Annotated in this window: 183 protein-coding genes, 2 tRNA genes and 9 pseudogenes (1 of these 194 cut by a window edge); 80 read left to right on the top strand and 114 right to left on the bottom strand. The window is 63.2% G+C overall.

What is annotated here, in order from left to right; translation table 11 throughout:
* A protein-coding gene (locus QNA11_RS01485; RefSeq protein ID WP_283481677.1) for a sensor domain-containing protein crosses the window boundary here: on the top strand, window positions 1–1059 show its final stretch. Its footprint begins 1650 nt before the window's first position; the window shows 1059 of its 2709 coding nt (coding positions 1651–2709); its start codon lies off the left edge, out of view; its stop codon occupies window positions 1057–1059.
* Between the two features lie 256 nt (window positions 1060–1315).
* On the opposite strand, the gene QNA11_RS01480 is transcribed toward QNA11_RS01485, so the two are convergent.
* Window positions 1316–2611: an adenylosuccinate synthase gene (locus QNA11_RS01480; protein WP_283481676.1), complete on the bottom strand. Its 1296-nt coding sequence runs from the start codon at window positions 2609–2611 to the stop codon at window positions 1316–1318.
* A gap of 187 nt (window positions 2612–2798) precedes the next feature.
* Between QNA11_RS01480 and QNA11_RS01475 the strand changes: the two genes are divergently transcribed.
* On the top strand, window positions 2799–3248 hold the full coding sequence (locus QNA11_RS01475) for a hypothetical protein (protein WP_283481675.1): 450 nt from the start codon (window positions 2799–2801) through the stop codon (window positions 3246–3248).
* Between the two features lie 101 nt (window positions 3249–3349).
* Here the strand turns inward: QNA11_RS01475 and rlmH are convergent, their stop codons facing one another.
* The 3 genes from rlmH to QNA11_RS01460 all read right to left on the bottom strand — a co-directional run bounded on the left by rlmH (window position 3350) and on the right by QNA11_RS01460 (window position 5826).
* Window positions 3350–3829, bottom strand: coding sequence for a 23S rRNA (pseudouridine(1915)-N(3))-methyltransferase RlmH (rlmH, locus tag QNA11_RS01470; RefSeq protein WP_283481674.1), 480 nt, complete (start codon window positions 3827–3829; stop codon window positions 3350–3352).
* A gap of 116 nt (window positions 3830–3945) precedes the next feature.
* The gene (rsfS, locus tag QNA11_RS01465) at window positions 3946–4371 is read right to left on the bottom strand and encodes a ribosome silencing factor (RefSeq protein ID WP_202072579.1); all 426 of its coding nucleotides are present in this window, start codon (window positions 4369–4371) and stop codon (window positions 3946–3948) included.
* Window positions 4372–4854: 483 nt separating this feature from the next.
* Window positions 4855–5826, bottom strand: a complete 972-nt coding sequence (locus QNA11_RS01460) for a quinone oxidoreductase family protein (protein ID WP_281931441.1) — start codon at window positions 5824–5826, stop codon at window positions 4855–4857.
* 181 nt (window positions 5827–6007) lie between these two features.
* Here QNA11_RS01460 and QNA11_RS01455 point away from each other — a divergent pair, with 181 nt between their 5' ends.
* Window positions 6008–7261, top strand: a complete 1254-nt coding sequence (locus QNA11_RS01455; RefSeq protein ID WP_283481673.1) for an FAD-dependent monooxygenase — start codon at window positions 6008–6010, stop codon at window positions 7259–7261.
* 326 nt (window positions 7262–7587) lie between these two features.
* Here QNA11_RS01455 and QNA11_RS01450 read toward each other — a convergent pair whose 3' ends face one another.
* Window positions 7588–8004, bottom strand: a complete 417-nt coding sequence (locus tag QNA11_RS01450; protein WP_283481672.1) for a secondary thiamine-phosphate synthase enzyme YjbQ — start codon at window positions 8002–8004, stop codon at window positions 7588–7590.
* Window positions 8005–8092: 88 nt separating this feature from the next.
* Here QNA11_RS01450 and QNA11_RS01445 point away from each other — a divergent pair, with 88 nt between their 5' ends.
* Both QNA11_RS01445 and QNA11_RS01440 read left to right on the top strand, forming a co-directional pair.
* Window positions 8093–11224: a class I SAM-dependent DNA methyltransferase gene (locus QNA11_RS01445; RefSeq protein WP_283481671.1), complete on the top strand. Its 3132-nt coding sequence runs from the start codon at window positions 8093–8095 to the stop codon at window positions 11222–11224.
* Window positions 11225–11525: 301 nt separating this feature from the next.
* Window positions 11526–12230 (top strand): Crp/Fnr family transcriptional regulator, encoded by a 705-nt coding sequence (locus QNA11_RS01440; RefSeq protein WP_283481670.1) that lies wholly within the window; start codon window positions 11526–11528, stop codon window positions 12228–12230.
* Window positions 12231–12248: 18 nt separating this feature from the next.
* On the opposite strand, the gene ppdK is transcribed toward QNA11_RS01440, so the two are convergent.
* The gene (ppdK, locus tag QNA11_RS01435; protein ID WP_283481669.1) at window positions 12249–14927 is read right to left on the bottom strand and encodes a pyruvate, phosphate dikinase; all 2679 of its coding nucleotides are present in this window, start codon (window positions 14925–14927) and stop codon (window positions 12249–12251) included.
* 381 nt (window positions 14928–15308) lie between these two features.
* On the opposite strand from ppdK, the gene QNA11_RS01430 reads away from it, so the two are divergent.
* Window positions 15309–15494 (top strand): DUF1192 domain-containing protein, encoded by a 186-nt coding sequence (locus QNA11_RS01430; RefSeq protein ID WP_281931434.1) that lies wholly within the window; start codon window positions 15309–15311, stop codon window positions 15492–15494.
* Window positions 15495–15563: 69 nt separating this feature from the next.
* Here QNA11_RS01430 and nusB read toward each other — a convergent pair whose 3' ends face one another.
* Together nusB and ribH are read right to left on the bottom strand one after the other, a co-directional pair.
* Window positions 15564–16016, bottom strand: a complete 453-nt coding sequence (gene nusB / locus QNA11_RS01425) for a transcription antitermination factor NusB (RefSeq protein WP_202072568.1) — start codon at window positions 16014–16016, stop codon at window positions 15564–15566.
* Window positions 16013–16495 (bottom strand): 6,7-dimethyl-8-ribityllumazine synthase, encoded by a 483-nt coding sequence (gene ribH / locus QNA11_RS01420; RefSeq protein ID WP_283481668.1) that lies wholly within the window; start codon window positions 16493–16495, stop codon window positions 16013–16015. The genes nusB and ribH overlap by 4 nt, the downstream gene beginning before the upstream one ends.
* Before the next feature lie 254 nt (window positions 16496–16749).
* Between ribH and rpmG the strand changes: the two genes are divergently transcribed.
* The 5 genes from rpmG (at window position 16750) to QNA11_RS01395 (ending at window position 19954) form a co-directional block, all read left to right on the top strand.
* Window positions 16750–16917 (top strand): 50S ribosomal protein L33, encoded by a 168-nt coding sequence (gene rpmG, locus QNA11_RS01415; RefSeq protein WP_016918986.1) that lies wholly within the window; start codon window positions 16750–16752, stop codon window positions 16915–16917.
* A gap of 552 nt (window positions 16918–17469) precedes the next feature.
* A complete protein-coding gene (locus QNA11_RS01410) occupies window positions 17470–17874 on the top strand; it encodes a hypothetical protein (RefSeq protein WP_202072566.1) in 405 nt (134 codons plus the stop codon).
* 5 nt (window positions 17875–17879) lie between these two features.
* Window positions 17880–18629, top strand: coding sequence for a 3-deoxy-manno-octulosonate cytidylyltransferase (locus tag QNA11_RS01405; RefSeq protein ID WP_502867504.1), 750 nt, complete (start codon window positions 17880–17882; stop codon window positions 18627–18629).
* 11 nt (window positions 18630–18640) lie between these two features.
* Entirely contained in the window at window positions 18641–19504 is an 864-nt protein-coding gene (locus QNA11_RS01400; protein WP_202072840.1) for a prephenate dehydratase, read from the top strand.
* 15 nt (window positions 19505–19519) lie between these two features.
* Window positions 19520–19954, top strand: coding sequence for an HIT family protein (locus tag QNA11_RS01395; RefSeq protein ID WP_202072565.1), 435 nt, complete (start codon window positions 19520–19522; stop codon window positions 19952–19954).
* A 154-nt stretch (window positions 19955–20108) separates the two neighbouring features.
* Here QNA11_RS01395 and QNA11_RS01390 read toward each other — a convergent pair whose 3' ends face one another.
* The gene (locus QNA11_RS01390) at window positions 20109–21629 is read right to left on the bottom strand and encodes a DEAD/DEAH box helicase (protein ID WP_283481667.1); all 1521 of its coding nucleotides are present in this window, start codon (window positions 21627–21629) and stop codon (window positions 20109–20111) included.
* A 272-nt stretch (window positions 21630–21901) separates the two neighbouring features.
* Complete coding sequence (locus tag QNA11_RS01385; protein WP_283481666.1) at window positions 21902–22111, bottom strand: hypothetical protein; 210 nt, start codon at window positions 22109–22111, stop codon at window positions 21902–21904.
* A gap of 337 nt (window positions 22112–22448) precedes the next feature.
* On the opposite strand from QNA11_RS01385, the gene clpS reads away from it, so the two are divergent.
* From clpS to QNA11_RS01365, 4 genes are all read left to right on the top strand, one after another.
* A complete protein-coding gene (gene clpS, locus QNA11_RS01380; RefSeq protein WP_370568522.1) occupies window positions 22449–22904 on the top strand; it encodes an ATP-dependent Clp protease adapter ClpS in 456 nt (151 codons plus the stop codon).
* Between the two features lie 15 nt (window positions 22905–22919).
* A complete protein-coding gene (gene clpA / locus QNA11_RS01375; RefSeq protein ID WP_283481665.1) occupies window positions 22920–25352 on the top strand; it encodes an ATP-dependent Clp protease ATP-binding subunit ClpA in 2433 nt (810 codons plus the stop codon).
* Window positions 25353–25608: 256 nt separating this feature from the next.
* On the top strand, window positions 25609–26775 hold the full coding sequence (locus QNA11_RS01370) for a glycosyltransferase family 4 protein (protein ID WP_283481664.1): 1167 nt from the start codon (window positions 25609–25611) through the stop codon (window positions 26773–26775).
* A 12-nt stretch (window positions 26776–26787) separates the two neighbouring features.
* Window positions 26788–28059, top strand: coding sequence for an O-antigen ligase family protein (locus QNA11_RS01365; protein ID WP_283481663.1), 1272 nt, complete (start codon window positions 26788–26790; stop codon window positions 28057–28059).
* Here QNA11_RS01365 and uvrA read toward each other — a convergent pair.
* The 3 genes and pseudogenes from uvrA to QNA11_RS01350 form a co-directional block, all read right to left on the bottom strand.
* Complete coding sequence (gene uvrA, locus QNA11_RS01360) at window positions 28016–31018, bottom strand: excinuclease ABC subunit UvrA (protein ID WP_283481662.1); 3003 nt, start codon at window positions 31016–31018, stop codon at window positions 28016–28018. The two genes, QNA11_RS01365 and uvrA, sit on opposite strands and share 44 nt — an antisense overlap.
* Before the next feature lie 105 nt (window positions 31019–31123).
* Entirely contained in the window at window positions 31124–31504 is a 381-nt protein-coding gene (locus tag QNA11_RS01355) for a hypothetical protein (RefSeq protein ID WP_283481661.1), read from the bottom strand.
* A 150-nt stretch (window positions 31505–31654) separates the two neighbouring features.
* Window positions 31655–31996: pseudogene (locus QNA11_RS01350) on the bottom strand (IS481 family transposase); the annotation flags it as partial.
* A gap of 360 nt (window positions 31997–32356) precedes the next feature.
* Here QNA11_RS01350 and QNA11_RS01345 point away from each other — a divergent pair.
* Complete coding sequence (locus QNA11_RS01345; protein ID WP_283481660.1) at window positions 32357–32572, top strand: hypothetical protein; 216 nt, start codon at window positions 32357–32359, stop codon at window positions 32570–32572.
* Window positions 32562–34630: pseudogene (locus QNA11_RS01340) on the top strand (recombinase family protein). The gene QNA11_RS01345 and the pseudogene QNA11_RS01340 overlap by 11 nt, the downstream one beginning before the upstream one ends.
* On the opposite strand, the pseudogene QNA11_RS01330 reads toward QNA11_RS01340, so the two are convergent.
* Together QNA11_RS01330 and QNA11_RS01325 are read right to left on the bottom strand one after the other, a co-directional pair.
* A pseudogene (locus tag QNA11_RS01330) lies at window positions 34630–35490 on the bottom strand (IS481 family transposase); the annotation flags it as partial. The pseudogenes QNA11_RS01340 and QNA11_RS01330 overlap by 1 nt on opposite strands.
* Before the next feature lie 263 nt (window positions 35491–35753).
* Window positions 35754–36707, bottom strand: a complete 954-nt coding sequence (locus tag QNA11_RS01325) for an AIM24 family protein (RefSeq protein ID WP_283481657.1) — start codon at window positions 36705–36707, stop codon at window positions 35754–35756.
* 127 nt (window positions 36708–36834) lie between these two features.
* Between QNA11_RS01325 and dctA the strand changes: the two genes are divergently transcribed.
* From dctA to QNA11_RS01300, 5 genes are all read left to right on the top strand, one after another.
* The gene (dctA, locus tag QNA11_RS01320; RefSeq protein WP_283481656.1) at window positions 36835–38097 is read left to right on the top strand and encodes a C4-dicarboxylate transporter DctA; all 1263 of its coding nucleotides are present in this window, start codon (window positions 36835–36837) and stop codon (window positions 38095–38097) included.
* Window positions 38098–38390: 293 nt separating this feature from the next.
* Window positions 38391–38909 (top strand): single-stranded DNA-binding protein, encoded by a 519-nt coding sequence (gene ssb / locus QNA11_RS01315; protein ID WP_283481655.1) that lies wholly within the window; start codon window positions 38391–38393, stop codon window positions 38907–38909.
* Window positions 38910–39009: 100 nt separating this feature from the next.
* Complete coding sequence (locus tag QNA11_RS01310) at window positions 39010–39243, top strand: hypothetical protein (protein ID WP_202072554.1); 234 nt, start codon at window positions 39010–39012, stop codon at window positions 39241–39243.
* A gap of 99 nt (window positions 39244–39342) precedes the next feature.
* Complete coding sequence (locus tag QNA11_RS01305; RefSeq protein WP_283481654.1) at window positions 39343–40929, top strand: OpgD/OpgG family glucan biosynthesis protein; 1587 nt, start codon at window positions 39343–39345, stop codon at window positions 40927–40929.
* Window positions 40930–40946: 17 nt separating this feature from the next.
* A complete protein-coding gene (locus QNA11_RS01300) occupies window positions 40947–41846 on the top strand; it encodes an FkbM family methyltransferase (RefSeq protein WP_283481653.1) in 900 nt (299 codons plus the stop codon).
* A gap of 189 nt (window positions 41847–42035) precedes the next feature.
* On the opposite strand, the gene QNA11_RS01295 is transcribed toward QNA11_RS01300, so the two are convergent.
* Complete coding sequence (locus QNA11_RS01295) at window positions 42036–43355, bottom strand: glycosyltransferase family 4 protein (RefSeq protein WP_283481652.1); 1320 nt, start codon at window positions 43353–43355, stop codon at window positions 42036–42038.
* 302 nt (window positions 43356–43657) lie between these two features.
* Between QNA11_RS01295 and QNA11_RS01290 the strand changes: the two genes are divergently transcribed.
* Window positions 43658–46042, top strand: a complete 2385-nt coding sequence (locus QNA11_RS01290) for a bifunctional diguanylate cyclase/phosphodiesterase (RefSeq protein WP_283481651.1) — start codon at window positions 43658–43660, stop codon at window positions 46040–46042.
* A gap of 378 nt (window positions 46043–46420) precedes the next feature.
* Here QNA11_RS01290 and QNA11_RS01285 read toward each other — a convergent pair whose 3' ends face one another.
* The 4 genes from QNA11_RS01285 to QNA11_RS01270 all read right to left on the bottom strand — a co-directional run bounded on the left by QNA11_RS01285 (window position 46421) and on the right by QNA11_RS01270 (window position 53777).
* Complete coding sequence (locus tag QNA11_RS01285) at window positions 46421–47632, bottom strand: ATP-grasp domain-containing protein (protein WP_283481650.1); 1212 nt, start codon at window positions 47630–47632, stop codon at window positions 46421–46423.
* Between the two features lie 94 nt (window positions 47633–47726).
* Window positions 47727–50804 carry an efflux RND transporter permease subunit gene (locus QNA11_RS01280; RefSeq protein ID WP_283481649.1) on the bottom strand — a complete coding sequence of 1026 codons (3078 nt, stop codon included), beginning with the start codon at window positions 50802–50804 and terminating at the stop codon, window positions 47727–47729.
* 128 nt (window positions 50805–50932) lie between these two features.
* Window positions 50933–52120 (bottom strand): efflux RND transporter periplasmic adaptor subunit, encoded by a 1188-nt coding sequence (locus tag QNA11_RS01275; RefSeq protein ID WP_283481648.1) that lies wholly within the window; start codon window positions 52118–52120, stop codon window positions 50933–50935.
* On the bottom strand, window positions 52110–53777 hold the full coding sequence (locus QNA11_RS01270) for an efflux transporter outer membrane subunit (RefSeq protein ID WP_283481647.1): 1668 nt from the start codon (window positions 53775–53777) through the stop codon (window positions 52110–52112). The genes QNA11_RS01275 and QNA11_RS01270 overlap by 11 nt, the downstream gene beginning before the upstream one ends.
* A 265-nt stretch (window positions 53778–54042) precedes the next feature.
* Between QNA11_RS01270 and QNA11_RS01265 the strand changes: the two genes are divergently transcribed.
* Window positions 54043–54684, top strand: a complete 642-nt coding sequence (locus QNA11_RS01265; protein ID WP_202072545.1) for a TetR/AcrR family transcriptional regulator — start codon at window positions 54043–54045, stop codon at window positions 54682–54684.
* Between the two features lie 160 nt (window positions 54685–54844).
* Here the strand turns inward: QNA11_RS01265 and QNA11_RS01260 are convergent, their stop codons facing one another.
* A complete protein-coding gene (locus tag QNA11_RS01260; protein ID WP_283481646.1) occupies window positions 54845–55177 on the bottom strand; it encodes a hypothetical protein in 333 nt (110 codons plus the stop codon).
* A 2-nt stretch (window positions 55178–55179) separates the two neighbouring features.
* Here QNA11_RS01260 and QNA11_RS01255 point away from each other — a divergent pair, with 2 nt between their 5' ends.
* Together QNA11_RS01255 and QNA11_RS01250 are read left to right on the top strand one after the other, a co-directional pair.
* Window positions 55180–55362, top strand: coding sequence for a DUF2933 domain-containing protein (locus tag QNA11_RS01255; protein ID WP_202072543.1), 183 nt, complete (start codon window positions 55180–55182; stop codon window positions 55360–55362).
* A gap of 36 nt (window positions 55363–55398) precedes the next feature.
* Window positions 55399–57684, top strand: coding sequence for a copper-transporting P-type ATPase (locus tag QNA11_RS01250; RefSeq protein WP_283481645.1), 2286 nt, complete (start codon window positions 55399–55401; stop codon window positions 57682–57684).
* A 32-nt stretch (window positions 57685–57716) separates the two neighbouring features.
* Here the strand turns inward: QNA11_RS01250 and QNA11_RS01245 are convergent, their stop codons facing one another.
* Both QNA11_RS01245 and QNA11_RS01240 read right to left on the bottom strand, forming a co-directional pair.
* Window positions 57717–58166, bottom strand: coding sequence for a DUF6691 family protein (locus tag QNA11_RS01245; RefSeq protein WP_349362176.1), 450 nt, complete (start codon window positions 58164–58166; stop codon window positions 57717–57719).
* A gap of 10 nt (window positions 58167–58176) precedes the next feature.
* Window positions 58177–58608: a YeeE/YedE family protein gene (locus tag QNA11_RS01240; RefSeq protein WP_283481643.1), complete on the bottom strand. Its 432-nt coding sequence runs from the start codon at window positions 58606–58608 to the stop codon at window positions 58177–58179.
* Between the two features lie 174 nt (window positions 58609–58782).
* Between QNA11_RS01240 and QNA11_RS01235 the strand changes: the two genes are divergently transcribed.
* Window positions 58783–60045 carry an OmpP1/FadL family transporter gene (locus QNA11_RS01235; RefSeq protein WP_283481642.1) on the top strand — a complete coding sequence of 421 codons (1263 nt, stop codon included), beginning with the start codon at window positions 58783–58785 and terminating at the stop codon, window positions 60043–60045.
* Window positions 60046–60130: 85 nt separating this feature from the next.
* On the opposite strand, the gene QNA11_RS01230 is transcribed toward QNA11_RS01235, so the two are convergent.
* Complete coding sequence (locus QNA11_RS01230; protein WP_283481641.1) at window positions 60131–60349, bottom strand: hypothetical protein; 219 nt, start codon at window positions 60347–60349, stop codon at window positions 60131–60133.
* 109 nt (window positions 60350–60458) lie between these two features.
* Entirely contained in the window at window positions 60459–60803 is a 345-nt protein-coding gene (locus QNA11_RS01225; protein ID WP_283481640.1) for a copper-binding protein, read from the bottom strand.
* Between the two features lie 406 nt (window positions 60804–61209).
* Between QNA11_RS01225 and QNA11_RS01220 the strand changes: the two genes are divergently transcribed.
* The 6 genes from QNA11_RS01220 to QNA11_RS01195 all read left to right on the top strand — a co-directional run bounded on the left by QNA11_RS01220 (window position 61210) and on the right by QNA11_RS01195 (window position 70861).
* Window positions 61210–61635 (top strand): hypothetical protein, encoded by a 426-nt coding sequence (locus QNA11_RS01220; protein WP_283481639.1) that lies wholly within the window; start codon window positions 61210–61212, stop codon window positions 61633–61635.
* Window positions 61636–62140: 505 nt separating this feature from the next.
* Complete coding sequence (locus QNA11_RS01215; RefSeq protein ID WP_283481638.1) at window positions 62141–62524, top strand: hypothetical protein; 384 nt, start codon at window positions 62141–62143, stop codon at window positions 62522–62524.
* Between the two features lie 1096 nt (window positions 62525–63620).
* Window positions 63621–65939, top strand: coding sequence for a DUF1549 and DUF1553 domain-containing protein (locus tag QNA11_RS01210; protein ID WP_283481637.1), 2319 nt, complete (start codon window positions 63621–63623; stop codon window positions 65937–65939).
* A 33-nt stretch (window positions 65940–65972) separates the two neighbouring features.
* On the top strand, window positions 65973–67424 hold the full coding sequence (locus QNA11_RS01205) for a DUF1501 domain-containing protein (RefSeq protein ID WP_283481636.1): 1452 nt from the start codon (window positions 65973–65975) through the stop codon (window positions 67422–67424).
* A gap of 625 nt (window positions 67425–68049) precedes the next feature.
* On the top strand, window positions 68050–70566 hold the full coding sequence (locus QNA11_RS01200) for a TonB-dependent receptor (protein ID WP_283481635.1): 2517 nt from the start codon (window positions 68050–68052) through the stop codon (window positions 70564–70566).
* 67 nt (window positions 70567–70633) lie between these two features.
* A complete protein-coding gene (locus QNA11_RS01195) occupies window positions 70634–70861 on the top strand; it encodes a hypothetical protein (RefSeq protein WP_283481634.1) in 228 nt (75 codons plus the stop codon).
* Window positions 70862–71137: 276 nt separating this feature from the next.
* Here QNA11_RS01195 and QNA11_RS01190 read toward each other — a convergent pair whose 3' ends face one another.
* Window positions 71138–71284, bottom strand: a complete 147-nt coding sequence (locus tag QNA11_RS01190; protein ID WP_283481633.1) for a hypothetical protein — start codon at window positions 71282–71284, stop codon at window positions 71138–71140.
* A 179-nt stretch (window positions 71285–71463) separates the two neighbouring features.
* On the opposite strand from QNA11_RS01190, the gene QNA11_RS01185 reads away from it, so the two are divergent.
* The gene (locus QNA11_RS01185) at window positions 71464–72096 is read left to right on the top strand and encodes a transglycosylase domain-containing protein (RefSeq protein WP_283481632.1); all 633 of its coding nucleotides are present in this window, start codon (window positions 71464–71466) and stop codon (window positions 72094–72096) included.
* A gap of 383 nt (window positions 72097–72479) precedes the next feature.
* On the opposite strand, the gene QNA11_RS01180 is transcribed toward QNA11_RS01185, so the two are convergent.
* From QNA11_RS01180 to ribA, 5 genes are all read right to left on the bottom strand, one after another.
* The gene (locus QNA11_RS01180) at window positions 72480–73955 is read right to left on the bottom strand and encodes an MBL fold metallo-hydrolase (RefSeq protein ID WP_283481631.1); all 1476 of its coding nucleotides are present in this window, start codon (window positions 73953–73955) and stop codon (window positions 72480–72482) included.
* 114 nt (window positions 73956–74069) lie between these two features.
* Complete coding sequence (locus tag QNA11_RS01175) at window positions 74070–77252, bottom strand: efflux RND transporter permease subunit (RefSeq protein WP_283481630.1); 3183 nt, start codon at window positions 77250–77252, stop codon at window positions 74070–74072.
* Window positions 77243–80362: a multidrug efflux RND transporter permease subunit gene (locus QNA11_RS01170; protein ID WP_283484140.1), complete on the bottom strand. Its 3120-nt coding sequence runs from the start codon at window positions 80360–80362 to the stop codon at window positions 77243–77245. Before QNA11_RS01170 ends, QNA11_RS01175 begins: the two co-directional genes overlap by 10 nt.
* 5 nt (window positions 80363–80367) lie before the next feature.
* Complete coding sequence (locus QNA11_RS01165; protein ID WP_283481629.1) at window positions 80368–81618, bottom strand: MdtA/MuxA family multidrug efflux RND transporter periplasmic adaptor subunit; 1251 nt, start codon at window positions 81616–81618, stop codon at window positions 80368–80370.
* Window positions 81619–81739: 121 nt separating this feature from the next.
* A complete protein-coding gene (gene ribA, locus QNA11_RS01160; protein WP_283481628.1) occupies window positions 81740–82810 on the bottom strand; it encodes a GTP cyclohydrolase II RibA in 1071 nt (356 codons plus the stop codon).
* A 202-nt stretch (window positions 82811–83012) separates the two neighbouring features.
* Between ribA and QNA11_RS01155 the strand changes: the two genes are divergently transcribed.
* Window positions 83013–83645 (top strand): RibD family protein, encoded by a 633-nt coding sequence (locus QNA11_RS01155; protein ID WP_283481627.1) that lies wholly within the window; start codon window positions 83013–83015, stop codon window positions 83643–83645.
* On the opposite strand, the gene QNA11_RS01150 is transcribed toward QNA11_RS01155, so the two are convergent.
* The 4 genes from QNA11_RS01150 to QNA11_RS01135 are packed head-to-tail and all read right to left on the bottom strand — an operon-like array spanning window position 83642 to window position 86936.
* On the bottom strand, window positions 83642–84445 hold the full coding sequence (locus QNA11_RS01150; protein WP_283481626.1) for a class I SAM-dependent methyltransferase: 804 nt from the start codon (window positions 84443–84445) through the stop codon (window positions 83642–83644). The two genes, QNA11_RS01155 and QNA11_RS01150, sit on opposite strands and share 4 nt — an antisense overlap.
* Entirely contained in the window at window positions 84442–85500 is a 1059-nt protein-coding gene (locus QNA11_RS01145) for a glycosyltransferase family 4 protein (RefSeq protein ID WP_283481625.1), read from the bottom strand. The genes QNA11_RS01150 and QNA11_RS01145 overlap by 4 nt, the downstream gene beginning before the upstream one ends.
* Window positions 85497–85901, bottom strand: coding sequence for a 6-pyruvoyl trahydropterin synthase family protein (locus tag QNA11_RS01140; RefSeq protein ID WP_202072522.1), 405 nt, complete (start codon window positions 85899–85901; stop codon window positions 85497–85499). The genes QNA11_RS01145 and QNA11_RS01140 overlap by 4 nt, the downstream gene beginning before the upstream one ends.
* A gap of 27 nt (window positions 85902–85928) precedes the next feature.
* On the bottom strand, window positions 85929–86936 hold the full coding sequence (locus QNA11_RS01135) for a zinc-dependent alcohol dehydrogenase (RefSeq protein WP_502867503.1): 1008 nt from the start codon (window positions 86934–86936) through the stop codon (window positions 85929–85931).
* An 89-nt stretch (window positions 86937–87025) separates the two neighbouring features.
* Here QNA11_RS01135 and mdoH point away from each other — a divergent pair, with 89 nt between their 5' ends.
* Complete coding sequence (gene mdoH, locus QNA11_RS01130) at window positions 87026–88804, top strand: glucans biosynthesis glucosyltransferase MdoH (protein ID WP_283481623.1); 1779 nt, start codon at window positions 87026–87028, stop codon at window positions 88802–88804.
* Window positions 88805–89432: 628 nt separating this feature from the next.
* Here the strand turns inward: mdoH and fae are convergent.
* On the bottom strand, window positions 89433–89942 hold the full coding sequence (gene fae / locus QNA11_RS01125; RefSeq protein ID WP_283481622.1) for a formaldehyde-activating enzyme: 510 nt from the start codon (window positions 89940–89942) through the stop codon (window positions 89433–89435).
* 839 nt (window positions 89943–90781) lie between these two features.
* Here fae and QNA11_RS01120 point away from each other — a divergent pair.
* The 3 genes from QNA11_RS01120 to dusA all read left to right on the top strand — a co-directional run bounded on the left by QNA11_RS01120 (window position 90782) and on the right by dusA (window position 94798).
* Window positions 90782–93109 (top strand): TonB-dependent receptor, encoded by a 2328-nt coding sequence (locus tag QNA11_RS01120; protein ID WP_283481621.1) that lies wholly within the window; start codon window positions 90782–90784, stop codon window positions 93107–93109.
* A gap of 49 nt (window positions 93110–93158) precedes the next feature.
* A complete protein-coding gene (locus tag QNA11_RS01115; RefSeq protein ID WP_283481620.1) occupies window positions 93159–93404 on the top strand; it encodes a hypothetical protein in 246 nt (81 codons plus the stop codon).
* A gap of 368 nt (window positions 93405–93772) precedes the next feature.
* Window positions 93773–94798, top strand: a complete 1026-nt coding sequence (gene dusA / locus QNA11_RS01110; RefSeq protein WP_283481619.1) for a tRNA dihydrouridine(20/20a) synthase DusA — start codon at window positions 93773–93775, stop codon at window positions 94796–94798.
* A 3-nt stretch (window positions 94799–94801) separates the two neighbouring features.
* Here dusA and cobS read toward each other — a convergent pair whose 3' ends face one another.
* The 10 genes from cobS to QNA11_RS01060 all read right to left on the bottom strand — a co-directional run bounded on the left by cobS (window position 94802) and on the right by QNA11_RS01060 (window position 104554).
* On the bottom strand, window positions 94802–95575 hold the full coding sequence (gene cobS / locus QNA11_RS01105) for an adenosylcobinamide-GDP ribazoletransferase (RefSeq protein WP_283481618.1): 774 nt from the start codon (window positions 95573–95575) through the stop codon (window positions 94802–94804).
* A gap of 55 nt (window positions 95576–95630) precedes the next feature.
* Window positions 95631–96608, bottom strand: a complete 978-nt coding sequence (locus QNA11_RS01100) for a type II secretion system F family protein (protein WP_202072516.1) — start codon at window positions 96606–96608, stop codon at window positions 95631–95633.
* A 41-nt stretch (window positions 96609–96649) separates the two neighbouring features.
* Entirely contained in the window at window positions 96650–97624 is a 975-nt protein-coding gene (locus QNA11_RS01095) for a type II secretion system F family protein (protein WP_283481617.1), read from the bottom strand.
* Between the two features lie 18 nt (window positions 97625–97642).
* Complete coding sequence (locus QNA11_RS01090; RefSeq protein ID WP_202072514.1) at window positions 97643–99085, bottom strand: TadA family conjugal transfer-associated ATPase; 1443 nt, start codon at window positions 99083–99085, stop codon at window positions 97643–97645.
* Between the two features lie 43 nt (window positions 99086–99128).
* Window positions 99129–100379, bottom strand: coding sequence for a CpaE/TadZ family protein (locus QNA11_RS01085; protein ID WP_202072513.1), 1251 nt, complete (start codon window positions 100377–100379; stop codon window positions 99129–99131).
* A 2-nt stretch (window positions 100380–100381) separates the two neighbouring features.
* Complete coding sequence (locus QNA11_RS01080; protein ID WP_283481616.1) at window positions 100382–101149, bottom strand: CpaD family pilus assembly protein; 768 nt, start codon at window positions 101147–101149, stop codon at window positions 100382–100384.
* Window positions 101150–101179: 30 nt separating this feature from the next.
* Window positions 101180–102661 carry a type II and III secretion system protein family protein gene (locus QNA11_RS01075; RefSeq protein WP_283481615.1) on the bottom strand — a complete coding sequence of 494 codons (1482 nt, stop codon included), beginning with the start codon at window positions 102659–102661 and terminating at the stop codon, window positions 101180–101182.
* A 53-nt stretch (window positions 102662–102714) separates the two neighbouring features.
* A complete protein-coding gene (gene cpaB / locus QNA11_RS01070; RefSeq protein WP_202072510.1) occupies window positions 102715–103521 on the bottom strand; it encodes a Flp pilus assembly protein CpaB in 807 nt (268 codons plus the stop codon).
* 194 nt (window positions 103522–103715) lie between these two features.
* A complete protein-coding gene (locus QNA11_RS01065) occupies window positions 103716–104222 on the bottom strand; it encodes an A24 family peptidase (RefSeq protein WP_283481614.1) in 507 nt (168 codons plus the stop codon).
* A gap of 167 nt (window positions 104223–104389) precedes the next feature.
* Entirely contained in the window at window positions 104390–104554 is a 165-nt protein-coding gene (locus QNA11_RS01060) for a Flp family type IVb pilin (RefSeq protein ID WP_281931341.1), read from the bottom strand.
* Window positions 104555–104953: 399 nt separating this feature from the next.
* Here QNA11_RS01060 and QNA11_RS01055 point away from each other — a divergent pair, with 399 nt between their 5' ends.
* From QNA11_RS01055 to QNA11_RS01040, 4 genes are all read left to right on the top strand, one after another.
* The gene (locus QNA11_RS01055; protein ID WP_283481613.1) at window positions 104954–105433 is read left to right on the top strand and encodes a pilus assembly protein N-terminal domain-containing protein; all 480 of its coding nucleotides are present in this window, start codon (window positions 104954–104956) and stop codon (window positions 105431–105433) included.
* Between the two features lie 71 nt (window positions 105434–105504).
* On the top strand, window positions 105505–106107 hold the full coding sequence (locus QNA11_RS01050) for a TadE/TadG family type IV pilus assembly protein (RefSeq protein WP_283481612.1): 603 nt from the start codon (window positions 105505–105507) through the stop codon (window positions 106105–106107).
* A complete protein-coding gene (locus tag QNA11_RS01045; RefSeq protein ID WP_283481611.1) occupies window positions 106104–106838 on the top strand; it encodes a TadE/TadG family type IV pilus assembly protein in 735 nt (244 codons plus the stop codon). The genes QNA11_RS01050 and QNA11_RS01045 overlap by 4 nt, the downstream gene beginning before the upstream one ends.
* A gap of 492 nt (window positions 106839–107330) precedes the next feature.
* Window positions 107331–109583, top strand: coding sequence for a TonB-dependent receptor (locus QNA11_RS01040; protein ID WP_283484139.1), 2253 nt, complete (start codon window positions 107331–107333; stop codon window positions 109581–109583).
* Between the two features lie 211 nt (window positions 109584–109794).
* On the opposite strand, the gene QNA11_RS01035 is transcribed toward QNA11_RS01040, so the two are convergent.
* The 4 genes from QNA11_RS01035 to QNA11_RS01020 all read right to left on the bottom strand — a co-directional run bounded on the left by QNA11_RS01035 (window position 109795) and on the right by QNA11_RS01020 (window position 115864).
* Window positions 109795–111294 (bottom strand): phosphomannomutase/phosphoglucomutase, encoded by a 1500-nt coding sequence (locus QNA11_RS01035; protein ID WP_283481610.1) that lies wholly within the window; start codon window positions 111292–111294, stop codon window positions 109795–109797.
* 93 nt (window positions 111295–111387) lie between these two features.
* Window positions 111388–111930, bottom strand: a complete 543-nt coding sequence (locus QNA11_RS01030; protein WP_283481609.1) for a retropepsin-like aspartic protease family protein — start codon at window positions 111928–111930, stop codon at window positions 111388–111390.
* Between the two features lie 85 nt (window positions 111931–112015).
* Complete coding sequence (gene hrpB / locus QNA11_RS01025; protein ID WP_283481608.1) at window positions 112016–114580, bottom strand: ATP-dependent helicase HrpB; 2565 nt, start codon at window positions 114578–114580, stop codon at window positions 112016–112018.
* Window positions 114581–114862: 282 nt separating this feature from the next.
* Window positions 114863–115864 (bottom strand): Tim44 domain-containing protein, encoded by a 1002-nt coding sequence (locus tag QNA11_RS01020; RefSeq protein ID WP_283481607.1) that lies wholly within the window; start codon window positions 115862–115864, stop codon window positions 114863–114865.
* 281 nt (window positions 115865–116145) lie between these two features.
* Between QNA11_RS01020 and QNA11_RS01015 the strand changes: the two genes are divergently transcribed.
* From QNA11_RS01015 to QNA11_RS00990, 6 genes are all read left to right on the top strand, one after another.
* Window positions 116146–116952 carry a thymidylate synthase gene (locus QNA11_RS01015; protein ID WP_283481606.1) on the top strand — a complete coding sequence of 269 codons (807 nt, stop codon included), beginning with the start codon at window positions 116146–116148 and terminating at the stop codon, window positions 116950–116952.
* 25 nt (window positions 116953–116977) lie between these two features.
* Window positions 116978–117397, top strand: coding sequence for a HEPN domain-containing protein (locus tag QNA11_RS01010; protein ID WP_349362175.1), 420 nt, complete (start codon window positions 116978–116980; stop codon window positions 117395–117397).
* Window positions 117376–117774: a hypothetical protein gene (locus QNA11_RS01005; RefSeq protein ID WP_283481605.1), complete on the top strand. Its 399-nt coding sequence runs from the start codon at window positions 117376–117378 to the stop codon at window positions 117772–117774. The genes QNA11_RS01010 and QNA11_RS01005 overlap by 22 nt, the downstream gene beginning before the upstream one ends.
* A complete protein-coding gene (locus tag QNA11_RS01000) occupies window positions 117771–118289 on the top strand; it encodes a dihydrofolate reductase (protein ID WP_283481604.1) in 519 nt (172 codons plus the stop codon). The genes QNA11_RS01005 and QNA11_RS01000 overlap by 4 nt, the downstream gene beginning before the upstream one ends.
* 87 nt (window positions 118290–118376) lie before the next feature.
* Window positions 118377–118453 (top strand) — tRNA-Pro (locus tag QNA11_RS00995).
* 419 nt (window positions 118454–118872) lie between these two features.
* A complete protein-coding gene (locus QNA11_RS00990; protein ID WP_281931327.1) occupies window positions 118873–119055 on the top strand; it encodes a hypothetical protein in 183 nt (60 codons plus the stop codon).
* A 43-nt stretch (window positions 119056–119098) separates the two neighbouring features.
* Here QNA11_RS00990 and QNA11_RS00985 read toward each other — a convergent pair whose 3' ends face one another.
* Window positions 119099–119287, bottom strand: coding sequence for a hypothetical protein (locus QNA11_RS00985; protein WP_283481603.1), 189 nt, complete (start codon window positions 119285–119287; stop codon window positions 119099–119101).
* A 129-nt stretch (window positions 119288–119416) separates the two neighbouring features.
* Here QNA11_RS00985 and QNA11_RS00980 point away from each other — a divergent pair, with 129 nt between their 5' ends.
* Window positions 119417–119830, top strand: a complete 414-nt coding sequence (locus QNA11_RS00980) for a DUF4326 domain-containing protein (RefSeq protein WP_283481602.1) — start codon at window positions 119417–119419, stop codon at window positions 119828–119830.
* A 312-nt stretch (window positions 119831–120142) separates the two neighbouring features.
* On the opposite strand, the gene QNA11_RS00975 is transcribed toward QNA11_RS00980, so the two are convergent.
* From QNA11_RS00975 to QNA11_RS00965, 3 genes are read right to left on the bottom strand one after another with little or no spacing between them, the layout of a single operon-like run.
* On the bottom strand, window positions 120143–120871 hold the full coding sequence (locus QNA11_RS00975) for an SDR family NAD(P)-dependent oxidoreductase (protein ID WP_283481601.1): 729 nt from the start codon (window positions 120869–120871) through the stop codon (window positions 120143–120145).
* The gene (locus QNA11_RS00970; protein ID WP_283481600.1) at window positions 120868–122247 is read right to left on the bottom strand and encodes a class I adenylate-forming enzyme family protein; all 1380 of its coding nucleotides are present in this window, start codon (window positions 122245–122247) and stop codon (window positions 120868–120870) included. The genes QNA11_RS00975 and QNA11_RS00970 overlap by 4 nt, the downstream gene beginning before the upstream one ends.
* A complete protein-coding gene (locus QNA11_RS00965; RefSeq protein WP_283481599.1) occupies window positions 122231–122479 on the bottom strand; it encodes a phosphopantetheine-binding protein in 249 nt (82 codons plus the stop codon). The genes QNA11_RS00970 and QNA11_RS00965 overlap by 17 nt, the downstream gene beginning before the upstream one ends.
* A gap of 141 nt (window positions 122480–122620) precedes the next feature.
* On the opposite strand from QNA11_RS00965, the gene QNA11_RS00960 reads away from it, so the two are divergent.
* Together QNA11_RS00960 and QNA11_RS00955 are read left to right on the top strand one after the other, a co-directional pair.
* On the top strand, window positions 122621–123454 hold the full coding sequence (locus QNA11_RS00960; RefSeq protein WP_283481598.1) for a GNAT family N-acetyltransferase: 834 nt from the start codon (window positions 122621–122623) through the stop codon (window positions 123452–123454).
* Window positions 123455–123461: 7 nt separating this feature from the next.
* Window positions 123462–125135: a thiamine pyrophosphate-binding protein gene (locus QNA11_RS00955; RefSeq protein WP_283481597.1), complete on the top strand. Its 1674-nt coding sequence runs from the start codon at window positions 123462–123464 to the stop codon at window positions 125133–125135.
* A gap of 367 nt (window positions 125136–125502) precedes the next feature.
* Here QNA11_RS00955 and QNA11_RS00950 read toward each other — a convergent pair whose 3' ends face one another.
* The 4 genes from QNA11_RS00950 to QNA11_RS00935 are packed head-to-tail and all read right to left on the bottom strand — an operon-like array spanning window position 125503 to window position 129047.
* The gene (locus tag QNA11_RS00950) at window positions 125503–126399 is read right to left on the bottom strand and encodes a branched-chain amino acid aminotransferase (protein WP_283481596.1); all 897 of its coding nucleotides are present in this window, start codon (window positions 126397–126399) and stop codon (window positions 125503–125505) included.
* A gap of 16 nt (window positions 126400–126415) precedes the next feature.
* On the bottom strand, window positions 126416–126874 hold the full coding sequence (locus QNA11_RS00945; RefSeq protein WP_283481595.1) for a cupin domain-containing protein: 459 nt from the start codon (window positions 126872–126874) through the stop codon (window positions 126416–126418).
* A 20-nt stretch (window positions 126875–126894) separates the two neighbouring features.
* Window positions 126895–127818 carry an amino acid--[acyl-carrier-protein] ligase gene (locus QNA11_RS00940; RefSeq protein ID WP_283481594.1) on the bottom strand — a complete coding sequence of 308 codons (924 nt, stop codon included), beginning with the start codon at window positions 127816–127818 and terminating at the stop codon, window positions 126895–126897.
* 26 nt (window positions 127819–127844) lie between these two features.
* Entirely contained in the window at window positions 127845–129047 is a 1203-nt protein-coding gene (locus QNA11_RS00935; RefSeq protein ID WP_283481593.1) for an acyl-CoA dehydrogenase family protein, read from the bottom strand.
* A gap of 179 nt (window positions 129048–129226) precedes the next feature.
* Between QNA11_RS00935 and QNA11_RS00930 the strand changes: the two genes are divergently transcribed.
* On the top strand, window positions 129227–129493 hold the full coding sequence (locus tag QNA11_RS00930; protein ID WP_283481592.1) for a phosphopantetheine-binding protein: 267 nt from the start codon (window positions 129227–129229) through the stop codon (window positions 129491–129493).
* Window positions 129494–129531: 38 nt separating this feature from the next.
* Here QNA11_RS00930 and QNA11_RS00925 read toward each other — a convergent pair whose 3' ends face one another.
* Both QNA11_RS00925 and QNA11_RS00920 read right to left on the bottom strand, forming a co-directional pair.
* Window positions 129532–130479 carry a homoserine O-acetyltransferase/O-succinyltransferase family protein gene (locus QNA11_RS00925; protein ID WP_283481591.1) on the bottom strand — a complete coding sequence of 316 codons (948 nt, stop codon included), beginning with the start codon at window positions 130477–130479 and terminating at the stop codon, window positions 129532–129534.
* Window positions 130476–131774, bottom strand: coding sequence for an O-acetylhomoserine aminocarboxypropyltransferase/cysteine synthase family protein (locus QNA11_RS00920; RefSeq protein ID WP_283481590.1), 1299 nt, complete (start codon window positions 131772–131774; stop codon window positions 130476–130478). The genes QNA11_RS00925 and QNA11_RS00920 overlap by 4 nt, the downstream gene beginning before the upstream one ends.
* 238 nt (window positions 131775–132012) lie before the next feature.
* Between QNA11_RS00920 and QNA11_RS00915 the strand changes: the two genes are divergently transcribed.
* Window positions 132013–133794, top strand: coding sequence for a long-chain-acyl-CoA synthetase (locus QNA11_RS00915; RefSeq protein WP_283481589.1), 1782 nt, complete (start codon window positions 132013–132015; stop codon window positions 133792–133794).
* 70 nt (window positions 133795–133864) lie between these two features.
* The gene (locus tag QNA11_RS00910) at window positions 133865–135031 is read left to right on the top strand and encodes an amidase (RefSeq protein ID WP_283481588.1); all 1167 of its coding nucleotides are present in this window, start codon (window positions 133865–133867) and stop codon (window positions 135029–135031) included.
* A gap of 230 nt (window positions 135032–135261) precedes the next feature.
* Here the strand turns inward: QNA11_RS00910 and QNA11_RS00905 are convergent, their stop codons facing one another.
* On the bottom strand, window positions 135262–135606 hold the full coding sequence (locus QNA11_RS00905; protein ID WP_283481587.1) for a winged helix-turn-helix transcriptional regulator: 345 nt from the start codon (window positions 135604–135606) through the stop codon (window positions 135262–135264).
* 119 nt (window positions 135607–135725) lie between these two features.
* Here QNA11_RS00905 and QNA11_RS00900 point away from each other — a divergent pair, with 119 nt between their 5' ends.
* On the top strand, window positions 135726–136139 hold the full coding sequence (locus QNA11_RS00900) for an MAPEG family protein (RefSeq protein ID WP_283481586.1): 414 nt from the start codon (window positions 135726–135728) through the stop codon (window positions 136137–136139).
* A gap of 196 nt (window positions 136140–136335) precedes the next feature.
* On the opposite strand, the gene QNA11_RS00895 is transcribed toward QNA11_RS00900, so the two are convergent.
* The 4 genes from QNA11_RS00895 to QNA11_RS00880 form a co-directional block, all read right to left on the bottom strand.
* Entirely contained in the window at window positions 136336–136773 is a 438-nt protein-coding gene (locus tag QNA11_RS00895) for an arsenate-mycothiol transferase ArsC (protein ID WP_281931299.1), read from the bottom strand.
* 63 nt (window positions 136774–136836) lie between these two features.
* Window positions 136837–137316: a UPF0262 family protein gene (locus QNA11_RS00890; RefSeq protein WP_202073762.1), complete on the bottom strand. Its 480-nt coding sequence runs from the start codon at window positions 137314–137316 to the stop codon at window positions 136837–136839.
* A gap of 4 nt (window positions 137317–137320) precedes the next feature.
* The gene (gene hisD, locus QNA11_RS00885) at window positions 137321–138622 is read right to left on the bottom strand and encodes a histidinol dehydrogenase (protein WP_283481585.1); all 1302 of its coding nucleotides are present in this window, start codon (window positions 138620–138622) and stop codon (window positions 137321–137323) included.
* Window positions 138623–139141: 519 nt separating this feature from the next.
* On the bottom strand, window positions 139142–139615 hold the full coding sequence (locus QNA11_RS00880) for a DUF2948 family protein (protein WP_202073764.1): 474 nt from the start codon (window positions 139613–139615) through the stop codon (window positions 139142–139144).
* A 195-nt stretch (window positions 139616–139810) separates the two neighbouring features.
* Between QNA11_RS00880 and QNA11_RS00875 the strand changes: the two genes are divergently transcribed.
* The gene (locus QNA11_RS00875; RefSeq protein WP_283481584.1) at window positions 139811–141307 is read left to right on the top strand and encodes an undecaprenyl-phosphate glucose phosphotransferase; all 1497 of its coding nucleotides are present in this window, start codon (window positions 139811–139813) and stop codon (window positions 141305–141307) included.
* A 98-nt stretch (window positions 141308–141405) separates the two neighbouring features.
* Window positions 141406–141660, top strand: coding sequence for a hypothetical protein (locus QNA11_RS00870; protein ID WP_165047983.1), 255 nt, complete (start codon window positions 141406–141408; stop codon window positions 141658–141660).
* Between the two features lie 143 nt (window positions 141661–141803).
* Here QNA11_RS00870 and QNA11_RS00865 read toward each other — a convergent pair whose 3' ends face one another.
* Window positions 141804–144809 carry a hybrid sensor histidine kinase/response regulator gene (locus QNA11_RS00865; protein ID WP_283481583.1) on the bottom strand — a complete coding sequence of 1002 codons (3006 nt, stop codon included), beginning with the start codon at window positions 144807–144809 and terminating at the stop codon, window positions 141804–141806.
* 398 nt (window positions 144810–145207) lie between these two features.
* Window positions 145208–145594 carry a hypothetical protein gene (locus QNA11_RS00860; RefSeq protein WP_283481582.1) on the bottom strand — a complete coding sequence of 129 codons (387 nt, stop codon included), beginning with the start codon at window positions 145592–145594 and terminating at the stop codon, window positions 145208–145210.
* 319 nt (window positions 145595–145913) lie between these two features.
* Here QNA11_RS00860 and QNA11_RS00855 point away from each other — a divergent pair, with 319 nt between their 5' ends.
* Window positions 145914–146945: a calcium:cation antiporter family protein gene (locus QNA11_RS00855; protein ID WP_283481581.1), complete on the top strand. Its 1032-nt coding sequence runs from the start codon at window positions 145914–145916 to the stop codon at window positions 146943–146945.
* Window positions 146946–147066: 121 nt separating this feature from the next.
* Here QNA11_RS00855 and QNA11_RS00850 read toward each other — a convergent pair whose 3' ends face one another.
* On the bottom strand, window positions 147067–148050 hold the full coding sequence (locus QNA11_RS00850) for a YihY/virulence factor BrkB family protein (RefSeq protein ID WP_283481580.1): 984 nt from the start codon (window positions 148048–148050) through the stop codon (window positions 147067–147069).
* A 78-nt stretch (window positions 148051–148128) separates the two neighbouring features.
* Window positions 148129–148785, bottom strand: a complete 657-nt coding sequence (locus QNA11_RS00845) for a glutathione S-transferase family protein (protein ID WP_283481579.1) — start codon at window positions 148783–148785, stop codon at window positions 148129–148131.
* 114 nt (window positions 148786–148899) lie between these two features.
* On the opposite strand from QNA11_RS00845, the gene QNA11_RS00840 reads away from it, so the two are divergent.
* On the top strand, window positions 148900–150114 hold the full coding sequence (locus QNA11_RS00840) for a polyhydroxyalkanoate depolymerase (protein WP_283481578.1): 1215 nt from the start codon (window positions 148900–148902) through the stop codon (window positions 150112–150114).
* 144 nt (window positions 150115–150258) lie between these two features.
* Here QNA11_RS00840 and QNA11_RS00835 read toward each other — a convergent pair whose 3' ends face one another.
* The gene (locus tag QNA11_RS00835) at window positions 150259–150522 is read right to left on the bottom strand and encodes a hypothetical protein (RefSeq protein WP_283481577.1); all 264 of its coding nucleotides are present in this window, start codon (window positions 150520–150522) and stop codon (window positions 150259–150261) included.
* Window positions 150523–150600: 78 nt separating this feature from the next.
* Entirely contained in the window at window positions 150601–150933 is a 333-nt protein-coding gene (locus tag QNA11_RS00830; RefSeq protein WP_283481576.1) for a hypothetical protein, read from the bottom strand.
* Window positions 150934–151040: 107 nt separating this feature from the next.
* Between QNA11_RS00830 and QNA11_RS00825 the strand changes: the two genes are divergently transcribed.
* From QNA11_RS00825 to QNA11_RS00815, 3 genes are all read left to right on the top strand, one after another.
* Window positions 151041–151742 carry an MOSC domain-containing protein gene (locus QNA11_RS00825; protein WP_283481575.1) on the top strand — a complete coding sequence of 234 codons (702 nt, stop codon included), beginning with the start codon at window positions 151041–151043 and terminating at the stop codon, window positions 151740–151742.
* A 53-nt stretch (window positions 151743–151795) separates the two neighbouring features.
* Window positions 151796–152530, top strand: coding sequence for a class I SAM-dependent methyltransferase (locus tag QNA11_RS00820; RefSeq protein WP_283481574.1), 735 nt, complete (start codon window positions 151796–151798; stop codon window positions 152528–152530).
* A gap of 126 nt (window positions 152531–152656) precedes the next feature.
* Complete coding sequence (locus tag QNA11_RS00815; protein ID WP_283481573.1) at window positions 152657–153559, top strand: DMT family transporter; 903 nt, start codon at window positions 152657–152659, stop codon at window positions 153557–153559.
* Here the strand turns inward: QNA11_RS00815 and QNA11_RS00810 are convergent.
* The 5 genes from QNA11_RS00810 to QNA11_RS00790 form a co-directional block, all read right to left on the bottom strand.
* Complete coding sequence (locus QNA11_RS00810; RefSeq protein ID WP_283481572.1) at window positions 153450–153971, bottom strand: endonuclease domain-containing protein; 522 nt, start codon at window positions 153969–153971, stop codon at window positions 153450–153452. The two genes, QNA11_RS00815 and QNA11_RS00810, sit on opposite strands and share 110 nt — an antisense overlap.
* A gap of 207 nt (window positions 153972–154178) precedes the next feature.
* Entirely contained in the window at window positions 154179–155987 is a 1809-nt protein-coding gene (lepA, locus tag QNA11_RS00805) for a translation elongation factor 4 (RefSeq protein ID WP_283481571.1), read from the bottom strand.
* A 141-nt stretch (window positions 155988–156128) separates the two neighbouring features.
* Window positions 156129–156413 (bottom strand): hypothetical protein, encoded by a 285-nt coding sequence (locus QNA11_RS00800; protein WP_283481570.1) that lies wholly within the window; start codon window positions 156411–156413, stop codon window positions 156129–156131.
* Between the two features lie 444 nt (window positions 156414–156857).
* Window positions 156858–157505 carry a hypothetical protein gene (locus QNA11_RS00795; RefSeq protein ID WP_283481569.1) on the bottom strand — a complete coding sequence of 216 codons (648 nt, stop codon included), beginning with the start codon at window positions 157503–157505 and terminating at the stop codon, window positions 156858–156860.
* A 180-nt stretch (window positions 157506–157685) separates the two neighbouring features.
* Window positions 157686–157958: a hypothetical protein gene (locus QNA11_RS00790; RefSeq protein WP_283481568.1), complete on the bottom strand. Its 273-nt coding sequence runs from the start codon at window positions 157956–157958 to the stop codon at window positions 157686–157688.
* A gap of 252 nt (window positions 157959–158210) precedes the next feature.
* Between QNA11_RS00790 and QNA11_RS00785 the strand changes: the two genes are divergently transcribed.
* From QNA11_RS00785 to QNA11_RS00775, 3 genes are read left to right on the top strand one after another with little or no spacing between them, the layout of a single operon-like run.
* The gene (locus QNA11_RS00785) at window positions 158211–160049 is read left to right on the top strand and encodes a PAS domain-containing sensor histidine kinase (RefSeq protein ID WP_283481567.1); all 1839 of its coding nucleotides are present in this window, start codon (window positions 158211–158213) and stop codon (window positions 160047–160049) included.
* A complete protein-coding gene (locus tag QNA11_RS00780; protein WP_283481566.1) occupies window positions 160042–160893 on the top strand; it encodes a peptidoglycan-binding domain-containing protein in 852 nt (283 codons plus the stop codon). Before QNA11_RS00785 ends, QNA11_RS00780 begins: the two co-directional genes overlap by 8 nt.
* Before the next feature lie 47 nt (window positions 160894–160940).
* Window positions 160941–161282 carry a DUF1491 family protein gene (locus QNA11_RS00775; RefSeq protein WP_202073782.1) on the top strand — a complete coding sequence of 114 codons (342 nt, stop codon included), beginning with the start codon at window positions 160941–160943 and terminating at the stop codon, window positions 161280–161282.
* A gap of 16 nt (window positions 161283–161298) precedes the next feature.
* Here QNA11_RS00775 and QNA11_RS00770 read toward each other — a convergent pair whose 3' ends face one another.
* The gene (locus QNA11_RS00770; RefSeq protein ID WP_283481565.1) at window positions 161299–162579 is read right to left on the bottom strand and encodes a dicarboxylate/amino acid:cation symporter; all 1281 of its coding nucleotides are present in this window, start codon (window positions 162577–162579) and stop codon (window positions 161299–161301) included.
* A gap of 142 nt (window positions 162580–162721) precedes the next feature.
* On the opposite strand from QNA11_RS00770, the pseudogene QNA11_RS00765 reads away from it, so the two are divergent.
* Window positions 162722–163014: pseudogene (locus QNA11_RS00765) on the top strand (IS1595 family transposase); the annotation flags it as partial.
* A gap of 8 nt (window positions 163015–163022) precedes the next feature.
* Here QNA11_RS00765 and QNA11_RS00760 read toward each other — a convergent pair.
* From QNA11_RS00760 to QNA11_RS00755, 3 genes and pseudogenes are all read right to left on the bottom strand, one after another.
* A complete protein-coding gene (locus tag QNA11_RS00760; RefSeq protein ID WP_283481564.1) occupies window positions 163023–163520 on the bottom strand; it encodes a hypothetical protein in 498 nt (165 codons plus the stop codon).
* Window positions 163521–163550: 30 nt separating this feature from the next.
* Window positions 163551–163712 (bottom strand): annotated as a pseudogene (locus QNA11_RS20700) (hypothetical protein); the annotation flags it as partial.
* A 620-nt stretch (window positions 163713–164332) separates the two neighbouring features.
* Window positions 164333–165403: a DUF2336 domain-containing protein gene (locus QNA11_RS00755; protein ID WP_283481563.1), complete on the bottom strand. Its 1071-nt coding sequence runs from the start codon at window positions 165401–165403 to the stop codon at window positions 164333–164335.
* 203 nt (window positions 165404–165606) lie between these two features.
* On the opposite strand from QNA11_RS00755, the gene QNA11_RS00750 reads away from it, so the two are divergent.
* Both QNA11_RS00750 and QNA11_RS00745 read left to right on the top strand, forming a co-directional pair.
* On the top strand, window positions 165607–165750 hold the full coding sequence (locus QNA11_RS00750) for a hypothetical protein (RefSeq protein ID WP_283481562.1): 144 nt from the start codon (window positions 165607–165609) through the stop codon (window positions 165748–165750).
* A 270-nt stretch (window positions 165751–166020) separates the two neighbouring features.
* Complete coding sequence (locus QNA11_RS00745) at window positions 166021–168276, top strand: ComEC/Rec2 family competence protein (protein WP_283481561.1); 2256 nt, start codon at window positions 166021–166023, stop codon at window positions 168274–168276.
* 144 nt (window positions 168277–168420) lie between these two features.
* On the opposite strand, the gene lexA is transcribed toward QNA11_RS00745, so the two are convergent.
* The 3 genes from lexA to QNA11_RS00730 form a co-directional block, all read right to left on the bottom strand.
* Complete coding sequence (gene lexA, locus QNA11_RS00740; protein WP_202073787.1) at window positions 168421–169134, bottom strand: transcriptional repressor LexA; 714 nt, start codon at window positions 169132–169134, stop codon at window positions 168421–168423.
* A gap of 373 nt (window positions 169135–169507) precedes the next feature.
* Window positions 169508–170677 (bottom strand): L,D-transpeptidase family protein, encoded by a 1170-nt coding sequence (locus tag QNA11_RS00735; RefSeq protein ID WP_283481560.1) that lies wholly within the window; start codon window positions 170675–170677, stop codon window positions 169508–169510.
* Window positions 170678–170938: 261 nt separating this feature from the next.
* Window positions 170939–171904 carry an acetyl-CoA carboxylase carboxyltransferase subunit alpha gene (locus QNA11_RS00730; RefSeq protein WP_283481559.1) on the bottom strand — a complete coding sequence of 322 codons (966 nt, stop codon included), beginning with the start codon at window positions 171902–171904 and terminating at the stop codon, window positions 170939–170941.
* 181 nt (window positions 171905–172085) lie between these two features.
* Between QNA11_RS00730 and QNA11_RS00725 the strand changes: the two genes are divergently transcribed.
* Both QNA11_RS00725 and QNA11_RS00720 read left to right on the top strand, forming a co-directional pair.
* Window positions 172086–172958, top strand: a complete 873-nt coding sequence (locus tag QNA11_RS00725; protein WP_283481558.1) for an alpha/beta fold hydrolase — start codon at window positions 172086–172088, stop codon at window positions 172956–172958.
* 175 nt (window positions 172959–173133) lie between these two features.
* Window positions 173134–174546 carry a hypothetical protein gene (locus QNA11_RS00720; RefSeq protein WP_283481557.1) on the top strand — a complete coding sequence of 471 codons (1413 nt, stop codon included), beginning with the start codon at window positions 173134–173136 and terminating at the stop codon, window positions 174544–174546.
* A gap of 90 nt (window positions 174547–174636) precedes the next feature.
* Here QNA11_RS00720 and QNA11_RS00715 read toward each other — a convergent pair whose 3' ends face one another.
* From QNA11_RS00715 to QNA11_RS00705, 3 genes are read right to left on the bottom strand one after another with little or no spacing between them, the layout of a single operon-like run.
* Window positions 174637–175938, bottom strand: a complete 1302-nt coding sequence (locus QNA11_RS00715) for a TolC family protein (RefSeq protein WP_283481556.1) — start codon at window positions 175936–175938, stop codon at window positions 174637–174639.
* Window positions 175935–179051: an efflux RND transporter permease subunit gene (locus tag QNA11_RS00710; protein ID WP_283481555.1), complete on the bottom strand. Its 3117-nt coding sequence runs from the start codon at window positions 179049–179051 to the stop codon at window positions 175935–175937. The genes QNA11_RS00715 and QNA11_RS00710 overlap by 4 nt, the downstream gene beginning before the upstream one ends.
* Window positions 179052–179055: 4 nt before the next feature.
* Window positions 179056–180177 carry an efflux RND transporter periplasmic adaptor subunit gene (locus QNA11_RS00705; protein ID WP_281931252.1) on the bottom strand — a complete coding sequence of 374 codons (1122 nt, stop codon included), beginning with the start codon at window positions 180175–180177 and terminating at the stop codon, window positions 179056–179058.
* A gap of 249 nt (window positions 180178–180426) precedes the next feature.
* Between QNA11_RS00705 and pepN the strand changes: the two genes are divergently transcribed.
* Together pepN and QNA11_RS00695 are read left to right on the top strand one after the other, a co-directional pair.
* On the top strand, window positions 180427–183075 hold the full coding sequence (gene pepN, locus QNA11_RS00700; protein WP_283481554.1) for an aminopeptidase N: 2649 nt from the start codon (window positions 180427–180429) through the stop codon (window positions 183073–183075).
* A gap of 123 nt (window positions 183076–183198) precedes the next feature.
* On the top strand, window positions 183199–185628 hold the full coding sequence (locus QNA11_RS00695; protein ID WP_283481553.1) for a PAS domain-containing sensor histidine kinase: 2430 nt from the start codon (window positions 183199–183201) through the stop codon (window positions 185626–185628).
* On the opposite strand, the gene QNA11_RS00690 is transcribed toward QNA11_RS00695, so the two are convergent.
* Window positions 185532–186938 carry a sensor histidine kinase gene (locus tag QNA11_RS00690; RefSeq protein ID WP_281931247.1) on the bottom strand — a complete coding sequence of 469 codons (1407 nt, stop codon included), beginning with the start codon at window positions 186936–186938 and terminating at the stop codon, window positions 185532–185534. The genes QNA11_RS00695 and QNA11_RS00690 overlap by 97 nt on opposite strands.
* Before the next feature lie 158 nt (window positions 186939–187096).
* On the opposite strand from QNA11_RS00690, the gene QNA11_RS00685 reads away from it, so the two are divergent.
* Entirely contained in the window at window positions 187097–187555 is a 459-nt protein-coding gene (locus QNA11_RS00685; RefSeq protein ID WP_281931246.1) for a hypothetical protein, read from the top strand.
* A 141-nt stretch (window positions 187556–187696) separates the two neighbouring features.
* Here QNA11_RS00685 and QNA11_RS00680 read toward each other — a convergent pair whose 3' ends face one another.
* The 6 genes from QNA11_RS00680 to gshB all read right to left on the bottom strand — a co-directional run bounded on the left by QNA11_RS00680 (window position 187697) and on the right by gshB (window position 195987).
* Window positions 187697–188380 (bottom strand): response regulator transcription factor, encoded by a 684-nt coding sequence (locus tag QNA11_RS00680; protein ID WP_202073798.1) that lies wholly within the window; start codon window positions 188378–188380, stop codon window positions 187697–187699.
* A gap of 213 nt (window positions 188381–188593) precedes the next feature.
* Complete coding sequence (locus tag QNA11_RS00675) at window positions 188594–190102, bottom strand: Do family serine endopeptidase (RefSeq protein WP_283481552.1); 1509 nt, start codon at window positions 190100–190102, stop codon at window positions 188594–188596.
* Window positions 190103–190368: 266 nt separating this feature from the next.
* Window positions 190369–191382 (bottom strand): magnesium/cobalt transporter CorA, encoded by a 1014-nt coding sequence (gene corA, locus QNA11_RS00670; protein ID WP_283481551.1) that lies wholly within the window; start codon window positions 191380–191382, stop codon window positions 190369–190371.
* Window positions 191383–191390: 8 nt separating this feature from the next.
* Window positions 191391–191999 carry a nucleotide exchange factor GrpE gene (gene grpE / locus QNA11_RS00665; RefSeq protein WP_202073801.1) on the bottom strand — a complete coding sequence of 203 codons (609 nt, stop codon included), beginning with the start codon at window positions 191997–191999 and terminating at the stop codon, window positions 191391–191393.
* Window positions 192000–192217: 218 nt separating this feature from the next.
* Window positions 192218–195025: a [protein-PII] uridylyltransferase gene (locus QNA11_RS00660; RefSeq protein WP_283484137.1), complete on the bottom strand. Its 2808-nt coding sequence runs from the start codon at window positions 195023–195025 to the stop codon at window positions 192218–192220.
* 5 nt (window positions 195026–195030) lie between these two features.
* On the bottom strand, window positions 195031–195987 hold the full coding sequence (gene gshB, locus QNA11_RS00655) for a glutathione synthase (RefSeq protein ID WP_283481550.1): 957 nt from the start codon (window positions 195985–195987) through the stop codon (window positions 195031–195033).
* A gap of 130 nt (window positions 195988–196117) precedes the next feature.
* On the opposite strand from gshB, the gene QNA11_RS00650 reads away from it, so the two are divergent.
* Window positions 196118–197440, top strand: coding sequence for a methyl-accepting chemotaxis protein (locus QNA11_RS00650; RefSeq protein WP_283481549.1), 1323 nt, complete (start codon window positions 196118–196120; stop codon window positions 197438–197440).
* Between the two features lie 1050 nt (window positions 197441–198490).
* Here QNA11_RS00650 and QNA11_RS00645 read toward each other — a convergent pair.
* The 3 genes from QNA11_RS00645 to QNA11_RS00635 form a co-directional block, all read right to left on the bottom strand.
* Window positions 198491–198564: transfer RNA gene (locus QNA11_RS00645), tRNA-Cys, on the bottom strand.
* Between the two features lie 88 nt (window positions 198565–198652).
* A complete protein-coding gene (locus tag QNA11_RS00640) occupies window positions 198653–199366 on the bottom strand; it encodes an MgtC/SapB family protein (RefSeq protein WP_283481548.1) in 714 nt (237 codons plus the stop codon).
* A gap of 18 nt (window positions 199367–199384) precedes the next feature.
* Entirely contained in the window at window positions 199385–199870 is a 486-nt protein-coding gene (locus QNA11_RS00635) for a cupin domain-containing protein (RefSeq protein ID WP_283481547.1), read from the bottom strand.
* Between the two features lie 364 nt (window positions 199871–200234).
* Between QNA11_RS00635 and topA the strand changes: the two genes are divergently transcribed.
* Window positions 200235–203108 carry a type I DNA topoisomerase gene (gene topA, locus QNA11_RS00630; protein WP_283481546.1) on the top strand — a complete coding sequence of 958 codons (2874 nt, stop codon included), beginning with the start codon at window positions 200235–200237 and terminating at the stop codon, window positions 203106–203108.
* A 136-nt stretch (window positions 203109–203244) separates the two neighbouring features.
* Here topA and QNA11_RS00625 read toward each other — a convergent pair whose 3' ends face one another.
* Both QNA11_RS00625 and QNA11_RS00620 read right to left on the bottom strand, forming a co-directional pair.
* Window positions 203245–203451: a hypothetical protein gene (locus tag QNA11_RS00625; protein WP_283481545.1), complete on the bottom strand. Its 207-nt coding sequence runs from the start codon at window positions 203449–203451 to the stop codon at window positions 203245–203247.
* A gap of 66 nt (window positions 203452–203517) precedes the next feature.
* Window positions 203518–204780 (bottom strand): sensor histidine kinase, encoded by a 1263-nt coding sequence (locus tag QNA11_RS00620; protein WP_283481544.1) that lies wholly within the window; start codon window positions 204778–204780, stop codon window positions 203518–203520.
* 338 nt (window positions 204781–205118) lie between these two features.
* On the opposite strand from QNA11_RS00620, the gene rnr reads away from it, so the two are divergent.
* Window positions 205119–207401, top strand: coding sequence for a ribonuclease R (gene rnr, locus QNA11_RS00615; protein ID WP_283481543.1), 2283 nt, complete (start codon window positions 205119–205121; stop codon window positions 207399–207401).
* A gap of 215 nt (window positions 207402–207616) precedes the next feature.
* On the opposite strand, the gene QNA11_RS00610 is transcribed toward rnr, so the two are convergent.
* The 6 genes from QNA11_RS00610 to QNA11_RS00585 form a co-directional block, all read right to left on the bottom strand.
* Complete coding sequence (locus QNA11_RS00610) at window positions 207617–208222, bottom strand: riboflavin synthase (RefSeq protein ID WP_283481542.1); 606 nt, start codon at window positions 208220–208222, stop codon at window positions 207617–207619.
* Window positions 208222–209346 carry a bifunctional diaminohydroxyphosphoribosylaminopyrimidine deaminase/5-amino-6-(5-phosphoribosylamino)uracil reductase RibD gene (gene ribD / locus QNA11_RS00605; protein ID WP_283481541.1) on the bottom strand — a complete coding sequence of 375 codons (1125 nt, stop codon included), beginning with the start codon at window positions 209344–209346 and terminating at the stop codon, window positions 208222–208224. Before ribD ends, QNA11_RS00610 begins: the two co-directional genes overlap by 1 nt.
* On the bottom strand, window positions 209343–209825 hold the full coding sequence (nrdR, locus tag QNA11_RS00600; protein ID WP_202073813.1) for a transcriptional regulator NrdR: 483 nt from the start codon (window positions 209823–209825) through the stop codon (window positions 209343–209345). The genes ribD and nrdR overlap by 4 nt, the downstream gene beginning before the upstream one ends.
* Window positions 209826–209992: 167 nt before the next feature.
* Window positions 209993–210415, bottom strand: coding sequence for a hypothetical protein (locus QNA11_RS00595; protein WP_283481540.1), 423 nt, complete (start codon window positions 210413–210415; stop codon window positions 209993–209995).
* A gap of 165 nt (window positions 210416–210580) precedes the next feature.
* Complete coding sequence (gene glyA / locus QNA11_RS00590; protein WP_283481539.1) at window positions 210581–211858, bottom strand: serine hydroxymethyltransferase; 1278 nt, start codon at window positions 211856–211858, stop codon at window positions 210581–210583.
* 379 nt (window positions 211859–212237) lie between these two features.
* Window positions 212238–217847 carry a DUF3320 domain-containing protein gene (locus tag QNA11_RS00585; protein ID WP_283481538.1) on the bottom strand — a complete coding sequence of 1870 codons (5610 nt, stop codon included), beginning with the start codon at window positions 217845–217847 and terminating at the stop codon, window positions 212238–212240.
* 279 nt (window positions 217848–218126) lie between these two features.
* Between QNA11_RS00585 and QNA11_RS00580 the strand changes: the two genes are divergently transcribed.
* Window positions 218127–220802, top strand: a complete 2676-nt coding sequence (locus QNA11_RS00580; protein WP_283481537.1) for a DEAD/DEAH box helicase — start codon at window positions 218127–218129, stop codon at window positions 220800–220802.
* Between the two features lie 4 nt (window positions 220803–220806).
* Complete coding sequence (locus QNA11_RS00575; RefSeq protein ID WP_283481536.1) at window positions 220807–222051, top strand: SWIM zinc finger family protein; 1245 nt, start codon at window positions 220807–220809, stop codon at window positions 222049–222051.
* A 161-nt stretch (window positions 222052–222212) separates the two neighbouring features.
* Here the strand turns inward: QNA11_RS00575 and QNA11_RS00570 are convergent, their stop codons facing one another.
* From QNA11_RS00570 to QNA11_RS00545, 5 genes and pseudogenes are all read right to left on the bottom strand, one after another.
* Window positions 222213–222494 (bottom strand): helix-turn-helix domain-containing protein, encoded by a 282-nt coding sequence (locus QNA11_RS00570; protein WP_283481535.1) that lies wholly within the window; start codon window positions 222492–222494, stop codon window positions 222213–222215.
* The gene (locus QNA11_RS20590) at window positions 222491–223309 is read right to left on the bottom strand and encodes a type II toxin-antitoxin system RelE/ParE family toxin (protein WP_349362217.1); all 819 of its coding nucleotides are present in this window, start codon (window positions 223307–223309) and stop codon (window positions 222491–222493) included. Before QNA11_RS20590 ends, QNA11_RS00570 begins: the two co-directional genes overlap by 4 nt.
* 142 nt (window positions 223310–223451) lie before the next feature.
* Window positions 223452–223691: pseudogene (locus QNA11_RS20695) on the bottom strand (Tn3 family transposase); the annotation flags it as partial.
* A gap of 542 nt (window positions 223692–224233) precedes the next feature.
* The gene (locus QNA11_RS00550) at window positions 224234–224713 is read right to left on the bottom strand and encodes a hypothetical protein (protein ID WP_283481533.1); all 480 of its coding nucleotides are present in this window, start codon (window positions 224711–224713) and stop codon (window positions 224234–224236) included.
* A 144-nt stretch (window positions 224714–224857) separates the two neighbouring features.
* Window positions 224858–225133, bottom strand: a complete 276-nt coding sequence (locus QNA11_RS00545) for a DUF4158 domain-containing protein (RefSeq protein ID WP_502867549.1) — start codon at window positions 225131–225133, stop codon at window positions 224858–224860.
* 15 nt (window positions 225134–225148) lie between these two features.
* Between QNA11_RS00545 and QNA11_RS00540 the strand changes: the two are divergent.
* Window positions 225149–225400: pseudogene (locus QNA11_RS00540) on the top strand (transposase family protein); the annotation flags it as partial.
* Window positions 225401–226370: 970 nt separating this feature from the next.
* Here the strand turns inward: QNA11_RS00540 and QNA11_RS00535 are convergent.
* The 5 genes and pseudogenes from QNA11_RS00535 to QNA11_RS20680 all read right to left on the bottom strand — a co-directional run.
* Entirely contained in the window at window positions 226371–226871 is a 501-nt protein-coding gene (locus QNA11_RS00535) for a hypothetical protein (RefSeq protein WP_283481532.1), read from the bottom strand.
* 126 nt (window positions 226872–226997) lie between these two features.
* Window positions 226998–227300 (bottom strand): hypothetical protein, encoded by a 303-nt coding sequence (locus QNA11_RS00530; RefSeq protein ID WP_283481531.1) that lies wholly within the window; start codon window positions 227298–227300, stop codon window positions 226998–227000.
* Between the two features lie 317 nt (window positions 227301–227617).
* The gene (tnpB, locus tag QNA11_RS20690) at window positions 227618–228001 is read right to left on the bottom strand and encodes an IS66 family insertion sequence element accessory protein TnpB (RefSeq protein WP_502867548.1); all 384 of its coding nucleotides are present in this window, start codon (window positions 227999–228001) and stop codon (window positions 227618–227620) included.
* Between the two features lie 104 nt (window positions 228002–228105).
* Window positions 228106–228390, bottom strand: a pseudogene (locus QNA11_RS20685) (transposase); the annotation flags it as partial.
* A 292-nt stretch (window positions 228391–228682) separates the two neighbouring features.
* Window positions 228683–229765 (bottom strand): annotated as a pseudogene (locus QNA11_RS20680) (glycosyltransferase family 2 protein); the annotation flags it as partial.
* Window positions 229766–230686 lie beyond the last annotated feature (921 nt).

Raw genomic sequence — 230686 nt, 5'->3', positions numbered from 1 at the left:
AAGATCATCGCGGTTTTATCCAGCCCCTTCATCGTGCAAGGCCATCGGCTGGAGGTCGGCGCGTCGATCGGCCTGAGCTGCTATCCTGGCGACGGCGAAGACTCGGCGACGCTGATCAAGAACGCCGATCTCGCGATGTATCAAGCCAAGGAGGAAGGGCGCGGCAAATATCTGTTCTACAGATCGCATCTGACCGATCAGGCGCAGGAGCGGCAATTCCTGGAAGGCGAGCTGCGCAAGGCGCTGGAACAGGGCGAGCTGTACCTGAACTATCAGCCGCAAGTCGATCTCGCCGACGGAAGGCTCGTCGGCTCCGAGGCGCTCTTGCGCTGGCGCCACCCCGAGCGCGGGATCATTCCGCCCGATAAATTCATTCCCATCGCCGAAGAGACGAGCCTGATAACGCAGCTCGGCGAATGGGCGCTGCGCGCCGCCTGCCGCCAGGCGATGGAATGGATGCGCAAGGGATTGGGGCTGCATCGCATCGCCGTGAATATTTCCGGCGTGCAGATCGAGCGCTCGGATCTCGTCGGCCTCGTGGCGGATGTCCTGGCCGAGACGGGATTGCCGTCCAAATTTCTCGAGCTAGAGATCACCGAGACCTATGTCATGCGGCAAGCCCAGAAGAACGTGAAAGTTCTCGACGGGCTTCGCTCTTGCGGCGTATCGCTGGCGATCGACGATTTCGGAACGGGGCAATCCTCCCTGGCCTATCTGAAACGCCTGCCCGTCAATAAGCTGAAGATCGACCGCTCCTTCGTCTCCGATCTTCCCAGCGGCGAGAATGAAGCGGCGATCACCCGCGCGATCGTCGCGCTGGGCCACAGCCTGCATCTGAAAGTCCTGGCGGAGGGAATCGAAACTGCGGCTCAAGCCGAGTTTTTGAAGGGTTTAGGCTGCGAGGAAGCGCAGGGCTTTCTATTCAGCCGCCCGCTCGACGCCGCGGGCATGGAAGCGCTCCTCACGCAACATGGCGCGCCTGCCCCGCTGACCCAGCTCCTGCCGCGCACCGGCCCGGCCGATGAAAAGCCCGGCGGGCGCCACCGGCGCCGGGCCTAACGCGCCTCCCGCTCGCGCACGTCATGCCCGATCGCTCGCGAAGCGAGCGATCGGGAATCCAGGGCGCAAGAGCGCGGTTTTGCCCAGAGCCCGTCATTGCGAGCGAAGCGAAGCAATCCAGGGCGGCGATGCGGCTCTGGATTGCTTCGTCGCTGCGCTCCTCGCAAATGACGGCGGTGATTTCTTGCCTGTCCAAACGGCGCGAGCGTCGGCCAGAAATGACACTCCCCAATGCGAGCCGCTCAAGCCGAAGCCGTCAATCCTGGAAAGGATTATGCACCAGAATTGTGTCGTCGCGCTCGGGGCTCGTCGAGAGCAGCGCCACGGGCGCGCCGATCAGCTCCTCGATGCGGCGGACATATTTGATCGCCTGCGCCGGAAGCTCCGCCCAGCTACGCGCGCCGCTCGTCGTCTCCTTCCAGCCGGGGAAGCTTTCATAGACGGGCGTCACCCGCGCCTGCGCCGACTGCGAGGCCGGCAGGCGGTCGATGCGCTTGCCGTCGAGCATGTAATGCGTGCAGATCTTGATCTCGTCGAAGCCGTCCAGAATGTCGAGCTTTGTGAGCGCAATGCCGTTGATGCCGGAGGTCTTCACCGCCTGGCGCGTCAGCACCGCGTCAAACCAGCCGCAGCGCCGCCGCCGGCCCGTATTGGTGCCGAATTCATGGCCGCGGTCGCCAATCAGCTCGCCAATGCTGTCGGTCAGCTCGGTCGGGAACGGCCCGCCGCCGACACGCGTCGTATAGGCCTTGGCGATGCCGAGCACATAGCCGATCGCCCCCGGCCCCAGACCCGAGCCGCTCGCCGCCGAAGCCGCGACGGTGTTGGACGAGGTGACATAGGGATAAGTGCCGTGGTCGACGTCGAGCAGCACGCCCTGCGCGCCCTCGAACAGGATGCGCTTGCCGGCGCGGCGCTGATCGTCGAGCAAATCCCACACTGCGTCCATGAAGGGCAGGATTTTCGGCGCGACCGAGAGCAGCTCCTCGCGCAGCGTCTGCGGCGCGACTTCCGGTAGGCCGAGGCCCCGGCGCAGCGGATTGTGATGGGCGAGAACGCGCTCGATCTTGTCGTCGAGCGTATCCGGCTCGGCGAGGTCCATCAGGCGGATGGCGCGGCGGCCGACCTTGTCCTCATAGGCGGGGCCGATGCCGCGCTTGGTCGTGCCGATCTTGGCGCCGCCGCCCGAAGCCTCCTCGCGGTGAGCGTCGAGCTCGCGATGCAGCGACAGGATGAGCGGCGCGTTCTCGGCGACCTTGAAATTCTCCGGCGCGATCTCGACGCCCTGCGCCCGCAGCCGCTCGATCTCGCCCACGAGGAAATGCGGATCGACCACGACTCCATTGCCGATGACCGAGAGCTTGCCCGGCCGGACGATGCCGGAGGGCAGCAGCGCGAGCTTATAGGTCGTGCTGTCGATGACGAGCGTATGGCCGGCGTTGTGGCCGCCCTGGAAGCGCACGACGACATCCGCCTCCAGCGACAGCCAGTCGACGATCTTGCCCTTGCCCTCGTCGCCCCATTGGGCGCCGACCACCGCCACATTCGCCATGATCTTGTCTTCACGCTTCTTAAAACGGCAAAAGCCCCACGCGGTAACGCGAAGGGCTCGTTACGGGTGAGGTTTAGCGCAGGACGGCGGGGCGGTAAAGACCGTAATCCCCGCGCCGCCGACGGTCCGCCCGAGGGAACTTCGCGGCGGCTCGCCGGTTGGCGCTTGGTCAGGAGAGGTCCCCGCCATGGCCACAGCCGCAGCCGTCGATCGCGTCCAGAACCACACGAGCGATGCCGTCAACCGCATGATCCACGAGGCGATGACGGAGCGGCTCGTCTATTTCGCGCTGCATCCCGGCAAGATCGACGAGCGCATCGACGAGCTCGATCGCGAATGGGACGTCGAGCGCGCGCTCGAAGCCAACGCCTCGACGCTGGCCCTCGCGGGTCTCGCGGCGGGGATCGTCGCCGATCGCCGCTGGCTCGCCGTGCCGGTCTTCGTCGCCGGGTTCTTGTTCCAGCACGCCGTCCAGGGCTGGTGCCCGCCGCTGCCGCTGCTGCGCCGGCTGGGCTTCCGCACCCAGCATGAGATCGACCAGGAACGCTATGCGCTGAAAGCCTTGCGCGGCGATTTCCAGAAAGTAGAGCAGGCCATGGGCCGGCTGCAGAAGACGATGCATGAGCAGCGGGTGTAGGGGGCTAGATCCGTCATTGCGAGCGAAGCGAAGCAATCCAGGGCAGCAATGTGGCTCTGGATTGCTTCGTCGCTTGGCTCCTCGCAATGACGGCGAGAGGCTCACGCCCGATGGTACGGATGGCCCGATAAAATCGTCATCGCCCGGTAAATCTGCTCAGCCGCCAGTATGCGAACAATCTGATGCGGCAGCGTCATCGCGCCAAAGGAAAACACCGCCGTCGCCCGCGCCCGCACGCGGGCATCGAGCCCCTCCGAGCCGCCGATCGCAAACCACATGGCCTTGCGCCCCGCATCGCGCTCGCGGCCGATGAAGGCGGCGAAAGCCGCGCTATCCGCCGCCTTGCCGCGCTCGTCGAAGACGACGAGCGCCGATTCCTCCGGTAGCAGCGCGAGCATCTCCTCGCCCTCGCGCGCCATGCGCTCGGCCGGGCTCTTGGCTTTGCTTTCGTCGATTTCCTTGAGATCGAGGCCGTCAAGCCCGATGCGCCGCAGCGCGGCGATGCGCTCGGCGTAGCGCGCGTAGATCTCGCGCTCGGGGCCGGCCTTCAACCGGCCCACGCATATGATGCCCAATCGCACGCGGCTATCTTTCTCGCATCATCTTTGCCCCAAAACCGCTGCGCACTTTTGGGGATGATGCGCTCTTTCGCATCATCTTTCCCCCAAAACCGCTGCGCACTTTTGGGGATGATGCGTCAGACCAGCCGCATCTCCACCGGGCGATCGCCGCCCCACATTTTCTCGAGGTTGTAGAACTGGCGCACCTCGGGACGGAAAATGTGGACGATGATGTCGCCGGCGTCGATCAGCACCCAGTCGCACTGGGGCAGGCCCTCGACGCGCGCCGAAACGCCCGCCGCCTTGAAGGCCTTGATCGCCTTGTCGGCAATGGCGCCGACATGCACGGTCGAGCGGCCCGTCGCGATGATCATTTCATCGGCGAGCGCCGTCTTTCCGCGCAGATCGATGGAGATGATGTCCTCGGCCTTTGTCTCGTCCAGGGCGTTGAGGACATTTTGCACGATCGAGCCGCCAAGCGGCGCTCGCGCGCCGATCTTCGGCTGGGAGACGGTGACGCCCGCTCCCGGATGAACACTTGTCGACAGCGTTGCAACCCTCATGCTTCACGGCCAATTTCCGGCCGCGCCTAGAGGATGGGACTCTTTGTCCCGTATTGCAACATGAAACTGGCCCGGCTGCCGGGCGGGAGCCGAAAAAAACCCGGCGTCGACGGCCGGGTCTTTGAGGCGGTTCGGGCTAATCGAGAGGTGGGAGGAACCTCAAAGCCGGAACATATTCAAGATAGCCCATTTTGGGAAAAATGCTCGCGGCTTTTTCGTCGCAGGCTCGAGCTGGAGCGCCAAAAACCCCGGTTTTCCACTGGATTTTTCAACGCCCAACGACCCGATGCCCACTAGAAATGAGCATGATTTCAAAATGTTGCGAGCAATTTACAACCGACTCCGTTTCGCGCGTGGCCAATCGGCAACACAAGCATGAATTGTAATTCGGAAGTCATCCAATCGAGCTAGGACCCCCCGAATCACTCGATTGGACCGGCAGCTCCGGATTTCCCAACGCGCGCCATTCAGGCAGGAACGGCGTCAGGGAATCAGCACCATCGATCCCGCCGTCTGGCGCGATTCGAGCGCCGCATGGACCTGCGCCGCCTCCGCCAGCGGAAAGCTTTGCGGCGGCTCGATCGTCAGATGGCCCCTCTTGATGGCGTGGAACATGTCCTCGGCCATATCCTCATAGTCGCGGCGCTTGGCGATATGGTCGAACAGCGAGGGCCGGGTCGCAAAGAGCGAGCCTTTCTGCGTCAACAGCCCGATGTCGAAGCTCTCGATCGGCCCGGAAGCCGAGCCGAAGCTCACGAACAAGCCGAAGGGCGCGAGACAGTCGAGCGAAGCCGGGAAGGTCGCGCGTCCGACGCCGTCATAGACGACGTCGCATAATTTGCCCTTGGTGATCTCCTTCACGCGCTCCTCGAATTTCTCGGTGCGGTAAAGAATCGCGTCCCGCGCGCCGGCTTTGAGAGCGATCTCCGCCTTATCGGGCGAGCCCACGGTGGCGATGACCTTGGCCCCGAGCGCATCCGCCCATTGGCACAGAAGCTGGCCGACGCCGCCCGCCCCGGCATGCACCAGCACGCGATGGCCCTTCTTCACCCGGAAGGTGCGGCGCAGGAGATATTGCGCGGTGAGGCCCTTGAGCATCACCACGGCGCCCTGCTCATAGCTCACCGATTTGGGCAGATGGATCACCGAATCGGCGGCGATGTTGCGCGCCTCGCTGTAGCCGCCGAGCGCGCCCACATAAGCGACGCGGTCGCCTTCCTCGAAGTCGGTCACGCCCTCGCCGACCGCGACAATCTGCCCCGCCCCCTCATGGCCGGGAATGAAAGGATATTGAGCCGGATACGCTCCCGTCCGGCGATAGATGTCGATAAAGTTCACGCCGATGGCGCGATGGCGAATCTGCACCTCGCCCGGCCCCGGGGCCGGCAGGTCCACCTCTTCGAGCTGCAGCGCCTCGGGGCCGCCCGGGTGGTGCACGCGAATCGCCTTGACCATCGAAACCTCCACTCGCCAATGCAAACGGCGGGAAAAACCGGGGAGACCGTCCCGCCTGTCGCCCCATTTACCGCCCAAACTCGCAAAGCTCAAAGCCGCAACCTTAGGCGCGCGCAACCGCCCTCGCCCTTGCGCGCCTCCCCCTATATAGAGAGCGCGAAGATCAAGGAGATCATGAGCGATGACCCAGCCTTCCGCGCCGACCGGCGAGACGACGAAGACCGATATTCTCGTGGCCGGCGCCGGCTCGACCGGGCTCGCGGCGGCGCTGGCCTTTGCGCGCTCGGGGCTCAAGACGGCGCTGGTCGGCCGCATTCCGCCGCCCCTGCCCGGCCGCACCATCGCGCTCTTCGAGGCCTCCGTCCGCTTCCTCGACGCGCTTGGCGCGCTGGAGCAGGTGAAGGCGCTCGCCTGCCCGATCGAGGGCATCCGCATGATCGACGACACGGATCAGCTCTTTCCCGTGCCGGAGCTGACGCTGCGCGCCAGCGAGATCGACCTGCCGGCGCTGGGCGTCAATATCTCCAACGACGAACTCGTCGGCGTGCTGCTCGACCTCGTGCGCGCGCATCCGGAGATCCAGTTCATCGACGCCGACATCGCCGATTATGAGGTCAATGGCGCTTGCGCCGCCGCTTTGCTCGCCGACGGACGGCGGCTGGAGGCGGATTTCATCGTCGCCGCCGACGGCCGCAACAGCCGCGCGCGCGCCGTCGCCGGCATCGACGTGAAAGAGTGGACCTACCCTCAGGTCGCGCTCACCATGATGCTGCGGCACGAGTTCCCGCACGACAATATTTCGACCGAGTGGCATACGCGCTCCGGCCCCTTCACGCTGGTGCCGCTGCCCCCGCGCGAGGACGCGCCGCATCGTTCGAGCCTCGTCTGGCTGATGAGCGTCGACGATGCGCGCCGCCGCCTCGCCAAGCCGCGCGAGGAGCTGGAATATGAGATCGAGGACTACGCCAAGTCCGAGTTCGGCGCGATGAAGATCGAAAGCGACATCGGCCAGTTCCGCATGGGCGGGATGCAGGTGTCGCAGCACGCCAAAGGCCGCCTGGCGCTCGTCGGCGAGACCTGCCACATCTTCCCGCCGATCGGCGCGCAAGGGTTGAACCTCAGCCTGCGCGACGTCGCCGATCTCGAAGACTGCCTTGCGAGCGTCGATCTGCGCAACGAGCGCGAGCTCTCGCGCGCGCTTATCCGCTACGATCGCCACCGCCGCGCCGACATCGGCTTCCGCACCAATGGCGTCGACGTGCTCAACCGCTCGCTCATCATCCCCTATCTGCCGGTCGATCTCTTCCGCGGCGCAAGCTTCATCGCCGTGGCGGCGCTCGGACCGTTGCGCCGGGCGGTGATCCGCGAGGGCGTGCTGCCGCATCTTGTGCTGCCCCGAATGATGCGCCACCCCGTGCGCGCTCACGCCGGTTAGCCGCCGACTTGGAGCCGTGTCATTCCCGACGGGCCAAAGGCCCGATCGGGAATCCAGAGCCAGAGCGCTGATTTTGCCCAGAGCCCGTCATTGCGAGCGCAGCGAAGCAATCCAGGGCGGCGATGCGGCTCTGGTTTGCTTCGTCGGCTCCGCCTCCTCGCAATGACAGCGGTGTGTCCCTGTGTGTCCGAACGGCGCGAGCGTCGGGGATGGCGCCGAACCAATCGAGCGGAGACTTGTCATTCCCGGCGGGAATCCAGGGCCAAAATAACGTCGTTTCTATTCTGGAGCCCTATCGCGCGAAGCGCCGGGACTGACAGCCGTCCTTATTCCCCGATCACATGCAAGGCGATCTCGCGCCGATGCGGCCGCCGCCGGTGCTCGAAGAGGAAGGCGCCCTGCCACGCGCCAAGGGCCAGCGCGCCGCCGATAATCGGGATCGACAACTGCGTCTGCGTCAGCGCCGCGCGAATATGCGCCGGCATGTCGTCAGGCCCTTCCGTGTCGTGCGCATAATCCGCGCCCTCGGGCGCGAGCCGCGCGAAGACATTCTCCAGATCGCGCAAAACGCTCGGATCGGCGTTCTCCTGAATGAGAAGCGACGCCGAGGTGTGCCGGCAGAAGACCGTCAGCAGCCCCTCGCCCATGCGCGCGCTGCGCACAAAATCCGTGAGCCCCGACGTGAACTCGTAAAAGCCGCGCCCGCCTGTCTCGATTTTGAGGAGTCTCGTCATTTGTCGCATGACGAGAGATGTGCGTAAGCGCGCGGGAAAGTCCAGCGGGCCTGGCCGGGGAGCGGTGCCTGCGCCGGAATTGTGCTAGTCACCGGCCATGACGCCGCATGAATTCATTCGCAAATGGAAGAACCACGCGCTGACCGAGCGCGCGGCCGCACAGGAGCATTTCATCGACCTGTGTCATCTTTTCGGCCATCCCACGCCAGCCGAGGTCGATCCGACCGGCAAGGAATTCACCTTTGAAAAGGGCGCGGCCATCGTCGGCGGCGGCGACGGCTGGGCGGATGTCTGGAAGAAGGGCTATTTCGCCTGGGAATATAAGAAGCGCAAACGCAATCTCGACGACGCCATGGCGCAGCTCACGCGCTACGCCGCCTCGCTCGAAAGCCCGCCGCTGCTCGTCGCCTGCGACACCATCCGCTTCCAGATCAAGACGACCTGGACCAATCTCGAAACCAAAAAATACGAGTTCGAGCTCGAAGAACTCGCTGATCCGGAAAAATTCAAGCTGCTGCGCGCGGTCTTTCACGAGCCGGAGGCGCTGAAGCCTGTCCGCACGCGCGCCAAGCTCACGAGCGACGCCGCCGATAAGTTCCAGGCCGTCTCCGACGCGCTGCAGAGCCGCCACCCGGATCGAGAGGCGGTTGCGCATTTCGTCAACCAGCTCGTCTTCTGCTTCTTCGCCGACAGCGTGAAGCTTCTCCCCGAGGGCCTGCTGAAAAAGCTGCTGCTCACGTGCGAGCGGCGACCGGCGAAATCGAAGGATTACTTCGACAAGCTCTTCGAGCAGATGGAGAAGGGCGGCGAGCTGGACCTGACCGAGATCGCCTGGTTCAACGGCGGGCTCTTCGACGGCAGCCGCGCCTTGCCGCTGGCGCATGTCGACATCCAAAACCTCATCGACGCCACGAGCCTCGATTGGAGCCTCATCGACCCGACCATTTTCGGCACGCTGTTCGAGCGCTTTCTCGATCCTGACAAGCGCGCGCAGATCGGCGCCCATTACACCGATCCCGAAAAGATCATGCTCATCGTCGAGCCGGTCGTGCTGCGGCCCTTGCGTCGCGAATGGGCCGATGTGCGGGGCGAGATCGAGAGGGCGATGGCTCCCGCGCGCGAGGCGGGTCTCGCGGGCCGCGAGGGCGCGCGCAATCAGGGAAAGAAGATCGCCGCCGCGCGCGCGAAAGCCGAGAAGCTTCGCGACGATTTCATCGAGCGGCTGACGAAGCTGCGCATACTCGACCCCGCCTGCGGCTCGGGCAACTTTCTCTATCTCGCGCTGCAGGGCGTGAAGGACCTCGAATATGCGGCGATCAACGATTGCGAGACGCTGGGCCTCGACCGCCCCACGACGCGCGTGGGGCCGGAAATTCTGCACGGGATCGAAATCAACCCTTTTGCGGCCGAGCTGGCGCGCACGACCATCTGGATCGGCGACATTCAGTGGGCGATCAAGAACGCCATCTTCACCCGCCCGCAGCCGTTTCTCAAAAAGCTCGATTCCATCGAGCAACGAGACGCGGTGCTGACGGCGGACGGGAAAGAGGCGGCGTGGCCGGAGGCGGATTTTATCGTTGGGAACCCGCCGTTTTTGGGCGGGAAGCTGCTGCGCAGGGGGTTGGGCGACGGCTACGTCGATCGGCTTTTCGCCGCCTATGACGGCCGTATGCCCGCCGAGGCCGATCTTGTCTGTTACTGGTTCGCCAAGGCGTGGGCCATGGTGTGTTCTGGCCGCGCGAAAAGCGCCGGCCTCGTTGCGACGAATTCCATTCGCGGCGGCGCCAATCGCCGCGTGCTGGAGCCGATCGCCGAGGCGGGCGCGATCTTCGAGGCGTGGAGCGACGAGCCGTGGACGGTCGAGGGCGCGGCGGTGCGGGTGAGCATCGTGTGTTTTGCGCACCCTCATACGGAGGAGAACGCGCAGCGCCCATCTCGAAGCACGAGGGCGGGTGGCGCAGCCTCGCAACCAAGCCCTCATGCTGAGGAGCGCCTGAAGGGCGCGTCTCGAAGCACGAGGGCGGATCACGCAACCTCGTCCTTCGAGACGCCTGCTTCGCAGGCTCCTCAGGATGAGGTTGCTCGCCGGCTCGATGGCGCGGTCGTGGGAACGATCAACGCCGATCTTACTGCGCGGGGCGCCGATCTTACGCGTGCGAAGCGGCTGAAAGAGAATGAGGGCGTCGCCTTCATGGGCGACACCAAGGGCGGCGCTTTCGATGTGCCGGGCGAGCTTGCGCGTTCGTGGCTGAAGGCGCCGCTAAATCCCAATGGCGGGCCCAATAGCGACGTGCTGCGCCCTTGGGCCAACGGCATCGACGTCACGCGCCGCCCGCGCGACATGTGGATCGTCGATTTCGGCTGGACGATGAGCGAGGAAGAGGCGGCGCTCTACGAGGAGCCCTTTCAGTATATATGCGAGCACGCACGACCGGCGCGCGAAGCCATCCAATCACGCGGGTACGCGAAAAGCTGGTGGCGGCATGAGCGCCCTCGCCCAGAAATGTGGGATGCGATCAACGCGCTCTCGGCGCGTCATGGCCGGGCTCGTCCCGGCCATCCACGCCAGGCCGCCGCGCACGACGGCGTGGATGCCCGGCACAAGGCCGGGCATGACGGCGGGGAGGCGCGTTACATTGTGACGCCAACCGTTGCGAAACACCGATTGTTCGGCTGGGAGCTCGCTAGCGTCTGCGCCGATCATCAACTCATCGCCATCGCTCGCGACGACGACACGACCTTCGGCATCCTCCATTCGCGCTTCCACGAGGCGTGGTCGCTGCGGCTCGGCACGTCGCTCGAAGACCGCCCCCGCTACACGCCCACCACCACCTTCGAAACCTTCCCCTTCCCCGAAGGCCTTACGCCCAACATCCCCGCCGCCGATTACGCCGACGATCCCCGCGCCCAGCGCATCGCCGAGGCCGCGCGGGCGCTGGACGAGGCGCGGCGCAACTGGCTCAATCCGCCGGACCTCGTCGAGATCGTTCCCGAGGTCGTTCCGGGCTATCCCGACCGCATCCTGCCGAAAGACGCGCAAGCCGCCGTGAAGCTCAAAGAGCGCACGCTGACCAATCTCTACAACCAGCGCCCGCAATGGCTCGTCAACGCGCATGACAAGCTCGACCGCGCCGTGACCGCCGCCTATGGCTGGCCCGAGGATATTTCAACTGAAGACGCGCTGGCCAAGCTGCTGGAGCTGAATTTGAAGAGAGCGGCGGAGGGCTGATCGGGTCTTGCCGCCTGCCGCACGATACTGTTTCCGCTTGAACAGCTCGGAATGGGGAGTGTCATTCCCGGCGGGCTGAAAGCCCGACCGGGAATCCAGAGCCACAAATACGCTGATTCGGCTCTGGATTCCCGATCGCTCGCTTTGCGAGCGTCGGGAATGGCACGGCGCCGATCAAGCGGATCTCACAAGACGGGAAATGTGCGTCAGCGCGCAGGAAAGTCCGCAGCCGACGGCGTTATGGGCGCTTGTCTGCGGCCCGCGCAACGGCTAAGCGCGGACGCAACCGCAAGGAGCGAGAATGTCCGACCTCATCGACGCCGTCACGACCTGGGCGACCTCCGACGCCGGCAAGGCCGCCGGAGGCGTCGCCTTAGCCGCCCTGGCCTGGGCGGAAGCCGCGACCGTCGTCGGCAGCGCCTATATGAAGCGCATGATTCCGTTGCGGATCACCGCCATGGTCTGCAATTGCCTCGGCCTGACTTACGGGCTGCTGACCGGAACCTTCCCGACCATCGCCAAGCACGCGATCAATCTGCCGCTCAACTTCTCGCGCCTGCGGGAGATGCGCCGCCTGATCGACAGCGTGCGCGAAGCCAACGCCAACGATCTCAACATCGAATGGCTGAAGCCCTTCATGCACCCGGAGAGCCTGCCGGCGACGGACTTCATCTTCAAGAAGGGCGACGTGGGCGGAGAGGCCTATGTCGTGGTCGAAGGCCAGGTCGAGATCATCGAGCGCGGCGTGACGATCGGACCCGGCGCGCTTTTCGGCGAGATGGCGCTTTTCACAAAGACTGGCAAGCGCACGGCGAGCGCGAGATGCGTCACGGACGTCCGCCTGCTGGCGATCACCTATGAGCAGTTCGAGCAGCTCTATTTCCAGAACCCGGAATTCGGGCTTTACCTCGTGCGATTGATCGTGCGCCGGTTTGAGGAAAACCACGTCGAAGACGATATGGCGGGCGCCCCTCTCCAACCCGCCGCCGCCCCCGAGCAGGCCTGACGAACGGCCGGGCCGGCGCTACGCCGTTCCTTCCGCCGTCTTGCCCAAAGCCGCTTGCGCCGCGGCCAGCCGCGCGATCGGCACGCGGAAGGGCGAGCAGGAGACATAGTCGATGCCGATCTTCTCGAAGAAGGCGACCGACGCCGGATCGCCGCCATGCTCGCCGCAGACGCCGAGCGCAATGTCGGGGCGCGCGGCGCGCGCCCGCTGGCAGCCGAGCGCGACAAGCTCGCCGACGCCTTCCTGGTCGATCGACACGAAGGGGTCATGCGGCAGCACGCCCTTCTCGATATAGGCGCCGAGGAACGAGCCTGAGTCGTCGCGCGAAATGCCGAGCGTCGTCTGTGTGAGGTCGTTGGTGCCGAAGGAGAAGAAATCGGCCGAGGGCGCGATCTCGCCCGCCCGCAGCGCGGCGCGCGGCAGCTCGATCATTGTGCCGATGTGGTAGCGCGGGCGAAGGCCCGTCTCGTCCTCGACGAGCTTCGCCATGGCGTCGACGCGGGCGTTGACGAGATCGAGCTCGGCCCGCGAAAACACGAGCGGCGCCATGATCTCGATCTGCGCGGGCGCGCCGGTCGAGAGGCTCGCCTCGATCGCCGCCTCGAAAATCGCGCGCGCCTGCATGTCGACGATCTCGGGGAAAACCACCGCGAGACGCACGCCGCGGAAACCCAGCATCGGGTTGAATTCGGAAAGCTGCAGCGCGCGACGACGCAGCTTCACGGGATCTGCGCCCATGGCGCGCGCCACCTGCGCAAGCTCGCTGTCGGTATGCGGCAAAAACTCGTGCAAGGGCGGATCGAGCAGACGGATCGTCACCGGCAGCCCCGCCATGATCTCGAAGAGATGCTTGAAATCCTCACGCTGGATCGGCAGCAGCTTGGCGAGCGCCGCGCGCCGCCCCTCCGCGTCGTCGGCCAATATCATCTCGCGCACGGCGACGATACGTTCACCCTCGAAGAACATATGCTCGGTGCGCGCGAGACCGATGCCCTCGGCGCCGAAGCGGCGCGCCGCGCGCGCGTCCGACGGCGTCTCGGCGTTGGCGCGCACCTTGAGGCGGCGCACCTGATCGGCCCAGCCCATCAGCACGGCGAATTCGCCGGTAAGCTCGGGCCGCTGCATCTTCACCTCGCCGGCGATGACATGGCCGGCGGAGCCGTCGATCGTCAGCTTGTCACCCTTCACGAAACGCTTGCCGGCGATCGTGAAGCATTGCTCCTCATAGTCGATGCGCAAGGCGCCGACGCCTGTGACGCAGGGCTTGCCCATGCCGCGCGCCACGACCGCCGCATGTGAGGTCATGCCGCCGCGCGCCGTCAGAATGCCCTCGGCGGCGTGCATGCCATGAATGTCCTCCGGGCTCGTCTCGGTGCGCACCAGAATGACCTTGCGCCCCGAGGCCGCGAAGGCCGCCGCTTCTTCCGGGTTGAAGACGATCTCGCCGAAGGCCGCGCCGGGCGAGGCCGGCAGGCCGGTCGCCAGAATGTCGCGCCGGGCGGCGGGGTCGATCGTCGGGTGCAGCAATTGATCGAGCGAGGTCGGCTCGACGCGCAGCAGCGCTTCTTCCCGCGTGATGAGGCCTTCTTTCGCCATATCGACCGCGAGCTTCAAGGCGGCGCGCGCCGTGCGCTTGCCCGAACGCGTCTGCAGCATCCATAATTTGCCGCGCTCGATGGTGAACTCCATGTCCTGCATATCGCGATAATGGCGTTCGAGACGGTCGGCGACCTGCACGAATTCCGCGAAGACTTTCGGCATGGTCGCTTCGAGCGAAATCTTCTCGCCCGGCGAGGCGCGGCTGGCGACTTCGGTCAGCGGCTGCGGCGTGCGCAGGCCGGCGACGACGTCCTCGCCTTGAGCGTTCAGCAGATATTCGCCGTAAAGCTCCTTCACGCCGGTCGAGGGATTGCGCGTGAAGGCGACGCCGGTCGCTGAATTGGCGTCGAGATTGCCGAACACCATGGCCTGCACATTGACGGCCGTGCCCCAGTTCTCGGGGATATTGTGCAGATGGCGATAGACGATGGCGCGGTGGTTCATCCAGGAGGAGAAGACCGCCTTGATCGCGCCCCAGAGCTGCGCGCGCGGGTCCTGCGGGAAGGCGACGCCGGCATTGGCTTCGATGATGGCCTTGAACTGCTTCACCGCCGCGCGCCAATCATCGGCCGTCAACTGCGTATCGAGCGTCAGCCCCTTCGATTCTTTCAGCTCCTCCAGCGCATCCTCGAAAATATGATGCTCGACGCCGAGCACGACCGAGGAATACATCTCGACGAAGCGCCGGTAGCAGTCCCAGGCGAAGCGCGCGTCGCCCGAGTAATTGGCGAGCGCCTCGACGGTCTCGTCGTTGAGGCCGAGATTGAGCACCGTATCCATCATGCCGGGCATGGAGGCGCGCGCGCCGGAGCGCACGGAGACGAGCAGCGGCCAATTGGGGTCGTCGAAAGCGTGGCCGGCGACGCGCCCGATCTCCGCCAGCGCGGCCTCGACCTGCGCCTCGAGATCGGCCGGGAAGCTGCGGCCTTTGGCGTAAAAATGGGCGCAGACCTCAGTGGTGATGGTGAAGCCCGGCGGAACAGGCAGCCCAAGGGCCGCCATTTCAGCGAGATTGGCGCCCTTGCCGCCCAGAAGGTCTCGCATGGCCGCCGAACCCTCGGACGCGCCGCCGCCGAAACTGTAAACCCACTTCGTCATCGCTCTCGTCTTTCCGCCAATGACGGTCGAATGCCGGTCTTTGCCGCGGCCGGACGAACCCCGTTCGGCTTCGCGGGCGCACAATAGCAGATAGGCCTAAACAATTGTCGCGACGAGGGCTGATTTTTCGGCCCGAGCCCCAACCAGCCCCGCTGGGGCGCCCCTCCTGGATTTTTATTTATCGCGATTGCTTATCGCGCGCATGACCCCCGCGAACGGAAAGCGCGCGAGCGCGGGGGAATGAGCCGACGGAACGCGGCGCATGCGCATTACTCCAGGAAATACATCCGCTTGGGCTATAATAGGCGCCCCGGCGCGCGTCACATTTCCATGCGCGCGCATCAGAGCTATTTTGTCGATTGACCCTCAAGAGGAAAGCTCATGACGGAAGACGACGCGCCCCGCCCCCGCCCCGCCTATGACGTCGGCCAGCCCCTCGAACTTTTGTCGATTGCGGAAATCGAGTCGCGAATTCTGATGCTGCAAGAAGAGATCGCCCGCCTCGAGGCGGCTGCGCAGGCCAAACGCGCGGCGACGTCCGCGGCCGAGGCGTTTTTCCGAAAATGACCGCCGGCGCGCCCTCTCCTTCGTGGGGAGATGGCCCGCGCCTAGCGGCCTTAGACGGCAGAAGGGGGGCTACCCCATCTCCCCAGCCCGCTCTTCCCGCGCGACCTTGTCGAGCACGGCGTTGACCATGCCCGATTCCGTCGGCCCGAAAAAGGCGCCGGCGACGTCGACATATTCCTTGATCACGGCGCGGGCCGGCACATCCTTCCGGGACCGCAGCTCATAGGCGCCGGCGCGCAAGGCGGCGCGCATCACGGCCTCGATGCGCGCCAGCGGCCAGCCGCCGGAAAGCACGCGGTCGATCTGCCGGTCGATCGCCACCTGATCGGTCAGCACGCCCTGCAGCACGTCGCGGAAGAACGTCAGCTCGGCAGGCTTATATTGCACGCCCTCGATCTCGCGGCCGATCCAATGAGCCTCGAATTCCGCGTAAATCTCGTTGAGGCCCTTGCCCGCGACCTCCATCTGATAAAGCGCCTGCACGATGGCGAGACGCGCGGCGGAGCGTTGGTCGAGGCTCATGCGAGGCTCCGCTTCAGGCGGATGAGGGACAGCGCCGCCAGCGCCGCATCGGCGCCCTTGTCGCCCTGTTTCGGATCGGCGCGCACTATCGCCTGTTCGTCATTTTCCACGGTGAGAATTCCATTCCCGAAGGGGAGCCGCCGCGCGACCGAAAGGTCGGTCAAGGCGCGCGAGCTTTCATTCGCCACGATCTCGAAGTGATAGGTCTCGCCGCGAATGACACAGCCGAGCGCGACAAGACCGTCATAGGGCGCGCCGGCCCGCTCGGCCGCATCGAGCGCGATCGCGGCCGCCGTTGCAATCTCCAACGCGCCGGGCACGTCGATAACCGTGGCGTGGGCGCCGAGCCGCTCGATCGCCGCCAATGCGCCCTCGCGCAGCAAGCCGACGATGTCGGCGTTGAACCTCGCCGCGACGACGAGAATCCGCGCGCCCGGGACGGGCGCCGCGGCGATGTCGCCGGGTGCAAAACCTGCCATTGCCTGTAACTCCTTGGGCGGCGATGGATACACTTTTCGATCACGCTCCACCATAGGGGCGTGTTGTAGCAGGAGAGATTTTGGCGGTGGCGGCGGCGACGGAAGAAGCCCGTCTGTCACGCGATCGCCTTTCGACCACCGCCTATATAGCTTGACATCCCACGCGCCGCACGTATGTTGCGCGCCAATTCGTCGCCCGCCGCTCGCTGCGGCGGGGACGATTTTCTATTCTCACTCGAATCGGAACGAGCGCTATGGCCAAGTCCGCCATGATCAAGATCAAGCTCCTGTCCACGGCGGATACGGGCTATTTCTACGTCACCAAGAAGAACGCGCGCACCAAGACCGAGAAGCTCGCCTTCAAGAAATACGACCCCGTCGTGCGCAAGCACGTCGAGTTCAAGGAAACCAAGATCAAGTAAAGCGTCGGCGGGCACGCCGCCGCTCTTTATCGTCGCGAAATGGCCTCGCCGACAGCGGGGCCAATTTTTTTGGCCATAGGCACGAATCGACAACGCCCAACGATCGCCTTCGCGATGCGAAGAGGCGAATCGGCTGAGACGAGTTGTCGAAAGAAGAAGCGCCTGATGCGACCGCCTTCACCCAACAGGATGAAGGCGGCCGACTGACAATGGCTTCAAGGAGGCCACTCCAACCATCGTCAGCCGGCCAACCCCACGGACCCAGGAGATGCGGCGGACCTGAGCACTCCGCAGGGTATTCGAGTTCTGCCGTTACGCATCGAACGCTTAACTTACGGCGTGGGCTTTATTGCTAGCCCTTGCGCCGCCGCCCGGCCACGTAATCCAGTTGGCGGGCATCAAGTTACCCCGGCTGCACAAAATTGCAACCGCCTGATATGGTTTTTCACAATGGGGCAATTTGAAAAATGAAAGACCGCGACGAACCGGCGCTTTTCCGCTAAAGAGACCAAAAAACGCGCGCCCCAGACGCGCCCGCTTCGGAGGAAATAGATGACTGCTCATGGTTTGCGCCTGTCCATCGGGCTCGTGGCCGCTTTGGCGCTCGCTGGCTGCGGCGATCACCAGCCCGGCGACGCCACCGGCGCGAAAGTGTTGCGCAACATTCTCGAGAAGAACGGCGTCGGCGCCAAGATCGTCTCCTTCAAGAAGGTCAACGCGCGTGAGGTCAATCACGACAAGGTCGACGCCTTCGAGCTGATGTACGAGGCGGAAATCCAGTTCCCCGAAGGCTTCGAGGCCAAGTGCCGCGAGGAGCACGAGCGCGGAAAATGCGCCTTCCTCGGCCTCGATGAGGATCGCACCTTTGCAAAAGCCGAAGTGCATACGAGTGAAGGCACGCTGCATTTCGTGAAAACCGACAAAGGCTGGATGGCCGAAGACAACAACGTCTACTGAGTCTCTTGGAACCGCGTGCGCTTGTCGTGATCCCCGCGCGGCTGGGCTCGACCCGGCTGCCGGGAAAGGCGCTCGCCGACATCGGCGGGCGGCCGATGGTGGTTCACGTCTTGTCGCGCGCCATCGAAGCGGCGCTGGGCCCCGTCGTCGTTGCAACGGATTCGCAGGAAATCGCGACAGTCGTTCGGGCCGCCGGCGGCGAGAGTCTGCTTACGACGGGCGCGCATCTGTGCGGCAGCGACCGCGCCGCCGAGGCGCTGCGCGCGATCGACCCGGAGGGTCGATACGACGCTGTCGTCAACCTCCAGGGCGACAACCCCTTCCTTCCGGAGGACGCGCTTGCGGGGGCTTTGGCCCTGCTCGATGACCCGGTGGTCGACATCGGAACGGTCGCCGCGCCCGCCGCGCCGCAAGAGGCCGACGATCCGAATGCGGTCAAGCTTGTTGGAACGCATGTCACGCCGCGCCGCCTGCGCGCGCTCTATTTCACCCGCGCCCGCGCGCCCTGGGGCGAAGGGCCGCATTACAAGCATATTGGCGTCTACGCTTTCCGCCGCGCCGCGCTGGAGCGCTTCGCGTCGCTTGCGCCGTCTCCGCTCGAGCTGAGCGAACGCCTCGAACAATTGCGGGCGCTCGAGGCGGGAATGCGGATCGACGCGACTGTGCTGGACAAAACGAGCCCATCGGTAGATACCGGGCGCGACCTCGAAGCCGTGCGCCGAGTTTCCTCGTCCCGAGGGATGAGCGAATCGTGAAAGTTCCGCAAGTGAACCAGTTCATCGCTTATCAGGGAGAGCCCGGCGCGAACTCCGACATCGTCTGCCGCGAAGCCTATCCCGACCTCACCCCCCTCCCCTGCGCGAGCTTCGAAGACGCCTTCGCGGCCGTGACCGAAGGCCGCGCCGCGCTCGGGATGATCCCGATCGAAAATTCGATCGCCGGCCGCGTCGCGGACATTCATCATTTCCTGCCGCATTCGGGCCTGCATATCGTCGGCGAGCATTTTCTGCCGATCCATTTTCATCTGATGGCGCCCAAAGGCGCGACGCGCGAGGGATTGCGCGCCGTCTACAGCCATGTCCATGCGCTCGGCCAATGCCGCCGCGTGATTCGCGATCTCGGGCTCGTCGCCCATACGGCGGGCGACACCGCCGGCGCCGCGCGCGAGGTGGCGGAATGGAACGATCCCACGAAAGCGGCGCTGGCGCCGCGGCTTGCGGCCGACATCTACGGTCTCGACGTGCTCGGCGAGAATGTCGAGGACGAAGCGCATAACACGACGCGCTTCGTCGTGCTGTCGAAGACGAGCCAATGGGCGCCCGTCAATGGCGGCGCGACGATGACGACTTTCATCTTCCGCGTGCGCAACGTGCCCGCCGCCCTCTACAAGGCGCTCGGCGGCTTCGCGACGAATGGCGTCAATATGACCAAGCTGGAGAGCTATATGGTCGGCGGCGAATTCGCGGCGACGCAATTTCTCGCCGATGTCGACGGCCATCCCGAGCAGCCGGCCCTCGCCCGCGCGCTGGAGGAGCTGCGCTTCTTCTCGAAGGAAGTGGAGATACTCGGCGTTTATCCGGCGGCGGCGTTCCGCGTCACCAATATCCGCGCCTTCGAATATGGGGACTGACCAGGGGGAAGAGACATGGCCGCCGCATATGATCCGAACAATATCTTCGGCAAAATTCTGCGCGGCGAGATCCCCGCGCACAAGATCTATGAAGACGACGTCGCTCTTGCCTTCATGGACATCATGCCGCGCACCGAGGGCCATACGCTGGTGATCCCCAAAGAGGGCGCGCGCACGCTCGTCGACGTGTCGCCGGCGACGCTCGCGGAACTGATCAAGCGCGTGCAACATGTCGCCAAGGGGCTGCAGGCCGCCTTCCAATGCGACGGCCTGACCCTGCATCAATTCAACGAGAGCGCTGGCGGACAGGTGATCTACCACCTGCACTTCCATCTGCTGCCGCGCTGGGATGGCGTCTCCCTTCGCCCGCCGGGAACGATGGGGGATAACGACAAGCTTGCGGAGCAGGCTGAGAAGATCAAAGCGGCGCTGACGCCATTTGTGGGATGAAGGGGCTGCCCTCGCCCTCATCCGGCCCTCGCTGACGCGAGGGCCACCTTCTCCCGTAAAACGGGAGAAGGAAAAGCCCCGAGATTTTGGATCACCCCTTCTCCCGCTAGCGGGAGAAGGTGGCCCCTGCGTCAGCAGGGGTCGGATGAGGGCCTTACTCCTCCACCACCTTCGCCGGCCGCAGCGTCACTGGCCGCAGCAGGAACGACGGCACATGGTCGCCCAGGCCAATGACGGGCGGGCCGTCGTCCTCATGATGGCGGCGCGGGCGCCGGTCGCGGCGATCGTCCATTTGCGGACGCGGCCGCGTCGGTTCGGCGTCCGGACGCCGGGGCGCATGCGCCGGTCGGCCCATGGCCACGGGACCTTCGGCTTCGACCCTTTCGACCCGTTCAACGCGCGCCGGACGCTCGGTCCGCTCCGCACGCTCGCCGCGCTCAGCCCTGCTGCGGCCACGCTCCGCCCCACGCTCGCGGCGCCCGCCGCGTTCGCTTCTGCCGCCGCGGCGATGCTCATGCCCGTGCGACGTCTCCATGGGCGGCGGCAGCTCGTTGAAGCCCGGCCCTTCCCAGTCGATCGCCTTGCCGATCAGGCTCTGAATCTGGTCGACATATTTGGCGTCGTCCTCGGTGGCGATGGTGATCGCAACGCCCGAGCGACCGGCGCGGCCCGTGCGGCCGATTCGATGCACATAGTCTTCGCTGTGCGTCGGCACGTCGAAATTGAAGACATGGCTGACGTCCGGAATATCGAGTCCGCGGGCCGCGACATCCGAGCAGACGAGCAGCGACACGTCGCCGGTCTTGAAGGCGTCGAGCGAGGCCATGCGGGCGAGCTGGTCCATGTCGCCATGCAGCGCGCCGACCGAGAAACCGTGCTTCGCAAGCGAGCGATGCAGGATCGCCACGTCGCGCTTGCGGTTGCAGAAGATGATCGCGTTCTTGAGGTTTTCGGCGCCGCGAATGAGATTGCGCAGCGTCTCGCGCTTGTCGGCGTGGCCATGCGAGGCGACGAGCGCCTGGCGGATGGTCGAGGCCGTGGTGGAGGCGCGGGCGACCTCGATCCTGACCGGATTATGCAGAAAGGCCTCGGTGAGGCGGGTGATCTCCGGCGGCATGGTCGCCGAGAAGAAGAGCGTCTGGCGGGTAAAGGGAACGAGCTTGCAGACGCGCTCGATGTCGGGGATGAAGCCCATGTCGAGCATGCGGTCGGCTTCGTCGATGACGAGAATCTCGATGCCTGTCAGCAGCAGCTTGCCGCGGTCGAAGAAGTCGAGAAGGCGGCCCGGCGTCGCGATCAGCACGTCTGCGCCGCGCATGATCTTGGCTTCCTGGTCGCCGAAGGCGACGCCGCCAATGAGCAACGCGACGTTGAGCTTATGTTGGGAGCCGTATTTATTGAAGCTTTCCTCGACCTGCGCCGCGAGTTCGCGCGTGGGTTCGAGAATCAGCGTCCGGGGCATTCGGGCCCGGGCGCGGCCCTGCTCGAGGCGGCTGAGCATCGGCAGGGTGAAGGCGGCAGTTTTGCCGGTGCCGGTCTGGGCGATGCCGAGGATGTCACGGCCTTGAAGCGCCGGCGGTATGGCCTGCGCCTGGATGGGCGTCGGATGGGCGTAGCCTGCCGCTTGCACGGCCGCGAGAACCTTTTCCGAAAGGCCCAATTCGTTGAATGTCATCAATTATCCTGGTTACGGCTTACGAGAGCGGGAGGCCGCTGCGCGCCAGCCGATCGAAAAGCGCGCAAGATGTCCTGAGAGAGGGCGCCGTCATCGCCGCGAGGACGGAAGAGCTCGCTTACCATCGCCGCAAAGGAGCGGGGGCGAGAGCCTCAGCCGCATGCTTGGAGAACAAATGGGCAGATGTCAATGAATTTGCGAGCCCTCGAACGAATTTTCTCGGCCATGGCCACGACAATCCGTGCAATTTCGTGAAAAACTGCCCAAGAAAATTATCTTTTTGGCTGTTCGGCGCCGCCGCAAGGCGAGACCGGCGCCGGCCCGAGCAAGGGAATCGTCGCCGTGGTCACGCCATCGACGCCCACGCTCCGCACGATCGAATAGGCCTGCGCCGGCGGCGGCTCGAGATTGCGCGCCACATTGCGCATGGATCGCTCATAGGCAAGCCTTGAAAACTCGTCGCTATCGACGAGTTTCGACATGAGCTTGGCTCCCACGACGCTGCAAAAAAAGGCAACGGCGGCGACAGCGGCGAAGTTCCGGAAAGATCCGCTCCAGGAGAATGACCGGGCGGTATCGTTTTTGTCGAATCTGGACATGGAAGCGCCTGTTTAGGATCGCGCCCTTCTTTGCCGCGATATGGTAAATATCCCGTTCACGACTGCCTTTGGCCAGCCGGGCGGCTCCTTGCCTCTTGCCAAGGCCGTCACGAAGCAGAATGCTGTGAGGGATCGCGCCCCCGCCTTCGATTTTTGTTCGAGCGGCCGCGGCAAAGAAATTGCTCCATGCGCCCCTGAAAGACCATTTCATGGGACCTACATGGAAAGGACCGGGGACGAGACGGACGTGGCGGCGTTGACATCTATCCAAACCCAACAGGCGACTTCCCGGCCGGGCCAAGCCCCTTTTCGGGGCGGCAAGCCGCTGGGCTTGCCTCTGAGGGCCGGCAAAGAGCCAAAGAAATCAGGCGACGGCGGTTCCGCTGGCACGGCGCTGATCACGCGCACCCGCCAGCAGACGCGCCGTCCGAATATGTACCGGGTATTGTTGCTCAATGACGATTATACGACACAAGAGTTCGTTGTGATCGTTCTGCGTAAATACTTCAACAAATCCGTCGAGGAAGCTACGCGCATCATGCTGCACGTCCACAACCATGGCGTCGGCGAATGCGGTGTCTACACCTATGAAGTCGCCGAAACGAAGGTCACCCAAGTGATGGATTTCGCAAGGAAGCATCAGCATCCTTTGCAGTGCATCATGGAGAAAAAATAGAGAGGCTCGCAGCATATGCCGACGTTCTCGCGCAATCTGAAACAGACCCTGGACCGCGCCCTCGCCTCCGCGCGCGAGCGTCATCACGAATACGCCACCCTCGAACATCTGTTGCTTAGCCTGATAGAAGACGCCGACGCCTCGGCCGTGCTGCGGGCCTGCTCCGTCGATCTCGAGCTGCTGGCCAAAAATCTGCGCGACTACATCGACCGGGAACTCGACAATCTGGTCAATGAAGACGCCGATGAGTGCAAGCCGACCGCCGGCTTTCAGCGGGTTGTCCAGCGCGCCATCATCAGCGTGCAATCCTCCGGGCGCGAGGATGTGAGCGGGGCAAATGTGCTCGTGGCGCTCTTCGCCGAGCGCGAGAGCCATGCCGTCTACTTCCTGCAGGAGCAGGATATGACGCGCTACGACGCCGTGAACTACATCAGCCACGGCATCGCCAAGCGCCCCGGCCTTTCGGACCAGACCCGCGCCCCGCGCGGCGTCGAGGAGGATGGCGAACGCTCGGAAGGGCGCGAGAGCCGCGACGGCGAGAGCCGTAAGAAAGAGGGCGCGCTCGAAGCCTATTGCGTCAATCTGAACAAGAAAGCGCGCGACGGCCGCATCGACCCGCTGATCGGCCGCGAGGCCGAGGTTCTGCGCACGATTCAGGTCCTCTGCCGCCGCCACAAGAACAATCCGCTCCTCGTCGGCGACCCCGGCGTCGGCAAGACGGCGATCGCCGAAGGCCTAGCGCGCAAGATCATCCAGGGCGAGGTTCCGGATGTGCTGGGCAACGCCACGGTCTTCGCGCTGGATATGGGCGCCCTGCTCGCCGGCACGCGCTACCGCGGCGATTTCGAGGAGCGCTTGAAGCAGGTCGTCAAAGAGATCGAGAACCACAAGGACGCGATCCTCTTCATCGACGAGATTCACACCGTCATCGGCGCCGGCGCCACCTCGGGCGGCGCCATGGACGCCTCCAATCTGTTGAAGCCCGCGCTCGCCCAGGGCGTGCTGCGCTGCATCGGATCGACGACCTATAAGGAATACCGCCAGTATTTCGAAAAGGACCGCGCGCTCGTGCGGCGTTTCCAGAAGATCGACGTCAATGAGCCGTCGATCCCGGACGCCATCGAAATCATCAAGGGTCTGAAGCCCTATTTCGAAGAGTTCCACAAGATCCGCTACACCAATGACGCTTTGAAGGCGGCGGTGGAGCTTTCGGCGCGTTACATTCACGATCGTAAGCTTCCCGACAAAGCCATCGACGTGATCGACGAGACCGGCGCGGCGCAGATGCTGCTCGCCGAGAACAAACGCAAGAAGACGATCGGCCTCAAAGAGATCGAGGCGACAATCGCCACCATGGCGCGCATCCCGCCCAAGACCGTCTCCAAGGACGACGCCGAAGTGCTCGCCCATCTCGACGAGACGCTACGGCGCGTAGTCTACGGTCAGGAGAAGGCGATCGGCGCCCTCACCTCGGCGATCAAGCTCGCCCGCGCCGGCTTGCGCGACCAAGAGAAGCCGATCGGCTGCTATCTCTTCTCCGGCCCCACGGGCGTCGGCAAGACAGAGGCCGCGCGCCAGCTCGCCACTTCGCTCGGCATCGAGCTCGTGCGCTTCGACATGTCGGAATATATGGAGCGCCACACGGTGAGCCGGCTTATCGGCGCGCCTCCCGGCTATGTCGGCTTCGACCAGGGCGGCCTGCTGACCGACGCGATCGACCAGCATCCGCATTGCGTCCTGCTGCTCGACGAGATCGAGAAGGCGCATCCCGATCTTTACAATATCCTCCTGCAGGTGATGGACCACGGGAAGCTCACCGACCACAACGGCAAGACGATCGACTTCCGCAACGTCATTCTCATCATGACGACCAATGCGGGCGCCGCCGATCTCGCCCGCACGCCGATCGGCTTCACCCGCACCCGCGCCCATCTCGACGACAGCGAGGCGATCAACCGGCTGTTCGCGCCGGAATTCCGCAACCGTCTCGACGCGATCGTGCCCTTCGGCCATCTGCCGGTGGATGTCATCAAGCGCGTCGTCGACAAATTCATCATGCAGCTCGAGGCGCAGCTCGCCGACCGCAATGTCACCATCGAGCTCACCGACGAAGCGCGCGGCTGGCTCGTCGAGCACGGCTATGACGAGGCGATGGGCGCGCGGCCGATGTCCCGCGTCATCCATCAGTCGATCAAGACGCCGCTGGCCGACGAGGTGCTGTTCGGCCGCCTCAAGAATGGCGGCGCCGTGCGCGTGGTGGTCGTCGGCGACGACAAGGGCGAGAAGAAGCTCGGCTTCGTCTTCCCGGAAGGCCCGGTGCTGCCGCGTCCCGAGCGCGACATCATCGAAGCCGGCAAGAAGCGCGCGAGCGCCGACGAGCCGGAAGCGACGGCCGGTGGCCCCGAGTCGTCGGAACCCGATCAGAAGCCGGCTTCGGTGCGCAACTGAGGCTAGCTTGAGCGTTATTCCCGACGCTTCGCGTAAGCGAAGCGATCGGGGATCCAGAGCAGCGCCCGTGGTTTTGCTCTGGATCCCCAGCCCGTCGGGAATGCAGGCTGCTTAAATGGCAAAAATTCCTGCAGCGGCGCCCGATCCTCGGGCGCCGCTAACTTATTCTTAAGCAAGAAGCAAAATAGTCGCTTGGGGCGAAAATGGGCGACTCTGCTGAGCGGCGCGATAAAGCAGAGGGAAAAGGACATCCCTGGTGCAGCAGTCCGCGGAACATTCGGCAGCGCCGCTACGCATTGTGCATGTGTTTCGCGCCCCCGTGGGCGGCCTGTTTCGCCATGTGCTCGATCTGACGCGAGCGCAAATCGCGCGCGGCCATGCGGTCGGCCTGATCGCGGACTCCACCACCGGCGGTGAAGCGGCGGAGAAGCAATTCGCCGAACTGCTCCCCAAGCTTTCTCTCGGCGTCATGCGCCTGCCGATCCACCGTTTGCCGCATCCCTCCGACCTTGTGGCCGCCATCGCGATCAACAAGCGCATCGCGGCGTTGAAACCCGATGTCGTCCATGGCCATGGCTCGAAGGGCGGCGTTTATGCGCGCGCGAACGGCCTGTTCTCCGGGGATAACAGCCCCGTCCGCATCTACACGCCGCATGGCGGAAGCCTCAATTACGAGCCCGGCTCTCTCAGCCATCGCATCTTCATGGCGATGGAAGCCTTGCTCGCCACGCGCACCGACGCACTGCTGTTCGAGAGCGCCTTTATCGCCTCCCGCTTCGAGGCGTTCGTCGGCAAGCCGAAGGGCCTCGCGCGCATCATTCCCAATGGCGTTTCCGAGGACGAATTCGCGCCCGTGCAACCGCGGGCGGACGCCGTGGATCTGCTTTATGTCGGCGAGCTGCGCGACGCCAAAGGCATCGACACGCTGATCGACGCCATGGTGTTGCTCGGTCGACGCGGCCTGACGCCGCGCCTTCTGCTGATCGGCGGCGGGCCAAATAGAGCTGCGCTCGAACGCCAGGCGCAAGAGGCCGGTCTGGCGGACAGAATCGTCTTCGGGAGCCCACGGCCGGCGCGCGAGGCTTTCGCTTTGGGGCGCGCGATGGTCGTGCCGAGCCGCTTCGAATCCCTACCCTATATCGTGCTGGAAGCAGCGGCGGCGGGCGTTCCGCTCATTGCCACCAATGTAGGCGGCGTGCCGGAAATCTTCGGCCCCTATGCGGATCGCCTCATTCAACCCGACAACCCGGAAATCCTGGCGGACGCTCTCGCGCGGCTGCTCTCGCAACCGGCGGAGACGCTCCGAGAGGAAGCGCGGGCGCTCTCGGCCTATGTGGCCTCACGGTTTTCGGTCTCGCGCATGGTCGACGATGTTTTGCAAGGCTATCGCGACGCCATTGCGGCGCGGGCCGCAGGCCGCTGAGAGCCGCAACGGATGATAGACGCCGCCGCGCAAAAGACTGGCTTGGTCATCAACTACCAACGCCTCGTCGACGTCGCGGTCTTTATATTCGTGGCTTGCGGCGCGATCGCGATCATCGAACCCTCGCCCTATGACTTCGCCTCGCTCGTCGCCATGCCGCTCTGGTTTCTCGGCGGCTTTTCGATCAACCGCAGCTTCCTCGTCTTCGCCTTTCTGATCATCGCCTATACGATGATGGGCTTTCTGGCGCTCATTCCCTATTGGGACAGCGCCGACTCATCACTCTACCAGTATCAGTCGGCCTATCTCGTTCTCACCGGCCTATTTTATGCGCTCTTCATGGGCAATGAAACGAACCGCCGCGTGAATTTATGCCTCAACGCCTATATCGCCGGCGCGTTGATCGCATCGATCGCCGGCATTCTCGGCTATTCCGGCATCCCCGGGTTTGGCGAAGGCGTCTTCCTGCATGCGGGCCGCGCCTCCGGCACGTTCAAAGACCCCAATGTTCTCGGCTCCTTTCTCGTGCTGCCGATCGTCACTCTGGCGCATCGGCTGATTGTCGGACCAACGCGCAGCGTCATTCTCACAGGCGCGATGCTGCTCGTCGTTTTCCTCGGCATGTTTCTGTCTTTCTCGCGCGGCTCCTATGGCGCGACAGTCGTCGCTTTCGTTCTGATGCTCGCCTCCGTCTTCGTCGCCTCGACGGATCGGAAGATGAAACGCCGGATCGCGATGGCTGCGCTTGGCGCCGTGGCGATGATCGGCGTCGTGATCGCCGTGGTTCTCTCAGTCCCCGAGACCCGGGAATTCTTCTCCCAGCGCACAGCAGCCACACAGGACTATGACGAAGGCTCCACTGGTCGTTTCGGCAATCAGCTCCGCTCGATCCCGATGCTGCTCGATCGATTCATGGGCTTCGGGCCGTTGCGTTTCCGCCTTATTTTCGATCTCGAGCCGCATAATTCCTATGTTGGCGCCTTCGCCAACAATGGCTGGATCGGCGGCTTACTCTTCTTTCTACTCATCGGCGTGACGGCCTTCATCGGCTTGCGGCTGATGTTCACGCTCTCGCCCGCGCAGCGTCAGGCGCAAGCCGTCGTGCCTGCGGCCATCGGCCTGTTCCTGCAAGGCTTCCAAATCGATGTCGACCACTGGCGCTTCGTCTTCTTCATGCTCGGCGCCGTTTGGGGCCTCGAAGCGCAGCGGCAGAGATGGATCTACCGAGGCCGGGAGCCCCTCACCCCACCTTCGCGCCCCGCCGCGCCGGCTTCTTCTCGCTGACGAGCGGCCGCCGCGCCATCACTTCCGCCAGATAACGGCCGGTGTGGCTGCGCTTTTCCTTGATGATGTCGGCGGGCGGGCCCGCCGCGACGATCTCGCCGCCGCCGTCGCCGCCCTCCGGCCCCATGTCGATGATCCAATCGGCGGTCTTGATCACTTCGAGATTGTGCTCGATCACGACGACCGTATTGCCCTGTTCCACAAGCTCGTGCAGCACTTCGAGCAGTTTCGCCACATCGTGGAAATGCAGGCCCGTCGTCGGCTCGTCGAGAATATAGAGCGTGCGGCCCGTTGAGCGGCGCGACAGCTCCTTCGACAGCTTGACGCGCTGCGCCTCGCCGCCCGAGAGAGTCGTCGCCTGCTGCCCGACATGGACATAGTCGAGGCCGACGCGCTTCAAGGTCTCCATCTTGTCGCGGATCGACGGCACGGCCTTGAACAGCGTCGCCGCTTCCTCGACCGTCATATCGAGCACATCGGCGATCGATTTTTCGCGGTATTTCACTTCCAGCGTTTCGCGGTCGTAGCGCTTGCCCTTACAGACGTCGCAGGTGACGTAGACGTCCGGCAGGAAGTGCATCTCGATCTTGATGACGCCGTCGCCCTGGCACGCCTCGCAGCGCCCTCCCTTCACATTGAAGGAGAAACGTCCCGGCGCATAGCCGCGCGCCTTCGCCTCCGGCAGGCCGGCAAACCATTCGCGGATCGGCGTGAAGGCGCCCGTATAGGTCGCGGGATTGGAGCGCGGCGTGCGGCCGATCGGCGACTGGTCGATGTCGATGATCTTGTCGATATGCTCCAGCCCTTCGAGCTGATCGAAAGGCGCGGCAACCTCATGGGCGTTGTTGAGACGCCGCGCGATCGCCTTGTAGAGCGTCTCGATCACGAGCGTCGACTTGCCGCCGCCGGAGACGCCCGTCACCGCCGTGAAAAGCCCCAGCGGAATTTGGGCGTCGACATCCTTGAGATTGTTGCCGCGCGCGCCGGAGAGCTTGAGCCAACGCCCCGGCGTCGGCTTTCTCAGCTTGTGGACGAGCCGCACCTGCTTCTCGCCGGTGAGATATTGGCCGGTCAGCGAGACAGGATTGTCCATGATCTCCTGCGGCGTTCCCTGCGCCACGATCCGCCCGCCATGAATGCCGGCGCCGGGGCCGACGTCCACCACATAATCAGCGGCAAGTATCGCGTCCTCGTCATGCTCCACGACGATGACGCTGTTGCCGAGATTGCGCAGCCGGCGCAGCGTATCGAGCAGACGGTCGTTATCGCGCTGATGCAGGCCGATCGACGGCTCGTCGAGAACGTAAAGCACGCCTGTCAGCCCCGATCCGATCTGCGACGCGAGACGAATGCGCTGGCTCTCTCCGCCGGACAGCGTGCCGGAGTTGCGCGAGAGCGTCAGATAATCGAGACCCACATCGACGAGGAAGGTCAGCCGCTCGCGAATTTCCTTCAGGATGCGGAAGGCGATCTCGTTCTTCTTTTTGTCGAGCTGGCCCGGGAGCTTGGTGAACCACTCCAGCGCCATGCGCACCGAGAGTTCGGACACCTCGCCGATATGCTTGCCGGCGATCTTCACCGCGAGCGCTTCCGGCTTCAGGCGGAAGCCTTCGCAGGCAAGACACGGCGTCGCCGACATGAAGCGCCCGATCTCCTCCCGCGCCCATTCGCTATCGGTTTCGAGAAACCGCCGCTCCAGATTGATGACGACGCCCTCGAAGGGCTTCTTCACGTCATAGGCGCGGAAGCCGTCCTCATACGAAAACTTGATCTCCTCCTTGCCGGAGCCGAAGAGAATGACGTTCCGCGCTTTCTCGGGCAGGTCCTCCCAAGCGCTGTCGAGCCGAAACTTGTAGTGCTTTCCCAGCGCTTCGAGCGTCTGCATGTAATAGGGCGAGGATGACTTCGCCCAGGGCGCGACGGCCCCTTTGCGCAGGGTCAGCTTGGGATTGGGCACGACGAGATCGGCGTCGACCTTCTGCTCGCAGCCGATGCCGCCGCAGGTCGGACAGGCGCCGAAAGGATTGTTGAAGGAGAAAAGCCGCGGCTCGATCTCAGGGATGGTGAAACCCGATACCGGACAGGCGAATTTCGACGAGAAGACGATGTGTCCCGGCGCATAATGCGTCGAGACATTGGCCGCCGCCTGCGCGAGCTCCGCGCCCGCTTTGCTGTCGGCGAATTCGATCACCGCCAGCCCGCCGGCGAGATCCAGCGCCGTTTCGAAACTATCGGCGAGGCGCGACGACATATCCTTGCGGACCACGATGCGGTCCACGACCACGTCGATATCGTGCTTGAGCTTCTTGTCGAGCGGCGGCGCGTCGGCGATGTCGTAATAGGCGCCGTCGATCTTCAAACGCTGAAAGCCGCGCCGCGTAAACTCCGCGATCTCTTTCTTATATTCGCCCTTGCGGCCGCGCACGACGGGCGCGAGCAGATAGAGCCGCGAGCTTTCCGGCAAAGCGAGCACGCGGTCGACCATCTGCGAGACCGTCTGGCTCTCGATCGGAAGGCCGGTCGCCGGCGAATAAGGCACGCCCACGCGCGCCCAGAGCAGGCGCATATAGTCGTGGATTTCCGTCACCGTGCCCACGGTCGAGCGCGGATTTTTGGAGGTCGTCTTCTGCTCGATGGAAATGGCCGGCGAGAGCCCGTCGATCTGGTCGACGTCGGGCTTCTGCATCATCTCCAGAAACTGGCGGGCGTAGGCCGAGAGCGACTCGACGTAGCGCCGCTGGCCCTCGGCGTAGATGGTGTCGAAGGCGAGCGACGACTTGCCGGAGCCCGACAGCCCCGTGAACACGACGAATTTATCGCGCGGTATCGTCAAGTCGACGTTTTTGAGATTGTGCTCGCGGGCGCCTCGGATGGAGATGGTCTTTTCGTCGGCCGCACGTCTGGCGGCGTCGAAGGTCTTCTCTAGGGTCTGCGCGGATTTCTTGCTGGTGCTCGCCATTTGCCGAAGGCTGGTAGAAACGCGGGAAACGTCAATCTAAGCGCTGCCGGGGACAAACGCCACTTGTTGCGTTGCGAAAATCGCGGGCGACGCGAGCCCAAGGGGTCAATGAATGCGCAGCGTCCAGTTGTATTTCGCCGGGCGGTCGTTTGCGTCGCGGGACATCATGGAAGCGCCATAAGATAATTTGAGCGTGTACGTCCCTGTTTCCGGCAGGGTGTAGGGGCCGAGCTCGAGCTCGTCCGCGCCGTCCCCGCTGGGAAAGACCAGATTCTCATGCGCGATCGGATCGCCGCGCAGGGTTGCAACCTGACCGGCGCGGGCTTCGAACCTCGCCGCGCAGCCCGGCTTGGCGGACGACAATACGCATGAGAACGAGATCGTATCCGAACCCCGATTCATTTTCAAAATAAGCGGGCATTTTTCATTGCCGGGCTGGCAGCCGGCACCATGAGCCACGCCGGAGAAGAAAACGCCGGCGCCCAACGCAAATATCAGCTCGATAGGTTTCATTTGGGCCTCAAACGGGTGAGTAAAAAATGCCGTTCATAATTTGCTTCGTCGATCAGGCTCGCCCAGCCAAACTTCCCCTAGAGGGCCACCAAATGCACACCACGTCATGGCCGGGCTTGTTGTTCAGTCCGGGGACATAGCCGACATATGTTCGGAGACATGACCGACGCCTTCGGGTTCGGTCAAGTCGATGGTTGCGATCAAGTGCGAGGCGAAGCAGACGGCGAACCGACCGTCCTTGTCGCGGGGGCGGATGGCCAGGCGTTCTCCCCGAAAGGCTTGAGGCACTTTCCACAGACGGCCCTTGAAGCTGATGTAGTCTTTGGAGCGCGGCACGATGCGCAAGATCTCGCCTTCGTCGTATTCGGGCGCGGGCAGGCGCTTTGGCATCGGCCGCGGGCTTGGGCGATAGCGGCTGGCGGGAGGCTTCTGGCCCAAGGCTTCATGCGGGCGTTCGAAATTATAGAAGAAGGTTTGAGAACACCCACAAGACCGCTTGCAGGGAGGTTTTATATCGACTCCATCCGTGGTTCGGGCGTGAGGTCTTCATCCACGCGTCGATTGATAAGACGGATGGCAGCGTATTCCGGTGTTCAGTCGACGGCTCGGACGTCAAGCGGTGGCTCGAGATCCCCGCATGGATGTTTGATCGCGCTGCATGCGGGTCCGACGTACGCTTTTCCTCCGTTCCCGTCGTTAGTCTGCAAGCGCTCAGCGCGTTATCCGCGCTGCTCGATCAGGTGTTGAAGAACACGGCGCCATCATCGAATGCCCGGGTTCCCAGCGCATCCGGAGTCTCTCACGACCCGAATCAGGGAGAGACCCATGGTGCGGAAGACGACGGCGGCAGTGACCGGCAAACGGCTCAAGCGGCGCCTCCCGCCGCAGCAGATGGATTTATTCTCACAGGGGGTAGCGGCCGGCGCACCCAATTGGCTCGACCTGCCAAAGGATGCGCGAGAAGCGCTGATCGGTCTGATGACGCGGCTGATCCTGGCGCATGCGCGGACAACGACGAGGGGAGCCGGCCATGAGCAATGACAAGATCGGCCCTCACCATCTGGAGCGCAAGGCGATCCTCTATGTGCGCCAATCCTCGGCCCACCAAGTGCTGCACAACCGCGAGAGTGGCGCCTTACAATACGCCATGCGAGATCGGCTGACGGCGCTGGGCTTCACAGAGATCGAAGTGATCGATGAGGACCTTGGCCGCTCGGCGGCCGGCAGCGTGCAGCGCGCCGGCTTCGAGCGAATGGTCGCCGAGGTCTGCCTCGGCAAGGTCGGCGCCGTCTGCGCCCGCGAAGTCTCGCGCTTCGCCCGTAATAGCCGGGATTGGCAACAACTGATCGAGATGTGCCGCGTCGTCGATACCGTGCTCGTCGATCAGGAGACCATCTACGCGCCTCGGCACGGCAATGATCGTCTGCTGCTTGGGCTCAAAGGAAGCCTTAACGAATACGAGCTCGATCTTCTACGCCAGCGCTCGCTTTCCGCCCGTTACGCTAAGGCCCGGCGCGGCGAACTCGTCGTTGCGGCTCCGGTGGGCTTCGTGAAGGCCGGCGACCGATACGAGAAGGATCCGGATCGGCGCGTGCAAGCGGCAATCGCGCTGGTCTTCGACAAAATCGAGGAGCTCGGCAGCGCGCGACAGGCGTTGCTTTGGTTCCATGAGCAGGACCTTGAGCTTCCCGTGAAGCAGAGGGATGGCGAGACAACCTGGCGACGGCCCAATTACGCCACCCTCCACAGGATGGTCGAGAACCCGGCCTACGGAGGCGCCTATGCTTATGGTAGAACGGCCGCAACGATGGGATACGGCGCCAAGGGCGCCGGTGCGCAAATCCGCCGCAAAGCACGCGCCGACTGGCTTGCGCTGAAGCCCGGCGCCCACGACGGCTATGTGAGCTGGGAGAGGTTCGAAGCGATCCGCACCATGGTTTCCAGCAACATTCCAACGAGCCGGCATCACGGCGCGCCCAAACATGGCGACGCCTTGCTCGCCGGCCTGATCCGTTGTCGCCGCTGTGGGCGCAAACTGACGCTACGCTATAGCGGCATGCGGCATCATATCCCGCGTTACAGTTGCTCGCGCGGCTGGATGGATAATGGCGAGCCGCGCTGCATCGCGTTCGGGGCTTGCGCGTCGACGATGCAATCGAGGACGCGCTTCTTGGCGTTGTTGGTCCCGGCGCCATTGCCGCATCGGTCGCTGCGGCCGAGGAGGCTGCCGAGCGTCGGGATCAGGTGCGCGACGCTCTTGGCCGCGATCTCGAGGCGGCGCGCTATGCCGCCGACCGCGCTTTCCGGCAGTATGACGCCGCCGACCCTGCCAACCGGCTGGTCGCCAGCGAACTCGAGGCGCGCTGGAATCAGGCCCTTGTCCGCATCGCCGACGTCGAAAGCAAGATCGTTGCGCATGAGGCGGCTTCTCCGACGCCGACGATCGACCCGCCCGCGCTTGCCCTGCTGGGAGCGAACCTCAAAACAGTCTGGTCAGCCCCGACGACGGACGCGCGGTTGAAGAAGCGCATCGTGCGCACGCTGATCCACGAGGTCGTGGCGGATATCGACGACGATGCTTCCGAGATCGTTATCGCCGTCCACTGGACAGGTGGCGTTCACAGCGAACTTCGCTTGCCGAAGCGCCGACGCGGACAGCGCAACAGCACACCCGCTGACATCATCGCCGCCGTACGCGAGCTGGTGCTGATCGCCAGCGACGATCTGATAGCCGGCCTTCTCAACCGCAATGGCCTCAAGACCGGCCACGGCAACCGTTGGACCCGCGAGCGCGTCACCTCGCTACGCTCGCACCATCGCATCCCGGTGTTCAAAGCCGCTGAGGATGGCATCGAGCCCTGGCTTAACCTCTCCGATGCCGCACGCCTATTGAAGGTCACGCCCAAGACCCTCCGACTGGCGGTGGAAGTCGGCGAGATCGAAGCCCGACGGCCTTTGCCAGATGGACCCTGGATATTCGCGCGCGCCGCGCTTGCGACCGACGCGGCCAGATCGATCGTCGAAAGAGCGCGTCGCAACGCGAGATACCCCGCGGGACCAGGCCGCGGCCAGCAAAGCCTATTCCCTTCAATAACATAGAGAGATGGGTGTTGTGATGCGCGGTTGTAGACCTCGCGCCAAGCATCGAAGGCGCGCTGGACCTGGGCTTGGTCGGCGAAGCGCTTCATGGCGAAGACTTCGGCCTTGAGGGTGCGATGGAAGCGCTCGTTCTTGCCGCGGCCTTGCGGGTGATAGGGCCGGGAATAGATGACTTTAACGCCCAGCTTCAAAAGCCAGAGCCGCAAGGCCGTCCAATGGCCCGAGGCGTCCCCCCACGGCGCGCCGTTATCGACGAACAGGGCGTCAGGCAAACCATAGCGTTCGAAGGTCGTCGTCAGATGGCCTTGAACTGTCGAACCTTGTTGATTCCCGCAGGCTTTGAGGCAAGGCGCAAAGCGAGAGTGATCGTCCACGATGGTCAAAGGGTGGCAGCGGCGGCCGTCGGCGAGCTTGACCCAACCTTTGAAGTCCATCTGCCAGAGCTGATTGGGGGCGTCCTTCTCGAAGCGCTGATAGGGCCCGCCCGGCGCGCCTGCGGGCAAGACAATGCGGCCGCGCCGGCTCAATATGGCGTGGATGGTCGAAGAGGCGGGAACGGCGTGGCCGCGCTCTTCCAGAACGCGCCGGATTTTGCGCGCGCCCCAGGCTGGATGGTCGTCCCGCACCGACAGCACCAGCGCTTCGGTCTCGGCCGCGCTCCGCGAGGGGCTGTTGCGCGGCCGGCGGGAGCGATCGGCCAGCCCCGCCTCGCCTTCGGCCCAGCGGGCCAACCATTTGTAACCCGTATCCGGGTGTATGCCGAACCCGCGGCATAGTTCCCGCCGGTTCGCCCCCTCCTGGCTCGCAAGCCGCACAAACTCCCGACGCTGTTCCACGATCGACACCTCCAGCCACGGCATGGACGGCCCTCCAAATTGCCAATCCAAGCCATTGTGAACGTGTCGGCTATGTCCCCGAACACCCGTCGGTCATCTATCCGGACTGAACACTTGTCCCGGCCACCCACGCCGCGCAAACCACGGCGACCGCTGGGCGTACATCGACGCCCTGCCTAAACTTATCATTCACGACCACGCGTCCAGTTTGGACTGTGCCCCTCGGCGTGGGTGGCCGGGACAAGCCCGGCCATGACGTGGGTAGCGACCATGTGCCTGGAGCATCGTCAGGCGTCGTCGCCGCCGGAACCCGACGAGTCGCCCCAGGAGCCGAAAGACGACGAGTCTCCCGACGATCCGCCGGAGCCCCCGCCCCAGCTATGGCCAACGCCCACCTCGGCATGCGCCGGCGCGCGGGAGAGTATTTGCCCGGCAAGCCGCGAAACCGGCATGGATTGCAGCCAGACATGGCCCGGCCCGATCAACCGCGCGAAAAAGAAGCCCTCGCCGCCGAAGATCATGGATTTGATCCCTCCCACGGGCACGACGTCGAAACTGACCGTCGCCGTCTGCGCGACGAGGCAACCGGCGTCGACGTGAATCTCCTCCCCCGGCGCAAGTTCGCGCTCGACCACCATGCCGCCGGCATGGACGAAGACCCAGTCCTGCCCGGCGAGGCGTTGCATGATGAAGCCCTCGCCGCCAAAAAGCCCGGTCATGATCTTCTTTTGAAAGGCCACGTCGATCTTCACGCCCTGCGCGGCGGCAAGGAAGGTCTCGCGCTGGCAGAACAATTCGCCGCCATAGCGGTCGAGACGCAGCGCCAGGATCTTGCCCGGATAGGGCGCGGAAAAGGCGACGCGCGCCGGGTCGCCGCTCGCATTGGCGAAGCGCGTCATGAACAAAGTCGCGCCCGAAAGCACCCGCTTGGCGCCGCCAAGGAGCTTGCCGAAAAAGCCGGTATTCTGCGGCTCGCTCCCATCGCCGAAGATGGTCTCCATGGAGACCGCCGCATCCTTGAACATCATCTGGCCGGCCTCGGCGATCATGGCTTCGCCGGGACGCAGCTCGGCTTCGAGGAACTGCAGCTCATGGCCCTTGATCTCGAAGGCGAGGCCCTCGCCGGCCTGCGGCGCCGGCGGGGCGGCGCTCCACTGCGTCAGACCGCCGCCCCCGAGAAAGGAGCCGCCGCCCTGGATGCCCTGCCCGAGAAATGAGGTCTCATTATCGCCCGCGCTCATGCGCTCCTCCCCTTGGAATCTGGCTGAATCTTAGCGACGCTCCCGCCCGCGAACAATCTTCCGACGTGGACGCAAACGGATTTTGCCGCCATAAGCGCGGCCAATAGAGGCTTCGCCAGAGACCGGCATGAAAAAACCCCTTCACCACCTGCTCTATGTCCAGGTCCTCGCGGCGATCGCGCTCGGGGCGCTGTTCGGCTGGCTCGCGCCGGAAATCGCCGCCGCCGACTGGGTGAAGGCGCTCGGCGACGGTTTCGTGAAGCTCATCAAAATGGCGATCGCGCCGATCATCTTCTGCACTGTGGTGTCCGGCGTCTCGCACATCGAAGACGCCAAGAAAGTCGGCCGCGTCGGCGTCAAGGCGCTGCTCTATTTCGAGATCGTCTCGACTTTCGCGCTGGCGATCGGGCTTCTGGTCGGCAATCTGCTGCAGCCCGGCGCGGGTTTCGCCGGCAAGCCCGACGCGGCGGCGGTCGCGAAATATACCGAAGCCGCCGCCAGGCACAGCGGCGTCGATTTCCTTCTCGACATCATCCCGGAGAGCGCCATCGGCGCCTTCGCCAAGGGCGACATTCTGCAGGTGCTGCTTTTCTCCCTGCTCTTCGGCTTTGCATTGCTGTCGCTCGGCGAGAAGGGGCGGCCGATGCGCCATTGGGTCGACGACGCCGGCCACGCCATGTTCGCGCTCATCGGCATCGTGATGAAAGCCGCGCCCATCGGCGCCTTCGGCGCCATGGCCTATACGGTCGGAAAATACGGCTCGGCGGCGCTTCTGTCGCTCGGCGGCCTGATCGGCGCTTTTTACCTGACGTCGGCGCTTTTTGTCGCCATCGTGCTCGGCGTCATCGCGGCGGCGGTGGGCTTCAACATCTTCCGTTTTCTGGCCTATCTGAAGAACGAGCTGTTGATCGTGCTCGGCACGTCTTCCTCGGAAAGCGCCCTGCCCGCCCTGATGGAGAAGCTCCAGCGCCTCGGCTGCTCCCAATCGGTCGTCGGCCTCGTCGTGCCGATGGGCTACAGCTTCAATCTCGACGGCACCAATATCTATATGACGCTGACGAGCCTGTTCATTGCGCGGGCCATGGGCGTCGAGCTGGATTTCGCCCATCAGGCGACGATCCTTGTCGTCGCCATGCTGACCTCCAAGGGCGCGAGCGGGGTCTCGGGCGCAGGCTTCGTGACGCTGGCCGCGACGCTCACCGCCGTCGATCCGTCGCTGGCGCCGGGCATGTCCTTCGTGCTGGGGATCGACAAATTCATGAGCGAATGCCGCGCGCTGACCAATTTCATCGGCAATGGCGTGGCGACGATCGTGGTTTCGGCCTGGGAGGGCGAACTCGATCGGGAGAAGCTGGCGGTGGAGCTGGCGCCCTCATCCGACCCCTGCTGACGCAGGGGCCACCTTCTCCCGTAAACGGGAGAAGGGAGAGCCGTCCATTTCGGATCACAAATTTTTCAACACGTCTCCTTCTCCCGCGCGCGGGAGAAGGTGGCCCTCGCGTGAGCGAGGGTCGGATGAGGGCGAACCAAGGTCGCTTGCGCCGACGCCTGTCGGATGCTAGAACAAAAAAAGAACACAAGCCCGGCGGCGCCGACGCATCATCTGTGGACAAATGATTCCCGCGCGCGAGATAGGCAAACCGTTGCACTAGAGTGCTCCGCAGAAAGCAAGTGGAGAGAGACATGGCGGGTAGCGTGAACAAGGTCATTCTGGTCGGCAATCTGGGCCGTGATCCGGAAGTGCGGACCTTCCCGTCAGGCGACCGCGTCGTTTCCTTCTCGCTCGCGACCACCGAGTCCTGGCGCGACAAGAGCACGGGCGAGCGCAAGGACCGCACCGAGTGGCACAATGTCCAGATATTCAACGAGGCTCTGGGCAAGATCGCCGAGCAATATTGCCGCAAGGGCGCCAAGATCTATCTCGAGGGCCAGCTCCAGACCCGCGAATATACGGATAAGGACGGCAATCAGCGTCGCGTGACGGAAGTGGTCGTGCCGCGTTTCCGGGGCGAGATGACGCTGCTCGACAGCAAGGGCGGCGGCCGCAGCGAGGGTGATTACGAAGGCGGCGGCTATGGCCAGAGCGGCGGCTCCTTCGGCCGCTCCTCGCCCATGGAGCGCGCGCCCGCCGAGCGCCGGCCGGCTCCGCCCGCGGGCGGCGGCCGCCTTTCCGACCAGCTCGACGACGATATTCCGTTCTGAGCCGCTAAGAGCGATGCGGAGAAAGGGCGCGGTATTGCCTCCCGCCTTCCTTTGATATAGCAGGGCTTACGCGGCGCCGCGCCGCCACCGAGAGCCGGACATGAGCCAGAAGCCGATCAACTACCTGCACCTTTCCACGCTGGTCGCCGTCGCGATCCTCGTCGGGACGGAGCTTGTCGGCGCATCCTGGGCGGCTGGCTGGGCGCTCGGCGGCCTATTCCAGCTCGATCCGATGATCAGCCGCGGCATTGAGATCGTCTTCGCGGCTTTTGGCCTCATCGGCCTCTATTTCTTTATGAAGACCGCGATCCGCAACGAGCCGATCCGCGGCTGAGCGCGCCCAAGCCCTCGTTGAAGCGTCAAGCGTTCCGCCCAGAGAGCGCCGCATTGCGACGCCATAGGCTCCTTGGTTTTCGTCGATAGGGAACTTGAGATGATCGAGAAGCAGGACCGCCGTTCCTTCCTCAAAGTCGCGGCCGCGACGAGCGCGCTCGGCGCCGTCGGCGCCCGGCCGGCCGAAGCCGCGGCGTCGCGCATCTCCAACGTCAAGCTCGGCGAGCCCACGCCCTTCTCCTACGAGGCGCTGAAGCAGGAAGCGCAGCGGCTTGTCAGGGAGCCCTATCGCAAGCCCAATATCCCCGCCCCGGAAATTACCTCGCAGATCGACTACGAGAAGTGGGGCCACATCACCTACAATACCGATCACGCGCTCTTCGCCGACACGAAGGAGCGATTTCCGATCGAGTTTTTCCATCTCGGCATGTTCTTCAAAAAGGCCGTGCGTATCCACGCCGTCGAAAACGGCGTGGCGCGCGAGGTGCTTTACGACACGAGCTATTTCAACATGCCCGAGGATTCCGTCGCGCGGCAACTGCCGCCGGGGGCGGGCTTCGCAGGCTTCCGAATTCAGGAATCGAAGGACGGTCCGCTCGACTGGAAGAAGAACGACTGGGTCGCCTTTCTCGGGGCCTCCTATTTCCGCGCCATCGGCGAATTGCGGCAATACGGGCTTTCGGCGCGCGGCGTCGCGCTGGACACCTGGCAGGCCGGCGCCAGCGAGGAATTCCCCGACTTTACGCATATCTATGTCGGGCCCGAGACCGAGGACGGCGTGGTGCTCCACGCGCTGCTCGAAGGCCCCTCGATCGTCGGCGCCTATAAGTTTCTCATGACGCGCGGCAAGGGCGTCGTGATGGACATCGACTGCGCGCTCTATCTGCGCGGCAAATTCACCCGCTTCGGCATTGCGCCGCTCACCTCCATGTATTGGTTCTCCGAGACTGTGAAGCCGACTGCCGTCGACTGGCGTCCGGAGGTGCACGACTCCGACGGCCTCAGCATGTGGACCGGCGCCGGCGAGCGCCTGTGGCGACCGCTCAACAACCCCTCGCGCGTCGTCGCCTCGGCCTTCGGCGACGAAAATCCGAAGGGGTTCGGCCTGATGCAGCGCGACCGCAGCTACGACCATTACCAGGACAATGTCTTCTACGACCGCCGTCCGAGCGTCTGGGTCGAGCCGAAAGGCGACTGGGGCAAGGGCGCGGTGCAACTCATCGAGATCCCGACCGACGACGAAATCCACGACAATATCGTCGCCATGTGGGTTCCCGATAAGCCTGCTGTCCCCGGTGCTGCCTTCGAATTTTCCTACCGCCTGCACTGGCTGGCCGACGAGCCCTACCCCGCCGGCCTGGCGCGCTGCGTCGCGACGCGGCTCGGCAATGGCGGTCAGCCCGGCAAGCCCCGGCCCAAAGGCGTGCGTAAATTCATGGTCGAGTTTCTGGGCGAGCCGCTCGCCAAGCTCCCTTATGGCGTGAAGCCCGAGCCCATTCTCTGGGCCTCGCGCGGGACCTTCTCTTACATCTATACCGAAGCGGTTTTCGACGGCGTGCCCGGCCACTGGCGCGCTCAATTCGACCTCACCGTCGACGGAACCGATCCGGTGGAGATGCGCCTTTTCCTGAAGAACGGCGATAAGGTGATCTCGGAGAACTGGCTGTATCAATATCACCCGTTCTGACGGGCGGAGGGGCGGAAATGACGACGCTGGGGGAGCTCGGAAAGAAATACGATGAATGGCGGCGCAAGGCTTTGCCGCAATCCGTCAATGACGCAGACTGGCGTCACGAGGAGACCCGAGCGCGCCTCATCGAGATAAAGGATTTGCTGCTCCCTCGTTTCCCGCAGAGCTCTGCGAGCGGCACGCGAGCGCTGCAGGATGAATTGCGCGCAACGCTTCGGCTACTGGAGCCACAAAAAGCGATCGGCGTCGCCAAGGCGCGCGTCGGCTCGGCTGGCGACGGCGGCTATGTCCAGCTCGACGATCTTGCCGGCGTGATCCACGCTTTTTCCTTTGGCGTCTGTGACGATGACGCCTGGGATCTCGCAATGGCGCAGGCTGGCGTTCCAGTCGAGCAATTCGACCACTCGGTCGAAAACGCGCCTTCCTCGCACCCGCTTCTGCGCTTCCACCGCAAAATGATCGCGGCCCAGCCAGGCCCGGACAGCGAGTCGCTTGCGGCGCTCGTCTCGGAATTCTCCAAGAGTGACACGCCCGACCTGTTCTTGAAAATGGACATCGAAGGGTGGGAATGGGAGGTCTTCGACGCAACTCCCGACGAGCTTCTGGTCAAGCACGCGCAGATCGTGTGCGAGTTTCACGACCTCTCGCAGCTCGCTTCGCCGCAATTCTATTTTCGCGCCAAGCGCGTCCTCGAAAAGCTCCATCGCCTCTTTGCCGTGACGCATGTGCACGCCAATAATTGCGTCCCCTATAATCTCATTGCGAATATCCCGCTTCCCGATGTTCTGGAAATCTCCTTCGCCAGCCGCGCGCGCTATCGCTTCGAGCCGAGCCAGGAGACCTTTCCGACGCCCCTGGACGCCCCCTGCTCGCCGGACAAGCCTGATTACATTCTCGGGGCTTTCCGCTTCTGAAACGAGGTCCGCTGAATCGGTTCAGTGTCATTCCCCACGCTCGCGCCGCCGCCATCATTGCGAGGAGGCGGAGCCGACAAAGCAATCCCGGGCCGCGTCGCCGCCCTGGATTGCTTCGCTTCGCTCGCAATGACGGGCGCTGAGTAAAACCAGCGCTCTTGGGCTCTGGATTCATTATATGAGACGCGATCAACCGAGACTGCGCTGATAGCAATCCTCGCGCAGCATCCTCATCAGCTCGGCAGCCGAGTCGCTCCAACTCGATGGGGGGATAACCGGCGCGTGTTTTTCCGAAGCGAGCGTTTGGCGAATCCGCTCGACGAGGCTCCCCGCGTCAAGAAGATCGAAATAACACGCAGCGTCGCCGCCGATCTCCCGAAACACGGCAATGTCGCTGGCGATCACAGGCGCGCCGAAATGCGCCGCTTCGACGAGCGGCAGGCCGAAGCCTTCGGCCATGGTCGGCAGAACCACCGCGCGGGCCTCGCGGTAGAGAAAAGCCAAATCCGCGTCGCTGGCGTTGTCGAGCCAGAAGAGCCGGCGCCCCTTCTCGCGATGCCCCCGCAACCTGTCTTCGAAAGCCGCGGCGTTCCACCCCGGGCGGCCGACGATGATGTAATTCGCCTCGAGCTCCTCCGCCCAGAGTCTTTCGAAAGCCTCCAAAGCCACCGGATAGCCTTTCCGGGTTTCCACCGTACCGACGCTGAGAAAAAACGGCGCGCGCCGCGCGAGCGCCTCGATCGACGGCGCGGGCGCTTTTTTGTCCTCTTGCTTGAAATCCGCGCCGAGGCGCCACCATCCCAGCTTCATCCCGTCCCGCGGCTTGCGCTCTAGCCCTTTCACATAGGTGGCGAAACGATCCGCGACGCTCTTCGAGATGGCGACAATGGCGTCGCAATCCAGCAGAACGCGATGCGTCCAGGCTTCGAAATTCGCGATCAGCGTGTGCGTGTAAAGCGTCGGATAAAGCAGTGGGAAGAGATCGTAGAGGCAAGCGACGATCTTTCCGCCCTGCGCCCGAAAATCCTGCAGGAGCTGCGCGTAATCGTCGAGCCGGTTCCAGCCGGCGTCGAGAAGCAGCAATATGTCGCCCTCTCGGCACTCGATCGTTTCGCCCCCCTCCCCGCAAGCCGCCACGAGCTTTCCGGCCTTCACGACGACGGGAAGCCCGAGGCCGAGCGCTGCGGCGTTGACGGAAATCTCCTTGACGACGCGCTGGATGCCGGTCGCCTTGCCGCTCGCCACGAGATCGGTCGCGTCGATGAGAATACGCGGCCCCGGCTGGAGCTGCACGGCGGCCGGAAAGATCGGCGCGCGAAATGCGCTGGACGCATTCGCCACATTATCGCGCTTCAGCAGTCTCGAGACGGTCCAGTACAATTCGCGAAGGCGCCGATAGACGGTCCGCGTATAGGGGTCCATCTCATAGGCGCGCAGAAAGCATTCTTCCTCGAAGACCTGGCGCCGAAGATAATCGTCGATACGATTCTGAGCGTCGAAATCCGTCATGCGCCAACCTTCCGAAGGATCGGCCCCGCATAAGCGCATCGGCCGCCATTTGCAATCGCGGCCCAATAGCGCAGGGTTCCGCATTCGAGTTAACGTGCTCCAGCGCCATGGCCGCGCTTGGCGCTTCCGGCTACACCGAGGTTTTTCCTAATTCTTTTAACGTCGCTGAAGGCTCCTCCGATGATGCTCGCATGGGACTGTACAGGGGCGGTCCGCCCCTCGGCATGACGCCGCGCAGTTGACGGACATGAACGGCGCGGTTCGCCGCCCCGGCCCGCGACAGCCGGAGGCGAAACCCACTCATGCCTGTCATCTACGCTGGTATGGTTGAACAGCACGATCCATCGCTTGTCTTCCTGGCCGCGTGCGTTTGCGCGCTGACCGCGTTCGCCGCCATCGCATTGCTGGCGCATGCGGCCGAGACAGGGGGAGGCAAACGCCTGTCCTGGCTGTCCGTCTGCGCCACGGCCATCGGCCTCGGCGTCTGGTCCACGCATTTCGTCGCCATGCTGGCCTATTCCCCTGGCGTCGACCATGGCTACGACGCCGCTTTGGCCTTGGCCGCGCTCCTCGGCTCGATTGCGTCGAGCTTCCTCGCGTTCCGCCTGGCGCTTTCGGTGCATTTCAGATTCGCCGCGCCTGTCGCGGGCCTGCTTTTCGGGATCGGCCTGGCGGCGACGCATTATGTCGGCGCGACGGCTTTCAGGGTCGCCGGCCGCATGTCCTGGGATGGCGCGCTCGTGGCCGCCTCTGTGATCGCCGGCGCGGCCTTCTCGGCGCTTGGCCTGAGCCGCGCCCTTCGCGCGTCCTCGATGGCGGCGCGGTCAGCGGCGGCGGTCTTCCTGGTCGCCGCGATTGGCGGTCTCCATTTCACCGGCATGGCCGCCATGTCCGTCATTCCCGATCCGACGATCGCCATTCCCCCCAACGCGATTTCGCCATCGGCGATGGCGATTGTCAGCGCCGCGTCGAGCATATTGATCGTGACGTTTTCGCTGTTCGGCCTTCTGAACGAGAACGAGCGCCGGCGCCGCCTCGCGGAAGCCGAGCGCATGCGCGGGCTCGCGAACGCCGCCGTCGAAGGGCTCCTGATCTGCTGCAACGGCGTGGTCGTCACCGCTAACGACAGTTTCCTCGCCCTTGTCGGCAGGGATCGCACATCCGTCCTCGGAGCCGATCTTTCCGCCTTCGTTCCCAAGGATAATGTTTGCGAAGCCGCCCAAGCGGCGCAGAAAACGCCGTTTGAAACCGATCTCATTTGCGAGAGGGGCGGGCCGATCCGCGTCGAGCTGCTCTGCCGCACGATCGACTTCGAGGGTAGCCCCCATATCGCCATCGCCGTCCGGGATATTCGCGCCCGGCAAAAAGCCGAAGACCGCATCCGCTTCCTCGCGCATCACGACGTCCTGACGGGCCTGCCGAACCGAAGCAGCTATTACGACACGCTCGATTCCGAGATCGCCCCGTCGATGGATTGCGAACGCCGCATCGCCGTGATGCTCATCGACCTGGATCATTTCAAGGAAGTGAACGACCTCTTCGGCCACGCCGAGGGCGACGCGATGCTCAAATCATTCGCGCGCGTCGTTTCCTCGGCGTTGGGCGGCGGCGCGACGCTCGCCCGGCTCGGCGGCGACGAATTCGCCGCGATCCTGCCCGGCATCGCCGATCGTGACGCCGCCGGCCGCGTCGCCCGGGCGATCCTCGACGCGATCAAAATGGAGAATGACAAGAACCGATCGCGCGCCGTCATGTCGGCCAGCATCGGCATCGCCCTTCATCCCGCCGATGGCGGCGACCGCGAAACGCTGCTCGCCCACGCGGATATGGCGCTCTATCAGACGAAGGCGGAAAAACGCGGCGGCTATCGCCACTTCGATCCGGTCATGGCGGCGCGCATTCGCGACCGCCGCGCCATCGAGCAGGATCTGCGCAGCGCGATCGACGGCGACGAGCTGCATCTCGTCTATCAGCCCCAGACCGACATTTCGACGAATGAAATCGTCGGCTTCGAAGCCCTGCTGCGTTGGACGCATCCTGCGCGCGGCAACATTCCGCCAACGGATTTCATCCCCATCGCGGAGGAGAGCAGGATCATGCTGCGCCTCGACGAATGGGTGCTGGCCGCCGCCTGCCGCGAAGCCGCCAAATGGCGCAACCCGCTGTCGATCTCCGTCAATATCTCGGCCGCCAGCCTGCGCAACCGTCATTTCCCGGCGATCCTGCGCAACATCCTCACGGCGTCCGGGCTCGATCCCGCCCGCCTCGAATTGGAGGTCACGGAAACGACCCTGATCGTCGATTTCGAGCGGGCGCTCGAAACCATGCTGAGCGTCAAAGCCATGGGCGTCAGAATTGCGATGGATGATTTCGGCACCGGCTATTCGTCGCTGACGTATCTGCGCGCATTTCCCTTCGACAGATTGAAGATCGACCGCACCTTCATCGGCTCGGTCACGAACTGCGATCAGTCGGCCACTATCGTCCGCGCCGTGCTCGGTCTCGGGCGCAGCCTCGGCCTGCCCGTTGTCGCCGAGGGCGTCGAAACGCAGGAGGAGCTTCGCTTCCTCGCGGGCGAACACTGCGACAAAGCGCAAGGCTATCTGATCGGAAGACCGGCTCTCATCGAGGCTTTCGTCAATATCGTCGACCGCGCGCCCAAGGAGACGGACAAGGCGGCCGCTTAAGTAGGCGTCGAGGCCCAAGTGTTTTGCGCAAATGCAAAAAACCCTCGTGCTGAGGAGACTGCGTAATACGAAATCCGCACGATTGGTTCGGCGCCATTCCCGACGCTCGCGCCGTTTGGACACACAGAGACTCACCGCCGTGATTGCGAGGAGGCGGAGCCGACGAAGCAATCCAGGGCCGCATCGCCGCCCTGGATTCGTCGCTTCGCTCGCAATGACGGGCGCTGGGTAAAACCAGCGTATTTGTGGCTCTGGATTCCCGCTCGGGCTTTCAGCCCACCGGGAATGACGCGCTCCCGATGCGAGCTGTTCAAACTGAAATGGCATTACAGCCGTCTCGAAGCGCGAAGGGCGTCAACGCCACTTCAGAACCAGCCGTCAGCGCCCCTGCGCTTTGCCCCGAAGCATTTTTTCGAAAGCGTCGAAAATCTTCTCCATCTGGGGCCGCTTATAGGGAAAGACCACTTCGGAATCGAGCGTATGGATGACCATCGCCGTCCCCGCTTCGAAGATCAGCAGCTTGCCGTCGCGCGTCTCGGAACAATCCAGAAGCAGGTAATCCAACCCCGTCCGGCGGTGCGCCTCCGCCAGGGCGACGGCGTGCCGTTGCGCAAATTCCGCGTCGAAGCCCGCCATGAAATGCGCTTCTTCCGCACGGTTCGCTTCGCTGTCGAACATGTCCGCGTTGAGATAATGGACCATCCAATTTTTCGAGATCGCCATATGAACGGCGTAAGGGACGCCCTCGATCATCACGATCCGATATTTGCGGAACAAGCCGTCGCCGCTGCGGTAATCCACAAAGGGCGCGACATAGAACTGCGAGGCGGATTGCTCGTCGAGGAACGCCAGTATCGCTTCCGCGCTCTCGATCTTGCGCAGACCGTCGCCCGCATGGGAGCCCACCGGCCGTGCGATCATCGGATAATGGACCGGCGCCTCCCCCTTCGCCATGGCGACGAGACGCTCGCGATCGACGCGCGCATTGGCCGGAAAGGATACGCCGGGCGCGTCGTGGAGAAGGCTCCACGCGCCGTCGCGCGTCAGTCGCACGATCAGGCTCGGTTGATTGACGAGCTTGTGCGCCGACGCCCGCATCGCCCCGTCGATCTTCTCCAGGATGGTCTGATTGGCGTCCATCTCCGCCACGGCGACAAAAATGACGTCATGCTCGGGTAGCGCGGATGGGAAGTCGTCGTCGGGGCTCAAATAAAGCGTTTCGAGGGCTACCTCGCGGCCTTCGACGAGAAACTCGATCGGCGTATTCGACATGAAGTCGCCCGGCGCCGCCAGGGCGAGCACGCGTAGCGGATCGATTGCCTTCGGCGCCAATGGCGGCTGAAATCGCCGACTTCGCTGTAGCGCCGCGGCCTGAAAGCGGTTCGCAGACTCGAAATTGCCGCTCAGCCTCTCGATGATCGATAAATCGAGCAAGGCGCCCGCGTCGCTTCGCGCCGTCTTCTGCAGGAGTTCCGTCTTGAGCGGCTCGAGATCGCGCCCATTGGCGACCATTCGCGCAATCGTCGCCAGTCCCAGGATCGGCGCAGCACATTCGGGTTCACTTTCGAGCCCACCGACAAGCCTGGTCACGACGCTTCCCTTCTCGCTGCGTTTTCGCTCCAGACCATCTGCGCTCGCGCTGTCTTCAGGCTGGCGAGGGCTCCGCCGAGCCCTCGCCGCCGTTTCATGCGCCCGCGAGATGCGATGCTTCCGGTTGCGCGGCCGAAGCCGCACGCGCATGCTTTGCGGCGAGCGCCAGATAGACCGCCGGCAGCACGAACAAGGTGAACAGCGTGCCGAGCGATAGTCCGGACGCGATCACGAGCCCGATATTGTAGCGAGAGGCGGCGCCCGCGCCGCTCGCCGTAATGAGCGGCAGAACGCCGAGCACCATCGCCGCCGTCGTCATCAGAATGGGTCGCAGGCGGATGGAGGCCGCCTCTATGATCGCCTCCCGCCGCCCCATGCCGGAAGCCTGCAGCTCATTGGCGAACTCCACGATCAATATGCCGTGCTTGCTGATCAGGCCCATCAGCGTCACCAAGCCCACCTGCGTGTAGATATTGATGCTGGCGCCCCCGAAACCCAGCATGATGAAGACGAGCGCCCCGGCGATCGACATCGGGACCGAGACGAGAATAATCAACGGATCGCGGAAGCTTTCGAACTGCGCGGCGAGGGCGAGGAAGATGATGATGAGCGCAAATCCGAAAGTTGTCGCAAAGCCGCCCGACTCCTGAACAAACTGACGCGACGGCCCGGCGTAGTCGACGATATAGCCGGGCGGCAAGACGCGATCGGCGATCTCCTTCAACGTATCGAGCGCTTCGCCGGCGATGACGCCCGGCGCGGCGACCCCCGAGATGGTGACGGCGTTCGCCTGCTGAAAGTGGTTGAGAGACTCGGGCTCGGTCGTCGAGCGCAGCTTGGCGACAGTCGACAGAGGCACCGACGACCCGTCGCCGGTCTTGATGTAATAATTCAAGACCTGATCGGCGTTGAGCCGGAAGCGTTGGGCGACCTGCGGCACAACTTTATAGGAACGGCCGGCGAGATCGAAATATTGAGTATAACCGCCGCTCAGCGCCATGGTCAGTGCGCCGCCGACATCGTTCATTCTGAGGCCGAGCTGCGCCGCCTTCTCCCGATCGATGACGAGCTTTTCCTGCGGCTGGTCGATCTTGAGGTCCGTGTCGAGAAACATGAACTTGCCGGTCGCCATCGCCTGTGACAGCAGATCGCGCGCCACGCCGTCCATCTTGTCGAAGGTGTCCGGGCTCTGAATGATAAATTGGATCGGCAGGCCCATCGCTCCCGGCAAGGGCGGCTCCTGGAAGGCGACGATGCGCGATCCCGGAATCTCAGCAAGCTCGCCCTGGATGATGCGCTGGAGCTCGCCTGCGACGGTGTCGCGCTTGTCGGCCGGCCTCAGCACCATGCCCGAAAGATTCATCGCAGCCGAATTGATCTGGAAGACGCTGGCCGTCTCCGGATGTTTCGCCAGAACCTTGTAGAGCTGATCGCCATAGAACAGCTTTTGCTTCAGAGTCGCATTCGGCGCCGAGGTCGATTGCGCGAGAATAAGCCCCTTGTCCTCTTCCGGCGCAAGCTCGCTTTTGGAGTTCGCGTAAAGCCAATAGGTGCTCAGCAGCACCAGCGCGCCGAAGGTCAGCGTCACCGGCATATGCCGCAGCGAGGCGTCGAGGAGATGGATATAACGCTCGCGCAGGCGGTCCATCGTCTGGTCGATCGCCGCCACGATCCGCGCTTCCAGGGTTCCAGGCTGGGGAACCCTGAGGATCGCCGAGCAACTCACCGGCGAGAGCGTCAAAGCGATGATCGCGGAGACGGCGACCGCGCCGGCGAGCGTGAAGGCGAATTCGACGAAAAGGGCCCCCGTGAGACCGCTCTGGAATCCAATCGGGACATAGACCGCGATGAGCACGATCGTCATGGCGATGATCGGACCGGTCAGCTCACGCGCGGATTGCAGCGCGGCGTTGAATGGCGTCATGCCATCAGCCAAATGGCGGTTGACGTTCTCGACGACGATGATCGCGTCGTCGACCACGAGCCCGATCGCCAGCACCAGCGCCAGCAGAGTCAAAAGATTGATCGAGAAGCCGAAGGCGAGCAGGATCGTGAAGGCGCCGACCAGCGAGAGTGGAATCGCCACGATCGGAATCAGCACCGACCGCCACGAGCCAAGAAACAGAAAAACCACGCCGGTCACGATCAGGACCGCCTCGACAAGCGTGTGGACGACTTCGTCGATGGAGCTGTTCACGAAGTCGGTCGAGTCATAGACGATCTCGCTCGTGAGCCCCGCAGGCAGCGCCTTCTCGATCCCCGGATAGATGTCCTTTACGCCTTTGATGACATCGAGAAGATTGGCCGTCGGCGCGATTTGGATGCCGATGTAGATGGCCTGTTTTCCATTGAAGGACACGGAGGAGTCATAGTCATCCGATCCGAGAGTCACATTGGCGACGTCCCTCAGCTTCACATTCGCGCCATTGACCTGCTTGACGACGAGATTGCGAAACTCCTCGAGCGAATGCAGCGACGTCGACGCCGCCAAATTCACCTGCACCATTTCGCCCTTGGTCAAGCCGAGACCGGCGATATAGTCATTGCCGGAAATCGCGGCGGAGATTTCCGTCGCAGTAAGCCCGTAGGCGGCGAGCTTTTCGGGGTCGAGCCAGGCCCGGAGCGCGAAGGTCTTGGCGCCGATGAGCTCGGCGGTCTGCACCCCGGTCACGGACTGCAGCCGCGGCTGCACGACGCGGATCAGATAATCGGTGACTTGGCTCGGCGAGAGGATGTCGCTGCGAAAGCCGATATACATGGCGTCGGTCGACTGCCCGATCTTCACTGTGATGACGGGGCGCTGAACATTGGCCGGCAATTGATTGAGCACCGAGTCGACCTTGGTGCTGATCTGCGTCAGCGCCTTGCCGGAGTCGAAGTTCAACCGCAGACAGGCGGTGATGGTGCTCGTGCCGATCTGGCTCGTCGACGTCATATAGTCGATGCCGTCAGCCTGCGCGATGACGTTCTCCAGCGGCGTGGTGACGAAGCCCGCGACCGTCGCGGGATCGGCGCCGAAATATTGCGTGGAGATGGTGACGACGGCGTTTTGCGTGCGCGGATATTCCAGCACTGGCAAAACGCTCAGCGATCGCAGACCGAGCACCAGAATGAGCAGGCTCACCACTGTCGCGAGGACGGGGCGGCGAACGAAAATGTCGGTAAAGGACACGGGTTGTTCTCCCCCTTAGCCCGCTTTCCGCTCGCATGGGTTCATGCGAGCGATGAGAAAGCGCGCTGATGCAAAAAGCTGGAGCGCATTCTTTTCGCAAAAGTCTGTCCACTTTTGCGAAATGCGCTCTAGCGGTCGATGGGCTTCGGATCGGGATTGACGGGCGGCTGGGGCGTATTGCTGATCTTGAGCGGCACGTCGTTGCGCAGCTTCATTTGACCGGCGGTGACGACGACCTCGCCGGCTTTGAGACCCTCGACCACCGCAATCTCGTCGCCGCGCGTGGCGCCAAGCTGCACGAAGCTCTGCCGCGCGACGAGGCCGCCGCTCTCGCCATTCCCCGCCTCCCCTGCGGAAGCGTTCTTCTGCGCAAGAAAGACCGAGGCGCCATAGGGGGCATGAACGATCGCCGTCTGCGGGACGGTGACAAGCTGCTCGGGCTTGCCGACGGCGATCGAAACAGAGGCGAACATGCCCGGCCTCAGCTTGCGATCGGGATTGGGAAAGGTGGCGCGTATCTGGACGTTTCGGCTGCCCTGATCGACCTTCGAGTTGATGGCCGTGATTTTTCCGGCGAATGTCTGGCCAGAATGGGCGTCGACCGAGGCTGTCACGCCCTGCCCGACGTCGAGGCCGTTCAGATTCTGCTGCGGCAGCACGAAGTCCAGATAAAGCGCGTCGATCGCTTGCAGGGTGACGACCGTCGCGCCTGCGCTCAGATATTGCCCGATGTCGACCGAGCGGATGCCGAGCCGTCCCGCGAAGGGCGCGCGCAAAGTCTTCTGCGCGATCACGGCTTCCTGCTGCGCCACCTCGGCTTTGGCGCTCCTCAAATTGGCAAGGTCGGAGTCGACCGTCGCCTGGCTGACAGCCTTGAGCTTCAATTGCGCCTGGTCGCGGCGCAGATTGATCTCGTTGAGCTCCGCCGTCGCTTTGAGCGATTCGAGCCGCGCATTGTCGGTGTCTTTGCGCAGCTCCAGAAGAATCTGGCCGGCGGCGACGTCCTCGCCTGACTTGAACATTATTTTCTCGACGACGCCGGAGGCTTCGAGCGCGAGGTCGGCGCCGCTGACGGCTCTGAAGGTGCCGATCGCCGCGAGCGTCGGCCGCCATTCCTCCAGCTTCGCGGTCGTGACCGAAACGGTTTGCGGCGGATTGGCCATCGAGGCGAGAAACCGCCCGATCATGATCGACCGAAAAGCGTTGAAGCCGTATAGGCCGGCGAAGACGAGGCCGACGCTCGCCAGCATGATGAGCATGGGCTTCAGCGACGATCCGAAACGGTCTTTTGCGATTGTCCGAGCGCTAGTGAGCATTGGTTGACTCCTCCGCCTGCGCGCGCAACGCGGCGGCTATCGGCGACATGGAAATGGGATCGGTGGGCTTGGCGCGAGCGGCGGGCGTTTCGTCGTTTCGATTCCACCAGCCGCCGCCCAAGGCTTGCAGCAGCGCCACCGTGTCGGAGAAACGCGCCGCCTGGGCCTTCACGCGGTTGAGGCGGGCGTTGAGCAGGCTCTGCTCGGAATTGATGACGGTCGGATAGGTCGTCGAACCGGCGCGATATTGGACCTGCGCAATCTGGAAGCTTTCGGCGGCCGCCTTCTCGGCCGCAACCTGCGCCCGCAGCGTCGCCGCGTCATGCTTGATGGCCTGCAGCGCGTCGGCGACATTCTGGAAGGCGGTAAGAACCGTCCCCTGATACTGCGCCGTCGCCTGCTCGAAAGCGGCGACCCTCGCCTCGCGCTTATGGAACAAACCCCCGCCGTCGAAGAGCTGGCCGGAAACGGAAGCGCCGAGACTATAGGCCATGGTTTGCGGCGTGAAGAGCTGCGCCGCCGTCAGCGCCTGACTGCCGCCGGAAGCGGAGAGCGTGAGCTGGGGCAACATATTCGCGGTCGCAACGCCGATATTGGCGCTGGCCTGATGAAGCTGACTCTCGGCGGCGAGAATGTCCGGGCGCTGCCGCACCAGCTTCGAGGGGAGGCTGAGCGGCAAATCCTTGGGCAAATGCAAATTTTCGAGGTCGATCGCCTCGCCTTTATCCTCATTGGGGAAGCGACCGAGATAGGCCATCAACTGATTGCGCGTTTGCGCCCGCGCCTTCTGCAAGGGCGGCAATGTCGCCTCTGCCTGCGCCAACAATGTGCGCTCGGAAGTGACGTCGGCGAGACTGACGGCGCCGAGATCGAACCGCTTCTGGAGAATATCGAGCTGGGCGCGATAATCAGAGACGAGACCCTCGGTGACCTTGATCTGCTTGGCATAGGACGCGTCGGAGATGGCGGCCGAGATCACATTGGCCGTCAAAGCGAGATAGGTGGCCTCCAGTTGGTAACGCTGATATTCGGCCGCGGCCGCATCGCCCTCGACCGTGCGGATTGTCTTGCCGAAAACGTCCGGCGTGAAGGAGACGGCGACATTGGAGTTGAACAGCGTATAGAGCGTCGAGAAGGAAGAGCTCGAGCCCGACGAACCATATTGCGCCGGAGAAAGCTGCTGGCGGGTAACGCCGCTGGTCCCTGTCGCGGAGGGCAAAAAGGACGCCGCATCGGCCTCCAGCGTCTCGCGCGCCTGACGCAGCGCGGCCTCGGCCGACGCGATATTGGGGTGATTCTGGACCGCCTCCTCGACGAGCGCCGAGATCTGCTTGGAGCGGAACAGCTTCCACCATTCGCCCGGCACGTCGCGGCCCAGTTCGAACCGTTGCCCGGCGCCCCCTGGCGTCTGCGAATCTGTAACGCTTTTCGATAGTTTTCGGGCGTATCCGGCGCCCTCGGGCGCGGCTGGCTCAACGAAATCAGGCCCGACCGCGCATCCGCCGAAAGTGGCCGCCACAGCGCAGGCGACGAAAGGAACGGCGCGCCTGATCGCCGGAGCCCTCCCCGGCGGCGACTCGTCGCGGTCCAGCTCTCGTCGGCCACGACGGGCACGCAGCCGAGAGGCCACTGAAAAATAAATAGTTGCGTGCGCCATTGAACCTACTCAAGATTAAACTGAACCGTTTAGTTTGTGAGAATATGCTGCTGACCGGCGGCCAAGTCAATGCTAAACTGAACGGTGCAGTTTAGGAAAAATTCCCGTAAGCAGGAGTGAGAAAATGAAATTTGATCGCACTCATCCTGTTGAACAGGATAAAGAAAAGGCCGGCGCGCGCCCCGGGAAGGGCGAAGGTCGCCGCGAGACGGAGGGGAACGTCGCCGATGGCGAACAAGCGACATTTAGGCTCGGATCTTTCGGCATGAACGCATCGACGCCAGATCCAATGCATGCGCCCGAGCATTGCTCGAGCCCTAAAGAGGCGCAGATCGTGAATGCGGCGCGTAATGCGTTTCTCCAGCAGGGCTTCTCGGAAACCAGCATGGAGGCGATCGCGCGCGCCGCAAATGTGTCGAAGGCGACGCTCTACGCCTATTTCCCCAGTAAAGAGGCTCTATTCAGCTATCTGATCGGGCACGAATGCGAAGCGAAACGCATCCTCTTCACAGCGCCGTCCTTCGAAGACGGCATCGAGGGGGCGCTACGCACCATGGGCATGAAATTTGTGATCCATTTTCTCATCAAGGACGAGACGGCCTTTTTCCAGGCTGTGTCCAGCGAACGCGCGCGTTTTCCCGAACTGTGCCGTCTCTATTTCAACACTGGGCGAGAGAGGGCTGTGGATTTCGTCGCCGCTTTTCTCGAAGAAGCCAAGGCGACGGGCGCGCTGGCCTTCGACGACGCCCATGTCGCGGCAAACCAATTTCTCAATCTCGTATTGTGCGATCTGCCGATGCGCGTCGCCCTGGGCCTCGACCTCCCCAACGAAGCGGAAGCGCAGAAAGTGATGGAGGCAGGCGTTTCGACCTTTTTGAAGGCCTTTCAGCAAAGGTCGCAAACATAGAGCCCCTGAAACGCTTTGCGGCGCGCGGCGCGCTTTCATTGAAATCCGCTCAGTTTTTTTACCAAGGGATATGCGCCTCTGCGCCCCGCTACCAGCGAGAACAGATCGAAGTGATAAATTTGCGCCGGCGCCGATCGTATGGAACCGCGCATGGGGTCCGTTAAGAGTGTTGAGCGCGCAGCATGTCATACGAAATCCGCTCGATTTGTTCGGCGCTATCCCCGACCTCGCGCCGTTTGGACACATAGGAAATCACCGCCGTCATTGCGAGGAGCGAAGCGACGAAGCAATCCAGAGCCGCACCGCCGCCCTGGATTGCTTCGCTTCGCTCGCAATGACGGGCTCTGGGCAAAACCAGCGCTTTCGTGGCTCTAGGTTGCAAGGCGAGCGGCAACAGCCCGATTTGCTCCGCAACCTCAGCTATTTGATAATCGAGCCGATTTAGCGCGACAATAGGCCCTCTTTCATCGCGACGACCGATCGTGGAGACCAACGATGACAAAAGCGCCCCTGCTCGCCATCTACGCCCTGGCTGCGGCCTTTCTTCTTTATTGGCATTGGCGGCATGTCCTCGACGCCTTACCGTTCCTCGTGGTGCTGGCCTGCCCGCTCATGCATCTCTTCATGCATCACAACCATGGAAGCCACCACAAGAGGCGGCCAAATGATGACGTCTAATTGAGCGACGAGCCCCTTTGTCAGGAAGGCATGGCGATGACTCCCCAACATCCTGTCGATCATTCCGGGCATGGAAATCATCACGGACATCAGGGGCGCCAACATCCGCCGGGCGTCGAGGGGCCCAGCCGCGAGCGCCTAGAGCCGCCCGCCGCTGCCGAAGCGGGCGTCATCTACACCTGCCCGATGCACCCGCAAATTCGCCAGGTTGGTCCCGGCAATTGCCCGATCTGCGGGATGACGCTCGAGCCTCTTGTTACGACGGCCGATGACGTCCCGAGCGCCGAGCTTACCGATATGACGCGGCGGTTCTGGATTGGACTCGTCCTCACCGTCCCGGTGGTCGCCCTCGAAATGGGCGGCCATTTCTCAAATCTCCATCACTACCTCGCGCCACAAATTTCGACCTGGGCCCAATTCGTCCTCGCCACGCCCGTTGTCCTCTGGGCCGGTTGGCCGTTCTTCCTGCGGGGCGCGAGATCGCTCGTCACGCGCAGTCTCAACATGTTCACCCTGATCGCCATGGGCACGGGCGTCGCCTGGGTTTACAGCGTCGTCGCCACTTTTGCGCCGTCGCTATTCCCGCCCGCCTTTCGGAAGCCGGACGGTTCGGCGCCGATCTATTTCGAGGCGGCGGCCGTCATCACAGTTCTGGTGTTGCTCGGCCAAGTCCTCGAATTGCGCGCCCGCGAGCAGACCGGGGGCGCCATCCGCGCGCTGCTCAACCTCGCGCCCGTTACGGCGAAGCGGATCAAGGAGGATGGATCCGATGAGGAGATCACGCTGGACCAGGTTCACGTCGGCGACAGGTTGCGCGTGCGCCCCGGCGAGAAGGCGCCGGTCGACGGCGCGCTGCTCGAAGGCCGCAGCTCGGTCGACGAATCCATGGTCACTGGCGAGTCCATGCCGGTGACGAAGAGCGTCGGCGACAAGGTTATCGGCGGGACGCTCAACCGGACGGGGAGCTTCATCATGCGGGCCGAGCGGGTCGGCGCCGATACGATGCTGTCGCGCATCGTCGACATGGTCGCCGCCGCCCAGCGGAGCCGCGCCCCCATTCAGCGGCTCGCGGATCAGATTTCCGGCTGGTTCGTGCCGCTTGTGATCCTCATCGCAATTCTCGCTTTCGCCGCCTGGGCGGTTTGGGGGCCCGAACCGCGAATGAGCTATGGCCTCGTCGCCGCCGTCTCGGTGTTGATCATCGCCTGCCCCTGCGCGCTTGGCCTCGCAACGCCGATGTCGGTGATGGTCGGCGTCGGACGCGGCGCGCAATATGGCGTGCTCATCAAAAACGCCGAGGCTTTGGAGCGTTTCGAGAAGATCGATACGCTTGTCGTCGACAAGACCGGCACGCTGACCGAAGGAAAGCCCAAGGTCACGGCCATTCGCCCCGCCGCCGGCGTGAGCGAGAACGCGCTCTTGACCGTCGCGGCGAGCCTCGAACGGGCGAGTGAGCATCCGCTGGCGCAGGCCATCGTGGAAGCCGCCCTCTCGCGCGGCCTGCCGCTGAGCGAGGCCACTGAGTTCAATTCGCCGGTCGGTAAAGGCGTCACCGGTCGCATCGGGGCGCAATTCGTCATCATCGGCAACCGGCGCTTCCTCGCCGAGCTCGGCGTGGATACGAGCGCGCTCGATCGTGACGCCGAGCGTCTGCGCGAGGACGGGGCCACGGCGATTTTTGTGGCGATCGACGGCCAGACGTCAGGCATCCTCGCCATTGCCGACCCCATCAAGGAAACGACGCCCGAGGCGGTGAAGGCGCTCTATCGCCAGGGCGTCTCGGTCGTGATGCTCACCAGCGACAATTGGACGTCGGCGCGGGCTGTCGCCAAGCGGCTCGGAATCAAGGACGTCGAGGCGGAAATTCTCCCCGAGGATAAAAGCAAGGTGGTCGCCCGCCTGCGTCAGGCCGGTCGCGTCGTCGCCATGGCGGGCGATGGGGTGAACGATGCGCCCGCCCTTGCTGCGGCGGATGTCGGCATCGCCATGGGAACCGGGACCGACGTGACCATCGAGAGCGCCGGCGTGACCCTGCTCAAAGGCGACCTGGGCGGGATCGTGCGCGGCCGCCGGCTGTCGCGCGCCACCATGCGGAATATCCGCCAGAACCTCTTCTTCGCCTTCATTTACAACGCGGCCGGCGTGCCGCTGGCAGCCGGCGCGCTTTATCCTGCATTTGGCTTGCTGCTCTCGCCGACAATCGCCGCCGCCGCCATGGCGCTGTCGTCGGTCAGCGTCGTCGCCAATTCGCTGCGCCTGCGCCAGACGCAGATCGAACCTCAGCGCCTATTGGAAATGCCGCCTTTCCCGGGAAGCGCGTGAAGCGATCGTTCGAAGTCTTTAACCAATCCCGCTCAGCCGTCTTGTACGATGGCGGCAGGGCGAGCAGGCGGCGACAAAAACAGCAGAAAGCGCTCCACCCCGAAGCCAGCGACCATGGCGGCGAAGAACACGATCGCCTTTGGGTCGAGTAAGCCAAGATTGAACACGGCCGGCCCCGGGCAAACGCCCGCAAGCCCCCATCCGACCCCGAAAACACCCGCCCCGGCGAGGAGCGCGGGATCGATTTTTCGAGAGGATGGCCGGCTGATTGCGCATCCCAGATAGGACTGCCGGCGTTTTGCCGCCAGCCGGAAAGCCGGCAGCGCGATCAAGATCGCTCCGCCCATGACGAAAGCCAAGGATGGATCCCAAAGACCAGCAAGGTCCAGGAAGCCGAGCACTTTTCCAGGGTCCGTCATGCCGGCCAAATAGAGCCCGCAACCGAAGATCAGACCAAGCGCAAAGGTGATCGCAAGGCGCATCGTTTCCCTTTCAGTTGAAAACATGGCGGATGAGGAACACCGTGGCCATGGCGGAAGCCATGAACATTATCGTGGCCGCCAGCGAGCGCAGAGACAGTCTGGACAATCCGCAGACGCCATGGCCGCTCGTGCAGCCGGCGCCGAGACGCGATCCAAAACCCACGAGAAGCCCGGCGGCTGCGATTGTTCCGTAACCCGCATCAAAGTCTGGGGGCGTCGGCGCCTTGGCGAGGCCGATCATGAGCGGCGCCGCAACGAGGCCGAACAGGAAAGCGACGCGCCAGTCCCAGTCTCCACGCCTGGGCTGAACAAGCCCCCCGAGCACGCCGCTGATCCCTGCGACCCGCCCGATCAAAAGAATCGTCAGCCCCGCGGAAAGACCAATCATCGCGCCGCCCGCAAACCCGATTGCCGGTGAAAAATGCGCCCAGTCAATTTGCATCCGTCTGTCTAACCTCTGAAGGACCGACCGTGAGCGTCAGTGTGCGGGTGTTGCCCAAATGTTACATACATCGCGCTTTTAGTCTATAATATTTATAGACCAAATCACGAATGAAAGGCTGTTGAGATGAAACGGTTCGGCTGGCCTCTGCTATTTGCCCTCACGGCGGCAACCATGACGCCACACGAGGTCGGCGCGACGGAAGGCTATTTCCTCGAAGGTTATGGGACGCGCGAAAAGGGCGTCGGCGGCGCGGGCGCAGCCGACTCCCGCGATCCGCTCGCCCTATCCATCAATCCGGCGGGGCTCGTGGATGTCGGGCATCAATATACCCTCGGCCTCACCGCTTTTTCGCCCGATCGCGGTTATCGGACCTCAGGGCCAGGCTTCGTCGCGCCTGGGCATGTGCAGAGCGGACGCGGCCTCTTCCCGATCCCGAACGGCGGCTACAGCAGACCCATCGACGAAAAATCCGCGTGGGGCGTCGCCGTCTATGGCAATGGCGGCATGAACACCACCTACTCCGCGAATTACGCAAGCCTCTTCTATGGAAGTCCGATGTGCCGGCAGACGGGCGTCTATTGCGGCCGCAACGCCGGAGTCGATTTGAACCAGGCGTTCCTCACCGCCGGCTACGCGCAGCGTTTTGGCAATCTCTCAATTGGTTTTGCGCCGGTTCTCGCGGTACAAATATTCAAGGCGCGAGGGCTGGCGGTATTTGGGCCGTTCTCCTCGGCTCCAAACGAACTCAGCGACCATAGTTATAATTGGTCTGTCGGCGCGGGCGTCCGCGCCGGGCTGCAATATCGGCTGACCGATAAGCTGCGCATCGGCGTCGCAGGTTCCTCGCCGATCTGGATGTCGCCTTTCGAAAACTACAAGGGTTTATTTGCAAACGAGGGCGACTTCGACATTCCGGCGAATGTGACGGCTGGCGTCGCCTATGACGCCCTGCCGACGCTTACCTTGCTCGCCGACTGGAAGCATATTTTCTATTCGCAGGTTCCGTCGGTTGGAAATTGGTCGACGTTGCAAGCGCCGATGGGCGTGATGAACGGGCCCGGCTTCGGTTGGAGCGACATCGACGTCGTCAAAGTCGGGGCGGAGTATCGCGGCTTTGAAAAACTCGCGCTTCGCGTCGGCTACAGCTACAACAACAGCCCGATCAACTCGCGAGACGTCACGCTGAATATTCTCGCGCCGGCTGTCACCAAGCATCACATCAGCGGCGGCCTCAGCTATTACGTGACGCCGTCGTCGTCGATCGATCTAGCGGCGGTGGTGTCGCCCCAGGGGACGGCTTCGGGAATTGAGCGAACGCCGCTGGGGCCCAATCCGCTGCGGACGATCAATATCTATCTTTCCACATTCGAAATAACGGCCGGCTGGACGCAGCGTTTCGACGTGGCTCCAGCGCCCGTCGCTGCTAAAATTTAGGACTCAGTCGGGCGGCGTTTTGCCGTCCTCAATTCCCAGTATTGAGAGCTTGCCAGCTCGGCTGGCAGGCTCTCTCGAAAGCGCGTTAGCGGCAGTTCCAGACCCAGCCCTGAACTGCGTCCCAATCCCAACAGACGTTGTGAACATGGCGGCCCGTTTGCTGGCTCCAATCGCGGTGCCCATGCCGCCAGTGGCCGCCGATGTGCTGCATCGCACTATGTTCTCGATGCTCTTCACTCTGCGCCATCGCCGGAGCGGTGAAGGCGAATAGGGACGCTATGATAAAGAATATGAACTTGCGCATTTCATCCCCCTTCAATCCGAGCGTTGCTGCTCGCGGGAATAATGGGGGCTTGCGAACCAGCCTTCAACCATGAGTATTGACGCACCAAAAAACTTGGGCGCCGCCGGGTTTATTGCACACGTTGAATCTGGTCGATCACATAGCCCTGTGAGGATTTGGAGAGAGTAAAGGTAACCTTCGCGCCGGGCGCAAGCCCTTCGAGCCTCACCCCGGGCGCGACTTTGAACGCCATGGTCATTGGCGGCCATTTTAGCGCGGGGATCGCATCATGCGTAATCCGAAGCTGACGCTCCTCCTCGTTCACCGCCTCGACGACCCCTTGTCCGGTCGCCTTCTCTACCGCCTCCGCGATTTGCGTGCGGCCCGGGCTCTGCGCCGCGACCGATGAGACGCCGGCAAGCGCCAGCCCCAAGGCGGCCGCCAGTTTGAGAACTTGTCGCAACGCTGTTTCCATCACCGTCTCCCTTGGCTAAACGGATGGGCCAGTTCTTTCCAAAGCCGGTAGTTTGCGTTTTGTTCCGGCCCGGCGTTCTCGAAAGAACGCATGGCGCGACAAGGGCCGCGAGGCGAAGCTTATGCGTCACCAACGAACGAAGCGCTATCAAATCTATGATTGATTGAACGGCGCCAGACGCGGTTTATATCGGCCGATAACTCGCGAGCCTCACCGCAATCGTCGCGATTGACTCGCCTTCCAGTTTTTCCTACCATTATTGTAGGCTTTAGATTCAGCGGCTCGGTTTTGGCGCCGAGTCCAACCCGCCTCCCACGATCGTGAGGGGTGCGATCAGCCGAGACTTGGAAGGCGACGAGGAGGCCACGTTCTCTCGCCACCATCTGCTCCATACCGAGGGTTCACCATGCCTGAGAAATGGGAATACCAGTTGCGCTTCAAGCTATCGCCGGAGTTGGCGGAAGTCGCTCGCGGGGACGTTAATGACGGACGGTTCAAGCCGATCGCCGAAGTATTGGCGCGGCACAACGCCTCTGCGATCAGCCAGTTCGACGCCTTCGCGAATTATGTCGCCCAAGCCGAAAAGCATGGCGTCGATGAATATCCGCTTTACCAATGGACCAAGGCGACGATCGAAAATCCCGAAAAGAAAGCTAAGCACTCCACGGCTTTCGCTGTCTATGTCGGCGGCGATGAAGTCTATGACGAGGCTCGGGCCAATGCGCTCGAACGAGATTTGCGCCCCTTAGTCGAGTCGGGCCTTCTTCTCGCATTAACGAAGCACGACACCAACCCAGCGAACAATCCGCAGCCGCCGGCGCATTTGATATGAGTGCAACGCGCACGCGGCTGTAGCATCGGGGTTATATCGACTTCGTTTTCCCCTTGCGCCAAGAACCTCGCTTTTACGTTTCGACGGATCGCATGTTGTCTCATGCTCGATCCGATAAGAGCCTATACCCTTTCAATTTAGGAGAACACTCATGACAAGCGCTGCTGCGGTTATTCCCGAAAACAGTCGACGCGTTGGGGATTGGCTCGTCGGTCTTGCTCTTCTTCTCTTGGTCGTTGGCTTTGCGCCGACTTTCTATCTGAAACCCGTTTTCGAGGCTGGGAAGCCGCTGACGCTACTCGTAATCGCTCACGGTGCGGCGACGACGGCCTGGATCGCCGTTTTCGCTTTTCAATATTACACGGCAGGCGCCGGATCACGGGAAAGACACAAGACCGTTGGCGTCATCGGCGCAGTCCTTTTCGGACTGGTCGTCGCATTGTCGCTCGTCACTGCAGTGGCTCGTGTCTCTTCTGCGGACCCGAAAATATCGGGGCTCGCGCCTTTGACCGGTCTCGCTTATCCTTTTTGGGTGCTCGTAGAGGTCACGTTTTTTGGTGTCGGGGCTCTCGTCTCGATCCGCCGTCCGGATTGGCATCGTCACTTTCAACTGGCCAGTTTCTTTTCCTTCATCGCGCCCGCGACCGCGCGCGCGTTGCGTTTCGTCATTCCTGCTGGGCCCGGAGTGACCTATGGTTCGTTGCTGATTTCCATCCTGCTCTATGCCGGCGCCAGCGGTCTCAAAGATGTTCGTTCAGGCAGAGTATCGCGCGCGGCTCTGGTCGCCCTCGGCGTTCAGTTCTTGACGCTTCTTCTGCTTTTCTTCAGCTTGGATGCGGCGCCCCTATGGCTTGAATTCGCTTCCGCCCTCACGGGATACCCGCTGTAGCGCGCCTAGGACAGGAGTCCAGGCGTCGCCGCCAACGCCAATTCCGAATGTTGATCAGGCCGAGCGAAGCCGGCAAGAAACAAGAAGGACGCGCCAGACTTCCGCGCTTCTTGCGTCGCTAATCCGCACAAAGCGCAGAGTCACTCCGACGCGAGCGGCGTAAAGACTCGAGGTTCAGCCGCCGCCGATCGCCGCCATAAGCAATAACGCCGCCAGAGGCCGCCCCGTCCGATTGCTTGACGCTGGGCGGCGAAGGCGTCCGACTGCGTTGTCACCTCACCGCACCCTCCTGATAGCGCTTGGCGGGACGCTGAGCGTCTCGCCCCCGCGTCGGCGGCGGAACTGCCGCAGGCCGATGACCAGCCGCCAATAGATCACTGTATAGGGCGCCGCTGCAGCGATCCAGAAAACGCCGTCGAGGACGCGGTGATGATCCTCTGGGGCCGTAGACCGCGGTGCGCGCCCCGCTTCGGTCACGAAGGGCTCAAGTGCCCCCCTCATCACTCATCAATGGCCGAATAGACGCCGACCTCCCTTAGAGGGAAACATTGAACCACCGATGCCTCCATCGAAAACATCATTGGGATACCGAACGCGGTCAAAAGCATGTTTTCGGACGTCGCAGTGACCAGCGCTCAGTACCGAGAGTGCAGCGTCGACTGCGAGCTTACGTCGGGTAGGAGATTCGAGATGGAGCAGGAGACCCCTGTTTGAATGCCGGGCTATTGTCTATTTTTAAAGTAGGATTCAACATGCATGACCTCGTCAGCGCAGCCGCGGAAAAGTGAATTAAATTTTTAGATTCAGACACTTAAATCTCACATTGAGGCAGCAGAGCCTGCACCGCAAGGGGAATTGACTCGTAAACTGTACCTTTTTAGTATGATTTATGTCCCGCAGCGCTCAGCTCCTGTTTCGTCGGGAAGAGACGATCTTTCTGTCGCAAGCACCAAAAGAGGCGGACGCGCTCAAGTATCTCCGTCTGGCAGTAAACGATGCTGATCGCGCCGTTGCTCACCATCGCTCTCCCGAGAAACGAAACACGCACGCCCTCGGCCCGCCCGTTCGTTCCAATATCATCAAGGAAATCGAAGAGATGAAACATCCGGCAACAAAGGTAGGACTCGCTCTTCTGCTGAGCGTCTCGACCGCCGCGCTCGCGATAGGCGCCGACTCGAAACCCCTTCCCGACGCCGCGCCCGTCGCCAACGCGCCCACGCGCGCGCCGCACTGGGCTTATCAGCCAATCCGTATTGCCGGCGCGCCGGCGGTCGCTAATGGGCAATGGGTCCGCACGCCAATCGACGCTTTCATTTCATCAAAAATCGAAGCGGCAAAGCTGACTCCCTCGCAGGATGCTGACCGCGCGACCTTCATTCGCCGAGCGACGCTCGACATTTGGGGCCTTATTCCCCAGCCCGAGGAAGTCGCCGCTTTCGTCAACGACGAGTCGCCCGACGCTTATGAAAAGCTAGTCGACCGCCTCTTGGCCTCGCCGCATTACGGCGAGCGTCAGGCGCGCCGTTGGCTCGATCTCGCGCGCTACGCGGACAGCAGCGGGTTTCAGAACGACATCACACGTCCAAATTTTTTCCGCTATCGCGATTGGGTCGTCCAATCATTCAACAACGACAAGCCATACTCGCGATTTATCCAAGAACAGATCGCCGGCGATGAACTTGCGCCCGGCGATCAGGACGCACTCGTCGCGACGGGATTCCTCGCAAGTTACGCCGACAATCCGAACGCGCGTGATCTTATCAATCGAAAATATCAGATCGCGACGGACATCGTCGACACCATCGGGACTGCGGTTCTCGGCACGACCATAGGATGCGCTCGCTGCCATGATCACAAATCGGACAAGCTGACGCAGAAGGATTATTTTTCGCTCCAGGCCTTCTTCGCCAACACGTCCTTCAATGCGAAATTCCCTGCCGCCAAGGGCGCACAAGAGGAAGAGTTTCTCAAGGCGCAGGCGATCTACGAGGCAGCCGCGAAAGACATCCTCGAGCGTCAGAAGGCGATCATCGAGTCGGTCCGGGACAAGGCCACACAGTTCTACAAAGAGCGCTTCAACCCGGACGCCCGCGCGTCGATCGTCAAGGCAAAATCCGAGTGGAACGCCCTCGACAGGTGGGTGAATTATCGCGCCGAGACCGTGACCGACCAGACGGCGCTCTCCAATTATATGCGCGATATCGCGAACGACGAGAAGAATCCAGACCGCACGCCCGAGATCGTCGCGAAGTGGCGGGAATATTCAAAACTCAATGAAGAGTTGAAGAAATACGAAAAACTAAAGCCGACGCGCGGGTCGGACACTTTCACGGCGGCGACTGAACTTGGCCATCCGGACGCGCCTGCGACCTATGTTTTCTTCGGCGGCAACCATGAGCGCCCGCTGGACGAAGTTCAGCCGGCCTTCCCGGAGGCAATCAGCAAAGAGAAGCCCGACATCAGGCCAAGCGCGACATCCTCCGGCCGCCGCACCGCACTCGCCAACTGGCTGGCGAGCCCGAGCAATCCGTTGACTGCGCGCGTTCTGGTCAACCGTGTCTGGAACGAATATTTCGGCAAAGGGATCGTCGGGACTGTAAGCGATTTCGGCAAAGCCGGCGACAAGCCGACCCATCCCGAGTTGCTGGATTATCTCGCCGACAACTTCGTGAAGGAAGGCTGGAGCATCAAGAAGCTGCATCGCCAGATCTTGCTCTCCAGCGTCTACCGCCAATCATCGACGCAGCGTGACGAAGTTGCCGCCGCCGATCCCGAAAACAAGTTGCTCGCCTCCTTCCCGAGAAAGCGTCTGGACGCCGAGCAGATCAGGGATTCCCTCCTCGTGGCAGCCGGCAAGCTCGAAGACTCCCTCGGGGGGCCCGCTGTGTTTCCGCCGCTGCCTGCCAATTTGAACGTCGGCCCTGCTTGGGAGGCGTCCAACGACCCCCGTCAGACCAATAGACGCAGTATCTATATCTTCGCGCGCCGCAGCGTGCCCTATCCGCTGCTCGAAACTTTCGACCTCAACAATACGCAGCAAGCGCATAGCAAGCGCGACGTCACAACGACCCCGTTGCAGGCGCTGACGCTCGTCAACAATGATCTCGTTTTTCAGTGGTCCCAGGCGCTGGCGGGTCGTGTGATCCGTGAGGGAGGTGACGACGAGTCGGCGCGGATCGACCGTCTGTATCAAATCCTCTTCGCCCGCCATCCGGACGATTACGAAAAGGGCGTGCTGAAGGTTTTTCTGGACCAACACGAAAAAGTGATCGCGAGCAAAGCCGCGGAAGGGAGATTCACGATCGCCGAGCCGACCGGCAAGGATGTGAAAATTTCCGACCCAATCCGTACGTCGGCTTTCGTCGATCTCGTTCATACGGTCGCGAATTCGAACGAGTTCATCTACCGCTTCTGACACATCGCCATACTGAAAAAGAAGGAACATGACATGAGCAATAAATCGAGGCGCGACTGGCTGTTTTCCGCCGGCTATGGCGTTAGTGGATTCGCGCTGAATGGCCTCATGCCGGGCGGCGGAGTTTTATCCGTTCCGCTCGCGCAGGCGGCGCCGAGCTATATCGATCCGCTCGCGAAAAGGGAGCCGCATTTTGCCGCAAAAGTGAAATCGGTCATTTGGCTACATATGGACGGGGCGCCGAGCACGCTCGATCTTTACGACTACAAGCCAGAGCTCGTACGTCTCGCGGGTCAGGAGGTTCCAGAGTCGTTCCGCAAAGGCCTTCAGGTCACTACCTCGGGCGGCGCCGGCAAGCTCTTCGCCTCGAACCGGACATGGAAGCAGTATGGCCAGAGCGGCGCCTGGTTCTCCGACCTTCTTCCGAATCTCGGAGAGCATGCGGACAAGATCACCTTTATCAAATCGAGCGTGACCGTCGGCGCGACTCACGACATTTCGATCCTGAAACTCAACACGGGCGACGTAACGCCCGGTCGCCCCTCGCTCGGCGCATGGATCACCTATGCGCTCGGCTCGGCCAATCCGGACTTGCCGCCTTATGTCGTTCTCTACGGGGGCAAGCGTGAACCGCGCGGCGGCTCCGTCAACTGGAATTCGGGGTTCCTCCCGGCCGTCTTTCAGGGAACCGCTTTCCGTCCCGGGGCGTCCCCCATTCTCAATCTCGACAGGCCGGAGCTGATCGCCGCCGCCCAACAGCGCGACAATCTCGATCTGCTCGCCAAGCTCAACGGGCACAAGTCCGAGGACTTCTCGGCCGACACCGAGCTTCAGGCGCGCACGCGCTCCTATGAACTCGCCTATCGCATGGAGTCGTCGGCCCCGGAAGCCGTCGATCTTGCGAAGGAAACCGCAGCGACCAAGTCCCTCTATGGCCTCGACAACGAGGCGACCAAGGACTACGGCACCGTGCTGCTGCGCGCCCGCCGCCTCGTCGAGCGCGGCGTTCGCTTCGTTCAGGTGGTCTCCGGCCCGGTTGACTCGATCAACGAAGACAACAAGAACTGGGACGCGCATCGCAAGCTTGAAGAGAACCATGGCGCGAATGCGCGCGCGGTGGACAAGCCGATCGCGGGTTTGCTGGCGGATCTCGCAGCACGCGGGCTGCTCGACGAAACGCTCGTGGTGTGGACGTCGGAATTCGGGCGCACCTCATACGGCCAAAGCGGCGACGGACGCGACCATAACCCTTGGGGCTATACACAGTGGCTTGCCGGCGGGGGCCTGAAGCACGGCTTCACCTATGGTCAGACAGACGAGATTGGCCTGAAGACAGTCGAAAATCCTGTCGACACCTATGATCTGCACGCCACGGTGCTGCAACTTCTCGGGCTCGATCATCTGAAGACGATCTACAAACGCGCTGGCCGCGCCGAGCGTCCGACGGTGGTCTACGGGAAAGTCGTGAATGACCTCCTCGCGTAGGCGCCGCGGGGCGTCGCCCGGCCCTGAGCTGCGGATTTTGAAAGGAGGTCGCGCACGGTCGTAATTTTGCTTCTACTCCCACCTACAGACTTCGCGCCCCGGCCCTGGCCCGGGGCGTGCTTTTAATGCCGGAGAAATTCGCAGATCCCCTCGGCGCGAGTGTCGAACGGGCTTCCGGCCATCTTAGCCAACCCTTGCTCCTTGTCGCCGCGGATCACCGCCCGCGACAACGGCCTTCGCTTTGATCGGCCCTCCTCCAACGCCGGGCCGTTGCCCTCAAGCTTCTCCAGTCAGGACTGCAAGTTATCATACCTTTTGAGTGTGATTAATACTCCTATGACAGCCTTTTCTCGCCTCCGAACCAATGCGCCGTGACATCGATGCATCCCGCCGATACAGACGTCAAGCGAACCCTGCTACGCCCCGCTCATGACGCGCTTATCCTCATGTATTTACATTATTTTCTCAAATACCTCCTTGAATGCGATCGCCCTATGTCAACTATCCCGTCGACGTCGAAGTAACGCGTAAATTGCCGCCGCGGACAATAAACACGCGCCGCCTTGACTCGATTATTTCTATCTATTTAGTATATTTAAATCAGCTTTTAGGGTGGAGGGAATGAATGCGTGCCGCCAACCGGCAATTTGGGTCTGCGCTCATGAGCAGCGTTTCGATTTTCGCGGCGGCCACCGCGCTTTTCTCGGCGCCGTCCGCCCAGGCTGAGGACACTGCGTCCGCACAAGGGCCGATAGAGGTCGATAACATCGTCGTGAGCGGCAAAGGAAACGGCGGCATCGATCGCCCCGTTCAACAAGCCCAGGAAAAACCAAGGTCGATTGTCGTCGTCGACGAAAAGACCATGGAAGATCAAAACATCAATCGGCTCGACGAATTGCAGCAGTTGATCCCTAATTATCGCGCCAACAACAGCGGCGCGAGCCAAGCCTCCCGCCAGACCATTCGCTGGGTCGGCGTCGGCGCGGCCGGCACCGGCGTCGGCACGGAGTCCCCCACAGGTTACGTGGTCGACAACGTGTTCTGGAAATACTGGGGCTTCCAGTGGATGGACCAATTCGATGTGAGATCCTTCGAGGTCGCCTATGGCCCGCAAGGAACGGCGGGAGGGAAGAATACCGCGGTTGGCAGTCTCATCATCAACAACCGACTGCCGTCCTTCGCGCGGCAGGCGAGTTTCGAGACCCATTTCGCCAATCACAGCCGCGTCATCGAGAAAGCGTACGTCACGGGTCCGATCATCGATGAGAAGCTCGCCTATCGCGTCAGCGTTTTCCTGGATAAGGGCAGCGGCTGGATTCACGACCAAGTGACCGGCGCCGGTTACAAGAACACTGACCGCTGGGGCGTGCGTGGGCAGTTGCTCTACGTCGGCGACGAGGTCACCGACCGCCTCATCGTCAATTTCAGCAAGTCAACCGAATACAACGGCTACACGCTCGGGCCATACTCGGACTCCTTCTTGACCTACGCCAACGGCGCGCGTCCAGCGGCGACCTTTGCGCAGAATGTGGCGACCAAGCTCGGCAAGCCGATATTGTCCTGGGACCCATACAAGCCGTCCATCGCAAACGAGGGCGTCGATCCGGTAAGAACCGTCACCGTCTCGAACGAACTCAACATCGGCGTTGGGGAAAATCTTTTTACATCCATCTCGGCCTATGGCTTCACGCGAAATGAGCAGCGTTATTTCGAAGACACGCAATTGCTCCAGCTATGGCGGGGAGGCATGGACACCTACGTGGGTCAGGCGTCGCAGGAATTCCGTTTCAGCTCACCCAAAGAAGATCGCGACCTCGAGTGGACGACCGGCGTCTATCTCTTTTACGACGACGCAGCGAACCAAATGCATCATACCGTTTTCGGGATCGACGCTGCGAAATGGCTAGGCCCTCGTTACGGTGCAGGCGCCCTTCCCGGCGTAGCGGTATGGGATTACACCCATGCGCGCGACTTTCAGGCTGCCGCCTACGGCCAGGCGACATATCACCTCGATGAGAAGTTGTCGGCTACGCTCGGTCTGCGCGAAAGCTACGAAATTCGCCAAGGTTCGGTTAGCCAGCTCAACCGCTATTATCCGACCGTTTCGGTTTTTGCTCAGGATCAGGCGGTCATCGCCGCCGGGAGCCGCGGCCTCTCGGATACGGGCGGCAAGGAAAAGCCTCACAATTTTCTTACTGCGATATTCAATCCACAGTACAAGTACAACGATAACGTCCAAATATACGCACTGGTTGGCCGTGCGGAAAAAGCCGGCGCCGTGAACACCAGCGCGAACCCGCGCTATGTCAAGAATGCGTCGGGAGTCTACAAATTCGACTCATTCCCGACGGTCATCACCAAGCCGGAATACTCATGGGATTATGAGCTCGGATTTAAGTCCAACTGGTTCGACAACCACCTCTTGTTCAATGTGAACCTCTACTGGAACGATTTTTTCAACTTCCAGACGAACGTCATCGACGGCGTTTCGGTCGACAGCAATGGCGCGCCTCTCGGCCTGACGACGCTCGGGAACGCCGCTCATGCGCGCATCCGCGGCATTGAATTCGACGGGCGATGGAGCCCAATCGACAGATTGTGGATCACTTTCAATGGCGCCTTCTCGGACGCGCGTTGGGTGAGCTGGCCGGACGCCGGCCCGCCGCCGGACTGGAGTTGGCCCAGCGGGCCCGTGCCCGCGCCTCGGCAATTGTCGCTATCCAATACGCGCTGGCAAGGCGTTCCGCTGTGGACCTTCAATATTGGCGCAAACTACGAGCATCCGGTCGGGCGCGTGTTTTCCAATCTCGGCGATTTCTCGAGCCTGGGAGGCTTCGGCGCCTGGACTGGGCAGCCGATCAAAGCTTTTGGCTACGTCAACGTAAGCTGGCAGGACAAGACACAGCTGACCAACCCTTGGTCCGTTGCTCAGTATTGGCAGGGAAGTTTCGCTTACGTGAACGCCGGCGTCGGCTTACGCACTGAAGACGATCGCTACAGTCTCAGCTTTTGGGCCAAGAATATCGGAAACGAGAGACCCTTTAACTCCTGGGATCAAGGAACCTCTGGAACGCCGGCGCGCGTCGGCCTTGCGCGTTGGGACGCCACTTGGGGCGGCGCACTCCGCGTAAAGCTCTTTTGAATGACACGCGCCAAGATCGGATGCGATCGTCGTCAAAGCCACTTTCCGTCGTGAAGAAAGAGAGAACGTGATGAAGGCGTCGTTTCTAATCGCCGTGCTGTGCTTTGCGCCCGCACTCGAATCCTGTAACTCTACAAGGACGACGAAATTGAGCGAAAGCTGTGATGCGACTTGCCATGCCCGCCACACGCCCGAACAACACGCGGCGTTTTTGAAGCGGGTCAAGCAATTGGAAACGGATGAATCAGCCGATCCGTCAGGCCTGGGCGGCGGCGGCGGCGGACATCATCACTAAACGTCGAGAAGCACACGCGCGGCTGGCGATTTGCGGTTTAATGAGCGCGTCGGGTCGGGTCGGCAAGAATGCCGACCCGAAGCCCGTATACTAATATTTCGCGACCACCGGAGCGGCTCAGCCTCGAAGCGATGCGTCCAGCCGCCGTAATTTCGAAGGTCGAGAGATAGAGGTTGATCGTCCGGAGCGGGTTGGGTCCGAGGGGCGTGCGCTCGATTCCAGAAACTGTCCCCTGCGGCGAAACCACCTTCGCAAGATCGATAGACGACGACGGCGTCACATATAGCTGAGGCCGCCGCTGATGTGATGCTTGGTGACGGCCGGCGCAAGAATATTCAGCGTGACGTCTCGCGAGTTGATCGGATTGTTGTTGTAGCTGTAGCCGAGGCGAAGTGCGAGCCTGTCGAAGCCCCGATGCGGCACCGCGGGCGCGCTTGGCTGAAGATCTCCGTTTTCGCATGACAAGCATCGCCTTCGCCAAGCCCGCCGACGATGCCTTCTGCAACTCCTGTGTGCAACGCAGGTTGTCGACCGCGTCAATATATCGGCGGGATCCCGCCACGCTTCGGCACCAATTAAAAGCATACTGACTTTGTATGAATATGGAGGATGCGATGCAGCGCATGAGCAAATTTCTTGTTTTGGCATTGGCTACTACGGTTCTGGCGGTTCTCGCCTACGAAACCTACGAGGTTGCCGCCGCTCGCAACGTCACGAAAGAGAAGTTCGCGAAATATGAGGCGGAGACCGCAAATGGGACGAATGGGCCATCGGTTCTGTCGCAAGAGAGACAGGACATTCTGGTCAAGGTGCAGGATCCGCGTTTCTGGTCGCATAGCGGCGTCGACTGGAGCTACCCGCTTTCGACAACCGTGACGCAGTCGGTCGTCAAGAAGCTCTATTTCGAGGATTTCCGTCCGGGCTTCGGGAAAATCAAACAGACTTTGATCGCCTATTTCGCGGTTGCGCCTCTCTCATCCAAAAACGCGCAGTTGGCGGCGTTCCTGGACGTAAATGGTTTCGAGGCCTTGTCGGCGAAGTGGTTCGGTAAGCCGCTCCAGTCACTGAGCGACGAGGAATTTCTCTCGCTGATCGCCACCAACAACACCCCGAAGATTGCGCCGGGCACAAAAGAGAATGGTGAAAGAGTCGCGCGGATCAAAAAGTACCTCGCCGGGAAATGCGAGAGACGTGGGCTTTCGGATGTCTGGCTCGACCAATGCGCGGCCAGTTGAGCGGCCGCTCCCCGACACTCTTCGGAGCCTTATCCTTTCATCATCCCGACATGCCCCCTGCCCCTTTCTTCTCGGTCTTGTCGGTTTAGTCTTAAGGGCCTGTTCCGGTAGAAAGCCCTCTGCCTTTTCAATTGATATGAGGCCGCCGATTTGATGGGCTCTGGGTTCCCGGTCGGGCTTTCAGCCCGCCGGGAATACATTTCCCTAATTACGAGCTCTTCAGACGAATTTGTGTGACGCAAAATTCCCTGGAGGCAAATTCCGCCGCGCGCCCGCACTCGAAACACTCAACCCGCGCTTCGCAAAAAAAAAAAGCCGCCCAGGGGGCGGCCTCAAGTTGAGGGAGAGGAATGAAAGCAAGGGGGAAGTTCGCGCGTCGTGGCCTATTGCGCGAGCGGAGGTTGCCCGATCGCAGCGCGCAGGTCCGCCAGCGCCCCGACGCGCGGACCGTGGAGGCCGGCGATCTGCGCGACATCCAGTTTCAACTTCTGGATATTCTCATAGAGATTCACCGAGTAAGGATTGGGGCTCTTCGGGGGCGGCGCATCCTTTGCCTGCGGCGTGAAAGCGTCGGCCTCGATGAGAATTTTCTCTGCCGGCAAATAGACGAGCGCCAGTTCGTCGCTGTGCCCATTGCCCGCGATGCGATGCACTTCGATCTGCCGCGCGCCGTCCGAAAGAACATGTTTGTCCGCATAGGTCTCGAACTTCGCAGCCTTCTTTGATTGCGCGAGGCGGTCCGGGCGAAGCGTATGCGGGGCCGACCACGCCTGCTCGTAATAAGGCTTGTCGAGTTCGTGAGTCACGAGCGTCGCGCCAGCATCCACGAAAGTGCGCAACCCACCAGAGTGGTCGAAGTGAACATGGCTGTTCAAGACATATTTGATCGGCTTGTTGGGCGCGATCTCGGCAATCTTGGCGATGAGCGCGAGTGAGCGCTCTTCGTTGAGCGGCGCTTCGACGAGCACCACGTGGTCCTTCTGCTCGATCGCGACGCTGTGATGCGTGCCGCCCGTGAGCCAATAGACGCCCTCGGCCAGCTTGTTCGCGGTCACAGTCGGCGCCGCCGCCTTGGAGCTTGCAACATTTTCCGGGACGGGTATGTCGACGGTCTGGTTGAGCTTCGCCGAGGCGACCTTCACATGCAGAACGGGAAAGCCGCCCTGGCTACGGGTCAGTTCGGCCGGGAATTGAATGCCGCCGAAATCTTTGTAACCGGAGAACTTTGTCTCGACGAGCGTATCGCCGAGCACCGGGCTATCGATCCAGCTCCGCACCCATTCGAGCTGGTTGGCGGCGTTGATATAGCCCTCATATTTATGGCCGGCGCTCGTGAAGGAGATTTGCACGCCGGCGCCCGAAGCGCTCGACTTTGCGCCATTGGCGAGAGCCGCCTTCAGAAAGCCCTGTGGCGTCGTCCAGATTTCCGCCGTCCTCTCCTCGACCAAGGCGGGTTGCGGCGTCGCAACCGGCGCGGCGTCAGGCGGCGAGTTGGCGGGCGGGGCGAAATTCCATGCCTTGTCGCCGCTCACGAACCAGGAGAGCTTCTGCTCGGTCGGCGTTGGGCGCTGGCGGCCGGGCTCGACCGTTTGGATGCGGGTGAGTAATACGCGTTGGGCGGGCGCGTTGAAATTCACGCTCGCAGAATAGATGCTGACTTCGAATTGTGGCCATGGGCCGCCGGGCACGGGCGCCTGGCCGAATTGATACCAGTGGCCGGCGCCAGAGAATTCGAGGGATTTGGCGTCGACGGCGCCGAGCGCCGCAGCCGCTTCCTGAAGAGAGGCGGCGTCAGCAGCGATAGGGAGGAAAACGAAGGCGGCGGTGAAACCGCAGAGGGCAACCGATGGGATCCGCATTTGGGCGATATTCCTTATCCATAGTGGATAAGTAGATTTAACACTCCAATTGGGCCGTCGGTCAAGTCATTTCTTCGCTCAAGTGCGATTATATCCCTACCCCGTTGCTAGTATTCAATCCCGAAAGAGCGTCTTCAGCTCGGAGGGCCGCGAGAGCCCGATACGCCAGCTTTTTATCAGCCGTTCGGCTTTGTCGACGTAGAGGAACACGACGGGCGTCGTGTAGAGCGTCAGTAGCTGGCTGACGACCAGCCCGCCGATAATTGCGACGCCAAGGGGTTGCCGCATTTCGGCGCCCTCGCCGGACGCGATTGCAAGCGGCGCCGCGCCCATGATCGAAACGAGCGTCGTCATCAGGATCGGGCGAAAGCGCATCCCGCACGCCTCGACGATTGCGTCGAGCGCCGGGGCGGCCCGCGTGCGCTCGGCGTCGATGGCGAAATCGACAAGGATGATCGCGTTCTTCATCACCACGCCGATGAGGAGCAAGACCCCGATCATCGCAACGATGCTAAAATCCGTCCCGCACAAAAGCAGCGCGGCGAGCGCGCCGAGTCCCGCGGAAGGCAGAGTCGATAGAATGGTAAGCGGGTGAAAGAAACTCTCGTAGAGGATTCCCAGAACGATATAGACGGCTGCGAGAGCCGCGGCGACCATGAAGGGCTGGTTCGCAAGCGTCTCCTGATAGCTCGCGGCGGTTCCGGCGAAAGCGCCTTGGATCGTGCCGGGAGCGCCGATTTTCGCGATTGTCTCCGAGATGGCCGTGGCCGCATCGCTCAGAGCTTTCCCCTCTGCGAGATTGAAGGAGACGGTGACCGCCGCGAAATGTCCCTGATGATTGACCTGCATCGGAGTCGGGCCGGCGTTCAGCGAGCTGAAGGACGCGAAGGGAATCATGCGTTCCGATGCGTTTGCGGGGAGCGACAGAGCGCGAAGACCGTTGATCGGCGTTCGGCTTGTCGTGATGACGGGAGGCTGGCCACCGCGCGCGCCAATATAGAGCTCAGCCAGCGCGTTAGGCGACTCCCTGAATTTCGGCGCCAGCTCCAGCACCACATGGTACTGATTCAACGCTTCGAAGATCGTCGACACCTGACGCTGCCCGAAGGCGTCATAAAGCGTGTTGTCTATCTGGCTGGAGGAGACATTCAGGCGCGCGGCCGTTTCGCGATCGACGACGACATCCGAGCGCAGACCTTTCTCCATCTGATCGGAACTCACGTCGGCCAGCGTCGGATGGCGCTTTAGCGCCTCGGTAATACGCGGCCCCCAGAGCCGCAGCTCTTCAAGGGAGTCGGCCAGCAGCGTGTATTGAAAAAGGGCATTGCTCGATCGGCCGCCAATGCGAATATCCTGCGTGGATTGCAGGAAAAGCTGGACGCCGGGGACTTGAGCGAATTTCGGCCGCAGTCGCGCCAAGATTTTTTCGGCTGAAATCCCACGCTCTTTGAGCGGCTTCAATGTCACGAGCAAGTCAGCGAAATTTGCGGAACTCGTGATCCAACCCGTCGCAGACTCAATTCCAGGATCGTTTTGCAGGATTGCGACAACGTGTTCGAGCTTCTTCTTCGTGACGGTAAAAGACGCGCTCTGGTCGGCAATCATCGCGCCGCGCATGCGCCCCGTATCCTGCACCGGAAAGAAGCCCTTCGGTATGATCGTGAAGAGGTGCTGATTCACTCCGACGAGCGCCAGGAGCGCGAAAAGGACGAGACGGCGATGATCGAGAACATAGCCTAGGCTCGCCAAATAGAGGCGATGAAGGACGGCGAGACCAACTTCGGTCGCCTCGAAAAGGCGCGCTCTTGCGGCGTGCGTCACATCCTGGAGAAGATGCGCGCAAAGCATCGGCGCGGTCGTGAGGGACAAGAGCAGCGAGACGAGGACAGCGATCGAAAGCGTTGCAGCGAATTCTCGCATCATGCGGCCCACGATCCCGCCCATGAACATGATCGGGAGAAAAACCGCGATCAGCGAAAGCGTCATCGAAAGGACTGTAAAGGCTACCTGCCGCGCGCCGAGGAGCGCGGCCCGCCTGGGTGGCATGCCGCTTTCCATCAGTCGCGTGACATTCTCCACGACGACGATGGCGTCATCGACGATGAATCCCGTCGCGATCGTCAGCGCCATCAATGAAAGATTGTTGAGACTATAGTCGAGCAGATACATGCCGACGAGCGCGCCGAGCAAGGAGACGACGACACACACGCCGGGGACGACGGTCGCGCGCGGATCGCGCAGAAAGATGAAGACTACGGCGATGACGAGCACGACGCTTAACGCCAGCGTCGTCTCGATTTCACGCAGCGAGGTTCTGATCGTCAAAGTTCTGTCTTGCACGATGCGCATCTCGGCTTCGGCAGGAAGCGCTGCGGAAAGCGGCCCCATGAGCGCCTTGATGCGATCGACGAGCTCGATGAAATTGGCGCCGGGCTGGCGGTAAATTTGAACCTGAACGCCAGGGCGTCCATTGCTGACGCCGAAATTTCGATCATCTTCCACAGAGTCGATCACCTCTGCGACATCGTGGAGCTTGACCGCCGCGCCGTTCCGATAGCCGACGATGACGCCGTCATAGTCCCGCGCCTTGCGGGACTGATCGTTGGCGTAGATCTGGTAGCGCTGGTCGCCGGAGTCGAACGCGCCCTTGGGGCCATTGTAATTCGTCGCGCCGAGCGCTGTGCGCACGCTTTCGAGCGACAGTCCATATTGGAAAAGCGTGCGCGGATTGACTTCGACGCGGACGGCCGGGAGGGCGCCGCCGCCGACGGTGACCTGCCCGACGCCTTCCACTTGCGAAAACTTCTGCTGCAGGATGTTTGACGCGACCTCGAAAAGCGCCCCTTGCGACAGCCTATCGGAGGTGAGCGCGATGATGACCACCGGGACCTCGGCGGGATTGGCGCTCCTGAACGTCGGGTTGCTGCGCAGATTGGCGGGCATGTCCGCACGCGCGGCGGCTATCGCCGCCTGAATGTCTCTTTGCGCGCCATCGACATTGCGATCCAGATCGAATTGAAGATTAATGCGGGTCGAGCCGAGGTAGCTCGCCGACGTCATTTCCGTGACGCCGGCGATCTGACCGAGGCGTCGCTCGAGCGGCGTAGCGACGGAGGAAGCCATAATCTCGGGGCTTGCGCCGGGCATATTGGCCCCGATGCTGATGACCGGATAGTCGATTTGTGGAACCGGGGCCGCCGGCAGCACAAAGAAAGACACAAGACCCGCGAGGCAGAGGCCCAGCATTAGAAGGCTGGTTGCGACCGGGCGGTCGATCGCGCGTTCGATCAGGCGCATTTTTCCTCCGCCGCCGAGGAGGCTGTCGCGTCGCGCCCCTGCCCGATCGGCAGCCGTTTCGCCAGCTTGTCGAATGCAAGGTAAATGACCGGCGTCGTAAAGAGCGTCAGAATCTGGCTCAGGATCAGGCCGCCGGCGATGCCGACGCCAAGCGGAAGCCGAAGCTCCGAACCTTCGCCCCCGCCGACGATCATCGGGACTGCGCCGAGCAAGGCCGCAAGCGTCGTCATCAGGATCGGACGAAACCGCAGGAGACACGCCTGATAGATCGCCTCACGCGGAGAGAGACCCTCGTCGCGTTCCGCCTGCAAGGCAAAATCGATCATCATGATGGCGTTTTTCTTCACGATGCCGATCAGAAGGATGATGGCGATCACGCCGATGATCCCGAAATCGTTCCCGGTGATCATGAGCGCGAAAAGGGCGCCTATGCCGGCGGAGGGCAATGTGGAGAGGATGGTGATCGGATGGATGTAGCTTTCGTACAGGATGCCGAGCACGATGTAGACGGTGACGATCGCGGCGAGAATGAGCAGCAGCGTGCTTGTCGTCGATGAGGCGAACGCCTGCGTCGCGCCCTGGAAAACCGTGATGACGCTCTGCGGCGCGCTAAGGTCACTCTGCGCCTGTTTCAAAGCGGCAATGGCGTCGCTGAGCGCGAAACCGGGCGCCAGATTGAAAGAAATTGTCACCGCCGGGAATTGCGAGAGATGGTCGAATGAGAGCGGCGCTTTCGTTTCGCGGATTGTGACGAGCGAGGCGAGCGGAACTTCAGAGCCGCCCGCGCCAGGCACACGAAGAGACCCGAGCGCATCCAGGCTCGGAACGCTGCGGCCGTCGGCTACGAGTATGACGCGATATTGGCTCGTCTGCGTGAAAATCGTGGATACGATCCGTTGACCGAAAGCGTCATAAAGCGTGTTATCGATTGTCGAGACCGTGACGCCATAGCGCGCGGCGGCGTCGCGATCGATCTCCACGTAAAGGGCCCGCCCCGAGGTTTGGGCGCTACTGGAAACATCCTCGAAAGGCGGCAGGCTGGCGAGCCGCTCGACGAGTTGCGGCGCATAATGCGCAAGCTCATCCGGATTGGCGTCCTGCAAAGCGAAATGATAGGCGCCGCGCCCTCCGCCTGAATCGATGGTGAGATCCTGTACAGGCTCCATGAAGAGCGAAATGCCGCCGACGTCTTTTGCCGCCGCTTGCAACCGCCGAACAATTTCCGTCGCCGTCGCCTTGCGCTCCGCTCTGTCTTTCAATTTGATCAGGACGCGGCCGCTGTTGAGCGTCTTGTTCTCGCCATCGACGCCGAGCGTGGAGGTAACTGACTCGACCGCGTCGTTGTCCAGCAGGCGCTTCACGAGCGCGAGTTGCCGCTTTGACATCGTCGAGTAAGAGGCGCTCTGTTCTCCGATTGTCGCGCCCTGGATCAGCCCCGTATCTTGAACGGGGAAGAAGCCTTTTGGAATGACCACGTACAAGACGCCGGTCAGGCAAAGCGCGCCGAGAAACACGGCGAGAGTCGTTCTGGCGTGATCGAGAGCCAGTGTCAGCAGGCGACCATAAGAGTCGATGATCGCGTCGAACCAGGTCGCCCCCTTGGCGTGGCTGTCGACATGGCTATGCATGTCGCCCTGCGCGAGCAGCTTGCTGCAAAGCATGGGCGCCAATGTAAGAGACACGACGGCTGACAAAATGATCGTCGCCGCAAGGGTGACGGCGAACTCCCGGAACAGCCGGCCAACGATTTCTCCCATGAAAAGCAAGGGAATCAACACGGCGATGAGCGAAATCGTCAGCGAGACGATCGTGAAGCCGATCTCTCGCGCGCCTTCCAGGGCGGCGTCGATGGGCGTGCGGCCCTTTTCCAAATAGCGTGCAATATTTTCGACCATGACAATGGCGTCGTCGACGACGAAGCCTGTCGCAATGGTCAACGCCATCAGCGTCAGATTGTTGAGGCTGTAGCCCAAGAGATACATGACGGCGAAGCCGCCGACGAGCGAGAGCGGCACGGCGACGCTGGGCACGAGCGTCGCGCGCAGATTGCCGAGAAAAATATAAATCACGCCGACGACGAGGAGCACGGCGAAGAAAAGCTCGAATTGCACATCTTCGATCGACGCGCGAATGGTCGTCGTGCGGTCGGATAAAATCGCCACCTCGATGGAACCCGGCAGCGACGCCTGCAAGGTCGGCAACAGGGCCTTGATCCGATCGACGACGGCGATGACATTGGCGCCGGGTTGCCGTTGGATATTGACGATGATCGCGGGAGTTAGATTGCTCCACGCTCCCAGCTCGCTGTTTTCCGCGCCGTTGAGGACTTTGGCGACATCGCGCAGACGCACCGGCCCGCCGTTTCGATTCGCCACGATAAGCTGGTCGTAATCCTTAGGGCTTTTAAGCTGATCATTGGAGTCGATCGCGAATTCTTGCGATCGGCTGTCGATGTTGCCCTTGGGCAAATTGACATTGGCGCTCGAGATCGCCGTCCGCAGGTCTTCAAGCGACATGCCATAGGAGGCGAGCGCCGCCACATTGGCGCGCACAACCACCGCCGGGCGGTTGCCGCCGCTGACGCTGACAAGGCCGACGCCCGAGAGCTGGGAAATTTTCTGCGCTATTCGCGTGTCGGCGAATTGCTGAACCTCGGTGAGCGGAAGCGTTTTGGAAACCAGGGCGAGTGTCAGAACTGGGGCGTCGGCGGGATTTATTTTTGCGTAAACAGGCGGCGCGGGAAGGTCGGTGGGAAGGAAGCTTGCCGCGGCGTTGATCGCCGCCTGCACCTCCTGTTCGGCGACGTCGAGCGTCAGCTTCAGGCTGAACTGCAGCGTTATGACCGATGCGCCGCCGGAGCTTGTCGAAGCGATCTGCGCAAGGCCGGGCATCTGGCCGAGTTGGCGTTCGAGCGGCGCGGTGATGGCGGACGCCATCACCTCCGGACTGGCGCCGGGGTAGAAGGTTCGGACTTCGATCGTTGGGAAGTCGATTTGCGGCAATGCCGAAATTGGCAGGAGCCGATAGGCGATAGCCCCCGCGAGGAGTATCGCCGCCATCAGCAGCGAGGTCGCCACCGGCCGAAGGATGAAAGGGCGGGAAAGGTCGATCGCGCTCACGACGCGTCGTTCTTCGCCACTGGCCCGCGCCCAGACCCAACTGGCGCCCGTTCCGCGCCCGGAAGGCTAATTGCGGCGCCTTCCCGAAGTCGGTCAGCGCCCTCGACGACGACTTTCTCGCCCGGGTTCAAGCCTTCCAGCACGACGACCTGCTCTCCACCAGAGGGCCCGAGCTTCACGGCGCGCGTCTGGACGGTGGCGTCGTCCTTGATTGCATAGACGAAGGGGCCCTTTGCGCCCTGCTGCACCGCTGCAGAAGGCGCGAGGGCCACATCATGCAAGGTCTCGACAAGGAGATCGGCGTTGACGAACTGGTTGGGAAACAATCGTTCGTCTTCATTGGGGAATTCGGCCCGGAGCTTCACCGTTCCCGAGGAGGCGTCAATCTGATTATCGACTGCAATAAGGTGGCCGCGCGCGAGTTCCGTCACGCGCTCGTGGTCGTAGGCGACGACGGTCAGCTTTTCGCCGGCGCGCGCCTTTTTCAATACTGCGGGAAGCCGGCTTTCCGGAAGCGTGAAGACGACCGTGATGGGCGAGAGCCGCGTGACGACGGCGACGCCGCTGGCGTCGCCCGGTTGGACATAATTGCCCTGATCGACTTGGCGCAACCCCACGCGGCCATCGATAGGGGACACGATCTTGCAGTAGGCAAGATTGAGTCGCGCCTGATCCACGAGCGCGCGGTCGATTGCGACCGTTCCCTTGTACTGGTTGATCAGGGCGCGCTGCGTATCAACCTGTTGCCCAGAAATGACGTCCTTCATCTTGCGGATGAGCGCCTCGTAGCGGGCAAGGTCGCGCTCGGCGTTCTGAAGCAGCGCCTGGTCCTTTTGCAACTGGCCTTCCGCCTGGGCCAGGGCGAGTTGGTACGGCCTGGGATCGACGCTCGCGAGCTCGTCGCCCGCCTTCACATATTGCGATTCTTTAAAATTGACCTCGACGAGATGGCCGGAAATGCGCGTCTTCACGATGGCTGTCGCCGATGGCGTCACCGTGCCGAGGCCACTCAGAACCACCGGGAAGCTACCCTGCGATATCTCCGCGGCGGCGACCCGTGTCGCTTGGCCTCGCCCCGGTCCTTTCCCGGCAGCAGAGGGCGCAGCTCCGTTCCGAAAAACAGCGGAGTAGCCATAGATAAACCCGCCCCCCAGAAAAAGGGCGAGCGCGGCGCCAGCGAGATATCGGCGCAAGGGCGGGCGAAGCAAGTCCTGGCGCGGCCGAGGCGCGGTGATGTCCGAACTCATGACTCTTAAAGACCTCGTCTGCCGCATTGGCCGGGATTGAAATTCAATCTACAAAGAGGGTAGATAAATAGCAATGGAGTACCGACGCGCGCCCAGTTGAAAAGCCGAAGCCGCCCGGGGCTTAATCGAGCAGATGCCCCGCCCGGTCTCGTTTTGTGGCGAGGTAGCGAATGTTGTGATTGTTTTTGCGGCCGACGATCCGATGGTCCGAAACGAGAACCAGCCCCGCCGCCTCCAGAGCGCTCAGCTTCGTGGGATTGTTGGTCATCACGCAGATCTGCGTCACGCCGAGAAGCTTCAGCATTTCTCCTGCGAAGCCGAAAGTGCGTCCGTCCTCCTCGAAACCCAGGATTTCGTCGGCGTCGAATGTGTCGAACCCACGCGATTGAAGGCTATAGGCGTGGATCTTGTTTGCCAGCCCGTTTCCGCGTCCCTCCTGGTCGAGGTAAAGCAGCACGCCGCCCCCATTTTCCGCCATATGGCGCGCGGCGCGGCGCAACTGGTCGCCGCAGTCGCATTTCAAGCTGCCGAAAAGATCGCCCGTAAGGCATGCCGAATGCAGCCTGACAGTGACCGGTTCTCTGATATTTGGCTGGCCGATGACGATCGCCACTTGATCCCGCAGGCCCTCGCCGCCACGAAAAACCACAAACTCCGAGTCCGGCGCGCCTTCCAACGGAACGGGCGCCCGGTTGACGATACGTAAACGCCCATTCCGTTCGCCTCGGAAAGCATTCACATTTGCTGCCCGCGCTGTCAGCAACCCCGGTGGCGTCTGGTCCTCGATTGGAACGATGAGCGCCGCCGGCAGGACATGGGCCAGACGGAGAAGCTGCAAGGCGCTTTCATAAAGAGACGGCGCGACCGCGACCGGCGCATCGAGACGGGCCTGGGCGTCGGCGGCCAGGGTCATGATCCGTTTGACGTCGATCGACGGCAGCGTAATGAACCCGGCGCTTTGACGGTCCGCCCCGAGGCGTCGCAGGCGCGTCGGCGTAAGCGCGAGGTGCGCGGCGCCGCTCGAAACTTGTTTAAAGGGCTCTATCTCTCCAGCGTCGAGCGCTTCGACGGAAAGGACAAGCGCGCAACGCGAGTCCTCGCTCAAGAGGACAGGCCTTCCGGCCCGAACCTCGGCGATCGCGCGCTCGACCTCGACGTCCGCAGTTGCTTCGCCTGAGAATTTTTCGACCATTTGTTGCCGCCAGCCGTTGCGATTTTATCGGGGTCATATACTATAAAAATGGTCGGATAAATAGGGTCAAGCTCAAGTCTCGGAGGGACGCTTGGAGCAGACGGGATCTGTCATTCGTTTCCCTGTCCCGTTCGAGTCGGGGCCCCAGGCCAGAGCCATTTTCGCGCCCTTCCGCGCGGCATCGCCGGAGCGTTCCTTCGTCGTGGCCCAACTCGGGCAATCGCTCGACGGCCGTATTGCGACCGTGAGCGGGGAATCCCGAGACATCAGCGGCGGGGCGGCGCTGGACCACCTGCATCGGATTCGCTCGCATGTCGACGCCGTTGTCGTGGGCGCGGGCACGATCGTCGCCGACGATCCGCAGCTCACCGTGCGACGCATTGCTGGAAAAAACCCCGCGCGGGTCGTGATCGATCCATGTGGGAGAATTGGCGCGCGGGGCAAATGGCTGGCCCGCGATGGATCGCAACGCATTCTTATTACCGCCTCCGCTGTTGCGAGGGGAGAAGGCGCCGAAATCGTCCGGATCGACGCGCATCAGGGCCTTATTCCCCCCGCCGCAATCATAGAGGCGCTCTTTGCGAGAGGCCTGCGTCGCATCCTCGTCGAAGGCGGCGCGCGGACGATTTCGAACTTCATCGATAGCGGCTGCGTCGATCGTCTGCATGTGCTGGTCGCGCCTGTCATCATCGGCTCGGGACGGACCGGGCTCGACCTCTCGCCGATCGAACGGCTTGATATGGCGCTACGGCCACGCGCTGAAGTTCATGTCCTCGGCGGCGGCGACGTGCTTTTCGATTGCGATCTCACCGCATGTCGTAAGCGCTCGAACTAAGCAGGCATTCGTGCGAACAGGTCGATGTGGCCTATTTCGCAGGAAATCGCCTGCCGGCGCGCGCGGCGCCAATCCTCGACGATTTCGGCCGCCACACGGCCCGTTTCTTCGATTGCTCGCGCTGCTCCGTCAGCGAGCGCTGCAATGAGATCGGCGTCGTTATCTCCCAGTCGCCAGGGCGAATAGGCGGTCGAAACGCGATAGCCAAAAGATTTCAGTTGTCCTTCCAGCAATGCCGCCGCTCTTGGACCCGCGGCGGGGCCAAAGCCTTTGTCTCGCGCTTGATGGGCATGAAATGCGGCGTGCGCCGCTGCGTCGGTCGGATGTTCGGGCTTCCAAATTTCTTCGCCTGAATAGGTAAGCACGGCATAGAGCGGCAGCCGACGCCGCGCCAGTTCTGTGCAGAAGCGCGCGATCCAGTCTTCCGAAACCAAGTCAAAAAATGCCGATGCCGTGACAAGATCGATCTCCCCTTCCAGCGCGGCGTTTGGCGCCGCCGCAAGATCGAGAAGCTGTAAGGCGACGTCGATTTCGGCTTCGCGCTGGCGGAATTGGGCGAGCGTCTCCTGCACCACGGCCAGCAAAAAAGGATCATTATCGACGAGCCGCCAGCTTTGGCGCGCAGCGATGAAAGGCGACAAGCCTCGTAAGTTCGAGCCGGAGCCGCTGGCAAGGTCGACGATCCGCACATGTTCGCGACCCGCGAGATGGGCCACGACAGCGTCGCGCAAAACCGGATCGCGAGCGCGATGGTCGGCAGATTCACGGAGGGACAGCCATTCTTTGGAAAAACCGCTCATATCGCGGGCGCTCCGACGCGTCTCGCGGCTTCGACGACGATACGCGCGGCGTCCTCCCAGCGTGGTAATTGCTGGCCGGCGCGCCAGGCCTCGTCCGACAGGCGTAGGCGCAAACCGCGATCCGTCATCGCAAGCCGCAGGGCTGACCGCAGCGCCGGGATGTCGCCGGGTGGGACCTTCAGCGCCGCACCATCCGGAACGGTCTCACCGGCGGCGCCCCCTTTGGTCATCACGATCGGTAAGCCGCGGGCTAGCGCCTCGGCGAGCGCCATTCCATAGCCCTCATAATGTGAAGACGAAACGAAAATGTCGGCGCCGCCATATAAATCGGAAAGCGCGTTACTCGAGCGCTCTCCAGCGAATTCGACGCGCGGCGCCAGGCCGAGCGACGCAACTCTCTCCCGGAGCGCGAGCGCCGTCGCCGGGGCATGCTCGTGACTCCCCACGATGTTCAGGCGCCAATCGAGATCATCGAGGCCCGCAAGCGCTTCGACAAGAATGTCGAATCCTTTACGCGGAATGATCGACCCCACCGCGAGAAGCGTCAAAGGCGTTCCTAATCCCTGCGCCCGGGCGGCAGGATCGGTCCCTGGGAGCGCGACTGAAATTTTCGGTGGCGGCGCGCTGAAATCCTCCACGAGTGTTTCCGCCGTGTGCGGGCTTGTCACGAGGATATGCGCGACGAGGGCGAGATTGCGCGTTTCGTTTTCGCGCAAGGTCGCAGCGCGCGCGGGCGCCAACCCGGCTTCGAGACACAGTGGGTGATGGCAAAGCTCGATCAACGGCATGCGAATGCGCCGCAGGGCGCTTTCCGGCAATGCGCCACACGCCAGCCCATCCATGAGAACGACGTCGCCGGGCTCGACCGCCCGATCGAGGCTTTCGACCGCGTCGGCGACGTCCTGCGCGGATGGCTCTGGGAAGGAACCCGGCATCGCCAGATGAACGATATCGACGCCCAAAGCGGGAACCGCTTGCAGAATGCGTCGGTCATATTCATAGCCGCCCGTACGCGCGCCGAGATCGCCCGGGATGGCGAACAGGATACGCCTCACGAGGCCACGGGTCCTTCGAACCAGGCGCGGGCGACATGCGACTCATGCAGGGTCACTCGAATCTTCGTTATCCCCTCTCCTCCGGGGCCCAGCTCGCCCGAGCGCGCCGCCGCCGCCATGGCGTCGAAAATATGCCGTGACAGAAACTCCGTTGTTGTCTGCCGCCCATTGAAGATCTCCAGCGCGTCCAGATTCTGATAGTTGAGCGGGGCGAGCGTCGCCTTCAGCGCATCGTGCGCGCGGCCGATATCGACGACAACGGCGTCAGTAGTCAGCGTTTCCCGGAAAAAGGCGACGTCGACGACGAAAGTCGCGCCATGTAGCCGCTGCGCGGGGCCGAACAGTTCGCCCCGGAAACTGTGAGCAATCATGATGTGGTCGCGAACTTCGACGGCGTACATTTGCATCTCCAAAGGTGGGTTGAATTTTCAGTAGCGCACGACGGCGCCAAGCCCCTTCGCGTCGGGCGCCAGGATTGACGGCAGCTCTTGGGGCAGATCCTCGAATGCGATTTCCCTGCTGAGGAGATCGTCGAAGCGGGGGTCGGCGAGCAGCTCCAGCGCCTTATCGAGCCGGCGCGCGTAAGACCAGCGCGGGCGACGTGAGGGCGAGACCTGACCGACTTGTGAAGAAAGGAGGCGCAGCCGGTTCGCGTGAAAGGCCGCGCCAAGCGGAATCGCAGGCGCGGCGGCGCCAAACCAGCTCACCTCCACGACCGCCGCCTCGAGCCCCGCGCTTTCGAGCGCGAGCGCCAAGCCTTGCGCGCTCGCACTCGTGTGAAAGACGACATCCGCCTGTATTTTCGAGTCGCGTAGCTGGTTCGGCGAGATAAACGTGGCGCCAAGGCGGCTCGCAATGCCTTCGCGCGACGGCTCGACATCCACAACGCTAACCTCCGCGCCCGGAAGCCGCGCGGCGACGGCCGAAATCAACAGGCCGAGAACGCCGGCGCCAATGACAATGATGCGATCGCCCGGCCCTGCGCCCGAGTCCCAGATGGCGTTCAGCGCCGTTTCCATGTTCGCAGCAAGCGTTGCGCGTCGCGCCGGCGTTGAAGCCGGCACGGGTCGCAGCATTGCAGTCGGCGCGACGAAGCGGTCTTGGTGCGGATGCAGGCAGAACACGATCTTGCCGAGCCAATCCGCCGGGCCCTCTTCCACCTGGCCGACGGCGCAATAGCCGTATTTCACCGGAAAAGGAAAATTGCCCTCCTGCATCGGCGCGCGCATGCGGTCATATTCGGAAGGCGGAACGCGGCCTTCGAAAACCAGACGCTCCGTGCCTCGGCTGATGCCGCTCCATAGGGTCGCGACGAGGGCCTCGTCTGGGCCGGGGGCGCGTATCGGCGCGGCGCGAATCCGCGCGACCCGCGCTTCTTCAGCCCACAAGGCTCTCGCACTTTTCCGACTTTGTGAGTAGGGAATGCCCTCGACCATCGCGCACTCAATTGTTACTGTACAGCTAAATCTAGCCGAACCCCGCCAGTCTTGCCAGCACGTATCCGCTTCATCCAGTAGGAAATCGCATGGTTGTACAGGACACTCCCGCCAGGCTCCAAAGCCCCTTAGAACTCTTTCCGCGCCGTCTATTTGTCGCTGTGCTCAATTTGATCGTCTATGTGGGGCTTCTGCTCTGGCTTGGATGGATCCTGTCCCACGGCGGATGGGACGCCCCCAAACTGGCAATTCTGACAGCTTTCGCAGTTGCGGCGCCGTGGACCGTTCTTGGCGCTTGCAACGCCGTGCTCGGTTATTGGCTCCTCCACCTGCGTCGCGACGGGTTGTTAGAGGCTGCGCCATTTCTGACAGCTTCACGGAATGGACGGCCTTTGAAGAAGCGCGTCGCCGTGCTGATGACGATCCGCAATGAGGACGCCAACAGAGCGATCATGCGTTTGCGCGCTGTGAAGGCGAGCGTTGACCGCACGGGAAGCGGAGACCTGTTTGATTGGTTCATACTCAGCGATAGCTGTGAGCCGTCAATTATCTTGCGGGAAGAGGAAGCGTTTGCGGCATGGCGCGCCGATTCCGGCGTCCACGCCGATCGGTTGCATTATCGACGTCGCCTTCAAAACCTCGGTTACAAGGCGGGAAACATCCGTGATTTCTGCGAGCGCTTTGGCGCCGCCTTCGAATTCATGATCCCCCTCGATGCTGACAGCCTCATGGATGGCGAGACAATCCTGCTGATGTTGCGAATCTGCGAGGCCTATCCTGCTATCGGCATTCTTCAAAGCCTCGTCGTCGGCGCGCCGTCACGCTCGGCTTTCGCGCGAATTTTCCAGTTCGGCATGCGTCACGGCATGCGAAGCTACACGATGGGCGCGAGCTGGTGGGGCGCCGATTGCGGGCCCTATTGGGGGCACAACGCTGTAGTGCGGGTCGCGCCCTTTACCCGTTACTGTGAGCTGCCGAAGCTGAAGAACGGCGGCAATATTCTGTCCCACGATCAGATCGAAGCCGCCTTCATGCGCCGCGCAGGATTTGAAGTGCGCGTGCTGCCGATTGAAGGCGGCAGCTTCGAGGAAAACCCGCCGACCCTTCTTGATTTCGTCACGCGCGAATTGCGATGGTGCAGAGGCAATATGCAATATGTCCGTCTCTGGGGATTGCGCGGCCTTCTGCCGGTGAGTCGTTTCCAGCTCTTTTGGGCGGTCAGCATGTTCATCGGAGCTCCCGCCTGGGCAGCAATTATATTGCTTGCGCCAGTCGCAGCGGCCGGAGCAGCCGATGAATTCCCGGGTGGGTCTTTGAAAGCGTTTTACGCCTTGTTTCTGACGTTGCATTTTGCCCCGAAACTTGCCGGTTTCTTGGATGTCGCCATGACGCGCGGAAGCGGAGGTCTGAGGCGCTATGGCGGGGCGTTTCGATTCCTTCTGGCGGCCGTCGTCGAGACTTTCAGCTCCTTCGTCATCGGTGCTGTAACGTCATTGAATGTTAGCTTTCTCCTGATTGCCTTGCCTTTCGGGCATTCATACGACTGGAGCGGACAACGGCGAGACGCTTATGGTCTATCATTCAGCGATGCAACGCGGGCATTTTGGCCGCATACGCTGTTCGGCGTCGTATTATTTGCCGTTGGGGCGCATCTAGCGCCGACACTCCTGCTTTGGTCTTTGCCAGTCACGCTTGGCTATGTGGCGGCTGTGCCTTTTGCGATGGTCACGGCCTCCACAAGCCTTGGCGCTTTCTTTGTCCGAACTGGATTGTTTTCCATCCCCGAAGAACTCGTCGATGATCCTGAGCCGGCTCTCGATCTGGATGGGGCTCCGGAACGGTCCGAAGCTTCAGCTCCTGCCGAATAGAAAAGGCTTTTTATTTCCTACTATTTTGGTATGTTTATGCTGATGAGGCCGCCGACGGGGATGCCGGGCATGAGACCAAACGATCGTTCAAGCCATTCCCGAGGCACTGTGATTTGGATGGCGGCCGCCCACCGACACTGCCCCGAGCCGCCATCTTTAACTCGGCAAATAATGGCGACGGCGGGATTTGCGGCTTCGGCAGTCCTTCTTGTCTATATGCTTACCGAAGCCATTGTCGCTTGGGTGGGCAATGATCGTGGCATCGCTTTGGCGTTTCTCGTGTCGCTTTGATCTCCGCAACCGCGATAGGCGGGCTCGGCCCTGCGAGCCGTCTAGCATGACGCTGATAGGGCGCGATCACTTCGAACATAGGCGACAGCCAGCCCAGGGCTCTCGGCGGCGACCGGGGCAGCGGCTAAGAATGATGATGCGGCGAAGAAGAGACGCCTAGGCGTAGACATGCGTCACCTCGCCTCTATCGCCGACTTTCCAATTCGTGATGGTTGAAATGATAAAGCGCGCCCCCCGCCGGGCGAGCAGCGCCGCGCGCGTCGTGGCATTATTGTCTCGGATGTTGGGCGACTGCCAGCTTGGAGAACACCGGCAGTCGCCCGGCGCCGCGGGGTGGTCAGTTCGCGGCGAAAGGATGCTTTACCTCGTTGCGGCTGGCGACGACGTCGGACGCTTTGGGTTCGCCTGCGACGGCGCGCGCGATGGCCTCCTTCGTAGCCTGATAGTTGTAGTCTTGAATCTTCTTGTCGTCGTTGGCTTCCCAATGGATGAAGACGCCGACCGAAATGAAGAGATCGTCGGCCTCCTCGACAGGAATGACGCCTTCGGCGACCGAGTCCGCGACAGCTTTTGCGACGCCATGCTGGGCGGGACCAAAGAGCTGGACGGCTTGCTTTGCGCCCTTGATCGTCACCTTGTTGAAGAGGATGGTATTCGGTTTCGCCAGAAGATTCGGCGCGATAACCGCGAGCAGGGTCGTGAAGCCATCCTTATTGTTGACAAGCGCATTGGCGAAAGCCAGTTCCGCCGCCGAGCCGCGCGGCCCGATGATCAGATCGATATGCGCGACTTCATTGCCTTCGCCCACCAGCGACTCGCCGACCAGAAGCTTTGTGATCTTCGCCATGTGTCTTTCCTATTCGTCGGGATCTCCGCGGGTTTAGGAAGAACCCGCACAAGCATACTACTCCATATATCCTACCGAACAAGTGGCTTATTAGCCGGATCGATCCGGAGGCGTTGCTGCAGCACAGAGCAGTCGGCGCGTGAGGATAAGCGATGGCCCTTGGCGCATTTCAGAATCTGGCGCTCGGGGCTCGAAACCGTCATGCCACGTTGATTGAAAGCGGTCGCGTTATTCCCTTCCAAAAGATGTCGCACGCGCCGCGCTTTCTTTGAACTCATTGAGTGCGCGTCGGCATCAGAGAATGGCGGCCGCCTGGCTGGCTGGCCCGAAGAACCGATGGCGCCTGGTTGGCCATAACCATACCATACAAATAGCTTAATAACAGCAGCAGACAGCCACTTGAGCTGGTCAGGCTGTTCGGCGCGCATCTACCCGAAGGCCGCCATGACTAACAACACAACGCAACAATCGTTTTATAATCATATAGATGAATTGCACCGACACCGTCAGCCGCCACTCGGCTCACCCCACCAACCGTGGCTGAACGCCAACCTCTTCAAATTCGATTGACCTATAAACTCTACCTATTTTATATATTTATATGGACAATGCTGAACCCGCGCTCGATGCGCATCCGGGTGTTAACGAGAGGGTCCGACATGGTGGGGCAAGTTTCTATTAGATCGCGCCTGTTCTCTGGAGCATCTCTGGCGTCAATCCTGGTCAGCTTGTCGATAAGCATCCCGCGTAATGAAGCGCTCGCTCAATCCCCAAAATCGACGCCATCCCAACACTCAGGCGCTCAAAATCCGAGCGAGGCGCCGAATGAAACATTGCATGTGAACGATATCCAGGTGAGCGGCCCCAATGGCGCCGGTGAAAAACTACAGGAGAAAGTGCTGACGCGAACCCCGCGCTCCGGCAGCGTCGTCACGGGGACGACGATCGAAGAGCAGCAGGTCGACAATGTGACCGACCTCTCGAGGCGGGTGCCAAATTATCGTCCGAACATCGCGCAGCCCCGCCAGTCGCGTATGGCGATCAGAGGCGTCGGCGTCGCGGCGGGGTCAGCAGGGACCGGCTCGCCGTCCGACACCGGATATATTGTCGATAACGTCTATTGGAGCTTCGCCGGCTTCCAATGGGGCGACCTCGTGGATCTGAACTCGGTCGAGCTTCTTCTCGGCCCGACCGGCACTGCCGGCGGCAAAAACACGAACGTCGGTTCTATAATATTTCATACTCAGCCGCCCTCATTCGAGCCGAAGACCACGGTGCGGACGACTTACGGGAACTACAATCACTTCAAGCAGACATTCAACTCTACGGGCACGCTCATTGAAGATCAGCTCGCCTATCGCGCCTCTGTTTATCTCGATCGTGGCGACGGCTGGATCAAGGACGCGAAAACCGGATCGACCTATCTCGACACGAATCGTCTCGGACTGCACTTTCAGCTTCTCGGCGTCGGCGACGGATGGAGCGACCGTGTCAGTTTCATCTACAATGCGTCGAATGAGCACAATGATTATCTCACCGGAACGATCGGCGATACGAGCCTGATATATGCCAATGGCGCACGACTCACGCCGACATTCTTTCAGCAGGTATGGTCGAAGCTCAAAAAGCCCATCTGGACCATCGACCCGAATACGCCTTACATCGCGCGAAACGGTCGCGACCCCACGCATGTGCTGATGCTCTCGAACGAGCTGAACTACCAGTTCGGCGACAATATGCTGACCTCGATCTCTGCGATCGGCTACGGTTCGTTCCGCAACAACGGGTTCTCCGATAACCAATTGCTGCAGCTCGGGTTCGGCTCCGGCGGCATGGACACTTATGTGTTGCAGAGTTCGCAAGAGCTGCGGCTGTCGTCGCCCAAGGAACAGGATTTCGAATGGACGACTGGCCTTTACGGTTATTATGAGATCGCGCAGGATCGCATGCACCACGAAACCTTCGGCGTCGACTCGGCGGCTTGGCTCGGGAGGCCGGCGGCGTTGCCCGGTCTCACAACCTGGTGGCTCAACAATGCGGGGGATTTCCAAATCGCGGCTTATGGGCAAGGAACCTGGCACATCGACGAGCAGGCGTCGATCACGTTCGGCCTGCGCGACAGCTACGATATCCGCTACAGCTCGAATAAATTTCGCCCGAATTATTTCTATGGCGTGCCCTACAGCGTTCTCCAGCAGGACGCCGCTCTCGTCTCGGCGTCGGGTGGATATGGTTGGTCCGACACAGGCGGCGCAACGAACCATCACAATGGCGTCATCGGAATTATCAATCCGCAGTATCAGCTCAACGAGAACATTTTGCTTTACGGCCTGCTTGGGCGCGGGGACAAGCAGCCGGCTGTAAACACTCAGAACACGCCAATTTACATCGGCGGCGTTGCGCAGGGCTTCAAACCCCCGTTCAATAAGCCCGAAACCTCATGGGACTATGAGATCGGGGCAAAAACGAACTGGTTCGACGGCTCGCTGATATCCAACGTCAACTTGTATTGGAACGACCTCTATGACTTCCAGATCAGCCAGCAGAAAACCTATGCTGACAGCAATGGCGTCACATCGAATGTGACCTATCTTGGCAATGCGCCTCATGTGCGGCTTCGGGGCGTCGAGTTCGTGCAACGCTGGATCCCCTTCGAGGGACTCGCTCTAAACCTCTCGGGGGCATATACGGAAGCGCGCTACGTCAACTACAAGGACGCGCCCGCGCCGCCGGATTGGAGCTACAAAGGGGGGCCTTCGACGATGTCCCTCAGCAATACGCGCATCACCGGCTTGCCCTGGTGGCAAATCAATGGCGGATTCAACTACGAGCGCCCGCTTGGCGGCGCTTTCGCGAGTTCGACCGATTGGAAAGGCAAGCCGCTGAACGGATTCATTTATGCAAACGCGGCTTGGTTCAGCAAGGCGCAATATACGAACCCCCTTTCCTTGATCCAATATTGGCAGAGCGCCTATGTGATGTTCGACGCCGGCCTTGGCGTGCGCACGGATGATCGCAAATACAGTTTGACCCTATGGGGCAAGAACCTTTTCAACAATCGTCCCTGGACGACGTGGGCTCAAGGAAGCTCTACGGCCCCGACAACAGTGGGCATCTCAACTCAGGGACCGCGAACTTTCGGCGTCACCTCGTCGATTACGTTTTAAGCCAGACCTGCCGCGGCTCCGACGCGCCATCTTTTGAGGAGAAAACGCAGTGAAAATACGAACGCTCATCTTCTCGCTCGCTAGTCTGCCTGCTATGTCGGGCTGCAATTCCACCAGCTCGGCCAACCCCGCCAATTCGCTGGATCCCGCCGTCTACACCAAGCTCGGCGGCGTTCACGCTCATCACACGCCGGAACAACATGCGGCGTTCCTCAAGCGCGTCGGGCAATTGCCTACCGAGGAAGACGCGACTAACGGCCCCGGCCTGAGCGGTGGCGGGGGACACCACCATTGAAGATCCATTTTCGGCTTCTCAGATGGCCAGCTAGTGGCCGCTCCGCCACGGATGACCTCGGGCAAAATGTGAATTTTGCGGTCAAGATCTATGGCGCCCGTCCTCTCAAGCTCGCGCTCGCGCTTTTCGAGCCACGCTGATGCGGCCTGATTGCGATCGAAGGTCTTTGTCTCAGGATGCACATGGCCGTCGCGTCACATCGAGATTTGGGCCATATAGCCAGTCGAGCCGTCCTTGCGCCTTCGCGGAATGATGGTTCCCATTTACAGCATGAGCCCAAAGTTACAGCAATGCTGTAGCCTGGGGCTCAAAATGATGCAGAATCGGAATAAAACCGGAACAAATCGGATGATTTCCGAGAGAGACAAGTGACTGAAGCAAAACAAAAAACAATTAAAAACAGCGACATCCGCTTCTCTGTCGCGCCGATGATGGAATGGACGGATCGCCATTGCCGCTTCTTCCATCGGCTGCTGACGCGCCGCGCGCGCCTTTACACCGAAATGCTGACGACCGGCGCCGTCATCCATGGCGATCGCGCGCGCCTCATGCGTTTCGACCCCTTCGAGCAGCCGGTCGCCTTTCAGCTCGGCGGCTCCGATCCGGCGGAGCTGGCGCGCGCGGCGAAGATTGTCGAAGACTTCGGCTATTGCGAGGTCAATCTCAACGTCGGGTGCCCATCCGATCGCGTGCAGAACGGAGCCTTCGGCGCCTGCCTCATGCTGCGCCCTGCCCTCGTCGCCGATTGCGTGAAGGCGATGAAAGACGTCATCGCCGCGCCAGTGACCGTGAAATGCCGCATTGGCGTCGACGACCAGGAACCAGAGCCCGCGCTCTTCGCGATGGCGCAACACTGCATCGAGGCAGGCGTCGACGCGCTCGTCGTCCATGCGCGCAAAGCCTGGCTCAAGGGGCTCTCACCCAAAGAGAACCGCGACGTTCCGCCGCTCGATTACGCCCTCGTGCACAAGCTCAAGCGCGCATTCCCCCAGACGCCCATGGCGATCAATGGCGGATTGACCACTTTTCCCCAGATGCACGCGCAGCTCGAGAGAATGGATGGCGTGATGATCGGCCGCGCCGCGTATCACGACCCAGGCCTCCTCCTGCGAGTCGATCCCGAGCTCTTCCAGGAGGACGCGCCCTATCCGGATATGTTCGCGGCCGTCGACGCCTATATCCCCTACATCGAGCGCGAGCTCGGCAAAGGAGAAAAGCTGTCGAATATGACCCGCCACATGCTCGGTCTTTTCACCGGTCTTCCCGGCGCCCGCGCCTTCCGCCGACGCCTGGCGCTGGAAGCCGTGCGGCCGGGAGCCGGCGTCGAGGTCTTGGCCGGCGCTGTTTCTGAAGTCAGAAGCGCCATGGCGCGAGTGCGCGACGCCGCGGCCTGATTTTCAAGCCGCCGAAATAGCGATGAGCAGCGCGATTTCTGCAACCTGTTGCGATGCGCCCAGCACGTCGCCCGTATAGCCGCCAATCTGCCGCCGGGCCAGATTCGACACGCCGAGCGCCCCCGCCATCGCGGCCGTTTGCGCGACGACCGTCTGCGCCAAAGAGGCGCCGCAAAGCCATGGCGCAAGCGCGATCACGCCGCCGATGATGAGCGCCAGACGCATGGCCGAGGGCGACGGCGTCGGAGCCGACGCGCCGGCGCCGTCGCCGCGTGCGGGCAGAAGCATCATCATCGGAACGAGCCCCACGGCCCGCGAGAGCGCCGACGCCGAGACGATGGCGAGAGCCGCCAGCAGAACGCTTCTCTCGAACGTCGCCGCCACCGCCGCGACGCGCAGCAGCGCCGTGAGGCAGAGCGCGAGCGCGCCATAGGCGCCGAGGCGACTGTCGCGCATGATGGCGAGTTTCTGTTCACGCGTTGCGCCGCCGCCGAAACCATCGGCGAGATCCGCGAGACCGTCCTCATGCAACCCGCCCGTCGCCAAAGTCAGCGCGCCCACTGCACAGGCCGCAACGACGAAGCTCGGCAGATGCAAAAAGCCCCCGATCAAGACGACGCCGGCGCCGATCGCGCCGATGACGCCGCCCGCCAGAGGCGCCGCCCAGCTCACACGCGCGAAATCAGGCATCGCATGGCCGTCGTCTCCCGGCGGAACCGGAAGACGGGAATAGAACCGCAGACAAGCGCGAATATCGCGGGCAAAGGTCGAGACCATGAGGGCTTCATGGACGAGGCGCCGCGCTTTGTCGAGCGCCTCACGTTGTCGAACGTCAACCGGTGGTCTGCATCACCTGAATGGCGGCGGGCGCCAGCACGACAACCATCAGCACCGGCAGAAAGAAGATGATCATCGGCACGGTCAGCTTGGGCGGCAAGGCTGCGGCTTTCTTCTCGGCCTCCATCAGGCGATTGTCGCGGCTTTCCTGCGCCGTGATGCGCAGCGCCTGACCGAGCGGCGTGCCATATTTCTCGGCTTGGATCAGAACGGTCGAGATCTGCTTCACGCCGTCGAGGCCCGTGCGCGCCGCAAGATTGATATAGGCGGTGCGCCGGTCGGGAAGATAAGAAAGCTCGGCCGTCGCCAACGCGAACTCCTCGGCGAGCGGAAGCGACTGAACGCCGATCTCCTGGCCGACCTTGCGAAACGCATGCTCGATCGACATGCCTGATTCGACGCAGATCAGCATCAAATCGAGGGCGTCCGGAAAGGCCCTTTGCATCGACTGCTGACGGTTGGCGATCGTATTGCTGATGAACACTTCGGGCGCCTTGATGCCGAGATAGGTCGCGGCGATCACGGCGCCGGCCTTGAACAGCATGCCCGTCTCAGGGTCGCTGAAAACAACGACCCAGAGAAGCGCAGCAAGGAAAAATCCGATCGGCGTCACCAATCGGAAGAACAGAAAAGCGATTTCCGCCTGCGGCCCACGGAAGCCCGCCGATGCGAGCTTCATTTTCGCGTCCTCCGTGTTCAGCCATGTCGACAGCGAAAATTTCTCGACGATATTCTTCATATAGGTCTTCGACTCGTGGCGAAGCCCCTTGACCTGCTGCTGGCTTTTTGCGAGCGCGCGTTCACGCTGACGAATTCTCTCGCGCTCGCTGGAGACGCTTTTCATTCGCTTGGCGAGGGAGTCGTCGCTCAACAGCGGCATAGCCAGCGTTATGATCGTCGCGATCACGGCAATCGCGGTCAATGCGCTGACCACGAAATGCGTGTTTGTGATCTTCTCTACTAGCTCGTCCATTTCGCCGGCCTCGCCAACCCCGCCTTTACCGTCCAGTATTTCTATATGTCGAAGTTGATCATCTTACGCATGATGAACACGCCGATCGCCATCCACAAAAGGCATCCGGCGATAATGATCTTGCCGAGCGTCGAGGTGAACAGGATCATCATGTAGGAGGGGGTGGTGAAAAACACTGCGCCGCCGACGAGGAAAGGCAGACTGCCGATGATGCCGGCGGACGCCTTTGCTTCGGAGGACATCGCCTGCACCTTTCCCTTCATCTTTTTGCGGTCACGAAGAACCGCCGAAAGATTGGACAAAGCTTCGGAAAGATTGCCGCCGGATTTCTGCTGAATGTTGATCACGATGGAAAAGAACGAAACCTCGGGCACCGGAACGCGCTCGGCGAAGCGCTCGGACGCTTCGCCGATCGAAAGGCCGATCGCCTGCGATTCGACGATACGTTTGAATTCGCCGCGCACAGGCTCCTGCCCTTCCGCAGCGATCACGCGAAAGCAGTCGCCGACCGGCAAGCCAGCCTTGACGCCGCGGATGATCACTTCGATGGCGCCCGGAAATTCGTCGATGAACTTTGCGATACGACGCTTGCGTAAGAAAGACAGAATCCAGTTCGGCAATCCGAACATGCCGACCGCAGCGGCGCCTAACGCCACCAGCATGTCGCCGTTGACGACGAATATGAGGAATCCAATAAACAGCCCGAACCCCACCGAGGCCCCGAGAAAGGCCTCCTTGGACCAGGTCAAACCCGCTTGAGCGATGCTCTGCTCGAGCGTGACCCGCTGCTTTTTGTTCTTTTCCTCGACTTCCTTCAGGCTATCCGCGATGGCTTTGCGACGCTTCGCCGGATCGCCGCCTCTCGCATTGCTCGACCGTTCGGCGGGACCAGTCATCAGCGCCGCTTGGCGCTTCTGGGCTTTGATGTCGCCCGAGAGATAGGGATAGACGAAGACGTACATCAGCGCCGCAACAGCGAGCACGATCAACGCCACGACAATAATCTGCCGATCCATACCCTAGCCCTCGACCTTTTATTTTTCCAGATCGCCCACATCCGCGGCGTCGAGCGCTGCAGCGAGACGCTCGTCTTCGCCATAGTAGCGCGCACGTTCCCAGAATCTTGGACGGCCGATGCCGGTCGAACGGTGCCGGCCGACGATCTTCCCATTCGCATCCTCGCCGAGGATCTCGTAAACAAAGAGATCCTGCATGGTCACGACATCGCCTTCGAGCCCGAGAACTTCACTAATGTGTGTGATCCGGCGAGAGCCGTCGCGCAGGCGGGCGGCCTGAATGATTACGTCGATCGACGACACGATCATGTCCCGGATGGTTTTCCCCGGCAGCGCGAAACCGCCCATGGTGATCATCGACTCGAGGCGGCCGAGCGCTTCGCGCGGCGAGTTGGCGTGGAGCGTCCCCATCGAGCCGTCGTGGCCGGTGTTCATCGCCTGCAACAGATCGAAAGCCTCCGGTCCGCGCACCTCGCCCACGATGATGCGTTCCGGACGCATACGCAGGCAGTTCTTGACTAAATCGCGCATCGTCACCGCGCCCTGCCCCTCGAGGTTCGGCGGTCGCGTTTCAAGACGCACGACGTGCGGTTGTTGGAGTTGCAGCTCCGCTGCGTCCTCACAGGTAATGACCCGCTCGTCGACGTCGATGTAATTGGTAAGGCAGTTCAACAGAGTCGTTTTACCCGAGCCGGTGCCGCCAGAGATGAGCACGTTGCAGCGAACGCGGCCGATAATCTTGAGCACCTCGCCGCCCTCCGGCGAAATCGCGCCAAAGCGCATTAGCTGGTCGAGGGTCAGCTTGTCCTTCTTGAACTTACGAATGGTGAGCGCCGGACCATCGATCGCAAGCGGCGGCGCAATCACATTGACGCGCGAGCCGTCGAGCAGACGCGCGTCACAGATCGGCGACGCCTCGTCGACGCGACGACCGACCTGGGACACGATGCGCTGACAGATGTTCATCAGTTGCGCATTGTCCCGGAAGCGAATGTTCGTAAGCTGAATCTTGCCGCCGACTTCGATATAGGTCTTGAACGCGCCATTGACCATGATGTCCGCAATATCGTCGCGCGCGAGCAAAGGCTCGAGCGGGCCATATCCGAGAACGTCGTTACAGATATCGTCGAGCAGCTCCTCCTGCTCGGCGATCGACATCACGACATTTTTGATGGCGACGATTTCGTTGACGATGTCGCGAATTTCTTCGCGGGCGTTCTCGGGGTCGAGCTTCGAGAGCTGCGCGAGGTCGATCGCCTCGATCAGCGCGCCGAAGATGACGCTTTTCGTCAGATAATATTCTTCGGACTTCTTTTGCTCGGGCGCTGGCGCCGGCGCCGGGACCGCTGGCTCGTAACTCGGCGCCACAGGCAAAGGCAGTTGCGGCTTGACCATGGTCGCTGCAGCCGGTCCCCGGGGCCGATGCGCCATATCGCCGACACTCGTACGCTTTCCGAACATTGCCGATTATCCCTGGCCGATGCGGTAGATGCTGCGACGGTCTTCAGCTCGCCTTCTTACGCACGAAATGATCGAGGAGCGGCGAAAGCAGAGTCTTCTTGGCGCGCCGCACCACGACGCGCCCCATCAATTGCCGCGCGATGTCGTCGAGCGCTTCGACGATCTTGGAGCCCGCCTCCACCTCCGCGAGCATCTGGCCGTTATTCGCCGCGGTCCCGAACAGCTTCGGCTCGAATGGCACGACTCCGACGGGCTCGACCTCGATCGCTTTTGCAAACTCCGGAATGGCAATTTCCGGGCGGCGCGGCACGCCGACCATGTTGAGCACGAGCCGAGGCGCCGGATCGTTGACGCGCTGGGCGCGAAGCGCATCCATCAGCGTCTTCGCGTTTCGCAAATTGGCAAGATCGGGGGAAGCGACCAGAACCACCTCGTCGGCCGCGACCAGGACGCGCTTTGTCCAGGCAGACCATTGGTGGGGGACATCCAAAATGGAGCAAGGCGTCGTGGAGCGTAGAATGTCGAGCGTCGCGTCGAAAGCCTGTTCCTGAAGATCGTAAAGTCGCTCCACTGTCGCCGGCGCGGCAAGAATGCTGAGGGTGTCGCTGCATTTCGACAGGAGGCGATCGACGAAAGCCGTGTCCAATCGCTCCGGCGAGAAGACTGCGTCCGCGACGCCCTGCGGCGGGTCCTGGTTGAAATCAAGACCCGCTGTGCCGAACGGCAGATCGAGATCGACGATCACCGTCTGGCACTCGAGCTGGCGCGAGATCGACCAGGCAAGGTTGTGGCAGATCGTCGAAGCGCCGACGCCGCCCTTGGCGCCGACCACCGCGATCAATTTGCCGATCACCTCGGCGTGCGGACCATTATAAAGGTGAGACACCTGCCCGATGAAAGTGAGAACGTCGAGCGGCGCGACGACATAATCGCTGACGCCGCGCGCCGTCAGCTCGCGATAGAGCGCGATGTCGTTTTCATGGCCGATCACCATGACCTTGGTCCCCGAGTCGCAAAACTCGGCCAGACTATCGAGCTGCTCCATCAGCACCGTCCGATCCGCATAGGTCTCGAGGACGATGAGATTAGGCGTCGGGGCGGTACGATAGGCTTCGACGGCCGCGGCAATCCCGCCCATGTGAACCTTCACATGCGCCTTGCTCATGCGCCGGTCTGTGGCCGCGTTTTCGATGACCTGCGCGACGTCCTGAGACTCGCAGAATCCCTGCACCGAAATCCGTGGAACCGGCGCGATCTGAACCGCAGCGTCGCGTTCGCCGTGTTTGTCGGACATGATTAGCTTCCCCCGACCTGGCTGATGTCGCTCGCCTTGAGCCGCCACATCGTGCTCGGTTCTTCGCCGCGACGCATTTTGTTGATATTGCGCATGCGCAGCTCGATGTCGGACGGCGTTTCGCCGCGCGGATTTGCAAGATCACGCGGATCGGCGACCTGCGCGGACAGCGTCGCCTGCGAGGCGCAGCCAAAATTCCAATAGGTCTGATTCTCCCAGCCGTCGACGGACGAGCCGGAGGCAAGGTCCCTCGGCCATTCGCCACAGCGACCAGCCACTTTCGCCTTCAAGGATTGGAAAGACAGACGAATGGGCGCAGCGAGCTTGGGATCGGTCACCGGATACGTGCCGCCGATGATGTTTCCGCCAATTCCGGCATAGGCAAGCGCACGGCGCACGGCATTCGCCTCCGCGGCGCTCGCCGCAGCAGCCGGGCTTCCAACCGGGGTCAACATGGTGATCTGGCCGTGGCCAAATTCCCTGTAACGCGCCACAAACTCATTGAGGCGTCCCTGCGTGTCGTTGTCGATGCGCCCGCGAAAAGACGATGGGAACACATCGAGCACCTGCGGCGCGTCGCTCAGCACGACCGGGTGGCGATCATGATAGTCGTGAGGCGTCGCGGGCGGCGGCAGAGTTCTCTGGACGCCGCAGGCTCCGAGCGGCGCCAGGAGAGCCGCGGCCAAAACTCTGGCAAGACGTCGCGTTCGGGGCCTGGTTTTCTGTGCGAAGACGCCGAGCGGCTCCGCTATCTGCATTTGCGTGGGCATATTTCTCATCCTTCGCGGCCGTCGCGCGCGTCAGTCGTGAATGAATCCGATACGACCTTTGAAGTTCTGCATCATTTGCGGATTGCTGCGGGTCGAATAGATGCGGTTCACGCGCCCCAGCAACCACGCCTGCGGGTCCGAAGCGTCCGCGAAGCCGTCATCAGGCCGCGAAATCTCCTGTTGCGTGAGCGCTCGCGCCGCATAGGGCGTGACGATGATGAGCAGCTCCGACTCGTTGCGCTGATAATCGCGCGATCTGAACAAGGAGCCGAGAATCGGCAGATTGAGCAGACCCGGAACGCCGTTGATCGCTTGCTGGGTCGTATGCGTGAGCAATCCCGCCGTGGCGATCGAGCCCCCCGAGGGAAGTTCGACCGTCGTTTCGTTCTTGCGGCTCTTGAAGCCGGGAACGGTCACATTGGCGTAAGTGTAGGAATTCTGCTTGTCGACCTCGGTGACTTCGGTCGACAGGCGCAAGGAGATGCGGCCCTCGGATAGAACGACCGGAATGAAGTTCAACGAGACGCCATATGGCTTGAACACGATGCCTGGATTCACGCAGAAGCCGCTCGACGTCGCGCCGCAGGAACCTGGCACGGGGATTTCGCCGCCGACAAGCATCTTCGCCTGCTCGCCCGAAATGGCCGTGACCGTTGGTTCAGCGAGCACGCGCGAAACGCCGTATCGCTCGAAAGCCTTTAGCGTCGCGGCCGTGTTGTTGGGACCGTTGATCGTGAGCGCAGTGGCGCTCAATCCCCCGTTCACGGCGAAGGGATTTTCCTGGACGAATTTGCCCCAGCCGCCGTTCAACAACAGATCGCCGCCAGACTGCGGAGAGAAACCGAGCTGCTTGATGATGTTTCGGTCGACTTCCGCGACCGTGACCTTCAGCATCACCTGTTCTTCGCCGCGAATCGTCATAGCGTTGACGACATATCCGTCGGCGCCCGCGGCGCCGCCCTGCGCGCTGGTCGAAGCTGCGCCCCCCGCGCCCGCGGAATTCATGACTCGCGAGGCGAAGCCCTTGGCGATGTCCACCGCGCGCTGAGCCTCGCCAGCGGAGCTGACATTGCCGGTGAGGATAATGACGTCATTGACCGTGCGGGCGATGATGTTCGATTTCGGCAGCGCGGCTCTCAGAAGCGGCATCAATTCGCCGACGTCGCGGCCGACGCTGATTTCGAGATTGGCGACCTGCCGCCCATTCGCATCGAGTCCGATAACAGTTGTCTGACCGTTCTCGCCGCCGATCAAATAAAGCTTGCGCGGGGTGCGAACGACAGCGTCGGCGACCTTCGGATTGCCGATGATCACTTCGGAGACGTCGCGCGGCAAATCGACGATCATGGATTTGCCGACGCCCATCATGATGCGTCGCGCAAGCGTCGCGCTGGCGTCCGCTTCGATTCCGCCGGGGAGCGGCCCCTGCGCCTTGGCCGGCGCGGTCACCGCGGCGGCGATCGCAAGCGCCGCCACGGCCGCGCCGATCAGATTATGCGTCAAACGGCTCATGGGCGGCCTTCGAAAAAACGGGGGAAACAGGGTCGCGGATCGCATCGAGGCGCTCACTTCGTTCGAAGGTTTGCGGGTACGCCATGCTTGACGACGGTCAGCGTGTCCTCGCCGGAACCGTCATTGGGCGCCTCGGCGGAGGCATCCTTTGCGATCGCGTCGGTGATGGGTCGCAGGGAAAGGACGAGCTGTCCGGTGCGCTGGGCGAGAACGATGAGCTCGGCTTGACGGGGATCGAGCTCGAGAGTGGCGGTCGAACCGGTCACAACGGGCTCCGCGCCTTTTTTCTCGATCGTCTGCCCCATCGCGAGGACGCGCACATTCGAAAGAACGACCTCGGAGCCATAGACCTCATGCCCGAGATCTTTCGTGGCCTCCGCATCGCGGTACGTGCGGATGACGTCGACGCGATCGTTGGGAAGGATGAATCCGCCCGCCGTGTTGTTGAGCGTCACATCGATGGCGACAGCGCGTTTGCCCGGCGACACCATGGTCGACATCAGGCCGGCGGTAACGCCCTTGACCAAGCGTTCCTTACGCACTGGCTCATTCGCGGAAATCGGGATGCGCACGTATGAGGACTTCACGTCCTCTTTGGCGTTCGGCGCCGTGCTCTTCGTCAGCGCCCCCGGCGGAAGGGCTGCGGACGGCCAATCGACCCAATTCGTGTCGGCGTCGGCGATCTCCGTGCCGTAAGGAAGATCACGGGCGGCGACGAGCACCTGATCGACATTGACCGGCGGCTGAGGCGCTGCGACCTCTACGGGCGAGGGCGGCGGGCTGGATGTGTTCATCATCAAGAACGCAGCGCCGCCAGCGGCGACCGCAACGCCCAGAACTGCCATTTGTGCTTTATTCATCGTGCCCGAATCCAACGCCCCGCCACACGGCGGTCGATCGAAATTCAAGCGCAGAAAAGTCAAATTAGGGTTAATTAGTTCTTACAAGTAATGTATTTTCATAAGGTGCCGCCGCGCCCGCCAACGATCTGCCCTACCTTCGGCAGATTGTGAAGTTGCTTTTCATTATCGTTCCCGCGCGGGGTCGCGGTCGGTCAGAGCCCGCCGAGGCGGCTCCAGAGGCCCGTCTGCGGATAGATGAGCAGACCGGCGATCGCCAACGCAATTCCATAAGGCACGCCGTTCGTCTTCTCGGCGAGACGCGCGATGAATTTTACGGAGAGCAAGCGGCTGGGCAACTCGTTCCAACGCATCATCAGGATCACGAGGGTGAGCGCGCCGCCGGCGATGGACGCGACCAGGCCGTAATCGAGCAGATTCTCCCAACCGAGCCAAAGCGCAGTCGCAGAGGCGAGCTTGGCGTCGCCGCCGCCGACCCAGCCGCGTTGGAAAAGCACGAAAGTCAGCGCAAGAACGGCGAGCCCGCAGGAGACATGCGTCGCAATCACGTTCCAGGAAAGCGGGATATAGGCCGCAAGCGCGAAATAGACGACGATGAGAATGAGCGAGACGCGGTTGGGTATCGTCATGGTGAAAAGATCGGAGAAGGCCGCAAAGACCATGGCGGCCGGGAAGACGATGAGCGCGGCTGACTCGATCATTTAAGATGCTGCCTGGAAAAGCATGGGAGGGCGCATAAAGGCGCTAGTTGGCTAGTTAAAATGAAACGATTAACCCGCCGTTAAGCAGGCGCGCTGAAATATCCGCTTGGAAACGAGGACGGCCCCATCGAGGGGCCGTCTCCAGGCTTCCATAAGAAGGAGGTCGGTCAGATCAGGTTGCCGGCAACCTTTGAAAAAGTTCCCGAGAGCTTGGTGCCGAGGGCCGTTATGGCCGCGATGATGGCGATGCCGATGAGCGACGCAATCAGGCCGTATTCGATCGCGGTGGCGCCGGATTCGTCTCTCACGAAACGCGCGAAGATCTGGTTCATATTCCTGCTCCGAATTGAGTTCACGATCCGTCGAGCCGCTCCGTGTGTCTTGGCTCAAGCGAATGTCCGCAAACTAACGCCCAAACCTTTCAAGTTCGTTGACCGTTTTCGCAGCGTAGCTTGATGTTTTTATTCGCGTCATCCGCCGCGAAGGCAGCCGATCCATTCGCTTGTATGTTCGAGAAAATTCTACTTTTTCCCGTTGCCGCTCCTCTGGCCCACCCTCTCCGAACCCCAATTCATACGCCAGAGATTCGAGACATTTTTAGCGATCCCTTCACCATTGGCTGCTTTAGTCGATCAGCGGAGCAGCCACGCTTTTTTCGTCCACCCGAAACGCTCGGCAAGCCTCCAGCCCGCGGGAACTCGCCGCATCAGGCGCGCTGCATGGTGAACCGAATGAATCTGTCTCTGCCTCTTTTCCGCGAGGCTTTGCTTGTGATTGCCAGCATCGCTGGATTTCACGCGGCGGCGGCTTCGGCCGCGCCCGCCGACGACCGCGCAATCCGCGTGGATATCGACTATGCGCGTATCGTGAAGATTCCGCAGGGCGCGCAAACGCTCGTGATCGGCAATCCGCTCGTCGCCGACGTGACGATGCTCAAGAACAGCCAGCTTATGGTCATCACGGGGAAGAGCTTCGGGTCGACGAATTTGATCGTTCTGGATCGAAGCGGCGCGCAGGTTGGCGAGTCGATCGTCACCGTCGTCCCTTCAGAAAGCAAGGTCGTCGTTCAGCGCGGCTTTCATCGCGAATCGCTTTCCTGCAATCCCAAGTGTGCGAAGGCCGTCGATCTGGCGGACGACGTGCAATATATGAACACCACCATCGACGCTGCCAAGGCCTACGACTCGGCCGCCTCGTCGGCGCGACGCTAGCTCCCGGGGTCTCCGGCCAGCTTGTTTCGCGAACAGTAAGAATACAGCTCGAATCGAACATGGCGGCTCGCGTGACGAACAGACTGCGACGATTCGTAAAGCAACTGACGCCAAAACGCTTCCTCGCGGATCGCAATGGCGTGACCGCCGTCGAATTTGCGATGATCAGCGTGCCCTTCATCGGGCTCATCGGCGCCATCTTCGAAACCGGCACGGTATATTTTCGCTCGGCTCAACTGCAGATGGCGACGGAAATGGCGAGCCGCGCTGTGCTGACCCACAGCACCGACGCCAATCTGACCTATCAGCAATTCGTCGATAAGTATCTTTGTACTTGGCAGGCCAGCGGCGCGGTCCAGCGGGGCACTTTATCGACCATGTTCGACTGCTCGCAACTTTTGGTCGACATCAGCAGCCCCTCGGATTGGACGTCGGCGAGCACTGGCAACTCCTTTACGGCGGCCCCTCGCGCGACCAAGATCGCCATGCCGGCGGCGGGTAAAATTGCGATCGTCCGTGTCGCCTATCCGACTTCCGTGATCATGGGCTTCCTGGGCGGCAGCACGCTCGCGGGCGGCAGCGGCTTCTCGCAGGTCCGCAGCGGCCAGACCCAGAATAACGGCGCCTGGAGCTATATGATCATGGGCATTGCCGCCTTTCGTGTGGAGCCATGAGAACGACGATGCGCTTTGTCGGACATAGCGGCCGGCCGTCTCTCGACGACAGAGGCATGGCGGCTGTCGAATTTGCGTTGATCCTGCCTCTGATGCTCGTGATTTATATGGGGCTCGTCGAATTGTCTCGCGGCATGCGGACGTCGCAGAGGCTCGATCTCGTCGCGCACACGCTCGCCGATCTGACGGCGCAAAAAATCGACTGCCCCAATCCTCCAGCGGGCGTCTCCTCTACCAAATGCGCAACCGGGCAAGCGGGGTTGAGCGAAGCGGAGATCACGTCCATCTTTTCAGCGGCGAATGTGCTGATGGGGCTGCCGACCACAGACACGTCGATGAAAATGACCATTTCCGAGGTGAACATCACAGCGGTGACGGCAACTTCGTGGGAGGCGAAAACAAGCTGGTCGGTCACCCGCAATGGCGCATTGGCGCGCCCCTGCAACGCCGCTCTCACGCCCGACGATGCGGCGCCGGTGTCGGTCACGACGATACCCAAGAGCTATGTCAACGTCACGAATGGCGTCAATCCGCCCACGGGCCCGATGATCATCGCCGACGTCGTCTACAACTACACGCCGGGCTTCCATTTCGAAATGTTCAAATGGAGCTCGTCGCCGACCTGGAGCATGCAGCGGACGAGCTATGCGCCGGTTCGCAACACATATTCGCCTCCGCATATTCAATATTACATGACCTCTGGAGCGAATTGTAACGGCTCTACGCCGTGATCATCGAGCGTTCGAGTAATCCGATACGTACCAAGCAAACCGCTGCTGCGACAGGGGCTAAGCCCGACGGCGGCGACTTCTAAAATATGCCTCACCTTATCGGGCTCCCGCATAAACTGGAGGCAGACGCCGCAGCGCCTGTCTGATCGTTCGGGAATATTCATACCGTTTCCGTTTGAATAGCTCGCATTGGCGCTTGTCATTCCCGACGGGCCAAAGGCCCGATCGGGAATCCAGAGCCACAAAAGCAGGTTTTGTTCTGGATTCCCGATCGCTCCCTGCGCGAGCGTCGGGGAACCAATCCAGCGGATTTCGTATCATTCGCCTCCGATGCCTCTGCTGCGGCCCATGTGTGGCTGTCGCGCAACAGCGGTCAGAAAGTTCGTTCGGCCGCGACATCCCTCATTGATCCAACCGAAGACTGTAATGTTATAACATAGGCACAAATCCGGCGCGGAGGCTTCGGTGAGATCAAAGGGCTTGGGCGAATTGATGGGCGCTTCCGCGCTGGTTGTCGGCATTTGCGCAATGTCGGCGCCAGCCGCCGCGCAACAGACACTCCCGACGATCGAGGTCGGCGCCACAAGCCCCATCAAGCGCCGTCCGAGCGCGCCGGTGGCGCAAGCCCGCGCTCCAGGCGCCCCGCCTATCCGGCGGAGCGCGCCCACGCCGGACGAATCCGCCTCGGCTGCGGCCGCGCAGACGAGTCCGCGCGGCGTATTGGCAATCGCCCCGGACCAATTCGCCGCCGTCACAGTCGTCACGAATGAGGAACTGCGGTCCACCACCGGGACAACTCTGGGCGACGTCGTCTTTTCCCGTCCAGGCCTCACGAGCTCGAGCTTTGCGCCCGGCGCGGCCAGCCGGCCGATCGTGCGCGGCCTCGACAACTACCGCGTGCGCATACAAGAGAACGGCGTCGGCGCGAGCGGCGTCTCGGAAATGGGCGAGGATCACGCCGTGCCGCTCGACCCGATCGGCGCGAGCCAGATGGAGGTCGTGCGCGGCCCCGCCACGCTCCGCTGGGGCTCGCAGGCGATCGGCGGCGTGGTGAACGTCGCCAACAACCGCATTCCCGAGGCGCCGCCCTGCGCGCTCGACGCCGCATTCCGCGAAACCGGCTGCGCGCGGGTCGAGACGCGCGCCGCTGTCGCGACTGTCGACAATCTGCTCGAAAACGCGACGCTGCTCGACGCGGGGCGCGGCAATGTTGTCGTGCATGCCGACGCGCATGGCCGTCGCGCGAGCGACTATCGTATTCCCGGCTACCCCTATCTCGACGTCGATCCCTTCGCCGCGGAGCCGCCGCCCTATTTTGCCGGCCGCCAGCCCAATTCGTCGAACCGCTCCGGCGGCGCCTCGCTCGGCGCGAGCTATCTGATCCCCACCGGCGGCTTCGTCGGCTTCGCGGTGACGCAATACAACAGTCGCTACCGCGTTCCGGGCGTCGAGCCGACGGCGACCGACACCCGCATCGAGATGCGTCAGACCCGGGTCACCGGTAAGGGCGAGCTCCACATCGGCTCGGCCTATGTCGACGCCATACGCTTCTGGGCGGGGCTCACCGACTACAAGCACCACGAACGCGCCGACGAGGGTGGTTTCAACGGCGTGCAGCAGTCCTTTACCAACAAGGATCTCGAGGTGCGGGTCGAGATGCAGTTCATGCCGATCGCGCTTCCGTTCGGCGTGTTGACGAGCGCCGCCGGCGTGCAGGGCAATCATCAATTCCTCACCTCCCCGGGGCTGGAAGGCGGGCTCTACGATCCGAACCGGACCCAAGCCGTTGCGGGCTATCTCTTCAACGAACTCAAACTGACGGACGCTCTCAAGGCGCAGCTTGCCGGGCGGATCGAGAATGTGCAGGTGACAGGCTCCCTGCCCGATCTTTTCCTCGATCCGACAACGCCAATCGGCCGCTACAGGAACTTCACGCCGGTCAGCGGCGCGTTCGGCCTGCTCCACGATCTGCCATATGGCCTCGTCGCCAGCCTCTCCGCGCAATATGTCGAGCGCGCGCCGCGCGCGCCGGAGCTGCTCTCGCGCGGCATCCACGAAGCCACCGGCACCTTCGATGTCGGCAACCCGAATTTGCGGATCGAGAAAGCGAAGACGCTCGAGCTGGGCCTACGTCGTGCGGAGGGTCCGTTGCGCTTCGAGGCTGCGCTTTACATCACGCGCTTCGACGGCTTCATCTTCCGCAATCTCACCGGCCCGGTCTGTCAGAGGGATTTCGCAAGTTGCGCCATCGGCGGCGCGGGCGATCTGGCGCTTGCGCTTTATTCGCAACGCAACGCCGTCTTCCGTGGCGCGGAGTTCCAGAGCCAGCTCGACGTCGCGCCGCTGATGGGCGGAACGATCGGCGTCGAAAACCAGTTCGACGTCGTGCGCGCGAGCTTTACGAGCGGCGGCAATGTGCCCCGCATCCCACCGGTCCGGCTCGGCGGCGGTCTCTACTGGCGCGACGCCAACTGGCTCGCGCGCGCCAATCTGCTCCATGCCTTCGCCCAAAACGATATTGCGCAGACCGGCGAAACGCCGACCAAGGGATACAATCTGCTGCGCGCCGAGCTGAGCTACCGCATGAAATTTGCGCCGAGCAACCCCTGGGGAAGCGAGATGACCCTCGGCCTCGTCGGCAACAATCTTCTGAACGACGACATCCGTAACAGCGTCTCTTTCCGAAAGGACGAGGTGCTGCTGCCCGGCGCCAATCTGCGCGCCTTTGCGACTATCGTGTTCTGATCATCCTCGCATATCCGGCGCGTGTCATTCACCGGCGGGCTGAAAGCCCGACCCTGAATGCAGAGCCACAAAAGCGCTGGTTTTATTCACCGCCGTCATTGCGAGCGAAGCGAAGCAATCCAGGGCCGCAGTAGTTGCTCTGGATTGCTTCGTCGGCTCCGCCTCCTCGCAATGACGGCGGTGATCCCGGCGGGCTGAAAGCCCCGGGCGATCAGATCGTCTGATTATAGGCGCCGACTTCAGGATTTTCGCGCAGGATCGCGTCCACCGCGCCGAACATCTCGCGCAGGCGCGCTTCTGACACCGGGCTCTCGACGACGACGACCAGCTCGGGCTTGTTGGACGAGGCGCGCACCAGCCCCCATGTGCCGTCGGCGACGGTCACGCGCACGCCATTGACCGTCACGACGTCGCGGATCGGCTGACCGATGAGTGTTTCGCCGCGCGTTTTCATGCCCTCGATGCGCGCGATCACCTTCTTCACGACCTCATATTTCTTTTCGTCGTCGCAATGCGGCGACATGGTCGGCGAGCCCCAGGTCTTCGGCAGATCATTGTAGAGATCGGCCATGCTCTTCTGGGGATTGCGATCGAGCATTTCCAGAACATGCACCGCCGTCAGCAGGCCGTCGTCATAGCCACGCCCGATCGGCGCGTTGAAGAAGAAATGGCCAGACTTCTCGAAACCGGCGAGCGCGTTGAGATCGTTCACGCGGCGCTTGATATAAGAGTGGCCGGTCTTCCAATAATCCGTATGAACGCCGCGCGAGACCAGCTCGGGGTCGGTTGCGAAGAGACCCGTCGACTTCACGTCCACAACGAATTTCGCGCCCGGATAGACCTTGGAGAGATCGCGCGCGAGCATCACGCCGATCTTATCGGCAAAAATTTCCTCGCCATTGTTGTCGACGACGCCGCAGCGGTCGCCGTCGCCGTCGAAGCCGAGTCCGACGTCGGCGCCCGTCTCGCGCACCTTATGCGCGATGGCGTGCAGCATCTCCAGATCTTCGGGATTGGGATTGTAACGCGGGAAGTTATAGTCGGGCTCGACGTCGAGCGGGATCACCTCGCAGCCGAGACGCTCGAGCATCTGCGGCGCGAAGGCGCCGGCCGTGCCGTTTCCGCAAGCCGCGACGACCTTCATCTTGCGCCCAAAGGCCGGGCGGCGGGTCAGATCGTCGAGATAGCGCGCGCCGAAATTCTCGATGAAGTGATACGCGCCGCCGCCGGCCTGACGGTATTTGCCGGACAGCACGATCTCTTTCAGGCGGCTCATCTCATCGGGCCCGAAAGTCACGGGCCGCTGCGCGCCCATCTTGACGCCGGTCCAGCCATTGTCGTTATGCGACGCCGTGACCATGGCGACGGCGGGGGCGTCGAGCTCGAATTGCGCGAAATAGGCCATGGGCGACAGGGCGAGGCCGATGTCGCGCACGCGCACGCCAGAGGCCATGAGGCCGGCGACCAGAGCGAGCTTGATGGAGGAAGAATAGGCGCGATAATCATGGCCGGTGACAATATCCGGCGCGACGCCCATTTCGTGGATCAGCGTGCCCAGACCCATGCCGAGCGCCTGCACGCCCATCAGATTGAGTTCCGGCCCAAAGAGCCAACGCGCGTCATATTCACGAAAGCCGGTCGGCTTCACGAGCGGCTTTTGTTCATATTCAAAAGTATTGGGAGTCAATATTGAAACGGGCTTGGGCAGCATGGGCGGTCCTTGCGAGCTAAACGACGGGCTCCCTTTACACCGTCCCGCCGCGCCGGCCAAATTTGCCTCAACCGCTAAACCATGCAAGCTATCTTATTGTTTCAGCACGAGGGCTCCCGATTCCACCGAGAAGCGCGACAGCTTCGAGAGGAAAGCCATGCCTAAGAGGCTCCCTGACAGCGCGCCGCGCTCGCCGACCACCGCCTCCACATTGTGAACGACGATATTGCCGATCCGCACGTCGTTGAGGGTCGCGCGCGCGACATGGGCGACGCCATTGGCGGTGTTGACCTGATACTTGTAATCCGCCGGCGCCGGAAAGAGACCGGCGGCCGAGGCGTCCTCATAAGAAAGCGCCACAAGCGTCGCGCCCGTATCGACCAGCATGCCCGAGATACGGGCGCCGTTGATTTCGGCGTCGGTCGAGAATTGCCCCCTCTGATCAGCGGGAATGCGCATCTCCCCCATGCGCGCAGGAAGCGCCGCGCGCACGGGCGCTGCCGGCTGCGAGACGGGGCGAAGCTGCGCGCTCTGCGGCACGGCGTCGGGATGCGGCGCAAGGCGCATAAGCGCTTTCGCGGCGATCACGCTGACGACCACGGCGATGACCGCAAATGAGATTTGCTTTCCGAGCATGACGCTTCCTGGCATGCGAGCCCTGCGCGATCCTCGCGGGAAAAGTTTGCGGGGGTCTTAAGCCCTACTCGGAAAAGCGGTTAACTCACCCTCGCGGCTTCGCCCGCGTGGTCGGCAAGGCTTTGGCCGGCTCGTCCGGCCAGAGATGGCGCGGATAACGGCCCTTCATCTCTTTTTTCACGTCATTCCAGGAGCCCGCCCAAAAGCTCGGCAGGTCGCGGGTCGTCTGGATCGGCCGATGCGCCGGCGAGAGCAGCTCCAACGTCAGCGGAACCCGGCCGCGCGCCAGCGCCGGATGCTGCGAAAGGCCGTAAAGCTCCTGCACCCGCACAGAGAGCAGCGGCCCGTTGGGCGCGGCGTAATCGAGCGCATGGCGAGAGCCCGCCGGCGTTTCGAAATGCGTGGGCGCCTCGGCGTCGAGGCGGCGCATGAGATCATAGGGCAAGAGATGCGCGAGCGCCGCGTCGAGATCGCCCGGCGCGATGTCGCCGAGCCGCACGCGGCCGAGAAGATAAGGCGCGAGCCATTCCTCGACGCTTTCGCCTAGCGCGGCGTCCGAGAGATCGGGCCACTCCTCGCCCTCGGCCCGGCGCAGGAACGCCACGCGGTCGCGAAGCTGCGTCTGGCCCTTGGTCCATGGCAGGCGCGCGGCGCCGAGCGCGGCGATCCCCCGCGCCAGCGCCCGCGCGCCCTCCTCATCGGCTTCGACGGAGAGGTTCTGCTCGCTCAGGCGGATCGCGCCGAGGCGGCGGAAGCGACGGCGCCGCAGGCTGGCGGTCGCAGGATCGAAAACAGTCTCGTCGCGCGCCTCGATGCGCATGCCGGCGATCGTCTCCACCTCCTCCGCGTCGAGCGCGCAAGCCGCCAGAATGCGCGCCTGCGCCGCGCGGCCGGTCAGCTCCGCGACGGCGAGAAAGGGGGCGCGAGACAGCGGGTCCTCCACGGGCAGGCTCGCGGCGCGGCCATTGGCCATGAGGAAGTCGCCATTGGCCCCGCGCGATTTGGCGATGCGGTCGGGATAAGCGAGCGCGACGAGGGCGCCGTCGGAGAGCCCCCTCCCCAGCCCTCCCCCGCTGCGCGGGAGAGGGGGCAGAGCGTGGCCTTCATCGGCAATGCTGATCGCGAGCGTCCCCTCTCCCGCTTTAGCGGGGGAGGGACAGGGAGGGGGCAACGCCGCCATCGCCATCCTCGCCCAGTTGCCCGCCAGCCTCCTCGCATCCTTCGCCCGCTTCGACCCATCCGACTGCAGCCGGTCCAGCCGATGCGACAGATCCGCGTCATTCCCCCCAAGTCCGCGCTCGGAAAGCAGCATGGCAAGCTCCGCCGCCCGCGCCGCTTCCCCACAGCGCGCGGCCTCCAGCACCATGCGGGCGAGACGAGGCGGCAGGGGAAGGGCGCGCAACGCCCTGCCCTCTTCGGTAAGCCGCCCGTCGCCATCAAGCGCCCCGAGCTCCCGGTCCAGCGCCACGGCCTCCTTCCAGGCCGGCGCCGGCGGCGGGTCGAGCCAGGCGAGCTGGCCGGGATCGGCGACGCCCCAGGCGGCGAGATCGAGCGCGAGGCTCGACAGATCAGCCGCCAATATCTCCGGCGCCGCGAAAGCGGGGAGCGACGCCGTCTGCGGCTCGTCCCAAAGCCGGTAACAAACGCCCGGCTCCGTGCGCCCGGCGCGGCCACGCCGCTGGTCGACGCTGGCGCGCGCGGCGCGCACCGTCTCGAGACGTGAGAGGCCCAAATCCGGCTCGTAAAGCTGCACGCGCGACAGGCCGCTATCCACGACAACGCGCACGCCTTCGATCGTCAGCGACGTCTCGGCGATGGAGGTCGCGAGCACCACCTTGCGACGTCCCTGTGGCGCGGGCGAGATGGCGCGGTCCTGCTCGCCGCGATCGAGCGCGCCATAGAGCGGCGCAATATCGACGCCCTCCAATCGGGCGTCCGCAAGACGCGAGGCGACCCGCATGATCTCGCCCTGCCCCGGCAGAAAGGCGAGCACCGAGCCTTTCTCCTCACGCAGGGCGCGCTGCACGGCGCGGGCGACGGCGTCCTCGATGCGTTCATTGGGCTCTCGGCCCAAATAGCGGGTTTCGACATCGAAGGCGCGGCCCTCGGAGACGACCGTCCGCGCGTCGCCCATCAAAGCCGAGACGCGCGCGCCGTCGAGCGTCGCCGACATGGCGATAAGCCGCAGATCCTCGCGCAGCCCCGATTGGGCGTCGAGCGCGAGAGCGAGGCCCAAGTCGGCGTCGAGCGAGCGCTCGTGATATTCGTCGAAGAGCACGCCCGCGACGCCGTCGAGCGCCGGATCGTCGAGGATCATGCGCGCGAAGACGCCCTCGGTGACGACCTCGATCCGGGTCCTGGCCGAGACCCTGGACTCGAGCCGCATGCGCAGACCCACCGTCTCGCCGATCTGCTCGCCAAGCGTCGCGGCCATGCGGCTCGCGGCGGCGCGGGCGGCGAGACGGCGCGGCTCCAACAGGATGAGCTTGCCGCCCCTCGCCCAAGGCGCATCCAGCAGCGCGAGCGGCACGCGCGTCGTCTTGCCGGCGCCGGGCGGCGCGACGATCACGAGATTGGGAGAAGCCGAAAGCGCCGCCCGAATGTCGGGCAGCACGGCGTCAATGGGGAGAGCGTCCTGTGGGCGTGTCAACTCTGGCTCAACAACGAAGCAATCTGCCGAACGCCGGGCGCGAGCTCATCCCTCCCCTTTACGGGGAGGGTGGCCCCGCGCAAGCGGGGTCGGGTGGGGTCCGCCCCAACCCCCGTCGTAGCGGCGAGAGCCCCACCCGGCGGCCTTCCGGCCGCCGACCTCCCCGTAAAGGGGAGGTATATCAGTGGCTCACGACGCCGGATTGCTACTCGCCCGATCGCAGATCACAAAAAAGGCGCCCCCTCCTCACGGAGGGAGCGCCTCTCAATAGCAGGCTTCGCGTTACGCCGCCTGCTGGATCGCCGAAAGCTTCCAGGCGTCGGGGCCGGCGCCCGCCGGGCGGCGGAAGGTCCAGACCTCGGTCGCCTCGCTTGCCCCAGCAGAGCCGGGCGCCGGCTTGCCGGTGGCGCGGTCCTCCAGGACGTCGTTCAGCGAGAAGCGCATGGCGACGCTCGCATATTCGTCCGAGCCCTCGCGCCAGGCTTCCGAAAGGTCGCCCTGCAGAAGCTTGACGTCGGTCACGCGGTTGACGACGCCCTTGCGGCGGTTCGTCTCCAGCTCCTCGTCGAAATGGCGGACCATTTCCGGCGTGGCCACCTGACCCAACGCGCTGACGTCCTCGCGGCTATAGGCGGCCTGCGACTGGCCGAGCAGGCGCTCGAAGGCGTTGAAGTCCCCGGCTGCGATCTGGATCGGCGTCGCGCGCGGACGCTGCGGCGCTCCGCCGCCAAAGCCCATCGGCCCGGCCCCGAAGCCGCCCGTCGGCCCCCCGCCGAAAGGCGCGCCGCCCGTGAAGCCGAAGGTCGAGCCCTGAGGCCCGACGCCCGCCGGCGCATTGCGACGCTGCCACCAGACGAAGGCCATGCGGGCCAGGAAAACGACCAGCGCGATTTGCAGCAGGAAGCCGATGATCGACATGAAGCCGCCGATACCGCCGAAGAAGCCGTTGCCGGTCAGCAACCCGAAAAGCCCCGCGCCGAGCAGGCCGCCGGCGAGACCGCCGAGCAGGCCGCGGCCGAAGGAAGAGCCGCCGAAGGCAGGCCGATTGAAGCCCGGCTGGCTCGGATTAAAGCTTGGACGCGCCGTCTCGCTGCGCTCGAATGGCGAGGCCGTTCCGGGCGCCGTGCGGGTCGACGGCGGCGCCGACCAGGTCTTGGAGCCGCGCGAGCCGAAGCTCCCGCCCCCGCCCATGCGCGCCTCGGCGATCGCCGGCGCGAGCGCCAACAGCGCCGCGAGAGCCAATGAAATCAGCGATCCGCGCTTTTGCGCAAGAAACCGCAGCATATGAGTTTTCCCTCTTATTGGGGAGCGTCGCTCCCCTCGGGGAGAGAATATAGGGAGAGGATGACGGGGCTGCAAAGGCAGGGTTGCGGGAATTGGGGGACCGCCCTCATCCGACCGCCTTCGGCGGCCACCTTCTCCCGCGCGCGGGAAAAGGAAAGAACCCTGCGGCCGCGACTCCTTCTCCCGCCTGCGGGAGAAGGTGGCCCTCGCGTAAGCGAGGGTCGGATGAGGGCCCTTATCTTTTTCAAAGACTCCCGCCCCCAGACTCCTTAAATCATCCCATGCGCCAATATCTCGACCTTCTCGACAAAATCCTGCGCGAGGGCGTCCGTAAGGAGGACCGCACGGGGACGGGCACGCTCTCCATCTTCGGCCATCAGATGCGCTTCGATCTCTCGGAGGGCTTCCCGCTCGTCACCACCAAGCGGGTGCATCTGAAATCGGTGATCCACGAGCTGCTCTGGTTCCTCGCGGGCGAGACCAACATCGGCTACCTCAAGGAAAACGGCGTCACCATCTGGGACGAATGGGCCGATGAGAAGGGCGATCTCGGGCCCGTCTATGGCGCCCAGTGGCGCGCCTGGCCCGCGCCCGGCGGGGAAACGATCGACCAGATCGGCTGGCTGATCGAGGAAATAAAGCGAAACCCCTTCTCCCGCCGCCTCGTCGTCACGGCCTGGAACCCGGCCGAGATCGACAAAATGGCGCTCGCGCCCTGCCACTGCCTTTTCCAATTCCATGTGGCCGAGGTGGACGGGCAAAAGCGCCTGTCCTGCCAGCTCTATCAGCGCTCGGGGGACGTGTTCCTCGGCGTGCCCTTTAATATTGCAAGCTACGCGCTGCTCACGCACATGGTGGCGCAGGCGACGGGCTGCGTCGCCGGCGATTTCATCCACAGCCTCGGCGACGCGCATCTCTATCTGAACCACATCGAGCAGGCGCGCCTGCAGCTCTCGCGCGCGCCGCGGCCCCTGCCCCGCCTCGCGCTGAACCCTGAAGCAGCCTCGCTCCTCGATTTCCGCTATGAAGACATTGCGGTCGAAGGCTACGACCCCTGGCCGGCCATCGCCGCGCCCATTGCGGTTTGATTGTTTTTCACTCTGGCTATTTGAGGTGAACATGCGGCTCGAGGAGCTGGAAGCGCTCGCCGAGGAACGGTTGCGAGAAGCGCTGGCGCTATTGGGCGTTCAGAGGTGGTCCGGCGCTTTCTACCTTTCCGGATATGCAATCGAGCTCGCGCTCAAAGCCGTTATCGCCGATCAGTTCAGGGCGAACGAAATCCCGGACAAGAACTTGGTAAAGAATATCTACACCCACGACCTCGAGGACCTTTTGAGCTTGGCGCAGCTCAAGCCAGCGTTGCAGGAGCGGTCCAGGCGTTCTTCTCAGTTCGTGGCCAACTGGAACACTGTAATGGGCTGGAATGAGTCGGCGCGTTATAGGAGAATTGAAGAGACAGAGGCTCGAGCGCTACTCGAGGCCATAAGCGACCCGACAGAAGGGATTTTCGCATGGATCCGGTCACAACCATAGGGGGCGCCGAGGGGCTCTGCAGGATCGCGGAAGCGCTTAGGGCGGAAGGCATCGGAGTTGAGGGCGTCTACCTGATCAAGGTCGTTTCCGATGAGGACGATGTCGATTGGGTCATTCGGATCGTGACAAGCCGAAAAAGCCGAGAAGTCGTGCTCAAGGTCTTCGATCTTCGCCGAGCTGGCAGGATTCCCGAGTTCGGAGGCAAAGTGCGAGTTGACCCCGTTCCGGCGACGCATCCGGAGGCCTCGCGGATCATCGCCTATGCCCGGCGCTTTGCTGAGCTGCCTGTCGAGATCGAGACGGTGATCCTCGATCGGATGCTCATCGAATACGCCCTCGTCGCAGACATCGAGAGAGTAGGCGCCGCCGCAGCATGACCCCCAAACTCGTCGCCGTCGTCGCCCGGGCCCAGAACGGCGTCATCGGGGTCGGCAACGGCCTGCCCTGGCGTCTCTCCAGCGATCTCAAGCGCTATAAGGCGCGTACCTGGGGCCGGCCCATGATCATGGGTCGGCGCACCTGGGAATCGATCGGCCGCCCTTTGCCCGGCCGCGAGAGCGTCGTCGTCACGCGGAGCCCCGGCTATGCCGCACCCGGCGCCCATGTCGCGACGAGCCTGACCGAATCGCTCGCCATCGCCCAGCGGCTCGCCGCCGAAATGGCGGCGCCAGAAATTATTGTCGCCGGCGGCGCCGAAATCTATCGGGCGCTGCTCGGCGAGACGCAAATGATCGAGCTCACTGAAGTCGGGCTCGATATTCCGGGAGACGCCCATTTCCCGGAGCTTTCGCCGCTGGAATGGGAGGAAATCGCCCGCGAGACGCCGCCGCGCGGCGACAAGGACGAGGCGGATTTCTCCTTCGTGACGCTGCGCCGCCGCCACGGTGGATAAGCGACAAATTAAACGGCGAAACCAGTTGCGGGGCCGGCCTACTATGGCTATAAGGCCCCTCGAAAGCGGCCGACACGGCCGTTGGATCGGAGTGTAGCGCAGCCTGGTAGCGCACCTCGTTCGGGACGAGGGGGTCGGAGGTTCGAATCCTCTCACTCCGACCAGTTTAAATCCCGCAAAATAGAAGCATCAGAAATGGCCCCTTTGGGGCCTTTTTCACGTTGGAAGATAATCGGGGGCGGTTCCCGACATGGCGCTGCCGCACCGCCTGGCCGATCCTTCTCATGATACGAGAGGTTCGGCGCCATCCCCGACGCTCGGACGCACAGGAAATCCCCACCGTCATTGCGAGGAGGCGGAGCCGACGAAGAATCCAGGGCCGCATCGCCTGCCTGGATTGCGTCGCGTCGCTCGCAATGACGGGCGCTGAACCAGCGCTCTTGCGGATTCCCGGTCGAGCTTTCAGCCCGCCGTCTACGCCGCGCGTCTGCTTTTCCGGCAGACGGAACAGATTCCGCTCAAGTTCGTTGCAATAGGGCGTCGACGCGACTTTGGCGTCGATCCACCAAGCGGAGCCGTCGAAATGGAAGAGCTCGACATCCAGGACTATGCGCGGCGGCTGTTCGATGCGCATGGCGACAAGGCCGTCGCCGAGGCGGCGCAAAAGGCTGCCTCGTTGGAGCAAAGCGGCGAGGCTGAACAGGCGAAAAACTGGCGACGAATCGAAGCCGCCCTGTATCAAATGCTGGGGCCACACCAAAGTTGAGCAGGTTTCCGCGCGGCCGTTGGCCGAGCAATTTGTCGTCGTTTCAGAATGTGTCTTGGAACGTCGCCGCCTTCTTTTGCTGCCGCAAGCGCCGTTGCACTGCGTGGGTTTTCACCGCGTCCCTATTGTCCAAGGGCACGAAACGCGCACGCGGCCTCGCGCCGCCAATGTCCTGCGCGCCGCGTATCTTGATGAGAAAGTCCAGCCTGGCGATATAGAGCAAGTCGATCATGGCGCGCTCTTCGGCGAGAGATGATCGATCAAGGTGACCCGCGCGCCCCGGCCTATCAAGTTGCGTAAAATACGTAGCCTCAAATTCGCAGGAGCCGATCAGCCTTTAGCTGCGCAGGAGAATGCATCTTTGGACGATCTCTTCAAATCGAGCGCGCTTCCGACAGACTATGCGGCCCGTATCCGCATTGTCTCGAAACGCAAGGGCGGGCTCCAGGCGGCGCCGGACGAAGCAATCATCGACGTGGATCGCAGCAATCCGGTTCTCGGCAATCCGCACATTCTGCGCGACCATCGGGACATGCAGGAGCGGCTGCGCGTGATCGCGGCCTATGAGCGCGATCTCGATCGCGATCTCGCCGAGCGCGGCCCGAAGACGCGCGAAATCGAGAAGATCGCCGATCGGCTACGCAGAGGCGAAAAAATTGCTCTGCGCTGCTGGTGCGCTGAGCCGCCCACGCGACCGCAGCGGCCGTGCCACGGAGATCGGATCAGGCTCGAGGTTCTGCGTGTGTGCGCAGAGCCCTCGACGCCGACAGAATGATGAAAAGGAACGGCCCGCGCCTTTACATCCGAGGTCGCGGGCCGTCGCCAAGAAAGACAGCGTATCCGGAACTGCTCAAAGCAATCGAAGCGGCTGACTGAACCAGGTTGCAACGGGATGGTTAACAGATCGTTAACACTCCCGTTAAACAGCTTGCATTAGGGCATGCCATTCCCGGCGTCTGACAGCGCGACCGGGAATCCAGAGCCTCCCGTCATTGCGAGCGAAGCGAAGCAATCCAGTGAGCCGCTATAGCTGCCCTGGATTGCTTCGTCGCGCAGCTCCTCGCAATGACGGCAAGCACGCATTACGTCACGCCGTCGCCCCCGCATCCACTGTCATCACCGTCCCGGTAATGTTGCACGCCTTGTCGTCGAAGAGATAAGAAACCGCGTTCGCCACATCCTCCGGCGCCGCCAACCGCCGCAAAGCCGCGCGCGCAGCAATTTTGGCGCGCTCCTCTTCGCCAAGCGACGCCGTCATCTCTGTCTCGACGAAACCCGGCGCCACCGCATTGACGGTGACGCCCAGCCGACCGACTTCGCGCGACAGAGACTTGGTGAAGCCGATGAGCGCCGCTTTCGTCGCGCCATAGACGGAAAGCGCATTATATCCGGTCGAGGCGATAATCGACGACATATTCACGATGCGGCCGCCCTGGCCCGCCGACATCATATTGCGAACGACATATTTTGTCAGAATGATCGGCGCGGTCACATTCACGCGCGTCAGCTCATCGATCTGCGAATTGTGCATGGTGGCGAGCAGCCCCTCGGTGCCGAGCCCCGCATTGTTGACGAGCCCATAAGGCGCGCCGAATTCCTTTTTGAGCCGCATCACAAAATCGGGGATCGCGTCGATCTGCGAAAGATCGAGCGCAGCAAAGGCAAGCGCGCCGGAGGCGCGGGCGATCTCTTCATCGAGCGCGTCGCTCGGCTTGCGCGCCACAGCGATAACGCGAAAGCCGTCGGCGACGAGGCGTCGCGAGATCGCGAGGCCCAGACCGCGACTGCCGCCCGTGACGATGACATTACGCCTCATGCTTTTCCCCGCAGCAGCTTGCCCCCGGCCGACATGGCGAGCGACGACACGAAGTCGATCGAAACCGGAACCTTGTGCCTTTCGAGCCGCCCGCGGCATGCGGCAATTATTTCATCCTTCACCGCACGCTTTTGCTCCGCAGAGATGTCGTTTTCCTTGAGCATCACTTCCGCCACGATGAGATCGCCCATGATCGGATTGCGCCGCGCCTTCACCAGCGACATGCGCACGGCGTCATGCAGATTAATGATCTGCTCGACCTCCTCCGGGTGGACTTTCAACCCGCCGACATTAATGGTACCGGCGCGCCTGCCCTTGAAGAAGAAGCGGTCGCCGACTCTTTCGACAAGATCATCCGTGTCGACAAATCCATCCGCGTCCGCCAGCGTGAGATCATCACGCCCCACATAGCGATCCGCCATGCGGCGCGAGCGCAGACGCAACGACCCGTCGACGACGCGCATCTCGACGCCGCCAACGCCATCCAGATAAGCGGCGGGAAACCCTTCCCTCCCGTCGGTCACCTCGAAGCCTACTCCCGCTTCCGTGGATGCATAGGCGTGAACGATTTTTGCGTTGGGGTAGAAGGCGGCCAAATTGACCAGGACCGCACGGTCTGCGATCTCTCCGGAAAGGCGCACATATTGGGGCGCGATCCGTGCAGCTTCGGGACTCATCAGCAGACGGCGCCAATGCGACGGCGTGCCGGAGAGGTGCGTGACGCCGGCTTCGGCCATGCGCGTTACATGATCGACGAGCGGCTCACTCGCCTCGCTCAGCAACAGCGTCGCGCCGCTCGTCGCCGCGCGTAGAAATATCTGCATCCCGCCATAGCGACGAATGTCGTAGAAGGTCGCCCAAACCGGCGCCGCCTCACCTGCCGCGCGCGGGCGAACTGCGCCAAGCAACCCCGCGAGACGATGCGCGACAAGCTTCGGCGCCCCGGTCGTGCCCGAGGTGGGAAGAACCCATTCCGTTTCGATCGCAGCGGGGCGCGGCTCCGTCTCGGGCGCGAGCGCCGAAACGCGAACGCGCGTAACGTCGACGCCGAAATCCTTAACGTCGTCGTCGCAAATGACCGCCTCGACTCGCGCCTGCTCGATCGCCGAGGCGAGACGCTCGCTCGTAAAATCCGGCGGCGTAATCACCATGCGCGCGACAAGCCCATCGAGCTCCAGCATGGCGAGCGCCGCGTCGAACTGCGACGATACGCCGATCAAGACCGACTTGCCGGCAAGCAAAGCGCGACGGCCGCCAAAGATCGTCCCTTGAACTGCATCGCGCCAAAGCGCCTGCCCCTTTGGGGCACGTAGCCCGGCGGCGCCGTCAAAAACCGCGTCGCACGCGAGCCCGCGCAGATCAAGCGGCCGCGGCATTTTCATAGAGCGCGACGAAATCGCCGAAGGTTACGGGAAAATAGACCTCTTCCGAAGCCGTGAAGGGGTCGACCCCGAGCGCGTCTTCGAGACGCGCGACGATGATTGCGAAGCACAGAGAATCCAAACCGGAGTTGGCGAGGACCGTATCGTTCTCGAGTGGCGTGAGCTTTTTTTCCTGCTCCGCAGCCACATTTTCCACGACGGAAAGCACTGTTAACCTTATGCTCATCGAAACGCGCCCTTTTCATCTCCGGCTAAGAAGAACTTCCTATCGTGCTTCCCTAAGCAATTCCCTGCACACGTGGCCAAGATCCATGACGAAGGTTAAGCGCAGATGACCGAGCCGGCGACGCCGCGCATTCGATGCAGAATGATCGCAGAGGCCGACGCGCCAGCGCTCGTCCGATTGCTGGCCAAGGGATTTCCCGAGCGCACCACCGACTATTGGAGTCACGCGCTCGAAACGCTCGCGCACCGCGATGCGCCCGAAGGCTATCCCCGTATGGGTTATCTGCTGGAGCACGACGGCGCGCCGGTCGGCGTGATCCTGATGATCTTCACACGCGTGGGCGCGGAGAAGATTCGTTGCAACATCTCGAGCTGGTATGTCGAAGAATCCTATCGAGGCTACGCCTCGCTGCTCATCGCCGCGGCGGTGCGGCTCAAGGACGTCACCTATATCAACACTTCGCCGGCGCCGCATACGTGGCGCGTGATCGAAGCGCAGGGATTTCGCCGTTATTGCAACGGCCAAATGCTCGCCATCCCCGCCCTCGCCCCTTGGACCGCCAACGCCCGCGTGAAAATCTTCGACGCGGATCGCGACTATGGCGGCTCTCTCTCATCGCAGGAATGCGCGCTCCTCGCGGCCCATGCCGAGCGTGGCTGTCTCGTGTTGATCGTCCATGAAAAACGCGACGCCCATCCCTTCGTGTTTCTGCCGCGCCGCGTGCTGAAGGGGCTCGTTCCCACGCAACAACTGATCTATTGCCGCAGCCTTGCCGATTTCCAACGCTTTGCGGGCCCCTTGGGCCGCGAGCTGCTGCGCCGCGGCCATCCTACCGTTCTTCTCGACACAACAGAGAAGATTCCCGGGCTCTTCGGAATCTATCTTCAGGATCGCGGACCCAAATATTACAAGGGCCCCGAACGTCCGCGACTGGGCGATCTCGCCTTCAGCGAAAGCGTCTTGTTCGGACCATGAGCCTCCCATGAAAACACTTGTCGACATCACCGCAGCGCAAGCATTGGTCGATCAGCTCATCATCAATGGCGTCGACCATATTTTCTGCGTGCCAGGCGAAAGCTATCTCGCCGTGCTCGACGCCTGCTACGAGCGCAACGTCAAACTCACCGTCTGCCGCAACGAGGCCGGCGCGGCGATGATGGCGGACGCCTATGGCAAGGCCACCGGCCGCCCCGGCATTTGCTTCGTGACACGCGGCCCAGGCGCCGCAAACGCCTTTGCCGGCGTTCATATCGCGCAGCACGACTCGACGCCCATGATCTTGTTCATCGGCCAGATCGAGCGTTCGCATCGCGATCGCGGCGCGTTTCAGGAAGTCGATTACCGCGCAATGTTCGGCGGACAGACAAAATGGACGGCCGAAATCGATGATGGCGCCCGCATGGCGGAATATGTCTCGCGGGCGTTTCATGTCGCGCTTGGCGGGCGGCCGGGCCCCGTCGCCCTCGCTTTGCCGAAAGACATGCTCGACGAGCGCGTCCTCCCGCGCCCCTGCCCCGCCGCCGCCGTCGTCGAGACATCGCCGGGGCCAGACGACATGGACGCCCTCGCCGCAATGATCGCGCAAGCGAAGCGCCCGTTGTTCGTCCTTGGCGGCACGCGTTGGGACGAGACGGCGTCCCGTCGCATGATGGATTGGGCGCGCGCTTTCGACATGCCTGTCGCAACGAGCTACCGACGGCTGCCGCTCTTCGATCCCCTGCATGACTGCTATGCCGGCGACCTCGGCCTTGCCGCCAATCCGAAGCTCGTCGCGCGCGCCAAAACCAGCGATCTCTTCGTTCTCATCGGCGGGCGGCTGGGCGAAATTCCCTCTCAGGGCTATAAGCTCTTCGACATACCGCAGCCGCAGACGCGCTTCGTGCATGTTTATCCGCAGGCCGAGGAATTCGGCCGCGTCTTTGCGCCAACGCTCGCCATTCACGCGTCGCCCAAGCCTTTCGTCGAGATGCTGGCAAAACAAATTCCGCCGGCGCACCGCCCCTGGCGTGACGATTCGCGCGTGGCGCATCAGGATTATCTCGATTTCTCGCGCAGCTTTACGCCCTCCGCCGACGTCGATCTGGCGCAAATGATGATCTGGCTTTCGGACCATCTTCCCGACGACGCCGTTATCTGCAATGGCGCAGGAAATTACGCGTCCTGGATTCACCGCTATTTCCGCTTCCGCCGCTATGGCTCACACTTTGCGCCGACATCGGCCACGATGGGCTATGGCGTGCCTGCCGCCGTCGCCATCAAACGGCTCTATCCCGACCGGCTCGTCGTCTCTATCAATGGGGACGGCGATTTTCTGATGAATGGCCAGGAATTCGCGACAGCCGTGCAATATGAGCTGCCGATCCTCGTCGTCATTTGCGACAACGCCTCCTATGGCACGATCCGGATGCATCAGGAGCGTAGCTACCCTACGCGCGTCATCGGCACGGATCTACGCAATCCGGACTTCGCCGCCTATGCCCGCGCCTTCGGCGGTTACGGCGCGCGCGTCGAACGCACAAAGGACTTCCCCGACGCTTTCGGCGCCGCACGCGCGTCACGCCTTCCCTCTATCATCCATGTGATGATGGACCCGGATCGCGTTACGCCGAGCGTAAATCTCTCTGCGATACGCTCCGAAGCGCTGGCGGGCGCGTAAGAGAACTGCTGACAAAGTGGCTGACGCCCCTCGTGCTTCGAGACGCCTGCTGCGCAGGCTCCTCAGCATGAGCGGCTTCTTCAACTTCGCCAAAAGACTTATACGAGATCCGCTCGCCATCCCCGACGCTCGCGCCGTTTGGACACACAGGGAATCCCCGCCGTAATTGCGAGGAGGCGGAGCCGACGAAGCAATCCAGGGCCGCATCACTGCCCTCGATTGCTTCGCTTCGCTCGCAATGACGGGCTTTGGGCAAAACCAGCGCTCTTGTGGCTCTGAATTCCCGATCGGGCCTTCGTCTCGAAGGACGAGGCCGCCTCGGAGGTTTGTCAGCAAACTGAAGGCGGCGAAAACTGGCGCCTTCAGTTCACGATGCCACTCGAAGCTGCGGCTTAGAATGCGCGAAGTCCCAATAAAGCGCACGCGCGCGCTTATACATTGGGCCTGGGTCCAATTGCCGATCGTCGATGCGCGACATCGGCGCGACTTTCTGGAAGTTGCCTGTCGAGAAAATCTCGTCAGCGCAAAGAAAGTCGTTATAGGTGAGCGTTGTCTCGATCACCTCGACGCCATCTGCGCGCAGCAAGCCAATGACGCGTTGGCGCGTGACGCCGTTCAGGAACGTCCCATTCGCCGCCGGCGTAAAAACCGCGCCATCCTTGGCGAGAAAGGCGTTGGAATTAGCGAACTCCGCAATATTGCCGAGCATGTCGCGCATGAGGCAATTGTCGAAGCCGCGTTTCGCCGCCTCGATCAAGGCGCGCGAGCCATTGGCGTAATGGCAACTCGCCTTCGCCCCAACCGGCGCAGTTTCCGCCGAGGGCCGGCGGAAAGGCGACAGAGTCACCGCGCCGCCCTTGGGCGCCGGCATGGGCGCCTCATAGATCGTGAGGCACCAATTGGTGGAAGAAGGCTCGAAGCGAACGCCGCCCCCCAAGCCGTCCTCGGCCCAATACATCGGCCGAATATAGAGCTGCGCATCAGGCGAAAATTTTTTCAAGCCTTCGCCAACAAGCGTGCGCCATTCGTCGACGCTCAACAAAGGCTCCAGCAGCATCTCGCGCGCCGAATTATTGACGCGCGCGAGATGCAGATCGAGATCGGGCGTCACGCCCTCGAAGGCGCGCGCCCCGTCGAACACCATCGAGCCAAGCCAGGCCCCATGCGTTCTCGGGCCCAAAATCGGCGCGTTGCCGTCGCGCCATTCGCCCTGAAAGAACGTCCAGGTCTGCGAGACCGGACGCAGTGCAACAGGAGACGCCATTGGCGAACCTCTCTCTTTACGCGCCACTGAACATCGCCGGCGCGTCTGATGCAGGCGCGAGCTTCATCATGCGCGCCAGCTTGCGCATCACCCGCACCAAGAACATCACCGACGCAGGCAGAGGCGTGCGGCAGAAGGCCACTTTGCGAACGTATTTCTCGACGGTCCAAACCGCATGGGAGCCAGCGCGGAACAGGATGTGGTCGCCCGGCCCGAGATGATGTTCCACGCCATTATCCTCGCGCACGACGACCGATCCCTCCAGCACATAAACTGTCTCGTCGATGTCATAATGCCAATTGAACACGCCCTTGGTGCAATCCCACAGAAGCGTCGTGGCCGAATTGTCGAGGCTGCGTGACAAGATGAAATTCCGCGCAACCGGGGCGCCGTCGATCACCCAAGCCGGATTGATTGGGCACGGCTGCATCTCGACGTTTGCCTCGTGGAAAACAATTTTTTCGTCACCGCTCATCGCCATATCCTCCCCGCCAGTCAATTCAAACACAAAACGTCGCGCACCTCGCGCGGCCAATCCTCGACGTAAAGGCCATGCGTCGCAAAAAGCGCGAGCGCCAGCCGGTCGATGCCGAAGGCCACGCAACCCGAATGCGCCATTTCGCCCTTCTCATCGACGAGCCCCCATGTCTTGCCGAAATGCTCGCGATGATAGTTGAAGCTCATGCAAGCGGTCGGCGCGCCCTGCGCGCGCACGGGAATCAGAAGCTCGAACTTCAACGCATGCTCGATCTGATTGGCGGCCATCAACACGCCGACGCGGCCGAAGAACGGGTCGCTGGCGCGATCGAAGGCGAAGGGCAGTTGCAGCGACTCGGCGATCGCCTGCGCGGTTTTCATCCATCGCTCACGGAAGACGGCAATCTGCGCCGGCGCGCCAATGCGCACGAACTCGCGCATCCGGAAAGACTGCAATCTGTCCAAATCTTTCGAGGGCTCGTGCCGGAAGCAATCCGCCGCAACGTCGAAGGTCAAACCATCTTCGGGAACCGGGCCGCTTTCCGCGGCAATCGGATAGATCGGGTAACAGGCCGCCGGGCTCAACACCAGACCGGCCGACGTGGCGCCGCGGGTCCAATCTTCCCCTTGCTTGGCTTTGTCCAACGCGGCGGCGACATCCGCCTCCGACCCATGCAGGGCGCAGACGCAGCCGAGCAGTTGAGGAAAACTGTTGAGGTATCCCTGTTTCTCGAGCTGCCTCAGGCTCATCACCGGTGGAAAACGGAACACGGACGCTTCTTGCGGACGATGTCTTGTAATCAGCCATTGAAGCGCATCGACGACGTCCTCATAACGCCGCGTGCGCGCGTAAACGCCGTCGACGCCCATGGGGCGAAAGAGATGATCGAGGATCGTCTCATCGCTGCGAGCCTCCGTCTCTGTGCACGCCATCCCGCTCATTGCGCGTCCATCCCCATGCTGTTCCATTATCGTGGCTTCACGATCGCTTCCGGCACCCCGCCGATGAGGCAGGACGTCGCCACATTCGAAAGAATGCGGTTGTTGTTGATCATGACGGAGGAAGAGAGAATATCCCTCAGCGGGCGCGAGACGCTGAATTCGCTGTCGTTGCGGTAGCCGGCAATCCCGCAGGCGTTGAACGCGTGCATGACGGTCGCTATCGCCATTTCCGAGGCGCTGACCTTCAGCAGGTTGAGCGATGTCTGGAAGGACATCTCGTCGAGCGACTCAGGATTTCCCACCCTGCCGAGGTAATCCGCTGTCGCCGAGTCGACGAGGTTGACGAGTTGCATCAGGGACAGTGACGCCTGCGTCGCAAACGGCGCGCCTGGCGGTAGGGCGCCCTTCTGTGCGCGGGAGATTTTACGCGTGAAATTCTGCGCGCGCTCGACCGCGCCAGCCGCGACGCCCGCCCAGCAGGAAGCCCAAAGCAGATGGGTCACCGGCACCATCGAGCGGCGATGAATTTTGTCGTAGGGCTCCGCGAGGACCTGCTCGGCTTCGCCCTTCGCAATGAGATGAAAGCCTTCGCTGCACGTGCCGCGCATGCCCATGACGTCCCATTTGGACGTGCGCTCGAGCGTGTAGTCTTCCTTGAAAAAGAGCGCGAGCACCTGATCGCTGGGCAGTGAGTCCGGCGAGCGGCGCGCCGTTGTCACGATGGCGTCGGCCGCGGCCCCATAGGAGACGACCGAGGCGTCTCGATCGAGCGAAATCCCGTCTTCGAGAGCGACGATCGCCGACGCGCTGGAGCGCACATTGGCTCCGTTTTTTCCTTCGGTCGTCGACGACGCGAGCAACATCTGCTCTTCGCCGATGCGACGAAGATAAGACTGGAACCTTTCGCTGCGCCCGGCATGGTTCATGATGCATGCGACATTGGCCGCGTGCATTGCGTAAATCATGGCCGTCGAGGAACAGACGCGGCCGAGCGCATAACAAAGCTGGGCGGCGTCGGCCACATTGCGGTCCTCTCCGCCACACCCCTCCGGGAGCGATATTCCGAGCAGACGCTGCGCTTTCAGCTCGTCGAACGCCTCTTTCGGGAAGCGGGCCGTTTCATCGACCGCCTCGGCGAATTTCGCAGCGACGGCGACGGCCGAAGCGATCCGCGCAGAAAAATCCTCTTGCGCTCTCACTTGCGGCTTTGAAATTTCAGCAGCCAACATCTTCGCCTCGTCAACCTATCCTCGCATGATCGAACCGAGGCTAGGTTCCAGTTCTGAATATTCAGTTTTGTCGCGCAAATTGTCGACGTCAGCCTTAATGAATTGGATTTTAGCAATCCGCCGCAGCTTCTTTTTATAGATCGCGGCTAGAACACTGATTGTCAGTTCGATAAAGTTCTGTGCTCTGGAGGTTGCAGCGTGGACGTCTCAACGATTCAATCCATCGATCGCATCAACGCCGTCGTCGCCCAATTCATAAAGAACGCCCACCAAATTCCCCCCAACAGGATTTGGAGGAGCTCGGCATGACCTCGATGGAGATGGTGAATTTGATGCTGTCGATCGAGGCGGAGTTCGACTTGACGATTCCCAGCTCGAAACTCGTTCCAGCAAATTTCCGGACCATACAGAATATCGACGCCTTGGTGCGCGATCTCGCGCATTGAAACCGAGGGCGGCGCTCTTCCAAGGCGCCGCCTCGCCGTCAGGCGCTGTGGCGCAAGGCTTCGATCCTGTCCGATACATTCCTGATCCAGGCGCGATAAAGTCGCGCCGCATCATCGGCCCAGGGCCGAGCGCATTTCTCGGGGGAAAGAGTTTCCGCCAGAGCCTGTTCCGCATGGCGCTCCGTCCTTTCGAGCACGCGGCTACGTAACTGCCTCAGCCTCTGCGACGTCTCGGCGCTGAAATAATTCTCGGGCTGATCCGGATAGTCGACGCGTTCGCCTGAAAGATAGCGCAGCGCGTCGCGGCGATACTCCTTGAGCAGCGTCTCCGCCTCATATTCCGGATGCCCCTGAAGGAAGACGAAAAGGCTCGGCTCTTCACGCCAGAACATATCGACGCCGACGTCCGGCGACCATGCGCCGATCTTAAAACCGTGCCGCGCTAGCGCTTCGGCGTCGAGCGCGTTGTAGCGTGAATGCGGCGTTAAAATCGAGCTGCCCGCTCTTTCGCCGGTCCAATCCTCGCCGAGACGCCGAAAGGTATAGACGCCGCTGATCTTCTTAGGCATGCGTCGGCGTTCGATCCCGGCAAGATGAAGCGTGGCGGCATGGGCCGCGAGGCAGGACCAGAGAGTCGAAAAAGTGTGCGTGCGCGCCCAATCGGCGAGCGTCTGGAGCTGCGGCCAATAAGGCTCGTGATCGAGGCGGGCGGCGCGGGGCTCGCTGCCCGAGACGATCAGCGCATCGGCGCCGCGCCTGTATAGCGCCTCAATGTCTTCGTGATCGCGCGCCAAATAGCGCCGCGCCGTTTCGCTGCGCTCCAGGCCCGGCAGCGTATAGCAGCGCCAGCGAATCTCGCGTCCCTCGGCGCCCGCGCGCACGAGGCGCTCGAATTGCGCCCGCGTCGCCGCGAGCGCCTGGTCGGGCATGTTGTTCACGAACGCGATTTCCAGGACGTCGCGCGCGCGTAAAGGATGCAGCGTCATTCCGCCGCCTCGGCGAAGGCGCCATTCGCCGCGGCGAGCGCGCTGCCCAGATCCTTGATGATGTCGTCGGCGTGCTCGATGCCAACGCTGATGCGCAGCATCTCCGGCAAGACCCCCGCCTTTTCCTGCTCGGCCGGCGTCATCTGACGGTGCGTCGTCGAGGCCGGATGGCAGGCGAGCGACTTGGCGTCGCCAATATTCACGAGGCGCTTGATGATGCGCAGCGAGTCATAGACGCGCTTGCCGGCCTCGAGCCCGCCCTTCACGCCGAAAGTGAGGAGCGATGGGGCGCGGCCGCCCAAATATTTCTGCGCGAGCGGATAATAGGGACTCTCCGGGAGCCCGGCGTAATTCACCCAGGCGACGCGCGGATCGTCACGCAAAAACGCCGCGACTTTTTGCGCGTTCTCGACATGGCGCTCGACGCGCAGCGCGACGGTTTCCAATCCCTGCAGCAGAAGGAAAGCGTTCAGCGGCGCCAGCACCGCCCCGGTCGTGCGCTGATAGACGCTGCGCGCGCGGGCGATAAAAGCGCTATCGCCAAAGCGGTCGACATAGACGAGGCCATGATAGGAAACGTCCGGCTCGTTGAAGGTCGGGAACCGCTCCGGGTATTTGCGCCAGGGGAACCGGCCGCTGTCGACGATGATCCCGCCGAGCGTCGCGCCATGGCCGCCCATGAATTTCGTCATGGAGTGAACGACGATGTCGGCGCCATGTTCGATGGGCCGCCACAGGATCGGCGTCGCCACCGTATTATCGACGATGAGCGGAACACCATGGGCGTGCGCGGCCTCTGCAATCGCCGCGATGTCGCAAATATTGCCGGCTGGGTTGCCGACGCTCTCGCAGAAGACCGCTTTTGTGTCGGCGTCGATCGCCGCCGCCATGTCGCTCGCAGAGTCGCTCGCGGCAAAGCGGACCTTCACGCCCTGGCGCGCCATCACATGCTGAAGCAGCGTATGCGTCGTGCCGTAAAGTGTGGGGGCAGCGACAATATTGCCGCCGCTATCGGCCACATTGGCGAAGGCGTAATAGAGCGCCGCCTGCCCCGTCGACACCGCCAAGGCGCCAATCCCGCCCTCGAGCTGCGCAACGCGCTTCTCGAGCACGGCGACGGTCGGATTGGCGATGCGGCTGTAGCGGAAGCCTTCCTCTTCGAGGTCGAAGAGCGCCGCGGCATGATCGGCGCTGTCGAACTCATAGGCGACGGTCTGATAGATCGGCACGGCGACGGCGCGCGTCGTCGGATCGCCGTCATAGCCGCCATGCACCGCTATCGTTTCGTTCCGCATTGGATTTGCCTCCTGCAGCGCGCCCGCCCGCATCGTTGAAAGGGCGAAGCTGAGCCGTCTTTGCAGGGAAAACGCCTAAAGATTTATGCGGTTTTTCCAGGCGCAGCGATGAAAAGCGTCTGGTAGGCTTAACAAGGTTCATCCGCATTTGTAGAGATTTGGCAGGGAATTTCCGATAGGTTCACAAAGGACGGCGCGACGGCCGCGCATTAACCATTCTTCCAGGCGACGACGAGAGATGACGGCGCATAGTGTGGAGCGAGGGCCTTCCAGAAGCGAGCACACCGAAGGCGCAGGACGCTCGGTGAGCAAGGATTGGCTGCGGGCGCTGAAACTATCCGCATCGATCGAGCGCGATCCCGGCCGCACGCTCGCGGTCGCCTTCGATGAAATTACACAGATGCGCGGCGACGCGCCGGCGATCCTTTTCGACGGCGGCGGGTTCAGCTTTCGCGAATTATCCGAGCGTTCGCGCCGCTACGCTCGTTGGGCGCAGGCGCGCGGGCTGCACAAGGGCGACGCCGTCGCGCTCGTCATGGAGAGCCGGCCCGATTACGTCGCCATCTGGCTCGGATTGACGCGCATCGGCGTCGTGGTCGCGCTCATCAATCATCATCTTGCCGGGCCCGCATTGGCGCATTGCATCCGGATCGCTTCGCCGCGCCTGATCCTGGCTTCGGTCGCCAATTACGCGAAATGCGCAGATGCGGTTGGCGGCGAAGGCGAACTCGTCCGTTGCGACGACTCGCTCGAAAGCGCGCTCGCCGCGCAATCGAGCGCACCCCTTGATCTCGACGCGGCCGCGCGGCCCACGCTTTCCGATCCTGCGCTCTACATCTACACCTCCGGCACCACCGGCCTGCCGAAGGCGGCGATCGTCTCGCATCGCCGCATCATGAATTGGGCGTTGTGGTTTTGCGGCCTGCTCGATGTGACGCCCGACGACAGAATGTATGTTTGCCTGCCGCTCTATCACTCGGTCGGCGGCGTCGTCGCCATCTGGGCCACGCTGCTGGGCGGCGGCTCCGTCGTGCTGCGCGAGCGTTTCTCGGCCAGCGCCTTTTGGACCGACGTCGTCGAACATGGCTGCACGCTCTTCCAATATATCGGCGAGCTTTGCCGCTACCTCGCCCATGCGGCGCCCTGCGAAGCCGAGACGAAACATCGGCTGCGCCTCGTCGTCGGCAATGGCCTGCGACCGGAAGTCTGGCCGGTGTTCCAGAAGCGCTTCGCCATTCCGCGCATTCTCGAATTCTATGCGGCGACGGAAAGCAATTTCTCGCTCTACAATGTCGAAGGCGAACCGGGCGCCATTGGCCGAATCCCCTCCTTTCTCGCCGCGAGCCGGACGATCCAGCTCGTGCGATACGACGTCGAGACGGACGCGCCGCTGCGCAATGCGGAAGGCTTCTGCGTCGCCTGCAAACCTGACGAGCCCGGCGAAGCCATTGCGCGCATTGCCAATGATTTCGAGGGCTATCTCGACCGCGCCGCTTCCGAAAAGAAAATCCTGCGCGACGTCTTCGCGCCCGGAGACGCGTGGATGCGCAGCGGCGATCTCATGCGCCGCGACGCGCGTGGCTTCTTCTATTTCGTCGACCGCGTCGGCGACACTTTCCGCTGGAAAGGCGAGAATGTTGCGACCGCCGAGGTCGCGCAGGCGATCGCCGCCTACCCCGGAGTCATCGACGTCACCGTTTATGGGGTGGCAGTCCCCGGCCGCGATGGCCGCGCCGGCATGGCGGCGATCGTGGCGAACGAAAGCTTCGATATAGCGGGCCTCTATGCGCATCTGTCGGCGCAACTGCCCGCCTATGCGCGTCCGCTCTTCCTGCGCCTGTCGCATGGATTGCAGGTCACGGAGACGTTCAAGCACCGCAAAGGCGCGCTTGCCGCCGAGGGGTTCGATCCGCGCAAGATCGGCGCGCCTGTCTTTTTCGCGTCTTCCGAGCGATCTATATATGCCGCCTTGGATTTGGCGCTTTACGAGAAGATTCTCGCCGGCGCCGTTCCTCTCTAGGCGTCACGTCCAAAGACCCGCTTTCGACCGGAATGACGCGAAACCAAGGTTCAGCGGGAAAGGGCGCCGGATGAAAGTCGATGTCGGGGCGTTGTCGGTCGTCTTCAACGAAGGCGCAGGGGGCGCTGGTCCCCTGTCGGGCGCGACCTTCGTCGTCAAGGAAAACATCGACGTCAAAGGCCAGGTGTCGACCAATGGCCATCCGCAATGGGCGACCACTCATGCGCCGGCGCCGGCCAACGCCGCGGTGGTGGACAGGCTGCTCGCCGCCGGCGCATGTCTCGTGGGCAAGACCCATATGGACGAGATGGCCTATAGCCTTCTCGGCGCCAATCCGCATTTCGGCACGCCGATAAACCCCGCGGCGCCAGAGAGGCATCCGGGCGGCTCCTCTTCGGGCTCCGCCGTCGCGGTGGCGGCCGCTCTCGTTAATTTCGCCATCGGCACGGATACGGCCGGCTCCTGCCGCGCGCCCGCGGCCTTCTGCGGCGTCTTCGGTTTTCGCCCCTCGCATGGCGCAATTCCCATGGCGGGCGTCGTGCCGCTGGCGCCCTCGCTCGACGTTATCGGCTGGTTTGCGCGCGACCTCGCTCGAATGGCGGAAGTCGGCAATGTGCTGCTGCCCGAAGATACGGATCAGGGCGCCTTGGAAGAGGCGGTGTTTCTCGGCGACGCTTTTCATGGCGTCGAAACCGAACTGGCCGCCGCCGCGGCGCCCGCCGTCGATATGTTGAAAAGCGGGCTGTGGCGCGAAGGTCGGCTGGACGAGGATTTTTTCAAGACGGCTCTCGCGCATTTCCGCAATCTACAGGCGCATGAGGCCTGGGCCTCCCATGGCGCGTGGGTCTCGGCGCATCATCCGACATTCAGCAAAGGCGTCGAGGAGCGCTTCGCCATCGCATCCAAAGTCACGCTCGAACAGAAAAATGCAGCGCTCGCCTTTCGCGAGGAGGCGAAAAAGCGCATCGAGGCGCTCTTCGGCGACAAGGGCTTTCTCGTCATGCCGACAACGCCTTTCCGTTCGCCGCTGCTCACCGAAAGCGAGGAGCAGCTCGACGCCAAGCGCTATCAGATGATGCGGCTCTTCCTCATCGCGAGCTATTTCGGCCTGCCGCAGATCAGCCTGCCATTGCCGACCACTGACGCGCCGGTGGCGCTTTCTTTCGTCGGCAGGCGCGGAACCGACCGCAAGTTGCTGGCGCTGGCGCAGCGCTTCTGCTCGAAGATGAAGAAGTAATACTGTTTCCGTTTGAACAGCTCGCATTGGAGAATCATTCCCGGCGGGCTGAAAGCCCGACCGGGAATCCAGAGCCACAAATACGCTGGTTTTGCGCAGCGCCCGTCATTGCGAGCGAAGCGAAGCAATCCAGGGCAGCGATGCGGCGCTGGATTGCTTCGTCGGCTCCGCCTCCTCGCAATGACGGTGATTTCCTATGTGTCCAAACTGCGCGAGCGGGGGGATGTCCTCTACGCATCCTCTGCTTCTACGGGAAGCGCATGAATCTCTCCCCAGTTCTTCAGCTCGATCAACAGCGGCGCGAGCGTGCGGCCTTTCTCCGTAAGGCTGTATTCCACGCGCGGCGGCACTTGCGGGAAAATCTCGCGCGACACCATGCCATCGCGTTCGAGATCGCGCAGTTGCTGCGTCAGCGTGCGCTGGGTGATCTTGGTCAGGCGCTTTTGGAAATCGCTGAAGCGCTTCTTGTCGTCGAGCAGGAGGAAGAGGATCGAGCCCTTCCATTTGCCGCCGATGATGTCCATCGCCGCCTCGATGGGGCATTGGTCGTATTGCGGGTGACGTTGCTTGCGCATGGTATCCTATTTTGCCCTATGGGCGGCATTCCTGCCTATTGGCAATATTACTGCGTTCTTCACAGCGATCTATACTGTCGTTAGCGTCGCGGTGCCCTGACGTCTCGAAGGAGAAGACGATGACCGACGCGATGACCCCCGAATTTTACTACGCCATTCTAACGGCCGCTTTCACGTCCTTGCTCTGGGCGCCGCATGTGGCGCAGCGCCTGCTCGAAATGGGCCTTGTCGGCGGCTTCCGCGATCCGCTGCACGACGCGCCGACACAGGCGCCCTGGGCGCAGCGCTCGATCCGCGCTCACGCCAACGCCGTCGAGAATCTCGCCGTCTTCGGCCTGCTCGCGACCGCCATTCAAATAACCGGCCATACGACATCCGCCTCGGCGCTGGCGGCGGCGGTCTATTTCGCCGTCCGCATCGCCCATTACCTTATCTACGTTGTCGGCCTGCCTTGGGCGCGCGCGCCGATGTTTTTGATCGGCTGGGCCTGCCAATGGGTTCTCATCGCCGCCCTCTTCGGCTGGGTCAAATGAGTGTGACCGAGCTATCTCGGCTCTGGATTCCCGGTCGCGCTTCGCGCGCCGGGAATGACAGACGCCCCCTTAGCGCCCTCTTCGGCCAATCAAGTAGAGCGACACTGACGCAGCTTGTCATTCCCGACAGGCCGAAGGCCTGATCGGGGATCCAGAGCAACGCCGACAATCGTTGCAGCGGGAACACAACCAACCCTTAAGCCCCCGTCGGCCCCCGCCCGAGCAGCGTCTTGATCCGCGCCGTCAGCCGGTCGCGCACGTCGCGGTAGGCCGACAGGATCGCCTCCCGCGACCCCTGGGCCGCCGTGGCGTCCGGCGTCGGCCAATAGACGACGTCGACCGCCATGGCGCGGGTGAACTCCAACGCTCTGTGATGCGCTTCCGGAGAAAGCGTGACGATGAGGTCGAAGTTCGAGTCTTCCAGATCCTCGAAAGTATGCGGCTTGTGACGGCTCATGTCGACGCCGATCTCCTCCATCGCCGCCACGGCGAAGGGATCGGCCTCGCCGCGTTTGATCCCGGCGGAGGCGAAATAGATCTCGCGGCCGAAATAATGCCGCGCGATTGCTTCCGCCATGGGCGAGCGAACCGTATTCAGCGTGCAGGCGAAGAGGACGGATTGCGGGCGCGCCATGTCGCTACCCGATTTTCATCGCCGAACCGGCCTGTGCTTCGGCGGAAAATGCTGCCATCCGCCTCAGCCCTTCCAGTGCAGGGCCGTAATCAGCGTGAAGAGGCGGCGCGACGTGTCCGCGTCGGTTTCGATTTTTCCCTTCAAACGCTCGGCAAGCAGTTGCGCGCCTTCGTTGTGCAGGCCGCGCCGGCCCATGTCGATCGCTTCGATCCGGCTCGGCGTCGCCGTGCGGATGGCGGCGTAATAGCTTTCGCAAATGAAGAAATAATCTTTGAGGATGCGCCTGAAGGGCGTCAGCGACAGAATATGCGTGACCACGACGTTTCCGTTTTGGTCCCGAATATCGAAGACGAGCTTGGCGTCCATCAAAGAGATATTGAGCGCATAGGGCCCGCCGGCATAGCCGACGAGCGCGAAGCTGTTGTCCTCGATCAGATCGTAAACCGCGATGGCGCGCTCATGCTCCTGATCGGCGGAGCCGCGCCCGATCGAATTCTCATCGAGCGTGACTGAGATCAGCCGGTTCTGCGCGCTCGCGTCCACCCGTTTAAGCCCCTAGAGAATTCAAACGGATCGAGACCGATCGGGCATGGGCCGTGAGCCCTTCGGCGTCGCCCAGCGTCACCGCCGCGCCGCCGATGGCGCGCAGCGACTCGGCGTCGCATTTCAGGATCGAGGTGCGCTTCACGAAATCGAGCACGCTGAGGCCCGACGAGAATCGCGCCGAGCGCGCCGTCGGCAGAACGTGGTTGCTGCCGCCGACATAATCGCCCACGGCCTCCGGCGTATAGGCGCCGATGAAAATGGCGCCGGCGTTGGAGACGCGCGCGGCGAGTTCCTCGGCGTCCTCGGAGATGATCTCCAAATGCTCTGCGGCGATGCGGTCGGCGAGCGGCAGCGAATCGGAGAGCTTCTTCACTAAGATCACCGCGCCATAGTCGCGCCAGGACTTAGCTGCGATCTCGACGCGGGAAAGCGTCGAGAGATGGCGCTCGACCGCCGCGACGGTGGCGTCGGCGATCTCGACGCTGTCGGTTATGAGGATGGATTGGGCGGATTCGTCATGCTCGGCCTGCGCCAGCAGATCGGCGGCGATCCAATCGGGATTGGCGGTCTTGTCCGCGAGCACAAGCACTTCCGAGGGGCCGGCGATCATATCGATGCCGACCTGGCCGAAGACGCGGCGCTTGGCGGCGGCCACCCAGGCGTTGCCGGGGCCGACGATCTTGGCGACCGGCGCGATGGTCTTGGTGCCATAGGCGAGCGCCGCGACGGCCTGCGCGCCGCCGACGCGGTAGATCTCATTGATCCCCGAGCGCTTGGCGGCGGCGAGCACCAGCGGCTCGACATGGCCGCCCGGCGTCGGCACGACCATCACGATGCGCTTCACGCCAGCGACCTTGGCGGGCACGACATTCATCAGCACGGACGACGGATAGGCCGCCGTGCCGCCCGGCACATAGAGGCCGACCGAATCGAGCGACGACCAGCGCCAGCCGAGCTCGACGCCCGCCGCATCGCGATAGCGCGTGTCCTCGGGCTTCTGCTTTTCGTGATAGGCGGTGATGCGCTCGAGAGCGAGATCAAGCGCGGCGAGCTGCTCTTTCGAGCATTTCCCTTCCGCCGCGGCGACCTCGGCGGCAGAGACGGCGATGCCGGTCTCTGCAAGATCGATGCGGTCGAAACGCTTGGAATAATCGATGAGCGCCTCGTCGCCGCGGGCGACGACATCCTCGATAATGGCGCGGACAGTGGTGTCGACGTCCTGGGAGGACTCCCGCTTCATGGCGAGCAGCGAGACGAAACGCTGTTCGAAATCGGGGGCGGCGGCGTCCAGGCGCAGGGTCATTTCCATCTCCAACCGGGGGTTTCCGGCTGTCATGACCTTGTGGGGGCGCTTTCGTCAAGTTTGATGCGTGTCGGGAGGCGGCGCCAATGGGGAAGCGGCCGGGCTTCAAGCTCTTGAAAACGCCCATTTCCGCTTGCGCGACGCGTCGGGCGAGAAGATGTGATTGCTGATTGATTTTCCTGCGCGCCGGGGGCATATTCCCCTTCGGGAAGGATGGCGGGGCCTCCCCGCCATCCCCCCTCCGGGTTAGCAGGAGATGGAAACTGCTACTTTCCATCTCCGCCACCGGAGTTCGATTTTGAGCGTTATGCTCATCTTCGGACTCCAGTCGTCGCGCGGAATTGCACGACCCGATGTTTATACTTCAAAAGGTCGAGCACGAGCCAGTACATTGCAGCTCGATAGGGTTGAGCGCGTCTTGGCTGCCCTGAGAGCGCCTGCGCGCCGCCACAGCAGTTGGCGTGAGCGCACGACAACGCCTGAATATCTCAACGGAAACGCCTGAAGAGCGCCGCGCCCTCAGCGGGACGAGGCCGCCGCCGCCTCTTGATGCATCGGCCGCGCCGCCGTTTTCCACCGCGGTCCAATGTCGCAAAGCTGCGCCTCGACGCATTCCACGTCGAGGCAAATCACTGCGCCTCCGGCGAAAGTCAGGCGGATGGTTCCTCCCGGCGGCTCGGGGCCGGGCTCGAAAGTGACGGCCAGGAGATCGAGGATCGCATCCGGCTGGTCGCGCGAAACATGCTGGCAGCGCACCCGCTCGACGCCCTCGAAATGCAAGCCCGAGCGACAGCGCTCGAGCCGCCCCTCCATCTCCGCCGACCAATCGAAGCGCGAGCCGACGAGCGCGAAGCGGCGCTTGGCGGGGAGGTAGACAATGTCGCCGACGCGCACCAGCGCGTCCTGCAGATGCGCCGAAAGAAGCGCCAGATCTTCGCTGTCCAACGCATGCAGCCGCAGCGCGGGCGCATTCTCGAGCAGATTCACGGCCATGCAATTCCTCCCTCGCCGGGATATGGCGAGACAGGCGAAGACGCGCAAGCCCAAGCGAACGTCGTAAAAGTCCTTATCGAGCTGGCGCAAATCGGAGGGAACCCCACGGCCGCCGCAGCCCGGCCCCAGTGGCGGGTTGTTTACGAGTTTGCGCCATGATCGACGCCAAGAAATTTGGCTCGAAGGAACAAGACGATGGGCGAGGCAACGGCGCATTCCTTGGCCGGATTGGCAAACGGGCGGCGCGAACTCTCCTGCGGACGGGCTCCGGTCGTCCCTCCCGATCAGCTTATCAGGCAACCGGCTGTAATTGCAGGCGTTATACTCTTTGATCTGTTCAGCGTCGCGGCGATCGGCGCTCTGACCCATTTCGCTGTCTTCGACGGCGATCCCTATAGCTCCAGCGCGCTTCTTCTGGCGCTGGCCGGGGTGGCCATTGGCGCCGCGGCCATTTTGAAGATGCGGTGGGCCTATACGGTCGCATCCCTTTCCCATGGATTGGCGCAAGTGGCGAATGTGGGATTGGCGCTCGCACTCGCGCTCGGCGGACTGATCGTCGCCGAGGCGCTGTTCGGAACGCATCTCGAGCAAATGCGTCGCTGGGTTCCCTATTGGCTCGCCTTTGGTTGGGCCGCCGGTTCTGCGGCGCGTCTTTTCACGGCGCGCGCCCTCGGGCGCTGGTCGCGAGAGGGACGCCTGGCGCGTCGCGCCGTCATTGTCGGCGGCGGAGACGCCGCCGCGGAGCTCATCGATCGGCTCGATCGCTCTGGAGGAACAGCCATCCAGATTCTCGGCCTTTTCGACGATCGCGACAAAATGCGCTCGCCCGAAACCGTGGGCCGCTATCGCAAGCTCGGCCGCTTCGACGACCTCGAGGCCTTCTGCCGCGAGCAGCGCGTCGATCTTCTCATCATCGCTTTGCCCCCGACCGCCGAGGAGCGCATTCTCTACATCCTCAAGAAATTGTGGGTGCTGCCGATCGACGTGCGCATCGCGGCGTTCAACAGCAAGCTGAAATTGCGCTCGCGCGCCTATAATTACATCGGCGACACGCCTTTCCTGCCCGTCTTCGATAAGCCGATGTCGGATTCGAGCGTCGCTCTCAAGGCGATCGAGGACCGCGTGCTCGCGGCGATCGGCATTATCCTGCTCGCGCCGCTGCTCGCGCTCATCGCCCTCGCCGTGAAGCTCGACTCGCGCGGGCCGGTGTTTTTCAAACAAACGCGCCACGGCTTCAACAATGAGCCGATCGGCGTGCTCAAATTCAGATCGATGTACGTCGATAAATGCGACGTCTCGGGCCAGAAGCAGGTCACGCGCGGCGATCCGCGCGTCACCCGCGTGGGCGCGATCCTGCGCCGCACCTCGCTCGACGAGCTACCGCAGCTTTTCAACGTCCTGCGCGGCGAGCTTTCACTTGTCGGCCCGCGGCCGCATGTCATGCAGGCGAAGGTTGGCGAGCACATCTACGATGAAGTCGTCGACGGTTATTTCGCCCGCCACAAGGTAAAGCCCGGCATCACGGGCTGGGCGCAGGTCAATGGCTGGCGCGGCGAAACCGACACGGTCGAAAAGATCGAGCAGCGCGTCGCGCATGATCTCTATTACATCGAAAACTGGTCCATGCTGCTCGATCTGCGCATCCTCGCGTCGACGCCTTGGGCCCTGATCACGACCAAGAACGCCTATTGATCGCTCGGGGGCCGAGCGCCCCCGCAGCGCGCTTTCCTGGCCCGTATCGTGCTTCCCGCGCCCCTGATCGGCAAATCATGTCGGGAAAGGAACGCAGCATGTCCGAAGCGGCCGATGCGCCCAAAGGCTATTTCATTGATTGGGATGGGAAAATGCGGCCGGTCAGCGAGCCGGGAAAAGGGCTGCGCTGCGAAGTGGACCTGAAAGCCAAATATGTGATGGTTTTCAACAAATATGGCGGGCTCGACCATGAGTCGACCTGGTATCCCGACGAAGCGGCTGTCACGAAGGCGGGCATCAAAGTGGCTTACGCGGACGTAACGGCGCCGATCCGGATTTCCTCGATCGATTGATAATATTTCCGCGTGAGGAACTCGCGTTGGGATTTGCCCGTCATTGCGAGCGAAGCGAAGCAATCCAGGGCGGCGACGCGGCCCTGGATTGTTTCGTCGGCTTCGCCTCCTCGCAATGACGGCGGTGCTGCGGCCCCCACTCTCTAATTCTGTAACAAAGAGCGGAGCGCCTCGAGCGACGCTGGCTTCGTCAAATGCGCGTCGAAGCCGGCCTCGCGCGTTTTTGCGCGATCCTCCGCCTGTCCCCAGCCGGTGAGCGCGACGAGCGTCAGCCTGCGGCCAATCTCGCTCTGCCGTATCAACCGCGCGGTTTCGAAGCCGTCCTGCAAAGGCATGCCGAGATCGAGAAAGACGATGTCCGGCTGGAAGACCGTCACTTCGCGCAGCCCGTCTCGCCCGCCATAGGTCACGCGCACCGAAGCGCCGAGCAGATCGAGCACCATCGCCAAAGTATCGGCGACGTCGCGCTCGTCGTCGATCACCAGTGCGCGCCGGCCGGCCGGCGCCGCCCTGGCCTCGACGCCCTTGGCAGGCTCCGCCGCATCCGCCGCCGAAACGCTCACAGGGAGGCGCACCATAAAGACGCTCCCTCTGCCGAGCCCTTCGCTTGCCGCTTCGATCGAGCCGCCGTGCAGCTCCACCAGCTTGTGGACGAGGGTGAGGCCAATGCCGAGGCCGCTGTCGTTGGACGGGCTCCCCGTCTGCGCGAAAGGCTCGAAAACATGCGACAACGCCTCGGGCTCCATGCCGCGGCCGTTGTCTCTGACGATCACGACCGCTTCCCGCCCCCTGCGTTCGGCAAGGATTTCGATGCGTCCGCCCTCCGGGGTGTATTTTGCCGCATTGTTCAGAATATTGGCGAAAACCTGCGTGAGCCGCACGGGATCGCCGTAAACGAGCAATGTCTCCGGCGGCGTGGAAAGCGCGGCGCTGTGACGTCCTTTCTCGATCGACGGCCGGCTCGTCTCCAAAGCGTTGCGCAAAACTGTTGCGATGTCCGTCGGCTCGCGGCGTAGCTCGATTCTCCCCCTGGCGATGCGCGAAATTTCGAGGAGATCGTCGACGAGGCGCACAAGATGCGTCACCTGACGCTCCATCATATCGAGCAACTGCGGGTCGGATTCGACGCCTCTCTGCGCGCGCGCTCTCAACAGATGAACGCCATTGTGGATGGGGACGAGCGGATTGCGCAGCTCATGCGCCAGCATGGCGATGAGTTCATCCTTCCGCCGGTCGGCGTCTCGCAGCGCCTCTTCCGCATTTTTGCGGTCCGTAATATCCGCTTCCACGCCCGTCATGCGCACGGGCCTGCGCTCGCCTCCGGGACCGTCCTCGAAATAGGCCTGCCCGCTGACGCCGTGCCAACTCACCGACCCGTCCGGCAGGATGACGCGGAACTCGGCCTGAAAGCCGCACGCGCATTCCGGACTCAAGCAAGCTTCGACCGCTTGGCGAACGCGCGCGCGGTCGGCGGGATGAATGCGCTCGAACGCCTCTTCAAAGCGGATGTCCTCGTCTGGCTCGAGGCCCCAAATCCTTTTCATCTGGGCGTCCCAGACGACCTTGCCGCTTTGCGGATAATAAGCGAAGGAGCCGAATTTTGCGGCGTCCAAAGCGATGCGCAGCCGCTCTTCGCGTTCGCGCAAAATTTGCTCCGAGAGTTTTCGGTCGGAGATGTCCCGGACAATCCCCCACATCGCGTCCGGCGCGCCATTTCCATCTTTGGAGAGAACGGTGCGCAATTCGACGGGAAAAACGCCTCCGTCCTTGCGGCGATATTCCTTCTCGTACACGTCCGAATAGCCGCGCGGCAGGATCTGCTCCCGGACGATCGCCGCCTCCATCGCATGCCATTTTTCGGGCGTGAGCTCTTGATACGTCAGACCACGCAGTTCTTCGTCCGAATAACCGAGCATGTCGCGATAAAGGTCGTTGACCTCCAGAATGCGGCCGTCCATGGCGACGCGCACGAAAGGATCGCGCTGCGATTCACACAACAGGCGGTAACGACGCTCGCTGGCGCGCAGCGCCTCTTCGGCGTTCTTGAGTTCGGACACGTCGAGGACGACGCCATAGTAACGCTCCGGCGCGCCGTCCGGCCCCATAACGGGCCGGCCCCTCGACAGCAACCACCTGGGCGCCTGATCGCTTGGAAGATTGACGCGCCACTGAAGCTCGAATTCCTCGCCCGCGCGCCCGGCCGCCAACACCGCCGCGGTCACGCGCTCGCGGTCGTCTTCATGAATCGAATTCGCCCAATTTTCGAAAGACGCTTCGCAGGCGCCGATATCGAGACCGTAAAGCGCCCAGAGATTCTTCGACCAGACCGCGCGGTTATTTTCTGTGCTCCATTCCCAGGAGCCGGCATGCGCCGCGTCCTGCGCGAGACGCATCAAACTTTCACTCTCGCGCAGCGCTTCCTGCGCCAATTTGCGCGCATGGATGTCAAAATTGACGCCCACCCATTTGCGCACAGATCCGTCGCGATCGAACAGAGGCGCGCCGCGGACATTGGTCCAGCGCCAGCCGCCCCCGTTCCATTTGAGCCGGTATTCCGCGTCATATGGCGCGCGCATTGCGACGGCTTCCCGCCACCGCTCCTCCGCATGCGCGCGATCGTCGGGATGAACGGCGTCGAGCCATCCATAGCCGAGAAAATTTTCGAGCGTCTGGCCCGTATAAGCGCGCCAGCTCGGGCTGTCGGACGCAATTGCGCCATGGGCGTCGGCTTCCCAAACGGCCTGAGCGTAAGACTCGGTCAAGGCGCGAAATCGCTCCTCGCTTTCGCGCAGCGCATCTTCCGCCGCGCGGCGCGCCTCGATGTCGACGACAGAACCGATGTAACCTTGGAAAACGCCGCTTTCGTCGAAGCGTGGGCCCGCCGCGGAGAAGGTTCGGTGGTAGACGCCATCGAAACGCCTGACCCGATATTCGGCGCGATAGGGCGCGCGGGCGTTGAATGCACGCGTCCAAGCCGCGCCGACTCGCTCGCGGTCCTCCGGGTGAACCGCTTCGATCCAGCCCGCGCGCGCCTGCTCCAGGCTTTGACCGGTGAATTCGGACCAGGCTGGATCGACGTAGCTGGCGCGTCCTTCGGGATCGCTTGTCCAACTGGTCAGCCAAAAGTGATCGCCTGTCAGATTCTCCATGCAATCTGCGCTCACGCCAAATTAAAACCACGAAATACATGAGATGGAGATGCCGATCAAATGAGACGGCTTTATGTTTTCTTGAACTGTACAATGCGCGGACGCCGCCCCGCATTCAGTTTCGAGCTGTGGCTTCGTAACGCTTTTTGTCGGCTTCCATCACATGGGCCAGAGCGTCGCATTTTTGCGGGTCGCTTGCGTTCTGCGCAGCGCACATCCGGTAGGCCGCCGCAGATTGCTCGTAGGAATCGGCGGCATATTGAGCGTTCGCAACGTCTCTGGACCCAGGGCTGTTACATCCCGCAAGAACCGCCGCAGCCACAAAAAGGAACAGCCAACGCATCATCGTCCTCGTAAGAGCCCGTTTTCGACAAAAGTTGAGAGACACTTTTCTCGAATCAAAACGCGCGCGTGACTCCATGCGTGCGGAAATCGCGCTGGCGCAAACGCTGCTTGGTTATCACGCCATTCGCTTCGATGGCCAGCGTAACCGGACTCATGCAAGCGTAAGGGATGTAGATCGGCTGGCCTGCGACGAAGCGGCGACCGGCGTAGCCGTAATCGAAGGCGTTGCATTTGCCGTTGTTGATAGCGACGCCGTCGATATCGACGGTCTCCTCGGCGCGACACTCGATCCAACGATAGCCGCTGAATGTCGTAAGCTCGGGAAGGAACGCTTCTGTTTCGAGCAGCGTGCAGGAGAAGGGAGACGACTGCGCCGCCGCATGGCTCCAGCCCCATAAAGTCATTGCGAGGAGAACGCGCGCAAGCGTCGATTTCATCATATCGCGAACCTCCAAATCTCGCTGCATCGAAGCGCAAAAGCCGGGGCGGCGCAACTTCGCCCGGTCCCGCGCGAACAGACTTCCTCATCCTGATGAGGAGCCGCCGCAGGCGGCGTCTCGTCGGCGCGACTGCCCTTGATTGGCGCGAGCCGAGCCGTCACGATGCGTCCCATAAATCCGTCATTGCGAGGAGGCGGAGCCGACGAAGCAATCCAAAGCCGCATCGCCGCCCTGGATTGCTTCGCTTCGCTCGCAATGACGGGCGAAAGTTTGAAAGGATGCTTAGGTGGCCGCAATTGATCGCCAGGAAATGATTGTCATGGGCGCCTCTGCCGCGCTCGTCGGCGTGGCTGGCGCCACGCATGTCTTACATGCCGGCGCGATCGTCAGCTTCCTGGCCTGCGCGCTCGCGCTCGCCGGCGTCGCTCATGTCATCGGCGAGGCGACCGATCAGGTCGGCAATCATTTGAGCCCCTCGACGACGGGGCTCATCCAGTCGGCGGTGGGAAGTCTTCCCGAACTCTTCGTCTGCATCTTCTCGCTGCAAGCCGGTCTCGTGACCGTGGTGCAGGCCTCGCTGATCGGCTCGATCCTCGCCAATGTCCTGCTGGTGCTGGGCCTCGCCTTCGTCGTGGGCGGGTGGCGCCATGGCGTGCTGGAATTCAACGCCCGCACGCCCCGCATGATCGCTTCGCTCCTGCTGCTCGCCGTCTCGGCGCTGGTCCTGCCGACGCTCGCAAACGAGCTGCATCTGGCGGCCGCGTCGCATGAGCAGGAGCTTGCCGTTGTCTGCGCCGTCGTGCTGTTGCTGGTTTTCGCGATCATGACCAAATCAATGCTCGAGCAAGGCCAGCGCGCCGTGCCGGCGGAGGCCCATGCACGCGCGCACGCCTGGCCGCTCTCGACGGCGATCGCGGTGCTGCTCGTCTGCGCCGGCGGCGCGGCGCTGGTCTCCGATTGGTTCGTCGAGGCGCTGGAGCCTGCGATCGATACGCTGGGACTGAGCCAGACTTTCGCGGGGCTCGTCGTCGTCGCCATCGCTGGCAATGCGATCGAGAATGTCGTGGGCGTGCGCCTTGCTGCGGCGGGCAAATCGGAGCTTGCGGTCAGCGTCGTGCTGACGAGCGCGCTTCAGGTCGCGGTGGTCATTGTGCCGGTCCTGGTGCTGGCGAGCTTTGCCATGGGCGGCGCAGCCTTCACGCTCGCCGTCCCGCCGATCCTGGCGGTCGCGCTGTTTTTTTCCGTCCTGGTCGTGACGGTGGTGACCGTCGACGGACAGGCCGACATGGTCGACGGCGCGGCGCTCATCGGCCTCTACGCGATCATCGCCGCGATTTTCTGGTGGGGCTGAATCGGCGGGGTCGGCGTCATTCCCGACATGGCCCGCCGTCATTGCGAGGAGCAAAGCGACGAAGCAATCCAGAGCCATGTTGCGGCCCTGGATTGCTTCGCTTCGCTCGCAATGACGGTAGCTACGACTTCGGCTGGCCAATCGTATCCGCCATCACGGCGCCGCGCTCGCCCAAGGGTTGCGGCGCGCCCGTTGTCGTGTCTTTCGCCGTCTGATGCTCCATCTCGGCGTCGAGTTCGGCGCCGACCAGCAGCACGATCGCCGACACCCACAGCCACAGCATGAAGCCGATGGCCGCGCCGAGCGACCCGTAGGTTTCGTTGAACTTGCCCAGATTGGCCGCATACCAGGAGAAAAGCAGCGAGGCGATCAACCAGAAGATCGCCGCGAAAGCGGCGCCCCAGCTCACCCAGCGCCATTGCGCCCGGTCGCGGCTCGGCCCGTAGCGATAGACGACCGAGGTCGCAATTGCGATGACGAGCAGCAAAATCGGCCAGCGCAGCGCCGAAGCCCAGGTTCCGATCTGCGCGGGCATCCCGACCGCTTCCAACGCGCGCGGCAGGATCACCATGGCGCCCAGGGAAAGGGCAAGCAGCGCCATGCCGGCGAGCGTGAAGCCCAGCGATATGGCGTTGAGTTTCAAAAAGCCGCGCTTCTCCTCTTCCTGGTAGACAACATTGAGCGCGTCGAAGATCGCCTTCATGCCGGCATTGGCGCTCCACAGCGAAAACAGCAGGCCGATGATCGACGCGAATCCGAGCTTTGTCGCGCCCTGCGCGGCGATGCGCTGGATTTGATCGCCGATGATGGACAGGCCCTCGGCCGGCAGGAATCCCGACAGCGCCTGAAGATGTCCGCTGATCGTCGACGGGTCGGCGACGAGCCCGTAGATCGCCACAAAGGCCGCGATGGCGGGAAAAATCGCCAGCAGCGCATAGAAAGTGACGCCCGCGGCGATGGCGAGAATGCGATGCTGGTTGATGTCGTCATAGACGCGCGCCAGCACATCCTTCCAGCCGCGCGCCGGGATTTCGGAAGGCGTGGTCGCCGCCCTGCCCCGTTCGATCGCCGCCGGGTCCGCTGAAAGAGCCTCTTTCCCAGCCATAACGCATCCTCCGGCGCACGCATTCGCGCTTCCCGGAAGAACCGCCTTTATTGCAGGACGTTCCTGAAGAGATGGCGTTTAAAACTCGACCTCGAGCTCCTCGATTTCGTCCTTTTCGAGCTTCGCCGCCTCGATCCATTCCTGCATCGCGGACCACTCGAGAATACGGTCGCAATAGGCCTCGCAAAGCGGGTCGAGCGCGACGTCATAGGTGCGCAGCCGCATCACGACCGGCGCATACATGGCGTCCGCCATCGAGAGCGCGTCGCCGAAAAGATAGGGCCCGCCATGCAGCTCGAGGCTCTCGCGCCAGATCTCCGCGATGCGCGCGATGTCGCCCTGCGCCTTCGACCAGACTTTGAACCTGGGGAAACGCCCCTTGAGATTCATCGGCAGCGCCGCGCGCAGCGAATTGAAGCCCGAATGCAGCTCGCCGCAGATCGAGCGGCAACGCGCCCGGCTCAGGCGGTCGGCCGGCAGCAGCCTGGCGTCCGGCGCGATCTCATTGAGGAACTCGCCGATCGCCAAAGTGTCCCAAATCCGGAAATCGCCGTAGGTGAGACAGGGCACGCGGATCGAGGGCGAGAGCAGCAGAATCTCCTCGCGCGCCGTCGCGTCGTCAGGGTCGACAGTGATCTCCTCGAAGGGAACGCCGGAAAGCTTCATCAACAGCCAGCCGCGAAGCGACCAGGACGAATAGTTCTTGCTGCTGATGGTAAGCGCGGCTGTCGGCATCGATTTTCCTCATTGACTCAATGGCCCAGAGCAAGCCATGTGCCAATTTTTCGAGCAATGGCACAGCCCTTGCTCGCCACATGCTACCGAAACCCAGGGGTCTCATTCCAGCGCATGTATAACGCCTATAAGGCCTATGCCGACCTCTCCGACCAGATTCGCCTGGCGGCGGCAAGCAGCGAACGCATCCTGAGCCTCTGGGGGACGATGCAATTCGCCGCGCCCCTGCGCTGCTTTCAGGCCTATCACGAGCTCGTGGCGCTTGGCGGCTTCACGCATCGCCGGCCGGATTACGGCATTGCCGAGGTGACGACCGACGCGGGGGAGACCGTTCCCGTGGTCGAGGAGGTCGTCGCGACAACCCCTTTCTGCGACCTGCTGCGCTTTTCCCGCCAGGGCGCGAGCGGCGAGCCGCGCGTGCTGCTGCTCGCGCCCATGTCGGGCCATTTCGCCACGCTGCTGCGCGGCACGATCCGCACCATGCTGCGCGACCACGAGGTCTATGTCAGCGACTGGCGCAACCCGCGCGACGTTCCGCTCGCTGAGGGAACCTTCGGCTTCGAGGACTTCGTCCAGCACATCATCGACTTCCTGAAATTCATGGGGCCGCAGTCGCATCTCGTGGCCGTCTGCCAGCCGACCGTCCCGGCGCTCGCCGCCGTGGCGCTGATGGCGCAGGACCAGGACCCCGATACGCCGGCCAGCCTGACGCTGATGGCGGGGCCGATCGACACGCGCATTTCGCCCACCAAGGTCAATGAGTTCGCCACCTCCAAGCCGATCGAGTGGTTCCGCGAGAAGATGATCAGCAAGGTGCCGCACGGCCTGCCGGGCGCAGGGCGGCGCGTCTATCCGGGCTTCATGCAGCTTTCGGCCTTCATGAGCATGAATATGGATCGGCACCGGAACGCCTTCGCCGATCTCTTCAAGCACCGCGTCGACGGCGATCACGCCAAGGCCGACCAGATCCGCACCTTCTATGAGGAATATTTCGCGATCATGGATCTCGATGCGGATTTTTATCTGCACACGATCGAAACGGTCTTCCAGCAATACGCTTTGCCTGAAGGCAATCTGACCTTCAAAGGACGCAAGGTCGAACCCCGCGCCATCAAGAAAACCTTCCTGCTCACGGTCGAGGGCGAGAAGGACGACATCTGCGCCATCGGCCAGACGCTCGCCGCGCAAGACCTGTGCAGCGGCCTGCGCCCTTATATGAAGTCACATCACATGCAGGCTGGCGTCGGCCATTATGGCGTGTTCAACGGCAGGCGTTGGGACAATCATATCTACCCCGTGCTGCGCGAACATATCCGCAGCAGCATGTGACGCTGTCATTCCCGTCATTGCGAGGAGCGAAAGCGACGAAGCAATCCAGAGCCGCAATCGCTGCCCTGGATCGCTTCGCACTTCTGCGAAGTCGGGTATACCCGACTTCGAAAAAATGCTCGCAATGACGGTAAAGCGAGCGCCTCACCAATAGCGCCAATAGGGGCCGCCGAATCCGCCATAGAAACGCGGATAGGTCGAGAGCTCCATCCGTCGTTCACGGCGGTCGGCGGAACGGTCGAGGTCGACGTCCAGAAGACATTTCGAGTAGCCGTCCGTCCCGCGCTTGAAACCATAGGATTTACAGCGCGCGTCATCCATCGCCCGCTGCTCGGCCGGCGTCGTCGACTCGCAGGCGCCGAGCGCCGCGCCCAAAGCCAGGACGGCAAATAAACTGGCAATCCGCATCTCTAGACCCTCGTTGGCCCGATTGAGATTCGCTCAAAAGTCCAGCCGAAAAATGGCTGCTTTGGGGCGCCCGCGCCGTCACCACGGGCGTTTGGCGAGCGGCGTCTCGCTATCGACGATATTGGCCTCCAACGCGCCCACCCGCTTGGCAAGAACATTGACCGCGCTCTGCAGCGCGGCGATCTGCCGTACAAGATCGTCGATGCGGGCGGCAGTCGCCCTGTCGGACACGGTCGCGTCATTGCGCAGCCGCGCCAATTGCTGACCGAGGCAATTGACCGCGCCGATCACATCCTTCTGATCGGCAATGACGCCGGAAACGCCGGAGGCCTGGACCGGGCAGGCGACATCGGCGCGCGCCGGCGCGGCGGCGGCCAGCAAGAGCAAAATCAGGCCGAGCGATCTTCGCATGTGATCCTCCCCGAACCGCGCCTCGCGCCGGCGCCTCAAAGATCGCGCTTGCCGACGCTTTGGCGATGCGCCTTTATGCCCGAAACTTCCTGAAATATCCTTGCCGCATGACTCTCGCTCCCGCTCATCCCCTCGTTTTGGTCGGGGCGATCGCGCCGCTCGGCGAAACCGGGCAGGCGAGCGCGATCGTCAAAACGCCCATCCCCGGCCCGTGGCGGATTGGCAAGACGGGGTTAGAGCGCGACGCCCAGGCCGATCTGAAACATCATGGCGGGCCGGAAAAGGCGCTGCATCATTACGCGTTGGACCATTACGCCACTTGGCGTGGGGAGATCGGCGACGCCGCTGCCCTCGCCGCGCCCGGCGCCTTCGGCGAGAACTTGTCGACGTCCGGCTGGACGGAGGAGACCGTCCGCCTCGGCGACGTGATCCGCTTCGGTTCCGCGCTCTTGCAAGTGAGCCAGGGACGCCAGCCCTGCTTCAAGCTCAATCTGCGTTTCGGCCTGCGCGACATGGCGGCGCGCGTCCAGCGCAGCGGCCGCACGGGCTGGTATTATCGCGTGCTGCAAGAAGGCGGCGCGCAAGAGGGCGACGCCCTCGCGCTGATCGAGCGCCCCTGCCCCGATTGGCCGCTCGCGCGCCTCTCCACCCTGCTTTACCGCGACACGCGCGACCGCGAAGGTCTCGCCGCCATGGCCGCGCTCCCGCAACTGGCCGAGGGTTGGCGGGCGCTGGCGCAGCGGCGTCTCGACACCGGCAAGACCGAAAACTGGAGCGCCCGGCTCTACGGCCGGCAGCGCCAGAGCTGATTGCCTCGCTCGCGCAACCGCCTTAAGGTGCGCGCCTGAATGCGGAGAAGGCCATGTCGTCACGCTCACAAGACTTGCTGCAGGACAATCTTTTCACCGGAAAGATCGGCGCGGAATACGACATCCTGCGGCTGATGTGCCCCAGCCACGTCCTGCTCGCCAAACGCCTCAGCGCGACGGTCGCCGCCTGGAAGCCCGACGAGACGCTGAAAGGTTTCGAAATCGGCTGCGGCACCGGCATCAGCACCACTTTGATGCTTGCCGCGCGCGACGCCCTCACTCTGACCGCCGTCGACAGCGCGGCGGCGATGCTCGATCAGGCGCGCGAAAATCTGGCGGACGACGTGAAGGCGGGCCGCGTGACCTTCCAGGAAGCCGACGCGCTCGACGCGCTGAAGGCGCTGCCCGACAATAGCCTCGACCTCGTCGCCTCCAATTACGCCACTCACAATTTCCTCGACGATTACCGTTCCAAGGTTCTCGCCGAAGTCCATCGCGTGCTGAAACCCGGCGGCCTCTTCGTCAATGGCGACCGCTATGCGATGGACGACCGCGCCGCGCATCTGCAGGACACGCAGGAGACCGTGCGCCGCTGGTTCAAGCTCTTCCGGGAAATCAACCGGCTCGACCTCCTGGAGGATTGGGTGGTGCATTTCTACAGCGACGAATCGCCTGACCACCTCATGTATTTCACGCCGTCGATGCGGCTGCTCGAAACGCTCGGCTTTGCGGTGACGGTCGATTATCGCGAGGGCGTCGATACGCTGGTGCGGGCGGTGAAAGCGTGATCGATACGTTTGGACAAGCGCGCCTAAAGGCGCGCGGTCCGGACCGGCGCTGGACCGCGCGCCTTCAGGCGCGCCGCAAGCCTTCAGCCTCATCGGCGCGAAACCCGGCGGTCGCGTCCTAGCGGCATGGACTTCGCCCTTCTTGCCCTCTTCGCGGCACTCGTCACCGCGCTCTGCCAATCCGCCACCGATCTCGGCACCAAGGCCGCGACGCGCTATGCCGACGACCGCGCGATCCTCGCCGCCCAATGGAACGCCGGCGCGCTGCTGCTCGTCATCGCCTGCCTCATTGTCTATCCGGGGCTCGCCGCCGCGCCGATCGCGACGCTCGACGCGCTGACGCAGCCGGGCTTTACGAAGCTCCTCGCCTGGTCCGGCGTTCTCAACGTCGTCGCTTATTTCCTGTACATAAGGGGTTTCCGCCTCTCCGACGCCTCGCTCGTCGCGCCGCTGGTGCTGCTGACGCCGGTGCTGATGCTTGTCACCTCGCCGATCATGACCGGCGAGCAGGCGCCGCCGATGGGGATGTTCGGCGTGCTGTTCACCGTGCTCGGCGTCGGCCTTCTCGACGCCAACCGGGCGAACGGCAAAAGGTTCAATTTCGCCGTCTTCGTCCGGGACGCCGGCGCGCGCTACATGCTCGTCACCGCCACGATCTGGAGCGTCACCGCCAATATCGACAAGCTCGGCGTGAAGGCCTCGACGCCGCTCATATGGATCGCGGCCGTGACGGTCGTCATCGCGCTTTGCGCGAATGTCTATTGGGCGCTCGGACCACGCAAGACGCCGCGCCTCTCCTCGCTACGCTACGCGCTGCTCGCAGGCTCGGCGATGGCCTTCGGCAATACGGTGCAGATGTGGGCGCTGACGATCCTGTTCACGCCCTATGTCATCGCCATCAAGCGCCTCTCGGCGCTCTTCACCGTGCTCGCAAGCTCCCATGTGCTGAAGGAGGAGACCGGCGGGCGCCTCCTCGGCGCGGCGGTGATGCTGGCGGGAGCGGTGATGATCGCGCTGGCGAGGGGGTAAACTCCTCTCTCCGCAAGCGGGGAGAGGCTGGGTGAGGGGCCCGGGTGATTAAGCCGGGGCGTCGCGAGAGAGCCGCCAATATCGCCTCCGCAACAGCATCGGCATTCTCATAAACCTGCTGGTTCGTGAAGCGGATCACCTGATAGCCCTGTGCATTCAAATAGTCTGAGCGTCGCACATCCGCCGCGATCTCTTCTTGGTTGGAATGCGTTTCACCGTCGATCTCGACTATCAACTTACATTCCCTGCAAACAAAATCAGCGATGAAAGGCCCAATCGGCTCCTGGCGCACGAATTTGAAGCCGCCAAGATTTCTATTCCTCAGCCGCCCCCACATGATCTTTTCCGCTGACGTGGCGTCGCGTCTCAGCTCACGAGACCGGCGGGTTTCGATGAAACGCAGACCACGCATGACAAATCTCTCAATTAATCCCCCGGCCCCTCACCCAACCTCTCCCCGCAAGCGGGGAGAGGAGCCGGCGCGCTCTTACAAAGTCATCTGATGGCCCGAAGGCGCATAGGAAAGCATAAAATCTAGCGCCCCACCGTCATAGCCGGGCTTGTCCCGGCCATCCACGCTGAGCCGCAGGCACGACGGACAACAGCCGGCAAAAGCCCCCTAGTCCTCCATCTTCAGCGCCGCGATAAACGCCTCCTGCGGGATCTCCACCCGCCCGAACTGGCGCATCTTCTTCTTGCCTTCCTTCTGCTTCTCCAAGAGCTTCCGCTTGCGGGTCACGTCGCCGCCATAGCATTTGGCGGTCACGTCCTTGCGGAAGGCGCGCACGGTTTCGCGGGCGATGATCTTGCCCCCGAGCGCGGCCTGGATCGGCACCTGGAACATATGCGGCGGGATCAGCTCCTTGAGCTTCTCGCACATCTGCCGGCCGCGCCCCTCGGCGCGGGTGCGGTGCACGAGCATGGACAAAGCGTCCACCGGCTCGGCGTTCACGAGAATGCTCATCTTCACCAGATCGCCGGCGCGATAGTCGGTGAGCTGGTAGTCGAATGAGGCGTAGCCCTTCGAGATCGACTTCAGGCGATCGTAGAAGTCGAACACCACCTCGTTGAGCGGCAGGTCATAGACCGCCATGGCGCGCTTGCCGACGTAATTCAAATCCACCTGTATGCCGCGCCGATCCTGACAGAGCTTCAGCACCGAGCCCAGATAATCGTCGGGCGTCAGAATCGTGGCGCGAATCCAGGGCTCTTTGATCTCCTCGATCTTCACCACATCCGGCATGTCGGCCGGATTGTGCAGCTCGATCTCGTCGCCATTGGTGAGCAGGATTTTGTAGACGACCGAAGGCGCCGTCGCGATCAGGTCGAGGTTGAACTCGCGCGACAGGCGCTCCTGAATAATTTCGAGATGCAGCAGGCCCAAAAAGCCGCAGCGGAAGCCGAAACCGAGCGCGGCCGAGGTCTCCATCTCATAGGAGAAGCTCGCGTCGTTCAGGCGCAGCTTGCCGATGGCGGCGCGCAAATCCTCGAAATCGGCGGCGTCGACGGGGAAGAGGCCGCAGAACACCACCGGCTGCGCCGGCTTGAAGCCCGGCAGCGCCTCGTCGCAGGGCTTGCGCTCGTCGGTGATCGTGTCGCCGACGCGCGTATCCGCCACCTGCTTGATCTGCGCGGTGATGAAGCCGACCTCGCCCGGCCCGAGCTGGGCGACGTCCTGCATCTTGGGGCGGAAGACGCCGATCTTGTCGACCTCGTAATGGGCGCCCGTGCCCATCATCTGGATCTTCTGGCCCTTTTTCAGCGTGCCGTCGAAGATGCGCACCAGCACCACGACGCCGAGATAGGCGTCGTACCAGCTATCGACCAGCAGCGCCTTCAGGGGCGCCTTTTCGTCGCCCTGGGGCGGCGGCAGGCGGGTCACGATCGCCTCCAGCACGTCGGGAATGCCGATGCCGGTCTTGGCCGAGATGAGCACGGCGTCTTTGGCGTCGAGGCCGATCACCTCCTCGATCTGCTCCTTGATGCGGTCGGGCTCGGCGGCCGGCAGGTCGATCTTGTTGAGCACGGGCACGATCTCGTGCCCCGCGTCGATCGCCTGATAGACATTGGCGAGCGTCTGCGCCTCGACGCCCTGGGAGGCGTCCACTACGAGCAGCGAGCCCTCGCAGGCCTTGAGCGAGCGCGAGACCTCATAGGCGAAATCGACGTGGCCGGGCGTATCCATCAGGTTCAGGACGTAATCCTTGCCGTCCGCGCCCCGGTAATGCAGGCGCACCGTCTGCGCCTTGATGGTGATGCCGCGCTCGCGCTCGATATCCATGGAATCGAGCACCTGCTCGACCATCTCGCGCGCCGCGAGCGTCCCGGTCTCCTGGATCAGCCGGTCGGCGAGCGTCGATTTGCCGTGGTCGATATGCGCCACGATCGAGAAATTGCGGATGTTGTCGAATTTGCGGGGGGTGCTCATGGCGCTTCGGATAGCAGCGCCCGGCCCCAAAAGAAAGGGTTGCGATCATCCCGAAGGCGACGGCGCCTATGGCGGCGGGGGTTGAAAGCGCGCCGTCCCCGGCCGTCGCCGGGCGGGCGAGGTCGAGGCCTCAACTCGGGCTCAGACGGCGACATTCTGCGGCGTGCGAGCAACGACGCGCGAAAAGAGCCATCCAGCGCTCACGTCTTTGCCTTCCGCCTCTTCGCGTAGAAGGCGTTGATGGTCTTTCATGGTAGAAAGCGTTCTGATGAAAGTATCCAGTAGCTGCAAAGCTTCTTCGATCGGAAAATCCTGCGCCCGCAGTCGGACGATCCGCTCTCGTTGGCCCGCAACAATTCTTTCGGCCTGGGCGACATGCCGGGTCGCTTTGGCGAGTAGCTTCTCGGGTTCGTCCATCAAGGCCACGGCGTCGCCTCGAGGAGCCTCGTCAGTTTCGGGACTTATAACCTTCCCCAGGGCCAATTGAAGCAGCAGCAGCCCGATTCGGCCGGGAAGCGGCTCATGGACAATCGTCTGGAACGACTCCTGAATGGCTTTTCCTAGCGCGCTCTGGAGCATCCGCTCATCCTGCGCGCTCTTCAGCGAGAAACTCCGACATCGAGGTCGCGGTCACGGTCCCCACCCTGAGTTCCGCTTTCATGAAGTATCTGGTTGGTAAGTAGTTATCTCTACGCGTTTTCTAGTCTTGCTTGAGTAAGTGAGCAGGTAGCGCTCGCTCGCGCGATTATGGACGACGCGGCCACGTTGAATCCAAAGGCGGCAATCATGCTGGATTCCCAGCGGACCTTACGGGCCGCCGGGAATGACAATGGCTCCAGTTTGGGCGCCAGCTCGGACGCCCGCGCGCCTTTACTTCTTGCCCTGCTCGGCAACCAGCTCTTGGACCTTGGCCTTGCCGAGCTTGTAGAGCTCGATCGCGCGGGGCTTCGCCCAGACGTAGAGCTCCTTGGTCAGCTTCACCGCCGCGCAGCCGAGCTTGGTCGAGGTTTCGACGGTCTTGTCGAAATAGGGCAGCGCCGGGCTGTCGGCGGGAATCTTCGAGCGCACCCAGGCGACGGCGGCCTTGGCATTTTCCGCGAGGATCGCCAGGAGCACGCCGATGAGGTCCGTCGGCGGCTTGGCGTCGAGCGCGCGGCGCAGCCGGGCGATCTCGGACGAAGCGTCATCGGCGCGGCGGATCGCCTCCTTCAGCGAGGTTTCGACGGCGGCCTTTTCATGGGCGAGCTGATCGCGCTGGGACGTGATGTCCGCCACGACCTTGTCGTGATCGGCGACGACATCGCCGATGATCTGGTCGCGCTCGGAGAGAACCGAAGCGAGCTGCTCTTTCAGATCGTCGCGCTCCTTGGCGTAGGCGTTGGCCTTGGCGACGATTTCGGTTTTCTCGAAGATCTGACGATCGCGCTCGGCGCGCGCCGCCTTGAGTAGCTCCTGCAAATTGTCGAGCGCGACTGGGGACTGGTTATCGTCGTGCTGCGAAACGGATTCGTCGGTCATACCGCCTCCTGGAAGCTGTAAAAGGGATGGCGCGCGCAACGGACGTTGCATGAAAACGCGCGGTCAGTGGAGCGCTTGGCCTCCGGATCGCTCGCCAACGAAATCCATCATTACGGTTAATTTTTCAATTACGCAAAAGCCGTCCTGTTTTGACGCGGCTTGGCTGTTGCGCCCGGCGCTTTATCGCTCTTGCGCGGCGCCCTGCAGGCGCTGCAGCGTAGCGGCGCAATCGCGAGGCGCCGCAAGACATTTCTCGCGCGCCGCCGACGCCAGCGCATCGGCGCCGGCCTGGACCCATTCTCTGGCGCTGTCCTCGATCGAGGGACGACGCGGCGGCTTGGGCGCTGCGACATGCGCATGCGATTCGCGAGTCGGCGCCTCTGCTTCTTCGCGCCACTGGATGGCGAAGATCACGATCGCGATGCAAGCAAGGCATTTGAGGAGAAAAATCACCGGGCGCTCCCCGACATCGCGCGCAGCCTTTTCGACCGCGCCCAATCACGCTTGCGCTGTCGCCGGCGCGTACCAGTTTCTCGCGTCCGGAGATTAAGCAACGGTAAACAAGAAGGATCAAATCCCACTGCCGATCGCAAGGAAATACAAACCATCCTGACGTCTAAGATTGGGAAATAATACGCGGCTGCAGCCGTTTAGCAGTCACTTAAGATAGATCTGCGAGGTTCCGGCGCAGTAGGAGCGCGTGATTTGAGTAAAATAGACTCATTCGAGCGGTCAGTCCCGTGGATCGACCATCTCATCCATGAAAGCGTTGGCGAGCGTCCAATCGAAATGGCGCGCCAACGCTGTTTCATCATGCCGCGCTTGCTGATCGCCGCTTGCGCGCTTCTCAGCGCGCCGATCTGGCTGTTTCTCCACGAAGCCCCCACGACGTCCGAGGCCGGCATCTTCGCTCTGGCGCAAATCCCGTTGATTTCGGTGGGCGTTCTCGCGCGCACAGGCAATCTGCGTCTCGCGCAGACTCTCTCGATCTTCGGCTGGCTCGCGATGGCGGCGGCCGTCGCGGCGTCGACCCAGGGATATGAAGCCATCAGCGTTACTTTGCTGATTATCGCGCTTGTCGAGAGCGCGATGACCGCGCGCATCGTCTCGACGGCGATCGTCGTCGCTTCGGGCGTTGCGCTCATCGGCTACGCGGGCTTTGCGAATCCGATCGATTTCGAACGCGCCGTCAACTCCGCGGTCGTCGCTGCGCCGCTCATGCTCTACATCGCCTTCGTGGCGGCTTGCGCGATTCGCGCCGAACGCGCGCGGGCGCGCGCCGATTCGATCAGCGCGCGCGACCTGCGGCTGTTGACGGACGCCATCGGCGACATCGTTCTGCAATTCGATCGCAGCGGCGCCGTCGAGAACATCGTCGGCGACGCCCATAAGGCCTATCACCTCGAACGCCGCGATCTCATCGGACGCGGCTTCTTCCAGCGCGTGCATATCGCCGACCGGCCCGCCTTTCTGAAGCTCGTCTCCGACGTCTTCGAACGGCGCGCGACGATGACGGCCTTGCTGCGCGTGCAGGTGGGCCTCGCGCCCTCGGCGTCGGGCAAATATGTCGAGCCGGTGTTCAATTATTTCGACGCGCGCATGGGTCTCGCGCAGCCTGTCGAAGGCGATTTTCCCAAGATCGGCCAGGCGAACGCCGCGCTGCCGGTCGTTTGCATTCTGCGCGACGTCACGGTCGAAAAGCGCGCGGAAGACGCGATCGCCGCCGCGCGAGCCGAAAGCGAGCGCGCAACCGCCGGCAAGACGCGCTTCCTCGCCAATGTCAGCCACGAGCTGCGCACGCCGCTCAACGCCATCATCGGATTCTCCGAAATGCTCGCCAATGCGGAGCTCGCGCCGAACGATCCGGCGAAGCAACGTGAATATGCGCAGATCATCGCCAATTCCGGAAATCACCTGCTCGAAGTCGTGAATACGATCCTCGACATGTCGAAGATCGAATCGGGCTCGATGCAGATTTTCCCCGAGCCTTTCGACCTCCCTTCGCTCATCGACCAATGCTGCGACATGGTGCAATTGAAAGCCGATCAGGGCGGCGTGACGCTCGATCGCGACTATCGCGGCAAAATGGACGAGTTCGTCGCCGACAAGCGGGCTTGCAAGCAGATTCTTCTCAATCTTCTCTCGAACGCCGTGAAATTCACCCCGGCGGGCGGGAAAGTCTGCGTGCGCGTCGCCCCGGAGGGCAATCTCCTGGCAGTGACCGTCGCCGACACGGGCATCGGCATTGCGCCGGGCGATCTCTCGCGTCTCGGCGATCCTTTCTTCCAGGCCAGCGCCGCGCATGATCGCGCCTATGAAGGCACCGGCCTCGGCCTTTCCGTGGTGCGCGGCCTCGTCGGCCTTCACGGCGGCGGCATCACTGTGGAAAGCGCGCCCAAGAAAGGCACCTCCGTCACGATCCGCCTGCCGCTCGATTGCCGCGAGCCGGCGCGCAGCACGAACCCTTCCGCCAAGATCGAAACCATTCCGCGGCACGGCGCCGACGCCGGCCACGAAAAAGGAACGGTGAAGAAAATTGCGTGACCTCTCGCTCAGCGCCTCCAGATACGACGAATTCCCCGAGGAACGCGCGCCCAGGCGGCGCGGCCCCGCTCCCGACCCGGAGTTCCACGACGAGCCGTTTCGCTTGCCAAAGAAGAAGCGTTCGGTGCTCGCGCGCGTTTTCGCGCCCCATCGCGTGGGCGTGATGTTGCTTTTGGGCATCGGCGGGCTGGCGTTTGTGGGCGTGCCAATGAACGCCCTCTTCCTGCAGGACGGCCATCACCCCGCCCCGCTCTTCTCCTCGCGCAAGCTTGCGCCGCGCTATGTCGAAGAGTCCGACGCGCCGACCCCGCGCGCGCGCCCGGCGCAGATGGAAGCCGCCGTCGAGACGGATTTGGCGGCGAAGCCGGAGCCGGCGCCAGCGCTTCCCGCTGCCAAGCCCACAAAGGCGGACGCAGCGGCGCTGAAGGCCGTGATCCTGAAAACCGAGGCGTCGCCGGCCGCCAAGATCGAAAAGAAGCGCGAGCCCGTCTCTCACGATCAGATCGCGGCCGTGTTGGGCGGCCCGGAGGCGGCGAAGACCACAGCCTCCAAGCCCGCTCGGGCGCAGACTCAGAGCAAGCCTCAGGCGCAGCCCCTGCCCAAGCCGGAGGCGCAGACGCAGCCCAAGGCCGAGGCGCAGACGCTGGCCCCGAGCGAGGGCGTGGCCTTCGCGCAGCGCGCGCTACAGCGGCTCGGCTATGTGGTGAAAGCTGACGGCGTGATGAGCGACGGCACCCGCCGGGCGATCGAAAAATTCGAGCGCGACAACGGCCTGCCCCCCAAGGGCGAGCTTACCGCCAAGGTCGCCAAGCTGCTGGCCAGCCGCGCCGCAACGCCGCACTGAGAGAGACAGGCTTAGACCGCGGACGCATTTCGCTCTAAGTTAGAGGCATGCGTCTGCGATCCGATATTTTTGTAGCTGCCCTCATCCGCCGCGCCGAGGTGGAGGGAGCGGTCGCCATGTTGCGGCGGCGCGGCGCCGCGGAAGCGGGCGCCGTCTTCATCAAGCTCGATCGCCTCGACGGCCGCGCCGCCGTCTACGGCCCCGCCCCGCAAAGCGAAGCGATGCCCGAGGGCGTCGATCGGCTGTTCTCCAAAGTCCACAAGGGCGACTGGGTCGAACCGGCCGAGGCGGAGGCCCGCCTCAAGCGCGAGATCATGTTCGACCCCGACCTTTGGTTCATCGAGATCGAAGACCGCGACGGCCGCGTCTTCGTCGAGCTGGCGGCGTGACGGACCTCACGCTGCGTCATGGCCGTGACGCGTTCGTGTCCTGATTTAGAAGTTTTTCGCTCTCGCCGCCGCTGTGGCGTGTCTTGCCGTCCAAGAGGCAGCTCACCGTCACGTCGCCCATGACATTGATCGCGGTGCGGCAGCGGTCGAGGAGCCAATCCACTGTCAGCAGCATGGCGATGTAATCGGTCGGCAGCGCGACGGCCTTGAACACCATGGTCATGGTGACGAGCCCGGCCTCCGGAATGCCGGCGGCGCCGACGGAGGCGATGACCGAGGTCAGAACGACCGTGAACTGCTGGCCGAGCGTCAGATGCATGCCGAGCAATTGCGCCACGAAAAGCGCCGACATGGCCTCATAAAGCGCCGTGCCGTCATTATTGAAATTCGAGCCGACGAGCGCGCCCATGCTCGCCGATTGCTCGCGCAGCCCGACATTCTGCCGCAGGCATTCATATGTGACCGGCATGGTGGCGGTCGAGCTGCCGGTGGAAAAGGCCATCACCAGCGCGTCACGCACGCCGCGGAGGAGGTCGAGCGGCCGCACCCAGCTCTGAAGCCGCACCCGCGTCATGTAATAGCCGGCCTGCAGCGCGAGCCCGATAAGGACAGCGAGCACGAAGCCGCCGAGCGCCACGAAATCATGGAAACCTTTCACGCCGACGATGCTCGCGACAATGCCGAAGACGGCGAGCGGCACGAAGTCGATGATCCAGTGCAGGATCGCGACGAGGCTCGTGAGCGCGACATGCACGAGGTCTTCGACCGTGCGCACCTCATGATGCCTGACGCCGCGCAAGGCGACGCCGAAGGCCAGCGCGATGAAGATGACGCCCATGACCGCGCCGTCGTCGGAAAAGGGCCCGGCGATGCTCTTGGGCACGGCGTCGAAGAACTGCGCGAGCGGATCGACGGCGCCGGAGGCCTTGGCGGCGGGCGCCGGGGGCGGGCTGGCCGTCGTCCAGGCGCCGGGCTGTACGATATTGGCGACAAGCAGGCCGACGCCGATAGCGACGAGCGTATTGGTCAAAAGCAGGGAGACCAGCCGCCGGGCCTCGCCGCCGCCCAAATGGGCGCGCATGAGCGCCTGAACGATGGCGAGCAGAATGAGCGGCGGCGCCAGCGCGCCGAGCACACGCAAAACGAGCTTGGCGGGCATGGCGAGCGGCGCGGCGTCCGCGCCGAGCGCGACGCCCGCGAAGAGGCCGAGCGCGACGCCGGCGATGATGCGCAGATAAAGCGGAATGGCGCGCCAGCGCGCGAGGACGCCAGCGGGTTTGGCCTGGGCGGATCGCAAGGGACGGGTTTCCTAAAAAGGTTGCGCTCTGCCGAGTATGCCAGCTTTTTGCGGCTGATATGGGTTCCGCTTGATCGGTTCGGCTGTCATTCCCGACGCGCGCAGCGAGCGATCGGGAATCCAGAGCAAAACCAGTCAGGCGACGCGCCTTGAAGGCAAATCGCATCGCCCCGGCCTCTTTGTTTGCCGCTCCTGCCGCGAGCATTTCACCGTGACGGTTGGGACCGTCATGGAGTCAAGCCACGTCCCTCTGAACAAGTGGGCGCTCGGCTTTCACCTTATGGCGTCGAGCAAGAAGGGCATTTCGGCCCATCAGCTTATGCGCAATCTCGGCCTGGCTCCTACCGCACGGCTTGGTTTATGGCGCATCGCATTCGCGAAGCCATGGCAGATCGCGACCCTGAGCCGTTGGGCGGCGAAGGCAAGACCGTTGAAGTTTTTCATCATCCCGGCTCATAGGCCACTCCATCTCCGTCTTCTGATATTATGGTCCTGGCGCTTTCAAGAAGCGACAGAAATTCACTGGTATCTGAGAAGTAATTACGATAAGCGGACCGAATGTGCCCAGCTTCAGATGAATTGACCAAAACAACGTCATCATCTGGATTAGATTTTTCAATTTTAAAATAGAATTCCATCGCGTTTTCGAAACGAGGAACGTAAAATACTGTCAAAGACCCATCCGGCGCGAACTTAAGAACGACCCCTCCGTTAAAATGATCTATCTGCTCACGAGCCATATTGAGATGGCGAAGGCGATGCGAGATGCTCGTCGTTGCGTCGAGATAAGAGAATTTCTCTAAAAGCTCGCTATTCGTTTTTTCTGAACATACCCCAGCGATCCGGTCGAACGCCCTAGCGAAAATCTCGGACGAGAGCCTGAAGTATTCCATATAGGTGTCATCTGCGTTATTGAACTTTGTTCTCTGCCCTGTTGTCATTGTCACAACTTCATTAGCCGTAGCCCACGCGTGGGTATGTATCGTCCTATACTGGACCTCAATCATGGTGCCATTAAACTTCTTATGGTTAGCTGATTCAGAGTTATACGAATATATATCGTGAATGCCTCGATAACCGCTTTTCTTAGGAGTTTTCGTATAGTCATATTTATCTGTATCATTTTTTTTTATGGGCGTGCCTAGACGAAAGGAAGTCCTTCCTAAAAGCTCTCATCTCCGCGATTGAGTTAAAAATAAGCCTGATGCCGGCGACATCATCCATTCGCGCTAACTGCATACTAGGTTCGCGCGATAACTTATCTATGATCGTAACGCGTCGCTTGTGCCTCTGGGCTACAGTTATTGGGCGATCTTTCGTGCGCCTCCGAAGCATAGCCTGAAACGCATTCATTACGTGGAAGTGCGACGCACGCCATATGTCGAGCTTCCGCGCGTCCACGTCATCCAGAGTCTCGCCGCTTCGTAATTTTTCACCGATTCTATTTAGCTCTCCCTTTGTCCCCCAAGGGAAATCGCCCCTCCCAACATCAAAAGACGTCACTGTTCCCTCGTTCCGTTCAGATGCGCGAATCCATGAAAGGAGCGCATTCCGGACCGGATCGATAGGGATGTCAATCTCACTCATTTTGTACTCGTTATGCCAAGTGCATAATTGGAGTCGGGAATGACAAACGCCAATGCGAGCTGTTCAAACGGAAATGGTATGAGACGTGCGCAGCGGCATTTTGCGGTCTTTCAAGGCCACAACGTCTCCGGGGGGCGCCGCGCGCCCTTCCGCCCCACTCCCGACCTCACGCCGATTGATCGAATTTGCGCACCGTCTCCGCGCGCGGCAGGGCGCGTCGCCAAGCGGATGCAGCCGCCCCCTCGTCGCGCGCATTGAGGCGGCGCAGCGCGTCTCTTTCGCCTTTGGCCGCCCCCGTCATCGCGGCGACGAGCTGCATGGCGGCGCGCTGGGGCGTCGAGCGCACCAAAGCGACAAGCGCGCGCACGCGCTCCACATCGTGGGAAATCGCCGGATCGGCGCAGAGAAACAAACGGGTCGCGGCGTCGGGGTCCACGCCCAGCGCCGCCAGCGCCAAGGCCAGCGCCTCCCCCTGACTATCCGAAACTACGGCGCGGGCGCGCTCTTTCCGGCAGTCCAGAGCGTCGGCGAGGAGCGCCGCCATCGCATCCCGATCCCGGCGCAGCGCGGCGCTTTCGAGTCGCGAGACGAACCCCGACTCGGCCTGGCGCATCTCCATATGCCCGCTGGAGAGCGCGCGCCGGCAGGCGTTGAGGATGATCCCTGTGCGTTCGAGCCGCGTCGCCGCCAGAAAGAGCGCCTCGGGCTCGATGGCGCGATCGTCGCGATCGAGAAGGATGCGCGCCAGAGTAATGTCGTCGCGCGCCGCCAATACGAGCGCGCGCCGCGCCGCCGTATCGAGATGCGCGGACCAGTTGGCGGCAAGCGCGCGAAGCGTTTCCCTCTCGCCGCGCAGGGCCAGCGCGTCCACCATCTCGCGATCGAGATCGGTGCGCTGCGCCAGCGCGCGCACGAGCGCCGGCTCCCCCTGCCGCGCCGTTGCAAGCAGATGCTCGCGCGGCAGGCTCGGCGCGAAGGCCAAAGCCAGCTCCGCGCAAGCGCCGCCTTTCTCGAGCAGGCGGGCGAAGATCGTTCGCGGGGTTTCCGCATAAAAGCACAGCGGCCGCACGACGCGGGCGACCGACCCCGCGTCGAGAAGATCGATGAGGCCGAGCGCGAGCTGTTCGAATTGCTTTATGTCGCCGATCGGATGCGCGGGTCGTTCAACGAATTGATCGACAACCACCCGCAAAAGCGAGGCGTCGGCAATTCGCCCGCGACTCTTGTCTGACTGCATGACGCGTCCACTACTCAAACACTTACGCAGATTTTGCTTTTCAAATTAACGTCCCGACGTTGACGGAACATTAACCGTCGCGGCTCCCTAATCGCAGTAACGCTTGATTCACCTTTTCTGCAGCGGTTGCGGAGAGTGATATGGGGGACGTCGTCGAGTTCCGGAAGCGCGAAAAAAGGTCGCGCCAAAGCAGCGAGCCGCCTATGGGCGACGCGCAAATCCTGTTCTTCCTCGGCGTGCGCTATCTCCAAATGGAAGAGCCGCAGGGCATCGAAGGCGGCGCCTCTCCCACCCATGGCCGCGGCCCGAGCGGCGGCAAAAGACGCAAGGGCCGCGCGAGCGCGTGAGCGCAGTTTAGCCTGCCGATAAACTGGCGTTGGCGCCCCTCGCGCTTCGAGACGCCTGCTGCGCAGGCTCCTCAGCAGGAGGGGCTTCTGCATCTGCACCAAATATTTAGGCCTCTTCCTGAGGAGCGAGCAAAGCTCGTGTCTCGAAGGACGAGGCCGCCTCGGAGCTTTGCCGACAAACCGGCACGGTTCTTCCTATAACCAGGGCGTGGCGCGCCGGCAGAATCCGCATTAACCTTACCCTGAGGCATCCGAACCCAGGGCGTTGGCGTGAGCGAGGCGACGCGCGCGGCCGAGAGAGACGAGCGCGAGGGCGCCCTCGCCCTCCGGCTCGCGCCGCACGCGCGAAGGCTCGCGAGCGCCCTGCGCGACGCCTATGCGCAGGAAACCGAGCTGCGGCGCCCTTTCCTGTGGCGCGCCGTCGCGACCGGCGCGGGCGTCGTCCTTTATTTCGCCGCCGAGCGTGAGCCGTCTCTCTTTTTATGCATTGGCGCGCTGACGGGTTTTGCCGCGCTCGCCTTCGCCACGCGCCGCCATGCCCGCGCATATGCGCTCTTTCTCGCGCTCGCATTGGTGGCCGCGGGCTTTACCTCCGGCGCCTGGCGCGCCGCGCGAGTCGCCGCGCCGATCGTGCCGCGCGTGGGCGTTGGCGAGCTTACCGGCTTCGTCGAAGAAATCGACCCGCGCCGCGCCGGCGCGCGCTTCGTGCTGCAGGTCGCGAGCGCCGAAGGTCTGCCGGGCGGCGTGGCTCCCACCCGCGTGCGGCTCACCATGCGCGGCGAGCCAACTTTCGCCGCGGGCGATTTCATCGCCTTGAAGGCCCGGCTGATGCCGCCGGCCCGCGCGGCGCTGCCGGGCGGCTATGACTTTTCTCGCGACGCTTTTTTTGCGGGGCTCGGCGGCGTGGGCAATGCGCTGGGGCGGATCGAAACCATGCCGCCGCCCGATCCTGCGCCGCTGTCGCTGCGTTTTTTCGCCTCGGTCGATCGCATCCGCAACGCCTTGGCGCTGCGCGTCTACAAGACGATTGGCGGCGACGCGGGCGCCATCGCCGCCGCCATGGTGACCGGCAAGCGCGATTTTCTGTCCGAGAGCGCGAAGGATCTTATCCGCCGGGCCGGCATTTTCCACATCGTCACCATCTCCGGCATGCAGATGACGCTTGTCGCCGGCATTTTCTTCGTCGGCCTGCGGCGCTTGCTGGCCATGTCGCAGGCGCTCGCGCTCAACTATCCGATCAAGAAATGGGCGGCGGCGCTCGCGATGATCGGCGCTATTCTCTACGACATCGGCACGGGGTCGCGCGTCGGCACGGAACGCGCGCTGGTCATGACGCTGATCATGCTCGGGGCGGTGTTGTTCGACCGCCCCTCGCTCTCCATGCGCAATCTCGCGCTCGCCGCCTTCGCCGTCATGGCCGTCGAGCCCGAGGCGATCATGGGCGCGAGCTTCCAGCTTTCCTTCGCCGCCGTCGCGGCGCTCATCGCCATCTACGAATGGCGCGGCGACCAGCTCACCGAGAGAAGCGCGCGCACGCTCGGGGTTGGCCTGCGCAGCCGCCTCGCCGAGTGGCGAGAGACGATCGCCGAGCGCCTGTTGCACGGGCCGGGCGCGGCGCTTGTCGCAACGCTTTGCGCGACCTCCGCCACCGCCTCCTTCATGGCCTACGATTTCCACGAGTTGAGCCCTTATGTGCTCATCGGCAATCCGATGACGCTGATGGCGATCGAGTTCTTCGCCGTGCCCTGCGCTTTGATCGGCGCGGCGCTCTACCCCTTCGGCCTCGACGGTTTCATCTGGCGCTACCTCGAGATGGGGATCAATCTCGTGATCTGGCTCGCCGGCCTCATCGCCAACGTGCCTGGAGCGAGCCTGCATGTGAAGGCCTTCGCGCCCTGGTCGATGGTTTTTCTGGCGCTCGCCGTTCTATCGGCGGTTCTGTGGCGAACATGGCCGTGGCGGGCGACGGCGATCCCGCTCGCTTTAATCGGCCTCATGGGGGCGACGAACGCCGAGCGCTTCGACATCGCCATTCCCGCGACGGGTGAGGCGGCGGCTTTGCGCAGGCCGTCGGGCGAGCTCGCGCTGCTCGGCAAGAAACCCGGCGCCTTCGCCGCGGAACAATGGCTGCGCGCCGACGCGGACACGCGCGCCGTCGACGAGGCGAAAGCGGCGTCCTGCGACGACTATGGCTGTATCGGCAAGGCCGCCGATGGGAGGATCGTCGCACTGGCGACGTCCCGCGCGGCGCTTCTCGAAGACTGCGCCCGCGCCGCAATCATCGTCACGCCGCTGCGGGCGCCGGAAGGCTGCGAAGCGCCGATCGTGATCGACCGGCGCAAGCTGGCGGAAACCGGCGCGGTCTCGCTACGAATTCTGGAAGGCGGCGCGGTCGCGTGGACGACGGCGCGAGGCGTCGACGAAGACCGGCCCTGGTCGCCGAAACCCGCGCAGCAGATCCGACGCGCGGTGGCGCAGGAGGATGAAAGCGCTGAGGAAGCAGAGCTTGCAGAGCCGCTGGAGTAATCGCGTGAGAGGCGGGTTGGGAATCCATGCGAAAACCACCGACCGTCATTGCGAGCGAAGCGAAGCAATCCAGGGCCGCGATGGCTGCCCCTGGGTTGCTTCGTCGCTTCGCTCCTCGCAATGACGACGGGGTGACTGTGGATGTCAGTACTTCCGCAGCAGGCTCACCAGCTTGCCCTGGATGCGCACCTTGTCCGGCCCGAAAATGCGCGTCTCATAGGCAGGGTTCGCCGCCTCCAGCGCGATCGACGCGCCGCGCTTGCGTAGCCGCTTCAACGTCGCTTCCTCGTCCTCGATCAGCGCGACGACAATGTCGCCGGTGTCGGCATAGTCCTGTTTCTTGATGACGACCGTGTCGCCGTCCAGAATACCAGCCTCGATCATGGAGTCGCCGCGCACTTCCAGCGCGAAATGCTCGCCGCTCGATAGCATCTCGGGCGGCAGGCTGATGGTATGGCTGCGGCTTTGGATGGCTGAGATCGGCGTGCCGGCGGCGATGCGGCCCATCACGGGAATCGCGACCTGTTGATTCGCCTCGTCCTCCCCGCGCTCGTGCAGCGGCCGAACGCGGCCCAGATTGCCTTGAATGACCGACGGCGAGAACTTCCCGCCGCGCGCGGCCCCGCCGCCCCTGGGCGTCGCCGATTCGGGCAGCCGCAAAACCTCGAGCGCGCGCGCGCGATTGGGCAGGCGCCGGATGAAGCCGCGCTCCTCGAGAGCGAGAATAAGCCGGTGAATGCCGGACTTCGAGCGCAGATCGAGCGCGTCCTTCATCTCGTCGAAAGACGGCGGAACGCCGGTTTCCTTCAGCCGCTCGTGGATGAAACGCAGCAGATCGCTCTGTTTCTTTGTCAGCATAATCCGCCCCTCGCGACACGAACCGCCGCGCGCCTCGCCCTCAGGCCGCGAGCCTCAAAACAAATCATGAACGATTTATAGGCGTTCCCTGTGCGTTCCGCAACAACTATTGCCGAGGCCGGGTTAACAAAGGCTTTTCAAAAGGAAAGCCGCGCCCGAGCGGGTAGCGCTCAATTATTCGCAAAGCGGCGTCGACGCCCCTCGCGCTTCGAGACGCCTGCTGCACAGGCTCCTCAGCATGAGGGGCTTTTTGCATCTGCGCCAAACACTTAGGCCTCATCCTGAGGAGCGAGCGACGCTCGCGTCTCGAAGGACGAGGCCGCCTAGGAGGTTTACCGACAATCTGAGTCGCGCCGGGACGGGGGGCGGCGCCCTACTTCTTCGGGTTGAGCGCCTTCTTGATCGACGCCGTCGGCCCGTTTTCGTCAGCCAGCGCCGACATTTCGCGGTGAGGCTCCGGCGCAAGCGCGCGGACGACGGTCGAGGCTTCGTGGCTTTGCGCCGCAGCCTTGGCGGCGGCCATGGTCACCACCGGGGATTTCGTCGCGAGCTGCTGGGCGGATTTGTCGACGGCGCGCGCCGGCTTCTCTTCGAGCGCGATTTCCGTCGGCCCCGTCAGCGCCTCGGGCCGGCTGGCCTCTCCCGCCTTCGAGGCGAAGCTCGGATGCTGGCCGCCGTCCTCATAGACGACGCGCACCGGCTTCACGCTCTGGGAAAGCTCGGCGATCTTCTCGTCGTCCTTCGCGGCCTTGGCGGAGACGCTGGCGACGAGATCGGGGTCGCGCTTGAGAGGCGGACAGGCCGAGACCGGGTCCATGGCGCCGCCCGGCGTCGCATTGAAGACATAGCGGCGGCCGCAGAAAGCCACCTGCGGCTCCTGCTTCGTCACCTCGAAAACGTCGTTGCCTTCCTTGAGGTTTTTCCAGAAGCCGATATTCGCGTCCAGCCGGTGCTTGGCGAGGTTTTCCGCCGTCATGCGGAACGGATAGGACTGCATCTGGATCGCGCGCTGGCCGCCGTCGAAGCTCGAGCGGGCGATGGCGTAGATTTCGGCGATCTGCGCGTCGGTCATGGAGAAACAGCCGGCCGAAGAGCAGGCGCCATGCACCATGATCGTGCCGCCCGTATGGCCCAGGGCGCGGTCGAGCTGGTTCGGATAGCCGACGTTGAAAGAGAGATAATAGGACGAGTTCGGGTTCATCTGGGCCGGGGTGATCGAATAGAAGCCCTCCGGCACCTGACGGTCGCCTTCCTGCGTCTTGGGGCCGAGCTGCCCCGACCAGCGGCACATGGGGAAGGTCTTGAGGTGGATGTAATTACCGTCCGCACCCTGTTTCCAGATCTCGAGCTCCGCCTCTTTCTTATAGGCGCGGATCAGCATCGGCGCGTCTTTGGTGGTGCCGAGCTGCGCCATCTTGGCGAGCGTCTCCGGCGGCACGGGCGCGAGAGAGCGATGCGACAGACCGCTGTCCTGGCAGGCGGAAAGCGACAGGCCGGCGAAAGCGACGGCGACCGCGGCCGGCTTCAAGATCCGATGTTCCATGCGCTCAGCTCCCCTCAGCGCCCCGGCGCCCGCGCATTTTGTCGGCCGCGAGCCGACGGGCCCGCCAGATGAACGCGAGCCTGACGGCTCGCGGGTTCCAGATATGCAACCGCAGGATGTTTACGCTGCGTTGCGTAACTCGATTCTTACCGGGCGCAGGCTCTTTGCCGCCCGTCCGGCAAGCTAACGAGCAGAATGGGACGAGAAAGTGTCGAAACCCTTCGCCGGCCCAGGCAAACGCTGCAATTCGAGTTGTTTACCTTAACTCTTCGCTTCTATCTTGCGGCCCATGTTAAGGAATTTGTCCGCCCGCGCGGCGCGCAATTGCTCGCGCGAGAAATTGGCCAAACGCGACAGCTCCGACCAGATGGCCTCGCCCACGGCGGCGATGGCGGCGGCGGGATCGCGATGCGCGCCGCCGGCCGGCTCGGAGACGATCACGTCGATGATGCCGAACTTGAGCAGATCCTGCGCGGTGATCTTCATGCTGGTCGCAGCTTCCTGCGCCTTGCCGGAATCGCGCCACAGGATGGAGGCCGAGGCCTCGGGCGAAGCGACCGTATAGACGGCGTGCTCCAGCATCAAAACCTTATTGGCGGCGGCGATGGCGATGGCGCCGCCGGAGCCCCCTTCGCCCACGACGACGGCCACATTCGGCACGCCGAGCGACAGCGACACATCGGTCGAGCGCGCAATCGCCTCGGCCTGGCCGCGCTCCTCGGCGTCGATGCCCGGAAACGCGCCCGCCGTGTCGACCAGCGAAATCACCGGCAGACCGAAACGATCGGCAAGCTCCATGAGCCGCACGGCTTTGCGATAGCCCTCCGGCCGCGCCATGCCGAAATTATGCGCGAGCCGACTCGCCGTGTCGGAGCCCTTCTCCTGGCCGATCACGCAGACGGATTCGCCCTTGAAACGGCCGAAGCCGCCGACAATGGCCGAGTCCTCGCCAAACAGCCTGTCGCCCGCGAGCGGCGTGAAGTCGGTGACGAGCTGCTTGACGTAATCCGAGAAATGCGGCCGCTGCGGATGGCGGGCGACCTGAATCTTCTGCCAGGGCGTCAACACTGCATAAAGATCGCCAAGCGCCTTCGCCGCCTTGGCCTCGAGCTTGCTCAGCTCCTCCGCGATCGAGACGCCGTCGCCCTTGTCGGCCAGCGCCCGCAGCTCCTCCACTTTGGTTTCGAGTTCGGCGACGGGCTTTTCGAAGTCGAGATAGGAGCGCATGAGCGGTTGGATTTCCTGCCGGTTATGGGTGGCGCCCGGCGGCCTCTCGGGCGCGCGCAAACTCGCTGCATCGGCGCGGGAAGTCAAGAAAGGTCGGCGTTGCGACGTTCTTCCTGCAATAGCAGCGTTTGGCGCAATCCGCCCGGCGCGGTAAAAGTCTGCGAGACATTGGAGCAATTGCGTGAGCTCGACCTTCGCCCCCGGAAGCTATTTCATCACCGCCCGCGATGGCCTGCGCCTGCATTATCGCGACTACCCCTGCCTGGCCGCGACGCGCCTGCCGCTGGTGTGCCTGCCGGGGCTCGCGCGCACGGCGGATGATTTTTGCCTCGTGGCCGAAGCGGCGCAGCAATCGGGCCGGCGCGTGCTGGCGCTGGATTATCGCGGACGCGGGCGCTCCGAGTGGGACAAGGACTGGCGCCATTACGATCCGGATGTGGAAGAAGACGACATCTTTGCCGTTCTCGCCGACGCCAGCGTCGCCAAGGCTGTCTTCTTCGGCACCTCGCGCGGCGGGCTTCACACGATGCGCCTCGCGCGCGCCCGGCCGGGATTGATAAGCGCCGCAATCTTGAACGACATCGGCCCCGTGATCGAAAAGAAGGGCTTACTGCTGATCAAGGGCTATGTCGGCAAAATGCCGCCGCTCCAGAAAATGAGCGACGCCGCCGCGCTGATGCGCCTGACCGCAAGCGTGGCCTTCCCCGCGATCACGCCCGAGCAGTGGGAAATCTTCGCGCGCCAGACCTTCGAAGAAAGGGACGGCAAGATCGCGCTGCGCTACGATCCCGAACTTGCGCATACGCTCGACGACATCACGCCGGAATGCGAGGTCGAGGATTTGTGGGAAGCCTTCGCGGCTCTCGCCCAGCACCCCATACTCGCGCTGCGCGGCGAGACCTCGAACATCCTCTCCATCGAAACCTTCGCTGAAATGGCGCGACGCGCGCCGAGGCTCGAACGTCATACCGTCCCCGGCCAAGGCCACGCGCCGCTGCTGCTCGACCAGCCGACGATCGAGCGCGTGATGCAATTTTTGAATAAGCAGGACTGATACGCGCGCGCGTCGCGCGGGATGTGAAACATCGGTTGCGCGGCGTTGGCCCTTGCCTGTCGCGGCGCAATCGCATTAGCTTGCAACCGCGGCGTTTCAAGAAAAACCTTATGCGGGGCGAGAGATGGCTTCCAATTATTTTCGTAACGGCTTTCGTGCGCGCTTAGCGTACTCAGTGTTCGCTCTGGCGACGGCAGCCTCGACATCCACTCATGCCGCCAAGGTGCGCCACGCACAAGCGGCGATAACGGCTCCAACCGCATCGGCAGGCGCGCCGCTGTCGGCGGATGACGTCTCCTGGCTCTTCCCGCCGCCCAAAAACGCCGCGGACCTCGCCGACACGATCGCGATCGCCGATCTTACCGCGCCAGACCCGAAGGACGCTTCGAAACGCGAAGCCCTATGGCCCGCAGCCGCCTTTGCGCAATTCCTCGCCAACGCCGAAGGCCCTGCGACGCAGATCGGAAGCCATCATGTGCAATTGCCCAAGGAGGCGCATGACATCAAGGCATGGCGTGTCGCTGGTTTGCGCATCGACCCCGGCGCGCCCGGGCTCACGCACGGCGTCACCGAGCAATTCGGACAATCTCCGCAAGTGCGCTTCATCCTGCAGCCGGTGACGACGCAAGCCAATGGCGCCGTGCAGGTTCACGACGTCGCCGCGCATCTTGTCTACACTTTCGCCGCCGGGTTCGACGCGCCCGCCGAACAAGGCTGCCAGGCGCGCGTCAAGCCGGACATGGACGCGTTCAAGAAAGTCGCGCGCGACTTCGCCGGTCTGCGCGACGATCTCGCGAACGGCCGCTTCGGCGCCGTGAAAATCTCGACGCAAGGCAAGCTGCTCGGCGTGCATCCGGGCCTCGCCGATCGCCGCTCGGCCAAGCCGCTGCGCGACGCGCTTGTGAATGTTCTCGAGCGCCATCTCACGGGCGGAAAGCTCAGCGCCATGGCGGTGATGGGGCTCGCCGATAATGGGCCCGAGCCCTGGATTTTCCTGGCCATGGCGCCTGTCGGGCCGGGCGTCGTTCCCTCATTGCCCAATGGCGGCTTCATTCCGGTGCGCGGACCGGCGCTCGACGGCAAGCAATTCGCCGAGGGCCTTGCGGTGTTGGAGACGCCGCATCAGGTCATCCCGACGCCGGCGCCCAATAATCTCAATCCCATCACCTGCAAGAACGCGGCGCTGCCGGCGGGCGAGGCGGCGCTGCCGGTGGCGCAACGCAAGGGGCTTGCGACCGCCGAACTCTTCGACCTCGGCGACGCTAAAATCTCCAACCCCGCCACCATCAAGAAAATTCAGGAAACCGTCGATCTCATCGCCGATCCGGCCCGCAGCCATTTCTTCAACACCGACTGCGTGAGTTGCCACACCGATACGCGCCGCGCGATGGATCTCTTGAAAAACGCCAGGATTCCCGGCGTCGATCCGGCGGCGCTGCCCCAGGAAAAATGGAACGTGCGCAATCTCGGCTGGTTCCCGTCCTTCCTGCGCCCCGGCAAGCTCGAGGCGACGGCGACGCGGCGCGCGGCGTCGGAAACGGCGGAGGTTGTCGATTTCATCAACGCCAATGGATTGGCGAAGCCGTAGAGAACCGTCATTGCGAGGAGACGAAGCGACGAAGCAATCCAGGGCGGCCACCGCGGCTCTGGACTGCTTCGCTTCGCTCGCAATGCCCCATCACGGCGCGTAACCCTGCGCCTGATTTACTCGCGATACCGCCGCGCCCACATTCACCGAGGCGCTGGCCTGCGCGCGCTGCGCATCCAACTGCAATTGCCGCACGCGGTAGAGATCGAAGGCGCTGATCTCGCCGAGCGCGAAGGATTTGCGCGAGAGCTCGAACTGCTCATTGGCGACCGAGAGGCGCTTGTTGGCGAGGCCCGCGGCCTTCTGCGCGGCGGCGAGATTGGCGCGCGCCGCCTTTATGTCGGCGAGAACGACGCGCTCGGCCTTCTCATATTCCGCCCGCGCCCGCGTCATTTCGGCGAGCGCCTCGGCCTGGCGCGGCGCCTGCCGGCCTTCGGTCGGGAGCGGTATGCGAATGCGCACGCCGACGGTCGTTGCATCCGTGCGCTGATCCGTCACCGACTGCGACGGGTCGGTCGAATATTGCCGATTATGCTCCTGACGGCCGAAAACGCCGACATCCGGATTGTCGATCGGCGTCGCCTCGACGAGCTGCAATTGGGTCTCGGCGCGGCGCAGCGCGGCGAGCGGCGCGCGTAGCGCCGGATGATCCTCGATGTCGCCCGCGGGCTTGATCGATTCAAGGGCGCCATCCGGCGTCGCGCCGCCGGTAAGCGCCGCATAGTTTACGCGCGCGACTTTTTCGGCGCCTTCCGCCTGCGCGAGTTCTGTCTCGGCGGCGAGCAATTCATTCTTCGCCAGCAGCGCGTCGGCCTGCGCCGCTTCGCCGAGCTCCACGCGCCGGGTCATGTCGGAGCCGATCTCGCGCGCCGTTGCGACGCGGTTGCGCGCCACGGTCGTCTCTCGCGCCGTGCGCTGCGCCGTCCACCAGGCGTCGCGCAAAAGCCCCGCGACGTCGAGCCGGCGCAGGCCGATCTTTTCCTCGATCTCGATGACGCCGCTCGAGACGGTCGCCTCCAGCGCGTCGCGCTGGCCGGGCAGCCAGAGCGGCAGGCCCGCCTCGATCTCCGTCTCATTGTAGTTACGCAGATTGCCGGCGACGGCGTTGCGCTGCGTTCCGCCGATATAAGGCGAGCCGGGCGAGATCGAGCGCGTCGTGGCGTAGCGCGCCGAGACCGCGCCGAATTGCGCCGCCAGCGCCCTGCTCTGCGCGTCGATCGCCACCGCCATGTCGAGATGGCGCACCAGCGCATGGCCGAGCGGCTTCTTGCTCTTCTTTTGGCTGGCGCCGTCGATGTTTCTCGCCGTCACTTCGCCGCGCGGCTGCGGCGCGGCGAAGGCGGGGCCCGCAAGCCCGAGTATCAAAGCGGCGAGAAGCGGCGCGCCGGTCATAGCGAAGCCGTTCTCTGCACGGCGATGCTGTTGCGCTTCTTGCGCAAGCGCCAGCTCATGGCCCGATCGTAGAGGATCGGCAGCAGCACGAGCGTCAGCGTGGTCGCCGTGATGAGGCCGCCGATAACGACGATCGCCAGCGGGCGCTGGATCTCGGCGCCCGGCCCCGTCGCGAAGAGGAAGGGGATGAGGCCGAAAGCGGCGATCGTCGCCGTGAGAGTCACCGGACGCATGCGGCGGCGCGCGCCCTCGACCACGGCGTCGCGCGTCGTCCCCACGCCCTCGGCCATCAGCTTGTTGATGTAGGAGATGAGCACAACGCCGTTCAGCACCGCAATGCCGATGAGCGCGATGAAGCCGACCGAGGCCGGCACGGAGAGAAACTCTCCGGAGAGCCAGAGCGCGAGAATGCCGCCGATCGCCGCAAAAGGCACGTTGCAAAAGACGAGCGTCGCCTGCAGCGCGGAATTGAAGGTGAAGTAGAGCAGCAGGAAGATCAAAGCGAGCGCGATGGGCACGACGATCGCAAGGCGCGCCGACGCGCGCTGCTGGTTCTCGAACTGGCCGCCCCATTGATAGGCGTAGCCCCTTGGCGTCGTCACATGATGCGCCACGGCGGCTTTGGCGTCGTCGACGAAGCCGACGAGATCGCGGCCCTCGACATTGGCGAGCACCGTCGCAAAGCGTCGGCCTTCCTCGCGAATGACCTGAATGGGGCCGTTCTCGATCTTTACGTCGGCAAGCTGAGACAGCTCGACGACCTTCCCGTCGTTCGACACCATCGGCAGGCGCGCGAAATCGACGGAGGAGCGCCGCGAGGTTTCGGAGCCGCGCACGACCAGCGGCGTGCGAATGGGCCCTTCGAGCACGATGCCGACCTGTTGCCCGTCGACCCAGACGCGCAAGGCGTCCTGAATATCACTGGCGTCAAGGCCGAAACGCCCCGCCGCCAGCCTGTCGACGCGCGCCGTTAGATAACGCATCCCGTCGTTCTGCAGCGCGAACACGTCGCGCGCGCCGGGGATCGTCTTCAACTGCGCCGCGACGTCGCGCGCGAGGCGGTTCAATTCGTTGATGTCGTCGCCGAAGATCTTCACCACCACATCGCCGCGCGCGCCGATGATCATCTCCTGCACGCGCATGTCGATGGGTTGCGAGAAAGCGTAGGAAATGCCCGGGATGCCGTCGAGCACGGCTCTGATCTCGTCCAGGAGCCAGTCCATGCCGCGCCCGCGCCATTCCTTCTGCGGCGCAAGGGTGAGGAAATTGTCGGTCTCGTTGAGGCCGACCGGATCGATGCCGAGCTCATCGGCGCCGGCGCGCGCCATCATGCCTTTCACCTCCGGCACTTTCGTCATGATCTCGCGCTGAATCCGCCGGTCGGTTTCCGCCGCGACGGCGACGCTGATCGTCGGATGTTTGCGGATGGTAATGACAGGCGTGCCCTCGTTCATCACCGGCATGAAGGTCTGGCCGATTCTCGACCCCGCCACGCCGGCGATCGCAAGCCCGCCCAGAGCGATGGCCGCGACGACGAGCGGCCGCGCCAGCGCGCGCTGCAAAAGCGGCTCGTAGATCGCGGCGATTTTGCGGACGAGCCACGGCTCCCCGCCGTGGCCGGGCCGCAGCAGGGTGGCGCTGAGCGCTGGAACGACGGTGAGAGAAAGCAGCAAGGCCGAGCCCAGGGCAAAGGCGATGGTGAGCGCGACCGGCGCAAAAAGCCGTCCCTCCAGCCCTTCGAGCGACAGCAGCGGCAGGAACACCGTGACGATGATGACGACGCCAGAGACAAGCGGCGGCGCCACTTCGCGCGTCGCCTCGAAAGTCATGAACACGCGGTCAGCGAAGCTTGCGTCATGCGCGTCCGCGAGCCGATGCTCGACATTCTCGACGACGACGACGGCGCAGTCGACGAGAAGGCCGATGGCGATCGCGAGACCGCCGAGCGACATGATATTGGCCGAGAGCCCCCACCATCTCATGACGCCGAAGGTGGCGAGCGCCGCAAGCGGCAGGATCACCGAAACCACGAGCGCCGCGCGGAGATTGCCGAGAAACAGAACCAGCAGGATCACCACCAGCACAATGGCCTCGATCAGCACCTTCTGAACGGTCCAGACGGCTTTGCCGATCAGCTCGCTGCGATCGTAGAAAATCTCGATCGTCACGCCCTTGGGCAGCGTCGGCGCAAGCTCGGCGAGCCGCGTCTTCACCCCGGAAACGACCGTGCGCGCGTCGGCGCCGCGCAGGCCCAGAACCAGCCCCCAGACCGCCTCTTCCTGGCCGTTGCGGCTGACGACGCCGTTGCGCGGCAGGGCGCCGTTGCGCACTTCCGCCACGTCGCCGACGCGAACGACGCCGGTGGGGCGCGCCGCGATCACGACCGAGCGAATATCCTCCAGCGAGCGCAGCCTTCCCTCGGCGCGCACCAGCAGCGCTTCCTCGCCGTCCTGCACGCGGCCGGCGCCGTCGTTTCTATTGTTGTCCTTGAGCGCCGATTCCAGCATCTCGACCGTGACGCCGCGCGCCGCCATGGCCGAGGGCGACGGCGCCACCTCGAAGGTGCGCACATAGCCGCCGAGGACATTGAGATCGGCGACGCCGGGCAGGCCGCGTATCGCCGGGCGGATGGTGAAGTCGAAGAGGCTTCTCTGCTCCTTCGGCGTGAGATCGCCGCCGACGATGGTGAACATCACCATCTCGCCGAGCGGCGTGACGATGGGCGCCAGCCCTCCGGATGCGCCCGCCGGCAATTGATCCTGGACTTGCGAGAGGCGCTCGTTGACCTGCGCGCGCGCCCAGTAAATATCCGTCCCCTCCGCGAATTCGAAGGTGATCAGCGCGATCGAATAGCGCGTCGTCGAGCGCATATGCGTCAGCGAGGGAATGCCCTTGGCGGCGATTTCGATCGGCGCGGTGACGCGCGCCTCCAGCTCTTCGGGCGTCAGGCCCGGGGCGCGCATGGCGACGAGAACCTGCACGGGCGCGACGTCGGGAAAAGCGTCGATCGGGAGCTTCAGATAGCTCACAGCGCCCCAGGCGGCGACAAAGAGCGCGCAGAGGAAGGTAATCAGCCGCTGACGCAGCGAGAAGTGGATCAACTGCTCTAGCATGTCGTCATGGGCTCTCGGTCTTCGCGAGTTCGGCGAGGAGAGTCAGAAGACCATGCACGGCCACGCGCTGGCCGACCGCGAGCTCTCCCTGCACCGAGGCGAACTGCGGCGTCTCGGAGACGAGCGTCACCGGTACGGCGCGGAAGCCCTGAGGGGAACGCACGAAGACCCAGCTATGGTTGAGATAGCTCGCCACGGCGTCGGCGGACACGCGCCACTGTGAGGCGTCGGCGCCTTTCACGTGCAGGATCGCCTGCAGCGCCTGCCCCGGCCGCAAGGAGCTTTTCCCGGGGTGGAACTCCGCCACCGCCGTCACCGATTGCGTGGCCTGGTCGACGGTGTGACCGACGCGAATGAGGCGGCCCGCGAGATCGATCGACGGCAGAAGCACGCGATCGACGCTCCCGAGCGCCGCGACGCGGCCGAGCGGCGCCTGCAGATTGACCCAGATGGGGTCGAGGCGCGCAATGGTGACGAGCGGCGCCGAGGCCTGCACGCGTTCGCCCGTCGTGCCGTGCCGCTGCAGGATGGTTCCGCTGATCGGCGCGCGCACCAGAAGCGCGCTCGCGAGCTTGCGGTCCTTGCGCAATTGCGCGACATCGGCCTCGCTCATGCCGGAAAGGGTGAGGATCTGGCCCCGCTCCTCCAATGTCGCGCGCGCCTGAACGGCTTCGGCGCGGGTGATGATGAGCCGCCGCTCGGCGATGATGCGCTCCTTGAAGAGCTGCTCGTCCCGGCGCAACTTCTCGGTGGCGAGATCGGCGTCGGAGACGGCGTGCAGAAAGGCCCGCTGCGCCTCGACCAGCTCCGAGGAGCGCAGCGTCGCAATCGGATCGCCCTCCTTCACATCCTCGTCGGGCGCGACGAGCAGGGTCTCGACAAGGCCCGCGGCCGGCGCGGCGACCACGCGGAGCTGCTGCGGCGGCACGGTCACAACGCCCGGCACGACGATCTCCCCGGCCCCGGTTTCCGCTTCGACCGGCTGCGTCTCGACGCCGGCGGCGCGTATCTGCTCCTCGCTGAGCGGCACGAGAATCTCCTGAGGCGCCGCGGCTGGCGGCGCGCCGAAAGCGTCCGGCGCGCCGCCAGCCGCGAGAACGAGAGTCAGGAAAAGCTTTCGCCACATGGGGAGAGACGCACCGGCTTAGAGCGAAAACGGCGCCAAGCGAGCGAAGGCGTCGGTCGGCGGATCGGAGGAAGCTCCGGGCGACTTTGCCCGCCAATGGCCGCCGGCTCAAGGCCTACCAAATCTTTGCCGTGCGTTTCCAATTAAAAATTCGTCACCCTGCCGCCCGGGCGCGGGCGCGGCCGGTCGCAAATCTTGCATAGCCGCCTATATTCGTCCGAAGCTCCGATTCCCTGCCTAGAGGTTTTCATGCGCCACCCCTCCAATGTCGCCGTCCGCCTTGCAGACTATCGCCCCGCCGACTTCCTCATCGACACTGTGGCGCTCGATATTTCCCTTCACCGGACGCAGACCAAGGTGGTGGCGCGGCTCGCGCTGCGCCGCAATCCCAAGGGCGCGGCCGGCGCGCCGCTCGTCCTCGACGGCGACGAGCTGACGCTGGTCGGCGTCAAGCTCGACGGGCGCCCGCTCGGCGCGTCGGATTATACGGCGACGCCCGACCAGCTCACCCTCACGGCGGTTCCCGAGGCGCCCTTCACGCTCGAGATCGAGACGCGGGTGGACCCGACCGCCAATACCCAGCTCTCGGGCCTCTATCGCTCGGGCTCGGCCTATTGCACGCAATGCGAAGCCGAAGGCTTCCGCCGCATCACTTATTTCCTCGACCGTCCCGACGTGCTCAGCGTCTACGCGACGCGCATCGAGGCGGATAAGGGCGAGGCGCCGATCCTGCTTTCCAACGGCAATCCCGGCGAGACGGGAGAACTTCCCGGCGGCCGCCATTACGCCGTCTGGCATGACCCCTTCCCCAAGCCGTCTTATCTCTTCGCGCTCGTCGGCGGCGATCTCGGCGTGGTGCGCGATCATTTCAAGACCATGTCCGGCCGCGAGGTGGCGCTCGCCATTCACGTCGAGCATGGCAAGGAAGCGCGCGCCGAATACGCCATGGATGCGCTGAAGCGCTCGATGCGTTGGGACGAGGAGAAGTTCGGCCGCGAATATGATCTCGACGTCTTCAACATCGTCGCCGTCTCCGATTTCAATATGGGCGCGATGGAGAACAAGGGCCTCAATATCTTCAACGACAAATATGTGCTCGCCTCGCCCGAGACGGCGACCGACGTCGATTACGCGGGCATCGAGGCGGTGATCGCACACGAGTATTTCCACAACTGGACCGGCAACCGCATCACCTGCCGCGACTGGTTCCAGCTCTGCCTCAAGGAAGGGCTGACCGTTTTCCGCGATCAGGAATTTTCCGCCGACATGCGCTCGCGCGCGGTCGAGCGCATCGGCGACGTGCGCGGCCTGCGGCTGGCGCAATTCCCGGAAGACGCCGGTCCGCTGGCGCATCCGGTGCGGCCGGAGGTCTATCACGAGATCAACAACTTCTACACGGCGACCGTCTATGAGAAAGGCGCCGAGATCGTCCGCATGCTGCGCACGCTGATCGGCGACGATTGCTTCCGCCGCGGCATGGATATTTACTTCGAACGCTTCGACGGCACGGCGGCGACGGTCGAGGATTTCCTGTCCTGCTTCGCCGAGGCTTCCGGTCGCGACCTCTCGCATTTCGCGCTCTGGTACAGCCAGGCCGGCACGCCCGTGCTCTCGACAGAAGGCTCTTACGACCAGAACGCGAAGACCTTTGCTTTGACGCTGCGTCAGGAGATCGCGCCGACGCCGGGCCAGCAGGAGAAAAAGCCGGCCGTCATTCCCGTCGCCCTCGCGCTCTTCGGCCAGAACGGCGAAAAGCTCGACCTCGAAAGCGCGGATGCGCGTCCCGACGAATTGGCGCGCGGCCTCTTCGAACTCTCGGACTCAACCAGAACCGTCACCTTCAAGAACATTCCCTCGCAGCCGGTCGTCTCGGCGCTGCGGGGCTTCTCCGCGCCCGTGCGGCTCGAGCCGGCGCCCGCGAGCGCCGATCTCGAAAAGCTGCTCGCCTGCGACGACGATCCCTTCAACCGTTGGCAGGCGGCGCAGAGCCTGGCGCTGCGGGCGATCTTCGCACGCGTCGACGCCGCGCGCGCCGGCGCGCCGCTGCCCTCGGCGCCGGGCTATGTCGCGGCGCTGCGCACGATCCTGAGCGGCGCCGACGCCGATCCCGCCTTCGCCGCCCAAGCGCTGTCGCTCCCCTCGGAAACCGATCTCGCGCGCGAAGCGGGCTCGAACGTCGACCCCGACGAACTCTTCGCCGCGCGCTTCGGACTGCGCGAGGAGATTGGGCGCGCGCTGGCCTCTGAGGCGGAAGCGATCTATGCGCGCCTCTCTGAGGCCGGCCCCTATAGCCCCGACGCCGCCAGCGCCGGCCGCCGCTCGCTGAAAACCGTCGCGCTCGATCTCGTCGCCGCCGGCGACCCGGCGAAAGGCTCCGCGCTGGCGGAGAGTCAATTCGCCGCAGCCGGCAATATGACCGACCGTCTCGCCGCGCTCGCGCTCCTTGCGCTTCTCGGCGGCGACGCGCGCGAAAAAGCTTTCGCGGCCTTTTACGCGCAGTTCGAGGGCGACGCGCTCGTCATCGACAAATGGTTCGCGCTGCAGGCGACGATCCCCGAACCCGCAACGACGCAGCGCGTCATCGACCTCATGTCGCATCCCGACTTCTCGCTGAGCAATCCCAATCGCGTGCGCTCGCTGATCGGCGTGTTCGCCAACGCCAATCTCACCCGCTTCCATGCGCTCGACGGCTCCGGCTACGATCTTCTCACGAAGATCATTCTGGAGCTCGATCCCAAGAACCCGCAGGTCGCCGCGCGGCTTCTGTCGTCGCTGCGCTCCTGGCGAACGATGGAGCCGCGGCGGCGCGCTTTGATCGAGGCGCGTTTGCGCCGGATCGTTGCGCAGGAAGGTCTTTCCGCAGACACGAAAGACATTGCGACGCGCGCGCTCGCTTGAAACTTACCAAAGGCGTTAACCGCTCATTAAGCATCTGGACAATTTGCGCCCAAAGGATTCGAATGAAGGTGATTCGAGCGCGCAATCGCTCGGTTTCAGGATCGCCAGATTTCGGAGAATTGGATGGCGCGCGTCACCGCAGCTCGTGCGATGAGTCACGCGGAAACGGTGTGGGGCGCTTATCGTTTCGACGGCAATGGCGAGAAGGAGACGAGAGAAAGCCCCTGGCTGAAGCGGGCGGCTTTCATTGTCTCCGTCATCTGCCTCGCGTCGCTCGCCGCCTTCGCCGTGACGCTGGTCCACTCCATGCAGGATCAGCTTGTCCAGGATGCGATCGCCGATCTCGAGGTCTTTGCGCGCGTCGTGCGCCACGACCTTTATGAACAGATCCAGGCCGACGCGAAATTGCTCGCGCAGCCCTTGAACAAGATCCTGCCCGGCCGCGCCATGGCGCGCGGGCGGCGCGTTCTCGTCACTGACGACAGCGGCCATGTCGCGGCCGCCTTTCCGCCGATCGACGGCAAGAGCGTCACGCTCACCGACGTGCTCGGCGCCGAGCAGGCGCTGACCGCATTCGCCGACAAGGCGGGCGTCATGCGCGTTACTTTGCCCGACGGCGCGCCCGCCCTCGCCACGGTGCAAAAGCTCCCGGCCCCCTATGGGCAGGTGGCGATGATCTATCCGCTGGAGAATGTGCTCGGCGAATGGCGCACCGTCGCGGCGCATTACGCCATTGTCTTCGCCCTGACGACCGCGATGCTGCTCGCCGTCCTCTACGCCTATGTACGCCAGTCGCGGCGCCGCCACGCGGCCGAGCAAGTCAACGCCTGCATGCGCCGCCGACTCGACGCGGCGCTGTCGCGCGGGCGCTGCGGCCTGTGGGACTGGGACATTGCGCGGGGCCGCATCTATTGGTCGGACTCGATGTATGAGATGCTCGGCCTGCCGGCCGAGCGGCGGTGTCTCTCCTTCGGCGAGCTCAACGCTTTGCTGCATCCCGACGACGGCGATCTCTCGGTGATCGCCCAAATGGTTTCCGCCTCGCGCAGCAACAGCGTCGACCATGAGTTCCGCGCGCGGCACGCCGATGGCCATTGGGTCTGGCTGCGGGCGCGCGCTCAGCTCATCAATGACGCCGCGGATGCGGGCCACCATCTCGTCGGCATCGCCGTGGACGTGTCGGAGCAGAAGGCCCTCGCCGAACATACGGCGACCGCCGACATGCGTCTGCGCGACGCCATCGACGCTATCTCCGAGGCTTTCGTTCTCTGGGACGCGCAGAACCGGCTGGTGGTCTGCAACTCCAAATTTCTCGATCTTCATGGCCTGGCGCCCGAAGCCGCGACGCCTGGCGTGACCTACGCAAAGATGATGTCGCGCGCGACGGCGCCGATCACCCACACGGAGAGCGCAGCGGCGGAAGCGCGTTCGCCCGATGCGCGGACATATGAAGCCCGGCTCGCCGACGGCCGCTGGCTGCAGATCAACGAACGGCGCACCAGAGACGGCGGCTATGTTTCGGTGGGCGCCGACATCACCGCGCTCAAGCGCAATCAGGAAAAGCTCATCGAGTCCGAGCGCCGCCTCACGGCGAGCGTGACCGATCTCACGCGCTCGCGCCAGACGCTTGAAATGCAGGCGCAACAACTCGCGACGCTCGCCGAGAAATATCACCACCAGAAAGCCGAAGCCGAAGCCGCCTATCTCGCCAAATCCGAGTTCCTCGCCAATATGAGCCATGAGCTGCGCACGCCGCTCAACGCCATCATCGGCTTCTCGGAGATGATGCTGGCCGAGCCGTTCGGCGCGCTCGGCTCGCCGAAATACGCCGAATATTGCGGCAGCATCCGGCAGGGCGGCGCTTATCTCAACGAGGTGCTGTCCGATATTCTGGACATGTCGCGGCTGGAGGCCGGCCTCGTGCGCCTCGCCGAGCGCGAAGTCGACGTCGCCGACGCCGCGCGCCGCGCCGTGAACGATTGGCGCGCCCGCGCCGAGGAAAAGCAGCTTTCCCTCATCGTCGAGGTCGATGAACGGCTCCGCTGCGTCGGAGACGAGGCGGCGATCATCAAGACGCTCAATGTTCTGCTCTCCAACAGCGTCAAATTCACCGAGCCGGGCGGCGTCGTGCGCCTGCGCGCGCGCCATCACGGCGCGTCGATCGCTCTTTTCGTCGAGGACAACGGGCGTGGCGTCGATCCCGCCGTCATGCCGAGATTGGGACGCCCCTTCGAGCAAAGCGCCGGGGTCATGGAAAATGGCATGAAAGGCTCGGGGCTCGGCATCGCCATCGCGCGCGCGTTGATCGACCTCCACGGCGGCGGGCTGCACTTCCGTTCGCGGCTCGGCAGGGGCACGGTGGCGATGGTGCGGCTCTCCTGCGCCTATTGCGCCGGCAAGAACATCACGTCGATCAAGACGCGGCCGGCCGAGAAACCGGCGGCCAGAAGCGCGATTTATGCGCGCTCGCGCGAGACGATCGCGCGCACCGCCGGTAGCGACAGCACGACGCGCAACCCCGGGGCGTTGTCCTCGATCCGCAGGGCGCCGTGATGCAGCCGGGCGACGGCGGCGGCCATCGACAGGCCAAGCCCCGAGCCCGGCCGAGAGCGTGAATTCTCCAGCCGGACGAAGCGCCCCACGACCCTTTCGCGGTCTTCCGGCGCAATGCCGGGCCCATGATCAGCGACAGTGATCTCCACGCGTTCGCAGACGCGCCTGGCGCGCACGTCGATGCGCTGGTTTTCTCCCGTCGCGCCATATTTCAGCGCATTGTCGACGAGATTCACCAGCGCCTGCCCCAGCAGCTCGCGGCTGCCGGTGACGGCGAGGCCCGGCTCTGTCGAAAACTGCAGATGCACGCCCTGCTCTTCCGCCACGGGCTCGTACATTTCGACGATGTCGCTCACGACGGCGTCGGCGTCATAGGTCGTCAAATTGTCGGTCGAGCAGCCGGCCTCGGCGCGCGCGATCATCAGCAGCGCGTTGAAGACGCGAATGAGCGCGTCCGACTCCTCGATCACCTTGGTGAGCGCCTCGCGGTGCTCGCCATTGCCGGAGGCGCCGCGCAGCGCCGCCTCGGCGCGGTTGCGCAGCCGCGTCAGCGGCGTCTTGAGGTCGTGCGCGATATTGTCGGAGACTTCGCGCAGCCCCGTCATCAGCTCCGATATGCGCTCCAGCATGGCGTTGAAATTCTCGGCCAGACGGTCGAGTTCATCGCCGGCGCCCGAGACGGCGAGACGTTCGTTCAGATCGCCCGCCATGATGCGCCGCGCCGAAGCCGACATCATATCGACGCGCTCCAGCATGCGATGCGAGACGAACATGCCGCCGAGCGCGCCGACGAGCGCAAGCCAGAACAAAGAGACGCCGAGCGCCTGGCGCAAGATGTCGCGCAGCACCTCTTGATCCTCGATGTCGTGGCCGATCAGCAGCCGGAAGCCGCCGGGGATGAGAAAGAGCCGCATCAGGGCCGGATGCTCGACCCCCGGCTCGCCGCGACGCTGGTAGCGGGTCTCGACGAGTTCCCGGCCGCCGGTGGGCGCGGTGGCCGGCGACTCGATATTACCGACGATGACCTCATCTGAATGCGTCGTCAGCAAATAGAGCGAACCGCCGGGCGCACGGACGCGGCGCTCCAGCGCGGTGGTGAGCTGACGCAGCCCGCCTTGCGCATATTGCTCCGACAGCGCGCGGATCTCGGCTTCGACGGTCTGCTCGATCTGCTCGTTGAGCACCTCCTTCACGCGCGCGCCGACGCGCGTCAGCACGAGGCCGGCGCCGATGGAGAACAGGATGAGATAGGCGAGCGACAGCTTGAAGGCCGTCGTGCGAAAGAGCTTCCCGAGTTTTCCAGTAAACAAGCGATCTTCCTATCAGCCAGCGCCGCGCCCCCCGGGGGCTCTGCGAAGATATAGGCGTTCCGGCGCAATATGTCGCACGATCGCCCGATTGCCTTTTGGGGAACCAACCACACGGATTCGACGTTCATTGGCCAAGGGGCCAGCCAAGGTTCACGAAGATGCGAAAGAGCGTAAGAAACGCAATCCTTGCGTCGCTGAGCGGCGCAACCGCCATCGGCGCCATTCCGCCAGAAGCGTTTGCAGGGCCAATGACCATCGCGCCGCCAGGCGTGGTCAGCCTCGCCGCGCCGACGGTGGAAGCGCATTACTACCGCCGTTGGGGTCATCGCCACTGGGGATATTATCGCCCGCACTATTACCGGCATTGGGGATACTATCGCCCACACTACTATCGGCACTGGGGCTATTACCGGCCGCATTACTACCGCAGGGCCTATTACGGTTACCCGCGCTACTATGGCGGCTACTACGATCCCGCTGGCGCCGTCTTCGCGAGCGCCGCGCTGGGCCTGATGGGCGCCGGCATCGCCGCCGCGACCGCCCCGTCCTGGGGCTATGGTTGGGGCGGCTGGGGTGGCGGCTGGGGGCCCGGCTGGGGCTGGGGCGGCTGGTGGTGACCGCGGCCTGAGCGGGTTTTCTCCGAAATCCCGACTAGAGCGCATTCCGCAAAAGTTGATAGAGTTTTGCAATAAGAATGCGCTCCAGCTTCTGACTCTGCGCGCTTTCCGTTCTCATGAAATCGTGCAACGGAAAGCGCGTCAGCGCATGCCATCTCTAATCATGTAGCCCGCCCCGCGGATCGTGTGCAGCAAGGGGGTCTCGCGCCCCTTGTCGATCTTGGCGCGCAGCCGCGAAATATGCACGTCGATCACATTGGTCTGCGGATCGAAGTGATAGTCCCAGACATTTTCCAGCAGCATGGTGCGCGTCACCACCTGCCCGGCGTGCTTCATCAGATATTCCAGCAGCCGGAATTCGCGGGGCTGGAGCACGATCTCCTGCCCGCCGACCATCACCTTATGTGAGAGCCGATCCAGCTCCAGATCGCCGACGCGGTAATGCGTCTCCTCGCCGCGCGGCCCGACGCGGCGGCGCGCCAGCGCCTCGATGCGCGCCAGAAGCTCCGAGAAGGCGTAGGGTTTGGGAAGATAGTCGTCGCCGCCGGCGCGCAGGCCCTTGACGCGATCGTCCACCTGTCCGAGCGCCGAGAGGATCAGCGCCGGCGTCTCGACCTTTTGCTCGCGCAGGCTCGAGATGAGCGAGAGCCCGTCCATCTTGGGCAACATGCGGTCGACGATCAGCACGTCATAGTCGCCTTCGCGGGCGGCGGCGTATCCTGCGAGCCCGTCCGCGGCATGGTCGGCGACATGCCCCTGCTCGCGGAACGCTTTGACGAGATAATCGCTCGCCTCTTTGTCGTCTTCGATGATCAATATGCGCATTGCGCCCATGATACTCGACCTTGCCAAAAAAGGCAGGCCGGCGCGAAAAATTGCGCCGGCCCGCCACGACGGGAGCCAGGAGGGGGCTGGCGACTACCCGTCGCTCTTCGTTGCGGGGGACCACCTGCGGGCGGGTGCAGTGGTGTGGTCCACGTCGCAAGAAGCTCGTTTCATATGTGCGTTCTCACCGTAACTCCCGCCGAGCCCGCTGGTTCAGCCGGCGCTCTGTTTCAGTGGAACGGCGATGAATTTCGCGCCGTCGGCCGATTTCACCCGCAGCAGCACCGACCGGCGGCCTTCCTTGCGTGCGCCGTCGATGGCGCCGGTCAGATCGGCCCGCGAATTCACCGTCTGGCCGCCGGCCTCGACGATCACGTCGCCCCGGCGCAAGCCCTTCTGGGCCGCCGCGCCGCTCGGATCGATGTCGACCACGACGAGACCCTCGCCGCCGGCGCCCGGAACCTGCGCGGCCGGCGCCACCCCTATGCCGAGGCTCGAGAGCTGCGCCCCGCCGCCGGCGCCGCCGCCGAGGTCTTCCTCCTCGGCGCGCGCCTCCTTCTCCTCGGGCAGCTTGCCGAGAGTGAGCTTGGCGTTCTTCTCCGCGCCGCTGCGGACATAGGTGATGTCGACGATCTTGTTCGGCCCCATGGCGGCGATGCGGCGCGCAAGCTCGCGCGGGTTGTCGATCTTCTCGCCATTGACGGCGGTGATCACGTCGCCCGCCTTCAGGCCCGCGGCTTCCGCCGGCGCGCCCTTTTGCGGCTGTGCGATCAGCGCGCCCTTGGACGACTTCAGCCCGAGACTGTCGGCGATCTCCGGCGTCACTGGCTGGATCTTCACGCCGATCCAACCGCGCGACACAGAGCCCTTTTCCTTGAGCGCCGCGATCACATCCTTGGCGACCTCCGTCGGGATCGCGAAGCCGATGCCGACGGAGCCCCCGGAAGGCGAATAGATCGCCGTGTTCACGCCCACGATCTGGCCGTGGGAATCGAAGGCCGGGCCGCCCGAGTTGCCGCGGTTCACCGGCGCGTCGATTTGCAGGAAATCGTCATAGGGGCCGGCGCCGATGTCGCGGCCGCGCGCCGAAACAATGCCCGCCGTCACCGAGCCGCCGAGGCCGAAGGGATTGCCGACGGCGATCACCCAATCGCCGACGCGCGGCTGGGTGTTCGACCATTCGACATAGGGCAGCTTGTTCCCGTCGCTGACCTTCAGCAAGGCGAGATCGGTGCGCTTGTCCGTGCCGATGACCTTGGCCGGCAAGTTGCGGCCGTCTTCGAGCGAAATCTCGACGTCGGTGGCATGTTCGACCACATGGTTGTTGGTCACGACATAGCCGTCGGCGCTGATGATGAAGCCAGAGCCCTGCGACTGCGTCATGCGTTTTTGCGGGGTCTCGCCGAAGCGCTTGAAGAAGCGATACATCGGATCGTCCGGCGAGAGCTCCTGGCCCTCGAACGGGCTGCGGGACTCCTCATAGGCTTTCACCTTGATGGCGACGACGGCGCCCTTCACCCGATCGACGATGTCGGCGAAGGAGGCGGGGCCGCTTGCCGGCGCGACAGTGACGGAAGGCGCCTCGGCGAAAGCAGTCCCGACGGGCGCGCCGAAAGCTGCGCCGAGCGCGATTGCGGCGCTCGCCGCCGTCAGCGCAAGGCGCGAGGCGCGGCGACGATCGGTCGTCAGGCGAGGGCTGCGCGCGAAAATCGGTTGATGCATTTCAAATACACTCCATTCCGCAGCGGCGTCTTGGGGAGAGGCTCCAACGCCGCCTGCGACATCAACATGGAGACCTGCCTCTTGCCGTCCAATGGCCGGCGGATGAAACTTTCGTAAGGGGAGGCGCGGCAGGAAAGTTCGCGAGCGGCGGCCTTCGAAACGAAACCGATGCGCTCAAGCTGGAAAATTGGACCGCGAGCCTTCAGGCTCGCTGGCAAGGGGCGAGCCTGAAGGCTCGCGGTCCGCACGCCGGAATCACACAGTCTTCACAACCACCCGGCCTTGCGAAAGCGCCAGTAAAGCGTCGCGCAAATCGCGAAGGTGACGCCGAGCACCGCAAAGTAGCCATACCGCCATTGCAGCTCGGGCATGTGCTCGAAGTTCATGCCGTAAATGCCGGCGATCGCCGTGGGCACCGCAAGAATGGCCGCCCAGGCGGCGAGGCGGCGCGAGATATTGGTCTGCTGCATCTGCGCGTTCATCAGCCCCGCCTCGAAGGCGAAGGCGAGCGTCTCGCGTAGCGTGTCGATGCGCTCTTCGGCGCGGCGCAGATGGTCGCGCACGTCGCGGAAATGCGGACGCATCATGGGGTCGATCAGCACGATGTCGGTGCGCTCCAGACGCCGGCAGACGTCCTGCAGCGGCGCCACGGCGTTGCGCAGCCGCAAAAGGTCGCGCCGCAGAGAATAGAGCTGCTCGATCTCGCTTTGGCCGATCGCATTCGTCAGGATGCGATCTTCGATGTCGTCCACCCGCTCATGAATGCGGTCGAGGACCGGGAAATAATTATCCACGATGAAATCGAGCAGCGTGTAGACGATGAAATCCTCGCCCTCGGAGAGCTGCCGCGCCCGCGCCTCGCAGCGCTGGCGCACGGCGGCGTAGCTCTGCGAGGGGCCATGGCGCACGCTCACCACATAGCCAGGCCCGACGAAGAGATGCGTCTCGCCGAAAGCGATGTGGTCGTTCTCCATCTGCGCGGTGCGCGCCACGATGAAGATGCTGTCGTCGAATTCCTCGAGCTTGGGGAATTGATGGGCCTTGGCGGCGTCCTCGATGGCGAGCGGATGCAGCGAGAACTGCGCCCGCACGCGCTCCAGCAGCTCGACGCCGGGCTCATAAAGCCCGATCCAGACGATATGCCCGTCGCGCCGCGCCCAGTCGCCGGCCTCGTCAATGTCGATGTCGGCGACCTTGACGCCCTCGCAATAGGCGACGGCGTTGACGACGCCGGGGCGGACGCCCGCCGGCCCGATCTGCGCGCGCGCGGGGGCGTCCATGGGGCGGGTCAGGCCTTGGGGCCGCCGCGGGTCACGCCGACCTTGGCCGGGCGCAGCACGCGTTCGCCGATCGTATAGCCCTGCTCCATCACCTGCGCGACCGTGCCGGCGGGCTTGGTCTCGTCGGGCATCTCGTAGAGCGCCTCGTGCAGATTTGGGTCGAATTTGGCGCCCAGCGCCTCGATCGGCTTCACCCCGTAGCGGGCAAGGCGCGACAGAAAGTCGCGCTCGATGACCCCGATGCCGTCGAGCAGCGTCGCCGCAACGGGATCGAGAGCGGCGCGCGCCTCGGCCGGGACGCTTTCCGCGGCGCGGCGCAGATTATCGACGAAGGCCAGCATCTCGCGAGCGAGGCTGGTCACGCCGTAAAGCTTGGCGTCGGCCACCTCTTTCTCGGCGCGGCGGCGGACATTCTCGGCCTCCGCCATGGCGCGCAGGAGCTTGTCCTTGAGGCTGGCGTTCTCCTGATAGAGATTCTCCAGCTCGGTGAAGGGCTCCGGCTCGCCGATGGGCGCTTCCGCCGAAGGCTGCGACAGGGAGGACGGATGCGCCGCATTCTCCTCCGCGCCCTTGCGCGGGGTCTCGGCGTTGTTTCCGGCGTTGCTCTGGTCGCTCATGCTCTTGTCCGTCTTTTTAAGGATAAGGGGCGTTCTTCAAAGGCCTCGATATCAGCGCTTGGGGCGCCAAAATCAAGTCGGCGCCAGTGACGGAACGGCGCAGGCCGCGTCATTGCGAGCGAAGCGAAGCAATCCAGGGCAGCGGTCGCGGCTCTGGATTGCTTCGTCGCTCCGCTCCTCGCAATGACGGCGGATGATTGCCTGATAGCGCGCGCACCCTACCCCACGCTCTGCGCTTTCTCGGCCCGCTTCTCCACCGGCGGCTCGAAAACCTCGAGCAGCGCCCGCTTGATGGCGGCGTGGCGTTGCGGCGAGACGATTTTCGCGCCGGTGAGGTCGGTCACATAGAAAGCGTCCACCGCCCGCTCGCCGAAGGTCACGATATGCGCCGAGGCGATATTGAGATTGAGCCGGGAGATAGCGTTGGTGAGCTCGAACAGCAGCCCTTCGCGATCGAGGCCGGAGACTTCGATCACCGTATAGACATTCGACAGGCTGTTATCGACCACCACCTCCGGCGCGACAGTGAAGGCCGCGAGCGGCTGCTGCTGCTTGGCGCGCGCTTGCACGGCGTCGGAGACGATCACCTCGCCGCTCAGCGCCTTGGCGATGAAATCTGCGATGCGGCGCGCGCGGCGCAGCTCGTCCTCGTCGAAATCGAAGGCCCGGGAAAAAAAGATCGTATCGAGCGCGAGCCCGTCGGCGGTGGTGAAAATATGCGCGTCGACGATATTGGCGCCGCTCGCCGCGCAGCCGCCTGCGATGATCGACAACAGCCGGCGGTGGTCCGGCGCGATGACCGTCAACTCCACCGCGCCGCGCGTGCGATCGAGCTCCACGGCGGTGGCGAGCGGCGTCGTCGCGCCGGCGAGCTTTTCGAGCATATGCGCGTGGCGCAGTTTGCGGGCGACGTCGACCTTGAGCCAATAGGCGGGATAATGCCGCTTGGCGTAGGTCTCGAATTTCTCGTCGCTCCAGTCGGGCAGCGCAGCGCGCAGCTCGGCGACGGCGGCGGCCACGCGGCTCTTGCGGTCGGCGGAGGAATGGCCGCCGCCGAGCACGACCTCCGTCTCCCAGTAGAGAACGCGCAGAAGCTGCGATTTCCAGGTGTCGAGCACGCCGGGGCCGACCGCATTGATGTCGCACACGGTCAGCACGAAAAGCATTTTGAGCCGCTCGACGGTCTGCACGATCGCCGCGAAACTTTCGATCGTCACGCGATCGGAGAGATCGCGGCTCTGCGCATAGGTCGACATCGTAAGGTGATGCTCGACGAGCCAGGCCACGGTCTCCGTCTCGCCCGGCGTGAAGCCCAGACGCGGGCACAGCGTGCGCGCCACCTCCTTGCCGGCGATGGAGTGATCCTCCTTGCGGCCCTTGGCGATGTCGTGGAGGAAGAGCCCGAGATAGAGCACCTTGCGATTGACGATCGTGGGCAGAATCTCGCCCACGAGCTGCTGATGCTCGGGCAGGCGCCCGGCCTCGAGATCGGAGAGCGCGCCGACCGCGCGCAGCAGATGCTCGTCGACCGTATAGTGGTGATACATGTTGAACTGCATCATCGCGACGATGCGGCCGAAATCCGGGATGAAGCGCCCGAGCACGCCCGTCTCATTCATGCGACGCAGAATGATCTCGGTCATGTTGCGCGACAGCAGGATTTCGAGGAAGAGTCTGTTGGCCTCCTTATCGGCGCGCAGATCGGCGTCGATCTCGCGCAGAGAGAGCGTCACGGCGCGCAGCGCGTCCGGGTGCAACGGCAGGCCGTGGTGATCGGCCATCCAGAAAAGCCGGATGATATTCACCGGGTCGCGGTGAAAGACATCCTCGTTCGCGACGCTGATGCGGTCATGCGCGATGATGAAATCGCCATGCGGCGCCCGGGCGCGCCGGCGCCGGAACGGCTGCATAAAGCGCTCAAAGATCGCGCGCGGCTTCGCCTGTTTTTCTTCGAGCGCGGCGCAGACGATGGCGGTGAGATCGCCAACATCCTTGGCGACGAGAAAATAATGCTTCATGAAGCGCTCGACGCGCGACAGGCCGGCGCGGTCGTGGTAGCCGAGACGCTGCGCCATCAGCGGCTGAATATCGAAGGAAATCCGCTCCTCGGCGCGCCCGGTGGCGAAATGCAGATGGCAGCGCACGCGCCATAAAAACTCTTCGCAACGCTCGAAGAGGGAAAGCTCGGCCGAGGTGAAGAGTCCCGCCGCGACCAGCTCCTCCACGTCACGCACGCGATAGACATATTTCGAAATCCAGAAGAGCGTGTTGAGGTCGCGCAGGCCCCCCTTGCCCTCTTTCACATTGGGCTCGACGAGATAGCGCGAGGCGCCGGCGCGGCGCACACGCGTGTCGCGCTCTGCGAGCTTCGCCGCCACGAATTCGCGCGCGTCGGAGCGCGCCACCTCGCGGTCGAAGGCGTCCTGCAATTCGGTGAACAGCTCGGCGCTGCCGAGGATGAAGCGCGCCTCCAGCAGCGTGGTGCGGATCGTCATATCGGCCCGCGCCTGACGCATGCATTCGGCGACCGAGCGCGTGGCGTGCCCAACCTTCTGACGCAGATCCCACAGAACGTAGAGGATCGCCTCGACGACGCTCTCGCCCCAGGGCGTCTGCTTATAGGGCAGCAAAAAGAGGAGATCGATGTCGGAGCCCGGCGCCAGCATGCCGCGTCCATAGCCGCCGACGGCGACGATGGTCAGCCGCTCGGCGAAGGTCGGATTGTCGGCGGGATAAACATAGGCGACGACGTAATCATAGATCGCGCCGATCAGCTCGTCCTCGAGCTGCGAGATCAGCCGCGCGCACGCCAGTCCCGAGCCCCTGGCTTCCAGCCCCGCGCGGGCGCGGGCGCGCCCCTCGGCGAGGATCGAACGGAAGAGATCGACGACCGCCGTCCGCCGCGCATGGCCCTTCTCGACCTTGCAGATTTGCGCGATCGGGGCCGCGAGCGCGGCGCGCAGCCCGAGAAAGCCCGAAGCCGGATTGAATCTGTCGAAAATGCTTGGCGTCAAAGCCTGGTCCATCATGCTCATCCTGCGGCGCGCAGCGCCTTCAGCCGCCGCTCGATCGCGTCGAAGAGCGGCGGGGCAAGATCCGGGCCGCCGACCCTTTTCAGCGCGCGCAGCCCCGTCGGCGAGGTCACGTTGATTTCGGTCAGCCGGCCGTCGATCACGTCGATGCCCACAAAGACCAGCCCGCGCGCCTTGAGCTCCGGCCCAAGCCTTGCGCAGATTTCCTGCTCGCGCGGATCGAGCTCGGTCGCCGCCGCCGCGCCGCCGCGCACCATATTGGAGCGAATGTCGTCCTGCGCCGGCACGCGGTTGATCGCGCCCATCGCCTCGCCGTCGACGAAGATGATGCGCTTGTCGCCCTTGGCGACCTCCGGCAGGAATTGCTGCACCACCCAGGGCTCGCGGAAGCTCGCGCTGAACATGTCGAAGAGCGAGCCGAAATTGGGATCGCGCGGCGTGACTTTGAAGACCGCCGCGCCGCCGTGGCCGTAAAGCGGCTTCATGACGATGTCGCCATGCCTGGCCCGAAAGCGCTCGATCGCCGCGCGGTCGCGGGTGATGAGCGTCGGCGGCATGAGGTCGGCGAACTCCATCACGAAGACTTTTTCCGGAGCGTTGCGCACATGGCCGGGGTCGTTCACCACCAGCACGCGCGACTGGATGCGCTCGAGGAAATGGGTCGAGGTGATATAGGCGAGATCGAAGGGCGGGTCCTGGCGCAGCAGGACGACGTCCATCCTGGCGAGGTCGAGCTCGGTGGCCTCGCCCAGCGCATAGTAGCGGGAAGGGTCGTCGAAGACCTCGATCGGGTGGGCCCGCGCCGTGAGAGTTCCCCCTTCGAGGGACAGTTGGTCGGGCGTGTAGAACCAGAGCCGATGCCCGCGCCGCTTGGCCTCCAGCATCAGGGCGAAGGTCGAGTCCCCGGCGAAATTGATCCGCTCGAGGGGGTCCATCTGCACTGCGATTTCCAGCATTTCTCGCTCCCGCCAAGGCTTTATACGCGCCTATGTCGCCACCGTTAACCGACTGTGAAAGTCTGCGGATTAAACTGATCCCGATCAATTTGCACGGCTGTCAGGGACCATTAGCAGGACTATCGAGCACATGCGCAATCTTTCCATTGGCGCCGGCCTCGTCCTTCGCCAGTTCCTTTTCCTCGCTCTGCTGCTCATCATGGGCGCGGCCGCCTATTTCGGCGCGGCGAATGTGCGCGATCTGACGGCGGCGGCGGCAAGCACGGCGGACCACGCCCAGATGGCGGCCCTCGCCAAAGCCGCGCATGATTCGGCAAACGCCCTTTCGATCGAGCTGTTCATCGGCACGCTCTTCGCGGGCGTGCTGATCGTCGGCGTCTCCGTGCCCACCATGCATAAAACAGTCGCCGTGCCCATCAAGAACATCGCCCGGCAAATGACTGACCTCGCCGCCGGCGACACGAGCCTCGACGTCGACGACACGGCCCGCGCCGACGAAATCGGCGACATCTCCCGGGCGCTCGTCGTGCTGCGCGACGCCGTCCGCGCCAACAACGAGATGGCGGCCGAAATCAAGGCGAGAGACGACCGCGAGGAGCGCCTGCGCCGCGAGGCCGCGATCCGCGACAAGGTCGAGCACTATTCCGTCGAACTCTCCGCCACCACCGCAATGCTCGGCGACATGACCAAGCGCATGGCCGCCGCATCCGAGGAAATGATCGTGCACGAACGCCGCGCCCGCGCCGACAGCGATTTCGCCCGCACCGCCTCCACCCAGGCCGCCGCCGACGTGGGCTCGGTCGCGACCGCCTCCGACCAGCTTCTCGCCGCCATCGGCGAGATCAGCAAGCAGGCGGTGGAATCGACGGCGGTCGTGCGTCAGGCGGTGGTCGAGACCAACGGCTCCTCCGCCGAGATGCTGCGCCTCTGCGCCGCCGCCAATCGCGTCGGCGACGTCGTCAATCTGATTTCGAAGATCGCCGCCCAGACCAACCTCCTCGCCCTGAACGCCACGATCGAGGCCGCCCGCGCGGGCGAAGCGGGGCGCGGTTTCGCCGTGGTGGCGCAGGAGGTCAAAAGCCTCGCCACCCAGACCGGCAAGGCGACGCAAGACATCGCCGACCAGATCGCCGAAATCCAGGCGGCGACCAATATGTCGGTGGCGTCGATGGACAAGATCAAGGCGAAGATCGCGGAAGTGGAGCACATTTCCGCGATCATCACCCAGGCCGTGCACGAGCAGGACACGGCGACCAAGGAAATCGCCCGCAGCGTCCGTTCGGCGGCGACCAGCGCGGAGGCCATGTCCGCCCACGCCGATCAGATGGCCAACGCCATGACGCAGACGGGGGCGGGCGTCGAATCAATGGTGTCGATGGCGCGCGAAATCGACCAGATGGCCCGCGCCATGCACGCGCATACGGACGAGCTGGCGAAGAGCCTCGCGAGCTGAGGCGCTACGCATTCCCGCATCCAAGCCCCTCTCCCCGCTTGCGGGGAGAGGCTGGGTGAGGGGCCGGGGCCGGAGCCCGGACGTGCCCTACAAAAGCGGGCGCGCTGCGGCGTTTATCGCTTCCACTCATCCCCCAAGCCCCTCATACGTTTCCGTTTGAATAGCTCGGATTAGGGCTTGTCATTCCCGACGGGCCGAAGGCCCGATCGGGAATCCAGAGCCACAAAAGCGCTGGTTTGGCTCTGGATTCCCGATCGCTCGCGGCGCGAGCGTCGGGAATGACACCGAACCAATCAAGCGGATCTCGTATTACCCGACCTCTCCCCGCGCGCGGGAAGAGGAGTAGAGCGTGGCCGTCATCGAAAATTTACTCCCTGATTTATCCCCACCCTCAAAAACCGCATTATCCTTCCTCCGCCTCGCCAACTTGCAGGGGCGCCGTCAGGGTCGGCGGCGCCGGCGGGGTCGGTTAAGCGCGGGACGCGACCCTCGTTCCGTGCGGGAATCCGGCGCCGCCCGCCGGGTCTCTCCTTCGTGGGGAGATGCGTGGCGCAAGTCACGCAAGGCTGGGCATAGTTTCCGCGCCCGCGACACGCGGCCCGAGTACCGAAAGGGAAAGCGCCGGCGGGCCGGAGGCGGCGCATGTCGAGGCCCTTGCGACGCGCTCGGAGGCCCTAAAGCCTCCGGGAAAGAAGCAGGCGCCGTCTGGCGGCTGCGCCCGAAGGGCCAAGGTCACAAGATGACCCCACCCCGGACGGAAAGGTGCGCGCGAATAAAGACCGCAGCCGGGACGCTCATGCCCCGATGCGTTTATTTCCTTCACGCTACCGGCCGAACGGGGCCGGGGCGTCCCGGCTTCCTGTATCGCCTCGCGTCGGAAATCGGCGGCGGGAGTCGTGGCGCTGCGCGCTTTGTGGAGGCATGAAGAAAGCCGCATTTCCGCGGTCGTACAGACGGCGAATCGTCGGTCATGAACATGCCCGAGCCGCTCCCTCACAAGCCAAGCGGGGCAGCCTCACAACTATCATGTTTCTTGATTTTGCTGGCTTTTGGAGGCCTCGGAGGGAATCGAACCCCCGTACAAGGATTTGCAGTCCTCTGCGTAGCCACTCCGCCACGAGGCCATCCGGCAAAGCGCTCAGCGCTTCGAGTGAGCCGCTCTTACAGGAGGGCGGCGCCGCGAGCAAGGGGATGTGACGTAAAAGCGAAGGATCAGTCTGAGGCGCGCGAGGACCAGGCGGCGTGGGCGACATTGGTCAGCCGGGCGAGATCCTCGGCGATGGCGTCGAGCTCGTCGGCCTCGACGCTGGTCGCCGCGAGCGTGGCGACGATTTCCACGCCATCCTCCCGCTCCATTTCCCGAATTTCGCGGGCCGGATATTTCGCCGCCTCCAGCCGCTCGTCGAGCAACTCCCGCAGCGCGTCGCGGCTTCCCTCGTCGGTCGTCACGCGCATCTCGAAGATCGACTCGGTCCGGCTCTCATCAATCGGCGCGCGCTCGATGAGATTGACGAGCGGCCGCAGGAAGGTGTTGCCCGCCAGCACGAATCCGCACATCAGCGCCGCCTCGGCCGGATGGTCGGCGCCGGCGAAGGCGCCTGTCACCGCCGAGCACCAGACGGTCGCCGCCGTATTGAGGCCGCGGATATTCATCCCCTCTTTCAGGATCACGCCCGCGCCCAGGAAGCCGACGCCCGAGGCGACATAGGCCAGCACCTGGGTCGCCCCCTGATTGCCCATGAGCCGCATGCCGAGATCGACGAAGGCCGAGGCGCCCAAGGCCACGAGCGCGTTGGTGCGCAGCCCGGCGTTGCGCTGGCGATATTGCCGCTCCGCTCCGATCAGCGTGCCTAAAAGCAGCGCGACGAAGAGAGAGACGAAGGTGTTGACGAATTCGACGCCGTTGAAGTCGATGATGCCGGCCATAAGCTCACATTTCTTGATCTAATAAGGACGGCCGTCCTTGTGGAAGAATTGCCAGCGCCCGTCGGGGCCAAGGCGCGCTTCGAGGTCGTCCTCGGGATAGTCCGCGCCGTCCCCTGCGGTCCGGTCGCCGATTTCGAGATAGACCGCGTCTGTGTCGGTTCGATTGACGAGATGATGGGCAAGCCCGCCGGCCGCGAAGCCGGCGCACATGCCGGGGGAAAGCGCCGTCTCGCCTGATTCGCTCACCAGCGTCGGCGCGCCTTCCAGAATATAAATGAACTCGTCCTGCCGGCTGTGCCGGTGCATGAGCGCCGACTGCGCGCCGGGCGCGAGCCGCGTCAGATTCACGCCGAAATTGCCCAATCCGAAGATATCGCCGAGCACGCGCTTCTCGCGTCCGGCCATTCGCGCAGCGAAAGGCTCCGGATAAGCGGAGGGGCGGCTGCGCGGGGCGACCGCCGCCGCCTCGACCGCGGCCGGAAGCTTTTCTTCGTCGCGCCTCACCCTCTCTCCCTTTTCCCGCTATTCGCCAAGGCAATGGGATGAATAGCAATCTGGCCGTTCGCCCTACCTCCCCTTTACGGGGAGGTCGGCGGCCAAAGGCCGCCGGGTGGGGTCCGCGCCGCAACGACTCCGATTGGGGCTTTTTAACCCACCCGACCCCGCCATAGCCCGTCTTTTTTGAGACGGGCGTCTTAAAAGACGCCCTATGGCGCGGCCACCCTCCCCGTAAAGGGGAGGGATCGGCTCACGCCCCTCGTTCACCTGGTTGCCCTGCTCTATCCGCCCCCAATTTGACAGGCGCCGCTCATTCTGCCCATCTTCGCGCCCCGTGCGCCAGAGCGGCGCCTTGTGGGATCGCGCTGAAATGAACGTCGTCATCGTCGAGTCGCCGGCCAAAGCCAAGACCATCAATAAATATCTGGGCCGCGATTTCCACGTCATCGCCAGCATGGGCCACGTCCGCGACCTGCCCGCCAAGGACGGCTCGGTCGACCCCGAGGCCGATTTCGCCATGGTCTGGGAGATGGACGCCAAGGGCTCGAAGCGCGTCACCGAGATCGCCCAGGCGGTGAAAGACGCCGACAAAGTCATTCTCGCGACCGACCCTGATCGCGAAGGCGAAGCCATCTCCTGGCATCTGATCGAGATCCTAAACAAGAAGAAGGCGCTCAAGGACAAGAAGATCGAGCGCGTCGTCTTCAACGCTATCACCAAGGACGCGGTGCGCGACGCCATGGCGCATCCGCGCCAGATCGATCAGGCGCTGGTCGACGCCTATCTCGCCCGCCGCGCGCTCGACTATCTCGTGGGTTTCACCCTCTCGCCGGTGCTGTGGCGCAAGCTCCCCGGCGCGCGTTCGGCCGGCCGCGTGCAATCGGTGGCGCTGCGCCTCGTCTGCGACCGCGAGCTGGAGATCGAGAAATTCGTCTCGCAGGAATATTGGTCGCTCGTCGCGCATCTCAAAACCAAGGCGGGCGAGCCCTTCACGGCGCGGCTCGTCGGCGCCGACGGCAGGAAGATCACGCGCCTCGACATCGGCAAGGGCGAGGAAGCCGAGGACTTCAAGAAGGCCCTGCTCGCGGCGACTTATACGGTGCGCTCGGTCGAGGCGAAGCCGGTCAAGCGCCATCCTTACGCGCCCTTCACCACCTCGACGCTGCAGCAGGAGGCCTCGCGCAAGCTCGGCCTCGCCCCGGCGATCACCATGCGCATCGCGCAGCGGCTCTATGAGGGCGTCGACGTCGGCGGCGAGACCGTCGGCCTCATTACCTATATGCGAACCGACGGCGTCGACATGGCGCCCGAGGCCGTGGCGAGCGTGCGCAAGGTCATCGCCAAGGAATATGGCGACCGCTTCGTGCCCAACGCCCCGCGCAAATATACGGCGAAGGCCAAGAACGCGCAGGAAGCCCATGAAGCGATCCGCCCGACCGACGCCTCGCGCCTGCCCAAGCATGTCGCCAAACATCTCGAGCCCGATCAGGCGCGGCTCTATGAGCTGATCTGGACACGCACCATCGCCAGCCAGATGGAGTCCGCCGAGCTGGAGCGCACGACGGTCGACATCGACGCCAAAGCCGGCTCCCGCACGCTGGATTTGCGCGCGACGGGTCAGGTGGTGCGCTTCCCCGGTTTTCTGGAGCTGTATCAGGAAGGCCGCGACGACGACGGCGACGAAGAAGGCGGCCGCCTGCCGGCGATGAAGCAAGGCGAGCCGGTGACGCGCGAGAAGATCGACGCCACCCAGCATTTCACCGAGCCGCCGCCGCGCTACACGGAAGCCACGCTGGTGAAGCGCATGGAGGAGCTCGGCATCGGGCGCCCCTCGACCTACGCCTCGACGCTGGCGACGCTGCGCGACCGCGATTATGTGCGGCTCGACAAAAAACGTCTCGTGCCGGAGGACAAGGGCCGCCTCGTCGTCGCCTTTCTGGAAAGCTTCTTCTCACGCTATGTGGAGTTCGACTTCACGGCCTCGCTCGAAGAAAAACTCGATCTCGTCTCCAACAATGAGATCGACTGGAAGCAGGTGCTGCGCGATTTCTGGCGCGATTTCTCGGCCGCCGTGAACGAGACGAAGGATCTGCGCACGACGCAGGTGCTCGACAGCCTCAACGAGCTGCTCGGCCCGCATATCTTCCCCGCCAAGGAGGACGGCTCCGATCCGCGCCTCTGCCCCGCTTGCAGCGCCGGGCAATTATCGCTCAAGGTCGGCAAGTTCGGCGCCTTCATCGGCTGCTCGAACTATCCCGAATGCCGCTACACGCGCACGCTCTCGCCGCCGACCGGCGACGCCGCGGCGGACGCCCGCCCGGGCGTGAAGGTGCTGGGCCAGGACCCGGAGACGGGCGCCGAGATCACGCTGCGCGACGGCCGCTTCGGCGCCTATGTGCAGGAGGGCGAGCAGGAGGACGGCGGCGAGAAGCCCAAGCGCGCTTCCGTGCCGAAGAATATAAAGCCCGACGAGCTCACCTTGCAGCAGGCGCTGGCTTTGCTCTCGCTGCCGCGCGAGGTCGCCAAGCACCCGACGACGGGCGAGCCGATCGTCGCCAATATCGGCCGCTTCGGGCCCTATGTTCAGCACGGCAAGACCTACGCCAATGTCGGCCGCGACGATGACGTGCTGACGATCGGCGCCAATCGCGCCATCGACCTCATCGTGCAAAAGGAATCGGGCGGCGGCGGCTCGCGCTTCTCGCGCGCCTCGGAGCCGGGCCGCACACTCGGCGACCACCCCGAAGGCGGCCCCGTGACGGTGAAGTCCGGCCGCTTCGGGCCATATGTGAATTGGAAGAAGGTCAACGCCACCATCCCCAAGGGCGTCGATCCCGCGAGCGTGACGCTGGAACAGGCGCTGGAGATGATCGCCGCAAAATCGGCGGGCGGCGGCGGGGGCTCGGCCGGCGGGCGCGCGCTCGGCGAGCATCCGGACGGCGGAATCATCACCGTGCGCGCCGGGCGCTTTGGACCTTACGTCAATCTCGGCAAGGTGAACGCCACTCTGCCCAAGAGCATGTCCGCCGAGGATGTGACGCTCGAGGACGCGATCAAGCTCATCGAGGAAAAAGGCGGCGCGCCGAAGAAGAAAGCCCCGGCCAAGAAGGCGCCCGCCAAGGCGAAAAAGGTCATCGAGGACAGCGACGAGACGCCCTTCGACGACGCCAAGCCGGTGAAGAAAGCGGCGTCAAAAAAGGCGCCGGTCAAGAAGACCGCGACGACGAAACGCAAGACGGCTTAGGGCGTCGGCGGAGCGGCTGTCATTCCCGATCGGGCCGAAGGCCCGATCGGGAATCCAGAGCCACGATAGCCGCCTTTGCTCCGATCGCTCGCTTACGCGAGCGTCGGGAATGACAGACCTGTCGCGATGATCGCGTTCAGTATCCGCCGCTACCGACCAAAGGATGAATTCCGCTCGATGCGCCGCTCTTTTGGCGGCGCGGCTGCGCGCGGGTCTTCTTCGCAACCTGCGTAATCGTCTCCGCCTTGGACATCTCGAGAGCTTTGGAGCCGGTCGTCGGCAGGGCCTGCGCCGCAGGGGCGCCGATGGCGCAAGCAAGAACAAGGGCAAGAATAGAACGCATTTAAATCACTCCTTCGAGCGAACAGCGCCTCCGATGCTATCACAATTTGCCGCAGGCGCGGCGCGATCACGCGTTCGGCGCACGGGCTGTGATTGTTCCGTCGGACAGCGGCAGGCGGAGGGAAAATTCGCTCCCGCAGCCGAGCCCTTCGCTCCTCGCCTGCAACGTCCCGCCATGCATTTCGATGATGCGCCGCGACAGGTTCAAGCCGATGCCGAGGCCGCCGCTATAGCCCTCGATCTGCTCGAACATGCTGAAAATCGTCTCCAGCCTGTCCGCCGGAATCCCAACCCCATTGTCGCGCACGATCACCAGAGCTTCCAAGCCCTCTACCATCGCCTCGACATCGATCTCGCCGTCCGCCGACGTGTATTTCGCCGCATTGTCGATCAGATTGGCGATGGCCTGCACCAACCGCACGGGATCGCCGTTCACCAGGAGAGCTTCTGACGGAAGGAACAAAGCCAGCTTGTGATTACGCGACGCCAGGGCGAACTCGCAGGCCTCGATCGATCGATTCACGACCGCGACGAGATCGACGGCTTCCATCTTCACTTCGATCTTGCCGGTGGCGATTCGCCCGATGTCCAGCAGATCATCGACGAGGCGGACCATATGCGCGAGCTGGCGTTCGATGATCGGCTGCAGGATCGGAATGGCACTGTCGCCGATCCTGGCCATCGCGTGAAAACCGTGGTGGATGGCCGCCAGCGGATTGCGCAGCTCATGCGCAAGCGTCGCGATGAACTCGTCCTTGCGCCGGTCGCATTCGCGCAGCGCATGTTCCATATGCGACCGGGCGACCGCGATCGATACGTAATGGCTCAAGGTTTCCATCAGCATCGTCGCAGAATCGTCGAACCCCGGACGCGTCCGCGAGCCGAAGGAGAGCGTGCCGATGATCCGGCCGTAACTTGTGAGGGGGAAGCAATAATAGGCGGTCAGGCCATAGGCATTAGCCAACTCGTCACGCAGATCGCGCGCGGTGCAGGCGTTGTCACATTCGCAGTCGTGGGTTGCGCAGCCGAGCAGGAGCGTCTTGTAGTCGAGGTCCAGAAACTTGTGCGCCTCCTCCTCGGGCAGCCCGGCGAAGGCGTTCAGCCGCAGTCCCTTCGTTTGCTCGTCGAAAAGGAAATTGAAGAAAAACTGACAATCCAGATCGTGCATTGCATTTCTGCAAATCTCGTCGATCGCGTCTTTGGGATTGTCTACCTGCAGAAGCAGTCCTGCCGCTTGCGACAGAAACGCGTTGCGGCGCGCGCCCGCTCCAAGCGTCTCCTCGGACTCGCAACGATTGCCGATCAAGGCGTCGAACACTTGCTGCCTCATCTACACTACCTTCAACGCACGCGCTTTGGTGATAGGCAGCCTATCGTTCGCTCCTTGATTCCGCCTTTTTTCAAGAAAGTTAATCGAGGCGGCGCCCGCCTTTTAGCTTGGTGGGATGACTTATGACATTGCGCCCATATCGGGCAATACGTAAAATTACCTAAACTTTTACGTTGTTTAGCGCGCAAGATACAACCCAGTTGCACGATTCTCTCGCGCCAGAAAGTCGCGACGGCGCCCGTCTGACAAATCTCGACCATGGATGGCGCAAGGACGTATTTGCAAATATTGTGGGCAGGGATTGCATTGCCGCGCGATGTCCCCATCTGAGCCATATCTTGACAACTAAGAAGACACCCCAGCAGCCCTCCCGCGAAGACCTTCTCGCCTTCCTTCAGCGCGAACGCGAAGCCACAGGCGCCCGTAAGATCGGCGTGCGCGAGATCGCCCGCGCCTTCGGCCTCAAGGGCGACGACCGCGTCGCCTTGAAGCGCATGATCGCGACGCTCGCCGACGAAGGCGCGATCGAGAAGCGCGGCCGCCGCGTCAACAAAAAGGGCGCGCTGCCGCCCGTCGTGCTGGTCGACATTACCGGGCGCGACCGAGACGGCGAGCTGATCGCAACGCCCGTGGAGTGGGACGAAGACGAACTCGGCCCCGCCCCGCGCATCCTCATCCACTCCGGACGCGGCGCCGGCTTCGGCAAAAAGCTTTCCGCCGCGCCGGTGGCGGGCGTCGGCGACCGCGCGCTGGTCCGCGCCGAGCCCGACCACGACGCCGAAGCCGGCGAGCCGCCCTATACCGGGCGCGTCGTGAAGCTCCTCTCCCGCGCGCGCAACCGCGTGATCGGCGTGTTGAAGATCGAGCCCAACGGCAATGGCCGCATCCTGCCGATCGACAAGAAACAGGCGGGCCGCGGCGAGCTTTCGGTCGCCTCGGCCGACATCGGCGAGGGCAAGGACGGCGATCTCGTTGCGGTCGATGTCGCCGGCAAGACGCGCTTCGGCGCGCCGCGCGCCCGCGTGCGTGAGACGCTCGGCTCGGTAACGAGCGAAAAGGCCGTGAGCCTCATCGCGCTGCGCGCCCATGACATTCCCGACGTCTTCCGCACTGAAGCGATTGCGGAAGCCGAACGCGCGAGACCTGCGACCATGCACGGCCGCGAGGATTGGCGCGATCTGGCGCTCGTCACCATTGATCCGCCCGACGCGAAAGATCATGACGACGCCGTGCATGCCGCGCCGGATGTATCGCCCGACAATGAGGGCGGCTTCGTTCTCACAGTCGCCATCGCCGACGTCGCCTATTACGTGAAGCCGCATTCGCCGCTCGACAAAGACGCGGTGGAGCGCGGCAACTCCGTCTATTTCCCCGACCGCGTCGTGCCCATGCTGCCGGAGCGCATCTCCAACGATCTCTGCTCGCTGCGCGAGAACGAGGACCGGCCCGCCATGGCCGTGCGCATGCGCGTCACCAGCAAGGGACGCAAGATCGGCCACAGTTTCCATCGCGTGATGATGCGTTCGCGCGCAAAGCTCTCCTATCAACAGGCGCAGGCGGCCATCGACGGCAGGCCCGACGAGAAGACAAAGCCGCTTCTCGAAAATGTGCTGCGGCCGCTCTACGCCGCGCATGAAGCGTTGCAACATGCGCGCAATCTGCGCGCGCCGCTCGATCTCGATCTGCCCGAGCGCAAAATCCTCTTGAAGCCCGACGGCGCTTTCGATCGCGTCATCATTCCGCCGCGTCTCGACGCGCATCGGCTGATCGAGGAATTCATGATCCTCGCCAATGTCGCCGCCGCGGAAACATTGGAGGAACACCGTCAGCAGCTCATCTATCGCGCCCATGACGAGCCCTCGAAAGAGAAAGTCACGGCGCTCTCCGAATTCCTCGCCACCATCGGCGTGAAGCTTGCCAAGGGCCAGGTGCTCAAGCCCGAGCATTTCAACGTGATCCTGGCGCGCGTGAAAGGGCTCGAGCACGAGAACATCGTCAATGAGATCATTCTGCGCACGCAGGCGCAGGCCGAATATACGCATGAGAACTACGGCCACTTCGGCCTGAACTTGCGCCGCTACGCGCATTTCACCTCGCCCATCCGCCGTTATGCCGATCTCATCGTGCATCGCGCTCTGGTCCGCGCCTTGAAGCTCGGCGACGGCGCCCTGCCGGAAATGCCGGTCGGGGAACTCGCGGAAATCGCCGCGCGCATTTCCGCCGCCGAGCGGCGCGCCATGGCGGCCGAGCGCGAAACAGTGGATCGGCTGATTGCGCATTATCTCGTAGACCAGATCGGCGCGCGTTTCGGCGCGCGCATTTCGGGCGTCACCAAATCGGGGCTCTTCGTGCGGCTGATCGAAACCGGCGCCGACGGCTTCGTGCCGGCCGCGACGCTCGGGCGCGAATATTATTCCTATGACGAAGCGAGCCATTCGCTCACATCGCGCTCAGGAATGAGCTATCGGCTCGCGGACATCATCGAAGTGCGGCTCGTCGAGGCCGCGCCCATCGCGGGCGCATTGCGCTTCGAGGTGGTGGGCGGCGGCGAGCGGCGAACGCCGCCGCGCAATCCGAAATCCTTCAAGCCGGGGCCGCGCGGTGGACGCTCCAAACGGTGAGCGGCGCCGCGCCGTCATTGCGCGCAAGCGACGAAGCAATCCATAGCCTCATCTCGGCTCTGGATTGCTTCGCTGCGCTCGCAATGACGGGGCGCAGAGACGAGAATAAGACCATTTCCGTTTGAATAGCGCGCATGGGGACGTCATTCCCGGCGGGCCGCTCGCCGCGCGAGCGTCGGGAAAGACAGCGAACCAATCAACCGGATCTCGTATAACTACCGGGCGGCCTCGCTCAGCCGTGCCGCATAACGCGCCATCAAATCGACTTCGATATTGAGCGCATCCCCTGCCCCGCGTCCGCCAAAAGCCGTGACGGCGAGCGTATGCGGAATGAGCAGGATCGAAAACCGGTCACCCTCGACCTCGTTCACTGTCAGCGACACGCCGTCGAGCGCGACGGAGCCCTTTTGCGCGACAAAGCGCGACAGCGCATGCGGCGTCTCGATCCAGAAGCGCGCCATCCCGTCGAAGTCAACCCGAGAGACGATCCGCGCCACGCCATCGACATGGCCCGTGACGATATGGCCGCCGAGCTCGTCGCCGATCTTCAGCGCGCGTTCGAGATTGACGCGCGTTCCCGCCTTCCAGTTCCCGACCGTCGTTTTCGCCAGCGTCTCGGCGGCGGCGTCGACGTCGAACACCGTGCGCCCGCCTTCCCGCGCCACCGCCACCACGGTGAGGCAGACGCCGGAATTGGCGATGGAGGCGCCGAGCGCGATCGTCTCGGCGTCATAGGCGCAGGCGATGCGCAGGCGCCTGAGATCGCCGCGCGGCTCGACCGAGACGACTTCGCCAACGTCCGTGACAATGCCTGTAAACATCAGTCCATCCTCGCATAGCGCGTCATCTGGTCGGCGCCGAGCATGCGGCTCTCGATCATGCGGTAGCGGCTCTCCAGCGCCGCGCCTGCGGCGGGCGTGAGCGCCGGGCGGCCAGGACGTCCCAGCGGCTTGAAGCCCGTGTGGATGATGACCTCGTCGGCGAAGCCCGCCGACAGCAGGCTTTCAGCGACAAGCGGGCCGCCTTCGCTGAAGACGCGCGTGATCCCGCGATCGGCCAGCAGGCGCAAGGCCGCGAGCAGATCGAGCCGACCGTCGATCGTCGGAATGCGCGCGACATCCGCGCCCGTGGCCTCCATAAAGGCGCGCGCCGCCTCTTCGCTCACATCCTCGCCGACGATCACGAGCAGCGGCGTCTCCCGCGCCGTCGCGGCGAGCCTAGAGCGGGCCGAGAGGGTCAATCTACGATCCAGCACCACGCGCAGCCGCTTGGCGCCGTCGAGGCCAGGCAGGCGTACGGTCATCAGCGGATCGTCGTCGCGCGCCGTGCCGGAGCCCACCATGATGGCGTCATGAAGCGAACGCTGCACATGGGTGAAGGCGTCGGCGATGGGGCCGGTGATATGCAGGCGCGGGTCATGCGCGGCGCCGGCGGCGTAGCCGTCCGCCGTCTGGGCGAGCTTCAGCGTCACCATCGGCCGATGCTTGGTGACGCGCAGAATATGGCCGAGATGGTCGCAGCGCGCGGCCGCCTTCTCGGGGCCGACAACGACCTCGATCCCCGCCTCGCGCAGCAGCGCATGGCCCCTGCCCGCGACGCGCGGGTCCGGGTCTTCGATCGCTGTCACCACTCGCGCAATCCCCGCCGCGATAATGGCGTCGACGCAGGGCGGCGTACGGCCGTGATGAGAACAGGGCTCCAGCGTGACATAGAGCGTCGCCCCACGCGCTTCGGCGCCCGCGGCGGCGAGCGCGATGGTCTCGGCATGGGGACGGCCGCCCTCGGCCGTATAGCCCCGCGCGACGATCACGCCGTCCTTCACTACCAGGGCGCCGACAGCCGGATTGGGGGCGGTGCGGCCCATGTTGCGGCGTCCGAGCGCCAGCGCCGCCGCCATATAGGCGCCGTCTGTCGGGGCGAGCAGGATCTTTTCGTGGAGGCTCATTCGTCTTCGGCCGCGTCGGCCGTTTCGGCCCCGCTTTCCAATTCGTCGATCAGCGCGTTGAAATCGCGCGCCTCGCGGAAGTCGCGGTAGACGGAGGCGAAGCGCACATAAGCGACGGCGTCGAGCAAGCGCAAGCCCTCGATGACCAGCTCGCCGATGCGCTGGCTCTCGATCTCCGCCTCGCCGAGGCTCTCGAGCTGGCGCACAATGCCGGAGATCATCTGCTCGACGCGATCGGGCTCCACGGGGCGCTTGCGTAGGGCGATCTCGACCGAGCGGGTGAGCTTGTCGCGATCGAATGGCGCGCGCTTGCCGGATTTCTTGACGACAATGATCTCGCGCAACTGCACGCGCTCGAAAGTCGTGAAACGGCCGCCACAGGTCGGGCAGACGCGCCGGCGCCGGATGCAGGACGAATCCTCGGCAGGCCGCGAATCCTTCACCTGTGTGTCGAAGGAGCCGCAATAGGGACAGCGCATGGGCGGCCGAGACTCCCGGCGATTTCTGATGCGCCTGCTTAACTGCCCGCGCGCTGGCGAACAAGTTCGATTTTCTGCCCTTTGCATAAGCAAGTGCGGCTCGAACAATTCGAGAGTATTGTCGTCAGGTGCTCGCTAGACTGCAGCATATAACTCACTTTAGTGGATTATAGATGGGTGCCTCTCGTCGGCTGGTAAATGATCCCATCCGTCGGCTGCCACATCAGCCATGCCATGAAAGGCACGAACATCATCAGAAGCAATCCATCAAGCATGTAATACGCACTCAAATTTGCGGGATAGATCACGGCTTTCGCAGGATGCCCTTTTGGAAATTCAACGTAGACCTGTCCACCGACCGGTTCCTCGGTATGGTCGCGGATTTTGTAAGTTTCGTCCCCGATTGTAAACTCGATCAAGGCTTCGTGGTATTGCGAGCCATCGTCATGGACGACTTTCGATCGGATAACGACACCATTCACTGACTGCCGCGCTAGGGTCCGCCATAGTCTCTCGTCGGTGCCAAAATATATCAACAAGCGTAAAATGGCGATGCCTGCTGGCAATAATAGGCCGCTTATACTTTCCATCGGCGCACCCTAAGCGTTCCCTAAACTTCATCAATCAAAGCACCCGATCATAGAATAAGCAACCATATGAAAGATGGCGCGCGGCGAGGAAATCCAGATGCCTTCGACCGCCGCGAGCGGAACCTCTCCCCGAGCACGAGCGCGCACGGGGAGAGAAAACTATTTTTACGCGTAGATCGGGAACTTGGCGGTCAGCGCGTGAACCTTTTCCTTCACCGCCGCTTCCATCGCCGCATTGCCCTCTTCGCCCTTCGACGCCAGGCCATCCAGGACCTCGACGATCAGGCCGCCGACTTCCTTGAACTCGCCCACGCCGAAGCCGCGCGAGGTCGCCGCCGGCGAGCCGAGGCGGATGCCCGAGGTGACGAAGGGCTTCTCCGGGTCGAAGGGGATGCCGTTCTTGTTGCAGGTGATGTGGGCGCGGCCGAGCGCGGCTTCCGCCGCCTTACCGGTGATCTTCTTCGGGCGAAGGTCGACCAGCATCAGATGGTTGTCGGTGCCGCCCGAGACGATGGCGAGGCCGGCGTCGACGAGCGTCTTGGCCAGAACCTGAGCGTTGTCCTTCACCTGCTGCTGATAGGCCTTGAACTCCGGCTTCAGCGCTTCGCCGAAGGCCGCCGCCTTGCCGGCGATGACATGCATCAGCGGGCCGCCCTGCAGGCCGGGGAACACGGCCGAGTTGATCTTCTTGGCGATATCTTCGTCGTTCGTCAGCACCATGCCGCCGCGCGGGCCGCGTAGCGTCTTATGCGTCGTGGTGGTGACGACATGGGCGTGCGGGAACGGCGAGGGATGCAGGCCCGCAGCGACGAGGCCGGCGAAATGGGCCATATCGACCATGAAGTAAGCGCCGACTTCGTCAGCGATCTTGCGGAACGCTTCGAAGTCCCAGATGCGCGAATAGCCCGAGCCGCCGGCGATGATGAGCTTCGGCTTATGCTCGCGGGCGAGCGCGGCGACCTGCTCCATGTCGATGCGCTGGTCGTCCTTGCGGACGGTGTAGGGGACCGGCTTGAACCACTTGCCCGAGAGGTTCACGGGCGAACCATGGGTGAGATGGCCGCCGGCCGCGAGGTCGAGGCCCATGAAGACGTCGCCCGGCTGCGCCAGCGCGAGGAAGACCGACTGGTTGGCCTGCGAGCCGGAGTTCGGCTGCACATTGGCGAAGCCGCAGCCAAAGAGCTGCTTGGCGCGCTCGATCGCCAGATTCTCGGCGATGTCGACATACTGGCAGCCGCCGTAATAGCGCTTGCCCGGATAGCCCTCGGCATATTTGTTGGTGAGAACCGAGCCCTGGGCCTCCATCACCGCCTTGGAAACGATGTTCTCCGACGCGATGAGCTCGATCTCGTGGCGCTGACGGCCGAGCTCGAGCTCGATCGCCTTGGCGAGCTCCGGATCGGACTGCGCAAGGGAGGTGGTGAAGAAACCGGACTGGCTCATTGAATGTCCTCTAGCCTAAGGGGCGCGAAAGATAGCGAAAAAACCGGCCTCCCCGTCTCGAGCGGCGAACCCGGGCCCTCCATGTCGCGCATTGTTGAGGCGTTCGCTCTATCACGGCCCGCGCGGGACGGGAAGAGCGGGGATGGAGGGCTGGGGACAGGTTGGGCGCGGGGGAATTCCTGCCCTGGGCCGAGATTTTCACCCTTTTACGCGGTTTGGCGACTGGGCGAAGGCAGATGCCTGGAAGCGATTGTTCGACGCCGTCTCGGACGGGCCAGCCATAGAATATGCCATGAGCGACGCCACGATCGTCACGACGCCGCCGATCCGCAACGGCGATCCGAAGAACGGACCCGAGTTTCACGGGACGCGATATGCACTATGGCTCTCGAACCAATTCCTCATTCGACGAGTCATCGTCCAGGACACACATGAGGACGCCCGCCTGTGTCGACAGCATTCCTCCTTCGACCGCCTCGTCGATCTGTTTTTGGATGACGTCCCGCACGTTCGCGCCGGTCGATCTGATGCCGAACATCCTGGAAACCGCTTGCACGATTTGATCGGAAGTCGCACCGAAACTGCGGCGCACGACATCGACCACGGCTGAGTGGATTTCCGAAGGCGGCAGCATGTCCGCTCGTCGCAGTGTCTGCGAGGCCACGGCGCTTCGGTCTCGAACGCGGAGGGGCGAATTGGGAATCGACAGGAAATCGCCCACGTTTTCGACCCGACCGGTCGTAACGGCGACGCCAATCGCGGCTTCGACTGCTTGCTGAATACGATTTCCCGCTCTCTTGAGACCGAAAGCGTCCCGAATACGGCTGACGACTTCGTCGGAATGGACAGGGCCTTCGATCCGCACCGCCTCCTCGACGAGCGTGACTAGAATGCCGATCGGCGCTTCGTGCAATTCACCGGCCCAATTCGAGGGCCGGCTCAACACCGCTTCGATATAAGCGTCGCTCGAACTCTGGGACTCTTCGCCAACGGGAACGAGGCCAATCTCCGTGACGTCCTCCCGCTCGATGGTGATGATGTCGACCGGCGCCGCGCGAGCCGTTCTCACCGCCGCAGCGTCATGCTCCTCTTTGGCCGATTGTATTTTGGCGATGATGAGATCGAGCTGCTCGGCCGGACGTTGAAACCAATCGGCGCTCCATACGCGATGAATGGTCCAGCCGTGATTTTCGAGCACCGACTGCCGTAGCCGGTCGCGGTCGCGCGCCGAGCGGGAGTCGTGATAGGCGGCGCCGTCGCACTCGATTCCGAGCAGATAGCGGCCCGGCCGCTCCTCGTCGGTGACGGCGAGATCGATGAAGAAACCTGCGAGACCGACCTGGCGATGAACCTGATAGCCGCGCGCCTGAAGAGCCTTGGCGACCTGCTCCTCGAACACGCTGTCATGGTCGCGGCCGGTGCTCTCCGCCAAGGTCAGCCGTCCTGTCCGCGCGTAATGCAGGAACAGACGAAAGGCGAAAACGCCCTTCCGGGTCGACGCGAAATCCGGTTCGATATCCTCGTCGGTCATCGAGGCGAAGACTTCGCAGCGCTGCTTGGCGCGAGAAATCAGCACATTCAGGCGACGCTCGCCGCCTTCAGCGCCGAGCGGTCCGAAGCGCATCGGAACGCGGCCCCCTGCCGTCGTCGGCCCGTATCCCACGGAGATGAAGATCACGTCGCGCTCGTCGCCTTGCACGTTTTCCAGGTTTTTGACGAAAAACGGCTCGGCATGATGAGTCTGAAAGAACGCTTCCGTCTCCGCCGGCAATGTGCGGCGTATGAGCTCCAACTGATCGAGGATCGCGCGTCGCTGGGCGACCGAAAAAGCGACGACGCCGAGCGATAGATTCGAATGGTCGCGCGCGTGAGCTGCTATCGCCTGCGCGACGATCTTGGCTTCGACCTGATTGGTGCGGGAGGCGCCAGCTTCGAACAGGCCTTGCTCTATGTGATGGAACCGCAGTCCCATGCCGGCTTCGGATGTATAGGGGCTCGGAACGATGAAGAGCTTGCCCTCGTAGAATTGGCGGTTGCTGACCGCGATCAGCGACTGGTGCCGGCTGCGATAGTGCCAACGGAGCATCCGCGTCGGCAGACCGCGCGCCGTGAATAGACCGAGGATGCTCTCTATATCCGCGACCCGGCCGCCGTCATCCTCGTCCTCATCGTCGGCGGTGCCGGTCATTTTCGAGAAAAAGGCCGTCGGCGGCAATTGTTTCGGATCGCCGACCACCACGACTTGCTTTGCGCGCGCGATGGCGCCGAGCGCGTCGACCGGCTGGATCTGGCTCGCCTCGTCCATCACCAATAGGTCGAAATCGACCACGCCAGGAACGAGAAACTGCGCCACTGAGAGCGGGCTCATCATGAAAACAGGCTTGAGCGCCTGCACCGCCGGCCCGGCCTTCTCCATGAGCTTACGGATCGGCATATGGCCGCGCTTCTTCTGAATTTCGGCGCGCAGCGCGCCCACTGGACCGAGGGAGCCGCCGTCCCGAGGGGGAATCTGCTTATGATGCGCACGCACGACCTCGAGCCCGGCCATCGCCATCCGCTGACGGTCGAGATCGGCGAACTCGCGCACCTTGCGGCCATGCAGCGTTCCATCGAACCGACCGAGCTCCGGCTCCAGACGCACTTGGTCCGCGTGGACGGCTTCGTAATAGGCCATCTCGAACGCCGAGATGACCTCGCCTGCCTTCAACCTGCCATCCTCCAGTCGCCCGACGACCTCTGCGCAGCCGAGCGCCCGGCCTCGGTCCGAGCGATCTCGATAGGCGACCCATTTGGACAATTGTTCGCCGCCGGCAGCCCAATCGCCGAGCCGCTGTCGCAAACTTTCGAGCGACACGGAGCCGATGGTCGTCGTCCCGAGACCTCTTTGGAGGTCGAAGGACATCGCAGCGAGCGCGGCGTCGAGATCGGCGACGAGCGACGACCGATCCCCTTGGATCGCATCGGCGCGATCGGCGAGCGCGCGCCGATCCTCGATCCGACTCGCCAACAGCCGGATGTCGCCGTTGTCGTCGATCCATTCGGCGGCGCTCGCCAGCGTAGTCCACTCGGATACATTGCCGCGCCACGCTATGCCGAAGGCCGAGCGGCCGAGCGTCTCGCCCGATGTCAGCGCCTCGGCGCATGTGCGCCCTTCTGCGAGGCGAGCCAGCATATCCAGCCGAACAGCCAGAATGGTGGGCGAGGCTTTCTCGATCGCCGCCACGGCGCGGTCGGCGGCGTGGAAGCGGCTCGCAGCGTCAAGCACGGGAGCGATCTCGGCCCTGTCAGCCGTCGGCGCCGCGCCGAACAATAGGTCGCGCTCCTCCAAGTCGTTCCAGAGCGCTCTGAGGACCGGCGCCGCCTCGACGAGAAGCTTTGCCGTCCGCTCCATGCAGGATGCAATCATTTCGCGGTCGGGATTATTCGCCGCGACGCGTCTCGGCTCGTCGCCGAGCCCCTTCAGCGACCGCATCCATTCGACAAGCGCCGACAATGGCGCCGAAGCGGAACGGTCGCTCCTCCAGTCGGAGGCGAAAACCTTCCGTCCGAAGTCGTCGTCGCTCTCGATGAGCCGCTTGGCGCCTTGGCCCCGCGTGAGCGCATCGAGCTGCGCGAGCGTATCCGCCAAGGGCTGATCCGGATTGCGAAGGACCGAGCGAGCCAAGGCGTTGGCGCGTCGCCAATCGCCGCTCAGAATTTTGAAGAGTCCGTCGCCATGATAAGCGAGCGTCGTCCGCGCGTCCGACAAATCCATCGTCCAAGCCGCATCCGACAGGCCGGCGCCGATCTCCGCCCGCGCCTGCTCGAGCGCGCGAATGGCGTCGGCGAGATCGGCCGCGCGCTCGACGTTATCGCTCCATAGATCATTCGCAAAAGCTTCGGCGCTCGCCGCGGGCGCCGCTACGACACGCTCGCCGATCTGCATGAGACGCCGGACGTCGGCGAGCGTGAGCGGCGTCGCGAGGGCCATCGTGTCCGCCAGCGCCTTCGCCTCGACGGCGAGGCGCGGGAGAACGGCGACCAGCGTTCCGAGGCGCTCGAAAGCCGCCGAAGAAAAGGCGGGCGGCAGCAGCGCCAGAGTCTCGCGAAGAGGCGCAACCTCCATTTCCCACGCCTCGTCGTGAAAGACGCTCGCCAAGTCGGCTCTGAGGCTCGCATAACGCGCGCCGCTCATCAGCAAAGTCCGAATAGAGTCGCGACCGTTGCCCCAGACGCTCGCGCCGAGCGCGTCGCCGGAGAGGTCCGGCGCGGCGGCGATGCGTCGAGCGAGTTCGATCGCAGGAGAAATCTCGTCGAGCGTCGTCGCAGGCGCGCACTCGAGAATAGACGCGAGGGCGACCTGCGACGCTTCGAGCGCATCCAGCCTTTCGCTGAGCGCGGCGAAACGCGTGGTCAGGCGCTCCACTTCCAAGGGCGTGACGGCGGCGAGCCCGACGCCGCGCCAGATGTGATCGTCGGGCTTGCCGATCGCCTCGACGCGCTCGACCAGCTCGGAAAGCACCGCGTGGCGTTCCAAAAATTCGTCGGCCGTCCATTCCGCAGGAGCTTGCAGCGCAATGTCGTTCGGCTTTTCGCCTGCGAGCCGCAGGCGGACGAGTTGTCCGATCGCCTGATAGGGCGTCAACCCGGCCGCGGCATGTGGCTGGTGCATTCTCGCGGCATGCGCATTCAGCCCGTCTCGCGTCTCGGTCAAACGTGCGCACAATGAGCCTGCGTCCGGCCCCCTCGGCGCCCCGAGCTCCCAGGTGCGGCGCAATTCTTCGAGGACGGCGCGCTTGTTGGCCTTGTTGCTATGCAGCTCCAGACAGGCGTCTCCGACCCCATTTGCGTCGAGCCGGCGCTTCACCACGTCCAGCGCCGCCATTTTCTCCGCGACGAAGAGCACCGTTTTTCCGTCCGCCACGGCGGAAGCGATGATATTGGCGATCGTCTGGCTCTTGCCGGTTCCGGGCGGCCCTTGGATCACCATGTCGCGCCCGTGACGCACCTCGTGAATGGCGAGCGCCTGGCTGCTGTCGCTGTCGACGATGTGCAGCATTTCGGCGGGCGGAATGAACGGATCGATCTTGGCGTCCTCGTGGATCATGCCCTCCGAGCCGTCGAAGCCGTCGATGAGCAGACTGCGGATCAGCGGCCGATCGCTGATCCGCGCATGATCCGGCCAAGTCTCGGGATCGAGATCGCGATACATGAGGAACTTGGCGAAGGAGAAGAAGCCGAGCGCCATGTCGTCATGTTGAACCGCCCAGCCCGGCTTTTCGGCGACGGCTTCCGCCACGCCGTCCATATAGGCGATCGGGTCGAAACTCTCGGACGCTTCGAAGTCGGGCAATCGTATGCCGTGGATGCGTTCGAGATAGGCTTCGAGCGACAGATTAGACGCGAATTCCTCCGGCCGCGCGCGGAGCTTGAACTTCTCGCCCGCATTGCCGCGTTCGAGAGCGACGGGCGCAAGCAGCAGCGGCGCGAAACGAATATTGGCAGCATTCGCCGGGTCGATCCACTTCAGCGCGCCGAGCGTGAGATAGAGGATGTTGACGCCCTGCTCCTCCTCGAGCGTGCGCGCGTCGTAATAGAGCTCGAGCAGCCGCTTCTGAAGCCCCTTCGGCGTCAGCCGGGTTTGAAGCCGCGTGTCCGAATGTCGGCTGAACACGCCGCGCTCGTCCGCGACATCGTCTTCTGGCTGGGCGAGGTCGGAGATTTCCTCGCTTTCGCTCTCCGGCTCGCCATCGCCCACGCGCGCCGCCTTCCCGGCGACGAAGGTGAAGGCCTTGCCCTCGCGTATCAGCAGGCGAAAGACTTCGGCGCTCTTCTCATCCACGATTTCGAGCGACCGCCCCGCCTTGGCGGAACGCGGCATGTTGAGCAGCCGATTTCGCGCCGAGAGGTCCAGCAATTCCATACGCGCGCGATCGAGCTTTTCGGCGATCGGCAGATTACTTTGAAATACCGAGACATTTTCGTCTTCGGGATGAACAATGGCGTCCATCTAAATACGCGTCCCTCATTCAGGATGAAACAAATTCTATTCAGAGCAACGACCACGCCAGCCGCTACGCGCTGGCCGGCGACGATATTCGGCAAAACGCGATCAGCCAAGCCAAAGTCCGCGCGCCGACGTCTTATGATGATTTTTTCGCAGCCGGCCGGCGCGTCGAAGGCGTCTTTGAAAAGCAAGCGAACAACGGCGGCATCGCTTCCGAGGCGGCGCCCTCGACGATCTCCTGATAATGTGAATCGCTCACCTTCTAAAGACGACTGATCGCTCATGCCAGCTACACTCATGCCCGTTCTGACGCCGCATGGCGCGCTGCGCCTCGAGAGGCGGGAGGGCGAGTCGCAAGTCGACGACGAGGTTGCGGCTCGCCTCGAAGCACATTTTGCTCGCGGCGACGGCCATGGTCTGCTGCATCTGGGCCTCGCCGGGCCGGGGGCCGATCTGCCTCCGAGCCTGGCTTATTGGCGCGCCTACGCGATGCGCTTTGGGCGACTGCTCTGCGCGTCGTCCGAGGCCGCCGAGGAGCCGCCGTCTGCGGAGGCGCTCGCCGAGCTGGTCGTCGCCGCGCCGCCCATGCCAGGGGGCGAATATCTGAACGCCCAAACCCTCAAGACGCTTTGGGGCAGGATGGCGGAGGCGCTCCGCGCCGAGCTCGCCGCAAGCGGCGCGTCGCTGCGGGATTTCATGATAGCCGAGGATCGGCGCTGGCGGCTGGTCGGGCGCGTGCATCTCAACCTCGCGGAGAACCGGCGCGATCCCGATTTTCCTTTCGCCTTCATGGCGACCTATGCGGCCTCGCTCGCCGAGCACGGCGCCTTGCGTCATGCGCCGCTCGCGCAGGCGCTGCGCGACTTCGCCGACGACAAGCGCAAGCTGCTCGAGCTGCTGGAGCCCGTCAGCCATGCGGCCGAGCGGCTGGACTGGCTGAAGGAGATCGTCGACGGCGGCGAAATTTTCCACCCGCTGCGCTGGACGCCGAAAGACGCCCTGCGCTTTCTCGAGAGCGTCGAGACGATGGAGGCCTCGGGGCTGGTGGTGCGCATGCCGGCGAGCTGGCGCATGAATCGTCCGAGCCGTCCCGAGGTCGAAGCGACGATCGGCTCCAACGCGCCGTCGCGGGTGGGCGTCGAGCAAATGCTCGACTTCGACATGCGCGTCACGCTCGACGGCGAGACGCTGACGGCGGAGGAGATCGGGAGTCTGCTCGCGGCGACCGACGGTCTCGCGCTGCTGCGCGGCAAATGGGTCGAGATCGACAGCGAGCGTCTGAAGACGACGCTCGAGCGTTTCGAAGCGGTGGAAAAGCTCGCCGATGCGGAAGGCCTGAATTTCGCACAGGCGATGCGCCTCGTCGCCGGCGCCGATATCGGCGCAAAGGCCGGTGCGCCGGCGGATACGAAATGGGGCCATATCGACGCGGGGCCCTGGCTCGCCGAGACGCTGCGCGCCTGTCGCGATCCGCAGGCCGCCGCCGAGGCCGATCCAGGCGCCGCCCTGAAGGCCGAGCTGCGCCCCTATCAAAAGGCCGGCGTGCAATGGCTGGCCTTTCTCACGCGCCTCCAGCTCGGCGCCTGTCTCGCCGACGACATGGGCCTCGGCAAGACCATTCAGCTCCTCGCGCTGCTTCTCACGGCGAAGCAGCGCGCGCCCGGGGGCGGTCCGAGCATTCTCGTCGCGCCGGCGTCGCTGCTCGCCAATTGGGCGTCGGAGGCCGCCCGCTTCGCGCCGAGCCTGCGAGTCGTCGTCGTCCACCCGGCTTTCATGCCAGCCGCGGAGCTGAAGCGCGCGACCGCGGAGAGCTTCTCGGCCGCCGATCTCATCGTGACGAGCTACGCCACGCTGCTGCGCATAAACGCCTTCGCGGAAACCAAATGGCGCCTGGTCGTGCTCGACGAAGCCCAGGCGATCAAGAACCCCAACGCCAAGCAGACGCGCGCGGTCAAGGCGCTGCGCGGGCAGGCGCGCATCGCGCTCACCGGCACGCCGATCGAGAATAATCTTCGCGATCTGTGGTCGATCTTCGATTTCATCAATCCCGGACTGCTCGGAACGTCGAAGGCCTTCGCCGATTTCGTCAAACGCCTCGCCTCGAGCGATCCGCCCTCCTATGCGCCGCTGAAGAAACTCGCGGCGCCCTATATTCTGCGCCGCCTCAAGACCGACAGAAGCGTCATCGCCGATCTTCCCGACAAGACCGAAGTCGCGGCCTATTGCGCGCTGAGCAAGACCCAGGCGATTCTCTACGAGGCGGCGGTCGCCGAGCTCGAGAAGCGCCTCGAACAGGCGGATGACGACATCGCCCGGCGCGGCCTCGTTCTATCCATGCTGATGCGGCTCAAGCAGATTTGCAATCACCCCTCGCAATGGCTCGCCGACGGCGCCTACGACCCGGCGCAGAGCGGCAAGTTCGCGCGGCTCGCGGAGATCGCCGAGACTGTCGCCGGTCGTCAGGAAAAGCTGCTGGTCTTCACACAGTTCAAGGAGATCATCTCACCCCTGGAACATTTGCTCGCCTCTGTCTTCGGCCGGTCCGGCCTCGCGCTCCATGGCGGGACGGCGGTAGGAAAACGCAAGGATCTCGTGAAAAAATTCCAGGAGGACGAGACTGTCCCTTTCTTCGTCCTGTCGTTGAAAGCGGGCGGCTCGGGCCTCACTCTGACCGCAGCCTCGCATGTCGCGCATTTCGACCGCTGGTGGAATCCATCTGTGGAAAACCAGGCGACCGACCGCGCTTTTCGTATCGGCCAGAAGCGCAACGTCCTCGTGCATAAATTCGTCTGCCGTGGCACGATCGAAGAACGAATCGACGCGCTGATCGAATCGAAGCGGCAATTGGCGCAGGACGTCCTCGGGGGCGGACAGGAGATCGACCTCGCGGGGATGAATGATCGCGATATTCTGGCGCTGGTCAGGCTCGATCTCGACGCCGCGATGAAGGAAACGTGAAGCCATGTCCTTCTGGAGCTACCCTCCCTATGTCCCCGTCGCCCAGCGCCGGGCGCAGGCGGCGAAGGAGGTCGCAAAGCTGAAGAAGAAGGGGCGGGTCATCACGCCCGTCGTTCTCGACGGCCGGAAGATCGCGCAGAGCTTTTGGGGCAAAGCCTGGTGCGACAATCTCGAGCGCTATTCCGATTTCGAAACCCGCCTGCCGCGCGGGCGAACCTATGTGCGCAACGGCTCCGTCGTCGATCTTCAAATCGCAAAGGGAAAAATCACCGCGCTGGTCAGCGGCTCGCAGATTTATGAAATCGATATCGCCGTGACATCGGCGACGCCTGGGCGCTGGAAAGCGATCTGCCGCGACTGCGCCGGCTCGATCGCCTCGCTCGTCGAATTGCTGAAAGGCAAGATTTCGAAAAATGTCATGGAGCGGGTCTGCCGCGAGAGCGACGGCCTATTCCCAGCCCCGCGCGAGATCAAAATGTCGTGCTCCTGCCCAGATGGGGCAGAGATGTGCAAGCATGTCGCGGCGACGCTCTATGGCGTCGGAGCGCGCCTGGACGCGCAGCCCGAGCTGCTGTTCCTTCTGCGCGGCGTCGACAGCGCCGATCTGGTCTCGAACGCCGACGCCGGGGCGACCTCCTCTCGCCCGGATGCGAGCCAACGCATCATCGCGCAGGACGATGTCGCCGCGCTGTTCGGCATCGACATGTCGCCCATGCCGATCGAGGCCGCGCCCTCGCCCCGAGAGGCGGCGACGATAGCCGGGCCCGGCGCGACGCGGAAGGCGGCTGGTCCGACAATGGCGGCTTCGAAAGAGCCGGAGTCGAAAAGTCGCAAGGCCAAATCGCCGAGCGCGGCGAACACAAGCCCGGCGACGACCGCAACTCTCACGGCAAAGCAAGCGTCCCCGGCTTCTACAAAGCGCGCATCCACGAAGTCCGCAGCAAATGCCTCGACGTCTCGGACGCCTATCGCTACGGCCGATGCAAAGTCGCGATTGCAGACCAATAAGGGCAAGACAGGGCAAAAGCGGAGCGAGAAGTCGCCATCCATGCCCTTCGACGCCGTCGCCGCGGCTCAGGAAATTTCGGGAACGAAAAGGACGCGCGTCACCGACCTGAAGCCGGTCGCGTCGCCGGGGAAAAGAAACACGCCCAAGGCAAATTCATCGGCGCGGAAGACCGAGTCGACAAAGCCAGCAGGAACCGAGGGAGATTCGAGAAGGCGACGCGCATCCGGTAAAGAGCGGTAGACCAGCGAATTTGATCGCTCCTCAGGGGCGAAGACCTCGCGATCCACCAGCTCGCGATCGTCCTTCAGAAGAAATTCGAAGCGGTCTGGCGGCTCGTGCAAAGCTTGGGGACTTCGAAGGCGTCAATTGCCGGAAGTGGGCCGCTCCCAACTCGAAAAGGGTCAAGCCGCAGAGAGGCGAACGTGGAACTTGCTCCCTGTCGCCTCGGCGAAATGCAAAAGAGTCTTCGTGCTCGGCAATGTTTGCCCGCTCTCCAGCCGAGCAATAGCTGGCTGGCTCGTGCCCATGCGTGTCGCCAACTCGGCCTGAGAGAGGCCGGCACGAAGGCGAGCTTTGACCAGCTCTGCGGAAATCTCGAATTCGGGAGCGAGGGCGTCGTATTCGGCCTTGACCGTGGGGTTGGCCATGAGGCGAGCTTTGATCTTTTCGAATGGAATGGTCATGCGACCTCCTTTGCTCGACGCAATGCGAGCTCGATTTCGGCGCGTGGTGTTTTCTGGGTCTTTTTCACAAAGGCCCTGAGCACCACGACCCTGCGGCCGACCGCCGTGATGTAAAGCGCTCGGGCTATTCCGTCTCGGCCCGTAAGATGCAATTCCCACAGCTTCCCTTCCAAGTGTTTTACATGTGGCTCGCTCAGGCTTTCCAGCCCGACCGAGCTTATGCGCTCGGCAAGCCGGAGGAACCTCGCCTGCATGTCCACTGGAAGGGCGGCGATCCATGCGCAGGGCGTGTTGCCGAGGGCATGCGACGTGGCCACAGTTGGAGGAGACTGTAGACGGTCGACACGGCGTGGCCGCTCGCATGTCCCGGGCGTCGCGCCTTTACGCGACCAAGAGATAGAGGAGCCAAAATGTCGAGACGGACGAAAGCTGGGAGCCATGCGCCGCGCAAGGAGGCGGGCAACGCCGTCCGAAAGAGGAAGGCCGCCGCGGTGCTCGAACGCAAAGCCGGATGACTTCGCCCCAATGCTCGCGAATGACGTCATGCGAATCGGACGGCCGAACAGCGCCCCGATCCCTTTGTATGAAGCGGCTTTCTCGACAGCGCCGAGGCGATAATCCTGGAAATCACAAAGGCGCGGCACGAAGCGAAACCCAAGGAGATGACACAGGGCGAAGACATGGTCGTTCGCTCCGCCCGTGTCGGTATAGTGCTCTTTGATGGCCAACGTCGCACGATGATGCAAAAGCCCGTCGAAGACGTGGGGGCTTCGCCCATGGTGGCCGAAATGATTCTGCCGTGGAACTGACCATATTGATCGGAAATATGCGCGTAGAAGAGCATTCCCGGATAGATGCCGTATTTGGCGTTGACGTCGCCGCTCCCGTGCCCCGCCATCCGGCGCGGAAGAATTGACCGTCCGACGACGATGTTTCGCGAGCGCCCCAAATCGCCGCCATGGGCTCGGCGTGGTGGGCGTTGATAATCGCCTTGAGCGCCGACCGATACGTTTCCTCGCGCAAATGCCACGTATGAATCCACGCGAGCTGCGCCTTGATCACCTGCGAGGCATGGGCCATCCGTTCGAGACCAAGGTGGTCGACGGGCTTTCCGGAACGAAGGTCGGTGAAGGCATGCGCAAAGCCGGTACGGCGGGCAACTTCATGCAGAAGCTCGGTAATGCGAACGCGCGGCATCAGCCGATCCAGTGCTCTGTCCAAACGCTCGGCTTCCAGCGGTGTGATCGCTTGCGTCGGCGCCACGCGAAGAACGCCGTTTCGAAGCACGACGCCCGCCACGCGATCAAGACGCAGGGCATTGGCGAAACGGCGTAGGCGCCAATCGAGGAGGCGGCTACGTTCCCGCAGATAATCCTCACATTCCGCCGGAACGGCCAACGTCTTGGCGTTTTCGGCGACATCGGCTTTTGCCAGGAGATAACAGCCGAACTGCTGATAATTTCCGGTTCCCTCGATCCAGATGTCACCGGAAGCCAGCCGGCGGCACAGAACGGCGAGCGTCGCGATTTCATATTAACGGCGATCGACGACGCCCTCTTTGACAATGAGGCGCTGCCAAGCTTTCGGCAGAAACGACAGCGGCGCCTTTTCGGGCATCGCTCCGCGCGGTCCTTCATTCAATGGTTTCAACGGTTCGACCGCCGACAGCAAGGCGTTCTTGTCCGAGGCGGCTCGAAACGTGAAACTCCCGAGAAACTTCGGCGCGAAACGGCGAACTGTCATATATTGATCGCATGCCTAGATGAGCGGATCTTCGTCGGCTTTCCGCCCGAGTTCGGCGGCCACCGGCTTGGCGGCGAGCAAACGGCTCCAGCCGATCTCCTTGTCGAGCGCCTCGAAGGGATCGCGTTTCGCATCCGAGCTTCGATCGTCGACGAAAGCATGCGCATCAAATTGGCGACCTCCTTCGCTGTCGCCTGATAGCGGCGCTCGACGCTCTTGCGCGCCTTGGTGAAAAGGCCGAGGATCAGCCGGTCGAACATACCGACGGCCGCGTCCGACAGGCGTGTTTCGAGTTCGAGCAATTGGGCCACGAGCGTGGCGCGACGGTGGCGCGGTCCATATTCGTCGAGAATAAAGGCCGGCGCAACAGCTCCCTCGCGCGCCAATTGGCCGAACCGCCACTCGGACACCCGCTCGGTGATCTTGGGGTCGAGCCCGATGGCGCGCACGTAGGCCAAGCGTTCCAGGATCGCCATGAGATTTGATGCGACAGGAGCTTCTGCCCAGTCCTGAGCCAGGCGATCGGCGCTCGTGCATGGCCGCAGTCCGAGATGTTTCGCCGCCTCCGCACAGTGCGCGCGGCGAGTCGTGTCGCGACGGGCGTAGTCGCGGAAAACCGGTCATGGCGCGCCGATCTGGTGGGCGACAAATTGGATCAAGGCTGCGGGCGGCTCGCTTTCGAGGCGCCGTTCGACCCCCGGATATCTGAGCAGGCTGATCTGCACGGCCACGCCGAGTTGATTACGGGCACCGCGTTTCGAGGAGAGGAAATCGCGGTCAGCGTCGCTGAGCGAATAGAGCCGTGTCAAGCAGGCCTCGTCGCCGGAGCAGGGCAATCGCTTCAGGTCGAGGCAGGGACGGTTATGGAGAAAACGTGATTCATAAGGGGCTCCGATGATTTGGAGAGCTCCATGCCCGCAGTTTCACCGTCTGCCTCTCTGCTCGATCATTTTTCGGCGCTGTCGGACCCGTGCCAGCAATGGCGGGTGGTCTACCCGCTTCCGGAGATTTTGCTGCTGGTTCTCTGCGCGACGCTCTGCGGAATGGAGGATTTCGTCGAAATCCGCCTCTGGGGCGAGCAGCGGCTCGATTTTCTGCGGCGGTTCCTGTCCTTCGAGCGCGGGATTTCATGCCAAATCTCGAGCAGCGACATCTGCATGGCAACAACCTCTGACTCGGGTTGTCGCCTAGAGATTCACCCATCTGCTGCGATGGGAATCGGAAAACTGCTGCTGAAGCTCAGGGAACTAAACAGCCCTGCCCCAAGGCCCGGATCGACAACTGCTTAATCGAGCCGGAAAACCCGCCGGGCACGTTTAGGCGGATTTCCAGATCCTTGACTCTCGGAGCGATGGAAAAGTCGACTCGAATTGATACACCAGCTATTTCATCGTCCGAGCACTCCCGTGAACACAGCGTCAGTTGTCCCGCATCTCGGCATACATCAATGATGATTGTCCCCCCTTTAGGGGGCGGGGCCCTGGCGACCAGTTGCAACTCGGCTCGAAAGTCCCCTTTCGGTAATTCGAGATATGGCCCGAATAGCCCGAAGTGGCGATCTCCTTCGTGACCCGGAGCATCTATATGCAAAAGGCCGTCTTCTTTTATGCCGATCTGCGACTGAAGCCTCGGATCGGTCGCGGGCAACACGAGTGGATCGCCCTCGCAACCCAGAAGTGAGGATGCACACAGCGTCCAATCCAACCAGTCCGCCACAGCAACTCCTCAAAAAAATCGGTATGAAAGCCTAGTTCCATCCACCCCCATTTCCGCGCGACGAAAAGCGATTCTCCATCGAGGAGTACCCCCGAGGAACCGTAAAATCATTATTGATAGACTCTGCGCCAAAATATATTTCGCCACCGGGCTTTAATACACGGTGCAGAGACCGAAGCAATTTCGAAACTCCAGCAGTGGTGGAAGGATTCAAAGAACACAATCGCGTCGAAGGTCTGATCGGTTTTTTCTACCCAAAAGAAGTCATCGTTGACAAGCGTGCGTCCAGTTCGTTGATCGGCACGCGCGCATGCAGTTCCTCATTTATTGCTTGTAACGAAGTCGGTTATGGCGTGACTACAAGCAATAGCTTCAATAAACTTGACGGAAGAGTCATTCGAAAAAACCATGTTTTCCTCATCCTATGATCTCGAATAGCTCTTTTCTTCGATGACCGTAGACGAAGTCGAGATATTTAACTCTCGCTTGGTCGCCGCTCGGGCGTCGTTGAGGCGATAGATCGATCAGGGCTGTTCGTTTCTCAAAAACTCCCTGAATTTCGAAGACTGCTCGGATATCGAGAGCGACGCGCCATCTGGCGTTCTTGATGTTGTCGCAACCGTCGGCACGCAGAAGATTATAGGCGAAGGAACGGAGTCGCGCGACGATGTCTGGATTTTTGCGAATGCGCGAAGCATCCTCCGCGAACGCCACGTCGCGCACATAGTGGCTACCGTACTCGATACGCCAATGGCCTCTGATCCATTCGTTCCAGCGTTCCGGCCTCGGGCCGGCCGCCGAGGACACCCAAAAGACGATCTCGGTCGTCAGCTTGCAGAGACCGGTCGCCGGCAGACCGTGCGCTCCAACCGCAACACGGTCTTGATGAGCGGCTCCCACCGCGTTTAGCGGAATCACGCCTTCACTGGAAAGACCGAAAGCTTTCGCGTCTCCCAGCGATTGCGGCCTTTAGACCCGGTGTCAGGAACCAAACTTGGCGTGAGAATATCGCGCAGATCGCAGCGGATCTCGCACAGCGTCGCTTCATGCTCGTCGACCCACCCGCGCCGCAGCCAGCCGCGCAAAATCGATCTGGAAATATATAAATGGCGGCATCTGATCGAATATTTCTTCGGTAAGCTCAAAGAGTTCAAGCTCCCGCCCGATCTCGACCCGCTCCTTGCCTTGGAGCTCCTCAAGGACCTCCGGCTCCAGGATTTCCTCGACCCGCACCAGATGCGAGGGAAACCGCGGCTTCTCGCGAGGCGCCTTGCGCGGGTTGGAATCCGCCTTCGCGGCCAAACGCGCGTCGATCGCCGCGAGGCCGGTTTCGACTTCCTCGAACACGACCTCTGTTGCTCGGCGTCGTCGGCGCCGAGCTTTTCGGAATGTTTCCCGAAGCGGTCGCGATGAAGCGTCTTGATGATCGAGGTCGGCCGATCGATCTCGGCTTTCGCCGCCGCATTCGTTTGCGTGAGATCTTCGACCTTCGCCGTCAGGCTGGATGTTTGCGAACGCAATGCCTGCGCGTCGGTCTCTGAACGACGCGCGCCAAGGCATCGAGCGCCAGCGCCTTTTTAGTTCATCGACGTCGTCAGGAAGCTCGTCGAAGCGCTCGATCATGCTGCGCAGGGTACCGCTTTCGTCGCTGAAAGTCCCGAATTTTATGGACTTTTCAACGCTTCCGGCGCGTCTTTTCCAAGGTCAGCCGGCGCTCTGCGGCGCCCGCGCCTCCACCGCCCGAACCCGCCGCCAATCGAGTCTTCGACCAGCGCCATGACTTGCGCGTAGCTCAGACGGATCTCGTGGCTCCCCGCTGTCGGCCAGCAAAAATGCGAGTGCTCGAGGCGCTTGGCGAAAAGAGAAAGACTCGAACCGCCCCACCACACGATCTTGATCCGGTCGGCTCTTTTCGCTCGGAAAACATAGAGGGAGCCGTCGAACGGATCGGCCCCGGCGGGCCGAACGAAGGAAACCAATCTTTCTGGACCTTTCCGGAAATCCACGGCCGCTGCCTGCAGCAGCACCCGTGCGCCAGGCGGGAGCATGCCTCTCGCACCGCGCGCAGCAGGCGGCGAAGGTCGGCTTCCGAAATGTCCGCGTTCACCCGCACAACCGCCCCGCCGAACTCCGTCTCCACGCGCCGCGTCTTTGCCGCACGCGGCTCCGCCGGCGCCTGGCGCTCGATCTTTTCCGCGCGGAGAGCGGCGGCGCGTCGCCACCCGATAAGTTGCGACGGCGTGACATCGAGCGTCCGCGCCAGCGCCGAGACATTCGTGCCGGGCTCCAGCGACGCGGTGATCGCTCGGTCCTTGAAGTCCTCCGACCAACATCGGCGTTCTCCAACCGGTGCTCCTTCGAGACGTTCGGCGCGTACCTCGATGAACTGGCTCGTATCATTCTGCGCATAGGCGTAGACATAGATGTTGCTATCCATGTCTACCGCTACCAATTCCGCGCCCCGCGCCGCCAAAATGGCGCCGAGTGAACGCTTACGTTCAAGCGCATCGCGATGCGACCCGACAAGACAGATCAGAGCTTCTCCGCCATGATCCATCTCGCCGCTGCCGCAATAAGCTCACGGTAATCCCAACTGGCCCTACGCGTCGCTCCTCAAAAGCACGAGGCCATCCGTCCGATCCGAGGTCGATTGCCCAGCCCCCGCCGTCCACAGCTGGCACGGCCGCACCGCTTACGTAATATCGCTGGCCTCGGTGGCTTGCCGCCGCCTAAACCAAAGAACGCCCGAACCCAAATTCGTGGCCGTTCGTGAAATTTACACGACGGCCGTCCGAAACGGACTCGATGCCGTAAACAACGCGCAAGGATGTCGTCGATAGTGATCGAGTATCAAAAAGGCGTCCCTTTCGGCGCCCTGTTTCATATTTCCGAAGCAACTCGTCCGCAGCTCCAGCAAAACGATCGACCCTTTTTGCGGACTCGATATAGCGTTGCATATTGACGATCTCCGCAACGTATACGTCATTCTCCTCGAAGATCTTTGGAAGGAAATGCAACACTTGGCCGATATTCGAGCGCCTATAACGCATGATTTTCTCGGGCGGCACCCCTCTCTCTTCAGCGAGATCAAACACTTCTACGAGACGCTCCATGTGCCAAATCGGCGCATATCTGATCCACGAGACATTCATGTTGACGACGAGTTGCGTCGAGCCAACCCAGAACCCGGGCCGATCCAACATGTTCTCCAGAACATATTTCGTCGTCGGAATACAGCTCCGCATGCTGGAAAAAGGTGGATCGTCGGTGAATTGACAAAATGCTCCCAACGCGTGGTCGCGCCTGAATACGCAGGCGTAGATCGCCGTGAAGAAGTTTTCGTTATGCGCTGCAAATTCGACGATCTTCTCATGGAATTTCGACTCGGTCGGCTCAGCGATCGCGGTCGCGCTTCTCATCAGCTCGTCGACGTCTTTCAAATCGTCAGGACTGTCAAAGTGCGTATAAGAGTAGTTCAGATAGATCAGCTCGGTTCGCGGATGACGATTGATAACCTTGAGAAGGTTACCTACTGTTCCGGGCTTCACCAGATCGTCGTCACCGAGAATCCAAACATAATCGCCCGACGCGTGCTCCGCCGTCACTGCGAGGTTTCCGAGCATGCCCACGTTTTTCGAATTTCTATGGTAGACGATATCGAAGCGCGTGGATAAATCGAGCATCACGAGTTCCGTGTCGTCGGTCGACGCATTGTCGACGACGACGAACTCGACCTGCCTGCGGTAGCGCGCGATGTCCGCAGCCCATAGAGGAATGGTCACTCTCAGCCAATGCGCACGATTGTAAGTCGAAACACAAACCGAAAGCTTCTTTCGGCTCCTTTCGAAAGGCCGAGCGCTCAATTTTGGAAAAGCCTTCCACAAGGCGGTACTCGGCGTCGGCTTTCGTAGCCTGAGCACGCGAGCGAAACGCTCCACCAGTTCTTCGTCGTTCCGGGCGACGGCGCTCTCCAAGAGAACGCATTTGCGACGTAGCAAAGCGATGATATCGCCATGTGCGCAAATCTTCGCGAGCGTTCTCCTATAATCCGGCGCAGAAGTGAAGATCAGAAGCTCGAATCTCTCCGTTGCCGCAATGAACGAGAGGACCGCCTCCCGATTCCGTAGTTCTTCCGACGTTTCCTGAGCGACGACGCCGATCCACCGGCGCCGCCCTCGATTTGCTTCAAACACAGGACAGTTTCGCTGCGCTTCCGGCGCGCCGATGACCGCGATAGCCCAGTCGGAATCATCCTCTGCCGGAATTGACGCCTCGCGATCGAAGCGCAAGACGTCGCGACCGGCGCTCGCATTGATTTGCGCCGCACGTCGACCCAATGCATCCAACAGCGGATTGCTCGATCCGTTCGAATAGATCGTCACCATTCTCAGAGTCGCGCTCTCGTGCAAATAGGACAACGCGCGCTCTCCGAGAATGTGGAGCTGCGGTAGCAGAGAAACGACCCGCGAACGTTCGCGCCAGCTCGTCGCCTGCATAGCACTGCGCAGCCAAGTCTTTCTCTCAGCCTCGCCAGCGAAAAGAAGAACGTCCGCGAGAAACGCGCTTTGGTCGAAAGAGGCCCGGTTGCTCGGGACCATGACGAGCGCCACACGAAGGCCATGGCGACGCGCGTAAAGCAGCAGCGCTGCGCTCTGCTTCGTCGACAATGCCGCGCGCGAAATTTCGGATAGGATCAATGCGCTGTGGTCGAGACAGTGGCGCAGGTCTCGATG

The organism is Methylocystis sp. JR02 (assembly GCF_030063565.1).
In the GTDB taxonomy this organism is placed as follows: Bacteria; Pseudomonadota; Alphaproteobacteria; order Rhizobiales; family Beijerinckiaceae; genus Methylocystis; species Methylocystis iwaonis.
The sequence above is the reverse complement of the archived record's forward strand: the minus strand, read 5'-3'. Positions and strand labels throughout refer to the sequence as shown.

Excerpts from the sequence above, each read along its gene's own strand:
- QNA11_RS01480 (WP_283481676.1), bottom strand. The coding sequence starts at position 2,611 with ATGGCGAATGTGGCGGTGGTCGGCGCCCAATGGGGCGACGAGGGCAAG.
- QNA11_RS01475 (WP_283481675.1), top strand. The coding sequence starts at position 2,799 with ATGGCCACAGCCGCAGCCGTCGATCGCGTCCAGAACCACACGAGCGAT.
- rsfS (WP_202072579.1), bottom strand. The coding sequence starts at position 4,371 with ATGAGGGTTGCAACGCTGTCGACAAGTGTTCATCCGGGAGCGGGCGTC.
- QNA11_RS01460 (WP_281931441.1), bottom strand. The coding sequence starts at position 5,826 with ATGGTCAAGGCGATTCGCGTGCACCACCCGGGCGGCCCCGAGGCGCTG.
- QNA11_RS01455 (WP_283481673.1), top strand. The coding sequence starts at position 6,008 with ATGACCCAGCCTTCCGCGCCGACCGGCGAGACGACGAAGACCGATATT.
- QNA11_RS01450 (WP_283481672.1), bottom strand. The coding sequence starts at position 8,004 with ATGCGACAAATGACGAGACTCCTCAAAATCGAGACAGGCGGGCGCGGC.
- QNA11_RS01445 (WP_283481671.1), top strand. The coding sequence starts at position 8,093 with ATGACGCCGCATGAATTCATTCGCAAATGGAAGAACCACGCGCTGACC.
- QNA11_RS01440 (WP_283481670.1), top strand. The coding sequence starts at position 11,526 with ATGTCCGACCTCATCGACGCCGTCACGACCTGGGCGACCTCCGACGCC.
- ppdK (WP_283481669.1), bottom strand. The coding sequence starts at position 14,927 with ATGACGAAGTGGGTTTACAGTTTCGGCGGCGGCGCGTCCGAGGGTTCG.
- QNA11_RS01430 (WP_281931434.1), top strand. The coding sequence starts at position 15,309 with ATGACGGAAGACGACGCGCCCCGCCCCCGCCCCGCCTATGACGTCGGC.
- nusB (WP_202072568.1), bottom strand. The coding sequence starts at position 16,016 with ATGAGCCTCGACCAACGCTCCGCCGCGCGTCTCGCCATCGTGCAGGCG.
- ribH (WP_283481668.1), bottom strand. The coding sequence starts at position 16,495 with ATGGCAGGTTTTGCACCCGGCGACATCGCCGCGGCGCCCGTCCCGGGC.
- rpmG (WP_016918986.1), top strand. The coding sequence starts at position 16,750 with ATGGCCAAGTCCGCCATGATCAAGATCAAGCTCCTGTCCACGGCGGAT.
- QNA11_RS01410 (WP_202072566.1), top strand. The coding sequence starts at position 17,470 with ATGACTGCTCATGGTTTGCGCCTGTCCATCGGGCTCGTGGCCGCTTTG.
- QNA11_RS01395 (WP_202072565.1), top strand. The coding sequence starts at position 19,520 with ATGGCCGCCGCATATGATCCGAACAATATCTTCGGCAAAATTCTGCGC.
- QNA11_RS01390 (WP_283481667.1), bottom strand. The coding sequence starts at position 21,629 with ATGACATTCAACGAATTGGGCCTTTCGGAAAAGGTTCTCGCGGCCGTG.
- QNA11_RS01385 (WP_283481666.1), bottom strand. The coding sequence starts at position 22,111 with ATGTCGAAACTCGTCGATAGCGACGAGTTTTCAAGGCTTGCCTATGAG.
- clpS (WP_370568522.1), top strand. The coding sequence starts at position 22,449 with ATGGAAAGGACCGGGGACGAGACGGACGTGGCGGCGTTGACATCTATC.
- clpA (WP_283481665.1), top strand. The coding sequence starts at position 22,920 with ATGCCGACGTTCTCGCGCAATCTGAAACAGACCCTGGACCGCGCCCTC.
- QNA11_RS01365 (WP_283481663.1), top strand. The coding sequence starts at position 26,788 with ATGATAGACGCCGCCGCGCAAAAGACTGGCTTGGTCATCAACTACCAA.
- uvrA (WP_283481662.1), bottom strand. The coding sequence starts at position 31,018 with ATGGCGAGCACCAGCAAGAAATCCGCGCAGACCCTAGAGAAGACCTTC.
- QNA11_RS01345 (WP_283481660.1), top strand. The coding sequence starts at position 32,357 with ATGGTGCGGAAGACGACGGCGGCAGTGACCGGCAAACGGCTCAAGCGG.
- QNA11_RS01325 (WP_283481657.1), bottom strand. The coding sequence starts at position 36,707 with ATGAGCGCGGGCGATAATGAGACCTCATTTCTCGGGCAGGGCATCCAG.
- dctA (WP_283481656.1), top strand. The coding sequence starts at position 36,835 with ATGAAAAAACCCCTTCACCACCTGCTCTATGTCCAGGTCCTCGCGGCG.
- ssb (WP_283481655.1), top strand. The coding sequence starts at position 38,391 with ATGGCGGGTAGCGTGAACAAGGTCATTCTGGTCGGCAATCTGGGCCGT.
- QNA11_RS01310 (WP_202072554.1), top strand. The coding sequence starts at position 39,010 with ATGAGCCAGAAGCCGATCAACTACCTGCACCTTTCCACGCTGGTCGCC.
- QNA11_RS01305 (WP_283481654.1), top strand. The coding sequence starts at position 39,343 with ATGATCGAGAAGCAGGACCGCCGTTCCTTCCTCAAAGTCGCGGCCGCG.
- QNA11_RS01300 (WP_283481653.1), top strand. The coding sequence starts at position 40,947 with ATGACGACGCTGGGGGAGCTCGGAAAGAAATACGATGAATGGCGGCGC.
- QNA11_RS01295 (WP_283481652.1), bottom strand. The coding sequence starts at position 43,355 with ATGACGGATTTCGACGCTCAGAATCGTATCGACGATTATCTTCGGCGC.
- QNA11_RS01290 (WP_283481651.1), top strand. The coding sequence starts at position 43,658 with ATGCCTGTCATCTACGCTGGTATGGTTGAACAGCACGATCCATCGCTT.
- QNA11_RS01275 (WP_283481648.1), bottom strand. The coding sequence starts at position 52,120 with ATGCTCACTAGCGCTCGGACAATCGCAAAAGACCGTTTCGGATCGTCG.
- QNA11_RS01270 (WP_283481647.1), bottom strand. The coding sequence starts at position 53,777 with ATGGCGCACGCAACTATTTATTTTTCAGTGGCCTCTCGGCTGCGTGCC.
- QNA11_RS01265 (WP_202072545.1), top strand. The coding sequence starts at position 54,043 with ATGAACGCATCGACGCCAGATCCAATGCATGCGCCCGAGCATTGCTCG.
- QNA11_RS01255 (WP_202072543.1), top strand. The coding sequence starts at position 55,180 with ATGACAAAAGCGCCCCTGCTCGCCATCTACGCCCTGGCTGCGGCCTTT.
- QNA11_RS01250 (WP_283481645.1), top strand. The coding sequence starts at position 55,399 with ATGACTCCCCAACATCCTGTCGATCATTCCGGGCATGGAAATCATCAC.
- QNA11_RS01245 (WP_349362176.1), bottom strand. The coding sequence starts at position 58,166 with ATGCGCCTTGCGATCACCTTTGCGCTTGGTCTGATCTTCGGTTGCGGG.
- QNA11_RS01240 (WP_283481643.1), bottom strand. The coding sequence starts at position 58,608 with ATGCAAATTGACTGGGCGCATTTTTCACCGGCAATCGGGTTTGCGGGC.
- QNA11_RS01235 (WP_283481642.1), top strand. The coding sequence starts at position 58,783 with ATGACGCCACACGAGGTCGGCGCGACGGAAGGCTATTTCCTCGAAGGT.
- QNA11_RS01230 (WP_283481641.1), bottom strand. The coding sequence starts at position 60,349 with ATGCGCAAGTTCATATTCTTTATCATAGCGTCCCTATTCGCCTTCACC.
- QNA11_RS01225 (WP_283481640.1), bottom strand. The coding sequence starts at position 60,803 with ATGGAAACAGCGTTGCGACAAGTTCTCAAACTGGCGGCCGCCTTGGGG.
- QNA11_RS01220 (WP_283481639.1), top strand. The coding sequence starts at position 61,210 with ATGCCTGAGAAATGGGAATACCAGTTGCGCTTCAAGCTATCGCCGGAG.
- QNA11_RS01210 (WP_283481637.1), top strand. The coding sequence starts at position 63,621 with ATGAAACATCCGGCAACAAAGGTAGGACTCGCTCTTCTGCTGAGCGTC.
- QNA11_RS01205 (WP_283481636.1), top strand. The coding sequence starts at position 65,973 with ATGAGCAATAAATCGAGGCGCGACTGGCTGTTTTCCGCCGGCTATGGC.
- QNA11_RS01200 (WP_283481635.1), top strand. The coding sequence starts at position 68,050 with ATGCGTGCCGCCAACCGGCAATTTGGGTCTGCGCTCATGAGCAGCGTT.
- QNA11_RS01185 (WP_283481632.1), top strand. The coding sequence starts at position 71,464 with ATGGAGGATGCGATGCAGCGCATGAGCAAATTTCTTGTTTTGGCATTG.
- QNA11_RS01180 (WP_283481631.1), bottom strand. The coding sequence starts at position 73,955 with ATGCGGATCCCATCGGTTGCCCTCTGCGGTTTCACCGCCGCCTTCGTT.
- QNA11_RS01175 (WP_283481630.1), bottom strand. The coding sequence starts at position 77,252 with ATGCGCCTGATCGAACGCGCGATCGACCGCCCGGTCGCAACCAGCCTT.
- QNA11_RS01165 (WP_283481629.1), bottom strand. The coding sequence starts at position 81,618 with ATGAGTTCGGACATCACCGCGCCTCGGCCGCGCCAGGACTTGCTTCGC.
- ribA (WP_283481628.1), bottom strand. The coding sequence starts at position 82,810 with ATGGTCGAAAAATTCTCAGGCGAAGCAACTGCGGACGTCGAGGTCGAG.
- QNA11_RS01150 (WP_283481626.1), bottom strand. The coding sequence starts at position 84,445 with ATGAGCGGTTTTTCCAAAGAATGGCTGTCCCTCCGTGAATCTGCCGAC.
- QNA11_RS01140 (WP_202072522.1), bottom strand. The coding sequence starts at position 85,901 with ATGTACGCCGTCGAAGTTCGCGACCACATCATGATTGCTCACAGTTTC.
- QNA11_RS01135 (WP_502867503.1), bottom strand. The coding sequence starts at position 86,936 with ATGGTCGAGGGCATTCCCTACTCACAAAGTCGGAAAAGTGCGAGAGCC.
- mdoH (WP_283481623.1), top strand. The coding sequence starts at position 87,026 with ATGGTTGTACAGGACACTCCCGCCAGGCTCCAAAGCCCCTTAGAACTC.
- fae (WP_283481622.1), bottom strand. The coding sequence starts at position 89,942 with ATGGCGAAGATCACAAAGCTTCTGGTCGGCGAGTCGCTGGTGGGCGAA.
- cobS (WP_283481618.1), bottom strand. The coding sequence starts at position 95,575 with ATGGTCTCGACCTTTGCCCGCGATATTCGCGCTTGTCTGCGGTTCTAT.
- QNA11_RS01100 (WP_202072516.1), bottom strand. The coding sequence starts at position 96,608 with ATGGACGAGCTAGTAGAGAAGATCACAAACACGCATTTCGTGGTCAGC.
- QNA11_RS01095 (WP_283481617.1), bottom strand. The coding sequence starts at position 97,624 with ATGGATCGGCAGATTATTGTCGTGGCGTTGATCGTGCTCGCTGTTGCG.
- QNA11_RS01090 (WP_202072514.1), bottom strand. The coding sequence starts at position 99,085 with ATGTTCGGAAAGCGTACGAGTGTCGGCGATATGGCGCATCGGCCCCGG.
- QNA11_RS01085 (WP_202072513.1), bottom strand. The coding sequence starts at position 100,379 with ATGTCCGACAAACACGGCGAACGCGACGCTGCGGTTCAGATCGCGCCG.
- QNA11_RS01080 (WP_283481616.1), bottom strand. The coding sequence starts at position 101,149 with ATGCCCACGCAAATGCAGATAGCGGAGCCGCTCGGCGTCTTCGCACAG.
- QNA11_RS01075 (WP_283481615.1), bottom strand. The coding sequence starts at position 102,661 with ATGAGCCGTTTGACGCATAATCTGATCGGCGCGGCCGTGGCGGCGCTT.
- cpaB (WP_202072510.1), bottom strand. The coding sequence starts at position 103,521 with ATGAATAAAGCACAAATGGCAGTTCTGGGCGTTGCGGTCGCCGCTGGC.
- QNA11_RS01065 (WP_283481614.1), bottom strand. The coding sequence starts at position 104,222 with ATGATCGAGTCAGCCGCGCTCATCGTCTTCCCGGCCGCCATGGTCTTT.
- QNA11_RS01060 (WP_281931341.1), bottom strand. The coding sequence starts at position 104,554 with ATGAACCAGATCTTCGCGCGTTTCGTGAGAGACGAATCCGGCGCCACC.
- QNA11_RS01055 (WP_283481613.1), top strand. The coding sequence starts at position 104,954 with ATGAATCTGTCTCTGCCTCTTTTCCGCGAGGCTTTGCTTGTGATTGCC.
- QNA11_RS01045 (WP_283481611.1), top strand. The coding sequence starts at position 106,104 with ATGAGAACGACGATGCGCTTTGTCGGACATAGCGGCCGGCCGTCTCTC.
- QNA11_RS01040 (WP_283484139.1), top strand. The coding sequence starts at position 107,331 with ATGGGCGCTTCCGCGCTGGTTGTCGGCATTTGCGCAATGTCGGCGCCA.
- QNA11_RS01035 (WP_283481610.1), bottom strand. The coding sequence starts at position 111,294 with ATGCTGCCCAAGCCCGTTTCAATATTGACTCCCAATACTTTTGAATAT.
- QNA11_RS01030 (WP_283481609.1), bottom strand. The coding sequence starts at position 111,930 with ATGCTCGGAAAGCAAATCTCATTTGCGGTCATCGCCGTGGTCGTCAGC.
- QNA11_RS01020 (WP_283481607.1), bottom strand. The coding sequence starts at position 115,864 with ATGCTGCGGTTTCTTGCGCAAAAGCGCGGATCGCTGATTTCATTGGCT.
- QNA11_RS01015 (WP_283481606.1), top strand. The coding sequence starts at position 116,146 with ATGCGCCAATATCTCGACCTTCTCGACAAAATCCTGCGCGAGGGCGTC.
- QNA11_RS01005 (WP_283481605.1), top strand. The coding sequence starts at position 117,376 with ATGGATCCGGTCACAACCATAGGGGGCGCCGAGGGGCTCTGCAGGATC.
- QNA11_RS01000 (WP_283481604.1), top strand. The coding sequence starts at position 117,771 with ATGACCCCCAAACTCGTCGCCGTCGTCGCCCGGGCCCAGAACGGCGTC.
- QNA11_RS00990 (WP_281931327.1), top strand. The coding sequence starts at position 118,873 with ATGGAAGAGCTCGACATCCAGGACTATGCGCGGCGGCTGTTCGATGCG.
- QNA11_RS00985 (WP_283481603.1), bottom strand. The coding sequence starts at position 119,287 with ATGATCGACTTGCTCTATATCGCCAGGCTGGACTTTCTCATCAAGATA.
- QNA11_RS00975 (WP_283481601.1), bottom strand. The coding sequence starts at position 120,871 with ATGAGGCGTAATGTCATCGTCACGGGCGGCAGTCGCGGTCTGGGCCTC.
- QNA11_RS00970 (WP_283481600.1), bottom strand. The coding sequence starts at position 122,247 with ATGCCGCGGCCGCTTGATCTGCGCGGGCTCGCGTGCGACGCGGTTTTT.
- QNA11_RS00965 (WP_283481599.1), bottom strand. The coding sequence starts at position 122,479 with ATGAGCATAAGGTTAACAGTGCTTTCCGTCGTGGAAAATGTGGCTGCG.
- QNA11_RS00960 (WP_283481598.1), top strand. The coding sequence starts at position 122,621 with ATGATCGCAGAGGCCGACGCGCCAGCGCTCGTCCGATTGCTGGCCAAG.
- QNA11_RS00955 (WP_283481597.1), top strand. The coding sequence starts at position 123,462 with ATGAAAACACTTGTCGACATCACCGCAGCGCAAGCATTGGTCGATCAG.
- QNA11_RS00950 (WP_283481596.1), bottom strand. The coding sequence starts at position 126,399 with ATGGCGTCTCCTGTTGCACTGCGTCCGGTCTCGCAGACCTGGACGTTC.
- QNA11_RS00945 (WP_283481595.1), bottom strand. The coding sequence starts at position 126,874 with ATGAGCGGTGACGAAAAAATTGTTTTCCACGAGGCAAACGTCGAGATG.
- QNA11_RS00940 (WP_283481594.1), bottom strand. The coding sequence starts at position 127,818 with ATGAGCGGGATGGCGTGCACAGAGACGGAGGCTCGCAGCGATGAGACG.
- QNA11_RS00935 (WP_283481593.1), bottom strand. The coding sequence starts at position 129,047 with ATGTTGGCTGCTGAAATTTCAAAGCCGCAAGTGAGAGCGCAAGAGGAT.
- QNA11_RS00925 (WP_283481591.1), bottom strand. The coding sequence starts at position 130,479 with ATGACGCTGCATCCTTTACGCGCGCGCGACGTCCTGGAAATCGCGTTC.
- QNA11_RS00920 (WP_283481590.1), bottom strand. The coding sequence starts at position 131,774 with ATGCGGAACGAAACGATAGCGGTGCATGGCGGCTATGACGGCGATCCG.
- QNA11_RS00915 (WP_283481589.1), top strand. The coding sequence starts at position 132,013 with ATGACGGCGCATAGTGTGGAGCGAGGGCCTTCCAGAAGCGAGCACACC.
- QNA11_RS00910 (WP_283481588.1), top strand. The coding sequence starts at position 133,865 with ATGAAAGTCGATGTCGGGGCGTTGTCGGTCGTCTTCAACGAAGGCGCA.
- QNA11_RS00905 (WP_283481587.1), bottom strand. The coding sequence starts at position 135,606 with ATGCGCAAGCAACGTCACCCGCAATACGACCAATGCCCCATCGAGGCG.
- QNA11_RS00900 (WP_283481586.1), top strand. The coding sequence starts at position 135,726 with ATGACCGACGCGATGACCCCCGAATTTTACTACGCCATTCTAACGGCC.
- QNA11_RS00895 (WP_281931299.1), bottom strand. The coding sequence starts at position 136,773 with ATGGCGCGCCCGCAATCCGTCCTCTTCGCCTGCACGCTGAATACGGTT.
- hisD (WP_283481585.1), bottom strand. The coding sequence starts at position 138,622 with ATGACCCTGCGCCTGGACGCCGCCGCCCCCGATTTCGAACAGCGTTTC.
- QNA11_RS00880 (WP_202073764.1), bottom strand. The coding sequence starts at position 139,615 with ATGGCCGTGAATCTGCTCGAGAATGCGCCCGCGCTGCGGCTGCATGCG.
- QNA11_RS00875 (WP_283481584.1), top strand. The coding sequence starts at position 139,811 with ATGGGCGAGGCAACGGCGCATTCCTTGGCCGGATTGGCAAACGGGCGG.
- QNA11_RS00870 (WP_165047983.1), top strand. The coding sequence starts at position 141,406 with ATGTCCGAAGCGGCCGATGCGCCCAAAGGCTATTTCATTGATTGGGAT.
- QNA11_RS00865 (WP_283481583.1), bottom strand. The coding sequence starts at position 144,809 with ATGGAGAATCTGACAGGCGATCACTTTTGGCTGACCAGTTGGACAAGC.
- QNA11_RS00860 (WP_283481582.1), bottom strand. The coding sequence starts at position 145,594 with ATGATGAAATCGACGCTTGCGCGCGTTCTCCTCGCAATGACTTTATGG.
- QNA11_RS00855 (WP_283481581.1), top strand. The coding sequence starts at position 145,914 with ATGGGCGCCTCTGCCGCGCTCGTCGGCGTGGCTGGCGCCACGCATGTC.
- QNA11_RS00850 (WP_283481580.1), bottom strand. The coding sequence starts at position 148,050 with ATGGCTGGGAAAGAGGCTCTTTCAGCGGACCCGGCGGCGATCGAACGG.
- QNA11_RS00845 (WP_283481579.1), bottom strand. The coding sequence starts at position 148,785 with ATGCCGACAGCCGCGCTTACCATCAGCAGCAAGAACTATTCGTCCTGG.
- QNA11_RS00840 (WP_283481578.1), top strand. The coding sequence starts at position 148,900 with ATGTATAACGCCTATAAGGCCTATGCCGACCTCTCCGACCAGATTCGC.
- QNA11_RS00835 (WP_283481577.1), bottom strand. The coding sequence starts at position 150,522 with ATGCGGATTGCCAGTTTATTTGCCGTCCTGGCTTTGGGCGCGGCGCTC.
- QNA11_RS00830 (WP_283481576.1), bottom strand. The coding sequence starts at position 150,933 with ATGCGAAGATCGCTCGGCCTGATTTTGCTCTTGCTGGCCGCCGCCGCG.
- QNA11_RS00825 (WP_283481575.1), top strand. The coding sequence starts at position 151,041 with ATGACTCTCGCTCCCGCTCATCCCCTCGTTTTGGTCGGGGCGATCGCG.
- QNA11_RS00820 (WP_283481574.1), top strand. The coding sequence starts at position 151,796 with ATGTCGTCACGCTCACAAGACTTGCTGCAGGACAATCTTTTCACCGGA.
- QNA11_RS00815 (WP_283481573.1), top strand. The coding sequence starts at position 152,657 with ATGGACTTCGCCCTTCTTGCCCTCTTCGCGGCACTCGTCACCGCGCTC.
- QNA11_RS00810 (WP_283481572.1), bottom strand. The coding sequence starts at position 153,971 with ATGCGTGGTCTGCGTTTCATCGAAACCCGCCGGTCTCGTGAGCTGAGA.
- lepA (WP_283481571.1), bottom strand. The coding sequence starts at position 155,987 with ATGAGCACCCCCCGCAAATTCGACAACATCCGCAATTTCTCGATCGTG.
- QNA11_RS00795 (WP_283481569.1), bottom strand. The coding sequence starts at position 157,505 with ATGACCGACGAATCCGTTTCGCAGCACGACGATAACCAGTCCCCAGTC.
- QNA11_RS00775 (WP_202073782.1), top strand. The coding sequence starts at position 160,941 with ATGCGTCTGCGATCCGATATTTTTGTAGCTGCCCTCATCCGCCGCGCC.
- QNA11_RS00760 (WP_283481564.1), bottom strand. The coding sequence starts at position 163,520 with ATGACAACAGGGCAGAGAACAAAGTTCAATAACGCAGATGACACCTAT.
- QNA11_RS00755 (WP_283481563.1), bottom strand. The coding sequence starts at position 165,403 with ATGCAGTCAGACAAGAGTCGCGGGCGAATTGCCGACGCCTCGCTTTTG.
- QNA11_RS00750 (WP_283481562.1), top strand. The coding sequence starts at position 165,607 with ATGGGCGACGCGCAAATCCTGTTCTTCCTCGGCGTGCGCTATCTCCAA.
- lexA (WP_202073787.1), bottom strand. The coding sequence starts at position 169,134 with ATGCTGACAAAGAAACAGAGCGATCTGCTGCGTTTCATCCACGAGCGG.
- QNA11_RS00735 (WP_283481560.1), bottom strand. The coding sequence starts at position 170,677 with ATGGAACATCGGATCTTGAAGCCGGCCGCGGTCGCCGTCGCTTTCGCC.
- QNA11_RS00730 (WP_283481559.1), bottom strand. The coding sequence starts at position 171,904 with ATGCGCTCCTATCTCGACTTCGAAAAGCCCGTCGCCGAACTCGAAACC.
- QNA11_RS00715 (WP_283481556.1), bottom strand. The coding sequence starts at position 175,938 with ATGACCGGCGCGCCGCTTCTCGCCGCTTTGATACTCGGGCTTGCGGGC.
- QNA11_RS00710 (WP_283481555.1), bottom strand. The coding sequence starts at position 179,051 with ATGCTAGAGCAGTTGATCCACTTCTCGCTGCGTCAGCGGCTGATTACC.
- QNA11_RS00705 (WP_281931252.1), bottom strand. The coding sequence starts at position 180,177 with ATGTGGCGAAAGCTTTTCCTGACTCTCGTTCTCGCGGCTGGCGGCGCG.
- pepN (WP_283481554.1), top strand. The coding sequence starts at position 180,427 with ATGCGCCACCCCTCCAATGTCGCCGTCCGCCTTGCAGACTATCGCCCC.
- QNA11_RS00695 (WP_283481553.1), top strand. The coding sequence starts at position 183,199 with ATGGCGCGCGTCACCGCAGCTCGTGCGATGAGTCACGCGGAAACGGTG.
- QNA11_RS00685 (WP_281931246.1), top strand. The coding sequence starts at position 187,097 with ATGCGAAAGAGCGTAAGAAACGCAATCCTTGCGTCGCTGAGCGGCGCA.
- QNA11_RS00680 (WP_202073798.1), bottom strand. The coding sequence starts at position 188,380 with ATGCGCATATTGATCATCGAAGACGACAAAGAGGCGAGCGATTATCTC.
- QNA11_RS00675 (WP_283481552.1), bottom strand. The coding sequence starts at position 190,102 with ATGCATCAACCGATTTTCGCGCGCAGCCCTCGCCTGACGACCGATCGT.
- corA (WP_283481551.1), bottom strand. The coding sequence starts at position 191,382 with ATGGACGCCCCCGCGCGCGCGCAGATCGGGCCGGCGGGCGTCCGCCCC.
- grpE (WP_202073801.1), bottom strand. The coding sequence starts at position 191,999 with ATGAGCGACCAGAGCAACGCCGGAAACAACGCCGAGACCCCGCGCAAG.
- QNA11_RS00660 (WP_283484137.1), bottom strand. The coding sequence starts at position 195,025 with ATGGACCAGGCTTTGACGCCAAGCATTTTCGACAGATTCAATCCGGCT.
- gshB (WP_283481550.1), bottom strand. The coding sequence starts at position 195,987 with ATGCTGGAAATCGCAGTGCAGATGGACCCCCTCGAGCGGATCAATTTC.
- QNA11_RS00650 (WP_283481549.1), top strand. The coding sequence starts at position 196,118 with ATGCGCAATCTTTCCATTGGCGCCGGCCTCGTCCTTCGCCAGTTCCTT.
- QNA11_RS00640 (WP_283481548.1), bottom strand. The coding sequence starts at position 199,366 with ATGGCCGGCATCATCGACTTCAACGGCGTCGAATTCGTCAACACCTTC.
- topA (WP_283481546.1), top strand. The coding sequence starts at position 200,235 with ATGAACGTCGTCATCGTCGAGTCGCCGGCCAAAGCCAAGACCATCAAT.
- QNA11_RS00625 (WP_283481545.1), bottom strand. The coding sequence starts at position 203,451 with ATGCGTTCTATTCTTGCCCTTGTTCTTGCTTGCGCCATCGGCGCCCCT.
- QNA11_RS00620 (WP_283481544.1), bottom strand. The coding sequence starts at position 204,780 with ATGAGGCAGCAAGTGTTCGACGCCTTGATCGGCAATCGTTGCGAGTCC.
- QNA11_RS00610 (WP_283481542.1), bottom strand. The coding sequence starts at position 208,222 with ATGTTTACAGGCATTGTCACGGACGTTGGCGAAGTCGTCTCGGTCGAG.
- ribD (WP_283481541.1), bottom strand. The coding sequence starts at position 209,346 with ATGAGCCTCCACGAAAAGATCCTGCTCGCCCCGACAGACGGCGCCTAT.
- nrdR (WP_202073813.1), bottom strand. The coding sequence starts at position 209,825 with ATGCGCTGTCCCTATTGCGGCTCCTTCGACACACAGGTGAAGGATTCG.
- QNA11_RS00595 (WP_283481540.1), bottom strand. The coding sequence starts at position 210,415 with ATGGAAAGTATAAGCGGCCTATTATTGCCAGCAGGCATCGCCATTTTA.
- glyA (WP_283481539.1), bottom strand. The coding sequence starts at position 211,858 with ATGAGCCAGTCCGGTTTCTTCACCACCTCCCTTGCGCAGTCCGATCCG.
- QNA11_RS00585 (WP_283481538.1), bottom strand. The coding sequence starts at position 217,847 with ATGGACGCCATTGTTCATCCCGAAGACGAAAATGTCTCGGTATTTCAA.
- QNA11_RS00580 (WP_283481537.1), top strand. The coding sequence starts at position 218,127 with ATGCCAGCTACACTCATGCCCGTTCTGACGCCGCATGGCGCGCTGCGC.
- QNA11_RS00575 (WP_283481536.1), top strand. The coding sequence starts at position 220,807 with ATGTCCTTCTGGAGCTACCCTCCCTATGTCCCCGTCGCCCAGCGCCGG.
- QNA11_RS00570 (WP_283481535.1), bottom strand. The coding sequence starts at position 222,494 with ATGACCATTCCATTCGAAAAGATCAAAGCTCGCCTCATGGCCAACCCC.
- QNA11_RS00550 (WP_283481533.1), bottom strand. The coding sequence starts at position 224,713 with ATGGCGATCCTGGAACGCTTGGCCTACGTGCGCGCCATCGGGCTCGAC.
- tnpB (WP_502867548.1), bottom strand. The coding sequence starts at position 228,001 with ATGCTCCCGCCTGGCGCACGGGTGCTGCTGCAGGCAGCGGCCGTGGAT.